Origin of the sequence: Alysiella filiformis (assembly GCF_014054525.1) — a bacterium.
In the GTDB taxonomy this organism is placed as follows: domain Bacteria; phylum Pseudomonadota; class Gammaproteobacteria; order Burkholderiales; family Neisseriaceae; genus Simonsiella; species Simonsiella filiformis.
This window is the reverse complement of the sequence record NZ_CP059564.1, coordinates 461,374-692,059: the sequence shown is the minus strand read 5'-3', so window position 1 is coordinate 692,059 and position 230,686 is coordinate 461,374. Positions and strand designations below refer to the sequence as shown.

The 230,686-nt window shown below is 46.3% G+C and carries 190 protein-coding genes, 7 tRNA genes, 2 pseudogenes, 2 CRISPR repeat arrays and 1 riboswitch (2 of these 202 running past the window's edge); of the genes and pseudogenes, 78 read left to right on the top strand and 121 right to left on the bottom strand.

The features are described from left to right. The 3 genes from H3L97_RS03315 to rlmD form a co-directional block, all read left to right on the top strand. A protein-coding gene (locus H3L97_RS03315; protein WP_097114427.1) for an MATE family efflux transporter crosses the window boundary here: on the top strand, positions 1 to 737 show its 3' portion. 640 nt of this gene lie to the left of the window's left edge; only the last 737 of its 1,377 coding nucleotides appear in the window; its start codon lies off the left edge, out of view; the stop codon is at positions 735 to 737. Between the two features lie 343 nt (positions 738 to 1,080). Continuing rightward, the gene (gene murB / locus H3L97_RS03310) at positions 1,081 to 2,112 is read left to right on the top strand and encodes a UDP-N-acetylmuramate dehydrogenase (RefSeq protein ID WP_097114426.1); all 1,032 of its coding nucleotides are present in this window, start codon (positions 1,081 to 1,083) and stop codon (positions 2,110 to 2,112) included. Positions 2,113 to 2,158: 46 nt separating this feature from the next. Next, positions 2,159 to 3,466 carry a 23S rRNA (uracil(1939)-C(5))-methyltransferase RlmD gene (gene rlmD / locus H3L97_RS03305; protein WP_097114425.1) on the top strand — a complete coding sequence of 436 codons (1,308 nt, stop codon included), beginning with the start codon at positions 2,159 to 2,161 and terminating at the stop codon, positions 3,464 to 3,466. Positions 3,467 to 3,645: 179 nt separating this feature from the next. Here rlmD and H3L97_RS03300 read toward each other — a convergent pair whose 3' ends face one another. Genes H3L97_RS03300 through H3L97_RS03290 form a run of 3 tightly spaced genes read right to left on the bottom strand, consistent with a single transcriptional unit; the run spans position 3,646 to position 5,127 of the window. Then, positions 3,646 to 4,206 (bottom strand): NAD(P)H-dependent oxidoreductase, encoded by a 561-nt coding sequence (locus H3L97_RS03300; protein WP_097114424.1) that lies wholly within the window; start codon positions 4,204 to 4,206, stop codon positions 3,646 to 3,648. A gap of 24 nt (positions 4,207 to 4,230) precedes the next feature. After that, positions 4,231 to 4,623, bottom strand: coding sequence for a DoxX family protein (locus H3L97_RS03295; protein WP_371271266.1), 393 nt, complete (start codon positions 4,621 to 4,623; stop codon positions 4,231 to 4,233). 21 nt (positions 4,624 to 4,644) lie between these two features. Continuing rightward, complete coding sequence (locus H3L97_RS03290; RefSeq protein ID WP_097114422.1) at positions 4,645 to 5,127, bottom strand: nuclear transport factor 2 family protein; 483 nt, start codon at positions 5,125 to 5,127, stop codon at positions 4,645 to 4,647. Positions 5,128 to 5,259: 132 nt separating this feature from the next. Between H3L97_RS03290 and H3L97_RS03285 the strand changes: the two genes are divergently transcribed. From H3L97_RS03285 to H3L97_RS03265, 5 genes are all read left to right on the top strand, one after another. Beyond that, positions 5,260 to 5,625 (top strand): winged helix-turn-helix transcriptional regulator, encoded by a 366-nt coding sequence (locus tag H3L97_RS03285; protein ID WP_097114421.1) that lies wholly within the window; start codon positions 5,260 to 5,262, stop codon positions 5,623 to 5,625. Between the two features lie 241 nt (positions 5,626 to 5,866). Continuing rightward, positions 5,867 to 6,772, top strand: a complete 906-nt coding sequence (locus H3L97_RS03280) for a LysR family transcriptional regulator (RefSeq protein ID WP_179655840.1) — start codon at positions 5,867 to 5,869, stop codon at positions 6,770 to 6,772. A gap of 268 nt (positions 6,773 to 7,040) precedes the next feature. Beyond that, positions 7,041 to 7,508 (top strand): hypothetical protein, encoded by a 468-nt coding sequence (locus H3L97_RS03275; protein WP_097114419.1) that lies wholly within the window; start codon positions 7,041 to 7,043, stop codon positions 7,506 to 7,508. 207 nt (positions 7,509 to 7,715) lie between these two features. Continuing rightward, a complete protein-coding gene (locus H3L97_RS03270; protein WP_097114418.1) occupies positions 7,716 to 8,027 on the top strand; it encodes a hypothetical protein in 312 nt (103 codons plus the stop codon). A gap of 199 nt (positions 8,028 to 8,226) precedes the next feature. After that, complete coding sequence (locus H3L97_RS03265) at positions 8,227 to 8,634, top strand: hypothetical protein (RefSeq protein ID WP_097114417.1); 408 nt, start codon at positions 8,227 to 8,229, stop codon at positions 8,632 to 8,634. A 194-nt stretch (positions 8,635 to 8,828) separates the two neighbouring features. On the opposite strand, the gene H3L97_RS03260 is transcribed toward H3L97_RS03265, so the two are convergent. Beyond that, positions 8,829 to 11,204, bottom strand: a complete 2,376-nt coding sequence (locus H3L97_RS03260; RefSeq protein WP_179655839.1) for a TonB-dependent receptor — start codon at positions 11,202 to 11,204, stop codon at positions 8,829 to 8,831. Between the two features lie 361 nt (positions 11,205 to 11,565). Between H3L97_RS03260 and H3L97_RS11915 the strand changes: the two genes are divergently transcribed. The 3 genes from H3L97_RS11915 (at position 11,566) to H3L97_RS03245 (ending at position 19,119) form a co-directional block, all read left to right on the top strand. Further along, a complete protein-coding gene (locus H3L97_RS11915; protein ID WP_224446398.1) occupies positions 11,566 to 12,534 on the top strand; it encodes a hypothetical protein in 969 nt (322 codons plus the stop codon). Beyond that, positions 12,518 to 18,199 (top strand): putative Ig domain-containing protein, encoded by a 5,682-nt coding sequence (locus H3L97_RS03250; RefSeq protein ID WP_097114415.1) that lies wholly within the window; start codon positions 12,518 to 12,520, stop codon positions 18,197 to 18,199. The genes H3L97_RS11915 and H3L97_RS03250 overlap by 17 nt, the downstream gene beginning before the upstream one ends. Positions 18,200 to 18,495: 296 nt before the next feature. Next, the gene (locus H3L97_RS03245; protein WP_097114413.1) at positions 18,496 to 19,119 is read left to right on the top strand and encodes a bifunctional 4-hydroxy-2-oxoglutarate aldolase/2-dehydro-3-deoxy-phosphogluconate aldolase; all 624 of its coding nucleotides are present in this window, start codon (positions 18,496 to 18,498) and stop codon (positions 19,117 to 19,119) included. 60 nt (positions 19,120 to 19,179) lie between these two features. On the opposite strand, the gene H3L97_RS03240 is transcribed toward H3L97_RS03245, so the two are convergent. Then, on the bottom strand, positions 19,180 to 19,812 hold the full coding sequence (locus H3L97_RS03240) for an RDD family protein (protein WP_097114412.1): 633 nt from the start codon (positions 19,810 to 19,812) through the stop codon (positions 19,180 to 19,182). Between the two features lie 203 nt (positions 19,813 to 20,015). Here H3L97_RS03240 and asd point away from each other — a divergent pair, with 203 nt between their 5' ends. Continuing rightward, entirely contained in the window at positions 20,016 to 21,134 is a 1,119-nt protein-coding gene (asd, locus tag H3L97_RS03235) for an aspartate-semialdehyde dehydrogenase (protein ID WP_097114411.1), read from the top strand. Between the two features lie 204 nt (positions 21,135 to 21,338). Then, positions 21,339 to 24,911: a CRISPR direct-repeat array (repeat unit 28 nt; unit sequence GTTCCCGACCGCATAGGTCGCTTAGAAA). 84 nt (positions 24,912 to 24,995) lie between these two features. Here asd and H3L97_RS03230 read toward each other — a convergent pair. The 4 genes from H3L97_RS03230 to H3L97_RS03215 form a co-directional block, all read right to left on the bottom strand. Further along, the gene (locus tag H3L97_RS03230) at positions 24,996 to 25,541 is read right to left on the bottom strand and encodes a gamma carbonic anhydrase family protein (RefSeq protein ID WP_097114409.1); all 546 of its coding nucleotides are present in this window, start codon (positions 25,539 to 25,541) and stop codon (positions 24,996 to 24,998) included. Between the two features lie 232 nt (positions 25,542 to 25,773). Beyond that, on the bottom strand, positions 25,774 to 26,607 hold the full coding sequence (gene prmC, locus H3L97_RS03225) for a peptide chain release factor N(5)-glutamine methyltransferase (RefSeq protein ID WP_097114408.1): 834 nt from the start codon (positions 26,605 to 26,607) through the stop codon (positions 25,774 to 25,776). A 3-nt stretch (positions 26,608 to 26,610) separates the two neighbouring features. Beyond that, a complete protein-coding gene (gene bioH, locus H3L97_RS03220; protein ID WP_097114442.1) occupies positions 26,611 to 27,339 on the bottom strand; it encodes a pimeloyl-ACP methyl ester esterase BioH in 729 nt (242 codons plus the stop codon). 232 nt (positions 27,340 to 27,571) lie between these two features. Continuing rightward, positions 27,572 to 27,730, bottom strand: a complete 159-nt coding sequence (locus H3L97_RS03215; protein ID WP_179655832.1) for a hypothetical protein — start codon at positions 27,728 to 27,730, stop codon at positions 27,572 to 27,574. Between H3L97_RS03215 and murJ the strand changes: the two genes are divergently transcribed. Next, positions 27,687 to 29,228, top strand: coding sequence for a murein biosynthesis integral membrane protein MurJ (gene murJ / locus H3L97_RS03210; RefSeq protein ID WP_097114406.1), 1,542 nt, complete (start codon positions 27,687 to 27,689; stop codon positions 29,226 to 29,228). The two genes, H3L97_RS03215 and murJ, sit on opposite strands and share 44 nt — an antisense overlap. 10 nt (positions 29,229 to 29,238) lie before the next feature. Here the strand turns inward: murJ and H3L97_RS03205 are convergent, their stop codons facing one another. Continuing rightward, a complete protein-coding gene (locus H3L97_RS03205; RefSeq protein WP_097114405.1) occupies positions 29,239 to 29,874 on the bottom strand; it encodes an isochorismatase family protein in 636 nt (211 codons plus the stop codon). A gap of 182 nt (positions 29,875 to 30,056) precedes the next feature. Between H3L97_RS03205 and H3L97_RS03200 the strand changes: the two genes are divergently transcribed. Both H3L97_RS03200 and H3L97_RS03195 read left to right on the top strand, forming a co-directional pair. Then, complete coding sequence (locus H3L97_RS03200) at positions 30,057 to 31,157, top strand: Stealth CR1 domain-containing protein (RefSeq protein WP_097114404.1); 1,101 nt, start codon at positions 30,057 to 30,059, stop codon at positions 31,155 to 31,157. Between the two features lie 23 nt (positions 31,158 to 31,180). Next, on the top strand, positions 31,181 to 34,831 hold the full coding sequence (locus H3L97_RS03195) for a CDP-glycerol glycerophosphotransferase family protein (protein ID WP_097114403.1): 3,651 nt from the start codon (positions 31,181 to 31,183) through the stop codon (positions 34,829 to 34,831). Positions 34,832 to 34,892: 61 nt separating this feature from the next. On the opposite strand, the gene H3L97_RS03190 is transcribed toward H3L97_RS03195, so the two are convergent. From H3L97_RS03190 to H3L97_RS03165, 6 genes are all read right to left on the bottom strand, one after another. Next, a complete protein-coding gene (locus H3L97_RS03190; RefSeq protein WP_097114402.1) occupies positions 34,893 to 36,260 on the bottom strand; it encodes an XcbB/CpsF family capsular polysaccharide biosynthesis protein in 1,368 nt (455 codons plus the stop codon). Between the two features lie 2 nt (positions 36,261 to 36,262). Further along, complete coding sequence (locus tag H3L97_RS03185) at positions 36,263 to 37,702, bottom strand: AMP-binding protein (protein WP_097114401.1); 1,440 nt, start codon at positions 37,700 to 37,702, stop codon at positions 36,263 to 36,265. Between the two features lie 7 nt (positions 37,703 to 37,709). Next, positions 37,710 to 37,940, bottom strand: a complete 231-nt coding sequence (locus H3L97_RS03180) for an acyl carrier protein (RefSeq protein WP_097114400.1) — start codon at positions 37,938 to 37,940, stop codon at positions 37,710 to 37,712. Positions 37,941 to 38,120: 180 nt separating this feature from the next. Next, positions 38,121 to 38,912, bottom strand: coding sequence for a septal ring lytic transglycosylase RlpA family protein (locus H3L97_RS12135; RefSeq protein WP_179655837.1), 792 nt, complete (start codon positions 38,910 to 38,912; stop codon positions 38,121 to 38,123). Positions 38,913 to 38,976: 64 nt separating this feature from the next. After that, on the bottom strand, positions 38,977 to 39,441 hold the full coding sequence (trmL, locus tag H3L97_RS03170) for a tRNA (uridine(34)/cytosine(34)/5-carboxymethylaminomethyluridine(34)-2'-O)-methyltransferase TrmL (protein WP_097114399.1): 465 nt from the start codon (positions 39,439 to 39,441) through the stop codon (positions 38,977 to 38,979). Between the two features lie 140 nt (positions 39,442 to 39,581). Then, positions 39,582 to 40,289: a ComF family protein gene (locus H3L97_RS03165; protein WP_097114398.1), complete on the bottom strand. Its 708-nt coding sequence runs from the start codon at positions 40,287 to 40,289 to the stop codon at positions 39,582 to 39,584. An 89-nt stretch (positions 40,290 to 40,378) separates the two neighbouring features. Between H3L97_RS03165 and H3L97_RS03160 the strand changes: the two genes are divergently transcribed. From H3L97_RS03160 to H3L97_RS03150, 3 genes are all read left to right on the top strand, one after another. Next, positions 40,379 to 41,899, top strand: a complete 1,521-nt coding sequence (locus H3L97_RS03160) for an ABC transporter permease (protein ID WP_179655836.1) — start codon at positions 40,379 to 40,381, stop codon at positions 41,897 to 41,899. 95 nt (positions 41,900 to 41,994) lie between these two features. Next, entirely contained in the window at positions 41,995 to 42,672 is a 678-nt protein-coding gene (gene tsaA / locus H3L97_RS03155; RefSeq protein WP_097114397.1) for a tRNA (N6-threonylcarbamoyladenosine(37)-N6)-methyltransferase TrmO, read from the top strand. Between the two features lie 124 nt (positions 42,673 to 42,796). Beyond that, a complete protein-coding gene (locus H3L97_RS03150; RefSeq protein WP_224446399.1) occupies positions 42,797 to 43,936 on the top strand; it encodes a L,D-transpeptidase in 1,140 nt (379 codons plus the stop codon). A gap of 124 nt (positions 43,937 to 44,060) precedes the next feature. Here the strand turns inward: H3L97_RS03150 and H3L97_RS03145 are convergent, their stop codons facing one another. From H3L97_RS03145 to H3L97_RS03130, 4 genes are all read right to left on the bottom strand, one after another. Continuing rightward, entirely contained in the window at positions 44,061 to 44,921 is an 861-nt protein-coding gene (locus tag H3L97_RS03145) for an SIS domain-containing protein (RefSeq protein WP_097114396.1), read from the bottom strand. A gap of 38 nt (positions 44,922 to 44,959) precedes the next feature. Continuing rightward, the gene (nudE, locus tag H3L97_RS03140; RefSeq protein WP_097114439.1) at positions 44,960 to 45,514 is read right to left on the bottom strand and encodes an ADP compounds hydrolase NudE; all 555 of its coding nucleotides are present in this window, start codon (positions 45,512 to 45,514) and stop codon (positions 44,960 to 44,962) included. A 149-nt stretch (positions 45,515 to 45,663) separates the two neighbouring features. Then, positions 45,664 to 45,996, bottom strand: coding sequence for a thioredoxin (gene trxA, locus H3L97_RS03135; protein WP_097114395.1), 333 nt, complete (start codon positions 45,994 to 45,996; stop codon positions 45,664 to 45,666). A gap of 174 nt (positions 45,997 to 46,170) precedes the next feature. After that, a complete protein-coding gene (locus tag H3L97_RS03130) occupies positions 46,171 to 57,837 on the bottom strand; it encodes an Ig-like domain-containing protein (RefSeq protein WP_182073090.1) in 11,667 nt (3,888 codons plus the stop codon). Positions 57,838 to 58,831: 994 nt separating this feature from the next. Here H3L97_RS03130 and H3L97_RS03125 point away from each other — a divergent pair. From H3L97_RS03125 to tsaC, 3 genes are all read left to right on the top strand, one after another. Then, the gene (locus tag H3L97_RS03125) at positions 58,832 to 61,678 is read left to right on the top strand and encodes a valine--tRNA ligase (RefSeq protein WP_097114394.1); all 2,847 of its coding nucleotides are present in this window, start codon (positions 58,832 to 58,834) and stop codon (positions 61,676 to 61,678) included. 79 nt (positions 61,679 to 61,757) lie between these two features. Continuing rightward, entirely contained in the window at positions 61,758 to 62,675 is a 918-nt protein-coding gene (locus tag H3L97_RS03120; RefSeq protein ID WP_097114393.1) for a tetratricopeptide repeat protein, read from the top strand. Between the two features lie 33 nt (positions 62,676 to 62,708). After that, a complete protein-coding gene (gene tsaC / locus H3L97_RS03115; protein WP_097114392.1) occupies positions 62,709 to 63,269 on the top strand; it encodes an L-threonylcarbamoyladenylate synthase type 1 TsaC in 561 nt (186 codons plus the stop codon). Between the two features lie 84 nt (positions 63,270 to 63,353). Here the strand turns inward: tsaC and recC are convergent, their stop codons facing one another. The 3 genes from recC to H3L97_RS03100 all read right to left on the bottom strand — a co-directional run bounded on the left by recC (position 63,354) and on the right by H3L97_RS03100 (position 83,930). Next, positions 63,354 to 66,785, bottom strand: a complete 3,432-nt coding sequence (recC, locus tag H3L97_RS03110) for an exodeoxyribonuclease V subunit gamma (RefSeq protein WP_097114391.1) — start codon at positions 66,783 to 66,785, stop codon at positions 63,354 to 63,356. 189 nt (positions 66,786 to 66,974) lie between these two features. Then, a complete protein-coding gene (locus tag H3L97_RS03105) occupies positions 66,975 to 67,874 on the bottom strand; it encodes an OmpA family protein (RefSeq protein ID WP_097114390.1) in 900 nt (299 codons plus the stop codon). 69 nt (positions 67,875 to 67,943) lie between these two features. Beyond that, positions 67,944 to 83,930, bottom strand: coding sequence for a YadA-like family protein (locus H3L97_RS03100; protein WP_182073089.1), 15,987 nt, complete (start codon positions 83,928 to 83,930; stop codon positions 67,944 to 67,946). Between the two features lie 560 nt (positions 83,931 to 84,490). Here H3L97_RS03100 and argF point away from each other — a divergent pair. The 3 genes from argF to ftsY all read left to right on the top strand — a co-directional run bounded on the left by argF (position 84,491) and on the right by ftsY (position 89,005). Next, the gene (gene argF / locus H3L97_RS03095; protein WP_097114650.1) at positions 84,491 to 85,501 is read left to right on the top strand and encodes an ornithine carbamoyltransferase; all 1,011 of its coding nucleotides are present in this window, start codon (positions 84,491 to 84,493) and stop codon (positions 85,499 to 85,501) included. A gap of 281 nt (positions 85,502 to 85,782) precedes the next feature. Next, a complete protein-coding gene (gene pdxA / locus H3L97_RS03090) occupies positions 85,783 to 86,781 on the top strand; it encodes a 4-hydroxythreonine-4-phosphate dehydrogenase PdxA (RefSeq protein WP_097114651.1) in 999 nt (332 codons plus the stop codon). A 232-nt stretch (positions 86,782 to 87,013) separates the two neighbouring features. Then, positions 87,014 to 89,005 (top strand): signal recognition particle-docking protein FtsY, encoded by a 1,992-nt coding sequence (ftsY, locus tag H3L97_RS03085; RefSeq protein WP_371271272.1) that lies wholly within the window; start codon positions 87,014 to 87,016, stop codon positions 89,003 to 89,005. Positions 89,006 to 89,067: 62 nt separating this feature from the next. Here the strand turns inward: ftsY and H3L97_RS03080 are convergent, their stop codons facing one another. Beyond that, positions 89,068 to 89,751 (bottom strand): energy-coupling factor ABC transporter permease, encoded by a 684-nt coding sequence (locus tag H3L97_RS03080; protein WP_097114652.1) that lies wholly within the window; start codon positions 89,749 to 89,751, stop codon positions 89,068 to 89,070. A gap of 124 nt (positions 89,752 to 89,875) precedes the next feature. Here H3L97_RS03080 and H3L97_RS03075 point away from each other — a divergent pair, with 124 nt between their 5' ends. After that, positions 89,876 to 90,874 (top strand): ABC transporter ATP-binding protein, encoded by a 999-nt coding sequence (locus tag H3L97_RS03075; RefSeq protein ID WP_224446400.1) that lies wholly within the window; start codon positions 89,876 to 89,878, stop codon positions 90,872 to 90,874. 47 nt (positions 90,875 to 90,921) lie between these two features. Here the strand turns inward: H3L97_RS03075 and H3L97_RS03070 are convergent. Continuing rightward, positions 90,922 to 91,012: transfer RNA gene (locus H3L97_RS03070), tRNA-Ser, on the bottom strand. A 321-nt stretch (positions 91,013 to 91,333) separates the two neighbouring features. Between H3L97_RS03070 and H3L97_RS03065 the strand changes: the two genes are divergently transcribed. Together H3L97_RS03065 and uvrC are read left to right on the top strand one after the other, a co-directional pair. Continuing rightward, positions 91,334 to 95,665, top strand: coding sequence for a pilus assembly protein (locus H3L97_RS03065; RefSeq protein ID WP_097114653.1), 4,332 nt, complete (start codon positions 91,334 to 91,336; stop codon positions 95,663 to 95,665). A gap of 134 nt (positions 95,666 to 95,799) precedes the next feature. After that, entirely contained in the window at positions 95,800 to 97,758 is a 1,959-nt protein-coding gene (gene uvrC, locus H3L97_RS03060; protein ID WP_097114654.1) for an excinuclease ABC subunit UvrC, read from the top strand. A 255-nt stretch (positions 97,759 to 98,013) separates the two neighbouring features. Here the strand turns inward: uvrC and dnaJ are convergent, their stop codons facing one another. From dnaJ to guaB, 7 genes are all read right to left on the bottom strand, one after another. Beyond that, the gene (dnaJ, locus tag H3L97_RS03055) at positions 98,014 to 99,165 is read right to left on the bottom strand and encodes a molecular chaperone DnaJ (protein WP_097114655.1); all 1,152 of its coding nucleotides are present in this window, start codon (positions 99,163 to 99,165) and stop codon (positions 98,014 to 98,016) included. A 357-nt stretch (positions 99,166 to 99,522) separates the two neighbouring features. Continuing rightward, positions 99,523 to 100,458, bottom strand: coding sequence for a 4-hydroxy-3-methylbut-2-enyl diphosphate reductase (ispH, locus tag H3L97_RS03050; RefSeq protein ID WP_097114656.1), 936 nt, complete (start codon positions 100,456 to 100,458; stop codon positions 99,523 to 99,525). Between the two features lie 52 nt (positions 100,459 to 100,510). After that, positions 100,511 to 101,269: a J domain-containing protein gene (locus tag H3L97_RS03045; RefSeq protein WP_097114657.1), complete on the bottom strand. Its 759-nt coding sequence runs from the start codon at positions 101,267 to 101,269 to the stop codon at positions 100,511 to 100,513. 116 nt (positions 101,270 to 101,385) lie between these two features. Then, positions 101,386 to 101,871 (bottom strand): signal peptidase II, encoded by a 486-nt coding sequence (gene lspA / locus H3L97_RS03040; protein ID WP_097114658.1) that lies wholly within the window; start codon positions 101,869 to 101,871, stop codon positions 101,386 to 101,388. A gap of 55 nt (positions 101,872 to 101,926) precedes the next feature. Further along, complete coding sequence (locus H3L97_RS03035; protein ID WP_097114689.1) at positions 101,927 to 102,511, bottom strand: methylated-DNA--[protein]-cysteine S-methyltransferase; 585 nt, start codon at positions 102,509 to 102,511, stop codon at positions 101,927 to 101,929. A 280-nt stretch (positions 102,512 to 102,791) separates the two neighbouring features. Then, positions 102,792 to 103,124, bottom strand: coding sequence for a hypothetical protein (locus H3L97_RS03030; RefSeq protein WP_097114659.1), 333 nt, complete (start codon positions 103,122 to 103,124; stop codon positions 102,792 to 102,794). A 238-nt stretch (positions 103,125 to 103,362) separates the two neighbouring features. Then, positions 103,363 to 104,829: an IMP dehydrogenase gene (gene guaB, locus H3L97_RS03025; protein ID WP_097114690.1), complete on the bottom strand. Its 1,467-nt coding sequence runs from the start codon at positions 104,827 to 104,829 to the stop codon at positions 103,363 to 103,365. 163 nt (positions 104,830 to 104,992) lie between these two features. Between guaB and H3L97_RS03020 the strand changes: the two genes are divergently transcribed. From H3L97_RS03020 to H3L97_RS03005, 4 genes are all read left to right on the top strand, one after another. After that, the gene (locus H3L97_RS03020; RefSeq protein WP_097114660.1) at positions 104,993 to 105,433 is read left to right on the top strand and encodes a DUF4124 domain-containing protein; all 441 of its coding nucleotides are present in this window, start codon (positions 104,993 to 104,995) and stop codon (positions 105,431 to 105,433) included. Between the two features lie 131 nt (positions 105,434 to 105,564). Further along, positions 105,565 to 105,786: a 50S ribosomal protein L31 gene (gene rpmE, locus H3L97_RS03015; RefSeq protein ID WP_034293294.1), complete on the top strand. Its 222-nt coding sequence runs from the start codon at positions 105,565 to 105,567 to the stop codon at positions 105,784 to 105,786. A 434-nt stretch (positions 105,787 to 106,220) separates the two neighbouring features. Beyond that, positions 106,221 to 107,009, top strand: coding sequence for an RNA ligase family protein (locus H3L97_RS03010; protein WP_224446401.1), 789 nt, complete (start codon positions 106,221 to 106,223; stop codon positions 107,007 to 107,009). A gap of 54 nt (positions 107,010 to 107,063) precedes the next feature. Next, positions 107,064 to 108,191 (top strand): AAA family ATPase, encoded by a 1,128-nt coding sequence (locus H3L97_RS03005; RefSeq protein ID WP_097114661.1) that lies wholly within the window; start codon positions 107,064 to 107,066, stop codon positions 108,189 to 108,191. 93 nt (positions 108,192 to 108,284) lie between these two features. Here H3L97_RS03005 and rplQ read toward each other — a convergent pair whose 3' ends face one another. The 21 genes from rplQ to H3L97_RS02900 all read right to left on the bottom strand — a co-directional run bounded on the left by rplQ (position 108,285) and on the right by H3L97_RS02900 (position 119,726). Further along, positions 108,285 to 108,653: a 50S ribosomal protein L17 gene (gene rplQ, locus H3L97_RS03000; protein WP_034293286.1), complete on the bottom strand. Its 369-nt coding sequence runs from the start codon at positions 108,651 to 108,653 to the stop codon at positions 108,285 to 108,287. Between the two features lie 25 nt (positions 108,654 to 108,678). Then, positions 108,679 to 109,662: a DNA-directed RNA polymerase subunit alpha gene (locus H3L97_RS02995; protein WP_034293283.1), complete on the bottom strand. Its 984-nt coding sequence runs from the start codon at positions 109,660 to 109,662 to the stop codon at positions 108,679 to 108,681. Positions 109,663 to 109,688: 26 nt separating this feature from the next. Continuing rightward, the gene (gene rpsD, locus H3L97_RS02990; protein WP_097114662.1) at positions 109,689 to 110,309 is read right to left on the bottom strand and encodes a 30S ribosomal protein S4; all 621 of its coding nucleotides are present in this window, start codon (positions 110,307 to 110,309) and stop codon (positions 109,689 to 109,691) included. A 12-nt stretch (positions 110,310 to 110,321) separates the two neighbouring features. Continuing rightward, entirely contained in the window at positions 110,322 to 110,717 is a 396-nt protein-coding gene (gene rpsK, locus H3L97_RS02985; protein ID WP_002216249.1) for a 30S ribosomal protein S11, read from the bottom strand. Between the two features lie 16 nt (positions 110,718 to 110,733). Then, positions 110,734 to 111,096 (bottom strand): 30S ribosomal protein S13, encoded by a 363-nt coding sequence (gene rpsM / locus H3L97_RS02980; RefSeq protein WP_097114663.1) that lies wholly within the window; start codon positions 111,094 to 111,096, stop codon positions 110,734 to 110,736. A gap of 153 nt (positions 111,097 to 111,249) precedes the next feature. Then, positions 111,250 to 111,363 (bottom strand): 50S ribosomal protein L36, encoded by a 114-nt coding sequence (rpmJ, locus tag H3L97_RS02975; RefSeq protein ID WP_002642304.1) that lies wholly within the window; start codon positions 111,361 to 111,363, stop codon positions 111,250 to 111,252. 25 nt (positions 111,364 to 111,388) lie between these two features. After that, a complete protein-coding gene (gene infA / locus H3L97_RS02970) occupies positions 111,389 to 111,607 on the bottom strand; it encodes a translation initiation factor IF-1 (RefSeq protein WP_003788578.1) in 219 nt (72 codons plus the stop codon). 2 nt (positions 111,608 to 111,609) lie between these two features. Then, positions 111,610 to 112,917, bottom strand: coding sequence for a preprotein translocase subunit SecY (gene secY / locus H3L97_RS02965; protein ID WP_097114664.1), 1,308 nt, complete (start codon positions 112,915 to 112,917; stop codon positions 111,610 to 111,612). A 10-nt stretch (positions 112,918 to 112,927) separates the two neighbouring features. Continuing rightward, positions 112,928 to 113,362, bottom strand: a complete 435-nt coding sequence (gene rplO / locus H3L97_RS02960) for a 50S ribosomal protein L15 (protein ID WP_097114665.1) — start codon at positions 113,360 to 113,362, stop codon at positions 112,928 to 112,930. Between the two features lie 4 nt (positions 113,363 to 113,366). Continuing rightward, entirely contained in the window at positions 113,367 to 113,552 is a 186-nt protein-coding gene (gene rpmD, locus H3L97_RS02955) for a 50S ribosomal protein L30 (RefSeq protein ID WP_097114666.1), read from the bottom strand. Further along, entirely contained in the window at positions 113,545 to 114,063 is a 519-nt protein-coding gene (rpsE, locus tag H3L97_RS02950; RefSeq protein ID WP_097114667.1) for a 30S ribosomal protein S5, read from the bottom strand. Before rpsE ends, rpmD begins: the two co-directional genes overlap by 8 nt. A gap of 20 nt (positions 114,064 to 114,083) precedes the next feature. Beyond that, positions 114,084 to 114,437, bottom strand: coding sequence for a 50S ribosomal protein L18 (rplR, locus tag H3L97_RS02945; protein ID WP_097114668.1), 354 nt, complete (start codon positions 114,435 to 114,437; stop codon positions 114,084 to 114,086). Positions 114,438 to 114,451: 14 nt separating this feature from the next. Beyond that, positions 114,452 to 114,985: a 50S ribosomal protein L6 gene (rplF, locus tag H3L97_RS02940; protein WP_097114669.1), complete on the bottom strand. Its 534-nt coding sequence runs from the start codon at positions 114,983 to 114,985 to the stop codon at positions 114,452 to 114,454. Positions 114,986 to 115,000: 15 nt separating this feature from the next. Continuing rightward, on the bottom strand, positions 115,001 to 115,393 hold the full coding sequence (gene rpsH, locus H3L97_RS02935; RefSeq protein ID WP_097114670.1) for a 30S ribosomal protein S8: 393 nt from the start codon (positions 115,391 to 115,393) through the stop codon (positions 115,001 to 115,003). A gap of 14 nt (positions 115,394 to 115,407) precedes the next feature. Further along, a complete protein-coding gene (rpsN, locus tag H3L97_RS02930) occupies positions 115,408 to 115,713 on the bottom strand; it encodes a 30S ribosomal protein S14 (protein ID WP_097114671.1) in 306 nt (101 codons plus the stop codon). Between the two features lie 2 nt (positions 115,714 to 115,715). After that, entirely contained in the window at positions 115,716 to 116,255 is a 540-nt protein-coding gene (rplE, locus tag H3L97_RS02925; protein WP_097114672.1) for a 50S ribosomal protein L5, read from the bottom strand. Between the two features lie 2 nt (positions 116,256 to 116,257). Then, entirely contained in the window at positions 116,258 to 116,596 is a 339-nt protein-coding gene (gene rplX / locus H3L97_RS02920) for a 50S ribosomal protein L24 (protein ID WP_097114673.1), read from the bottom strand. An 18-nt stretch (positions 116,597 to 116,614) separates the two neighbouring features. Then, the gene (rplN, locus tag H3L97_RS02915) at positions 116,615 to 116,983 is read right to left on the bottom strand and encodes a 50S ribosomal protein L14 (RefSeq protein ID WP_003783296.1); all 369 of its coding nucleotides are present in this window, start codon (positions 116,981 to 116,983) and stop codon (positions 116,615 to 116,617) included. Positions 116,984 to 117,298: 315 nt separating this feature from the next. Continuing rightward, positions 117,299 to 118,051 carry an esterase family protein gene (locus tag H3L97_RS02910; protein ID WP_097114674.1) on the bottom strand — a complete coding sequence of 251 codons (753 nt, stop codon included), beginning with the start codon at positions 118,049 to 118,051 and terminating at the stop codon, positions 117,299 to 117,301. Between the two features lie 176 nt (positions 118,052 to 118,227). Next, positions 118,228 to 118,488, bottom strand: coding sequence for a hypothetical protein (locus H3L97_RS02905; RefSeq protein ID WP_143269161.1), 261 nt, complete (start codon positions 118,486 to 118,488; stop codon positions 118,228 to 118,230). A 59-nt stretch (positions 118,489 to 118,547) separates the two neighbouring features. Beyond that, positions 118,548 to 119,726 carry an ATP-grasp domain-containing protein gene (locus tag H3L97_RS02900; RefSeq protein WP_097114692.1) on the bottom strand — a complete coding sequence of 393 codons (1,179 nt, stop codon included), beginning with the start codon at positions 119,724 to 119,726 and terminating at the stop codon, positions 118,548 to 118,550. A gap of 236 nt (positions 119,727 to 119,962) precedes the next feature. Between H3L97_RS02900 and H3L97_RS02895 the strand changes: the two genes are divergently transcribed. After that, positions 119,963 to 120,805 (top strand): alpha/beta hydrolase, encoded by an 843-nt coding sequence (locus tag H3L97_RS02895; protein ID WP_097114676.1) that lies wholly within the window; start codon positions 119,963 to 119,965, stop codon positions 120,803 to 120,805. Positions 120,806 to 120,969: 164 nt separating this feature from the next. On the opposite strand, the gene rpsQ is transcribed toward H3L97_RS02895, so the two are convergent. From rpsQ to rplC, 10 genes are read right to left on the bottom strand one after another with little or no spacing between them, the layout of a single operon-like run. Beyond that, complete coding sequence (rpsQ, locus tag H3L97_RS02890; protein ID WP_034295176.1) at positions 120,970 to 121,233, bottom strand: 30S ribosomal protein S17; 264 nt, start codon at positions 121,231 to 121,233, stop codon at positions 120,970 to 120,972. Beyond that, positions 121,233 to 121,424, bottom strand: a complete 192-nt coding sequence (gene rpmC, locus H3L97_RS02885; RefSeq protein WP_034295178.1) for a 50S ribosomal protein L29 — start codon at positions 121,422 to 121,424, stop codon at positions 121,233 to 121,235. The genes rpsQ and rpmC overlap by 1 nt, the downstream gene beginning before the upstream one ends. Further along, complete coding sequence (gene rplP / locus H3L97_RS02880) at positions 121,424 to 121,840, bottom strand: 50S ribosomal protein L16 (protein ID WP_034295180.1); 417 nt, start codon at positions 121,838 to 121,840, stop codon at positions 121,424 to 121,426. Before rplP ends, rpmC begins: the two co-directional genes overlap by 1 nt. Further along, entirely contained in the window at positions 121,824 to 122,525 is a 702-nt protein-coding gene (rpsC, locus tag H3L97_RS02875) for a 30S ribosomal protein S3 (protein ID WP_034295182.1), read from the bottom strand. Before rpsC ends, rplP begins: the two co-directional genes overlap by 17 nt. Before the next feature lie 9 nt (positions 122,526 to 122,534). Then, entirely contained in the window at positions 122,535 to 122,864 is a 330-nt protein-coding gene (rplV, locus tag H3L97_RS02870) for a 50S ribosomal protein L22 (protein WP_034295184.1), read from the bottom strand. A gap of 8 nt (positions 122,865 to 122,872) precedes the next feature. Continuing rightward, the gene (rpsS, locus tag H3L97_RS02865) at positions 122,873 to 123,151 is read right to left on the bottom strand and encodes a 30S ribosomal protein S19 (protein ID WP_009119027.1); all 279 of its coding nucleotides are present in this window, start codon (positions 123,149 to 123,151) and stop codon (positions 122,873 to 122,875) included. Positions 123,152 to 123,156: 5 nt separating this feature from the next. Continuing rightward, complete coding sequence (gene rplB, locus H3L97_RS02860) at positions 123,157 to 123,990, bottom strand: 50S ribosomal protein L2 (RefSeq protein ID WP_034295189.1); 834 nt, start codon at positions 123,988 to 123,990, stop codon at positions 123,157 to 123,159. A gap of 2 nt (positions 123,991 to 123,992) precedes the next feature. Beyond that, complete coding sequence (gene rplW, locus H3L97_RS02855; RefSeq protein WP_179655859.1) at positions 123,993 to 124,307, bottom strand: 50S ribosomal protein L23; 315 nt, start codon at positions 124,305 to 124,307, stop codon at positions 123,993 to 123,995. Beyond that, positions 124,304 to 124,924, bottom strand: a complete 621-nt coding sequence (rplD, locus tag H3L97_RS02850; protein WP_034295194.1) for a 50S ribosomal protein L4 — start codon at positions 124,922 to 124,924, stop codon at positions 124,304 to 124,306. The genes rplW and rplD overlap by 4 nt, the downstream gene beginning before the upstream one ends. Next, the gene (rplC, locus tag H3L97_RS02845; RefSeq protein ID WP_097114678.1) at positions 124,924 to 125,571 is read right to left on the bottom strand and encodes a 50S ribosomal protein L3; all 648 of its coding nucleotides are present in this window, start codon (positions 125,569 to 125,571) and stop codon (positions 124,924 to 124,926) included. The genes rplD and rplC overlap by 1 nt, the downstream gene beginning before the upstream one ends. 228 nt (positions 125,572 to 125,799) lie before the next feature. Between rplC and H3L97_RS02840 the strand changes: the two genes are divergently transcribed. Continuing rightward, positions 125,800 to 125,876, top strand: a tRNA-Met gene (locus H3L97_RS02840). Positions 125,877 to 125,967: 91 nt separating this feature from the next. Here the strand turns inward: H3L97_RS02840 and H3L97_RS02835 are convergent. Beyond that, positions 125,968 to 126,153: a hypothetical protein gene (locus H3L97_RS02835; RefSeq protein ID WP_097114679.1), complete on the bottom strand. Its 186-nt coding sequence runs from the start codon at positions 126,151 to 126,153 to the stop codon at positions 125,968 to 125,970. 104 nt (positions 126,154 to 126,257) lie between these two features. On the opposite strand from H3L97_RS02835, the gene H3L97_RS02830 reads away from it, so the two are divergent. Further along, positions 126,258 to 126,482 (top strand): helix-turn-helix domain-containing protein, encoded by a 225-nt coding sequence (locus H3L97_RS02830; RefSeq protein WP_097114680.1) that lies wholly within the window; start codon positions 126,258 to 126,260, stop codon positions 126,480 to 126,482. 377 nt (positions 126,483 to 126,859) lie between these two features. On the opposite strand, the gene H3L97_RS02825 is transcribed toward H3L97_RS02830, so the two are convergent. Then, positions 126,860 to 127,156, bottom strand: a complete 297-nt coding sequence (locus tag H3L97_RS02825) for an AzlD family protein (RefSeq protein WP_034295979.1) — start codon at positions 127,154 to 127,156, stop codon at positions 126,860 to 126,862. An 11-nt stretch (positions 127,157 to 127,167) separates the two neighbouring features. Next, entirely contained in the window at positions 127,168 to 127,926 is a 759-nt protein-coding gene (locus H3L97_RS02820) for an AzlC family ABC transporter permease (protein ID WP_097114681.1), read from the bottom strand. Positions 127,927 to 128,067: 141 nt separating this feature from the next. Between H3L97_RS02820 and H3L97_RS02815 the strand changes: the two genes are divergently transcribed. The 5 genes from H3L97_RS02815 (at position 128,068) to H3L97_RS02795 (ending at position 133,055) form a co-directional block, all read left to right on the top strand. Continuing rightward, on the top strand, positions 128,068 to 128,535 hold the full coding sequence (locus tag H3L97_RS02815; RefSeq protein WP_034295981.1) for an Lrp/AsnC family transcriptional regulator: 468 nt from the start codon (positions 128,068 to 128,070) through the stop codon (positions 128,533 to 128,535). Positions 128,536 to 128,761: 226 nt separating this feature from the next. After that, on the top strand, positions 128,762 to 130,567 hold the full coding sequence (locus H3L97_RS02810; protein WP_097114682.1) for a putative nucleotidyltransferase substrate binding domain-containing protein: 1,806 nt from the start codon (positions 128,762 to 128,764) through the stop codon (positions 130,565 to 130,567). A gap of 365 nt (positions 130,568 to 130,932) precedes the next feature. Further along, entirely contained in the window at positions 130,933 to 131,559 is a 627-nt protein-coding gene (locus H3L97_RS02805) for a 3'-5' exonuclease (RefSeq protein WP_097114683.1), read from the top strand. 114 nt (positions 131,560 to 131,673) lie between these two features. Further along, positions 131,674 to 132,510, top strand: coding sequence for an ABC transporter substrate-binding protein (locus tag H3L97_RS02800; protein ID WP_179655860.1), 837 nt, complete (start codon positions 131,674 to 131,676; stop codon positions 132,508 to 132,510). 80 nt (positions 132,511 to 132,590) lie between these two features. Next, positions 132,591 to 133,055, top strand: coding sequence for a YchJ family protein (locus H3L97_RS02795; protein WP_097114685.1), 465 nt, complete (start codon positions 132,591 to 132,593; stop codon positions 133,053 to 133,055). A gap of 382 nt (positions 133,056 to 133,437) precedes the next feature. Here the strand turns inward: H3L97_RS02795 and rpsJ are convergent, their stop codons facing one another. Then, entirely contained in the window at positions 133,438 to 133,749 is a 312-nt protein-coding gene (rpsJ, locus tag H3L97_RS02790; protein WP_027022381.1) for a 30S ribosomal protein S10, read from the bottom strand. A gap of 19 nt (positions 133,750 to 133,768) precedes the next feature. Next, a complete protein-coding gene (gene tuf / locus H3L97_RS02785) occupies positions 133,769 to 134,953 on the bottom strand; it encodes an elongation factor Tu (protein ID WP_115723606.1) in 1,185 nt (394 codons plus the stop codon). A gap of 413 nt (positions 134,954 to 135,366) precedes the next feature. On the opposite strand from tuf (H3L97_RS02785), the gene H3L97_RS02780 reads away from it, so the two are divergent. Continuing rightward, positions 135,367 to 136,191, top strand: a complete 825-nt coding sequence (locus H3L97_RS02780; RefSeq protein WP_097115303.1) for a hypothetical protein — start codon at positions 135,367 to 135,369, stop codon at positions 136,189 to 136,191. Between the two features lie 233 nt (positions 136,192 to 136,424). On the opposite strand, the gene H3L97_RS02775 is transcribed toward H3L97_RS02780, so the two are convergent. Further along, positions 136,425 to 137,272, bottom strand: a protein-coding gene (locus tag H3L97_RS02775) for an IS630 family transposase (protein ID WP_182073065.1) whose coding sequence is annotated in 2 segments (ribosomal slippage) — positions 136,425 to 136,957 and positions 136,957 to 137,272 — 849 coding nt in all. Because the reading frame shifts where the segments join, the coding sequence is not laid out codon by codon here. Between the two features lie 345 nt (positions 137,273 to 137,617). Between H3L97_RS02775 and H3L97_RS02770 the strand changes: the two genes are divergently transcribed. Further along, a protein-coding gene (locus H3L97_RS02770; RefSeq protein WP_182073065.1) for an IS630 family transposase occupies positions 137,618 to 138,465 on the top strand; the annotation gives its coding sequence in 2 pieces (ribosomal slippage) (positions 137,618 to 137,933 and positions 137,933 to 138,465; 849 coding nt in all). On the opposite strand, the gene fusA is transcribed toward H3L97_RS02770, so the two are convergent. The 22 genes from fusA to H3L97_RS02660 all read right to left on the bottom strand — a co-directional run bounded on the left by fusA (position 138,453) and on the right by H3L97_RS02660 (position 163,488). Then, on the bottom strand, positions 138,453 to 140,573 hold the full coding sequence (fusA, locus tag H3L97_RS02765) for an elongation factor G (RefSeq protein ID WP_097115190.1): 2,121 nt from the start codon (positions 140,571 to 140,573) through the stop codon (positions 138,453 to 138,455). The genes H3L97_RS02770 and fusA overlap by 13 nt on opposite strands. 18 nt (positions 140,574 to 140,591) lie before the next feature. Further along, on the bottom strand, positions 140,592 to 141,065 hold the full coding sequence (gene rpsG, locus H3L97_RS02760; RefSeq protein WP_097115191.1) for a 30S ribosomal protein S7: 474 nt from the start codon (positions 141,063 to 141,065) through the stop codon (positions 140,592 to 140,594). A 146-nt stretch (positions 141,066 to 141,211) separates the two neighbouring features. Then, the gene (gene rpsL, locus H3L97_RS02755) at positions 141,212 to 141,586 is read right to left on the bottom strand and encodes a 30S ribosomal protein S12 (protein ID WP_003792002.1); all 375 of its coding nucleotides are present in this window, start codon (positions 141,584 to 141,586) and stop codon (positions 141,212 to 141,214) included. A gap of 241 nt (positions 141,587 to 141,827) precedes the next feature. Then, complete coding sequence (gene rpoC, locus H3L97_RS02750) at positions 141,828 to 146,036, bottom strand: DNA-directed RNA polymerase subunit beta' (protein WP_097115192.1); 4,209 nt, start codon at positions 146,034 to 146,036, stop codon at positions 141,828 to 141,830. 266 nt (positions 146,037 to 146,302) lie between these two features. Then, a complete protein-coding gene (gene rpoB / locus H3L97_RS02745) occupies positions 146,303 to 150,496 on the bottom strand; it encodes a DNA-directed RNA polymerase subunit beta (protein ID WP_097115193.1) in 4,194 nt (1,397 codons plus the stop codon). A gap of 295 nt (positions 150,497 to 150,791) precedes the next feature. After that, on the bottom strand, positions 150,792 to 151,163 hold the full coding sequence (gene rplL, locus H3L97_RS02740) for a 50S ribosomal protein L7/L12 (protein WP_097115194.1): 372 nt from the start codon (positions 151,161 to 151,163) through the stop codon (positions 150,792 to 150,794). Between the two features lie 75 nt (positions 151,164 to 151,238). Next, positions 151,239 to 151,736: a 50S ribosomal protein L10 gene (gene rplJ, locus H3L97_RS02735; protein WP_034294586.1), complete on the bottom strand. Its 498-nt coding sequence runs from the start codon at positions 151,734 to 151,736 to the stop codon at positions 151,239 to 151,241. 271 nt (positions 151,737 to 152,007) lie between these two features. Then, positions 152,008 to 152,706 (bottom strand): 50S ribosomal protein L1, encoded by a 699-nt coding sequence (rplA, locus tag H3L97_RS02730; protein WP_034294583.1) that lies wholly within the window; start codon positions 152,704 to 152,706, stop codon positions 152,008 to 152,010. Position 152,707: 1 nt separating this feature from the next. After that, positions 152,708 to 153,139, bottom strand: coding sequence for a 50S ribosomal protein L11 (gene rplK / locus H3L97_RS02725; RefSeq protein ID WP_097115195.1), 432 nt, complete (start codon positions 153,137 to 153,139; stop codon positions 152,708 to 152,710). 125 nt (positions 153,140 to 153,264) lie between these two features. Continuing rightward, positions 153,265 to 153,753 (bottom strand): hypothetical protein, encoded by a 489-nt coding sequence (locus H3L97_RS02720; protein ID WP_179655908.1) that lies wholly within the window; start codon positions 153,751 to 153,753, stop codon positions 153,265 to 153,267. A gap of 39 nt (positions 153,754 to 153,792) precedes the next feature. Beyond that, complete coding sequence (gene nusG, locus H3L97_RS02715; RefSeq protein ID WP_097115197.1) at positions 153,793 to 154,344, bottom strand: transcription termination/antitermination protein NusG; 552 nt, start codon at positions 154,342 to 154,344, stop codon at positions 153,793 to 153,795. Positions 154,345 to 154,356: 12 nt separating this feature from the next. Further along, a complete protein-coding gene (gene secE / locus H3L97_RS02710; protein WP_097115198.1) occupies positions 154,357 to 154,575 on the bottom strand; it encodes a preprotein translocase subunit SecE in 219 nt (72 codons plus the stop codon). Positions 154,576 to 154,661: 86 nt separating this feature from the next. Further along, positions 154,662 to 154,737: transfer RNA gene (locus H3L97_RS02705), tRNA-Trp, on the bottom strand. A 12-nt stretch (positions 154,738 to 154,749) separates the two neighbouring features. Further along, entirely contained in the window at positions 154,750 to 155,934 is a 1,185-nt protein-coding gene (gene tuf, locus H3L97_RS02700; RefSeq protein WP_115723606.1) for an elongation factor Tu, read from the bottom strand. A gap of 47 nt (positions 155,935 to 155,981) precedes the next feature. Further along, positions 155,982 to 156,056 (bottom strand) — tRNA-Thr (locus H3L97_RS02695). A gap of 55 nt (positions 156,057 to 156,111) precedes the next feature. Beyond that, positions 156,112 to 156,185 (bottom strand) — tRNA-Gly (locus H3L97_RS02690). A gap of 25 nt (positions 156,186 to 156,210) precedes the next feature. Then, positions 156,211 to 156,294: transfer RNA gene (locus H3L97_RS02685), tRNA-Tyr, on the bottom strand. A gap of 93 nt (positions 156,295 to 156,387) precedes the next feature. Beyond that, positions 156,388 to 156,639, bottom strand: coding sequence for a YfhL family 4Fe-4S dicluster ferredoxin (locus tag H3L97_RS02680; protein ID WP_097114927.1), 252 nt, complete (start codon positions 156,637 to 156,639; stop codon positions 156,388 to 156,390). Positions 156,640 to 156,739: 100 nt separating this feature from the next. Then, complete coding sequence (gene rsmD, locus H3L97_RS02675; protein WP_097114926.1) at positions 156,740 to 157,324, bottom strand: 16S rRNA (guanine(966)-N(2))-methyltransferase RsmD; 585 nt, start codon at positions 157,322 to 157,324, stop codon at positions 156,740 to 156,742. 92 nt (positions 157,325 to 157,416) lie between these two features. Then, positions 157,417 to 159,378: a bifunctional 2',3'-cyclic-nucleotide 2'-phosphodiesterase/3'-nucleotidase gene (locus H3L97_RS02670; RefSeq protein ID WP_097114925.1), complete on the bottom strand. Its 1,962-nt coding sequence runs from the start codon at positions 159,376 to 159,378 to the stop codon at positions 157,417 to 157,419. A gap of 961 nt (positions 159,379 to 160,339) precedes the next feature. Continuing rightward, entirely contained in the window at positions 160,340 to 163,108 is a 2,769-nt protein-coding gene (gene polA, locus H3L97_RS02665) for a DNA polymerase I (RefSeq protein WP_097114924.1), read from the bottom strand. 152 nt (positions 163,109 to 163,260) lie between these two features. After that, positions 163,261 to 163,488: a hypothetical protein gene (locus H3L97_RS02660; protein WP_097114923.1), complete on the bottom strand. Its 228-nt coding sequence runs from the start codon at positions 163,486 to 163,488 to the stop codon at positions 163,261 to 163,263. A 130-nt stretch (positions 163,489 to 163,618) separates the two neighbouring features. Here H3L97_RS02660 and H3L97_RS02655 point away from each other — a divergent pair, with 130 nt between their 5' ends. From H3L97_RS02655 to gap, 3 genes are all read left to right on the top strand, one after another. Beyond that, positions 163,619 to 165,646 (top strand): site-specific recombinase, encoded by a 2,028-nt coding sequence (locus tag H3L97_RS02655; protein WP_097114922.1) that lies wholly within the window; start codon positions 163,619 to 163,621, stop codon positions 165,644 to 165,646. Between the two features lie 156 nt (positions 165,647 to 165,802). After that, positions 165,803 to 166,006 (top strand): hypothetical protein, encoded by a 204-nt coding sequence (locus tag H3L97_RS02650; protein ID WP_097114921.1) that lies wholly within the window; start codon positions 165,803 to 165,805, stop codon positions 166,004 to 166,006. An 89-nt stretch (positions 166,007 to 166,095) separates the two neighbouring features. Beyond that, positions 166,096 to 167,100, top strand: coding sequence for a type I glyceraldehyde-3-phosphate dehydrogenase (gap, locus tag H3L97_RS02645; RefSeq protein ID WP_097114920.1), 1,005 nt, complete (start codon positions 166,096 to 166,098; stop codon positions 167,098 to 167,100). 185 nt (positions 167,101 to 167,285) lie between these two features. Here the strand turns inward: gap and H3L97_RS02640 are convergent, their stop codons facing one another. After that, on the bottom strand, positions 167,286 to 168,284 hold the full coding sequence (locus tag H3L97_RS02640; protein WP_097114919.1) for a thiamine ABC transporter substrate-binding protein: 999 nt from the start codon (positions 168,282 to 168,284) through the stop codon (positions 167,286 to 167,288). Between the two features lie 216 nt (positions 168,285 to 168,500). Next, positions 168,501 to 168,600, bottom strand: a riboswitch (TPP riboswitch). 228 nt (positions 168,601 to 168,828) lie between these two features. Between H3L97_RS02640 and H3L97_RS02635 the strand changes: the two genes are divergently transcribed. The 3 genes from H3L97_RS02635 to yacG are packed head-to-tail and all read left to right on the top strand — an operon-like array spanning position 168,829 to position 170,716. Beyond that, positions 168,829 to 169,119: a hypothetical protein gene (locus H3L97_RS02635; protein WP_224446323.1), complete on the top strand. Its 291-nt coding sequence runs from the start codon at positions 168,829 to 168,831 to the stop codon at positions 169,117 to 169,119. Between the two features lie 47 nt (positions 169,120 to 169,166). Continuing rightward, positions 169,167 to 170,543 carry a bifunctional UDP-N-acetylglucosamine diphosphorylase/glucosamine-1-phosphate N-acetyltransferase GlmU gene (glmU, locus tag H3L97_RS02630; protein ID WP_097114918.1) on the top strand — a complete coding sequence of 459 codons (1,377 nt, stop codon included), beginning with the start codon at positions 169,167 to 169,169 and terminating at the stop codon, positions 170,541 to 170,543. Beyond that, the gene (gene yacG / locus H3L97_RS02625) at positions 170,540 to 170,716 is read left to right on the top strand and encodes a DNA gyrase inhibitor YacG (RefSeq protein WP_097114917.1); all 177 of its coding nucleotides are present in this window, start codon (positions 170,540 to 170,542) and stop codon (positions 170,714 to 170,716) included. Before glmU ends, yacG begins: the two co-directional genes overlap by 4 nt. Positions 170,717 to 170,805: 89 nt before the next feature. Here the strand turns inward: yacG and H3L97_RS02620 are convergent, their stop codons facing one another. The 3 genes and pseudogenes from H3L97_RS02620 to dprA all read right to left on the bottom strand — a co-directional run. After that, positions 170,806 to 170,949 (bottom strand): hypothetical protein, encoded by a 144-nt coding sequence (locus tag H3L97_RS02620; protein ID WP_179655882.1) that lies wholly within the window; start codon positions 170,947 to 170,949, stop codon positions 170,806 to 170,808. A gap of 66 nt (positions 170,950 to 171,015) precedes the next feature. Continuing rightward, positions 171,016 to 171,162, bottom strand: a pseudogene (locus tag H3L97_RS12170) (DprA-like winged helix domain-containing protein); the annotation flags it as partial. 189 nt (positions 171,163 to 171,351) lie between these two features. Then, positions 171,352 to 172,236: pseudogene (gene dprA / locus H3L97_RS02615) on the bottom strand (DNA-processing protein DprA); the annotation flags it as partial. Between the two features lie 290 nt (positions 172,237 to 172,526). On the opposite strand from dprA, the gene H3L97_RS02610 reads away from it, so the two are divergent. Beyond that, positions 172,527 to 173,243, top strand: a complete 717-nt coding sequence (locus tag H3L97_RS02610) for an imm11 family protein (protein ID WP_097114915.1) — start codon at positions 172,527 to 172,529, stop codon at positions 173,241 to 173,243. A gap of 379 nt (positions 173,244 to 173,622) precedes the next feature. On the opposite strand, the gene ftsX is transcribed toward H3L97_RS02610, so the two are convergent. Both ftsX and H3L97_RS02600 read right to left on the bottom strand, forming a co-directional pair. Further along, the gene (gene ftsX / locus H3L97_RS02605) at positions 173,623 to 174,537 is read right to left on the bottom strand and encodes a permease-like cell division protein FtsX (protein WP_097114914.1); all 915 of its coding nucleotides are present in this window, start codon (positions 174,535 to 174,537) and stop codon (positions 173,623 to 173,625) included. Beyond that, a complete protein-coding gene (locus H3L97_RS02600) occupies positions 174,534 to 175,187 on the bottom strand; it encodes a cell division ATP-binding protein FtsE (RefSeq protein WP_097114929.1) in 654 nt (217 codons plus the stop codon). Before H3L97_RS02600 ends, ftsX begins: the two co-directional genes overlap by 4 nt. Positions 175,188 to 175,512: 325 nt before the next feature. Here H3L97_RS02600 and H3L97_RS02595 point away from each other — a divergent pair, with 325 nt between their 5' ends. The 3 genes from H3L97_RS02595 to H3L97_RS02585 all read left to right on the top strand — a co-directional run bounded on the left by H3L97_RS02595 (position 175,513) and on the right by H3L97_RS02585 (position 177,017). Then, the gene (locus tag H3L97_RS02595; RefSeq protein ID WP_097114913.1) at positions 175,513 to 176,487 is read left to right on the top strand and encodes a polyprenyl synthetase family protein; all 975 of its coding nucleotides are present in this window, start codon (positions 175,513 to 175,515) and stop codon (positions 176,485 to 176,487) included. Beyond that, positions 176,487 to 176,939: a DUF441 domain-containing protein gene (locus H3L97_RS02590; RefSeq protein ID WP_218839696.1), complete on the top strand. Its 453-nt coding sequence runs from the start codon at positions 176,487 to 176,489 to the stop codon at positions 176,937 to 176,939. The genes H3L97_RS02595 and H3L97_RS02590 overlap by 1 nt, the downstream gene beginning before the upstream one ends. Positions 176,940 to 176,944: 5 nt before the next feature. Then, a tRNA-Arg gene (locus tag H3L97_RS02585) sits at positions 176,945 to 177,017 on the top strand. A 167-nt stretch (positions 177,018 to 177,184) separates the two neighbouring features. Here H3L97_RS02585 and H3L97_RS02580 read toward each other — a convergent pair. Beyond that, positions 177,185 to 177,958: a methyltransferase domain-containing protein gene (locus tag H3L97_RS02580; protein ID WP_097114911.1), complete on the bottom strand. Its 774-nt coding sequence runs from the start codon at positions 177,956 to 177,958 to the stop codon at positions 177,185 to 177,187. Positions 177,959 to 178,010: 52 nt separating this feature from the next. Between H3L97_RS02580 and H3L97_RS02575 the strand changes: the two genes are divergently transcribed. Continuing rightward, the gene (locus tag H3L97_RS02575; RefSeq protein ID WP_097114910.1) at positions 178,011 to 178,676 is read left to right on the top strand and encodes a hypothetical protein; all 666 of its coding nucleotides are present in this window, start codon (positions 178,011 to 178,013) and stop codon (positions 178,674 to 178,676) included. A gap of 4 nt (positions 178,677 to 178,680) precedes the next feature. On the opposite strand, the gene lpxC is transcribed toward H3L97_RS02575, so the two are convergent. Then, entirely contained in the window at positions 178,681 to 179,604 is a 924-nt protein-coding gene (lpxC, locus tag H3L97_RS02570; protein ID WP_097114909.1) for a UDP-3-O-acyl-N-acetylglucosamine deacetylase, read from the bottom strand. A gap of 276 nt (positions 179,605 to 179,880) precedes the next feature. Here lpxC and H3L97_RS02565 point away from each other — a divergent pair, with 276 nt between their 5' ends. After that, positions 179,881 to 180,609 (top strand): hypothetical protein, encoded by a 729-nt coding sequence (locus H3L97_RS02565; RefSeq protein ID WP_097114908.1) that lies wholly within the window; start codon positions 179,881 to 179,883, stop codon positions 180,607 to 180,609. 122 nt (positions 180,610 to 180,731) lie between these two features. Here H3L97_RS02565 and H3L97_RS02560 read toward each other — a convergent pair whose 3' ends face one another. From H3L97_RS02560 to H3L97_RS02540, 5 genes are all read right to left on the bottom strand, one after another. Then, entirely contained in the window at positions 180,732 to 182,795 is a 2,064-nt protein-coding gene (locus H3L97_RS02560) for an AAA family ATPase (protein ID WP_097114928.1), read from the bottom strand. Between the two features lie 349 nt (positions 182,796 to 183,144). Further along, positions 183,145 to 183,753: a peptide chain release factor H gene (gene prfH, locus H3L97_RS02555; protein ID WP_097114906.1), complete on the bottom strand. Its 609-nt coding sequence runs from the start codon at positions 183,751 to 183,753 to the stop codon at positions 183,145 to 183,147. Positions 183,754 to 183,983: 230 nt separating this feature from the next. After that, positions 183,984 to 184,760 carry a hypothetical protein gene (locus H3L97_RS02550; RefSeq protein ID WP_143269189.1) on the bottom strand — a complete coding sequence of 259 codons (777 nt, stop codon included), beginning with the start codon at positions 184,758 to 184,760 and terminating at the stop codon, positions 183,984 to 183,986. After that, on the bottom strand, positions 184,751 to 185,866 hold the full coding sequence (locus H3L97_RS02545; RefSeq protein ID WP_097114904.1) for an RNA ligase RtcB family protein: 1,116 nt from the start codon (positions 185,864 to 185,866) through the stop codon (positions 184,751 to 184,753). The genes H3L97_RS02550 and H3L97_RS02545 overlap by 10 nt, the downstream gene beginning before the upstream one ends. A gap of 356 nt (positions 185,867 to 186,222) precedes the next feature. After that, positions 186,223 to 186,645 carry a hypothetical protein gene (locus tag H3L97_RS02540; RefSeq protein ID WP_097114903.1) on the bottom strand — a complete coding sequence of 141 codons (423 nt, stop codon included), beginning with the start codon at positions 186,643 to 186,645 and terminating at the stop codon, positions 186,223 to 186,225. 542 nt (positions 186,646 to 187,187) lie between these two features. Between H3L97_RS02540 and glmS the strand changes: the two genes are divergently transcribed. Continuing rightward, positions 187,188 to 189,029 carry a glutamine--fructose-6-phosphate transaminase (isomerizing) gene (gene glmS / locus H3L97_RS02535; RefSeq protein ID WP_097114902.1) on the top strand — a complete coding sequence of 614 codons (1,842 nt, stop codon included), beginning with the start codon at positions 187,188 to 187,190 and terminating at the stop codon, positions 189,027 to 189,029. Here the strand turns inward: glmS and H3L97_RS02530 are convergent. Continuing rightward, on the bottom strand, positions 188,957 to 189,124 hold the full coding sequence (locus H3L97_RS02530; RefSeq protein ID WP_179655881.1) for a hypothetical protein: 168 nt from the start codon (positions 189,122 to 189,124) through the stop codon (positions 188,957 to 188,959). The genes glmS and H3L97_RS02530 overlap by 73 nt on opposite strands. 69 nt (positions 189,125 to 189,193) lie before the next feature. Here H3L97_RS02530 and rplU point away from each other — a divergent pair, with 69 nt between their 5' ends. The 5 genes from rplU to H3L97_RS02505 all read left to right on the top strand — a co-directional run bounded on the left by rplU (position 189,194) and on the right by H3L97_RS02505 (position 193,680). Further along, on the top strand, positions 189,194 to 189,502 hold the full coding sequence (gene rplU, locus H3L97_RS02525; protein ID WP_097114901.1) for a 50S ribosomal protein L21: 309 nt from the start codon (positions 189,194 to 189,196) through the stop codon (positions 189,500 to 189,502). 26 nt (positions 189,503 to 189,528) lie between these two features. Further along, entirely contained in the window at positions 189,529 to 189,801 is a 273-nt protein-coding gene (gene rpmA / locus H3L97_RS02520; RefSeq protein WP_094576637.1) for a 50S ribosomal protein L27, read from the top strand. A gap of 70 nt (positions 189,802 to 189,871) precedes the next feature. Continuing rightward, positions 189,872 to 191,431, top strand: a complete 1,560-nt coding sequence (locus tag H3L97_RS02515; protein ID WP_097114900.1) for a glycosyltransferase family protein — start codon at positions 189,872 to 189,874, stop codon at positions 191,429 to 191,431. Positions 191,432 to 191,632: 201 nt separating this feature from the next. Further along, positions 191,633 to 193,081, top strand: coding sequence for a decarboxylating NADP(+)-dependent phosphogluconate dehydrogenase (gnd, locus tag H3L97_RS02510; RefSeq protein ID WP_097114899.1), 1,449 nt, complete (start codon positions 191,633 to 191,635; stop codon positions 193,079 to 193,081). Between the two features lie 248 nt (positions 193,082 to 193,329). Further along, positions 193,330 to 193,680, top strand: a complete 351-nt coding sequence (locus H3L97_RS02505) for a YbjQ family protein (protein WP_097114898.1) — start codon at positions 193,330 to 193,332, stop codon at positions 193,678 to 193,680. A gap of 398 nt (positions 193,681 to 194,078) precedes the next feature. On the opposite strand, the gene H3L97_RS02500 is transcribed toward H3L97_RS02505, so the two are convergent. The 5 genes from H3L97_RS02500 to H3L97_RS02480 all read right to left on the bottom strand — a co-directional run bounded on the left by H3L97_RS02500 (position 194,079) and on the right by H3L97_RS02480 (position 199,083). Then, on the bottom strand, positions 194,079 to 194,270 hold the full coding sequence (locus H3L97_RS02500) for a phosphoribosyl-ATP pyrophosphatase (RefSeq protein WP_097114738.1): 192 nt from the start codon (positions 194,268 to 194,270) through the stop codon (positions 194,079 to 194,081). A gap of 86 nt (positions 194,271 to 194,356) precedes the next feature. After that, the gene (ruvA, locus tag H3L97_RS02495) at positions 194,357 to 194,944 is read right to left on the bottom strand and encodes a Holliday junction branch migration protein RuvA (RefSeq protein WP_097114737.1); all 588 of its coding nucleotides are present in this window, start codon (positions 194,942 to 194,944) and stop codon (positions 194,357 to 194,359) included. Positions 194,945 to 195,151: 207 nt separating this feature from the next. Then, positions 195,152 to 196,063 (bottom strand): hypothetical protein, encoded by a 912-nt coding sequence (locus tag H3L97_RS02490; RefSeq protein ID WP_097114736.1) that lies wholly within the window; start codon positions 196,061 to 196,063, stop codon positions 195,152 to 195,154. A gap of 147 nt (positions 196,064 to 196,210) precedes the next feature. After that, positions 196,211 to 198,067, bottom strand: coding sequence for an ABC transporter ATP-binding protein (locus tag H3L97_RS02485; protein WP_097114735.1), 1,857 nt, complete (start codon positions 198,065 to 198,067; stop codon positions 196,211 to 196,213). Positions 198,068 to 198,420: 353 nt separating this feature from the next. After that, entirely contained in the window at positions 198,421 to 199,083 is a 663-nt protein-coding gene (locus tag H3L97_RS02480) for a bacteriohemerythrin (protein ID WP_097114734.1), read from the bottom strand. A 465-nt stretch (positions 199,084 to 199,548) separates the two neighbouring features. On the opposite strand from H3L97_RS02480, the gene H3L97_RS02475 reads away from it, so the two are divergent. The 12 genes from H3L97_RS02475 (at position 199,549) to H3L97_RS02420 (ending at position 209,825) form a co-directional block, all read left to right on the top strand. After that, positions 199,549 to 199,953, top strand: coding sequence for a hypothetical protein (locus H3L97_RS02475; RefSeq protein ID WP_097114733.1), 405 nt, complete (start codon positions 199,549 to 199,551; stop codon positions 199,951 to 199,953). 105 nt (positions 199,954 to 200,058) lie between these two features. Next, positions 200,059 to 201,021, top strand: a complete 963-nt coding sequence (gene waaC, locus H3L97_RS02470) for a lipopolysaccharide heptosyltransferase I (RefSeq protein ID WP_097114732.1) — start codon at positions 200,059 to 200,061, stop codon at positions 201,019 to 201,021. 341 nt (positions 201,022 to 201,362) lie between these two features. Further along, entirely contained in the window at positions 201,363 to 202,109 is a 747-nt protein-coding gene (locus H3L97_RS02465) for an electron transfer flavoprotein subunit beta/FixA family protein (RefSeq protein ID WP_097114730.1), read from the top strand. 215 nt (positions 202,110 to 202,324) lie between these two features. Beyond that, positions 202,325 to 203,263 carry an electron transfer flavoprotein subunit alpha/FixB family protein gene (locus H3L97_RS02460; RefSeq protein ID WP_097114729.1) on the top strand — a complete coding sequence of 313 codons (939 nt, stop codon included), beginning with the start codon at positions 202,325 to 202,327 and terminating at the stop codon, positions 203,261 to 203,263. Between the two features lie 118 nt (positions 203,264 to 203,381). Next, positions 203,382 to 203,726 carry a hypothetical protein gene (locus tag H3L97_RS02455; RefSeq protein WP_097114728.1) on the top strand — a complete coding sequence of 115 codons (345 nt, stop codon included), beginning with the start codon at positions 203,382 to 203,384 and terminating at the stop codon, positions 203,724 to 203,726. Positions 203,727 to 203,975: 249 nt separating this feature from the next. Then, positions 203,976 to 205,034, top strand: a complete 1,059-nt coding sequence (locus H3L97_RS02450) for a threonine aldolase family protein (protein WP_097114727.1) — start codon at positions 203,976 to 203,978, stop codon at positions 205,032 to 205,034. Between the two features lie 118 nt (positions 205,035 to 205,152). Further along, positions 205,153 to 205,974 carry a hypothetical protein gene (locus H3L97_RS11900; RefSeq protein WP_224446324.1) on the top strand — a complete coding sequence of 274 codons (822 nt, stop codon included), beginning with the start codon at positions 205,153 to 205,155 and terminating at the stop codon, positions 205,972 to 205,974. A 141-nt stretch (positions 205,975 to 206,115) separates the two neighbouring features. Next, positions 206,116 to 206,673, top strand: a complete 558-nt coding sequence (locus H3L97_RS02440) for a hypothetical protein (protein ID WP_097114726.1) — start codon at positions 206,116 to 206,118, stop codon at positions 206,671 to 206,673. 341 nt (positions 206,674 to 207,014) lie between these two features. Then, positions 207,015 to 207,479: a DUF3592 domain-containing protein gene (locus H3L97_RS02435; RefSeq protein WP_097114725.1), complete on the top strand. Its 465-nt coding sequence runs from the start codon at positions 207,015 to 207,017 to the stop codon at positions 207,477 to 207,479. 269 nt (positions 207,480 to 207,748) lie between these two features. Continuing rightward, positions 207,749 to 208,423, top strand: coding sequence for a hypothetical protein (locus tag H3L97_RS02430; protein WP_097114724.1), 675 nt, complete (start codon positions 207,749 to 207,751; stop codon positions 208,421 to 208,423). Positions 208,424 to 208,507: 84 nt separating this feature from the next. After that, entirely contained in the window at positions 208,508 to 209,191 is a 684-nt protein-coding gene (locus tag H3L97_RS02425; RefSeq protein ID WP_224446325.1) for a DUF1287 domain-containing protein, read from the top strand. Between the two features lie 31 nt (positions 209,192 to 209,222). Then, positions 209,223 to 209,825 (top strand): IMPACT family protein, encoded by a 603-nt coding sequence (locus H3L97_RS02420; RefSeq protein WP_097114723.1) that lies wholly within the window; start codon positions 209,223 to 209,225, stop codon positions 209,823 to 209,825. Between the two features lie 378 nt (positions 209,826 to 210,203). Here the strand turns inward: H3L97_RS02420 and H3L97_RS02415 are convergent, their stop codons facing one another. Both H3L97_RS02415 and H3L97_RS02410 read right to left on the bottom strand, forming a co-directional pair. Beyond that, positions 210,204 to 210,701 carry a YbhB/YbcL family Raf kinase inhibitor-like protein gene (locus H3L97_RS02415; protein ID WP_097114721.1) on the bottom strand — a complete coding sequence of 166 codons (498 nt, stop codon included), beginning with the start codon at positions 210,699 to 210,701 and terminating at the stop codon, positions 210,204 to 210,206. Between the two features lie 70 nt (positions 210,702 to 210,771). Then, positions 210,772 to 211,149 (bottom strand): helix-turn-helix domain-containing protein, encoded by a 378-nt coding sequence (locus tag H3L97_RS02410; protein ID WP_097114720.1) that lies wholly within the window; start codon positions 211,147 to 211,149, stop codon positions 210,772 to 210,774. A 136-nt stretch (positions 211,150 to 211,285) separates the two neighbouring features. On the opposite strand from H3L97_RS02410, the gene H3L97_RS02405 reads away from it, so the two are divergent. The 6 genes from H3L97_RS02405 to H3L97_RS02380 all read left to right on the top strand — a co-directional run bounded on the left by H3L97_RS02405 (position 211,286) and on the right by H3L97_RS02380 (position 216,015). Next, positions 211,286 to 211,837, top strand: a complete 552-nt coding sequence (locus H3L97_RS02405) for a hypothetical protein (protein WP_097114719.1) — start codon at positions 211,286 to 211,288, stop codon at positions 211,835 to 211,837. Positions 211,838 to 211,983: 146 nt separating this feature from the next. Then, positions 211,984 to 213,255 (top strand): phosphoribosylamine--glycine ligase, encoded by a 1,272-nt coding sequence (purD, locus tag H3L97_RS02400; protein ID WP_097114718.1) that lies wholly within the window; start codon positions 211,984 to 211,986, stop codon positions 213,253 to 213,255. Between the two features lie 160 nt (positions 213,256 to 213,415). Beyond that, positions 213,416 to 214,369 (top strand): L-lactate dehydrogenase, encoded by a 954-nt coding sequence (locus H3L97_RS02395; RefSeq protein WP_097114717.1) that lies wholly within the window; start codon positions 213,416 to 213,418, stop codon positions 214,367 to 214,369. Positions 214,370 to 214,751: 382 nt separating this feature from the next. After that, complete coding sequence (locus tag H3L97_RS02390; protein ID WP_097114716.1) at positions 214,752 to 215,147, top strand: helix-turn-helix domain-containing protein; 396 nt, start codon at positions 214,752 to 214,754, stop codon at positions 215,145 to 215,147. 60 nt (positions 215,148 to 215,207) lie between these two features. Then, positions 215,208 to 215,714: a ribonuclease E activity regulator RraA gene (gene rraA / locus H3L97_RS02385; protein ID WP_097114715.1), complete on the top strand. Its 507-nt coding sequence runs from the start codon at positions 215,208 to 215,210 to the stop codon at positions 215,712 to 215,714. A 37-nt stretch (positions 215,715 to 215,751) separates the two neighbouring features. Then, positions 215,752 to 216,015: a hypothetical protein gene (locus H3L97_RS02380; protein ID WP_182073088.1), complete on the top strand. Its 264-nt coding sequence runs from the start codon at positions 215,752 to 215,754 to the stop codon at positions 216,013 to 216,015. Here the strand turns inward: H3L97_RS02380 and H3L97_RS02375 are convergent. The 3 genes from H3L97_RS02375 to H3L97_RS02365 all read right to left on the bottom strand — a co-directional run bounded on the left by H3L97_RS02375 (position 215,982) and on the right by H3L97_RS02365 (position 217,451). After that, positions 215,982 to 216,542 carry a hypothetical protein gene (locus H3L97_RS02375; protein WP_143269168.1) on the bottom strand — a complete coding sequence of 187 codons (561 nt, stop codon included), beginning with the start codon at positions 216,540 to 216,542 and terminating at the stop codon, positions 215,982 to 215,984. The genes H3L97_RS02380 and H3L97_RS02375 overlap by 34 nt on opposite strands. Positions 216,543 to 216,639: 97 nt before the next feature. After that, entirely contained in the window at positions 216,640 to 216,972 is a 333-nt protein-coding gene (locus H3L97_RS02370; RefSeq protein WP_179655865.1) for an MliC family protein, read from the bottom strand. A gap of 53 nt (positions 216,973 to 217,025) precedes the next feature. Then, positions 217,026 to 217,451 carry an MliC family protein gene (locus H3L97_RS02365; protein WP_179655864.1) on the bottom strand — a complete coding sequence of 142 codons (426 nt, stop codon included), beginning with the start codon at positions 217,449 to 217,451 and terminating at the stop codon, positions 217,026 to 217,028. 282 nt (positions 217,452 to 217,733) lie between these two features. Between H3L97_RS02365 and ileS the strand changes: the two genes are divergently transcribed. Further along, positions 217,734 to 220,517, top strand: coding sequence for an isoleucine--tRNA ligase (gene ileS / locus H3L97_RS02360; RefSeq protein ID WP_097114711.1), 2,784 nt, complete (start codon positions 217,734 to 217,736; stop codon positions 220,515 to 220,517). A 78-nt stretch (positions 220,518 to 220,595) separates the two neighbouring features. Here the strand turns inward: ileS and cas6f are convergent, their stop codons facing one another. From cas6f to cas1f, 6 genes are read right to left on the bottom strand one after another with little or no spacing between them, the layout of a single operon-like run. Continuing rightward, the gene (cas6f, locus tag H3L97_RS02355) at positions 220,596 to 221,177 is read right to left on the bottom strand and encodes a type I-F CRISPR-associated endoribonuclease Cas6/Csy4 (RefSeq protein ID WP_097114710.1); all 582 of its coding nucleotides are present in this window, start codon (positions 221,175 to 221,177) and stop codon (positions 220,596 to 220,598) included. Further along, positions 221,174 to 222,226, bottom strand: a complete 1,053-nt coding sequence (csy3, locus tag H3L97_RS02350; RefSeq protein WP_097114709.1) for a type I-F CRISPR-associated protein Csy3 — start codon at positions 222,224 to 222,226, stop codon at positions 221,174 to 221,176. The genes cas6f and csy3 overlap by 4 nt, the downstream gene beginning before the upstream one ends. Before the next feature lie 49 nt (positions 222,227 to 222,275). Continuing rightward, positions 222,276 to 223,256, bottom strand: a complete 981-nt coding sequence (csy2, locus tag H3L97_RS02345) for a type I-F CRISPR-associated protein Csy2 (RefSeq protein ID WP_097114708.1) — start codon at positions 223,254 to 223,256, stop codon at positions 222,276 to 222,278. Between the two features lie 3 nt (positions 223,257 to 223,259). Then, positions 223,260 to 224,552 carry a type I-F CRISPR-associated protein Csy1 gene (locus H3L97_RS02340; protein ID WP_097114707.1) on the bottom strand — a complete coding sequence of 431 codons (1,293 nt, stop codon included), beginning with the start codon at positions 224,550 to 224,552 and terminating at the stop codon, positions 223,260 to 223,262. Positions 224,553 to 224,561: 9 nt separating this feature from the next. After that, positions 224,562 to 227,882, bottom strand: coding sequence for a type I-F CRISPR-associated helicase Cas3f (cas3f, locus tag H3L97_RS02335; RefSeq protein ID WP_097114706.1), 3,321 nt, complete (start codon positions 227,880 to 227,882; stop codon positions 224,562 to 224,564). A gap of 13 nt (positions 227,883 to 227,895) precedes the next feature. Then, on the bottom strand, positions 227,896 to 228,846 hold the full coding sequence (gene cas1f, locus H3L97_RS02330) for a type I-F CRISPR-associated endonuclease Cas1f (RefSeq protein ID WP_097114705.1): 951 nt from the start codon (positions 228,844 to 228,846) through the stop codon (positions 227,896 to 227,898). Positions 228,847 to 229,070: 224 nt separating this feature from the next. Further along, a CRISPR array of direct repeats spans positions 229,071 to 230,686; the repeat unit is 28 nt; unit sequence GTTCCCGACCGCATAGGTCGCTTAGAAA (it continues 1,724 nt past the right edge of the window).

Below are 230,686 nucleotides of genomic sequence, written 5' to 3'. Positions count from 1 at the left end.
CGCTGGTGCTGGGGGTTTATGTTGCCCGCGACAGGTATTTTCAAATATTTGGTTTAACGCGCCAATTCAGCCAACCCAACTGGCGTGAACTGAAAAACATTTGGCATTTGGGTTGGGCGATTGGTTTATCGTATTTTTTGGAAGCGAGTTTGTTCACATTTATTGTGTGGTTGATTGCCGATTTGGGCGAAGATGTGGTGGCGGCACAGCAGGTGGTGTTGAGTTTAAGCAGCATGGTTTACATGATTCCGCAAGCGGTGGGTTCTGCGGCAACGGTGTGTGTGGGTTTTGCTTTGGGGCGGCGACAATTTGTGCGTGCGCGTTATGTTTCGGGGGTGTCGGTGGCTTTGGGTTTGATGTTGGCGTTGGCGGCCATGCTGGTGTTGCTGTTGGCGCGTTACCCTTTGGTGGGCGTGTACAGCAACGATGGCGATGTGATTGCTTTGGCGGCACAAATTGTGGTGTTTGCGGCAATTTTTCAACTGTTTGATTTTACGCAATGTATTGCGTCTTATGCTTTGCGTGGTTACAAAATCACGCGCATTCCCATGCTGATTCATGCGGTGGCGTTTTGGTGTTTGGGTTTGTTGCCCGGGTATGCTTTGGCGTATGGGGTAAGCATGGGCGTGTTTGGTTTTTGGACGGCATTGGTGTTGTCGCTGTGCGCGGCGGCAATGGCTTTGGTGTATTATTTGGAAAAATGCAGCGCGTGGGCGGTCAAACACCGCGCGATTTAGCTTTTTACATTGCCTTTCACGACCCTACAAAAAATGGATTTTGCCTTCGGCGACTTACTTTTTAAAAAAGTAAGCCAAATAAATGAATGCTCAACGATTTGTGAATAAACCATATTTTCAGGCAGCCAAAAGTAGTTAAATACTGTTTTGAATAAATAAAATGGATTTGTTGTCAGGTGTTTGGTTTGCTTTTTCAAAAAGTACCCCTAGCGGTGGGCAACAGTTGCCCGTGCAGCGACAGAGCACAAATCACAACATACCCTAATTTTATTTTTTGTAGGGCAGTGAAACACTGCTGAAAACCCATCAATTCACACATTTAAATTAGGAAAATTCAACAATCATGTTCACATTGATTCATCAACACAATCTGTTGCCACACAACACGTTTGGCTTAAACGCCACCGCCGCTCATTACATTGAATTGCACGATGTGCAAGATTTGCCCCAAATTTGCAGGCTGCCTGAATTTCATCGCCACACCGTTTTGTGGTTGGGCGGTGGCAGTAATGTGTTGTTTCGTCAAGATTATTCGGGTTTGGTGGTGCGCATGGCAAATCGCGGCATACGCTGTCTCAAACGCGCCAAGGGCAAAGTGCATATTGAAGCGCAGGCAGGCGAAGTGTGGCACGATTTTGTGCAACATTGCATTCAGGCAGGTTGGTTTGGCTTGGAAAATTTGAGCCTGATTCCTGGTACGGTGGGCGCATCGCCCGTCCAAAACATTGGCGCATACGGTGTGGAAGTGAAAGACCGAATCCACAGCGTACAATGTTTTGATTTGGAAAAACAAGAATTTACCGAATTAAGCAATGCCGATTGCCAATTCGCCTACCGCGAAAGCCTGTTCAAACAAAGCGGCAAAGGACGCTATGTCATCGTTGCGGTGGTGTTTGAATTGGACGAAACCTTTGCGCCACACATTCAATATGGCGATTTGGCAGCCGTGTTGCAAGCACATTGTGGCGAACGCGTGCCCACCGCCACCGATGTGGCACAAGCCGTTTGCCAAATCCGCCAAAGCAAATTGCCCGACCCCAAACAAGTCGGCAATGTGGGCAGCTTTTTCAAAAATCCGATTGTTTCTGCCGAACAATTCGCCCAAATTCAGGCAGCCTACCCCAACGCACCGCATTATCCGCAAGCCGATGGCATGGTCAAACTTGCCGCAGGCTGGCTGATTGAGCAATGCGGCTTAAAAGGCAAACACATCGGCAACGCTGCCGTTCACGACAAACAAGCCTTGGTTTTGGTCAATCGCGGTGCGTGCAGCGCGGTGGATTTGGAAAAATTGTCCGATTATGTGTGTGATTGTGTTGCCCAAAAATTTGGCGTGGCATTGCATGCCGAACCAAATTGGCTGCCTGAACGATAATTCATAATCTGCATCAATATCCAAAAATAAATGAATCAAAATCATCATGACACACACCATTCACGCTCTGGACTACGAGGCACGCGGCGTAACGCGCATTAACGGCAAAACCGTGTTTGTGCAAAACGCCCTGCCATTGGAAACCGTTTGCATTCAAATGGATAAAGACAAAGGCAGCTATGCCGAAGCCCACGCCACCCACATCGTGCAAGCCTCGCCCCATCGCATTGCGCCACCATGTGCATATTTTGGCGAATGTGGCGGTTGCGCCCTACAACACGCCGATTTTGGCGCACAAGTTGCCATGAAACAACGCATTTTTGAAGAACAATTACAGCGCATTGGCAAAGTTTTCCCCAAAACCCTGTTGCCGCCCATTTACGGTACGCCATGGCACTATCGCAGCCGCACGCGCCTGTCTGTGTTTGTGGACAAAAATGGGCAAGTGCAAATCGGCTACCAAGCCAAAAAAAGCCGAAAAATCATCGCCATCAACCATTGTGCCGTCTTGCCCCAACACGTTTCAGGCAGCCTGAAAACCCTACGCGACCATTTGCAAGATTGCCACCGTGCCGCCCCCAAAGCGCGTTTACAAAGCGTGGAAATTTCGGTGGGCGAACACATCAGCGTTGTGAACATCATTGCCAATCAAGCTCTTCCGCACAAATTGCTGACACAACTTTCAGGCAGCCTGAACGCTTTGGGCGCAGAAAAATGGCAAGTTTGGCAGCAAATTCCGCCCAAAAACGCCCAAGCCATCGCGCCCCAAAATGTCCCCGAATTGTCGTACAGCCTGCCTGAATTTGGTTTGACCATGCCGTTTCGCGTGGGCGATTTCACGCAAATCAATTTGCCCATGAATGAGATGATGGTGGCACGCGCCATGCGCCTGTTGCAGCCACAAGCCCATGAAAAAATTGCCGATTTATTTTGTGGGCTGGGCAATTTTACCCTGCCTATCGCACGAAGTGGCGCACAAGTCATCGGCATAGAAGGCGCAGATTTTTTGACCCAACGCGCCATTGCCAACGCCCACGCCAACGGCTTGCCCCATGTGCAATTTGCCACAGCCGACCTGTTTGAAACCACCCATCAAGACATTGAAAAATTAGGCTATTTTGACAAAATGCTGCTTGACCCACCCCGCGCAGGCGCATATGCGGTGGTGCAGGCTTTGCACGCGCCATTTTTGCCCAAGCGGATTGTGTATGTGTCGTGCAATCCCGCTACTTTTGCGCGAGATGCGGCGGTGTTGGTGGAAAAAGGCTATGTTTTTCAATCGGCTGGAATCATGAATTTGTTTCCACACACCGCGCATGTGGAAGCCATTGCCTTGTTTGATTTGGAAAAATGAGTTTTCAGGCAGCCTGAAACCTTTGCAAAACTCGATTCGCAGTGGCAGCCATGTAAGGTGCAACTTGTCGCACCCTACATTGCTTATTTTTCAATGAATTAACCCTAAATTGAAAAAGGGGCGGATACGAAATCCACCCCCTACATCAGTTTAAAAGTCGGTTTTGCAAAAATTGCAGATTATGCCAAACTTGCCAATTTTTCAATCAAACGCTGGGCATGGGCTTGGGCATGGTTTTGCACCGCCAACAAATGCGCCTCATCATGCACACCTTGAATGTACAAAGCCCCATAAAGCGGATACACGCCCTGCCAATCCAAACCCGCATACAGCGCAGAATGTTGCACAGGCTTAATCAAATCATCAATGGTTGCCACAATCTGCCCATTGTAGTTTGCCTCAACCGAACCTGTGGTGGTGGAAACCAGCAATTTTTTGCCATGCAATTTGTTGCCACCCTCGCCATAGGCAAAGCCATACAACCACACATCGTCCAGCCATTTTTTCAAAATCGCAGGGGTGTTGAACCAAAACGTGGGGTATTGCAGCAACACAATGTCTGCCGCCACCAAAGCAGCTTGTTCGGCTGGCACATCAATTTGATAATCGGGATACAAATCCGACAAACGGCGCACGCTGATTTGATTGCCAAAATGCTGCTCCAATTCTTTTAAAATCAACTGGTTGCTAACCGATTGCTGTAAATCCTGATGAGCAGAAATAACCAAAATTTGAGACATGAAATCACTCCTTAACAAAAATTCTTATTTTTTAAACAAAGCATTATCCAAAGACCATGCACCGCCACCCGCGCTTGCCAAATACAAAAACACAAAGCTGAACAACATTGCCGCATCGCCACCCTTTGCCAATGGAAAGGGCGATAAGTGCATCATAAAATACGCAGCCGCCATCAAACCCGACAGCACAAAAGCAGTTGGGCGGGTAAATAAACCCAAAATAATCAATACACCGCCCACCAATTCCAGCACGGCAGCCACACCCACCAACGATAACCAATTACCACCAATGTATTCGGTTTGGTCTATGGGAAAGCCAAAGGCTTTGGCTGTGCCATGTAAGAAAAAAGCATAACCCGTAACAATGCGTAAAATGGCTAAAATTTGGGTTTGAAATCCTTGCAGAAAATTCATCATACTTCCTTAAAAATCAAAAAATTAAAATAAAGAACGACCACTCACGGTCTTGTCTGGAACTGCCTGAATGGTATCCCAATGCTCCACAATTTTGCCATTTTCATCAAAACGGAAAATATCCACCACCGCCTCGCCACGGTCTTTTTCATCAAGCTGGCTGTGAACGTGCAATACCACCAAATCGCCTTCGGCAATCACACGTTTAACCGTGGCGCGTGATTGGGGGTGTTGCCGCAAAAAAGGTTCAAATGCGTCAATGAATGCCTGACTGCCATCTGCCACAGTGGGGTTGTGTTGCAAATAGTGTTTGCCGATGTATTGTGCGCTGGCTTCTTTCACTTTGTGTTGGTTGAATGCCAAATCATAAAACGCCAAAGCATTGGCTTTATTGCGTTCGGTTGTGTTTGTGGCGGCTGCCTGAATGCTTGGTGTGGTTTGCGGTAAATGTTGGCAAGCGGTTAATGTTGCGCTTGCCAATGCCAACGATAAAATCAGTTTTTTCATCAATTTGCCTTTTGTGATTGTCAAAAATTGCGTTTGTTTGTGATGTGCGGTATTGTATGCAGTTTAATTATTTTTTGGAAGTACTTACAAATTTGTAAGCATAAGAAAATTTTTTAAAGGATTGAATGAAAAATGGATTCTGATAAAGGATGTGTTTTGAGCAAAGATTGTCCCAGCCGCTTGATTTTGAATCATTTAACCAGCCGTTGGGGGGTATTGGTGATGATTGTGCTGCGAAATGGCACCAAACGTTTTTCCGAAATTCGCCGTGAAATTGAAGGCATCAGCGAACGCATGCTTGCCGAAACGCTCAAACAATTACAACAAGACGGTATGTTGCAACGCCAATCTTTTGATACCGTGCCGCCACACGTTGAATACACGCTCACGGCGTATGGCGTTCAGGCAGCCGAGCAAATTCACGGCTTGGTGGATTGGCTGGAAAACAATTTGAACGGAATTTTGGCAACACAAAACCCCACGCATACCGAAAATTGAACAAAATTCATCATTGCACCTTTTTGGTTGAAAGCATAACATGGACAGGAGTAGAATAAACATCGGATTGTTTTTCAGAACCCGTGTTCGTAAGATTGATGGCTTGATTTTAAAGCATATTTTCACGCCCATATTGCACCTATTGGCATGGAAAGCCAACACAGTAGGCACATAAAGTGGCGATAAAAACAAGCGATGAAGACGATGAACACAGGTTGTCAATAATGCAAAGGAGATGATTTTGAAAGCCAATTTAAATGATTTACGCGCTTTTATCATGATTGTGCGTACCCAAAGTTTTACCAAAGCTGCCGCGCAAATGGGTTTAACCCAATCGGCTTTAAGCCACAGCATGCGCAATATGGAAATGCGCTTGGGGGTCAAATTGCTGGAACGCACCACGCGCAATTTGTCGCTTACCGAGGCGGGCGAACGCCTGTTTCAGCGATTGTCGCCACTTATGGACGACATTGACCAAGAAATCGCCAATTTGGACAAAATGAGCGACAACAACAATGGCGTTTTGCGATTGAGCGGTTCAGAACACGCTTTTAATTATGTGTTGTGGCAAGGTTTGAGCCAATTTATGCACCAACACCCCCACATTCAGTTGCACCTGATTGCCGATACGCGCCCCGTGGATTTGACCACCGAACGCTTTGACGCAGGCATACGCATGGGCGTGGCAGAGATGAACACGCAACTGTATCATCACGTTCGGGTGTCGGACGATGTACGCATGTGCATTGTGGGCAGCCCCAAATATTTGGCGCAACACGGCACACCACAAAATGCTTATGATTTACAACAACATGATTGTATTGCATTGCACGTTTTGGCTTCGGGCAAATTGCTGAATTGGGAATTGATAGACCCCACATCGCCCAAAACCATCGTGCAAATTCAACCGCAAGGACAATTCATCGCCAGTCAAACGCCCTTGTTGCGCCGTGCGGCTTTGAATGATATGGGCTTGGCGTGGTTGCCACGCGATACGGTGGAAGAAGATTTGCGTTCAGGCAGCCTGAAAACGGTTTTGGACGATTGGGCGATTCATTATTCGGCATATTATTTGTATTTTCCACATCATCGCGCCCAATCGCCTTTGCTGGCTTTGTTGGTGGACGCGCTGCAAAAATCCGATTAACGGGGAACGTTTGCCAAACCTTATCATTTCATGTGATTTTCTCTGAAAAAAAGATGAAAGATGCCAGCTCGGAGAGCCGACCTACGCTTGCTTAATTGATAGAACAAGTGTAGGGTACAACTTGTTGCACCCTATCGTATCCCATTTTGTATTTGATTTACCAATCGTGGAAAGGACAGGCATAAAAATGAATGGCAATGTGGAAAGGTTTGATTTCACAAGATGAATTTTTAAATTTGATTTAAAAAGGTAAAATGGCTAATTAAGTATGAAAACACAAGACACAACTAAAATCATTCCACTGCAAAACGGTGAAATTAAAATAGTAAATGAACACTCAAATAACCAAATTATTTCTTTTTTAAATTACCTATTATTCATACCTATTTTATTATCACTTGTAATAATTATTTATATATTTTTAGATATTGGTATTCCAAAATACATTGCAATTTATAAAAGCCGTAACCAGCAAGATATTGAACTTGGTTGCCTATCTAGTAGTAATGAATATGATTTGAAGGGCAGAAGAATGTATTACATATCATCAAAAGAAAATGGTAAAATTTTAAAAAAACAAATACTTGATAATGTAATAATTAGGCAAACACCTGCTTATGATAAATACTACTTTGGAAACTTAAATATTAATAATCAATATGGGTTCTGTAATAAAGTTCAATTTATTCAAATAAAAATGGGAAATATTTTTCCAACCCAAGTTTTTTTTACATGACTTTATAACCAAGCCAAATAAGGATTGATATTATGATTAATGCAAAACAATCATCTAGCAAGCGTAGGTCGGCTCTCCGAGCCGACATCTTTTTATAAAAAACCAAAAAATGAATGGCAAGGTGGAAAGCAGGTTAGATTTCACAAGATGAATTTTTAAATTTAATTTCAAAAAGTTAAATTAAACAATAGGAAGATTCAATTAATCATGGAAAAAGATAATTCAAAATCAGATAGGATATATACACTATTATCAATCATGGTTACATTCTTTACATTATTTTTAATTATATTAGATGATTATATTTTTCCTAAAATAGCCATTTATAAGGTATCAAGGTCAAATCCTACCTTAAAAGTAGCTTGTGTACAGGATTATAAAAAGCCTAATTCAAGACATTTTCAAAACTATTGGATTATTGATAACAAATCATATTATGATAGAGAAGTTAGAATATATACAGCAACTACTTTGACAATAAAACATCAATTCCCTATTGATATCAATGGAAAAAATTAATTCAAGACATAAAAGAAAATAAAAAAGATTGTTATTTGGTTTCCTATATTGAAGTGGTCAATCTTGGCTTTTACAGAAGATTTTATTTATATCAATACATTGAGGATTAAATTCGTGAATAAAAATGGCAATGTGGAAAGCGGGTTTGATTTCACAAGATGAATTTTTAAATTTAATTTCCAAAAATTAAGATTAAATTATGATACTTATAAAAAAACTAACAGATAACCTGTTTATTTTTGGTGTTTTGTGTATATTTTTATCATTTTTATGTACAAACACAATTTTTCCTTACATTGCAATAACAAAAGCAGAAAAAGGTCAATTTAAAACCGCTTGTGCTTATATAGTTGAGACAAAAAAAGGGAAAAATATTGATGAAACAATTATTGAAATTGAAGGTAAATACTATTCAGATTTAGATATTTTACCTTCACAACATAGAGCTTTTCTGATTAAAAGAAAAGAATGGCTTAAGTTTCCATTAGGAACAGGATATAAAGATTTTCTTACTGTAGAACCAAACAAATGCAAAACTGTTAGATATATCGAAGTATACAACATATTTGGTTTTAGAAAAATATTTTTATATGATTATATCCAATAACTTTAAATTCTTTAAGCAAGCGTAGGGCTGCTGCTTGCACCCAAACAATTTCAATATGCCCAATCATTAAGCCATCATTTTCAGGCTGCCTGAAATGCGATTCAGCCCCCAACAATTTAAATGGGGCGGTTTGCGTGGTGCGCCACCGCCCCAAAGCGTGGGTGTGGCGGCGCAACGCCACATTTCCCTTTCAATCAAAACTTCACATTTGCACCCACACTCACGCTGCGTCCCATTTGCGGTAAATACGATAAATGCGAAGCATGATTATAGGCTTTGGCGTTCAACAAATTGCTGGCGCGAACAAAGGTGCTGTAATCTCTGTCGCCCCATTTGCCTGTGTATTCTAAACCTGCGTTGAGCATATTGTGTCCTGCGGTGGCTTGTTCCAATTTGCTGATGTGATTTTGTTTGAATACGCGATACAGCGTCAAATCGCCTTTCAAATTGGCTGTGAAATCGGCATTCACGCGCACACCCAAACGTGCTGCTGGCACACGCGGTGCGTCAATATTGGCTTGTTCTACCCAGCCTGTGGGTTGTCCGCGTTGTGGTCCCCAAAAATAAAAGCCTTTGGGCAATGATGGGCGATTTTTCAACTTGCCGCGTACCATGTCGCCAAACACGCCCACGCGGTAATCGGGCGTGATTTGGTAATTCAATTCGGCTTCTGCACCGTAAAAATGCGCTTTGGCTTGATTGTAGCGATTGACGTGCAAGGGGTATTTGCTGTTTAAGGAGCGGGGCCCGCGACCGTTATTGAGCGTTTCGGCATAAATGTGGTTTTTGAAATGGTTGGTGTAGGTGCTGATTTTCCAATCCCATTTGTCGCCTGTAAATGCCCATGCCAATTCGGCATTATTGGCTTGTTCTTTTTTCAGGGTTTTGTTGCCTGAATCAAAGGAGTTGGTTGCCAAATGTTTGCCGTGGGCGTAAAGCTCTTGATTGTTGGGCATTCTTTCTTGGTGCGACACAATCAGGCTGAATTTGTGCTTGGGGTGCGGCAAATAATTGAATGCGCTCACATACGAACGTGCGGTGCCTTTGTGTGGCTGTTTTAAATGTGCGTCTTTGGGTTGAATGTCTTCGTCTTTCCATTTGATGTGGTTGTTGAATTTCATGGCAATTTTTTGGTGTTCTATGCGTGTGCCGAGTTGCCATTGCCATTTTTTGCCCGACAGTTGTTCTATGGCAAAAAAGCTGTTTTGGGTAACGAAATTGTCTTGCAATAAATGTTGTTTTTTGAAATCCAAGGCGTGTTTGTTGCTGGCGCGGTTGTCTTGGTGCAGGTGCTGAAAGCCGATTGCGCCTTGCAATCGTCCATTTAATAAGGGGCTGTGTGTCAATTCTAGGCGGATATTGTGTCCTTTGTTGCGAAATTCGCTGTCCACATTGCTGCCTGTTTGTTCATCGTGGCGATATTTGACGTGGGTGGCGTGTAGGCGGATTTTGTCTATGCCGTTTACAGGCTGCCGCCATTCGCCACGCAAATCCCAACGGTGGTTTTTCATGGCAATCATGGGGTGGTCGGAATCGCGGTGGTCTTCTTCGCGTGCGGTGTGAATGTGTCCATTGCCTTTGGGATTGTGGCGGAATGTGATACCTGGGTTGTCGTAATCCACGTCCAGATTTTCATGCAAAAAGGGATAATGGCGCAAATAAGGTTTTTGGAAGTTAATCACGCTCAAACGAATGATGTCGATGTAGGCATTGTCGTACAAATGGCTGTGTGCAGGCAGCCCGTAGCGGTCTTTGCGCTGGCTGTATGCCAATCCCAAATAGCCTTTGTCGCCCACCCAAGATGCGCCCACGCTGCCACTGTGCGAATTGGCAAAGCTGTTGTCCAATTTGCGATGTGATTTTTGCTGTAAGGTGTAGCTGGGTGTGCGGTAATCGTCCGATTTGCGATACAAACCTTCGGCGTGAACGGCAAAATTGCGCCCCACCCCTTGTGTGATGGAACCTGTGAACAGGCGTTCCTTGTCTGCCAAATTGAAACGTGAGCCAAGTTCCACTTCGCGTTTGGTTTCATTTTCAGGCTGCTGTGTGGGGATTTTGTTGTCCACCACATTGACCACCCCAGCCGAATTGCCCGAGCTGTACAACAAGGTGTTTGCGCCACGCAACACTTCTACTTGCTTAGCCAACACGCTGTCTACCGTAACCGCGTGGTCGGGCGACATGGCAGACATATCCAGCGTTTCGCCATTATTGTGCAAAATTTTGATGCGTTTGCCTTCCTGACCGCGAATAATCGGCGCACTCGCCCCACCGCCAAATTGACTGGCATGAATGCCCAATTCGTGCGACAAGGCATCGCCAATGTTTGCGCCACGCTGTTTTAATGTTTTACCGTCAATGATTTTATCGCTGACATGGCGGCTTTTGCGCGAATCCAACAGGCTGCCTTCGGCGCGAATGCGTTTGCCTTTCACAAACACGGGCGCGAGTTCTTGTGCGGTGGTTTCGTGGGATTCGGGGTGGTCGGCATCGGTAAAGGGTTCTGCCCAAACATGGGGCGCAGCAAATGCCAAACAAACAGCCAATGCTGTGGTTTTGTGTTGAAACATGGTTTGCTCCATTTTTGACTTGAAATGTTACATTATAACATATCTTACAAAATCGTGAACGGTGGCGGTTTCAGCAAACGTAGGTCAGCTCTCCGAGCCGACATCTTTTTTCAAAGAAAAACTCATGAATGATAATGGCGTGTTTCATATTTTTAATCAATCTTGAATTTTGTGAAAAAACGCACCCAAATTCACAAATCAATGACCAACCACAAAATTGATTTGACAACACAGAATGATTCAAATAGAGTAGCTAACCCATCGCTAACCGAAAAATGAATGGCAATGTGGAAAGCAGGTTTAATTTCACAAGATGAGTTTTTAAATTTAATTTCAAAAAGTTAAATAAGCGATTACCACAATGTTTACCACATACGATTTACAACAATTTTTAGAAGGCGTTTTTACCCTATTCACATGGGTCTATTGGGGAACCATGTTGCTGATGTTGGCAATATTGGTGCCGATGGTATTTAAAAAAGGCAAAAGCCAAAGTCGCAAAATATTGAATGCGATTGGCACAAGCGCAGGGATTATTGTGCTGTTTGTGCGAATTATCCCCATGCTGCTGATGATGGCATTGGGTCCAAGCAAAGCAGAGCGTCAAGCAGCCGAAGAATGGCAACGCAAATACCAAACAGCCGAAGCGGTATTCAAACAGCAATGCGAAAAAGCAGGCGAAAAGATTTATCGCACGGTGGAGAATGTGGAAGGCATCTTACTCTTAAACATCGTTCCTGAAAGCACTCATTCCGATTGGTCAAATCCAAATTGGGAATATGCCGCCTTAATGAAAGAGTTCCCAAAAGAAGGATACATACACGATTTTTTAAGAAAAAAAAGGATTAAAATCAGCCAACCCACAGAACAAGACTTAACAGTGCATATTCCCTTTAACGCCAATCCAGCAGATTATGTTTTTCAAAATGGCTATCAGTTTATAGATGTATTACAAGATAATAAATATTACCGATATACAGTCAAACAAATGCCATCTCGTGTTGATTTCAATATTGAAGAAATCAAAAAACCAGTCAGATATGCGGTTAAATTTGAAACACATAATCATCCAGAATACAGGAAACATTGGGTTGCAGGTGTGCATTTTTCTATTATTGATACATGGGATAACACCATTTTGGCTGAAAAAACCATTTATTCATTTGACCCCAAACAAGGAGGACCCAATTATGGTCGAAAGCCTTGGGAGAATGCAGTCTATTGTCCGTATGAAGATTACCAAAATAGTTTAATTCAAGCCCGTTTTTTTGTAGATAAAGTGTTAAAACCACGTCAAATTCAGGAGCGTAAAAATGACAACGTCAACTAATCAACCAAATGCAGCTACTTTATTGGAATTTGCAAATGTTCAAATTGCTGCGGAAGCATTGTATGGTTTGGGAAAACCAAGCGAATTTTTTTCATCAGAAGGACTTTCTGATGAGACATATAAAAAGTTCTTAACTCAAGGCAACAACCACTCTAGCAGATTCACAGATACTCAAGCCAAAGAATTTGCTGGTAAATGGGAAATTGTCTCCCATATTGCCAATACGGGAACGGGCTTTTCAGGTACTTTATTCCGCGCCACAAAAGCCAATGCCGATGCTGGTATCAATGTTGGCGATTTGGTTATTTCCTTCCGCAGCACCGAATTTATTGATGATGCTGTGCGTGATAATCGCGCTACCAATACTTTTGAAATCAAGGAAAAAGGTTGGGCTTTTGGGCAGATTGCCGATATGGAAAAATGGGTTCAATCTGAAGTTGTTCAAAAAGCAATTAAAGAGGCTGGTGGTCAGCTGAATGTAACAGGTTACAGTTTGGGTGGTCATTTGGCTACTGCATTCAATATTTTGCATCGTAACGAAAACTTAATTAAAAGCACCTACACCTTTAATGGTGCAGGTGTTGGTTTTGCCAAAGACAATGTTGAGATGACTCAAGATAAGCTCCGTGAAACCATGACTTATTTCAATAATATTAAAAACAATGAATCCCATAGTAGAGAGCATTTATTGAATCATAGTGTATTGATTTCTGATGATGTTGGAAATCGCAAAGAGTATTCTTTGAAATCCATCTATGAAAATGCACAAAATCTATTATCTCAATCACTCATCTCTTCTAATGATGAAAAAGGAATTGCACTTTATCATCAAAATGCAAAATTACTCAAAGAAAGCTTATTTGAAATATTACTTGATTTTACTAGTTCAAAAAATATCCATATGTCTGACGCTGAAAATGTTGGATTTTACAATGGTTTGAAATATTTACATTCAGCGGTAAATAGAATTAGTGAATTATTAAATGAATACAATAGATTATCTAATTTATCAAGTGGCAATGGTAGCAATCCCAACAAAGTTCAGGCATCTGATATTGATGCATTACAATTAAGTTATCAAATTGCTGTGTCTGCGACAGCAGATAAATATACAAGTGCATTATCTTTTGGTGGCGGTGTTGTCAATGTTATTGATGATGCAGCGATTTTAGATAAAAGAGAGATTAGAAAAGCCCAAGAGCAAAGTCAGATTGATAATTTCTATAATGTTTGGGCAGAAACCAAGCCCAGCATGGTGGCTGTGTCGCAAGTACACTATGGTAAAAATGATGTGTTAGTTAGTATTGAAGACCAACCATTGGTTCGTGGAGATTATCTTTCATTAGTGGCAAGAGAAACGGGTAAGCAGGCGGAAAATTTGAAAGATTTGGCTGATTTGCAACTTCTAACACCAAATTATTCAAATAATGATTTTGGCGATACCCATAGCCTTGTTTTAATTGTGGATTCATTATCTGTTCAGCACGCCATGTCAATTTTAGACAAAAATTTTAAAACGGAACAGTTTGATGAAATTATGGCTGCTATTACCAATAAAACAGGTACAAGCGATGGTGGACAAGGTAAAGCAGATGGTTTGGCATTGGAAACCATTACCCAAGCATTGTCTAAAATTGTGCTTAATAAAGAACAAGATGGTTTACTAGATGAAAAACTGTTATCAGGAAATACTTGGCATGAAATAGGTGGGCGAGAAAAATTACATCAAACGCTGTTTGAAATAGTGGGCGGTGAAAAGAAAACCAATACAGATAAATATCGGATTACATCATTAGCAACCATGAAAGCCGATGATGTTATTCAAGCAGCAAAGCAAGACAGCCATGAAGGATTGGCTTACCGCTATGCTTTAAAAGAATTAAACCCTTTTATCGTTACTCATGCCGAAATACCCAATGCGATTACTGCTTACGATAATGAAACCTTAAAGCTCTATAACTCTGAAAATAACCACAATGGAATGACTGAAACCTATATTCAGCAACGTGCTCATATGCTTGCTTGGAAAAATGCTTTTGGTCATGCTAATGTTAGTTATGATGACCTATTTAATTCAGTTCATCTAACAACTAATGTAGAAGAGCATTTGTCCGCTATTTTGGGTATGCTCCCACCTAAAAATATTAATGGTAGTTGGAATTACAATGATAAGGCTACTGACGTAGAATTTCTCATTACTGGTGAAAATAGCAATTTATTTACAAAACATTATGTTCGTTTTGGAACAAGCAATGCAGATAAGCTGGAAGGTGGCGATTTACAAGACTATTTATTTGGTGGAGATGGACATGACACCTTTGCCAGCAGCAAAGGTGATGACTACATGGAAGGTGGTAAAGACCATGACGTTTACCACATCAAAGGCAATGACACCGTTTTTGACAGCGACATGAACGGTCAAATTATCTTTGATGGTGGCGACAACCCACGCCTGTTCATTAAAACCCCAACAGGCAAATGGGCAGCCCTAGGTAAAGATGGTAAGCCCAGTAAAACCATTATCGCCACACAGCAAGACAATGATTTATTGATTCAAAACAAAGATGATTCCGTTTTGATTAAAGATTTCTTTGTCTTGGCAAAACACATTGACGGTGCGTTGTGGAGTGGTTTGGGATTCAATTTAATTGAAAAAGACATTCCTAACACCTACGCTTCGGAAGAGAACACCATTAACAGCTTCCAAATTCGCGCCGATAGCCATGTCAATGTTGCCATTATGGGTAATGAACGCAGCGATACGGTTATGCCATTTACAGGTAATTCCGTAGTGGTTGATGCAGGGGAAGGGAAAGACATCCTTTACGGAAACGGAAAAGGCAACAATATTCTCTTGGGTGGCAAAGACAATGACCTTTTACACGGTGCAAACTACGGTATCAGAAACAAGGAAAAAGATGTTTTGGCTGATGTCATTGTGGGCGGAGAAGGTCATGATTTGATTGATGGTATGGGTGGAAAAGACATCATTCACACAGGAGAAATTGATGAATACCTTGATAAAACAAGCAGTAATCAAAAAGGTGACTGGGCAGTAGGTCATTTGGGTAACGATGATATTTATGGCAGTCGTGGTCATGACTTTTTGCAAGGTGGTTCAGGCATCGACACCATTTACGGTGGAGCAGGAAACGATGTCATTCTTGGCGATGGCGATGTGTTGTTTGAAACCAAATGGGATTACCAAGGTGCAATTTCATCTTCATCGGTTGTTACTCTTATGCCAAATACTGTACCCGTGGTTTCGCCAACCTTAACAGGGCTTGTGCCGCCAATAGGGACAGGGGTAACACCAACAATAACCGAAATTGCAGGCTCAAAAAGGGGGGTGTTGCATGAAATTTCAGGGAGTGGCGTAGACTCAACCAGTAATATGGAAAGAATACGCTTGCCCAATGATGAAATGTACCAATGGGAAATCAAAATCAACAAAGATGTGGGAGATTATGAACTGGTTCACAAACTGGTTCGTAGCAACACCCATCTAGTCGCAGAAAATGGGCAAAAAGATTATTTACACGGTGGTTCAGGAGACGATTTGATTATTGGTCAAACAGGAGACGATGAACTGTTTGGCGATGATGGCGATGATATTTTATGGGGCGATGATAACCGTGATAAATCCATAACAGGAAACGATATTTTGAATGGTGGAAACGGTAACGATACCTTATATGGTGGTAAAGGTAATGACACATTAGCAGGTGGAACGGGTAAAAATCACTTATATGGTGGCGAAGGCTTTGATGTTTATCGCATTGTCTCACATGAAACCCAACAAAACATCATCAACGACTCCGATAATACAGGGGCAATTCAAGTTGATGGCATTATTTTGGGCAATTTGTCGTGGAAATTGGATACCAAAACACAAATGTGGTCGGCAAATGGAACAGATATCAAATTGAAACAAAACGGCGATAGCCCTTTACAGATTTTCAATCAAAAAGGTCAAGAAATTGCCATTGTTGAACATTTTGAAAATGGTGCGCTCGGTATTGAGTTAGCCAATTCAACAAACAACCCACCAGCAGACAAACCATCGGATAATCCAGCAAACAACACACCAACCAATAACCCAATAGACAATACCCCAACGCCACCTGTTGTTAATCAAGCCCCCAATATTGCTGAGCCAATCCATGCTCAAAATGCGATTGCAAATCAAGCATTTGAGCAAAATTTGGGAAGCGATTTGTTTAACGATGAAGAGCAGGGCAATTTGAGTTATGCCGTTACCCTAGCCGATGGTTCGCCCTTGCCAACTTGGTTGCGTTTTGATGCCCAAACCATGCAATTAAGTGGCAAACCCACCCAAGATGATGTCGGTACGCTGAACCTTAAAATCACGGCAACCGACAACGAAGGTTTGAGCAATCATCAAATTTGGTCTTTCCAAGTAGAGCCGCAACCAAATGAAGCACCCACGCTTAAAACCAGCCCATTGACCACATCAACGGTTGAAGAGAACAGCCAAATGCAGTTCTCGTATGCCGATTGGTTTGAAGATGATAAGGCATTCAGTAAATTGAATTTCAATTTGGCAATGGCAGATGGTTCGGCATTGCCCACTTGGTTGAAAGAACAAAATGGCGGTGTGGTTGTGAATCCTGATTTTGAATCGGCTGGCACATATCGCTTGAATTTGACTGCAACAGATGAAGAAGGACTTTCGGCAACCTTGAATTGGCAACTTGATGTGAATGATGTCAATCGCGCTCCGACCGTTTCAGGCAGCCTGAAACCCTTCATTTTGAATCAAGGGCAAATTTGGCAAGCCAAATTACCCACTTCACATTTATTCAAAGATGAAGACAAAGACGACACATTGAGCTACCGCGTGGAAATGGCAAATGGTGCGGCTCTGCCGAACTGGATTACTTTTGATGCCAACACACAAACATTGAGTGTCAAACCGACTGAATCAGGCAACATCGGTCTGAAATTGATTGCAAGCGATTCACACAATGAATCCGCATTCACATCATTCAATTTGCAGATAAACCCCAATTCAAGTCAAACGACACCCACACCAACCAAACCTACTCCACAAGTCGGCATCAACAAAGCAGGTGGTTGGGGCGATGATACATTGACAGGAACCGCTCTGAATGACGTACTTGATGGTGGTTCAGGCAACGATACCCTATATGGTGGCAATGGTAATGACACCCTGAAAGGTGGCTTTGGTCATGATACTTTGTCAGGCGGCAACGGGAATGATGTGTTAGATGGTGGTTTTGGCGATGATGTCTTGATTGGCGGCAAAGGCAACGACAAATTGAATGGCGGAATGGGCAACGATACCTACATTTTCAATTTGGGCGATGGTCAAGATACCATTCAAGACTCATTGGGACATGATACGCTTAAAATCAATGGATTGCGTTTGAGTGATGTGCTGTTCATGCAAGACGGTCGCAACCTGATTATGGATTCCAAAATCAGCGATGACCGCGTTACGATTGAAGATTATTTCTTCTATCCGAAACACATCGCCAACTTCATGAAACCCACCATACTGCCTGAACCGAGCAGCAACAAAATTGATGTGTTCCAATTTGAAGGCGGTGAAAGTTTGAGCTACGAGCAAGTCAATAGACTTGTGCAACAATTTGACCAGCTCAATTACAACCCATATTAAGCAGTAAAAACAAGCGTAGGTTAGCTCAGAAAGCCAACCTACGCTTGTTACATCCACTAATAAATGGGTTTTGCAAAGGTTTCAGGCTTCCTGAAATGCGATTCAGCATGCCCAACAATTTAAATGGGGCGGTCTGCGTGGTGCGCCACTCCCCAAAGCGTGGGTGTGGCGGCGCAACGCCACGTTCCCCTTTGTAAAAAGTAACAAAATTACAAAAAATACCCATTTTTGGCTTTTCAGGCAGGCGGGTTTCAGGCTAATATTGATATTTTATTACTTCAACGAAAGAAATCATCATGAATGCACGCGACATTTTATCGGCTGGTGCGGTGGTGCCTGTTATTGCCATTGACGACATTCACACAGCGGTGGATTTGGCTCATGCTTTGGTGGCGGGGGGCATTCCCACGCTGGAAATCACTTTGCGTACGGAACATGGCTTAAAAGCCATTGAATTGATTGCCAAAGAAGTGAAAGGGGCGATTGTGGGCGCGGGTACGGTCATCAATGCCGAACAGTTGAAAGCGGTGGAAGATGCGGGCGCGGTGTTTGCCATTAGCCCTGGTTTGAATTTGCCTTTTGCCAAGGCTGCGGAAAAAAGTGCCATTGCGGTAATCCCCGGTATTGCCACGGCTGGGGAATTGATGTTGGCTTTGGAGCATGGCATTGACACTTGCAAATTATTCCCTGCGGAAGTGGTGGGTGGACGTGCGATGTTGTCGGCTTTGTATGGCCCTTTTCCGCAAGTGAAATTTTGCCCAACGGGGGGCATCAATTTGGTTTCTGCGCCTGAATATTTGAAATTGCCCAATGTGTTGTGTGTGGGCGGTTCGTGGCTCACGCCAAAAGACGCGGTTGCCAAACAGGATTGGGGCACGATTACGCGTTTGGCAAAAGAGGCGGCGGCTTTACGCGCTTAATTGGGCATGATTTGAAAACCTGTATTCATGTGGTATGGTGAATACGGGTTTTTTTAGGAACTAATGTGGGCGAACAATGGGCTTGGCTTTGACCACCACGGTGCCTGCCAGTTTGTCTTGCAAGGTGCGGCAATTGTCTTCTTCGTTGCCCAGCATGGTCAAACACGCCAAGTAAGGCAGCCAAATCAAATGCCACGATGTGAAATTGTCGCGCAAATGCAGTAAATTCAAAATTAAGCCGATTAGGGTAATCCAAATCAGGTTGTACACCACTTTACGCAACAAAATGGCGTGAAAAAAGCCTGTATCTTCGCCTTTGGCGGTCATCACTTTAATGCCCACGATTTTTTTGCCTATGGATTGCCCGCCTTGGGTCATCATCAGCATTTGAATCAGCAGGTAAATTGCCACCACCGCCACGCCCACTTTGCCCTTGTTGGACGTTTCTATGATTTGCAAGGTGTCTTCGCGCAAATGTTTCAACAATACGGTGGGGGTGATTTTGATGTTTTTGAAGATGTGTTCGTACATCACCCAGCCCAAGGGTGCCAATGCCAACACGCTGCACACGCCATTGATGCACGCCGCCACAATGCGCTCAACAGGACTGGCGAGCAGCCACATCAGCCGTCCGCGTCCATCGCCAAAACTGAATGGCGAACCTTGTTCTCTTTGTGTGGCTTGTTTGGTCATGGTGGTCTCCGTTGGGTGTTTTCAGGCTGCCTGAAAATGGATTTTACAATATTTTGTAAAATTGTACCCAAAAACCTTTACAATTTACAAACAAAGGTTTAAAACCTCACCCTTACTTTTTCAGGCGGCTTGTCAAAATGGCGCAGCACAATGGCAGGCAGCCTGAAAAAGCCTTTTCCCCTTAAATCTTGGAGATTCAATAAATGAAAAAAGTTGGTTTTATTGGTTGGCGCGGCATGGTTGGTTCGGTGCTGATGCAGCGTATGCGTGAAGAAAACGACTTCGCCCACATTCCCGAAGCGCATTTTTTTACCACGTCTAACGCAGGCGGTGCGGCACCCGATTTCGGTCAGGCAGCCAAAACCTTGCTGGACGCGAACAACATTAACGAACTGGCACAAATGGACATCATCGTCAGCTGTCAAGGCGGCGACTACACCAAACAGGTTTACCAACCCTTGCGCGATGGCGGCTGGAACGGCTATTGGATTGATGCCGCCTCCACACTCCGCATGAAAGAAGACGCGATTATCGTGCTTGACCCCGTAAACCGCAATGTGATTGACGCAGGCTTGGCAAATGGCGTGAAAAACTACATTGGTGGCAACTGCACTGTATCGTTGATGTTGATGGCGTTGGGCGGTTTGTTCCAAAATGGTTTGGTGGAATGGGCAAGCAGCATGACTTACCAAGCCGCATCAGGCGCAGGCGCGAAAAACATGCGCGAATTGATTGGCGGCATGGGCGCAATCCACAGCCAAGTTGCCAGCGAATTGTCCGACCCCGCCAGCGCGATTTTGGACATTGACCGCAAAGTGGCGGATTTCTTGCGTTCTGACAATTATCCGAAAGAAAACTTTGGCGTACCGCTTGCAGGCAGCCTGATTCCATGGATTGATGTGGATTTGGGCAACGGACAATCCAAAGAAGAATGGAAAGGCGGCGTGGAAACCAACAAAATTTTGAACAGCCAACAGCCCGTGATTGTGGAAGGTTTGTGCGTGCGTGTGGGCGCAATGCGTTGCCACAGCCAAGCGATTACCTTGAAATTGAAACAAAATTTGCCCATTAGCGAGATTGAGCAAATCATCGCCAGCGCCAATGCGTGGACAAAAGTCGTGCCGAACACCAAAGAAGCCAGCATTCACGAATTGACCCCTGCTGCGGTTACGGGCACTTTGACCACACCAGTGGGTCGCATTCGCAAATTGGCGATGGGCGATGAGTTCATCAGCGCGTTTACGGTGGGCGACCAGTTGCTGTGGGGCGCGGCAGAGCCGTTGCGCCGTGTGTTGCGGATTATTTTGGGCAATTTGGATTGATTTTATTGATTTGAAATTGAGCCAAAAATGGGTTCAGGCAGCCTGAAACGTGATTTTGGGATATGGCGAGACCCAATGTTTGAGTGCAATTTTAAAAATCCAATAAAATCAAAATATTAAAAACAATGGCAAAAACATGGGTTTTGCCAGCCCAAAGTAAAGCCAAGGCTTGATAACTGGGGCATTGCTGCTTATAATGCCCTAGTTCCCGACCGCATAGGTCGCTTAGAAACTCGCCCCACCCAAACGCAAAGACTGAATGAGTTCCCGACCGCATAGGTCGCTTAGAAATGCGTTGTATGCGCCTGCAACCCAATCAAAATGTTCCCGACCGCATAGGTCGCTTAGAAATTAGCATAGCGATGCTCACCAAAACCATCAAAGTTCCCGACCGCATAGGTCGCTTAGAAAGTCGCCTGACAATAATTTACCATTACCGAAAGGTTCCCGACCGCATAGGTCGCTTAGAAATCTTGTTTTTCAAAGGCACTTGCCCAAATTCGGTTCCCGACCGCATAGGTCGCTTAGAAATGATGATTTGACTTTCTCATTCAATTCATTTGTTCCCGACCGCATAGGTCGCTTAGAAAGATTGAAGAAGGCAGTTACATCGTTATTGACAGTTCCCGACCGCATAGGTCGCTTAGAAAAAACCGTCCAAATACGTTGCGCCCAAACGGGTGTTCCCGACCGCATAGGTCGCTTAGAAATTTTTGGTCAAAACGTGGGGCTTGGGGGGTATGTTCCCGACCGCATAGGTCGCTTAGAAATGCTTGCATGATTTTTTTCCTTTCAGGCAGCCTGTTCCCGACCGCATAGGTCGCTTAGAAATCCGCCAGCGCATATTTGTCCAATTCAGGATAGTTCCCGACCGCATAGGTCGCTTAGAAAAATTTTTGTGTTTGGGCGATAAGGCGTGCACGGTTCCCGACCGCATAGGTCGCTTAGAAAAAGCCCCGAAGTTCAGGGATTTCTGCGATTACGTTCCCGACCGCATAGGTCGCTTAGAAAGTGCCGTCCTGTTCGGTAACTGTGTCGGCTATGTTCCCGACCGCATAGGTCGCTTAGAAATTTGGCGCAATGCAAAAAGAAGCAGGCGCAGCGTTCCCGACCGCATAGGTCGCTTAGAAAACCAAATGCGCCAGCCACTTCCAGCAAAGACGGTTCCCGACCGCATAGGTCGCTTAGAAATGTGGACAAATCCGCAAATTTAACGCGATGATGTTCCCGACCGCATAGGTCGCTTAGAAATTTGATTACGGCATCAATGCTCACATCCAGTAGTTCCCGACCGCATAGGTCGCTTAGAAAAGTAACTCATCTGGAATATTTGGCTTAACATAGTTCCCGACCGCATAGGTCGCTTAGAAATTGAACCAGTTTACGGTTTTCGTAACCATGCTGTTCCCGACCGCATAGGTCGCTTAGAAAACAGGGAAACACAGTAAATGCCACAAGGCAATGTTCCCGACCGCATAGGTCGCTTAGAAAACAGGGAAACACAGTAAATGCCACAAGGCAATGTTCCCGACCGCATAGGTCGCTTAGAAAAGCTCTCTAAAACTTACTTTCTCATACTCAATGTTCCCGACCGCATAGGTCGCTTAGAAATATAAAAATTGAAATAGCAAAATTCAACAATGGTTCCCGACCGCATAGGTCGCTTAGAAAAACGCCTGTTTTTTGATGCTTTCGTGAACTGCGTTCCCGACCGCATAGGTCGCTTAGAAATGAACGCGAATTATTGGCGCAAGTCCAAGCTGGTTCCCGACCGCATAGGTCGCTTAGAAAGCAGTCTGTGCTGTTGCTTGCACCCATGCTGAGTTCCCGACCGCATAGGTCGCTTAGAAACATAGTGGTCGGCTGGCACGATTAAAATGGAGGTTCCCGACCGCATAGGTCGCTTAGAAAGTACCACTTGGCATAATGAAACCGCAGTACATGTTCCCGACCGCATAGGTCGCTTAGAAAGTTTATGTTTTTCAGCAGTACACGCTCGGAACGTTCCCGACCGCATAGGTCGCTTAGAAAATTTCATCATAGCGAATGGCATAGTTGTTTGCGCTCCCGACCGCATAGGTCGCTTAGAAAAAAGCTATCACGCATTTGACCGCCCTGCTGGATGTTCCCGACCGCATAGGTCGCTTAGAAAATAACATCACACCATTTTCTTCTGTTAGAACAGTTCCCGACCGCATAGGTCGCTTAGAAATTGTACAGGTAAGTCATCTCTTCATATTTGATGTTCCCGACCGCATAGGTCGCTTAGAAACGATAGCCATGCTTTGCGTGATGATTTGTTGTTGTTCCCGACCGCATAGGTCGCTTAGAAAATGGTTTCATAATCTGTATTGCTACTAATCAGGTTCCCGACCGCATAGGTCGCTTAGAAAACAAATGTTACAAGCTGTGCGTGATGAAATCAGTTCCCGACCGCATAGGTCGCTTAGAAAAAAAATGTCATAATAAACAAGCCAACTACCCAGTTCCCGACCGCATAGGTCGCTTAGAAATTACCACTCAATCCGCCCAGTTGCCCATTATCGTTCCCGACCGCATAGGTCGCTTAGAAAAACTTGGGTCTTGTGATGTTCAGGACGCAATCGTTCCCGACCGCATAGGTCGCTTAGAAACTATATCGCCATTTTAAACTTACTTTTAAGGCGTTCCCGACCGCATAGGTCGCTTAGAAAAATTAAAGCAACAGAGCGAGCCAATTCGGTTTGTTCCCGACCGCATAGGTCGCTTAGAAATTACCAAGTTGGGGATTGCGAGCCAACCATACGTTCCCGACCGCATAGGTCGCTTAGAAAGCCCGACCACCATTGTTAATGATGGGGATATAATGTTCCCGACCGCATAGGTCGCTTAGAAAAATCCTGTTTTTTTAAGGCGTTGTGCATGGTCGTTCCCGACCGCATAGGTCGCTTAGAAATTCCGATTGGTGCTTTTTCGTGAAAGCAATCAGTTCCCGACCGCATAGGTCGCTTAGAAAACCATGATGTTGATTAACGTGCCGTGATTGATGTTCCCGACCGCATAGGTCGCTTAGAAAAATTTGACCGAATCGGGCGAATGCGCTGCACCGTTCCCGACCGCATAGGTCGCTTAGAAAGTCTGGATTATAATCCAACAAACGACCGCTAAGTTCCCGACCGCATAGGTCGCTTAGAAAGATGTAATCGTGTAGCGCGGCTCCCATTTTGCGTTCCCGACCGCATAGGTCGCTTAGAAATATTCAGCCCAATATGTTACAATCTTTGCAACGTTCCCGACCGCATAGGTCGCTTAGAAAGTATTGGATTCACGATAAAGCTGAACTGTTGCGTTCCCGACCGCATAGGTCGCTTAGAAATATTTCATTTTCATGTTTCCGTTGCATTTGTTGTTCCCGACCGCATAGGTCGCTTAGAAATATGCGATTGCAAATGAGTTGCTTATCCTATCCGTTCCCGACCGCATAGGTCGCTTAGAAAAATACTGGCTCAGTCTGGATAGGGATGCTTGCAGTTCCCGACCGCATAGGTCGCTTAGAAAAGTTCATCTTTGAAAAATGCCTGAAATTGCACGTTCCCGACCGCATAGGTCGCTTAGAATTCAAATTTGTGTTTCAGGTAGCCTTGCAATTTGTTCCCGACCGCATAGGTCGCTTAGAAATTCGGTTGGTTGCTTTGCTTGATAGCCCACCCGTTCCCGACCGCATAGGTCGCTTAGAAATCACAATCATCAAATGTAATGTTTTCTGCTGGGTTCCCGACCGCATAGGTCGCTTAAACAAATGAAAAAGGGGCGGATGGGAAATCCGCCGCCTCTACATCGGTTTATCAAGTGGGTTTTACAAAGGTTTCAGGCTGCCTGAAATCATTTCTCTTCTTGCTGTTGCGCCAAATATTCGCCGCCCCAACGCACATAATTGGACGATGAATACAGCAAATGTTCACGTTCCGCATCGGTTAAGGGGCGCACTTTTTGCACAGGCGCACCCATATACATGTAGCCGCTTTCCAAACGTTTGCGTGGCGGCACAAGGCTGCCTGCACCAATAATCACATCGTCTTCCACCACCACATCGTCCAAAATGGTCGCGCCCATGCCCACCAACACGCGATTGCCAATCGTGCAACCGTGCAACATCACATGATGCCCCACCGTAACGTCATCGCCAATGATGGTGGGCGAACCTTCTGGCTTTTTCGCACTTTTGTGGGTAACGTGAATCATGCTCATGTCTTGAATGCTGGTGCGTTTGCCAATTTGAATGCGATTCACATCGCCACGCAGCACCGCATACACCCAAATGGACGATTGCTCGCCAATTTCCACATCGCCAATAATCACGGCGGTTTCATCTACAAAAGCATTGTCGGCAATGCGTGGAAAACTGTCTTTGTAAGGACGCAAAGGCATGGTTCTTTCCTTTCATTTTTGCATAAATAAAAAATTTTTAGAACCTGTATTCATAAGATTGATGGTTTGATTTTATTGTCAATTCTTGCGAATACAAGGCGGATTTTCATGCCAATATTGCACATATTGGCGTGAAAAGCCAACGTAGTAGGCGCATGAAGTGGCAATAAAAGCAAGCTATTAAGATTGTGAATACAGGTTCTTAATGAATAAAATAAATCAAAAATCGGTTTCAGGCAGCCTGAAATTGCCCCACACTCACGCGGTCTAATCCAGCCAAATCGGGCAACGTTGCCACATTGCGAAAACCATTTTGTTGCAAAATTTCGCGTACCGCCTGCCCTTGATTGTAGCCGTGTTCCAACATCAACCAAGCATTTTCTTTTAAATAATCAGGTGCTTGTGCCGCAATTTCACGAATATGCGCCAAACCATCTGCAAAATCCGTGAGCGCGTGTGGCGGCTCAAAACGCAAATCGCCTTGTGCCAAATGCCCATCGTGCTGCTCAATATAGGGCGGATTGGACACAATCACATCGCAACCGCATTCAGGCAGCCTGAAATGCCCCGCCGCTTGAAACCACCAACCTTGCCCAAATGCAACGTCCGCCCCCAAATTGTGCGCGTTGCTTTGGGCAATTTGTAGCGCATCATCTGAAACATCACTTGCAAAAACAAGCACATCAGGTCGTTCCAATTTGGCGGAAATGGCGATGATGCCGCTCCCTGTTCCCAAATCCCACAACGTGCCATTTTCAGGCAGCCTGCACAAAGCCGCTTCAAGCAAATGCTCCGTTTCAGGGCGCGGAATCAACACGGCAGGCGACACGCGAAAATTGCGCCCATAAAATTCACGTTCGCCCAAAATATAGGCAATCGGTTCGCCACATTTGCGCCGTTCAATTAAATTGTGCAATTCAATGGCTTGATTTTCAGGCAGCTTTTCCGTATCGCGCGTGAGTAATTGAGCGCGAGTGTAGCCCGTAATGTGTTGCAACAGCAAGCGCGTTTCCAATTTGGGCAAAGGCGATTGCTGAATCCATTGCAATAATGTCTGATTTATCATGAATTATTCTATCCAATTTTGCACAATGGCAACCACTTCATCGGCATGACTCAAAAATGGCGCGTGTGCCGCTTTGTCAATTTTGTGGATTTGCGCGTGGGGCAAATGCTGCTGCAAATAATCGCCCATGCACGGTGGCGTAATGGCATCTTTTCCACCATAAATCAACAAACTGGGCTGCCGAATTTGCCCCAGTTGAGCGCGAAAATCCGCCTGCTCCACCGCCGCCAATGCGCCACGCAAGGCTTGCGGCGCGCCCCATTTTGCCACATCAGGCAACACATTGTGCAAAATTTCATCACGATAAGGGCTGTGCAACAACTGCAATTCCAAAAATTGCCGCATAAATTTGCGGTAATCCTGCTCAAACAACGGTATCATTTTGTGCAAAGCAGATTGTGTCAAACCTGCTGGATAATCAGGTTCAGCCAAAAGTTTGGCAAAGCTGCTGCACAAAATCAAACCGCGCACCTTATCCGCATAATGCGCCGCCAAATGCAACGCCACCAAGCCACCCAACGACCACCCCAACACCACACTCTGCGGTGCAATTTGGCTGGCAATGCGCTCGGCAGCGCGCGCCACGGTAAAATCGCCCACGCAAGGCTCATCGCCATGCCCCAACAAATTGGGGGCAAACGAGTGCCAATGTTCAGGCAGCCTGCGGCGAAAATCATCAAAAATATGCCGATTCACACCCCAACCGTGAATCAAAACAAGATGTTGCTTCATCATCAAAAAAATCCTTCAACAAATGCCGCATTGTGCCACAAAACGCCACCTACAACGCAAAAACGTGGCGTTGCGCCGCCACACCCACGCTTTGGGGCGGTGGCGCACCACCCAAATCCGCCCCTACATCAGTTTAAAAGTAGATTTTGCAAAGGTTTCAGTTTACAAGATAAAATTTTTTGTGATAAATAATGATGAACGATAAATATTTTTCTATTTTGACATTTTTTGCCTATGCCGATTTGCCGCGTCCAATTTGATTTTTCAGGCAGCTTGAACACAAAAAAGCTGCCTGAAAATCCATTTGCGTGTACACTTTGCGGCTTTCTTTTTTAGTTGATTGTGAAATGAATTTATTGGGTGTTTTGGCGCGAATCAGCAGCATGACCATGATTTCGCGCGTATTGGGATTTGTGCGCGATGCGATTGTGGCGCGCATTTTTGGCGCAGGCATGGCAATGGACGCTTTTGTGGTGGCATTTCGGCTGCCCAACTTGTTGCGGCGCATTTTTGCCGAAGGCGCGTTTTCCCAAGCCTTTGTGCCGATGTTGGCGGATTTTAAACGCAACCAATCGCCCGATGAAACGCGCCATTTTGTGCAAAATGTGGCAGGGGTGCTGTCGCTGGCTTTGCTGGCGGTAACGATTGTGGGCGTGATTGCCGCACCGATTGTGATTTGGCTCACCGCAAGCGGCTTTGCCCAACAAGGTGGCGAACGCTTTGATTTGGCTGTGGATTTATTGCGCGTGGTGTTTCCATATATTTTATTGATTTCGCTGTCTTCATTTGTGGGCAGCATTTTGAACACTTACGGTCAATTTTCCATTCCAGCTTTCACGCCCGTGTTGTTGAATGTGTCGTTTATCGTGTTTGCCGTGTGGTTTGTGCCGTATTTCAATCCACCGATTATGGCTTTGGGTTGGGCGGTGCTGATAGGCGGGGTGCTGCAACTGGCATTTCAACTGCCATGGTTGTACAAACTGGGGTTTTTGCGTTTGCCCAAATTGAATTGGCGCGATTCGGCGGTGCAACGTGTGATGAAACAGATGGTACCGTCCATTATCGGTTCATCGGTGGCGCAAATTTCTTTGGTGATTAACACGATTTTTGCCTCATTTTTGGTTTCAGGCAGCGTGTCGTGGATGTATTATGCCGACCGCTTGATGGAATTGCCATCGGGCGTGATTGGTGCGGCTTTGGGTACGATTTTGTTGCCCAGTTTGTCCAAACACGCGGCTGGCGAAGATGTGGCAGAATTTTCCGCATTGCTGGATTGGGGTTTGCGTTTGTGTATGCTGTTGATTTTGCCTGCGGCGGTGGGATTGGCGGTGTTGGGTTTTCCATTGGTGGCGACATTGTTTATGTATCAACAATTTGGCTTGCACGATGCCCAAATGACCCAATACGCGCTGATGGCATATTCAGTGGGTTTGCCCGCCATGATTTTGGTTAAAATTCTTGCGCCCGCATTTTACGCGCAAAAAAACGTGAAAACGCCCATGAAAGTGGCAATGATTTCGCTGGCAAGCACACAAATTTTCAATTTATTGCTGGTATGGCATTTGAAACATGTGGGTTTGGCATTGGCGATTGGCTTGGGCGCGTGTGTGAACGCGGCATTGCTGTTTGTGATTTTGCGTACGCGAAAAATGTATGTGCCACAAACGGGTTGGCGCACCTTTATGCTGAAAATCGGCACGGCATTGCTTGCCATGACCCTGATTTTGTGGGCGGTGCAAACCTTTGTGCCATTGCAATGGGACAATGTGGGTGGCGGACACCGTGTCTTGCAGTTGGGTTTGTTGATTGTGTTGGCGATGGTGGTGTATTTTTGTTTGTTGGGGGCGATGGGCATGCGTCCGCGTGATTTTAAACGCGCTGAAAAATGAGTTTCAATTTTCAGGCAGCCTGAATCGCATCGGCAATGCTGGCGGCATGGGGGAACAATTTGGCACCGTGTTGCGTCATTTCGTGCAAAGCCGCTTGGGTGGATTCGGGCGCAATGCCACGACAGGCAGCCAAATTCACCCACACCTGCCAATCGCCACCGCGCAATAATTGCAATACCGTGGTTTTGACGCAAAAATCCGTTGCCAAACCGCCCACAATCACAATTTGGGTTTGACGCTGCCGCAACCATTCCAGCAAACCCGTGCTGAGTTTCTCCTGAAAATCGTGAAAACACGCACCATAGGGGTGCAATTCTGGCGATGTGCCTTTCCACACACAAAAATCGTATGCCGTTTCATCGGGCAAACCATCGAGCAATTCATAGCCTTTGCTGCCCACAATGGCGTGTGCCACCCATTTCACATCGGCATTGATGAGACCTGTGGGTTTGCCCATATCGGCACGATTTTGGCAGAGCCATTTGGCGGCAAGCGTGTGTGCATCTTTGGTCATCACGCGCCAATCGGCAAGCGCGGCTTGGGCATTGAGTTCGCCCACAATTTCATCGCCACCCACAATGGGCAGTTCGTTGGGGCAAAGTGGGGTAAAGGTTTTTTGCGCATCAATATCAATAGAAACAATCATTTGATGTTATTTTCTTTGTTTCAAAACACCTTATTGTACCTGTACCGCAGCACAATGTGCGAAAAAGGCTGCCTGAAACACCGTAGCCATGATAAGTTGTGGTATATTTGTGGCTTGGCTCATTACCCTATTTTGATAAAACATAAGCCAAATCTTTGAATTTTTAAAAATTTAATACCAAAATGAAAAAAATCAAGAAATTCATCAGGCAGCCTGAAATTTTCTTCCGCGATTATTTGAACAAAAAACACCCCATACGCAACATAGAGCAAGCCATTGATGAATCAGAAGAACACATTATCCTGCAAAACAGCCAACACCTCGAATCGCAGGAAAGCCGCCTGAAACTTGCCCCATTTGCCGTTGATGTGGTGTTCACATGGGTCAATAATCACGACATGGCGTGGCAGCAACGCCGCCAACAACGCAGCCAACAGGCAACGCACAGCGCACTTTACAGCAACGATGAAGCCCGTTTTGCCAATCACAATGAGCTTTATTATTCGCTGCACAGTGTGCAAACGTTTTTGCCGTGGGTCAATCACATTTATATTGTTACCGACCAGCAAACACCCGATTGGTTTCAGGCAGCCCAATACCCCAAAGTCAGCATCATAGACCACCGCCAAATCATAGACGAACAATATTTGCCCACCTTCAATTCACACGTTATTGAAGCCCATTTGCACAACATACCCAATTTGAGTGAACATTTCATTTATTTCAATGACGATGTGTTTGTGGCGCGTCCCCTATTAAAAGAACACTTTTTTCGCGCCAACGGCATAGCCTCACTGTTTGTCGCCAACAAAAGCCTGAAACACATGCAAAGCAAAGGGGTGCAAACCCCCACCTTATCCGCATCGCAAAACAGCATGGCATTGTTGCAGCATCATCACGGTTGCCAAATTGACAATCCCTTGGTGCACACCTATGTCCCATTACGCAAAAGCCTTTTTCAGGCAGCGTGGAAACTGTATGCAGATGAAATCAAAGCATTTTTACCCAATGCCTTTCGCAGCAATCACGATTTGAATTTGGCAACCTTTCTGGTGCCATGGTTGATGTATTTAAACGGTGTTGCCACGTTCAGCAACGATGTATGTTACTATTTCAACATACGTTCAAACAAAGCACCCGCTCAATATCGCAAACTGTTACACCAAAACGCCCATCACCAACAACCCCATTCATTTTGTGCCAACGATTTTCACAGCCAGCAACAAATTGACAATTACCACAGCAAATTGATAGAAATGTTGCGAGCCTATTTCCAAATTTAAATTAAAAACAGAGTGTTAAAAAGATGAATCACAAAAAATTCAAAAAACTTTTAAGCAATCCCAAATTGTTTTTGAAAGACATGTACATCAAACGCAGCATGCAGCTTAAAAAACATTTGCCCATGAAATACAATGGCACACATCACTACACCATTGTATCAGCCGTCTACAATGTAGAAAAATACCTAGACGACTATTTCAACAGCATAGTCAAACAAAGTTTGGATTTCAAAAAACACATACAAATCATTTTGGTAGATGACGGTTCCACCGACCATTCTGCCCAAATCATCAAAAAATGGCAAAGCAAATTCCCCAATAACATTCATTATTTTTATAAAGAGAATGGCGGGCAAGCCTCGGCACGCAATTTGGGTTTAGAACATGTGCAAACAGAGTGGGTCACTTTTATTGACCCCGATGATTTTATTTCACCAGATTATTTTTATAAAATAGACCAATTTATTGGACAAAATACCCATTTCAGTATCATTTGTTGCCCATTAAAATTTTATTTTGAAGACCAACAAATCATCAAAGATACCCACCCTTTAAAATACCGTTTTGCCAATGGTAATAGCCAATGCACACTTACCAACCTGAAAAATCATTTACAACTATCAGCCAGCACCGCATTCTTTAAAATTGAAAACATTAAAAATCATCATGTTTTATTTGATAAAGACATGAAACCCAGCTTTGAAGATGCCAAATTTGTCACAGATTACATTTTGTCTTGTCAGCAGAGTAGCCATGCGGGTTTTATTGCCGATGTCAGCTATTTTTATCGAAAACGCTCCGATGGTTCTTCAACCTTGGATTCAGCGTGGCAGAATCCATTGTTGTTTTCACGGGTTATTGAAAAGGGCTGTATTGAAATTTTAAAAACAGCCCAACAAAAATTCGGTGCCATACCCGAACACATTCAAAGAATCGCACTGTACCACATCATTTGGTATTTTGGTCGCATTGTGAACAATCCTGCCGCCTTGTCTCATTTAACCACTGAGCAACAAGATGAATTTGTTTCATTACTTCATCAAATGTTTGAATATATTGATGATAATACCATTTTGCGTTTCAATCTGGCTGGTGTTTGGTGGTTTCAAAAAGTGGCATTATTGGGGTTATTTAAACACAAACGCCCCGCTTCACAAATTGCCTATGTTGAAGATTATGATTTAAAGAAACAACAAATTTTGATTAAATATTTCTCTTATTTTCCAGAATTGGAATACTGGGAAATGGACGGGCAAGAAATTTTTCCCGTATATCATAAACAACGCCGCCATGATTTTGTAGGGCAAACATACGTCAATGAATATAAAATTTGGCTTCAATGTTGTCCTGATGCACATTTAAAATTAAGCTTAAATGACACAAAAGTGCCACTTACGTTTTTGGGTCAGCAATTTGATGCTTTACCTATATCACAAGTGCAACAGCATTTTATGCAAAATTCTACCATACAAAATCAGGCATGGATTTTTATGGATAGAGAAGACCAAGCCGATGATAATGCAGAACATTTGTATGAATACATACAAAAAAACCATGCACATCATGAGTTGTATTTTGCCTTAAAACAATCATCACCTGATTGGGAAAGATTAAGCCAAAAAGGGTTCAATCTGCTGGATTTTGGCTCAGCCGATTTTGAAAATAAATTAAAAACATGTGCCAAAATCATCAGTAGCCATATTGATGGTTATATTACACATTATTTTCAAGATGATTCTTTATTGGATAAAGATTATGTATTCTTGCAACATGGCATTACCAAAGATAATTTATCCAATTGGCTCAATGGTAAAAAAATTGCCCTATTTATCACAGCAAGCCACGATGAGTACCATTCTATTGTTGATAATGGAACTTCATATAAATTTAGCAGTAAAGAAGTGAAACTAACAGGTTTTCCCCGTTATGATAAATTGATTACACAGAATCAGCCAAATAGTAAGCAAATTTTAATTATGCCAACATGGCGCAGTGGTATTTCTGGTCCCACCATTAAAGGGACAGAAAGGGAGAAAAATCCTGATTTTATGCAAACAAATTATGCCAAACATTGGCATGGTTTACTGAATCATCACACTTTGTATGAGTTACATCAAAAAGGATATAAAATCATTTTTGCACCACACCCCAATATCAAACAATATATGGATGAATTTACCGTACCTGGTTTTATCCAAATTTATAATTATTCAGATTATGGTATTCAGCAGTTGTTTCACGCAGCCTCCATGCTTATTACTGATTATTCTTCGGTAGCATTTGATATTGCTTATTTAAATAAACCCATTCTTTATTATCAATTTGACCATGAGGACGTTTTTTCAGGAGCACATACCTATCAAAAAGGCTATTTTGATTATGAACGAGATGGTTTTGGTGACATTGCCCATACAGAATCAGCATTATTAATTAAATTAAATCAATTGATTCATGGTAATGATGATAATTTAAAAATCTATCAGGAAAGGGGCAATAAAACTTTTGCATTTAGGGATAACTTGAATTGCGAACGCGTTTACCAAGCCATTATGAATTTGGATAAACCCGATACGGTAAACCCTTTGCCCATTATTGAACGCATGATTGAGCAGGCTGAAACACACAAGGCTTGGCATTTGGCGGCTTCACGGATTCATCATTTGCTGTCGGAACATCAACTTGATGACGCGACCAAATCCACTTATCAACAACGTTATTGTCATGCTTTATTCCAAGACAAGCAGTTGAATGGCTTGCAAAATTATCTGAATGAATGCCCCATCAACCGCGATTATTGGCAAGCCAAAATCCATTTGGAAATTGGCGATGCGGTATCGGGTGCTGCATTTTTCGCGCAAAATTCAGCCATGGGTACACCACACGACCATTGTCGCGCACTTTTGGCTGCGGCATATCATCAAGACGAAAAATCGTTTGCTGCCTTATTTGCACGTTTGGAGCAGAAATTGGCAGAGGAACATCAAATGATTTTGATGATTGCCCAGAAATTACATCAACAGCTTTATTTTGAAACACTTGATTTGATTGATGTGGCTTTGAATAAATTGAGCCAAGATGATAAAGGCAGCCTGAAACTGGAATTGCTCGCCGCATACATTTGCATGAATTTGGTTAAATTGCCCGATGCCCATCAATATTTGGTACGCTTTGAAACACACTCGCGCAATGACCCCAGTTGCCGCGTTGCCATTGCCCGTTTGGCAAAATTAAAAGGCGATGGCGAGAAATTGTTTAATCAATTAAATCGTGCTTTTGAAGAAAATTTATTGATGATACCCGAAGATTTGCTCGCCGATTATTTGAATGAATTGAGTAAAAGCGGCAATACACAAGCCGAAGCGTATTGGCGGGCACAATTTCGCCAAAAATACCCCAAAAATGCGGCACTCATTTTGCATGAAGCCAAAAAATGGTATGTGGCACGGGATTGGAAAAAAGTGCTAGAATATTTATCCCATATTGAACATTCGCCACAAGCCGAATATTTATATGCGTTAGCGGCTTTGCGCTCAGGCAAAAACAAGCAAGCCCATCATCAATTTGAGCAAGATTCATTTCAATATTGGAAATTGGCAGCAGAATTGGCAGAACTCAACGATGACAAAGCATTGTTAAAAGAATGTTTAAGGCAGCAATTGAATATGCTGGAATGATGATTGATTTTGGCGTACGATGTTTCAATCGTACGCCAAATTGGGTCTATTCATGCTTGATTTATAAAGAAATATCTACATCATTGACATTCAAACCCATCAACAGGCTGTTGATGATGGTATTGGACATAAATACCGTATTATTTGAAAAATCAATGTGTTTACCGATTTTTTCACAATCAAATTGACATAAAATCAATTCAGGTATGGCTGCTTTCAACTTGTGAATATCCTGATAAAATTCGGAGACTTTTGCCGTAGAAATCACAACCTGATTTGCGAGCTTTTGATTGATTTGATGAGGTAAAGTTCGGAATGTTTCTGCAATCGGCTGACGAATAGAATGCAAATACAAAGGGTCTTTACCGCCATAATAATCATGATTGCCCAAAAATGGGTCTATGGCAAAAGTTTTGTATCCACCTATTAAACCATGATATACCGCGCCTGTACCGCCCGAAGAAGCACCGCAAATAACCACATTTTCTTTATCAATATCATAAATATTCATCATTCTTTTAATGAATTTTTGGATATTATCTTCAATGTTTTCATCAAATTGTGTATTCAGACCATGGCTACCAAAAGCATCTGCCACATCTGCCATACGAATAATATAAGTATTGGGCATAATGCTGTTGGCAATAAATGGAAATGGGTGGCTATAATATCGGTCTATCATATTTTCATTGCTCTTATTGGTATAAGAGAAAAGAATCAGCAGATTTTTTTGCTTGGCATTCTGTAATTTGGGTGCTTCAATCGTGTAAATGACATTTTCCAATTCATGAAATGAATCAGAAAAGTAAGGCAATAAATCTTGATAACTGTTTTTGTTGATTCTGCGAAATACGCTTACGCCCATTTTATGTTCAACTGCCAAAAAACCTTTTTGGTTCAGCAGGTAAACATAATCACTTAAATTGTGATTACGCGCATAGCTAAGAAAAAAGTCATTGCTGTTGCCTTTAATACCAATATATTCGATTTGTGGATTATCTAAATATTCGCTTAAATGAATCTCTTGATTTTTTTCAACATTAAAAATATGACATAATTTATTGCCCATATAGGCAAAGATATTGGTCAGAATTTCACAAAATTTTTCTTCAATTTTTGCCCAATCGTCTTCAATCAATTTAAATGACCACAGGGTTTTTTCTTGATTTTGGGATTGAGGATAAGTGCGGTATTTTTCTGTAAGATGCTCAACCAATTTAGAAAAATGTGAAGGTGTACCAATGCGGCTTTTATTGCGTTCAATTAAGTTAAAGCTCTGACCTTGTGTGGCATAGCTGATACTGATGAAATAATCATTCACTAAAAAATCAAATACAATGCTTTGATTATTATAAATCCAAGCATGAATTTTACTGGTATCAATTTGAACTGTATTGAGAATGCGGTTTTGTATTTGATGTAAATCCATTTTTATATGCCTTGCTGGTATTGGTTGAGTAATGCTTTTTTGTCTACTTTGTGGTTGGTGCTAACGGGAATGGCATCAATATGAATGAATTCTGATGGCATCATGTATGCTGGCAAAGTTTCAGACAGCATGGTTTTGATATTTTGTGTATCGGCACTTTGTTTTGCGGTATAGAAACACACCAAGCGCAATACGGCTCCTGTATTGCGTGTTAAGGCAATGACTGCCACATTGTCAAAATGGAATGCTTTTAAATTGATGATTTTTTCTTCAATTTCAGATAATTCAATGCGATAGCCATTCAGCTTGATTTGCTCGTCTTTGCGTCCTTGTACATAAAACATGCCATTTTTTTCAAAACCGTAATCGCCTGTTTTGTAGGTTCGTTCGTGCTCGTTGTGTATGATTAAACTTTTTTCATTGGCTGTGGGATTATTCAGGTAGCCTCGCATGACGTGCTGCCCACTTATCCAAATTTCGTCATCTACGATTTCCAATTTGGCATTTAAGACGGCTTGACCAACGGGCAATTCTTCTTCTGCGTCCAACATGGCTTGGGTAATATCCACATAGGTGGTTGCGACTGTGGCTTCTGTTGGCCCATAAGTGTTTATCACGCGAACATTGGGGAATTTTTGAAAAATCAGATTGACAACGGGTTTACTGAGTTTCTCTCCACAAAATAAAAATTCTTTTAAATGGGGCAAGGTGCTTTGATTTAATTTGGGATTTAAAATTTGCTGCATGGCAAAAGATGGCGTAGAAACCCAAGTGCTGATTGCTTGTTTTGCCAAGAAATCCAACCATTCGCCTGTATTTTGAATGGCTTCTCGGCTGTTCATCACAATGCTGCCACCGTAAGCCAAATTGCCAAAAATTTCATACATGGACAAATCAAACGCAAAGGGGGCTTGGTTCATAAAGATGTTGGGTTGGGCAAGATTCAGTTGTGTTTTCATCCATTTCATTAAATTAAACACGGCTTCACGCCCAATTTGTACGCCTTTGGGCGCACCTGTTGTGCCAGATGTGAACATGATGTATGCCAAATCTTTTTCAGCCAGCTCAATTTCTTCATCGGTTTGTTTTTCAAATGTTTGGTTGGCTGCACGATACACATAGCGTGCATGAGAAAGCTGACAAATGTGCTGTAAACGACTTTCAGGATAAATGTTGTCCACGGGAATAAAGGGGATGTGATTTTGTAGGCAAGCATAAATTGCCACCACAAAATCAATTTCTTTATGACCATACAATACCAAAGGTATATTTTTTGAAAAATCGCTTATTTGACGATATTTTTCAATAAATTGTGCCATTTTGGTTTGTAAATCTTCCCAAGAGCAGGTGTCATGGGCATTGCTCAATGCTTTGCCTGTGCTTGCTTGGAAACGGTAGGTCAAAAATGCATCTAAATCCTGAAAATCGTTTATGTGTGGCATGATGAATTTAGCCTTTATAATGTTGTTCAATATATTGAATTAAATTGCTTGAATTGGCTAAAATATCGACCAATTTTTCAAATGGCAAATCCACATTAAATTTCTCTTTTACCGCCATCACCAAATCCATGGCACTGATGGAGTCAATCAATCCTGTTGTTAAAAGTTCTTCATTGGCGGAAATTTGTTTTTGTGCAATTTGGGAGACAATCGCTAAAACGTCTTGGGATACGGACATGATGTAAAAATCCTTATAATGATGTAAATGTTGAATAAAAATGTGAAAAAATGTCAATTTATGCAATTATGCCATATTTTGCACCCTTTGCAAAACTGGACTCATGGTGTGATTTAGGTTTTGATTCCAAATGATAAAGGCTGCCTGAAATGCTTTTCAGACAGCCTTCAATTTATTTTATTATAAATGATGCAAAGCCAAATTCGGCAATTTGCTTTTCACATCATCAATGTGCTGCTGTGTGGCAAAGGGCCCTACTCGCACCACATAGCCTGTTTCTTGTTTGACCATATCAACAGGATAGTGCGATTGAGCTGCCTGTAATTGTTGGCTGGTTTGCAACATAAACGCACGCGCATCGTGTTCATTGTTGAAATTTTGCACATGCCAATACATTGTGGGCAAAACATTCGGTGCAAACGCTATGGTTGGCGTTTTGGGCGATGTTGCCACTGCCACCGCTTGTGCTGGGGCGGTTAAAACGGGTTTGCCGTGCAGCGTTTCAATTTTCACGCTTGCCATGCCATTGTTCACAAAACCCTGTTGTGCCGCCGCGCCTTTGGACAAATCAATCACGCGATTGCCGTGAAAAGGTCCTCGGTCATTGACACGCACCACCACGCTTTTGCCGTTGGTGGTGTTGGTTACGCGCACTTGCGTTCCCAAAGGCAAGGTTCGGTGGGCGGCACTCAAACCGTTCATATTGAAAATTTCACCATTGCTGGTTTTTTTGCCATGAAAACCCGGTCCATACCACGATGCTTGCCCCGTTTGCGTGAAATAAGCCACGCTTTTCATGGGTTGGTAGGTTTTGCCGCGCACTTGGTAGGCTTTTGCCATAATGGCTTGATGTGCTTGGGTTTTCACTTCTGTGTTGTTGATGTTGGCGGCTTGGGCTTTGTTGATTGCCACGGTGCCAACAATCATGAGGGTAATCACGCCAATAAAAAAAGCGTCTTGAATTTTAGACAAAATCAGTCCAATCTTTGAGTTGATAAAAATTTTTGTGCTGCCCATTTTCAGGCAGCCTGAACCATCACACACCGCCCGCATAAGCATTTTGTCGCCACGCTTCAAACACGGTAATCGCCACCGTGTTAGACAAATTCATGCTGCGATTATCGGGCATCATGGGAAAGCGGATTTTTTGGTTTTCAGGCAGCGTTGCCAAAATATCGGCAGGCAAACCGCGCGTTTCAGGGCCAAATAAAAACACATCGCCAGCTTGAAATGCCACTTGGTCGGGGCGCGTGCTGCCTTTGGTGGTGAGCGCGAAAATGCGTTTGCCCTGCAAAGCGTTCAAACAATCGGTAAGATTTTCATGCACTTGCACATGGGCAAATTCGTGGTAATCCAGCCCTGCACGTTTCATTTTGGCATCGTCCAAGGGAAAACCAAGCGGCTTGACCAAGTGTAATTGGCAGCCCGTGTTGGCGCACAAGCGAATGATGTTGCCCGTATTGGGCGGAATTTCGGGTTGATACAACACAACGGTAAACATTTTGATAATCAAATGGCGTTAATCAAGGGCGGCAAATATAGCTGGATTATGGCGATGATGTGGTGGGTTTTTCAAAAAATTACGCAATTTTAACGTTTGCATTCACAATTATTTTTCATGATTTTTTCAATGATGTTGCTTTATTTTAATAAAACGCGACTGGCTGTCCACGCATACACCGCCATTGCCCCTGATTCATGCAAGGCGCGTGCCAACTCGTGTAAAGTTGCCCCTGTGGTGTAAACATCGTCAATCAAAAGAATGTGTTGGTCGCGCACATCGGCAGCAATTTCAAACACATCACGAATGTTACGCCGCCGTGCCGCATAGCCCAATTGACTTTGCGCTTGCCGATGTTGGCGCAAAATGAGTTGGCTGGACAAAAGTGGCAAATGGTAATGTTGTGCCAATTTTTGCGCCAGCTCTTCGGTTTGATGAAAGCCGCGTTGCCACAAGCGTTTTTTGCTGATGGGCATGGGCAAAATGGCGTTGATGGGCTTTTCAGGCAGCCACGCGGGGGGATTTTGCCGCATGATTTCACATAAAACGTGAATTAAGGCATTCTTTTTATTGTGTTTCCATTCGTGAATCAACGCAGGCATGGGCGGCACATAATGCGTACTTGCCCACATTGCTGCCAAAGGCGGTGGGTGGCGTTGGCAACGGTCGCACATTTTGCCCGTTTCGCTGGGGCTGGCGCAGCGTGGGCAGCTTTGCGCGGCTTGGGTAAAACAGCCACGCAAATCGTTCAGGCAGCCTGAACAGCATTTTTCGTGGCTGTCGGCATGGCACAATAAGCAATTTTTTTGATAGAAATGCGAAAATAAATTGATTTTATTCATAATCATTGGGCTTTCATTTCGGTTTGAAACCCCACCGTGGATTTCGGTAGAATGCGGCTATTTTACCGCACGCTTGCCAACGAAAAGGAATCTTGATGAAACCACAAACCATGTTCCGCCATGTGATTTTGGCGATGTTGCCTTTGGGCTTTTTGGGCGTGATGGTGTTTGCGCCATTGTGGGCGATGTTGATGTACGATGATTCGGCATGGTTGTGGCGCGAAGTGTTGTCCGACCCCTATTATCGGTGGCGCATTGAGTGGACGGCATTTCAGGCAGCCTGCACCGTGGTTTTGACCACCCTGTTGGGCGTACCCACCGCGTGGGCATTGGCGCGATTGGATTTCACAGGCAGAACAAGCATTTTACGCGCCCTGATGTTGCCTTTTGTCATGCCCACTTTGGTGGCGGGCATGGGGGTGCTGGCATTATTTGGCGACCAAGGCATACTGTGGCGCGGTTGGGCAGACACGCCTTATTTGTTGTTTTATGGCAATGTGTTTTTCAATTTGCCCGTGATGATACGCGCGGCGCACCACGGATTGTTGGCGGTGCCTGCCAATCGCTTGGCGGCGGCACAGGTTTTGGGTGCAAACGAATGGCAACGCTTTTGGCAAGTGGAATTTTGGGTCATGAAAAACCATTTGGCTGGGGGGGCGTGTTTGGTTTTTTTGTATTGTTTTTCGGGATTTGGTTTGGCGTTGTTGCTTGGGGGGCAGCGTCATGCCACGGTGGAAGTGGAAATTTATCAACTGATTGCCTACGAATTGGATATGCCACGCGCGGCGGTGTTGGTGTGGTGCGTGTTGGCAATTACCGCTTTGGTGGGGGCGATGTATGCGTGGTTGAGCCAACGCCACCACAGCGCAGCCATTCAAATCAAGCAGCCTGAACCGCCCCAAGGCGCACAATATTTCATTTTGTGGACAAGTTGGGCAATTTTAGCCTTATTTTGTGCTTTGCCCTTGCTGGCGGTGGCGTTTCAGGCAGCCCAGTCGTGGCAAGCGTGGTCGGTGTGGTTGGAACAAGAAACATGGCAAGCCCTGTTCAACACCTTAAAATTCACCGCTTTATCGCTGATTTTGGCAATGATTTTGGGGCTTAACCACGCCGCTTTGGCAAAACAGGTGGCGTGGATACGCGGTTTCACATTTTTACCGTTTATGGTGTCGCCTGTGTGTTTGGCGTTTGGGGTGCTGCTGTTGTATCCGCAATGGTCGTCATCGTTGATGCTGCTGATTGCGCTGTATGCCTTGCTTGCCTATCCATTTGTTACCAAAGACATTTTGGCAACTTGGGACAATTTGCCCACCAATTATTTGAATGCAGCACGGGTGTTGGGGGCGAGCCGTTTTCAGGCAGCCTGTTTTGTGATTTTGCCCTTGCTGAAAAGCGCATTGCGGCGCGGTTTGACTTTGGCGGCGGCAACGGGCATAGGCGAATTTGCCGCCACCCTGTTTTTATCGCGCCCCGAATGGACAACACTCACCACACTCATCTACCAAAAGCTCGGTCGCGTGGGCATGGAAAATCATCAACAAGCCATGGTTTTGTCGTTTGGCTTAATGCTGTTGGCAAGTGGCATTTTTCTCTTGTTGGACAGCAAAGATTCATAAATCATTTCATTACCCTGCAAAAATTTTCATTTTGTCGTGTAACATCATCAATCATCAGAATATCATGTATTTATTTCAATAAAAGGCAAAAAATCATGAATTTTAATATAGAATCCATAGGCACAATCCACTCGCCCTTTACCCAAAAATTTGGCATACCGCGCCAACCCGACCTTGTGCCAGCCGCCCAAATCCGCATAGACCTCCACCCCCAATTCAACAGCGACAGCGTACGCGGCTTGGCAGAATTTGAATACATTTGGGTGCATTTCATTTTTCACGATGCCATAGGTGAAGGCTGGGCGCAAATGGTTCGTCCACCACGTTTGGGCGGCAAAAAGAAAGTGGGCGTGTTTGCCACGCGCAGCCCACATCGCCCCAATCACATCGGCTTGTCGCTGCTCAAATTGCACCAAATCAGCGTGGTAAACCAAATCGTGCAACTGCATTGTGGCGGCGGCGATTTGCTCAATGGCACGCCTGTGATAGACATCAAACCCTACATTCCATTTGTGGAAGCCAAACCCGATGCCGCGTCAGGTTTTGTGCAAGGTGCACCGCCGCAATTACCCGTGCATTGGCAGCCTGAAAGCGGCAAACACCACCTGCCAGCGCAACTCATCGCCCTGATAGAACAAAGTTTGGCGCAAGACCCACGCCCCGCATACCAAGACCAGCACGAACGCATTTACGGCATGGCAATGGCAGGGGTGGAAGTCAAATTTCGCATTCACAGTCAGGCGGTGTGGGTGGTGTCGGTTCAGGCAGCCTGAAATGTTGTTAAAACGATACACAATCGCCCAACAAACGGCAAAATCAGGTTTTTTCATCAAGTTTACGGCTTGATTCAGGTATGATTGTTGCCATTTTTTTCATTTTTAAAGGATTATCCTGAATATGATGCCAAAATTGACTTGGGTTACATTGTCCTTGGCTTTAACAGCCCACACCTTGGCGGCACCCATGCCAGCCAAAAAGTCCAATCCCACCACCGCCAGCAAACCCGTGTTGCTGTCCAAAACCCTACAACCCGATGGCGCAACGCCCGTTGCCAACGTGAAACGCACCCCCATTCCCGATGTTGCGCCTGTGAAAAACGGCTTTCACGTCATCATCAACATTCCCCAACAACGCCTGTTTTTGTATCAAGATGGCGTGTTGGAAAAAGTTTACCCCGTGGCGGTGGGCAAAGCCATGACCCAAACCAATTTGGGCGAACACACCATTGGCGGCAAAGCCTTTGACCCCACTTGGCACATTCCCAAATCCATTCAAGCCGAATTGAAAAACGGCAAAACCACCGTTCCCCCCGGCCCTGAAAATCCATTAGGGCCTGTGTTTGTGCGTTTGGGCAACCCCAAATTGGGCTTGGGCATTCACGGCACCAATGCCCCCAGCAGCGTGCCAGGGGTACGCAGCCACGGTTGCGTGCGCATGAAATCAGAACAAGCCCTTGATTTTGCTCACACCATTACCACAGGTTCGCCTGCCACCGTGAGCTACGAAATGGCAGCCTTAAACGTTGATGAAGACAACCAATTATGGTTGGCAGTATTTGGCGACCCCTACAACAAGAAAAATCTGAACACGGCAGCCTTAAAGAAAACCGTGCAAGCATGGGCAAAAGCCAATGGCGCAACCATCAGCGCAGCCAGCATTGAGCAAATCATCAAAGGCAAAGCAGGCAAACCGATTTGTTTGAGCTGCAAAGGTAAAGGCAAATTTGCGGTAAAAGGGCAGTTGCAATCATTGGCTTGGAACAAAGTGACCGCGCCCAAATCAGGCAGCTCACGCGCACCAAGCGATGACATTAAGCCAGAAAGCAACGAAATTGAAATTGACGCAGGCGATGATGCACCCAGCAAACCCGTTGCCAGCAAAGCCAAAGCCGCCAGCAAGCCCAACAGCGCAGCCGCCAAAAAAGCCAGCGCAGTTCAGCCCAACGCCGCTTCGGAAGTGGAACGTCCTTTGAAACCGATTAACGACACATCGGCTTTTGAAGAAAAACCCTTAACGCCCATCAATAAAGGCAAATAAGGTTAAATTGAATTGGGTTAAACAGGGCAGATTTCATATCTGCCCTTTGGTTTTCAGGCTGCTTTTTATGCCAATATTGAACATATTTGGCACAAAAAGCCATTCAGATGATGAACTCGGATTCTTAATCGTTCAACAAATCCTGCTCTTCGTTCAAACGGTGGCGATGAATGCTCTGTTTGCCCTTTTCCAGCTTAAAGCTGACCGTTTCGCCCAAACGCAATGCCAAGCCAATCGCCAAAATGTCCACCACCGCCAGTTGCAGCAAACGCGACACCATGGGCGTGTAGCGGCTGCTGTCTTCTTGCACGGCAACGGTCAAAACGCAATCGCCCATTTGTGCCAAAGGGCTGTCGTGGCGTGTAATCACAATGACTTGTGCGCCATTTTCTTTGGCAATGCTCACCGCGTCCAAAATTTCAATTGATGAACCCGAATTGGAAATCACCACCAACACATCTTGCGGACTCAACACCGCCGCCGCCATAAGCTGAATGTGCGTGTCGGCATACGCCACCGTGGAAATGCCAAATCGGAAAAATTTGTGCTGTGCATCTTGCGCCACAATGCCCGAATTGCCCACGCCATAAAATTCAATGCGCCGCGCGTGGGTAAGCAATGAAATGGCGCGTTCCAATTCGGTTTGGTCTAGGCTGCGGCGCGCGCCCAACAAAGCGGCGGCGGTGTTGCCCAACACTTTTTCCATCACATCGCCCATGCTGTCGTCAATATTCAGCTCGGCATGAACATAGGGCAAACCCGATTGGCTGATGCTCACCGAAAGTGCCAATTTAAATTCGGGCAGCCCGCTAAAATCCATGCTGCGACAAAAACGAATCACGGTGGGTTGCGACACACCAGCACGTTCGGCAATTTCCGCCACGGCAGCATGAACAAACCATTTGGGTTCGGCAAGTGCCACTTCGGCAACTTTGCGTTCGGCGGCAGAGAGTTTATCTAATTGTTCACTGATTTTGCTTAACATTGTTCAATCTCACTGGTTTCTATTTTAAAAATGGCTTTTCAGGCTGCCTGAAAACGCTGCAACAACATCAATGCGCTCAAAACACGCGCATCGCCAAATTGGGGATTATCAATCAAATCATCAATTTGGCTGATTGGCACACGCACAATTTCAAGCGGTTCAGGCTCATCGCCTTCCAATTTGGCGGGATACAAATCTTGTGCCACAAAAACGTCCATCACACCATACATGTGGCTGGGATTGGCATAAATTTGGCGCAAAAACCGAATCTGCTTGGCACCCAAGCCGATTTCTTCTTGCAATTCGCGGTTGGCGGCTTGTGCTGGGGTTTCGCCAGCGTCAATCAAGCCTTTCACAAAGCCCAATTCGTAGCGTTGTGCGCCAACGGCATATTCGCGCACCATCAGCAAATCATCGCCATCAATCGGCAACACCATGACCGAAGGTTTGCGATTGGGTGTGAGCCGTTCATAGGTTCGCAATGCGCCGTTGTCAAAACGCAAATCCACCGCTTGTACTTGAAAAATGCGGGTTTCTGCCACCACGCGCACGCCCAAAATTTCGGGCAGGGGTTTATTGTTATTCAGAATCATCGCCAATGTTGTACCATGTAATTGATTAGAAGAATTGTACGCTCTTTTATCCCCAATTTGGGCAAACGCAATGAAATTTTCTTTCGGAAACACGCAACAAAAAGCTGCCTGAATCGGTTTTCAGGCAGCTTTTTTCGCAAAAACTGCAATTACGCTTGAATCGATGCTTTGATAAACGCTTCCAATTGGGGTTTGGGCAAAGCACCTGGGCGTTCTGCCACTTTGTTGCCATTTTGGAAAACCATCATCGTGGGAATGCTGCGAATGCCAAATTGAACAGGAATGACTTGATTTTCATCAACATTCATTTTGGCGATTTTCACTTTGCCGTCCAATTCATCAGCCAACTGCTCCAAAATGGGCAGTACCATGCGGCAAGGCGCACACCATGGCGCCCAAAAATCCAGCAACACAGGCAAAGATGAATTTAAAATTTCTTCTTGGAAATTGGCATCGGTAATTTGAACAATTTTGTCGCTCATTGTTGTTCCTTTCAAAAAATCAGGGTAAGGGTTAATTGGGTGTTTAAGATAAGGCTTTCTGGACAATAATTCAAGGGGCGAAATGAGATTATCGCTTTTGCCTATTTGGTACATAGCATTCAGGCAGCCTGAAACTTTTGTCCAACCTTTTCAGGCTGCCTGAAACGCCCAATCCTACACAATTTGGAAGCTGCTGCTCAACAACTCATCAATTTTGCCCTCCAAAGTGGCAACGTGAACCGCCGCGCCACCTCCCGTGCCATCGGCATCGTAGAACAATTTGCCAGAGGCTTTATCAAATTTCATGTAGTCGTTGAAATCACTCATGCCATTACGCAATGAGCCAAACACAGAGGCACGAAGTTCAATGATGTCTTCGCCCACCACAAAATCTTTGATGGTGTCCACATCAACTTCCAGCAGGCTGCTCAACACAAAAGTGTCTGCGCCCTTGCCGCCATACAAGGTATCGTTGCCCTCGCCGCCGTCCAAGCGGTCATTGCCAGCCTCGCCATAAAGAATATCGTTGCCACCGCGTCCTTCCAAAATATTGTCTTGTGCATTGCCCTGAATGATGTTGTCCAAATCATTGCCAAAACCTTTTTTCGCCTCGCCCAACAAACGCAGATTTTCCACATTGACATTCAAGCCCGTGTTGCTCAACCCCACATAATCCACATAGCTGTAAACCGTGTCGTTGCCTTCATTTTCGCGTTCAACAACGGTAAATTCCCCTGGTTCATTGACCACATAAATGTCATCGCCCTTGCCACCATATAAACCGTCATAGCCTTCGCCCCCATCAAGGAAATCATTGCCATCGCCACCTTCTAGGCGGTCGTTGCCCTTACCGCCATAAATCATGTTATCAGCCGCATTGCCACGCAACACATCGGCATAATCCGAGCCAATCAGGTTTTCAATTTGCGTGCCATAGCCAATAAACGATTGTTTGGTGTCAGGATAAGTAATGTGCGTCAATGATTGCTCTTTTGGACGTATCACGTCCCAATTCGTCAGCGTAGCGTCATAGGGGACATCAAAAAACTGACTGGTGGTGGTGCTGCCTTCCAAACCCAAATTATAGCCATAACGCGTACCCGCATACGCAAAACGCATTCCATAATTGGGCGAAGCCGCACTGCCCCTAACCCCCACATGATTCCACGAACCAGGGGTCAAATCCACATACACTTTGTCTGTTTCTTTGGACGCATCAAAAGTATCAATGCCACCGCCGTCCCAAATGTACACATCATTGCCAAAGCTCACAGGGTTAAAGTCTTTAAATGTATAAACATCATTGCCTGCACGCTGATTGGGATTGACCCCATAGCGATAATGCAAATAAGCCAAATCAAACAAACGCAAAGACTCTTTACCGCGCAAAGTATCGTGCTGCATATACGACATGACCGTTAAACCTTGCACATCTTCGTCTTTATTCAAGATGTCTACGCCTGTTTTATCGGGGTATTCGTAATCGCGTGGGTGTTTCAAGCCCAAGGAATGCAAGGTTTCATGCAATGCGGTAAGGAAACCCTCGTTGTTTGCCAAGGTTTTATCGTCTTTTTGATACAGATTTTGATTCAAATGCACCGAACCGCCAGAATGGGCATAGCCCCCCTCAAACAAATCGTCATCGGGGTTGTCATCAACAATGGCTTCCATGTAAAAATCAATTTTGCCCATGCGTTTGCTGCTGTCGGCCGTTTCTTTAAACGTGATGTTGGTGTAGGTGCTGATGTGTTGCAACATCTCGCGAATGGTTTGTTTGTTCGCATCAATGTAATCAAAAAATTCAGGTGTTTGTGTGGCATCGGCTTTACCATCGGGGCGTGCTTGGGCTTCAGCTTTGCTCATAAAGTGGTATTCAATGGTTGCACCTTTGCCAACACGATTGACGTAATTGTCGCCATCATGTCCACCTGTTTGCCATTCCAAAGCGCGAATGAAGTAAGGCAAACGTTCCAATTCCACATGGCTGTGTTCGCTCACAAATTTATCTGTGATGTATGAACCTGCCACCACATAATTCTGCGAATCTGCCACGGTAATGCTTGAACCGTCCAAACCTTTGGTGTTTAAGGTTGCCAACACCATTTTGCTGGCATTGTCTGCCAATTCTTGGGCATTCACGCTGAGGGTAAAGGCTTTGTTGCTGTCTAATGCAACACGGTGGATTTGGCTGCCAATTTGGATTTCTACGGGGTCGTTGGCTTGGGCTGTGCCTGTTGCCACGCCTTTTATTTCCACCATTTTATTAGCCAATTCAATGGGTTTGACGGTATATTGACCGACATCGCCATCCACAACATCGCCTTTTAAAGTAACCCAGCTTGAATCAAATTTGGGCACATCAACCTTTTTGACCAAATAATCGGTACCTACTGGCACACCATCTAAAAAGTAAGTATCGGGTTCGTTGCGAATATCAATCAACTCGCTCGCCAATTGATGTACCCGTTCGTCCAACACCAAATCGTAGTTGATGGCTTTGCCTGCCAAGGCATTCCATTCGTGTGCTTTTAACTTCAATGAGAAGGTGTAATTCAAAATATTCACTTTGGCGGCATAGCTTTGTTCGCCAATGTTGATTTGGAGATAGTCCACCGCATTGATGTTTTTGAATTTGGCAAACAGGGTGTCTTCCAATGCCAATTTGCCTTGTAACACGTATTCATCATTTTGATTGAGCTTGAATTCGTTGGCGGACAACAAATTATCGGTATCAATTGATGTGATGCGAATATCGGCTTGGGCATTGTCCAGCACTTTGTAGCTTTGGCTGGCTGATGCTTTCAGTTCTTTACCGTCTCGGCTGATGGTATCTATGCTGGCGTTGATGTTGCGCTCGGTCAGTGCCAGCAGGTCTTTGGCGGGTACATTGTGTTTGAATATTACGCCCACACGCAAATCGCGATAGGTTTCTACGGTGTAGGTTTGATTGCCCACGCTGATTTTAACGGGTATGGCAGGCAGCGCGTCTTCGCCTGTTATCATGCCGAACAATTCCACTTCGCCCCCTGCTTCGGCGGCACTCAACACATTGTCGCCTGCAATGCTTATCCATTGTAGGGCTAGGTCGGCATCCAGTTTGGCGGTGTAGGTTTGGCTGGCTTGGGCGATGGCGGTGTTGCCTGCGGCATCTTGGGCTTGCAAGGCGGCGGTGATGGTTTTGTTGTTGCTGCTTACCAACTGGCTGCCTGCAATGCTGTGGCTGAATCTGCCTTCTGTGTCCAAATCAACGGTGATGTTTTCCCCTGCCACATTCAGCACCACTTTGCCTGATTGAATGGCTTCGTTGCTGGTGGCTTGTCCGCGTATGATGATGTTTTCTTTGGCTTCATTGGCGTTGATTTGGTTGTCGCCTGTGATTTCTTCCAATGAAACGCTGGCGGTAAATTGGGTATCTACGGTGTAGTTTTTGCTGGCGGTTTGTTCGCCTGTGTTGCCTGCGGTGTCGGTAACGCTGATTTGGGCGGCTAGGGTGTTGGCACTGCCTTCTTTGGCGGCAAGTTGGCTGCCTGAAACGTTTGCCGTCCACGTTTTGCCTGTTACTTGTACATCGTTGATGGTTTGTCCGTTGAGGGTCAGAACGACTTTCACGTCTTTTGCCAACACGTTGGCGGGATAATCCAAGGTGCCTTTCAGTTGGACGCTGCTTTGTTGTTTCAGGCTGGCATTGACGATTTGCTGTGTGCCAATTTCGCCAATTTCAATGCGGGGCGTGGGTGCATTCACATTGTAAATGTAGCTGCCTGATGTGTTGGCGCTGCCCACATTGCCTGCTGCATCGCGTACGTTCACTTCGGCGCGAATGGTGTCGCCCAATGCAAATTCGGTTTTGGCGATGTTTGCGCTGAATGTGTTGCCTGTAACGGTGGCATTGTGCGTTTTGCCGTTGAGCGTCAATTTGACCACATTATCCACCACGATTTCGCCTGCGCCCATGCCCCCAATGCTGCCTGAAACGGCAATTTGGCTGGGGCTTTTGGCGTTGATGGTGTCCACTTTGTTGAGGGTTAAAGTGATTTGTGGGGCTTGCGTGTCCACGGTGTAGGTTTTGTTTGCGCTGGCATTTTTGCTGTTGCCTGCGGTGTCGGTCGCGGTTACGGTTGCTGTGATGTCGCGGTTTTCAGACAATTTTTGTGCGTTCACGCCAATGTTGAATTTGCCGTTTTGCACGCTGCCTGTGAAATCTTGTCCGCCCACGCTCAACACCACTTTATCGTTATCACGCGCATTTTGAACGCTGCCTGAAACGGTAATCGTGCCAGACTGCGCCTCTTGTGCGTTGATGATGTTGTCGTTGGTGATGTTGTCCACTTGAATCACGGGTGCGGCAAGGTCTTTGATGACGCTGTAACTGTGTTTCAGGCTGCCCACACGACTGTTGCCTGCGGTGTCGGTCGCGGTTACGGTCGCTGTGATGTCGCGGTTTTCTGACAATTTTTGTGCGTTCACGCCAATGTTGAATTTGCCATTTTGCACGCTGCCTGTGAAATCTTGTCCGCCCACGCTCAACACCACTTTATCGTTATTGCGCGCATTCTGAACGCTGCCTGAAACGGTAATCGTGCCAGACTGCGCCTCTTGTGCGTTGATGATGTTGTCGTTGGTGATGTTGTCCACTTGAATCACGGGCGCGGCAAGGTCTTTGATGACGCTGTAACTGTGTTTCAGGCTGCCCACACGACTGTTGCCTGCGGTGTCGGTCGCGGTTACGGTCGCTGTGATGTCGCGGTTTTCAGACAGCTTCTGTGCGTCCACACCAATGTTGAATTTGCCATTTTGCACGCTGCCTGTGAAATCTTGTCCGCCCACACTCAACACCACTTTATCGTTATCACGCGCGTTTTGAACGCTGCCTGAAACGGTAATCGTGCCAGACTGCGCCTCTTGTGCGTTGATGATGTTGTCGTTGGTGATGTTGTCCACTTGAATCACGGGCGCGGCAAGGTCTTTGATGACGCTGTAACTGTGTTTCAGGCTGCCCACACGACTGTTGCCTGCGGTATCGGTCGCGGTTACGGTCGCTGTGATGTCGCGGTTTTCAGACAGCTTTTGTGCGTCCACACCAATGTTGAATTTGCCGTTTTGCACGCTGCCTGTGAAATCTTGTCCGCCCACACTCAACACCACTTTATCGTTATTACGCGCATTTTGAACGCTGCCTGAAACGGTAATCGTGCCAGACTGCGCCTCTTGGGCGTTGATGATGTTGTCGTTGGTGATGTTGTCCACTTGAATCACGGGCGCGGCAATTTGCGTGATGACGCGGAAATGCGCCACATTGTTGCCCTCGCCTGTGTTGCCCGCTTGGTCGGTAACGCGAACTTGGGCGGTCAGCGTGTTTGCGCCTTCTTGGGCGGCAAGTTGGCTGCCTGCCACGTTTGCCGTCCACGTTTTGCCTGCTACGGTGGCGTTGATGGTTTGTCCGTTCAAAGTCAAAACCACTTTCACGGCTTGTTCAAGCACATCGCTGGGGTAATCCACCGTGCCGTGTAGGGCAACGCTGGCTTGCTGTTTCAGGCTGGCATTGACGGTGTATTGTGTGCCAATTTCGCCTATGCTGACCGTGGGCGTGGGCGCGCTGACATCGTAAACATAGCTGCCCGATGTGTTGGCGGTGCTTTCATTTTCTGCGCCATTGCGAACGCTGGCTTCGGCGCGTATCGTGTCGCCCAATGCAAATTCGGTTTTGGCGATGTTTGCGCTGAATGTGTTGCCTGTAACGGTGGCATTGTGTGTTTTGCCGTTGAGCGTCAATTTGACCACATTGCCCACAATGGTTTCGCCCGAATCCAAACCTGCAATGCTGCCTGAAACGGCAATTTGATTGGGGCTTTGTTGGTTGATAATGGCAATGTCGTTTAATTTCAATGTGATATTGGGTTCTTGCACATTCACTTGATAAACGTGTTTCAGGCTGCCCTCGCGGCTGTTGTCGGCATCATCGGTGGCGGTTACGCTCACGGTGATGTCGCTGCGTTCTGCCAGCATTTTGGCATTGACAGCCAAGCTGAATTTGCCATTTTGCACGGTTGTTTCAAAGTCTTGCTCGCCAACGCGCACCACCACCTTGTCGCCATGACGCGCATTTTGCACGCTGCCTGAAACGGTAATGGCACTGTTGGCGGCTTCTTTGATGTTGATGATGTTGTCGTGGGTGATGTTGTCCACTTTGATGATGGGCTCGGCAATTTCGGTGTCCACCAAATAGGTTTTGTGAACAGGTGTGGCGGTTTGCACATTGCCCGCTTCATCGCGCGATGTGGCAGTAAGGCTAATGCGATTTTCGCCCTGATTGCCCACCAAATCGCGTCCTGTTAAGCCAGCCAAAGTCCACACATTGCCATTCACTTGGGCAGGACGCGCCGCACCGCCATTGATGCTGACCCACACCTCATGGTTGGCATCGGCATCGGCGATGATTTTGCCAGACAAGATTTGCGGCTTGTCCAAAGCGGCTTGGTTAATGCGGGCGATGTCGCTGATTTCCAACACAGGCACGGCAAGTTGCGTGTCCACCAAATAGGTTTTGCTGGTGCTGTTGTGGGCGGTAACGTCATTTTTGCTCAAATGAATGTCCACTTGAATGCTGTTGTTGCCTTGCACTTTTGCCAATTCGCGGTTGGGCAATTCGTATGACCACGATGTTGCGCCCTCTTCCACCGTCAATTTGTGCGTGGTTTCGCCCACTTTGATGATGATTTCGCGTTTGTTCAAATGGCTGTTGTTCAAATTCAGGCTGCCTGAAAGCAGGGTTTTGCCCGATAAATTGTTGGCATTGATGGTGGCAATGTCGTTTAAACCAATGCTGGGTTGATTCAATGGCGAGTTGTAGCCATCGTTTATCACATTGATGACGTGCGCGACCGTCCCCCCTGATTCGTTGCCCGCCTCATCGCGCGTATGCACCGATAAGGTGATTTCATTGGGCATGGTGGCGGTGTGTTCATCGGGCACGAACAGGCTGGTGGTGGGAATGTTGCTGGCAGTCCAAGTGTTGCCTTGCACTTTCACATTTTGGCTTTCCACGATGTAGCCATTCACGACCACAGCCAAACTGCTGACCGTGTCGCCCTCGTCCATGCCCACAATGCTGCCTGAAATCGTGTAGCTTTCGCCCAATGCCGATTTTTTGAAATCGGCGGTTTGCACTTGAACTTGGGGTATGCCAATGCGTGTGTCCACCGTGTAGGTGGCGGTGTCGTTCATGGTTAAGCGGTTGCCAGCGTTGTCGCTCACTTGGGTTTGGATATTCAGGGTGTTTTGACCTTGCTGGCTTGCCAGTTCGCTGCCTGAAAGTTTGATTTCCCAAGTGTTGCGGTCTTTCCAAGTGGCGATTTTGGGCGTACCTGTGTCGTTGATTGCCACGCTGATTTCGGCGCGCGCGTCTTCTTGCAAACCGTTAATGCTGCCTGAAATGGTTTGCATTTGTTCTGCTTTGCTTTGGTTTATCACGGTAATGGGTTTGATTTGTACCGTGGGTTTTGCCAAATCGGTGTCCACCTGATAGGTGTGTTCAAACACTTTTGATGTGGCACGGTTGCCCGCGTCATCGGTAACGGTGGCTTTCACCGCAAGCGTGTTGCTGCCCTGCTGCGCGGTCAGTTGTCTGCCAGACAAATCCACATGCCACTTGTTGCCATTGATGGCAATGGGCGCGTCAATCGCTTGACCATTGAGCGTGAGTTCCACCGTTTTGTTTTGCAAATCATCGTCCAAATCATACAGGCTGCCTGAAAGCGTGTGCGCTTTTGCCACATCGTCTTGATTCAAATTGTGCAAAGGTGGCGCAAGGTCCACCGCAGGGGTGCGGATTTCCGTGTCCACATGGTATTTCGCATGGGCGGTTGTGCGTTCAATCAAACCATTGTTGCCCACAATGCTCACACGCACACGGGCTGTGATGTCGCCTTGTTGTTGTGCCAACTCGCTGTTGTCAATCAGCAAATGCCACGATTTTTGGTCGGGGGCGATATTGGCTTTGTGTCCTTTGCCCACCAAAACCTCAATTTCCACATTGCTCAAATCGGTGTTGTTCAAATTCAGGCTGCCTGAAAGCAAGGTTTTGCCCGCCAACGCCTCTTTATTGATGAGATTGATGGGGTTGAAACCAATTTCAGGCTTATTCAAAGGCTGCACAGGCACAACAGGGGTAGCAGGCGGTGCGGTGTCGGCAATCACATTGTATTCAGCATTGTAGGTCAAAGCCGAACCATTTGCCGAATTGCCTGCTGCATCGTGATATTGTTCCAGCCACGCCAAAACGGTGTTTTTGCCCACTTTGCTCGCCAAATCGCTGCCTGAAACCTGCACGCTCCAACGTTCGCCCACCAAATCCGCCGTGTACGTTTTATCGTTGATGCGCACTTGAATGATTTTGCCAAATGTTTCCTCGCCACGTTCAGTTACCTTGCCTTGAATCACATAAGTTTGATTCACTTGCGATTGATTGATGTCTGGCACAGGGTCTATGGTAATGAGCGGGGTGTGCAAAATCGTGTCCACATGGAAAGTGCCTGTGGCGGTGGCACTGGTGGCGGTATTGCCTGCCGCATCGCTGGCGGTGGCATACACTTGCACTTGGTGTGTGCCTTGTTGGGCATTGTCGCCCAGAGCAGGCAGGTTGTATGTCCAAGTGTTGCCGTCTAATTGCGCTTTTTGGGCGGTGCCGTCATTGTGTTTGACCCACACTTCCACTTTTTGCGATTCGGTGTCCACATGATTCAGGCTGCCTGAAAGCACCACAGGGTATCTTGCCTTGTTGGTGTTTACCACAATCGGCTCCGACCACAACAACACATCAGGTGCCGTGATTTTCGTGTCCACCACATAAGTGCGCGACAACCATTCGCTCGCCTTGCTGTTGCCCATCATATCGGTGGCAATGGCTTTGACGCTGATTTGGTTTTCGCCTTGTTGTTTTGCCAAATCCTGAGTTCCCACGGTCAAATGCCATTGATTGCCTTCAACCTGTGCAAGGCGTTTCACACCAGCAATGTCCACTTCAACTTGATGTGATTGAATGTCATTATCGGGGTTGCTTACCGTGCCACGCAGGGTAATATCTTGGTTTTCCAATGATTTTTGATTGATGATTTGGGGTACTTCGTCCAAAGTAACCGTGGGTGCGCTGATGTGCGTGTCCACCTTAAACGCCACCGTGCTGTCTGCCTCCTTATTGGCAGGCGCAGACAAGCGCATGATGGCTTTCATGCTGTTGTCGCCCTGTTTTTGTGTGATAACCGCTTCGGGAATCGCCACTTCCCAAGTCCCAAACAAATCGCTTTTGGCGGTGGCAGCAAAAGTTTGGTCGTTCACTTGCACTTCCACCGCAATCATGTCTTGATGAAGTGCGCTGTCGGCATTGTGTACCACGCTTTTGCCCGCTATGCGAATCACGCCATCTTTGATGTTTTCCTGATTGACCACTTCAACATGGGTAATTTGGATTTCGGGTTCGTAGGCTTCGGCAGTGGGCTTGGCGGCGGCAACGGTGTAATGTTCGGTAAACACTTTACCATCGCGCACATTGCCCGCCTTGTCTTGCACTTGAACGTGCAAATTCAGGCTGCCCTCGCCCACATTGGTGTTCAATTCGCTGCTGGGCAGGGTTAAAGTCCAAGTATTGCCCGTTACCTTGGCATGGTGGGGTTTGCCGTTGATTTGCGCCCACACATCGGTGCGTACCACATCGGTATCCACACCGTTCAGGCTGCCTGAAAGCGTGTATTCATCGGCAATCAAGCCTTGCGTCATATCGGGCAAACCTTGCACCACCACAATTTCAGGTTCCGACAATTTGGTGTCCACCTGATAATGGCGGCTTGTTGATGAGGTTTCAGCCGTTGCACCATCGCGGCTCACGCTGGCAAACACGCTGACTTTCGGATTGCCTTGCGCGTATGCCAAATCTTCATTTTGAACCACCAAAGACCACGTTTTTTTATCTTGTGCCACATTCGCGACCAATTTTTGTTCGCCAAATTGCACCGTAACCGCCACCGCAATGTCATCGCCCTCGTTTTGCACGTTCAGGCTGCCTGAAAGTTTGGTAGAGCCAGATTGATTGCGCGAATGAATGGGCTGAATTTCATGGATGGACACCTCGGGCGCAAGCAAAGGTTTGGCTGGCGGCGCAGGTGGCGTGGGGGTTGGCGCAGTCGGCAAAGTGGGCGTGGTTGGATTCGTTGGCGCGGTTGGATTCGTTGGCGCAGTTGGATTCGTTGGCGCAGTTGGATTCACTGGCGTGGTCGGATTCACTGGCGTGGTCGGATTCACTGGCGTGGTCGGATTCACTGGCGTGGTCGGATTCACTGGCGTGGTCGGATTCACTGGCGTGGTCGGATTCACTGGCGTGGTCGGATTCACTGGCGTAGCTGGATTGCTAGGCGTTACTGGATTGCTGGGCGTTACTGGATTGCTGGGCGTAGCTGGATTGCTAGGCGTAGCTGGATTGCTGGGCGTAGCTGGATTGCTGGGCGCAGTTGGGTTGCTAGGCGTAACAGGGTTGTTAGGCACAGCTGGGTTGCTAGGTGTAACTGGATTGCTGGGCGTTACTGGATTGCTGGGCGTTACTGGATTGCTGGGCGTTACTGGATTGCTAGGCGTAGCTGGATTGCTAGGCGTAGCTGGATTGCTGGGCGTAGCTGGATTGCTAGGCGTAGCTGGATTGCTAGGCACAGTTGGATTACTGGGCGTTACTGGATTGCTAGGCGTTACTGGATTGCTGGGCGTTACTGGATTGCTGGGCGTTACTGGATTGCTAGGCGTAGCTGGATTGCTGGGCGTAGCAGGGTTGCTGGGCACAGTTGGATTGCTAGGCGTAACAGGGTTGCTAGGCACAGTTGGGTTGCTAGGCGTTACTGGATTGCTAGGCGTTACTGGATTGCTGGGCGTTACTGGATTGCTGGGCGTTACTGGATTGCTGGGCGTTACTGGATTGCTGGGCGTTACTGGATTGCTGGGCGTTACTGGATTGCTGGGCGTTACTGGATTACTGGGCGTAACAGGGTTGCTAGGCGTTACTGGATTGCTAGGCGTAACTGGGTTGTTAGGCACAGTTGGATTGCTGGGCGTAACTGGATTGCTAGGCGTAACAGGGTTGCTAGGCGTAACAGGGTTGCTAGGCGTAACAGGGTTGCTAGGCGTAACAGGGTTGCTAGGCGTTACTGGATTGCTAGGCGTTACTGGATTGCTAGGCGTTACTGGATTGCTGGGCGTTACTGGATTGCTGGGCGTAACTTGGGTGTTAGGCGTAACTTGGGTGTTAGGCGTAGCTGGATTGCTAGGCGCAGTTGGGTTGCTAGGCGTAGCTGGATTGCTAGGCGCAGTTGGTGTATTGGACGCATTCGTCTCATTGGCTTTATCCGAACCACCGCCACCACCAGCCACCGCCGCGCCCACACCCAAAGCCGCCAAGCCTGCCAAAGCCGCCACTTGACCGCCCGACAAACCAGCAGCCGAAGTGCTTGCCACTTGACTGGCTTTAACCGCCGCCACCGTTTCAGGCAGCGTAGCGGCAGCCACATCGCCACCGCCCGTCATCAAAGAATTGCCGCTTTGCACCACCTGTTGCCAATCCCAAATGGGCGATTGGTTCACAAAGTCTTGCAACACCAGCTCGGGCATGCCATCGCTTTCTTTTGCATACACCCACAAATCATTGCCGATTTGCTCCACAAGTGGCTGCTCAATCAAACGACCATTTTCATCAAACAGTTGATATTGTGTGTTTTTTTCAGCACGCACACGCGCACCATGGTTGTTTGCCAACAACATTTGTTCGGTTTGACCATTGTGAATCACTTTAAGGGTGTAGCTCGCCATAATGCCTAACTCCAAGTTAATATTTTAAAATCAATCAGTTAAATTGCACCCAATTTTTTAGTGCGTTTTACTCAATAATGCGTAAAGATACCACATTCAGCCCACATTCGCCACCCATCGGCTCGGCAAAACACGTTTAAATAACAAGTATTTTTGTGGAGAAATGGATTGCGTAGTTTCAGGCAGCCTGAAACCTTTGCAAAACTCGGTTTGTAGGGGCAGATTTCATATCTGCCCCGTTTAGGGTCACAGAAATTTTCATTCTTATCAATAAATTGAAAGAAGGGCGGATATGAAATCCGCCCCTACGTCAGTTTAAAAGTAGGTTTTGCAAAGGTTTCAGCCTGACAATGCACGACAAAATAAAAGTTTTGCCTTCGGCAACTTACTTTTTAAAAAAGTAAGCCAAATAAATGAATGCTCAACGATTTGTGCATAAATAATATTTTCAGGCAGCCATAGGGGCTAATGACAATTTGGGCGCGAAGTTGGTTTTTCAGGCAAACACCGCTTCGCTGTCAAATTCAAGGAAAAAATGCGCGTCAATGCCACCCATTGGCGCGTATTTTTGACGCAGAAGTTGGCAATTTTGATGAAAAAACAATCGCGAAACGAATTGTCATTAGCCCCTACAGTACACGACAAAAATCTTTCAGGCTGCCTGCAACCTGTCCCCTCCCCTGCTGGCGGGGGAGGGTTAGGGTGGGGGTGGCTCGTTGCGTTTCTAACCCCCACCCCAGCCCTCCCCCTTGCATAGGGGGAGGGGGTAGGTTTGTGGCAATATCAAAAAATGTCGTGTACTGAAAGGCAGCCAGAAAGCAACAAAATATTGCTTTTAATAAATAAAATGGATTTATTGTAAGGTATTTGGCTTACTTTTTTAAAAAGTAAGTTGCCGAAGGCAAAATCCATTTTTTGCAGGGTAGTGAAAGGCAGCCTGAAACCGCATTTCTCCGCTATAATTCATCATTTTAATCATCAGGACACACGCAAAATGCTCCCCAAATACAACCCATCAGAAATTGAACAAAAACATTACCAAAATTGGGAACAAAACGGCTATTTTCAGCCCAATTTCGCGCAAAAAGACGCGTTTTCCATTCAACTGCCGCCTCCCAATGTTACAGGCACGCTGCACATGGGACACGCCTTCAACCAAACCATTATGGACGGCTTGACGCGCTATTACCGCATGAAAGGCTGCAACACCGCTTGGATTCCCGGCACCGACCACGCAGGCATTGCCACACAAATCGTGGTGGAACGCCAACTTGCCGCGCAAAACATTTCGCGTCATGATTTGGGGCGCGAGGCGTTTTTGGCAAAAGTGTGGCAATGGAAAGAACAATCTGGCGGCACCATCACCCAACAAATGCGCCGCGTGGGTTGCTCTGCCGACTGGTCGCGCGAATATTTCACCATGGACGAAACCCGCGCCAACATCGTTACCAAAGTGTTTGTGAAATTGCATCAACAAGGCTTGATTTATCGCGGTAAACGCTTGGTAAACTGGGACCCTGTTCTCGGCACAGCCGTTTCCGATTTGGAAGTGGAAAACGTGGAAACCGATGGCTTTATGTGGCACATTCGCTATCCGTTTGCCGACAATCCGTCCGAAGGCTTAACCGTTGCCACCACGCGCCCTGAAACGCTGTTGGGCGATGTGGCGGTTGCCGTTCACCCCGAAGACGCGCGTTACGCGCATTGGATTGGCAAAAAAGTGATTTTGCCGCTCACGGGGCGTGAAATTCCTGTGATTGCCGATGAATATGTGGAAAAAGATTTCGGTTCAGGCTGCGTGAAAATCACGCCTGCACACGATTTCAACGATTACCAAGTCGGCAAACGCCACGACACGCTTTTAATCAATATTTTTGATTTAGAGGCGAAAGTTTTATCAGAAACGCAAGTTTTTGATTATCGCAACGAGGCGCAACAGGGTTTCAGGCTGCCTGAACAATACGCTGGGCTTGACCGCTTTGAAGCGCGTAAAAAAATCGTTGCCGATTTGCAAGCACAAGGCTATCTCATTGAAACCAAACCACATAAACTCATGACCCCCAAAGGCGACCGCACAGGCAGCGTGATTGAACCGCTTTTGACCGACCAATGGTTTGTGGACATGCACGCCACGCCCAACGGCGGCGAACCCGATTCCGAGTTCAAAGGCATGAGTTTGGCACAAAAAGCGCAACACGCCTTTGCAAGCGGACAAATCCACTTTATCCCTGAAAATTGGATTAACACCTACAACGAATGGATGCGGAAATTGGACGATTGGTGCATTTCGCGTCAATTGTGGTGGGGACACCAAATTCCTGCGTGGTACGATGAACAGGGCAACATTTACGTTGCCGAAACCGAAGAAGAAGCACAAAAACTTTCAGGCAGCCTGAATTTGAAACGCGATGCAGACGTGTTGGACACATGGTTTTCATCAGCCCTTGTGCCATTTTCCACATTGGGCTGGACAGACAACGGCATAGACACCGATGATTTAAAAGCCTTTTTGCCGTCCAGCGTGTTGGTAACGGGCTATGAGATTATTTTCTTCTGGGTGGCGCGTATGGTGTTCATGACCATGCACTTCACAGGCAAAGTGCCGTTCAAAGCCGTGTACATTCACGGCATGGTGCGCGACCACGAAGGCAAAAAAATGTCCAAATCCGAAGGCAATGTGATAGACCCTGTGGATTTGATTGATGGCATTGATTTACCACAACTTTTGGAAAAACGCACCACAGGCTTACGCAAACCCGAAACCGCGCCACAGGTTCGCGCCGCCACCGAAAAATTGTTCCCCGAAGGCATTCCAGCCATGGGCGCGGACGCTTTGCGTTTCACCATGGCAAGCTACGCAAGTTTGGGTCGCAACATCAATTTTGATTTCAAACGTGCCGAAGGTTATCGCAATTTCTGCAACAAAATTTGGAACGCCACCAACTTCGTCTTAATGAATACGGAAGACAAAGACTGCGGCTATGGCGAATTTGCCACCGAGCCACGCGCCTATTCCTTCCCCGACCAATGGATTATTGGGCGATTGAACGAAGTGGAACGCGATGTAACCCAAGCCTATAAAACTTATCGTTTTGATTTGGCAGCAGAATTGTTATACAGCTTCATTTGGAACGATTATTGCGACTGGTATTTGGAATTGGCAAAAGTGCAATTACAAAACGGTTGCGCCAGCCGCCAACGCGCCACACGCCACACTTTACTGCGCGTATTGGAAGTGAGCTTGCGCCTGTTGCACCCAATTATGCCGTTTATCACCGAAGAATTGTGGCAAACCATCGCGCCCATGTGCGAGCGCAAAGTTTCAGACAGCATTGTGCTTGCGCCCTTCCCCATTTTTGACGAAAACGCGATTACCGAAACCCAAGCCGCTTTTGGCAAAATGTCTGCTTTGCAAGATTTGGCAGGCGCGGTACGCAATCTGCGTGGCGAAATGGGCATCGCGCCCAACATCAAAGCCCCCTTGTTTGTGGAAACGGCAGACGATTTGGGCGAACTGTTGGCGTATTTGCCCGCCTTGGCAAAATTGACCGAAGTGCAAGCGGTCGCCACGCTGCCTGAACACGAAGATGCGCCTGTTGCCATTTGCAACGGTGCGCGTTTGATGCTGAAAGTGGAAGTGGACAAAGCCGCCGAAACCGCGCGTCTGAACAAGGAAGCCGAAAAGCTGAACAAGGCTTTGGAAAAACTGAACGCGAAATTGTCCAAAGCAGGCTATGTGGACAAAGCCCCCGCGCATTTGGTGGAAAAAGATAAAGCGGAATTGGCTGATTTGCAAGAGAAATTGGCGAAAATTCAGGTGGCATTGGATAAATTGAAGTAAGTTGAAAATCGGTATTCAGGCAGCCTGAAAGTGGGATTTTGGCTTTCAGGCTGCCTGAAAACACAAAACAAGGAAAAATATGTCCACCACCTTCCGACAACTCAAAAAAATCCACCAAAAAGCCTACGCCACTTTTGACGCTGGACAGTTGGCAACCGCAACCGTTTACTTCCAAAAATTGTGCCGACACCGACCTGATGTGGCGAATTTTCATTATATGCGCGGCTTGGTTGCGAAAAATCGCATGGATTGGCAAACGTCTTTGTCCGCCAATTTACGCGCGATTGAATTAGCCGATGAATTTGACGAAGCCCACCATTGGAATGCTGCCATTGCCGCGACCGCCTTGCACGATTGGGCAAGCGCACGGCAAATGTGGGCAGCTTGCAAATTGCCTATTCCAGACGGAACGGGCGAAATTATGGCAAATTTTGGTATCACAATTATCCGCTTGAATGCGTGGGATTGGGGCGAAACGGTGTACGCACAGCGAATTGACCCTGTTCGTGCCGTGATTTTGAATGTGCCGTTTCCTGAAAGCGGTTGGCGTTGTGGCGACATTGTCTTGCACGATGGCGCACCGACTGGCTCGCGTACCGATGAAAACAGCAATGAAATCAGCGTATTCAATGCCTTGGAACGTTGGCAAACATCGCCCAAACAAACGTTTACCGTTTTTACGCAATGCGAAAGTACAGATGATGTTGGTGCTTTGCTGGATTTGTGTCATCAACACAATCTGGACGCGGAAGATTGGACGGAAAACACACGCATGATTTGTTTGCAATGCAGTTATGGGCGTGTCCACGAACATCATCACAATCACAAATCGGCAAATTGGCAGAGCGAGCGCAGTATTGGCATTGCTGCTAATTCGTTGGCTGAAATAGAAAAAACATTAAACGAATGGCAAGGAAAAAACAGACAAGTTTTGGAAATTTGCCAACAAGATTATCCCATTCCCGAACGTAAAGATGGTTGGGTGTGGTGGATTTGATGTTCAGGCAGCCTGAAAAAAGGAAAACCAATTATGCGAATCATCAGTTGCCACAATCTGCAACGTTTGCGCCAACATTTGCGTTTGGGTGGGGCAATCGCCTACCCCACCGAATCGTGTTATGGCTTGGGCTGTTTGCCCACCGACTATCGTGCGGTACGCCGCATCATCAACATCAAAAAACGCCCTCAACACAAAGGCTTAATTGTGATTGGGCAAAATTTGGCACAACTGCAACCCCTGTTGCAAACGCTGCCCCAGTCCACCCAAAATCATTTGAACAGCGTGTGGGCTGCACCAAAAACCTTTGTTTTGCCAGCACAAAATCATCTGCCCCATTTGCTGCGCGGCAAAGGGCGCAATAAATTGGCAGTGCGCGTGCCAGACCATGCTTTGGCGCGGCATTTGTGTGCGGTGTTGAACACGCCTTTGGTGTCCACATCGTGCAATCGTGCCAAACAGCGTCCGTGCAAAACGGCGCGTGAGGTGCAACGCCAGTTTGGTCGCCAAGTGCTGATTGTGCGCGGTCGCATTGGCAATCGCAAAAAACCCAGCGACATCATTGATTGGCAAACGGAAACGCAATTACGATAAAATTTGATGTTATTGCGTTATTTTCATCAAAAAAATAAATCATCATCACAAAAAAGGCGGATTGTGTATCCGCCTTTTGCTTTTCTATGCCCCATCTTGCCCCGATAGGGCTTTCAGGCAGCCTGACAATGGCGCAAACAGATTTTCGGTTAAAGCGCGAAACGCGGGCAACAAATACGGCAATTCATCTTCATCGTTGCGCCCATAAATCAATTTGACTTCGGGATAATTGTCCTGCCCATTCACATTAAAACCTGTGTGGTACACGCTGGCGGCGGCTTCAATGGCTTTTTGCCATGTGGCGTTTTCGGGTTTGCTGGCGGTGTAGAGCGCGTTGGCGGCTGCCAAATTCACGCGCGGAAAAAACGGCTGTGGCGCAAGCTGCCCTGCCTGATACGCGGCAAGCCAAAGTGCCAAATTGTCCTTTGCCACATAGCGGTCAATGGGGGGCAGCGATGTGGTTTCTGTTAATTGAATCAAGTGTGTGGCTTGTGGCGTGTCGTCTGTGGTGGCGCAATAAATCAGGTGCAAAAGCAGCAATTCAATTTTGTCACTGGCAAACAAACGCCCGTGTTCATTGCCTTGATGCAAAAACTGCGTGGCATAAATGATTTGCCCCATTTCGTGATTGTGGTTCAGGCGAAAATTCAGGCTGCCTGAATCGGTGTGCAAAGTGCCTTTGCGTTCAGGGCGACGTGGGCTGTGAATCAAATCGCTGCGAATCAATGCCGCTTTGCTGGCGTATTCATGGCGCACCAATTCGCCCAATTTGCCTGTGGGCAACAGGCTTTTTGCCGCCAATTCGTTTGCCAACTGTTCAAAATCTTGCCCTTTTTGACGCGCTTGCACATAGGCATCGGCAAGCTGGCGTGGCGTGTCGGGGATAAACGGTTCTTCACTTTGCCATGGATTTTGATGATATGGGGCTTGCCAATCCAACTGTTGCCGCAAATAATGCCGAACGGGGTTGCGCCAAAATTGAATCAATGATTTTTGTTCTATGATTAAATGATTTGATGATATGGGGTTTTCAGGCAGCCTGTTGATAAAAGGCAGCAACTTTTGAGCAGGCACATTCAAAGCCGCCGCATAATCTTGGCGACTGCTGAACAGCGCGTGGCTGCCTGAAAAATACTGCCGCGAAAACGCCTGCAAAGGGTGCTGAATCACCCAATTTTGCATCAAATCGCTGGTGGGAATGTTGCCCAAATGCGCGATGGTGTCGCCCAATTCATTCAACAATGCCGATGGCGCACGCATTTCATCGGTGCGTATGTCTTTGCCCACAAACGACAAATACAAAACTTCACGCGCCGACAAAATCGCTTCCAAAAACAAATAGCGGTCGTCATCGCGGCGAGCGCGGTCGCCTTTTTGCGTGTGTTTGGCAATCAAATCAAAGCTCGATGCCTTGGTGGTGCGTGGAAAATCGCCATCGTTCAAACCGATTAAACACAAAACCTTAAATGGCAGCGAACGCATTGGCACCATGCTGCAAAATGTGATGCCACCGCGCAAAAATCCCGCCTCACTTTGCGTGGACAAAAAGCGATTAATGTGCTGAATGGCGGTGTCGGCACCGATGGCTGCCTGAAAATCCGCCAATGCGCTTTCAGCCAGCCAATCGGCAAGGGCTTGTTCCAACTGTTGCACGGCATGTTGTTCTTGGGTGGGAATGTGCAACAATTCGCTTTGCAAATGGCGAATGCGCTCGCACCACCCGCCAATATGACAAGGCGATTGCCATTGTTGGCGAATTTCATTCAATTTTCTGATGAAAATGGCAAAATTACTCAAAGCATTTAAATCATCTGGGCGACTGGCGTGTGCCATGGTGCCTTGCCACAAGGGGGCATTTTCAGGCAGCACGAAACCCAAAATCAGCCGCTCCAAACCTTGTTGCCATGTAAACAGGGCATGTGAATCACCATATTGGGCGCGTTGCTGCTGGTCTGCACCCCAACGGATATTGAGTTGCGCCACGGTGTCGTGCAACAGGGGCAAATCTTCGCGGTTCAGATTGAATTTTTGCAAAATCAAATCGCTGTCCAAAAGTGGGAGCAATTTGTCGGTTTCAAAGCGGCTGCCGAGCAAGCCCAAAATTTGTTCCAAAGCATACAAAAACGGCTGGCGGCGCGACAATTTCACATCGGAAAGGCAAAATGGCAAAGGCGTGCCGCCACCGTGTTCGCCAAACACTGCTTCAATAAAAGGGGCGTAGGGTTCAATGTGGGGGGTCAGCACGGCGATGTCGTGTGGTTGCCAATCGCGGTTTTGGTGGAGCAACTGCAAAAGTTGGTCTTTCAAAATTTGCAATTCGCGCAATGGGCTGTGTGCGCTGTGAATTTGTATGCTGTTGTCGGCGCGAAATTGGGCGATGTTGCGCTGTATGCGTTTGTCTTCTGAATTTAAATCGGCATTTTCATCAATTTTTTTGATGTTATTGTGGTAAATTTGGGCGATTTCGGGCTGTTTGGGCAACACGTTTTCTTGCAAATGGGCTTGGTGTTGTGCCATAAAATCGTGTTCTTGATGGGCAATTTCAGGCAGCGTTTGGGTTTGTATGTGGTATTGCAAGCTGTGCAACAGGCTGCCTGAAACGGCATTTTCGTCAAAAACGGGAATATCCAGTTGAATATCGGCTTCGGTTAAATCATTGAAAAAATCGCGCCCTTGTTTGCCCAACGAGGCGAGCAAGGGGTGTCCCTGTTGGCTCAAATCAAAATCATGTTGGTGCTGCAAAATTTGGGCGGGTTCAATCACATTGCCCCAATATTCCGCGCTGGGGTTCAACGCCAAAATATGCACTTCGCTGTGCAACGCCAGTTGTTTGAGCAAAGCCAAATACATCGGCGCAAGCGTGGCTATGCCAAACACGAAAAAGCGTTCAGGCAGCCGCACTTTGGGTTGCGCCAATTCTTGCATCAAATCGTGCCAAAGTTGGGCGCGGTGGGCGGTTTGTTGCTTGCCATCGTCCAAATATTGCCACAACGCCATTTGCCAATCTTGTTCGGCGGCGGATTTTGCGTCCAACTGGGCAATGCGTTTGCCTGTTGCCCACGCTTCAATCCAATTTGGGCGGTAAACCAAATATTGGTCAAACACGTCTGCCAGTTGCGCGGCAAGCTGATAGGCGGCATATTCGCCATTTTGCAAATAGCTGTGTAGCGCGTTGTGGGCTGCCTGAAACTGGGGCGCACTGGCAAATTCGGGCGATTGAAACAGCGTCAGCAATCGCCATTGCAACACGGGCGTGGAAAAAGGGTTGAGCGCAGGGGTGTTGGGCAACATTTCGCGCGTGAGTCGCCAGCTCAAACCCGCAGGCAGGCTGAATCGCAAATTGGCGGCAATGCCTTGTTTTTCTGCCAAATATTGACTGATAAAACGGCGCATACCTTGGCTTTGTACCACAATTTCTTCGGCAGCCATGGGGTGTTGCAAGGGCGTCAGGCTTTGCAAACGCACCATTAAATCGGCAAGGTATTCCAATTTATTGGATTGATACAAGTGGAGCATAAAAAATCCCTGTTCACAAAGGGTTTTCAGGTAGCCTAAAACCTTTGCAAAACGCCTAAAATTTGATTTTTCAAAATTTTCATATATTGAATTTTAAGAAATTTTTTTCAAAAAGCAAACTGAAAGCAACAAAAGCAGCCCGTTCCCACCAATTTTGGGAACAGGCTGCTTGTTTTTCAGGATAAGCGATTAGCGTTGTTGCATGGTGCCATCAGAGTTGAACTGCAAACCCGTATGACCGTTTGCGCTGCCAGCGTGAATGCCGTTTACTTCAATTTCAACGCGGCGGTTCGGTTGCAAGCATGCGATGTATTCGGTGCGGTTGCCATGGTTCACACACTGTTTCACAGGTTGGCTTTCGCCAGCACCATAAGCATACATAATCGCGCGTGGCAAGCCGCGTTCAGCCAAGTAGCGGCGAACGGTTTCAGCACGTTGTTGCGACAACAGCATATTGTAGTGGTCGCTGCCCATCAAGTCAGTATGACCTGTAATGCGAATGTGGTCAAGACGTGGGAAGGCGCGCAATTGTGCTGCCAAAGCGTCCAATTCTGCTTTACCACGGTCGTTCATGTTTGCCTCATCGCCCTTGTCAAACGCAAACAATGCGTCAGCCGACAGGGTAAAGCGTTGTGGTGCAGGTGGAATTTCAGGTGTGGGTTTGGCAATTTCAGGTGGGCAAGCCGCATTCACAGGGTCCACCGCTTTCCAATGAAAGGTACGCGCAAACTTTTGGTTGTCAAACAAAATCTTGTATTGACAAGTGGTTACGCCTTCGGTGCCTTGACCAGGGGTGTTGAAATGGAACAGATAATCCCACTCACGCACACGGAAACCTTCGCTAAATTGTGGGCGACCAATCAGGTTATACAACATGTCTTTGGACATACCACTGCGAATGTTTTTCAGGTTTTCCATATTGGGGAAAGTGCCACGGTCTTTGTTGAAAGACGTGCTGCGTGGATTGGGCCACACCAATTCATCGGCGGTGCCATCGCTATTGACTTTGGTGCCTGCCACTCCATAACTGCTGACCAAGGCGGCTGCCAATGCCATCAGTGTCCATTGTTTCAATTTGGTTTTAATCATTGATTTGATTCCTTAAATTTGCTTTCAGGCAGCCTGCCTGAATGGTTCAGGCTGCCTGAAAGGTTGATGTTACCACTGATAGCCAGCGCCTACGGTTGCACCGAATTTGCCTTTGCTGTGTCCGCTCACAGAGCCTTTCACAATCCAGTTACCGCCATCGGTAATGGCAGAGAAGCCCACGGCATAACCTTGTTTACCGCGATAGGTGCTGCCTGCAACGGCTACCATGCTCTTACCTGGCAAGTAAACTTGTGGTAAGCCTGCGGTTGCCATGGCGGCTGCCACACCTGCCGAAGCCAAATTATCTACATCATTGATTTGTTGGGTCAAAGTACTACCAACTGCGTGCAAATCGCCAGCATTAACCACATTATTGCGTACACCATCTTGGTTACCATGTTTCATAATCAAGCCATGACGCTGACTTGGTGTCAGTTTATTAACATCAAGACCAGCCTCAGCAGCCACATCACGTACAGCACTGTCTACATTGCTAATGCTTACAGGTGCTTCAACATATTGACCTGCTACTTGCGTACTTGCACCTACCATACGAACAGTATTACTTGGTGCTGAAACATTGCCATCATACGTACCTGTGGTTACATTAAAGTTATTTTTATTACCTTCCATGTAAGCCATTGGTGTATTGACTTTAACAACAACAGTACCATTAGCCGAACCTTTGACTACGCTTGAACCAGTACCATCACTAAACAAAATGGTATTGCCTGTAATTGGTCCTGTAACATTTTCATCAACCTTCATATTTGGAGCAACTTTATCTACGGTTACAGTACGCGCTGCATTGTAGTCAATCTTGTTGTTCAGATTGCCTGCAACTGCATACAACTGGCTACCGTTAATCGCGTCCGTGCTTTGCTCACTCAACAAGCCTGGGGCAACGTTTTGGATACGGCGTGTTTCGGTATCGCTACCTACGCTTACCACACCCTTAACTTGGTCGCCACCTGCAAACTTGTTGGCTTCGGTCAAACCAACCACGTTTTGCGATGTCAGGTTAGCAGAAATGCCTGCTGTGCGACCTGTGCTGGTGTTAATGCTGTTTTGAGCAGCAATCGCTTCATTGGCTTTCAACGCTTCCAATGCGGTAGTGGCATTGGTTTGTGCGTCTCCCAAGGCTTTTTGTGCCTTTTCCCAATCTGCTTTCAGCGCGTCAGCTTTGGCTTGGGCTTCAGCTTTTTTCTCTGCTGTGGCATTGTTCAAATCGGTTACCGCTTTGGCAGCCAACTCATAGGTATTCTTCAATGTGCTTTCGGTATCAGCAGCTTTTGCCAGAGCATAAACTTGCTCATCAGCCGCTTTCACCAAATTCTCATCGGTACCTGTTGCATAAGAGTAGCCCGTTGCATTACCCAAGAAGATGGAGTTGGCTTGGGTTTGCTTGATGTTGTTACCAATTGCAAAGGTGTCATCAAATGCCAAGGTGTTGTTGTTACCGAATGAGTACGAAGCATCACCTGTTACCAATGATGGGTCGCCAATTGCACCCGAGCCTTTGCCCGTTACCACGTTGCCAGTACCAATTGCAATGCTGTCTTGACCCAAGGCTTTGGCTTCACGTCCCATTGCAATGGCTTGTGCGCCTGCGGCTTCTGAACGAGAGCCGATTGCGGTCGCCCATTTGCCTGATGCGCTGGAATCCGTGTCATTTTCGCCTTGAATCGCACGCAATTTACCCGTACCGTCATTGGTGTGGAAGAACTGAATACCTTGTTCATTCATGCGACCAATTGCTTCAAGCACGTTATTGGTAATGTAGTTTTTCTGACCTTCAACGTTATACGTTGTCATCGTATAGTTGTTGGAAACAGGGGTATTGGATACGTTACCGTTAATGACCGTGATGTTGCTATTTGGGCTAGCAGGTATCACAAGCGCGGTGTTAATGGTGCTTGTACCATTTGGAACAGTCGCATTATTTGTGCCATTTGGCGTAGTGCCATTCTGTACAGGAACAAGTGTACCATTTGTTGTGGTTACATTTTGGTTGTTACCACCTACCACTTGGTAGATTTGATACAACTGGCTGCCATTTACCGCATCGGTGCTATTCGCACTCAAATTGCCATTGGCAACATTCAGGATTTTGTTACCACCCACATCAACAGTAGCGTTACCACCCACAGTCAAATTACCTTGTGGTGCAACATTCACGTTGGTCGCATTCATGGTGTTGAACGTTACATTGTCTTTGGTGGCAATGGTCAAGTTCTTACCGTCTTGCGTCAAGTTCATGTTGTTGCCTGCGGTAAAGGTCATGGTGTCGCCTGCCTTAACAGAAGTGTCGCCTGTTGTGTTGGCTACGCCTGTGCTGTTTGGTGCAACCGCAGTTGTGGAGTTCCAGCTTACGTTGTTGATGGTGTTCACCACATCTTGGGCTGTTGCCAAGGTTGTGCCTGCATTGCTTGGGGCGGTGCTTGGCGCAGTCGTGTTACCTGCTGGGCTGCCTGAAACATTGGCACCCGTTACGTTACCCAATTGTGCTTGACCTGTGGTGTTCACAGACATCGCTTGGGTTACACCTTGAATGGTAATGATGCGTTTACCGTCTTTGGTCATACCCGTTACGCTCACACCATTTTCGCCCACAAATTCCACTTCGTTAGACGATTTCACAGCGTCAGAGTAGTTATTGCCTTTGGCAGATACCACCCAACCCAAGTTGCGCAAATCGCCCACAGTTGCCACGGTATTATCCGCTACTGGTGTTGGCAAGTTGTTGAAGTTAATCAGGCTGTTATTCACTGGCGCACCTGTATTGCCCAATGGCATAGTGGTAACAGGTGTTGGGGTCAAGCCACTTGTTGCACCAATAATGGTTACAGGTGCAGAAGTGTTACCGCCTACCAAACTTACTGTGTTGGTTGGTGCATTGGGTTTGCCATCGGCTGTGGTCGTGTTGCCATTGCCATCAACGTATGCCAACGCGCTGTTGAAGGTTACGCTGGTCGCTTTGCCTTCTTCATCGGTGGTCACAACCGCAGTTGTGCCTGTGCCGTTTACAAAGTTCACGGTGTCGTATGGTTTCACGAAGTCTTTGGCTTCACCATTGCCTTGAATGTTCCAGCCTGCATTCAACACGTCGCCTACTGTGGCGGCGTTGTTGTACATCGCTTTCACATCTTTCGGTGCTGGTGCCTCGGCAGACTTGCTCACATTGGCAGGAACTGCTGCGGTGTCAGTTGGCTTGCCATCTGTACCGATGATGTTGTCGCCTGCATTGTAAGTGGGTGCCAAGTTACCGTTCACGTTTGCCAAAACGGTTGGTGCGGTGGTGTTGTTGCCCGCGCTGTTCATGGACGCGATGATTTTCGGTGCATCGGTTGCGCGTGGGTCAATCACATCGCCTTCGCCATTAGGCTCTTTGGTAAATGTGCCATCGCCTTTTGGACTTGGGTAAACGCGTGTGCCGTCTTGCAAGGTGTACACAACAGGTTGTTGGCTGTTGTTGTTCAACGCTTGTGAATTCACGTTGAAGGTAACATTGGTTACTTTGCCGTCTTTGTCGGTTTCAACCACTGCGGTCGTGCCTGTGCCGTTCACGAAGTTCACGGTGTCGTAGGCTTTCACAAAGTCTTTGGCTGCACCATTACCTTGTACGTTCCAGCCTGAATTCAAGATGTCGCCTACGGTAGCGGCATTCTTCACATTCAAGTTATCTGGCAAGCTGGCGTTGGTTGTTACAGGGGCTTTCGCTGTGTTGTACACATCGTTGTTGAAGGTATCAGGCAGGTTGCCTACCAAACCGTCAATCTTACCTGTTGTGCTGTTGATGGTAATTGGGTTGCTTGCATTGCTGTTACCACCAATCTTCACAGTGTCTGCCAAGTTGAAGCTCACGTTGTTGTTGTCTGACGCTTTGCTGATGACAATGTTGCCATCGGTGTTGTTCAAATCAACCACTTCGCCTGCGTTCACCACGCTGCCGTTTGCACCATTGGCACTTACGGTAAAGCCTGCGTTGTTAATCGCGTCTGCCAAGTCTTTGGCGTTCACGAATTTGTTCTCATCGCCTGCTTTGGGTGCTTCCACTTTGCCTGCTGGGGTGCTGCCTGTACCGTTGGATACGGTCAAGGTGGTGTTCGCCACTTCCACGTTGTAAATGGTTTGACCATTTGCACCTGTGCTGTTGCTTACCGCAATCGTGCCATTGGCTGATGTTACTTCTGTCTTCGCGGCTGCTGCGGCTGCCTGAACATCGCCAATATTGGCTACGTTGGTCAAGGTCGCACCTGTGACGTTGCCAATCGCATTGGCAATGGCTTTCTTATCGCCTGCGGTTGGGTTGCTTACATTGGCAGCAGGAACTTTGCTTTCTGCGCGTACGCCACTTGCCACATTTTGAACTTGTACAGGTTCTGCGCCCACAAACGTTGAAGTGTTGCTTGGCGTAGAAGTGTCGTCCTTATTGGCATTCACATACGCAATCGGGCTGTCCACTTTAATGGTGCTTGTGCCATTGGCATCGGTGCTCAAGCTCACGCTTGTGCCGTTACCGTTCACAAAGTTCACGGTTTCGCCTGGGTTCACCAAAGTGCTGTTGGCATTGTTGGCACTCATGTTAAAGCCTGTTTTGTTGATGGTTTCAACAATGTCGCCCACATTGGCAACGCGTGGTGCATCGCTCTTATTGGTTGTGGTTACATTGGCAGCGTCCACTACGGTGCCGTCCACTTTCACAAACGTGCCATCTGGACGTTTGGTCAAAATGTCGCCTTTTTCATCGGTGTATTCAGGCGAAGTACCCACTGTGGCTTTGCCGTTTTCTGCATCGGTGTTGCCCATTATAGGTGCTGCGCTGATGGCTTGCAATTTGCCATCTTTGTTCACAATCACGGTTGTGCCATCTACATCAGCGTTGTAGCTCACGTTGGCAATGGTACCATTTGCATTAACCGATACATTCGCGATGGTGCCTGAGCCGTTCACAAAGTTCACGGTGTCGTAGGCTTTCACGAAGTCTCTGGCTGCACCATTTTCTTGTACGTTCCAGCCTGAATTCAAGATGTCGCCTACGGTAGCGGCATTCTTCACATTCAAGTTGTCTGGCAAGCTGGCGTTGGTCGTTACAGGGGCTTTCGCTGTGTTGTACACATCGTTGTTGAAGGTATCAGGCAGGTTGCCTACCAAACCGTCAATCTTACCTGTTGTGCTGTTGATGGTAATTGGGTTGCTTGCATTGCTGTTACCACCAATCTTCACAGTGTCTGCCAAGTTGAAGCTCACGTTGTTGTTGTCTGACGCTTTGCTGATGACAATGTTGCCATCGGTGTTGTTCAAATCAACCACTTCGCCTGCGTTCACCACGCTGCCGTTTGCACCATTGGCACTTACAGTAAAGCCTGCGTTGTTAATCGCGTCTGCCAAGTCTTTGGCGTTCACGAATTTGTTCTCATCGCCTGCTTTGGGTGCTTCCACTTTGCCTGCTGGGGTGCTGCCTGTACCGTTGGATACGGTCAAGGTGGTGTTCGCCACTTCCACGTTGTAAATGGTTTGACCATTGTCGCCTGTGGTCGATTTCACATCAATGGTTTCATTTGGCGATTTCACTTCCGTCTTCGCGGCTGCTGCGGCTGCCTGAACGTCACCAATATTGGCTGCATTGCTCAATGTGCTGCCATTGGCATTGCCAATCGCATCGGCAATCGCTTTTTTGTTTTCTGCTGTTAAGGTTGCTTTATCGCCAACTGGGGTATCCAAATTGGTTACGCTGCCCACACCGCTGTTCACGTTTTGTACAGACACAGGTTTAGCCTCATCTGCACCCACAAACTTCACGACATTGGTCGGTGTATTGGGTTTACCCTCTGTGGTCGTGTTGCCATTGCCATCAACGTATGCCAACGCGCTGTTGAAGGTTACGCTGGTCACGTTACCCTCATCGTTGGTGGTCACAACCGCAGTTGTGCCTGTGCCGTTCACAAAGTTCACGGTATCGTATGGTTTCACGAAGTCTTTGGCTTCACCATTACCTTGAATGTTCCAGCCTGCATTCAACACATCGCCTACTGTGGCGGCATTGTTGTACATCGCTTTCACATCTGCTGGGGCTGGTGCTTCGGCAGACTTGCTCACATTGGCAGGAACTGCTGCTGTGTCAGTGGGTTTGCCACCTTCAATGATGTTGTCGCCTGAATTGTAAGTCGGTGCCAAATTGCCTTTGACATTGCTCAAATTCATCGGTTTGGTGCTGCTGTTGTCTGCCGTGTTCATGGACGCAATCACATCAGATGCGGGTACTTCTTTCGCACCATCATTGGGTTTGCCATCGGTCAAATCTGCTGCTTTGTAGAACTTACCGTCATCGCCTTTGGCAACTTTATCGCCTGCTGCATTGGTGTACACCACGGGCAATTGTGCTGCTTCGGGTGCTTGGACATCAATTGTGATTTCACGAACACCTTCTGCATTTGTTTTGCCTGTTACGGTTGCGCCACCTGTGCCGATGAATTTCACTTCATTGGCGTTTTTCACCACATCTTTGTATTCGCCCGTAGTGGTGCTCACCACCCAGCCCATATTTTGCAAATCGCCTACTGTGGCTACTGCATTGCTGTTTACAGGCGCGTCTTCGCTGCCAACCAAATCAACCAAGTTCGCAGGTACTTTGCCTGTGGTCGTGGTTGTCAATGGGTTGGTTTCTACTGGCGTTACATTCAGGCTGGAACCTACACCTGTGATTTGCGTGGGTTTGCCATCGGCTGATGTGATGTTCAAAGCCGTTGAGGGTACGCTGTCTTTGGCATTATTGGTTGCAGGTTTCGCATCTTCTGCTTTGAACGTTACAGATGGTGCGGCTTTGTCTGCTGCTGGCGTTATAGGCGTTGCACCTGTTTTGGGTACACCGTTCTCAACATCGCTTGGGTTGTAGTAGTTGTCGCCTACTTTCACCAAAGGATTGCCTTTTTCATCTACTTTGCCACCACCAATCGTTACATTGTTTTCAAATGTTGGATTATGGCTGGTTGCAAAGGTAAATTCAGAACCTTTTTGGGCAATGTTGATGTTGTCGCCTGCGATGAATTTCACCAAATCGCCTGCGTTCACCAACTCGGTTGCGTTACCTGTATTGATGCCGCTGCCTACTTTGCCTGAATCCACGTTAAAGCCAGCTTCATTAATCACTTTTGCCAAATCGCCAGCATTCACAAATTTATTTGCATTGTCTTTGCTGGGTTCTTCAACTTTGCCTGCTGGCGTAGCTGAAGGCGCACCTGTGCTGCTTGTACCGTTGGATACGGTCAAGGTCGTGTTCGCCACTTTTACGTCATAAGTGGTCGCACCTGTGGTTTCGTTCACATCTGGTGTTACAACAATGCTCTTGTCGCTTGAATCCACTACGGTTTTGGACGCATTCAATACTGCCTGCAAATCGCCCACATTAACCGCATTGGTCAAGTTTGGTGCGCTCGCGTTTTCAATTGCTTTGGCGATTTCTGCACCTGTGGGTTGTGCTGGGTCTTTGGCATTCACGGTATCGCGTACACCACTTGCCACATTCTGAACTTGTACAGGTTCTGCACCCACAAATTTAGATGTATTGCTTGGTGTGGATACGTCTTCTGGCTTGTCCTTATTCACATAAGCGATTGGACTGTCCACTTTAATGCTGCTGTTGCCTTCGTCATCCGTAGTCAAGGTTACAGTTGTGCCGTTACCATTGACGAAATCCACTTTCTCACCTGGATTCACCAAGGTTTCGTTGGCATTGTTGGCACTCAAGTTGAAACCTGTTTTGTTGATGGTTTCAACGATGTCGCCCACATTGGCTGCCTTACCTTCATCACTTACTTTTTCAGTCACTACGTTATCCGCCAACACTTCTGTGCCGTCCACTTTGGTGAACTTGCCATCAGGCTGCTTGGTCAAGCGTTCGTTGGTACCTTGTTCTGTGTAAATCTCAGATTCACCAACGACTGCCTTACCTTTTTCTGCATCGGTGCTGCCCATTTCTGGCGCAGAGCTAACGGCTTGCAACTTACCATCTTTGTTCACAATAACGGTAGAACCATCAACGTTCACACTGTATGTCACATTGGCAATTGTACCTTCTGTATTGACATCAACTTTGGCAGTTGTGCCTGTGCCGTTCACAAAGTTCACGGTGTCGTATGGTTTCACGAAGTCTTTGGCTTCACCATTGCCTTGAATGTTCCAGCCTGCATTCAACACATCGCCTACTGTGGCAGCGTTGTTGTACATCGCTTTCACATCTGCTGGGGCTGGTGCTTTGGCAGACTTGCTCACATTGGCAGGAACTGCTGCTGTGTCAGTGGGTTTGCCATCTGTACCGATGATGTTGTCGCCTGAATTGTAAGTCGGTGCCAAATTGCCTTTGACATTGCTCAAATTCATCGGTCTGGTGCTGCTGTTGTCAGCCGTGTTCATGGACGCAATCACATCGCCTGCTGCCACCTCTTCTGCATCTTTATTAGGCACATTTTTACCTGTCGCTGCATCTTTGGTCACATCTGTAGCTTTGTAGAATTTGCCATCTGCTTTGACAATCTTCTCACCCTCAACATTGGTGTACACCACTGGCAATTGCGCTTCTTCTGCAGTCTTCACATCAATCTTGATTTTGCGAATATTGCCTTCAGTTACACCTGTTACCGTTGCCAATCCATCACCAATAAATTGAACTTCATTGGCGTTTTTCACCACATCTTTGTATTCGCCCGTAGCGGTGCTTACCACCCAGCCCATATTTTGCAAATCGCCTACTGTGGCTACTGCATTGGGGTTCAATGTACTGCTTGTCAAATCAACCAAAGACTGATTCACAGGCGTAACAGGGCTTGTGCCAACAGGATTCGTTGGTACAGTAGTGGTATTCAGGCTGGAACCTACGCCTGTGATTTGCGTGGGTTTGCCATCGGCTGATGTGATGTTCAAAGCCGTTGAGGGTTCGCTGTCTTTGGCATTATTGGTTGCAGGTTTCGCATCTTCTGCTTTGAACGTTACAGATGGTGCGGCTTTGTCTGCTGCTGGCGTTACAGGCGTTGCACCTGTTTTGGGTACACCGTTCTCAACATCGCTTGGGTTGTAGTAGTTGTCGCCTACTTTCACCAAAGGATTGCCTTTTTCATCTACTTTGCCACCGCCAATCGTTACATTGTTTTCAAATGTTGGATTATGGCTGGTTGCAAAGGTAAATTCAGAACCTTTTTGGGCAATGTTGATGTTGTCGCCTGCGATGAATTTCACCAAATCGCCTGCGTTCACCAACTCGGTTGCGTTACCTGTGTTGATGCCGCTGCCTACTTTGCCTGAATCCACGTTAAAGCCAGCTTTGTTAATCACGTCTGCCAAATCATTGGCGTTCACGAATTTGTTCTCATCGCCTGCTTTGGGTGCTTCAACTTTGCCTGCTGGCGTAGCTGAAGGCGCACCTGTGCTGCTTGTACCGTTGGATACGGTCAAGGTGGTGTTCGCCACTTCCACGTTGTAAATGGTTTGACCGTTGTCGCCTGTGGTCGGTTTCACATCAATGGTTTCATTTGGCGATTTCACTTCAGTCTTCGCTGCTGCTGCGGCTGCCTGTAAATCGCCCACGTTCACTGCGTTGGTTAAAGTATTGCCAGCAGCGTTGTCAATCGCTTCTGCAATCTTTTTCTTGTCAGCAGGTTCTAATTTTGCTGCATCACCAACTGGGGTATCCAAATTAGTTACGCTGCCCACACCACTGTTCACGTTTTGTACAGACACAGGTTTAGCCGCATCTGAACCCACAAACTTCACGGTATTGGTTGGGTTAGATGTGTCTGTTGGTGCTGTGCTGTTCACATACGCCAATGGCGAATCAATGCGTACAGTTGTAGTATTGCCATCTACCGTTACATTGGCTTTGGTGCCTTGTCCATTGGCAAAGTTCAACACATCGCCTGCATTGACAATATTGTCTTTGCTTGGTTCTTTGGGGTCTTTGCTGGTGGTGCCGTTGGCTGCTACTTTAAAGCCACTTTCATTAACGGCTTTAACCACATCATCTACAGACGCAGCTTTACCATTGGTGGTATCGCCACTTACGGTACCTGCAGGTTGGGCTGGGTTGGTACCATCATTAACGGTAATGTTACCTGTGGTTAAGCCTGCTTTGGCTTCGGCAACATCAATTGTGATGACATTGGTACCATCTGCCGTTGTATTTGCGCTTACAGTAGCTGCACCTGTACCAACGAATTTCACAACATCAGCATTCTTAACTTGATTGCTGAATTCTTTGCTTGTGTCGCCTGTGGTTTTGTCTGACTGAACCACCCAACCCATTTTTTGCAAATCGCCTACGGTTGCAACATTGTTTGGTGTTGCATTGGTCAAATTAACCAAACCAGTACGCGGTGCATCTGTGTACGTTGGCAATGAGCTGCTTACATTGGTAATGGGCTTGTCGCCTGCACTGATACCATTTTTGGTAATGGTAATCGGGCTGTCTGCTGTATCAGTGGGTACATTGATGTTGTTGCTGGTTACGTTGTTGAACGTTACATCATTGGCTGTGGCAAAGGTAATTTCTTTACCATTTTGTTTCACAATCAGGTTTTTACCTGCGTTGAACTGCAAGGTCTCGCCTGCTTTAACCGCAAAGTCTGCTTTACCTGCTTGATTGTTAAAGTCAGTCTCATCCTTACCAATGGTTACATTGTGCGAAATGTTGTTCATCACATTTGCCAATGTGCTGGCGTTCACAAATTGTTTGCCTGCCTCGCCTTCTGGTGTTTTAACGGTGCCATTTGGATTGTTTTCCAAATTGGTGGTGGCAACTTTAACGTCATAAACGGGCGCACCTGTGGTTGCATTTGTTGATGGGGTTACAGTAATGCTGCCATCATCTGATTTCACTTCGGTTTTGGCTGCACTTACGGCTGCCTGTAAATCGCCCACGTTCACTGCGTTGGTTAAAGTATTGCCAGTGGCTTTGTCAATCGCTTCTGCAATCTTTTTCTTGTCAGCAGGTTCTAATTTTGCTGCATCACCAACTGGGGTATCCAAATTGGTTACGCTGCCCACACCACTGTTCACGTTTTGTACAGACACAGGTTTTGCCGCATCTGAACCCACAAACTTCACGGTATTGGTTGGGTTAGATGTGTCGGTTGGTGCTGTGCTGTTCACATACGCCAATGGCGAATCAATTCGTACAGTTGTTGTGCTGCCATCTACCGTTACATTGGCTTTGGTGCCTTGTCCATCGGCAAAGTTCAACACATCGCCTGCATTGACAATATTGTCTTTTGTTTTGTCAGCACTGTCTTTGCTGGTGGTGCCGTTGGCTGCTACTTTAAAGCCTGTGTTGTTGATGGCATCGCCTACGGTGCTGGCATTAACCAGTTTATCACCTTCACCAGTAGGTTCTGTACCTGTTACTTTACCGTCAGCTACATTCAAAGTGGTATTTTGAGGTGGTGCGGCATCTACGGTTGCCGAAATGGTAAAGTTTTGACCATCTTGTTTAATGGCAATGTTTTTACCTGCTTTAAAGGTTACGGTATCGCCTGTTTTAACGGCTGTTTTCGCTGCACCTGTAACATCACTGGCTTTACCGCCATCACCCACGGCAGCCTGAACATTAAAGCCCAAGTTGTTCAAGGTATTCGCCAAATCGCCAGCATTTACGAATTTGCTGCCGTTGGTTGTATCAGGGGTTTCAACTGGACTACCTGCATTTACCTTCAGGGTAGTATTGGCAACATTGATTGCACCTGTGCTGTCATCAATATTTAAAGTATTGCCTGTATTGACTTTCAAATTACCCTGCTCATCAACTTTAACGGTTTTATCATCGTATAAAGTATTGATGGTAATATTGTTTTCAGCCTGTGATACAGAAATTGCTTTGCCACCTGAAATGGTTACGGTTTCGCCCGCGCTCACATTTGAAGTAACGGTCGTGGTGGTATTGCCGCCAGTGGTCAAGTTAAAGGCAGCCGAATTGATGGCATTTGCCAAAGTCGTGCCATTAACCAAGTTGTCGCCACCTGTGGTAACGCTTACTGCACCTGTTGGTGCTGCGGTTGTGGTTACGGTGGTGTTGGCAGACACGTTGTAATTGGTTGTGCCATTTTCATTGCGTGAATCGGTTACCACAATACCATTACCAGCACTCACGCTGGCTTGCGTATCGCTGTCAGTTGGTGCCTGAGTTGTACCTGTTGCAACCAATTTACCGTCTTTAATTTGAATGGTTTTGTTATCCACCACCACGTCATATTTGATGCTGGAAACCTTACCCTCTGCATCAGTGGTAACATTTACGGCAGCTCCATTGCCATCAATGAAATTAACGGTATCGTATGGACGCACGAAGTCCTTAGCTTGACCTTTTTCTTGCAAATTCCAACCTGCATTCAACACATCGCTCATGCTGGCTGCCTGATTTTGAACAATATTGGCAGGCGCAGTACCGCTTGTTGTTGGGTTGATTGGCAATACGGGAGCCAAACCTGTGATGGTACCTGTCGTACCATTGATGGTAATGGGTTTGTTGGTGGAGACACTGCTGTCTCCCACTTTAATTGTGTTGTTTAAACCAAAGGTAACATTGTTGTTGTCTGCACCTTTACTGATGACAATATTGCCATCGGTGTTTTTCAAATCAACGGTTTCACCAGGGTTTACCAAAGAATCACCGCTACCATTGGCACTCAAAGTAAAGCCAGATTGATTGATGGCATTGGCAACAGTTGTACCATTCACCAAACGGTTGCCTGCATCAGCAGGGGTTTCGGGTACAGCAATGCTACCATTGGTGTTGTTGTTCAAAGTGGTGGTGGCAACGCTCAAATTGCCATCGGCATTTTTCACAATGCTGGTGCCGTCCACATTCACTGCCAAATCGTAGTTGGTCGTACCATTTTCATTGGCAGTTGGACTGATTTTCACGGTTTTGTCGGTAGAATTAACGCTAACTTGGGTATTGGTATCTGTTGCCGCTTCACCTGTTTTTTTACCTGAGACTTTGTATTCCACTTGACCTGTGGTGGCATTGGTGCCTTTAACAACAGTAATGTTGTCGCCAGCCACAACAGCAGGCATTTCCTTCATCACAGCGTAAAGCTGCGAACCGTTAATCGCGTCAGTTGAAGTTTCGGAAATTTCGCCTGCTGCCACGTTTTGCAAGCGGCGTTCGCTGCCTGAAGCACCGATTGTTACCACACCATTGGCGGTTGCACCCGCAAAGCCGCCATAAGTAATGCCTTTCACGGTTGCACTGCTTACCGTACCTTTATCGCCTGCTGTTGTGGTGGTACCTGCGGTTTGGTCGGATTTCAAGGCTTTTGTACCAACAACATTACCTGCTGTGGCTTCGCTGTCTTTACCCAAATAAACGGAATTGCCAACCGTGCCGTTCAAAGATTTGGACACATTGCCCACATCGGTTTGACCACGGTTTACGCCACTACCCAACACAAAAGTATCGTTGGTGGTAATGGTGTTGTTGTTACCAATAGAGTAAGAGCCTTCGCCTGTTACCAAACTTGGGTCGCCGAATGCACCAGAGTTATTGCCTGTAACATTGTTGCCCAAGCCGATAGAAATTGAATTTTCACCACTCGCCAAAGCGTCATGACCGATTGCCACAGCATTTTTGCCAGAGGCATTCGTATCAGTACCCATTGCAACAGAAGATGAACCCCATGCGCGTGCTTTTGTACCAATGGCGGTTGAAGACAAGCCTTTTGCCAAAGCATTGGCACCGATGGCATTAGAAGCCACGCCCAATGTTTGTGAACCAGTACCGATTGCCAACGAAGCATCGCCAATGGCAGCCGTGTTGGGATAAACCTTTGCATTGGCACCAACAGCAGGCAAATAAGCCGTTAAATTGGCATTAACATCATTTCTGAATGTGCTGTAGTTTTTACTCACATCATCAGCAGCCACGCCCAACAAATCAGCCAAAGCAGCTGATGCTTTTTCCAAATCATCACCACCAATGGCAACCGATGAATTACCCAAAGCACGGGTATCGGCACCCAAAGCCACACCTTGGTCGCCATATACCACAGCACGATTACCCACTACCGTGGCTTGGTTGATGGAAAAATTGGCATTTTCAGATTTTGCCCACGAACCCACAACCACATCGCCAAAGCGCGATTGGGTAGAGGCATTGTAACCCACTACCGTTAAAGGCATATTTTCAGCAGAACCTGTACCAACAGCTACAACACCGCCTGTTGGTTTCTTAAATTGAGTATTAGCACCAATTGCAATGGAACCCAAAGCACTTGAATTTGCACTGCTACCAATAGCAATCGCATCAATACCCTTAGCACGAGCACCTGCACCAATCGCGGTATCACGCGTATTTTCTGCACGAGCTACCGAACCCATGGCAATAGAATCGGTACCATTGGCAAACACATTGGTGGTGTTGGTGTAGAGTTCAGGTGATTCAGACATACCAATGGCAATGGAACGTCTACCCAAAGACGTTGCCGATTGACCCATAGCCAAAGAGCCTTCACCAATGGCAGACGCTACCACGCCATAGGCTTGAGAGGCATTGCCCAATGCCACTGCTTGGCGACCTACTGCCACGGCATTGATGTTGGCGGTTTGGGCTGATGAACCAACTACCACACCACCACCAATAGACTGGGCATTGGCACCAATTGCCACACCCAAGCTGCGTGCCACACCTTGCCCCCCACCTTGAGAACTCACATAAGCATCATCACCAATGGCAACGCCCCCCCCCTCGGCTTGTGCATCACTGCCAATGGCTACCACAGATGAAAAAATGGTTTGGCTGCTGTTTGCGCGCTCCGCAGCCACCAAAAAACCACTATCAGTACGGGTTTTAACGGTTGAATAAGGATTGCGATACCAAATATGCCCTGCACCAATCTCACCGCTACCTGAGTTACCTTGGGCACCCTCACCAATTATTACTTCACGTTCTGAAACGGAAGAGGCATCTTTACCAATCAAAATGGACTGAAAACCCAAATTACCAATACTGGCACCCGTACCGATAGCCACTGAATCCGCAGCTTGGGCACGTGTACCACGACCAATGGCTGTGGTATTGGCTTGATTTGAAATTACGCTGGTACCCACACCAATGGCATGATTACCTGAAACTGTAATGTTGGAACCCATACCAATGGCTTGCGCACCACTTGATTTGGTACCCGCACCAATGGCAACGGAACCTGCACCAGACGCATTGGAAGCCACACCAAAAGCACTGCTTGCCAAACCAATAGCTGCACCGCGCATACCTACTACTGTACTTAAATCACCACGCGAAACAGCTCCCACACCAATTGCCATAGAAGCCTGACCAGAAGCATTGGTTCGGGTGTAATCCGCAGGTACCAAAGCCTCACCTGCAATCTTTGCAAATTCACCATTAACGGTACCATTACGCGCAACAATATCCAAATCATCGCCACCAATGGCAACAGATGAATTACCGAATGCGTCTACATTGGCACCCAAAGCAATACTTTGCGCACCCACAACCTTGGCATCTGCACCAATGGCAATACCTTGTGAAGAATTTGAATAGGCTTTACCACCTAATGCGATAGCCCCTAAATTAACCGCAGAAGCATTAGAACCAATTGCAATAGAAACATGGTCTACATTGCTACCGCCACCTGTTGAATCGGCATTTCTACCAATGGCAATATTGGCGATACCTCCATGGTCTCTATTACCAGAGTAAAAGGCTTTTGAACCTGCGCCAATGGCAATATTATCGCCTGCATTGCCTACATCAACAGCAGAAGTATTTACAACACCCGCATTTGTAGTGGTACAAGCCATTGTTACCCCCGTAACCCAAGTTCTATCCTTGGTTGTGGAAATGGAGGCACTTGTTAACAAAGTTTGTGCGTTTGTTCCCCCAATGGCAACCTGTGCGGCTTCTGCGGTGCCACCCACACCCAATGCGGCAATGGCTGCCGCAATTACGGTTTTGGTGGATTGTGATTTTTTGCCTTTGGCGGGCATGATTTCCGCCACTGCAACATAAGTTCCTGTGCTTTCGTTGAATACAACGCGATAGGTATGATTCATTTTTTTATTTCCTATAAAAATTCAAATTATTATCTTAATGACTGGGCTTTCAGGCTGCCTGAAAGCGGCACAAATTCATTCTCTCAAAGCAATTTCTGCGCCAACTGGGGCTTTTTGCTGTGCTGTGTATGATTTTTTACATTTCGCCATTTCAGGCAAGACAAATCTTTACACTTCCAAAAGTAAAAATGTTGTTCATTTTATCACAAAAAATTGTTTTTTTCACGCAAGTTTCTGGGTTTTAATTGCTTTAATTTCATGTGCTTAATGCTATTCAATCAAGCAAATAGTTTGCGCTCATGGCTTGTGCATGACTTTGTGGAAAAGCTGAATATGGTTGATGTATAAGCTGTGTATGGTTTTGTGAAATTTTGTGGAAATTGTGGCACAATCTTGTCCAATATGACTTTTTCAGACTGCCCTGCGGCACACGACATTTTTTGACGCTGCCGCTCGTTTATCTCTTACCATTCAAGGGAGGGAATAAGTATGGGTAGCCCAAAAATTTCTGCCTCACACCAAAAGGCTGCCTGAAAACCCATTGAGCAAAGGAAATGACCATGAACTTCAAAAATCGTTCTTTTTTAAAATTATTGGATTTTTCGCCTGCTGAAATTGTGGCGTTGTTGGATTTATCGGCACAACTGAAAGCCGACCAAAAGGCAGGCGTGGAAACGCAATATTTGCACGGCAAAAACATTGCTTTGATTTTTGAGAAAACGTCCACGCGCACCCGTTGTGCTTTTGAGGTGGCAGCACGACAACAGGGCGCAGGCATCACTTATCTGGAACCGAGCGGCAGCCAAATCGGACACAAGGAAAGCACCAAAGACACGGCGCGTGTGTTGGGCAGAATGTTTGATGCGATTGAATATCGCGGTTTCAGCCAGCGCGTGGTGGAGGAATTGGCGCAATTTTCGGGTGTGCCTGTTTACAATGGTTTGACCGATGAATTTCACCCCACGCAAATGTTGGCGGATTTGCTGACCATGCGCGAACACGCGCCCAACGGCAAGCCTTTGAATGAATGCAGTTTTGTGTATTTGGGCGATGCGCGGTTTAATATGGGCAATTCGCTGTTGATTGCGGGGGCGATGATGGGCATGGATACGCGCATTTGTGCGCCACAAAGTTTGCTGCCTGAAAGCCATTTGATTGAAAAAGCCAAAGCCATCGCCCAAGAAACGGGCGCGAAAATCTTGATTACCAATGAGATTGACCAAGCGGTGCGCGGTGTGGATTTTGTTCACACCGACATTTGGGTGAGCATGGGCGAACCCGAAAATGCGTGGCGCGAACGCATTGATTTGCTGAAACCTTATCAGGTCAACGCGGATTTGATGGCGAAAACGGGCAATGCGAATGCGAAATTCATGCACTGTTTGCCGTCTTTCCACAACCGCGATACGAAGGTGGGCGAGTGGATTTTCCAAACCTTTGGCATGGACGGCGTGGAAGTTACCGAAGAGGTGTTTGAAAGCGCACAATCCATTGTGTTTGACCAAGCGGAAAACCGCATGCACACGATTAAGGCGGTGATGGTGGCAACTTTGGGGGACATTGAGATTTGAGTTTTCAGGCTGCCACAATTTTGGACGTTGCCACTCTCCCCCTATGCAAGGGGGAGGGCTGGGGTGGGGGTTAGAAACGCAACGTGCCACCCCCACCCTAACCCTCCCCCGCCAGCAGGGGAGGGAACAGATTTCAGGCAAACCAAAAGTTTTTGTCGTGTACCGAAAGGCTGCCTGAAAACACCATTTTAATTTGAAAGGAAATGAAAAATGCCCATGACAATTTTGGAACAACACTACCAAATGGTTCAACATTTGGTCAAATTAGAATGGAGAAATTGATGAAAAACAAAATCCTAGCCATTACATCAGGCGAACCAGCAGGCATAGGCGCAGACATTTGCCTTGATTTACCCCAACACAATTTGCCCTGCCGCGTGGTGGTGTTGGGCGACATTGAATTGTTGCGAAATCGCGCCCAAATGTTGCAAAAAAACGTGAAAATCCGCGAATTTGACCGTTTCAGCCAGCCTGAACACAACACGCTGGACGTGTTGCACATTCCCTTGCGCGATGTGTGTGAAATCGGCAAACTCAATCCGAATAATTCGCCCTATGTGCTTGAATTGCTGGATAAAGCCTTTGATGGCGTGCAAGCTGGCGAATTTGCGGCTATGGTTACTGCGCCTGTGCATAAGGGCGTGATTAACGATTATTTTTCAGGCAGCCTGAAACGCGAATTTTTTAGCGGACACACCGAATATTTAGCCGAAAAATCAAACACCAAACAAGTTGTGATGATGTTGGCAGGTGGCGGTATGCGCGTGGCTTTGCTGACCACCCATTTGCCCCTGCGCGATGTGGCAGACGCGATTACCCCACAACTGATTGAAGACGTTGCCCAAATCTTACATCATGATTTACAAACGAAATTTGGCATTCGTTCGCCCAAAATTTTGCTGGCGGGTTTGAACCCCCACGCTGGCGAGGGCGGTCATTTGGGGCGCGAAGAATTGACCATCATGCAACCCACCGCCGCCAAATTGCGCGAACAAGGCATGGACATTTCCGACCCCCTGCCTGCCGACACGCTGTTTCAGCCATTTTTGCTGAACGATGCGGACGCGGTGCTGGCGGCGTACCACGACCAAGGTTTGCCTGTGTTGAAATACGCCAGCTTTGGTGGGGGCGTGAACATCACGTTGGGTTTGCCGTTTATCCGCACTTCGGTGGACCACGGCACGGCTTTGACTTTGGCGGGTTCGGGCAAGGCGGATTCAGGCAGCCTGAAAACGGCGGTGGAAGTGGCGTGGCAAATGGTGTTGGCGCAGCAATCTTGAAAATTTGAAAACAAGCCTTTTTCCCATTTCAGAACCTGTGTTCGCAAGATTGATGGCTTGATTTGATTGACAATTCTTGCAAATACAATGCGGATTTTTACGCCAATATTGAACATACAGGCAGCCCAATTTTGCTGGGGCTGCCTGAAACACAATTTTTCTTTCAAATACAGTCATGTTTACGCTAAAATAAGCCGACTTTATTTTGACCACCCACTTTAAACACATAACCATGTTTCGCTCATTACTGAAAATTTTTCAACCCAAATCGCAAGCTGCACCCGAATCACAGCAGCCAAATCAAAACGAAAACAACCCCTTATCCAATGAAACCGTGTCTTTGGACGTGTCCGATTTGCAAGATTTGCGTACCGAATCTGCCCAAGACGCACCCCAGCAGGTAAACGAAAACGAAATTGCCGCCGATGATGTGGTGGCGGTGTCTGCCGAAAATGAAACCGCAGAAGTCGCCCAATCCACATCTGATGACGCGGTGGCAGTCGCTGAACATACCACGGCAGAAGTCCCCCAACCCACATCTGATGACGCGGTGGCAGTCGCTGAAAATGCCACGGCAGAAGTCCCCCAACCCACATCGGATGACGCGGTCGCAGTCGCTGAAAATGCCACGGCAGAAGTCGCACAACCCACATCTGATGACGCGGTGGCAGTCGCTGAAAATACCACGGCAGAAGTCGCCCAAACGCCTCCTGCTGAACTGGAAGTGGTGGAAGAAATCATTCACATTCAAACCAAATCCGACATTGAAACCAGTTGGACTTTTGGCGGCAAAAAACCCGAAACGCCCAACGAAAACGAATCCCAAACGCCTGAATCGGCTACCGAACCCGTGAGCCATTGGACGTTTGGCGGCGCAGATGTGAACACCCACACCGATGATGTGATTCACATTGACCCCAAAAAATTGTCGCCCACCACCAAGGCTTTGATTGATGAAGCCTTGGGCAGGCTGCCTGAAAACCGTGCCGCATTGGTGGGCAAATTGGACGAAGACGACCTCGCCCCACCCCCAGCAGCCGAAGCCGCCACCGATGTGGACGCAAGCGAATCCCACACCAGCGTTGAGGCTAGCCCTGAAACGCCCACCGTTGCCAACGCAACACCCAATCCACCCGCACACGAACCCCTCGCTGCCGAAGCCGCCACCGATGTGGACGAAACCAACCCCAGCCTGCCTGAACAAGCCATTCAGCCAGCCGATGACATTGCCCAACGCGATGTGGGCGATGTGCCGATTGTTGCCGCCGCAGCCGCCACCGTGTTGGCAAGCGACAACGATGACGCGGCACCGCAAGACAGTTGGGCAAGCCGCTTGGCGCGTGGATTGAGCAAATCGCGCGACAAAATGGCAAAATCGCTGGCAGGCGTGTTTGGTGGTGGTCAAATTGACGAAGATTTGTATGAAGAATTGGAAACCGTGCTGATTACCAGCGACATGGGCATTGAAGCCACCGAAATGCTGATGAAAGAAGTCCGCAATCGCGTTTCGCTCAAAGGCTTGAAAGACGGCAACGAATTGCGTCAAGCCCTCAAAGACGCGGTGTACGATTTGCTTAAACCTTTGGAACAGCCGCTCACGCTGCCTGAAAATGGTCAGCCCTTTGTGATTATGATGGCGGGCATTAACGGTGCGGGCAAAACCACGTCCATTGGCAAATTGGCAAAATATTTCCAATCGCAAGGCAAAAGCGTGATTTTGGCGGCTGGCGACACCTTCCGTGCTGCCGCGCGTGAGCAGTTGCAAGAATGGGGCGAACGCAATGGCGTTACCGTCATTTCCCAAGTCAAAGGCGACAGCGCGGCGGTGTGCTTTGACGCAGTAGAAGCCGCCAAAGCGCGAAAAATTGACGTGGTTTTGGCAGACACGGCAGGGCGTTTGCCCACCCAGTTGCATTTGATGGAGGAGATTGCCAAAGTCAAACGTGTTTTGCAAAAAGCCATGCCCGATGCGCCACACGAAATTTTGCTGGTGTTGGACGCCAACATCGGTCAAAACGCTTTGAATCAAGTGGGGGCGTTTCACAAGGCATTGGGGATAACGGGCTTAATCGTAACCAAGCTGGACGGCACCGCCAAAGGTGGGGTGTTGGCGGCATTGGCAAGTCAATATCCCATACCCGTGCGCTATGTGGGCGTGGGCGAGGGCATAGACGATTTGCGCCCCTTTAAAGCGCGTGATTTTGTGGACGCGCTGTTGGATTGATGGTGCGGTAAAATTCAGGCTGCCTGAAAATGTGGGAAAACACGTTTCAGGCAGCCTGAATTTCATCGCCAAATTTGATTGGCTTTTTTTGCCAAATAAATTTTGTCGTCAAAAGTCCCCAACAATTCGGGCTTGAAAGCCACGCACACCGCCGCCGCAATCCCACTCAAAAACGCTTCACCCCAAGTCAGCAGAAAAAACACGGGAAATGCCGAACCCCACGCCACGCTGCCTGAAAACACCCCCGCACCATGCAATAAACTTGCCACAATCACGCCCGTTGCCATCATGCTCAATGCGCCCGACAAAAAGCCGTTGATGAAAATGTACACAAACACCTGTTTGGGCAATTTTGCCAATGCCCAGCGTCTGCCCAAGGCGTTGATGAGGCACGATGGCAATGCCACCGCCCACGCATTGAGCGCAAACACCGCCACAAAATCGCCACCGTGTCGCGCCCAACCCCATGCCAGCACCCACGCGCTGCCCAATAAAAACGCATGGGGCGCACCCAACATCAAAGTTGCCAAATTCAAACCGAGCAAATGGTAAACCATGCCCGATAGTTGCCCTGCCTCCACCTGCACATTGAGCAACCACAAAAACGCGCTCAATGTGCCAGCCACCGCCAGTTGTTGTGCGGTGGGGGTGGGGCTGCGCGTGGCACACCACATCGCCACAGGCACATACAGCACCCACGCCAACATCATGGCGTATTGATGAAACCAATCCGATGAAAAAATCACGATTTGCCCCTTTCAGGCAGCATTGTTGTGTAAAAAATGTTTTTCAGGCAGCCATTTTTGATGTTGCCACAAACTTCCCCCTATGCAAGGGGGAGGGAACAGATTTCAGGCAGCCATACAATTTTTGTCGCGCATTGTAAGGCAGCCTGAAAATCGTTTAACATCATGGCAACATTTCAATCGTGCCACAAAAATCATGTTGCAACTCCACCATATCCACAAAACCTACCGCCAACACACCGTGTGCCACAACATCAATTTGACCGTACAACAAGGCGAATTATTGGCGATTTTGGGCAAAAGCGGTAGCGGCAAATCCACTTTATTGAATGTAATCGCAGGTTTGGTGTCAGCCGATTCGGGCGATGTGTTCATCAACCAAATCCGCCACACCCACACCCCCCCCGAACGCCGCGAAATCGCCATGATGTTTCAAGATTTTGCCCTGTTGCCGCATTTGAATGTGTGGCAAAACGTGGCGTTTGGCTTAAAAATGCGCGGTGTGCCAGCCCAACAAGCCCGCACGCTGGCTGAAAACAGACTTGCCGAAGTCGGCTTGCACAACCACGCCGAACGCACCATCAACCAACTGTCGGGTGGCGAACAGCAGCGCGTTGCCCTTGCCCGCGCTTTGGTGGTTGAACCCAAAGTGCTGTTGCTGGACGAACCCTTTTCCAGCCTAGACACCCACTTGCGCCAACAGTTGCAACAGCAAATCCGCCAGTTGGTCAAACAACGCCACATTCCCGCCGTGCTGGTCAGCCACGACCCTGCCGAAGCCTGCTTGATGGCAGACCAAATCGCCCTGCTGCATTCAGGCAGCCTGATTCAACACGGCACACCCCAAGCCCTGTGCGCCCAACCCATCAATGCGGCAGCAGCACGTTTGCTCGGCTGCCTGAACGTGCGCGACACCCATTATGTGCCGCCCACCGCCATACATTTGGGTCAAGGCGAACCCTGCACCCTGATTCAAAGCGCACGTCAGCCCCACGGCTGGCTGCTGGTGTTGCAACACCCCATTTGGGGCGAAATCAGCACATTGAGCGACCAAGCCCCCCCAAATCAGCACATTGCCGTGCAAATAGACGAAACACAAATCGTGCATTTTCAGGCAGCCTGAAACACAAAACGCGCCTTGCTCAACCGAACAAAGCGCGTCATCAAAACTGGCAGAGAGGAAGGGATTCGAACCCTCGATACGCTATTCACGTATACACGCTTTCCAGGCGTGCGACTTAAACCACTCATCCACCTCTCTGTGGAAAAAGCGCATTGTAAACACATTTGTGGCGCAAAGCAAGTTTCAGGCAGCATTTTTATGCCATGCTGCGCTGCCCAATCTGCCCATTTGTGGCACAAAAATTGCTTGTCAAACAACACCAAAATCGCGCAAAATCAAAAACATTTGCTAATTTGCGTAAAAACACGAAAGCATAAGTAAAAAAAGCCCCACAAAGCACCCCATTGTTTGCAAAAATCAAACAAAACCCCCAAGCACATTTTCAGGCAGCCTGCAAAATGGATTATAATTTGCACAAGTTGTGCCATTTCAAGAATAAGCCACGAAAAGGATAGACTCATGTCAAAAATCAAGAAAAAAACCACCAAGCAGCCCATGCGTTTACACGCATTGGCGGCATCGCTCATGCTCATCATGCCGCTCACACAGGCAGCCAACAACACCGAATTCAGCTCCATTCCCTTGGTGGGTGTGGCAGCCAAATTTGCGCCCCACATTGCCTTGGCATTGTCGGTGGAATACCCCACCGCAGGTGCAGCCTATTCCGACACCAACCTGCTTTCCGCCTCCAATGCAGCCAACAGCTCGCCACTCACCCAACAATATTTAGGCTATTTTGACAACACAAAATGCTATAAATACAACCACGTTTCCGTAGGCGACAATTATCAAGAAGGTCATGATAATGGGTATTTTTATCCCAACAGCGTAGCCCAAAACGAAAATGGCTTATATGGCTTGTGTAACACGGGTGGCGATAAAGAAGAATTCAGTGGCAACATGCTCAACTACATGACCATGACAGCAATTGACATCTTCCGCAGCACCATGACAGGGGGCAACCGCGCAAAAGGCGTGCAACGTGGTGATGCCAACAATGTGTCTGGCTATGAAAACGGTGACACCGCCACCGACACATTCTTGCGCCGTGCCAACATTCAATATGGTCAAAACTCACAAGGCGGTTTTAGGATTAGTGATCGTTTACTCGATACTTTCAAAGCAAAAGAACTCAAAACCGATGCGACCCTACGCCGCTTACTGCCCCACTATTTTATTGATGTAATGGGTGCAGATGCCATTGAAGGTAAAGACTTTTCATACTACGAAACAAGTGATAAAAATCAAATACTTGCCACTAATGACGCAAATACAAATTCCCAAAGTTTTGGTGAACCGCGCCGCAGAGGGTTTTATCGTACAGGATATGGTCGCGATCCCATACTACATGTCGGACGTCTGCAATTTTATGATTATGAGCGAGACGCACAGGGAAATTTAATTACGGATAGCAATAATGTTGTCAAATTCCAAAAAGACCCAGTTGTTATCCCCCAACAAACATTAAAACAAGCACAATGGAGCTTGGCAGGTGAGTACGACCGATTTGCCGATGGCAGCCTGCATTTTTTTAATGACGGTTTTTATTTGCACATTGTCCGCAAAATCACAATGGGTGCCAAATACAACAATCTTCCCGACCATATCAGAAAAAATATAAAAGAATACCATTCTACAAATTTTAATAACCCATATGCTGTGGGAACATCCCAATATTATGCAGTATTGGATCCCAAATCGGTTGACGCTAAACACAAAGCAGCAGCACAAAAATGGGAAAAACGCCTAAATGTGGTCATTAAAGTGTGCGATCCAACAGGTGGCTTACCATTAGAAGCGAATTGCAAAAAATACGGCAATAATTACAAACCTGAAGGGCTGTTACAAGAATATACCGTTAAAAACAAAATGCGCTTTGCCACCTTTGGCTACCTGAATATTGCAAACAATAATGTTAATGGTGGTGTATTGCGCAGTCGCATGAAATGGTTGCTCAACGATGAACAAGAATCGGCAAATGGCGACACTTTTGAAGGTGCCACATACGGTAGCGAATGGCGAACCGATACAGGACAATTAAACATCAACCCCGATAAAACCGATGCAGACCAAAGTGACGTAAAACGCAGTGGTACCATCAACTATTTGAACCAATTTGGTGATGCCTCTGGCTATAAAGAATACGACCCTGCTGGTGAATTGTACAACACCGCTTTGGCTTATTTGCGCGGTACCACCAATGTGGCGTCTTCTGGTGTTTACAAGTTGCCCAGTGACCAAGTTACCGCCGAAGCAAAAGACGGTTTCCCCGTGATTTACAATTGGGACGACCCCTATAAACGCGGTATCCCCAAAGTACAACAACACTGCCATGCCAACAGCATTATTCTGATTGGCGATACCAATACCCACCATGATAAAGACATGGAAGGTAATGATTTAAGCACCGTACAAAACTACACTTCACGCATATATCAAAATGAAGAAGATTTGAATGGAGTGGGTGTTAATGCCAATATTGGTTCGTCTGAATCACCTGGATACATGGCAGGCTTGGCATATTGGGCACGCACCAACAACATTCGCCCCGATTTGCCCTACACTGATAAACGCCCCATCAATGGCAACAATTTCATCATTGATGTTGTAGAAGGGGGGGACTATAAAGCCAGCCCCATGAGAAACGCCTACTACTTGGCAGCCAAATACGGTGGCTTTGAAATTAATAAAGATGATAAAGTGGCAGAGTTGGTTACCAAAACCGATGTGAACGACAAAATCCTGCCAACCGCACGCAACTCGTGGACAGACGACAAACCAGGCCGCACCAGTATTGATGCCTTTAAAGGCGTACCACGCAACTTTGCGATTGCAAACAAACCTGCTGCCATGGTTGAAGCCTTGAACAAAGCCATGGAAGCAGGCGACAAATCGAACAACCCATCACAGGCAGCCACAGGTTTATCTATTGGTGCTGGTGAAATTTTGGACTTGCGTGCCGAAGGCGTAAACTACCTGTTGCAATCCACTTATGACTTTGCGAAATTGGCAGGCGACGTAGTGATGTATCGCCCATCTTGGGACGCCACACAGCACAACTTTAAATTGGCTGAATTTAAACGCACTGGCACCGAACTGACCACCCAATACCATGGGGAAAGCAATTTTGCCGCACGCAAAATGTTCACATTTAAAGGCAATACGGCTTATGACTTTAACACAAGCAATGCCAATAACATTTTCAATGGCATTACCATGCCCAAAGGTGTTTCCAACACGCAATTAGTGGAATACATTTTGGGTAGCAGCCGTTTGGAAGAGAGTTTATTGCGCAAACGCGAAAGTCTGCAAGGTACGGTAATTAACTCCACTGCCAGCCCCATTTTGCCTGCCAAAGCGGTTGCAGGCTGTAATTTGGACACCACTGCCAAATCACGCCCAACCTATTATGCGGCGGCGGCCAACGATGGTTTGTTGCACATTTTTGACACCTCAGGCAGCGAAGTGATGGCATACATGGCAGGTACTGCTTTGGAAAAACAACCTGCATTTGCCTCAAATGGTTTCCAACACCAATACCTGAATGATGGCTCGCCCGTGATTCAAGATGTGTGTTTGAGCAACCACACTGATGTACAAACCATTTTGATTGGCACAACAGGTCGTGGCGGTAAAGCGGTTTATGCTTTAAATGTGAGCAACATCAGCAACCCCAGCACACAAAATCTGATGTGGGAGTTTTCGGATAAAGATGACGCTGCATTGGGCTTGACCACTGCCAAACCTGTGATTACCAAAGGCAAAAATGGCAAGTTGTATGCGGTTGTGAGCAGTGGCTACAACAATCCTAAAGATGAAGGTCATATGTTCATTTTGGACATCAACAAACCTGCTAATGTGGCTTGGAGCGAAAACACCAACTACTGGAAAATCCGCTTGGGTAAAGCAGGTGTGGGTGCGCCCTTTGTTTACGATGGCGACAAAGACGGCATTGGCGACAAAATCTTTGTGGGCGACTTGGAAGGCAAAGTGTGGCAAATGGACAGCACCACCAGTGGCAATGCGCCATTTGCATTGAAACGCTACACAGGTGGCGACAACGATGGTGCTTTGTTCAAACCCACGCGTGATGTCAAACCGATTACAGGTGCGCCTTATGCGGAAATGGTCAACAGCAAGTTGATGGTGATTGTGGGTACAGGTCGTTATTTCTCTGAAAAAGACTTGAATTCCAAACAACAAAACTATGCTTATGGTTTGATTGCCGATGGCAAAACAGAGGCGATTCCTGATGATGAAAACACGCTGTTGCACCAAGAAATCACAACCAATGTGACTTCTGAAACCAGTTTGAATCCTGCTGAAATGGCGGTTTATTCGGTAACGGAAAACCCAATCAATGAAACACACCGTGGTTGGCGTTTGAAATTGCTGGAAGGCACCAATATTTCAGCAGACAGCCTGATTCGCCAACGCCAAGTGGCGCAATTCATGTTCTCACGCGCAACCACTGAAATTGGTGCGTTGTGTGTGCGTGCTGCCAACTCGGGTCTGGTTCAGGTTGATGTACGCAATGGCGGTCGTTTCCCCAAACCTTTGGTGGACACCAATGCCGATGGTAAAGTGGACAAAAACGATGCCAACAATGTGGGCATGGTTGAAGCCTTGGGCGTAAACACTTCTTTGGGTACATCTTTGACCTTTAATGCGGGTAATGGCAACACACCTGCCGTTTATTTGAATGACGGCGACAGATCTCGTTTGATTATTTTGGCAATGTTGGACGTGGACGCGGGTGTTCGCCGCATTAGCTGGCGCGAAATCTTCTAATCGCTTGATGTGAAACAGGCAGCCTGAAAAACGGATTTTTCGGTTTTTCAGGCTGCTTTTTTGTGTTCTGGCTGCCTGAAAAGCGCAAAAATGCGATAATTCGCCCCTTTGTTCAACCATTCAGGCTGCCTGAAATGTCTGCATTTAATCTTGATGTTTTTCTGAAAACCTTGCCCACATCGGCTGGTGTGTACCGCATGATGTCGGCTGACGATACCGTGCTTTACGTTGGCAAGGCGGTGAATTTGAAACGCCGCGTGTCCAGCTATTTCCAAAAAAACGACCATTCGCCACGCATTCAGTTGATGTTGAAACAGGTTGCCAAAGTGGAAATCACGCTGACCAACAGCGAGGCAGAAGCCTTGATTTTGGAAAACAATCTGATTAAGTCTTTGAATCCAAAATACAATATTTTGTTTCGGGACGATAAATCTTACCCCTATTTGATGTTGAGCGGACACGATTTTCCGCGTTTGGCGTATTTTCGCGGCACGCCGAAAAAGCCACATCGTTTTTTTGGTCCTTATCCCAACGGCTACGCGGTGCGCGACAGCATGGAAATTTTGCAAAAAGTTTTCCAATTAAGGACTTGTGAAGACAGCGTGTTTGCCCACCGCGACCGTGCGTGCTTGCTCCACCAAATCAAGCGTTGTTCTGCGCCTTGCGTGGGGGCGATTGATGGGGCGGATTACGCGCAAAGCGTTCAGGCTGCCACCGACTTTCTAAATGGCAAAACGGCTGATTTATTAAAGACTTGGGAACAGAATATGTTACAAGCCGCCGAAAACTTGGATTTTGAGCAGGCGGCAAAATGGCGCGACCAAATTCAGGCTTTGAGCGTGGTGCAAGCCAAGCAATTTATTGACAGCCACACGTCCAATAATCAACAAGATATTGATATTATTGTGATTTGTGTAGAACAAGGGCGGGTGTGTGTGCATTGGGCGAGCGTGCGCGGTGGGCGACATGTTGGCGACAAAAATTTCTTTCCCGATACGCGCCACGACCCGAATCCGCAAATTGATGATTATGCCCAAGCCTTTGTTGCACAACATTATTTGGGCAAAAACAAGCCCGATGTGTTGATTGTGAATTTCAGGCTGCCTGAAAGCCTACACACCGCGTTGAATGCGGAACATGGCAAGAAAATCGCCATCGTCCAACCCGAACGCGGCGAACGCAAAGTGTGGCTGGACAATGCCACACGCAACGCGCAACTGGCTTTGTCGCAACACCAGCTCCAAAATGGCAATCAAAAACAGCGTGTTGCGGATTTGGCACACATTTTGGGGCTGCCTGAAAACGAGTTGCACCGTTTGGAATGCTTTGACATCAGCCACACGCAGGGCGAGGCTACCATGGCAAGTTGCGTGGTGTACGATGATTTTGCCATGCAGCCCAAACAATATCGCCGCTACAACATCGCCACCGCCAAAGCAGGAGACGATTACGCCGCCATGCGCGAAGTGCTGACGCGGCGTTATGGCAAAATGGTTCAGGCAGCCGCGCAGGGCGAAACGGTGCGTTTTCCCGATGTGGTGCTGATAGACGGCGGCAAAGGGCAAGTGAACATGGCTTTGCAAGTGTGGGCAGAATTGGGTTTGCAAATGCCGATTGTGGGCATAGCCAAAGGCGTGGAACGCAAAGCGGGATTGGAAGAATTGATTTTGCCGTTTGGTTTACCCTCTCCCCAACCCTCTCCCACGGGGAGAGGGAGCGAAGTGTTTGGCGCATTTGATGAATTTGCCAACGACCCCATTCCCTCTCCCTGTGGGAGAGGGCTAGGGAGAGGGCAAGATTGGGCGATGTTCAGGTTGCCTGAAAACAGCCCTGCCCTGCATTTATTGCAAACCATACGCGATGAAAGCCACCGTTTCGCCATCACAGGCATGAGAGCCAAGCGCGACAAAACGCGCATCACCTCATCATTGCAAGACATTGCAGGGGTGGGCGCGAAACGCAAAGCGGCATTGTTGTTGAAATTTGGGGGATTGCGTGGCGTTCAGGCAGCCAGCGTGGACGATTTGGCGCAAACCGATGGCATCAGCATGGATTTGGCACGGAAAATTTACGACCATTTTCATGGCGAATGACGGCTCACACAAAAATAAAATGGGGCAGATGTATCATCCGCCCCATTGCGTTTTAAGGTTTCAGGCTGCCTGAATTGAATCAAACATGAGTTCAGAATAAAAATCATTGATAAATTTAAGTAACTTTACGCCCTCTCCCTATGGGAGAGGGCTGGGGAGAGGGCATGCTGCTCAACAAACCCTCTCTCCAACTCTCTCCCATGGGGAGAGAGCTGGTTTCTTGGCACATTGACAGTTATTTACCCCAAATTCACGTTAATCAAACATCTCTTTCAATTTATCAAAAAAGCCCTTTTGACGTGGCGTTTGGCTGCGGTCTAGCCCTGTGGCAATTTTCTCAAATTCCGCCAACAATTCTTTTTGGCGGTCGGTCAAATTGATGGGCGTTTCCACAATCACATGGCAATACAAATCGCCAATGGCACGATTATCGCGTACCGATGGCACGCCTTTGCCTTTAATCCGCAATTTTTTGCCGTTTTGTGTGCCAGCAGGCACGTTCATTTTCACTTTGCCGTTGAGCGTAGGCACTTCCACTTCGCCCCCCAATGCGGCAGTGGTGAAACTGATGGGCAACTCACAATGCAAATCCATGGGATTGTGTGGGTCGCGCTGGAAAATTTTGTGTTCGCGCACGGAAACGTGAATGTACAAATCGCCAGCAGGTGCGCCATTTGTCCCCAATTCGCCCTCGCCTGTTAAGCGAATGCGTTGTCCATCATCAATGCCTGCTGGAATATTGACTTCCACAGTTTTGGTGGTTTTCACGCGCCCTTCGCCATGGCATTTGTTGCAAGGGTCTTTGATTTCCTTGCCCGAACCATGACAAGTGGGGCAAGTTTGTTGAATTTGGAAAATGGCTTGGCGAACGTGTACCGTACCCGTACCGCCACAGGTGCGGCAGGTGGTGGCTTGTGTGCCTGCTTTTGCGCCCGAGCCGTGGCAAGCATCGCATTCGGCATGGGTGGGAATGGTGATTTGCTTTTTCAAACCCACGGCGGCTTCTTCTAATGAAATTTCCACACCATATTGCAAATCGGCACCTTGGTAATTGGGTTGGCGTTGTCCGCCGCCGCCAAACATTTGGCTGAAAATGTCGCCAAAATCGCCACCAAAGCTGCCTGAAAAGCCGCCACCGAATCCGCCAAATCCACCTGCACCGCCACCAAATCCACCTGCTTGTTCAAAAGCGGCATGTCCGTATTGGTCGTAGGCGGCTTTTTTCTGTGGGTCGGATAGGGTCTCGTAAGCCTTTTGAATTTCTTTGAATTTTTCTTCGGCTTCTTTGTTGTCGGGGTTGCGGTCGGGGTGGTATTTCATTGCCAATTTGCGATAGGCTTTTTTGATTTCATCATCGCTGGACGAGCGGCTGACCCCAAGTGTTTCGTAAAAATCTTTGCTCATGATTTGTGTCTTTTCAATATGGAAAATGCAATATTCGGAAAATATAGGCGGCAGCCTGAAAAATCAAGTTTCAGGCTGCCTGAAAAGTACACGACAATTTTATGGTGTTGCCACCCATTTACCCCCACCCTAACCCCAGACTTGCCAAGTTCTGTACTTCGTAGGGGCAGATTTCATATCTGCCCTTTCTACGATATTTGAATTGTGGTACTTCCCACAGGGCGGATATAAAATCCGCCCCTACGACACGATGAGAACTTGGCAGGTCTGCACCCTAACCCTCCCCCGCCAGCGTGGGAGGGAACAGGTTACAAGCAGCCTAAAAGTTTTTGTCGTGTACCATTCAAGCAGCCTGAACGCTTATTTTCGCAATTCTTTGGGCAACACAAACACGATGGTTTCAGGTTCGCCATCGCCTTGTTGCACATCGTCAATGCCCCACGCGCGGATTTGCTCAATCACACCTTGCACCAACACTTCGGGGGCTGACGCGCCTGCGGTAACGCCGACTTTTGTTTTGCCGTCAAACCATTGTTTTTCCAGATAAGATGCGTTGTCCACCATGTAAGCGTCCACGCCCAAGCCTGCTGCCACTTCGCGCAAACGGTTGCTGTTGGACGAGGCTGGCGAGCCAACCACAATCACAATATCGCATTCATTTGCCAAATCTTTCACGGCTTTTTGGCGATTGGTGGTGGCGTAGCAAATGTCTTCTTTGTGCGGATTTTTGATGTTGGGGAAACGCGCATTCAGGGCGGTGATGATGTCTTTGGTTTCATCAACCGAAAGCGTGGTTTGGCTGACATACGCCAATTTATCGGGATTTTGCACCACCAAATCCGCCACATCGTCCACCACTTCCACCAATTTCATTTTGCCAGACGGCAGTTGCCCCATGGTGCCTTCCACTTCAACGTGTCCTGCGTGTCCAATCATGATGATTTCGTAGCCTTGTTCGTCCAAACGCGCCACTTCTTTATGCACTTTGGTTACGAGCGGACAGGTCGCGTCAAACACGCGGAAACCGCGTTCGGCAGCTTCGGCTTGCACGGCTTTGCTCACGCCATGCGCGGAATAAATCAGGGTTGCGCCTTGTGGCACGTCTGCCAAATTTTCAATGAAAATCGCGCCTTTGTCGCGCAAATTGTCCACCACAAATTTGTTGTGCACGACTTCGTGGCGAACGTAAATCGGTGCACCGTATTCTTCCAAGGCGCGTTCTACAATGCTGATGGCTCTGTCTACGCCCGCGCAAAAGCCGCGTGGGTTGGCTAGGGTAATGGTTTTTTGGGTCATGTTTTTGTTCTCTTTTAATAATGTGTGGGTTGGGGTTTCAGGCTGCCTGAAATTAAAATGAAGACTGATTTATCGGTTCGCCAGCCATATCATACACAAAACCATAATCCCACCATAAAAAATCAACGTGAATGTAGCGCACAGGCATACATTGGCTGGGGCGCAACTGTTTGATTTGCCTAAACCAATTTGCTTGGTGTTGCCAAGTATATTGCCCAAAAGGAAATTCCCGAATGTCCCACATATATTCGTCAGATTGCCGATAGGTTTTGCCTTTATGGTAAACACGATAGATGTCTTCCGATGCACCTTTTTGCATAGCCAAAGGTTGGGTTTTCACAAATTGCAAACACGCGGTGTGAATATTGTTCGGATTGCGTGCCTGTTCTTTGGCTAAATGTTCCATATGACGAGAAAATAATCCATGCACACCCCCCAGCACATGCCCCAACAAAAAAGTGATTGCCAACATACACAAGAAAGAAGGCATTCTGTCAAAACGAAAATAAGGATTAGTGCTTTCCCTGATTTCCAGTTCGCCACGTTTCACGGCAGCCTGAAACGCTTGTTTTTGGCGGTATTCGGCTTGTTTTTGTTGGGCAATTTTGGCTTCTTGCAGCAATTCGGGAAACTGCGCCAGCAGTTGTTGGTCGTAAACCTGCTTGCGTTCGGGGTCCAACAAAATGGCTTGTATGGTTTGCAATTCTGCCAATGGCAAACTTTGTTGCTGGGCGCAATGCCTGATGGCGCGTTGCAAGGTTTTTTGGTCAGCCAAAACATGAACTTGCAATAGGGCGTAATAATTTTTCATGGTGCAAACTTTCAGGCTTTCGCTATTCTACACAATCAAATATCAAACCCAATCAATTTGATTTCTGGCAAACAAGGGGTTTTCGCCTGTGTTGGCATAATGGGACTTTGACTGTTTCAGGCTGCCTGTTTCGCTTTTTTTGCTTGCTTGATGCCGTCAATGATGAGCAAAGCCGCGCCCACGCAAATAAAGCTGTCGGCAACATTAAACGCAGGATAGTACCAATCTTGATAATAAACCAAAATAAAATCAACCACTTTTCCGTGAATAAAACGGTCTATCACATTGCCAAACGCGCCGCCAATAATCATCGCCGCCGCAAAATTGCCCAGCTTGCCCATGCTGCCTTTGCGGATTTCGTTTACCAGCCAGCCGCTAATCACAAACGCCAGCACAATGAAAAAATATTTCTGCCAACCATTGTGGTTCGCCAAAAAGCTGAATGCCGCACCGTAGTTGTAAACCAGCGTTAAATCAAAGAATTGGGGAATGATGTTGAGCCGTTCAAAATCGTGAAAGCGGGCTAAAATCGCCCATTTGGAGATTTGGTCTAAAACAATCGCCGCCAAAGCGGTCAAAAAATAGGGGAAATGGCGTTTCATAATCAATCGGGATTTTCACAAACAAACATCGCACGATTGTACTACAAAAAGCGTTTCAGGCTGCCTGAAAAGCGTGGTCGCGTTCCCAATCCAACAAAAATTGTTTGCGCGACAAGCCGCCTGCATAGCCTGTAAGCGTGCCGTTGCTGCCAATCACGCGGTGGCATGGCACGATAATGGAAATTTTGTTGCGCCCATTTGCCGCTGCCACCGCACGAACGGCTTTGGGATTGCCCAATTTGGCGGCTTGTTCCGCGTAAGAGATTGTTTCGCCATAGGGAATGGTTTGCAGAATGCGCCACACGCGCTGTTGAAAATCCGTGCCAACACAATCCAATGGCACGGAAAAATTTTTCAGGCTGCCTGAAAAATAAGATTGCACCTGCTCGGCAACTTCTTTTAATAAATCATGGGGTTGAAAAACGATTGCCGCACGTTTGGCTTGGGCGATTTGGCGGATTTCGCTGTCCAAACGCGCTTGCCCAACAAATTCCAGCAAACACAAGCCTGTGGCAGAGCAAATTGCCAGCATATCGCCCAAAGGCGTGGGGAGAATTTGGGCGTGGAGTGGGGGTGTGGTTTCAGGCTGCCTGAAATTGAGTTTGTTGAAATATTGGGCGATTTGGGTTTGGGTATTCATCATTTTTGAGGTGGGGTGCGTATTACGCACCAAATAATTGAAAAATTGGGGAAAATGGTGCGTGGTACGCACCCTACATGGCTGAATTCTATCAATTTGATTAAAATCAGTAGGTACCTTCCATTGATAGAGCGGTTAAGGTAAAAATTGTAATAAAAACCACCCCAATCATATACATTATTTTATATTGTATTTTGTAAAAATAAACCGTATCACTGGCAATGCTTTTTGGAATGAAAGTCATATATTTGTAACCTTAATTTTCCATAATTTAAAACTGTCATAAAAAACCATCAAATTCTCGATAATGATTGATTTCATCAATGGTTTTGTCAATATTCTTATCATTTTTATCATAAATATAAGCAATCTCGCCAATGATTAAAAAACTTCCTAAATTTAAGGATTGGACAGCGATTGGCATTTCAAGTCCTTCATCGTCCAAATAAACTTCATCATCGTTTAAATTATTGATATAATCATCGGTAATATAATAAAAAATACAATCGTTTGGATTTTGATGCCATAAATCAAGATTGGTATAAATCCATTCATTATGATTTAAATAATGACTGTTATTTAATAACTCAGATAAGGAATTAAATTGTTTCATAGAATTAACCTTTTAATTGCAATCGTAAGGTGCGTAACACGCACCATTTACGCACCTTTATTTTTTTCTCTATTTTTACTTCAAAATGTGTCAGTTGCGTAGGGTGCGCCGTGCGCACCAATTTCATCACAATTATTTGATTTTGTGGATAAATAGGTGCGCACGGCGCACCCTACAAAAGTTCAGGCAGCCTGAAAAGTATTTTTTATTTTTCAGGCAGCCTGAATTTTATTTCACATCACCCACGCTGATAATTCGGAGCCTCTTTCGTAATCTGCACATCGTGAACATGCGATTCGCTCATGCCTGCCGATGTGATTTCCACAAATTCCGCTTTTTCGTGCATTTCCGCAATATTCGCGCAACCCAAATAGCCCATGCTGGAACGCAAACCGCCCACCAACTGATGAATGATGTTCACAATCGGACCCTTGTGCGGCACGCGCCCTTCAATGCCTTCGGGGACGTATTTGTCGGTGCTTTCCTGTTTGTCTTGGAAATAGCGGTCGTTGGAACCTTGACTCATCGCGCCCAATGAACCCATGCCGCGATACGATTTATACGCACGTCCTTGATACAATTCAATTTCCCCTGGTGCTTCGTCTGTGCCAGCAAACATGCCGCCCAACATCACACAATGCGCCCCAGCCGCCAACGCCTTGGCAATGTCGCCTGAAAAACGAATGCCACCGTCTGCAATCACCGAAACGCCTGTGCCTTTTACCGCTTCGGCAACATTGGAAACGGCAGTTAATTGCGGTACGCCCACACCCGCCACAATGCGCGTGGTGCAAATGGAACCCGGTCCAATGCCCACTTTTACCGCGTCTGCGCCAGCCGCCACCAAATCACGCGCAGCGGCGGCGGTGGCAATGTTGCCACCTATCACTTGCACATCAGGAAAGTTTTGTTTAACCCATTTCACGCGGTCAATCACGCCTTGGCTGTGTCCGTGTGCCGTGTCCACCACAATCACGTCCACGCCAGCCGCAACAAGGGCGCGAACACGCTCTTCGGTATCCGCGCCCGTGCCGACTGCCGCGCCCACGCGCAAACGTCCTTCGTGGTCTTTATTGGCATTGGGAAATTCGGTGGTTTTGATGATGTCTTTTACCGTAATCAATCCGCGCAATTCGTCTTGCTCGTTCAACACCAAAACGCGCTCAATTTTGTGTTGGTGCATCACTTCACGCGCTTCTTCAATGGACGTGCCAACGGGTACGGAAACCAATTTGTCGCGCGGTGTCATAATTGCCGACACGGGCAAATCCAAGCGCGTTTCAAAACGCAAATCGCGTGTGGTAACAATGCCCACCACTTTGCCGTTTTCCACCACGGGCAAACCCGACATTTTGCGTTTGCGTTGGGCGCGTTCAGCCAGCAAATCGCCAATCAAAATATGGGGGGATACGGTAACGGGGTCTTTCACAATGCCGCTTTCGTGGCGTTTGACTTTACGCACGGTTTCGGCTTGCTGTTCGGGGGTCATGTTTTTGTGAATGATGCCGATGCCGCCTTCTTGAGCCATGGAAATCGCCAAACGCGCTTCGGTAACGGTGTCCATTGCGGCAGAGAGCAGGGGCAAATTTAAAGTGATTTTTCGGGTAAGATGGGTTTTGAGCGAGACATCGCGGGGGAGAATGGTAGAATGTGCTGGAACCAGCAAAACATCGTCAAAAGTGTAGGCTTTTTCTACGATACGCATTTTATCAGACCTTTGGGTTTTGTTTAAAATGCAACGCATTGTAGCATATTTGCCCCTTTTCAGGCAGCCTGAAAAGCGTTTTTCCATGACATTTCAAACATAAAACAGTAAAATGAACCATTCTGCATTTATCGCTTTTGAATTTTACACAAGGAAATCAATCATGAAAAAAATCCTAACCGCATTCACCGCAATCGCATTGTGTACCTCGGCAGGCGCATGGGCAGCCGAAAAAGACGTGTACACATGGAAAAATGGCGCAACCAACGTCTATTCCGATACCCCCTACGGCTTGAAATTGGACAAACACAACAGCCGCATGAACATTCGCAGCCAAAGCGTGATTCGCTTGGAACAAAAACCGATTACGCCCCCTTCTTTGGCAGAACAACAAGCTGAATTGAATAAACAAATTGCCGCCCAAAACAAAAACGTTGAAGAGCAAAACGCCAAAATTCAAGCCGAAAACCTGAAAAAAGAACAAGAAACCAAATCCGCCAACTGTGAAGCATCAAAACGCAATCGCCAATTTGCCGAAAACGCCCGCAATAAAGATGAGCTGATTCCACGCTACGATGCGGACATTGCCAAATATTGCAACTAATCGCCTTGTTCAGGCAGCCTGAAAATGCTTGCCAAGCTGCCTGAAAAGCTGCATAATCCGCAGCTTAACTTTTTTTTTCAACAAGAGGTGTGGGTACAACCCCCATACCCGCTTTTTAAGGACATTTCCAAATGAAACAAGACGTTCATCCAGAATACCATGACGTAAACGTAACCTGCTCTTGCGGCAACAAATTCGTTACCAAATCTGCCATGAGCAAAACCGACTTCAACATTGAAGTTTGCTCCGACTGCCACCCATTTTACACAGGCAAACAAAAAATCGTGGACACCGCAGGTCGCGTAGATAAATTCAACCAAAAATACGGCAATATGTTCAAACGCAACGTATAATCTTGAATTTGATGAAAATCACGTCAAAATATTTGTTTTGACGTGATTTTTTTCGTTTCAAGCAGCTTTTCGCTACCCTACAAAAAATGAAATACTGCCCGAAATCGTTGAGATACAGCAATCTAACCCCCTCTCCTTTGGGAGAGGGCTGGGGAGAGGGAAAAATCGTGGTACATTGAAAGTTTTACCCTCTCCCTAACCCTCTCCCACAGGAGCAGACTTGCCAAGTTCTGTACTTCGTAGGGGCAGATTTCATATCTGCCCTTTCTACGATATTTGAATTGTGGTACTTCCCACAGGGCGGATATAAAATCCGCCCCTACGACACGATGAGAACTTGGCAGGTCTGTCCCACAGGAGAGGGAACAGATGAGCGGTAGACAAAAATTTGTAGGGTAATGAAAGGCAGCCTGAAAAATATGGGAAACAAAATCATGCAAAAATACCCGCGCAGTCTCCACGCCCACATCAGTCTTGGCACAACATCAGACGACCGCTTTATGCCACGCGATTACGTCCGCCACTTTGCCGCCCTGCCCGATTTGGTGCTGACCGAAAAATTGGACGGACAAAACAACTGTTTTTGTGCCGCAGGGCTGTTTGCGCGCTCCCACGCCGCGCCCACGCAACACGCTTGGGACAAACCCCTGCTGGAACGCTGGCGGCTGATTAAAGACGATTTGGGCGATTTGGAACTGTTTGGCGAAAATCTGTATGGCATTCATTCTATTGCCTATTCTCAACTGGAAAGTTATTTTTACCTGTTTGCCGTGCGCCAAAATGGGCGATGGTTGAGTTGGGACGAAATGCAATTTTACGCAGCGATGTTTGATTTTCCGACCGTGCCAGAAATCCCCATCACACAAGCACTCGCCACATTCACGCAAAACAATTTAAATGAAAACAAGCAACTGGAAAACTGGCTGACCGCCAACTTGGGCATGGCGTGGACGGACTATGTGCAAACAGGCGGACAACTGGGCGGCTACGACCCAAAAACAGGCGAACCATGCAGCGAAGGTTTTGTGATACGCAACCGTGCCGATTTTGCTGTGAACAATGGCGATTTACCCGTACAAACCAATGAATTTAATCAATTATTTAAATTGGTACGCGCCAAGCACGTCCAAACCGATGTGCATTGGACAAAAACATGGCAACCCGCCCAACTGATTGATTACGCAAAATACCATTGGGAAAGTTGGCAATTTGTGCAGGGTTAGATTTTTCAGGCAGCCTGAAACCCCATTTCTAAAATAAAAACAAAAGGATAAACCATGTGGACATTCCCCCACTACACCCCACACCGCCCGATTGATTGGGCGCAACTGACCCAACATTATGCGTGGCTGGACGAAATGCGCCATGTCCCCCAAGACCCCGAGTGGCATGGCGAAGGCGATGTTTTGACCCACACGCAAATGGTGGTGGAAGCATTGTTCAGGCTGCCTGAATTTGCCGAATTATCGCCACAAAATCAACATATTCTGTTTACAGCCGCCCTGTTTCACGATGTGGAAAAACGCAGCACCACCCACGAAGAAATCGTGGACGGCAAAACGCGCATCGTCTCGCCACGCCACGCGCAAAAAGGCGAATACACCGCACGACAAATTCTCTACCGCGACATCGCCACCCCCTTTGCCGTGCGCGAGCAAATTTGCAAACTGGTGCGCCTGCACGGTCTGCCACTTTGGGCAATCAGCAAACCCGACCCCGAACGCGCCGTGATTGCCGCCAGCTTGGTTGTGGACACGCGCTTGTTGGCGATGTTGGCGCGCGCAGACGTGTTGGGGCGCATTTGTGCCGACCAAGCCGATTTATTGTTGCGAATTGATTTATTTGAAGAAATGTGCAAAGACTTGAATTGCTGGGGACAAGCAAGACCATTCGCCACGCCCCAAGCACGTTATCACTATTTAAATCAAGGCGGTAGCGCAGATTATGTGCCGTATGACGATTTCACTTGCGAAGTCGTGATGATGTGTGCTTTGGCAGGTTCAGGAAAAGATACCTTTATTCACAAGCACTTATCCCATTTACCCACCCTTTCGCTGGACGACATACGCCGCGCCCACAAACTCAATCCCGCCAACAGCCACGATACCGCCCAAGCCGTGCGAATCGGCAAAGAATTGGCAAAACAATATTTGCGCGAAAAACGCGATTTTGTCTTCAACGCCACCAATTTAAACCGCGATTTACGCAGCAAATGGACGGATATTTTTGCCGCATATGGCGCAAAAATCAAAATCGTGTATTTGGAAGTGCCATATGCCAAGCTCTTGAAACAAAACAAACAACGCGAACACGCCGTACCCGAACACGTTTTAATGCAAATGTTGGGCAAATTGGAAATACCCAGTTTTGATGAAGCCCATGAAATTGCGTTTCAGGCAGCCTGAACACCGAGCGGCGAGGCAATATGGATGACCCAAATCCACATAAAAATAACCCAAACAAGCCGAAACCTGTTTGGGTTATTTTGTTTCGCTGAATTACTCAGCGTCTTTTTTCTCAACCAACTCAACCAATGCCAAAGGAGCATTGTCGCCTTTGCGGAAACCATATTTCAGGATACGCACATAGCCACCATTGCGGTTGGCGAAGCGTACGCCCAAATCGTCAAACAATTTCACCACCACATCGCGATCGCGAGTGCGGTCAAATGCCAAACGGCGGTTTGCCAAAGAAGGTTTTTTACCCAAAGTAATCAAGGGTTCAACCACACGGCGCAACTCTTTTGCTTTGGGCAAAGTGGTTACGATGGTTTCATGGCTCAACAAAGAGTTAGCCATATTGCGCAACATGGCAGCACGGTGGCTGCTGGTGCGGTTTAATTTACGGTTACCATTACGATGACGCATGTCATTATCCTTTAATCTTCAAAGCTTACGGCTTTTCCAAACCAGCAGGTGGCCATGCTTCCAATTTAGAACCCAATGTCAGTCCTTTGGAAGCCAACACTTCTTTGATTTCGTTCAAAGATTTGCGACCCAGATTTGGCGTTTTTAACAACTCGGTTTCAGTACGCTGAATCAAATCGCCGATGTAGTAGATGTCTTCGGCTTTCAGGCAGTTCGCAGAACGAACCGTCAATTCCAAATCATCTACGGGGCGCAGCAGTACAGGGTCAATCGGCGGTGCTTTTTCTTCTTCCACTTCCACAGGCGTGCCTTGCAAATCGGCAAAGATGGACATTTGGTCAATCAAAATACGCGCTGCGGTACGCACCGCTTCTTCGGGGTCAATCGCACCATTGGTTTCAATATCCAAAATCAGGCTGTCCAAGTCGGTGCGTTGTTCCACGCGAGCTGCTTCAACATCAAAACTAACACGGCTGATGGGCGAAAAGCTCGCATCCAGTTGAATGGCACCAATCTTGTTTTGTTCCTTGCCATGACGGCGACCCGAAACCGATTGATAGCCACGACCTTGTTCTACTTTGATTTCCATCTCAATGCTGCCATTTTCAGCCAAGTGGCACAAAACATGGTCAGGATTGATGATTTCCACATCGTGAGGCAATTCAATATCGCTGGCGCGCACAGCACCCGCACCCGATTTTTTCAGTGTTACCAATACATCGGTGCGACCATGCAGCTTGAACACAATGCCTTTGATGTTCAACAAAATGTCCACGACATCTTCCTGAACACCGTCCAAGGTGGAGTATTCATGCAACACGCCAGCAATGCTGACCTCAGTAGGTGCAAAGCCATTCATGGACGACAGTAAGATACGACGCAAAGCATTACCCAATGTATGACCAAAACCACGCTCAAAAGGCTGCATTGACACTTTTGCGCGAGTTGCGGACAGCGTATCCACATCAATTTGGCGGGGTTTCAAAAATTCGGTTGTGCTGTTTTGCATTTAACTGTCCCTCACTGTGCTAGGCATTATTTAGAGTAGAACTCTACCACCAGCTGTTCATTAATATCGCTGTACAATTCAGCGCGGTCAGGTACGTTTTTGAACGTGCCTTCCATTTTGTTGGCATCAACTGAAACCCAGCTTGGCATACCGATTTGTGCAGCCAAACCCAAGGCTTCTTGAATGCGAACTTGTTTTTTTGCTTTTTCGCGTACTGCCACCACATCGCCTGCTTTCACTTGGAAAGAAGGAATGTTTACCACTTGACCGTTTACAGTCAGGGCTTTGTGGGAAACCAGTTGGCGGGCTTCTGCGCGGGTAGAAGCGAAACCCATGCGGTAAACCACGTTGTCCAAACGCGATTCCAATAATTGCAGCAACAATTCGCCAGTTGAACCTTTGCGGCGGTCTGCTTCGGCAAAGTAGCGGCGGAATTGACGCTCTAATACACCGTAGATGCGGCGAATTTTTTGTTTTTCACGCAATTGCAAACCGTAGTCTGACAAGCGTGGTTTTTTCGCACCGTGTTGTCCAGGTGCGGATTCCATTTTGCATTTTGAATCCAAAGAGCGGCGTGCGCTTTTCAGATACAAATCCGTGCCTTCACGGCGAGCCAATTTACATTTTGGACCAAGATAACGTGCCATGCTTTGCTCCTATTAGATACGACGCTTTTTAGGCGGACGGCAACCGTTGTGTGGCAACGGAGTAACATCGGTAATGCTGGTGATTTTGAAACCCAGAGCATTGAGCGCACGCACAGAAGATTCGCGACCCGGTCCTGGGCCTTTAATGCGAACTTCCAAATTTTTTACGCCATACTCTTGGGCAACTTTACCAGCGGCTTCTGCTGCAACTTGGGCAGCAAAGGGTGTACTTTTACGAGAACCTTTAAATCCCGCGCCGCCAGAGGTAGCCCAAGACAATGCATTGCCTTGACGGTCGGTGATGGTAATGATGGTATTGTTGAAAGATGCATGAACATGCACAATACCTTCACTCACGGTTTTGCGTACTTTTTTGCGTACACGAGAGGCTGTGTTTGCTTTAGCCATTCTATTTCCTTAAAAATTATTTTTTACCAGCAATCGCTTTGCGTGGACCTTTACGGGTACGCGCATTCGTGCGAGTGCGCTGACCACGGCAAGGCAAACCACGACGATGGCGCATGCCACGATAGCAGCCCATGTCAATCAAGCGTTTGATGTTCATGGTTACTTCACGGCGCAAATCACCTTCTACTTCGTATTTGGCAACTTGTTCACGCAAAGCATCTAATTGAGACTCGTCCAAATCTTTGACTTTGGTGCTGGGCACAATGCCAGCCGCTTCGCAAATGTTTTTAGCACGAGTCGCACCGATACCGTAAATGGCTTGCAAGCCAATCACGATATGGGCATTATTGGGGATATTTACCCCTGCAATACGAGCCATATTTTTTCCTTAAAGGGCAAAAGTTTGTATCATAACACAAAAATCACAGCCAAGTGATTGTGTACAAACGCCAAATGCTTTCAGGCAGCCTGAAAGCTTGAATTTAAAAGAAATTTTCTTTATCACCCAATTTGGCGTTGAAACACAACAACATTAACCTTGACGTTGTTTATGACGGGGGTCAGTACAGATGACGCGAACCACGCGATTGCGGCGAATCACTTTGCAGTTGCGGCAAATGGGTTTTACTGAAGGTTGTACACGCATGATGAGTTCCTTGTAACAACGGGGTTTATCGGGCTCGGAAAACAATACGAGCGCGGGTCAAATCATAGGGTGTCATCTCCACGGTAACTTTATCACCGGGGGAAATGCGAATGTAGTGCATGCGCATTTTACCTGAAATGTGTCCCAACACTTCGTGTCCATTTTCGAGTTTTACTTTAAAAGTTGCATTGGGCAAGGTTTCCAAAATCTCGCCTTGCATTTGTATGGTATCTTCTTTTGCCATAATCATTCACGGGTTAAGGGTTTGGTTGGACGTTTAATCAAATGCTCATATTGTTGCGTCATTTGATAAGAGGCGATTTGCGTATTGAAATCCATGGTAATGACCACCAAAATCAACAACGAGGTGCCGCCCAAATAAAACGGTATGCCCACTGTGGAAGTCAAAATTTCGGGAATCAAACAAACGGTTGTGATGTACAACGCGCCAAAAAACGTTAAACGCAAAACCACTTTTTCCAAATAACGGGCTGTTTGCTCACCAGGGCGAATGCTGGGAATGAATGCACCGCTTTTTTTCAAGTTTTCCGCCATTTCTTTGGGACTGAACGCCAGTGCCGTGTAAAAATAACAGAAAAACACTATGGTGGCAGCAAACAACATCATATAGACAGGCTGCCCATGCTGCAAATAGGTGGCGATTTTATTGAGCCAATTCGTTGGGTCAGCACCACCAAACCAGCCTGCAAACATGCTTGGAAACATGATGATACTGGACGCAAAAATAGGGGGAATCACACCTGCCATATTCAATTTAAATGGCAAATGCGTATTTTGTGATGACATGATTTGGCGTTTGGCATATTGCACAGGCACTTTACGCAAAGCACTTTCAAAATACACCACACCATAAGTCAGCAACAAAGTGCCCAACACAATACCAATGGCGGTTAGGGGATTGATGGCGTTTTGGCTGGTTAAAGTCCACAACTGAATGATACCCGATGGGATACCTGCCACAATGCCTGCGGCAATCAACAGGGAAATGCCATTGCCAATACCGCGTTCGGTAATCTGTTCACCCAACCACATCAAAAACATCGTTCCGCCAACCAAGCACGACACGGTGGAAACGAAAAATTCAAATTGACTGACCACCACAATGTTTTGCTGATACACAAAAGTGGCAACACCAAAACTTTGTGCCGCAGCCAGCAATACCGTTCCCACGCGGGTGTATTTGGTTACGACTTTGCGACCTGCATCGCCTTCTTTCTTCAACGCCTTTAAGGAAGGCACGATTTCCGAAGCCAACTGCATGATGATTGATGCGGAAATATAAGGCATGATGCCGATAGCAAAAATACTAAAGCGCTCAAGGGAGCCACCCGAAAACATGTTTAACATGCCCAGAATGCCACCCTCCGCGCTTTTGTATAATTCAGCCAAAGCAGCAGCATCAACACCGGGAACAGGAACGTGTGCGCCAATACGAAACACAATCAGCGCACCCAATAAAAACATGAAACGTTTCCGCAATTCGGGATTGTTCCAAAATTTTGTTTTTCCTGACGAAGAGAGTTGAGTAGCCACTACTGCCGCCTTATTCTTCTACTTTGCCACCAGCCGCTTCAATCGCAGCTTTTGCACCCTTGGTGGCTTTAATGCCTTTCAGGGTAACGGCTTTGTTCAGGCTGCCTGAAGCGATGATTTTCACCACTTGGGCATTTGCCGCAACCAAACCAGCTTGTTTCAAAGTCAATACATCAATTTCATCAACCGCAATCGCATTCAATTCGCTCAAACGAACTTCGGCGTTGAATGCAGCAGTCATGGAATTGAAACCGCGTTTGGGCAAACGGCGTTGCAAAGGCATTTGACCGCCTTCAAAGCCTACTTTGTGGTAGCCACCTGCACGGCTTTTTTGACCTTTATGACCGCGACCGCCTGTTTTACCGATACCGCTACCGATACCGCGACCTACGCGGCGAGCCGCATGAGTTGCACCTTCGGCAGGTTGAATTGTATTCAAAAACATTATCTTAACCCTCCACTTTCAACAAGTAGCGAATTTTGTTAATCATGCCACGGTTTGCAGGGGTATCCAGCACTTCAACAGTGTGTTCGCGGCGACGCAAACCCAAGCCACGCGCACAAGCGCGGTGAGATTCAATCGTGCCAATCAAACTTTTTGCCAAAGTTACTTTAATCTTTTTTTGCTCACTCATGGTTTGCTCCCAAAATTTCTTCTACGGTCAAACCACGTTTCGCTGCGATTTCAGCAGGCGTGTACAATTTAGACAAAGCGTCCAAAGTTGCACGAACGATGTTGTAAGGATTGGTTGAACCGTGTACTTTTGCAGAAATATTGTGTACGCCCAAAGCATCAAATACCAAACGCATTGGACCACCCGCTTTCACACCGCTACCTTCTTTGGCAGGCTGCATGAAGACGCGCGTTGCACCATGTTTACCCATTACTTCGTGATGAATGGTACCGTTTTTCAAAGGTACGCGAATCATATTGCGGCGTGCTTGGTCCATGGCTTTTTGTACGGCAACAGGCACTTCACGAGATTTGCCTTTACCCATACCAATGCGACCATCGCCATCACCCACTACGGTTAAGGCGGAGAACGCCATAATGCGACCACCTTTAACCACTTTGGTTACGCGGTTTACGGCAACCATTTTTTCAATTAAGCCGTCGCCGCGTTCTTCTGTTTCATGTTTTGCCATTTTGGTCTCCAAAATCTTTCTTAGAAGCTCAAACCGTTTTCACGGGCAGCCTCAGCCAAAGCTTTCACGCGACCGTGATATTGAAAACCTGAACGGTCAAAAGCCACTTTTTCAATGCCAGCCGCTTTGGCTTTTTCGGCGATGCGTTTGCCCACTACGGCAGCCGCTTCGGTGTTGCCGCCATTTTTCAGGCTGCCACGCACTTCGGCTTCAACGGTAGAAGCAGAAGCCAAAACTTTGTCGCCTTCGGCACTGATGATTTGAGCATAAATATGGCTGTTGGTGCGGAATACGCACAAACGCACCATTTTCAAATCTGCGATACGCGCACGGGTTTTGCGGGCGCGGCGCAATCTTGCGATTTTTTTATTCATGGTTACAGCCTCAATTATTTCTTCTTAGCTTCTTTCATGACAACCACTTCGCCAGCATAGCGAATACCTTTGCCTTTGTAAGGCTCGGGTGCGCGGTAAGCACGAATTTCAGCAGCCACTTGACCCACAGCTTGTTTGTCTGCACCAGTCAAAACGATTTCGGTTTGAGAAGGGGTGGCAACACTCACGCCAGCAGGCATGGTGTGGTTGACAGGGTGAGAGAAACCCAAAGACAGGTTCAACACATTACCCTGAGCCTGTGCGCGGTAACCCACGCCAACCAATTGCAATTTTTTCTCAAAGCCTTCGGAAACGCCTTTAACCATATTGGCAACCAAAGCGCGTACTGTGCCAGACATGGCAGCAGCGTGTTTGCTTTCGTTGGCAGCCTGAAAGGTCAAAGCGCCATCGTTCAACTCAATTTTCACATCGCCTTTCAAAGGCAAGGTCAAAGTACCGTTTTTACCTTTTACGGTAAACACATCTGTTCCAATGTTTACTTCTACGCCAGCAGGAACAGTTACTGGATTTTTCGCTACGCGAGACATCGTTCAACTCTCCTATTAGGCAACAATGCACAGCAATTCACCGCCGATACCAGCAGCGCGCGCTTTACGGTCGGTCATCACACCTTTTGATGTGCTGACAATGGCAACGCCCAAGCCGTTCATCACAGCAGGGATTTCGTCAGAGCCTTTGTAAACACGCAAACCAGGGCGTGAAACGCGTTTAATTTGTTCAATTACGGGGCGACCTGCATAGTATTTCAAAGTGATGTTCAATACAGGTTTTGCATCAGCAGATACAGCAAAATCTTCGATATAACCCTCTTCTTTCAAAACTTTGGCAATTGCGCATTTTAATTTTGAAGAAGGCATCGCCACAGCCACTTTATTAGAGCGTTGGGCATTACGGATACGGGTCAACATATCGGAAATAGGATCATGCATACTCATTTTTTCTACTCCTATTACCAAGAGGCTTTAATCACACCCGGAATGGCGCCACGCATGGCGATTTCACGGATTTTAATACGACCCAAACCGAATTTGCGGAACACACCGCGTGGGCGACCTGTGATGGCGCAACGGCGACGTTGGCGCACAGGAGCAGCATTGCGAGGAATGGATTGCAGTTTCAAACGCGCTTCGAAACGCGCTTCATCGGTTGCGTTTGCATCATTGATGATGGCAAAAATGGCAGCGCGTTTTGCTGCGTATTTTTTCGCCAAAGCAACACGCTTTGCATCACGATTAATAAGTGCTTTCTTAGCCATGATTAACCTTTAAATGGGAATTTAAACAATGACAACAAAGCTTTCGCTTCTTCGTCCGTTTTAGCCGTGGTGGTGATGGTGATGTTCAAACCGCGCAACGCATCAATTTTATCGTACTCAATTTCGGGGAAAATGATTTGTTCGCGCACACCCATGTTGTAGTTACCGCGACCGTCAAATGATTTGCCGCTCACGCCACGGAAGTCGCGCACACGGGGCAATGCGATGGTTACCAAGCGGTCTAAAAATTCAAACATGCGTTCACGGCGCAAGGTTACTTTGCAACCTACGGGGTAGTTGTCACGGATTTTAAAGCCTGCAATGGATTTGCGTGCTACGGTAACAACGGGTTTTTGACCTGCGATTTTTTGCAAATCGTTTACGGCGTGTTCCATCACTTTTTTGTCGGCAACTGCTTCGCCCACACCCATATTCAAAGTGATTTTTTCAATACGGGGTACTTCCATGATGGATTTGTAACCGAATTGTTTCATCAATTCTGGTACAACGGTGTTTTTGTAGTATTCTTGTAAACGTGCCATGTTTATTCACCTTTGCTCGGAGCAGGCACTTCTGCACCATTTGATTTAAATACGCGAACGCGTTTTACTTTGCCTTCGCCTTCAATCAATTTAATGCCAACGCGGTCTGCTTTTTGGGTTTGGGGATTGAAAATGGCAACGTTTGAAATTGCCAATGGCATTTCTTTGGTAATGATGCCGCCTTCAATGCCACGCATGGGATTGGGTTTTTGGTGGCGTTTTACGATGTTTACGCCTTCAACAATCACTTTGTCGCCCAATACGCGCACCACTTGACCTTGTTTGCCTTTGTCTTTGCCAGTAATGACGATGACTTTGTCGCCTTTAATGATTTTGTTCATTGTGTAACCCTTTCTTAATTAAAGCACTTCGGGTGCCAATGAAACAATTTTCATAAAACGCTCAGTACGCAATTCGCGCGTTACTGGTCCGAAAATACGGGTACCCATGGGCTCTAATTTGTTGTTCAACAACACGGCTGCGTTGTTGTCAAATTTAATCAGTGCGCCATCAGGGCGGCGAATGCCTTTTGCGGTGCGAACCACTACGGCATTGTAAACATCACCCTTTTTCACGCGTCCACGAGGGGCAGCGTCTTTTACTGCCACTTTAATGATGTCGCCCACATTCGCGTAGCGACGCTTGGAGCCGCCCAATACTTTGATGCACATCACGCGGCGCGCACCAGAGTTATCAGCCACATCCAAGATGGTCTGCATTTGAATCATGTTAAATAACCTTGTTTATTTAAATCCAACTTAATTTACCACTTTCAGGCTGCCTGAAATCCGCTTTTGCGTTTCGTTCAACCCGAAACCGCAATGGGTTCCAGTAAACCAGTCTTGGCCCCGAAGGGAAGATGCCCAGATTTGGGCTGAAAGAGTGGCGCATTATACGCCTTTACTTAAAAGATGACAAGGGTTTATTCTGGTCTTTTTTTGCTGCCTGAAATGAACGTGTGCCACCACCCCAAGCGTGGGTGTGGCGGCGCAACGCCACGTTCACACCCACTGTGCGCCACGCGCTTTCAGGCTGCCTGAAACTTAAATGATGCCTTGCTCTGCGAGTTTTTCTAAAAAATAGGGCATTTGCTTGCGCCATGTTGTCCAGTCGTGGGGCATGTCGTGTCCCCAGTAGTCAAACCATGCGTCTATATTTTTGGCGGCAAAGGCGGCTTGTAAACGGCGGGTGTCTTCTATGTGGCGTTCTTCCCACGCGCCTTGGGCTACGGCAATGATGTGGTGGTTTTGGCGGTAGCGTGATAAAAACCAGTCATCGTGTTGATGCCACAAATAATCTAGGGGGGAATTGTGGTACACGATGGGGTCGCCATGATAGTTGCCTGTGAAACCTTGAATGTCGTACACGCCGCTCAATGCGATGGTGGTGTCAAACACATCGGGGTGGCGCAGGGCAAAATTGACGGCGTGGTATGCGCCCATGCTGCAACCTGTGGCGATGATGGCTTTGTCCCATTGTGATTGGTGGCGTATGTGGGGAACGAATTCGTGCATCATGTAGCGGTCGTAGGCTTCGTGGGCTTGTGCCATGTGGTGTGGGGATTTGTTTTCTGCCAACCATGATTCTTTGTCTATGGAATCGGGGGTGTAGACGGTGATTTTGCCGCTTTCTATAAAGGGGCTTATGGCGTTTATCATGCCAAAATTGGCGTATTCTTGGTGGCTGCCACCTGACGATGGAAACACGAGCATGGGTTTGCCTGCGTGTCCGTACACGTTGAAGGGCATTTCACGTCCGAGTTGGCTGCTCCAATGGGTTCGGCTTTCAAATTTCATGGTTTGCTTTCTTTGGAAATGGGGTTTCAGGCTGCCTGAAAATGTTTTTTGTGTGCCGCAATCTTACTCCCTCTCCCTTTGGGAGAGGGCTGGGGAGAGGGTTGTACGTTGCGATTTGCCCTCTCCCTAACCCTCTCCCACAGGAGAGGGAACAAATTGTTGGCACGTTTCCGTTTTCAGGCTGCCTGAAAATAGTGATTAAATTGATTTTGTTGAACTTCTGTCCAAAATATTTCGTTGGTATCTGCCTGACGTTTTAATGCGGCAATGATGGTGCGGATTTCGTATTCAAAATCGCCATAATCATGTTGCAAAAGATAGGAGACAAATTGCACCAAAATATCAAAGGCTTGATGCGATTGCAACACATCAACATTTTGCTCAATAAAGTCTGCCAAATACCATTCGTCTAATTCAACAGATGGGTGGTTTAACATTTCAAAAAAATCGTTTAAATGCGTAAAAAACATTTTCAGGCTGCCTGAAACCATCTTAATCAATATTTTGCTTGGGTAAATGCTGCCAATTCGTGTAATTGTGCCAGCGTTTCGGTGCGCGCCAACACGCCGTGTGCGCCCATGATTTTGGCAAACACTTCTGGCACTTGTTCTATGCCAATCAGGCTGCCTGCACAATGCTGGCGTACCTCGTCTAGGCTGTGAACGTAGTGGCGGTCGGCTTTGCGTGCCATGTACACCACATTCCATGGGCGCGTGATTTGGCTGGCAAAGGGTTTGCCTTGCACCATATTGGCGTATTCGGCAAACACGTCAAAATCGTTGGCATAATTCCACATATCAATGGTCAAACCCCCAGGTGGGCGGCAGTTGATTTCCAAAGGCATAAATTCATCTCTGCCATTGACGCGGAAAAATTCAAAATGGAAAAAGCGTTCTTTAATGCCAAATGCGTCCACGCATTTCTTGCCCAGTTCCACCAATTTGGGCGACAATTCGCGCGGCACCCAATAGTACATATCGCGGTCGGCGGCGACTGTGTCCAAAATGGATTCGGAATATTGCATGCCTGCATAAAAGACGATGTTGCCATCGCAGTCGGTCAAGCCGTCAAAGGTAACGATGTCGCCCACGATACACTCTTCCATGATGTATTCAACGTGCGGATTGCGCTGGCTGAAAAAGGCGTTTAAATCGCTTTCGGTGTGGATTTTGTAGGTATCGCTCGCGCCCACGCCCGAATTGGGTTTGATGACAACGGGCAATTTCAATTCTTTAACCAATTTACGCGCATCGGCTTCATCGCCAAACACGCGCCCGTTTGCCACTTTCAAGCCTGCCTGACGGAACACTTCTTTCATTTTCGCTTTGGTTTTGATGACAAGCATGTCCTTGTTTTTGTAGCCAAACACGTTAAAATCGGTACGCAACTGCGCGTCCAATTCCAACCAGTATTCATTGTGCGATTCAATGCGGTCAATGCGACCGTATTTGTGGGCAAAATAGCCCACCGCGCGGTAAACTTGCTCATAATCGTGCATATTGTCCACGCGATAATATTCGGTCAAATGGGCGCGCAAATTGTCGCTCAAACTTTCATACGGCACATCGGCAATGCCCAAAGTGTTGATGCCCTGCTCGCGCAAACGCACGGCAAAAGTCTCAAAATTGGTGGGAAAATGCGGTGAAATCATCACAAAATTGATGGGTCGGGACATGATGTTTTCTTTCTGTGAAATGAGGTTTTTGGGATATTTTTTCAGGCTGCCTGAAAAATAAAATGCTTGCTTGCCGCAATCTGCCCCTTTCCAAGGCGGAGGGAACAAATTGCTGGCACATTCACTTTTTCAGGCAGCCTGAAAACGCATTCTAGGCAAATTAACCTAATTTCACAATCCCATTTTTAAAATACGTTAAAATAAAGCATTTTTCCGACCCCCACCAACCCACTCTCATGAAAAAAGACATTGAATTTTATCAAGAATTGCCTTTAATGGAGCACGAATTTCACGTTCCCCATTTCAATCATCAACGCAAAGTGCGCGTGTTGCTGCCCAAAAACTACGCCCAAGAAAACCAACGCTACCCCGTGATTTACATGCACGATGGGCAAAACGTGTTTTACAGCAAACAATCCTACACGCGCCATTCGTGGAAAGTCATTCCCACCATTAAAGCCAATCCGCATTTCCCCAAAGTGATGATAGTCGGCATCGACAACCCCGCCGACCACATCATGCGCCTAACCGAATATGCCCCATGGCAAACCACGTCCGCCCACCCCAACACGATAGAATACGGCTCGGGCGGCTTGGGCGCAGCATACGGCAAATGGCTGGTTGAAACGGTCAAACCCTTTGTGGACGCGACCTACCGCACCCTGCCCGACCGCGAAAACACCTTTGTCGCAGGCAGCTCCATGGGCGGTTTGATTACCGCGTATTTGGGCGCGGCTTATCCGCAAGTATTTGGCGGATTGGGCGTATTTTCACTGGCATCGTGGTTCAGCGAACAGCCATTTTTGGATTTTTTGGCGCAACACCCCAACAATCCACACAGCAAAGTGTACATACAAGTTGGCACCAACGAAGGCGATGATGTGGACAAACACTTCACAGGTTCCACCTCCATGAGCCAAGAATACATCGATTGCAGTTTGCGCTATTACCAGTTGCTGCTGCGTTCGGGCGTGCCGTTGGACAAGATTTCCTTGCGGATTATGGCGGGCAAAAAACACCACGAAAGCGCGTGGGCAGCCCATTTTGTTGAATTTTTGGAAATGATGTTGCGGAAGTGATTTTCAGGCAGCCTGAAAAACATTTGCCAAAATCATTTTGAAAACAAACGCAGGGGCAGATTTCACATCTGTCCCCTATTCTTTTCAGGCAGCCTGAAAACAAAAAAAGCGAAGTTCACAGGAACAAATCCTGCCAACTTCGCTTTTGATTAGGGTGCTGTCAATTAAACAGTACGCGCTTTTTCAACCAACTCTTTTACCACCCAAGCTTTGGTTTTAGACAAAGGGCGAGATTCTTCAATCACCACAATGTCGCCAATGCCATATTGGTTTTGCTCATCATGAGCGTGGATTTTGGTAGAGCGGCGAACAATTTTACCGTACAAAGGGTGTTTTACTTTACGTTCAACCAATACAGTAACGGTTTTGTCCATTTTGTCGCTGACCACTTTGCCTTGCAAAGTACGAACAATTTTTTCAGTACTCATTATTTGGCACCTTTCTCGGCAATAATGGTTTTCACACGAGCAATATCGCGGCGCACTTGCTTAATCGCGCTGGTTTGACCCAACTGACCCGTAGCATGTTGCATACGCAGACCGAATTGTTGTTTCAGCAAATCAACCAAAACTTCGTTCAGTTGCTCAACTGATTTTTCTTTCAATTCATTGGCTTTCATTATTTACCCACCTGTCTTGTTACAAAGGTTGTTGGGATAGGCAATTTAGCCGCAGCCAAAGCAAACGCTTCACGCGCCAAAGACTCAGCCACGCCGTCCATTTCATACAACACTTTACCGGGTTGGATTTCGGCAACATAGTATTCAACCGAACCTTTACCGCCACCCATACGCACTTGAATGGGTTTAGCCGTAATCGGTTTATCGGGGAATACACGAATCCAAATGCGACCACCACGTTTAATGTGGCGCGTCATCGCACGGCGAGCCGCCTCAATTTGACGAGCAGTCAAACGACCACGACCCACAGCTTTCAAACCAAAATCGCCAAAGCTAACGGTGTTACCGCGTGTTGCCACGCCCGTGTTGCGACCTTTGTGCTGTTTGCGGTATTTCAGTCTAGTTGGTTGCAGCATTGCGACCTCCTTTACGGTTGTTGCGGCGGTTTTCGCGTTGTTCAGGCTGCGCTTGAACTTGACCTACTTCGCCTTTGTACACCCATACTTTCAAGCCCAAGATACCATAAGTGGTCAAGGCTTCGCTGGTAGCATAATCCACATCAGCGCGTAAAGTATGCAAAGGCACACGACCTTCACGATACCATTCGCTACGCGCAATGTCCGCACCGTTCAAACGACCAGACACCATAATTTTGATGCCTTTTGCGCCAGCGCGCATGGCGTTTTGCATAGAACGTTTCATTGCACGGCGGAATTGAACACGTTTTTCCAATTGTTGCGCGATACCGTCAGCAATCAATTGAGCGTCCAATTCAGGTTTGCGGATTTCTTCAATGTTCACATGAACCGCCACGCCCAGCAATTTTTCCAAATCGCGTTTCAATACTTCAATGTCTGCGCCTTTTTGACCGATTACCACACCAGGGCGAGCCGTGTGAATGGTAATGCGTGCAGATTTAGCAGGACGCTCAATCACGACACGGCTAACAGAAGCATTGGCTAAGCGTTTACGCAAATATTCGCGTACATCAATATCTTGTTTCAAAACGGCGGCAAAGTCGGTGCTTTTGGCAAACCATTTTGAAGACCAGTCTTTATTGACTGCCAGTCGGAAACCAACTGGATGAATTTTTTGTCCCATGGTTATTCCTTAGTTGCCTACCACCACGTTGATGTGGCAAGTTTGTTTTTCAATGCGGTTACCGCGACCTTTGGCACGCGCTTGGAAGCGTTTCAGGCTGGGTCCTTTGTCCACGAAAATCGTTACGACTTTCAATTCATCAATGTCGGCACCGTTGTTGTGTTCGGCATTGGCGATGGCGGATTCCAACACTTTTTTAATCAATTCAGCACCTTTTTTGGGGCTGAATGCCAAAATGTTCAGGGCTTGGGCAACGTCTTTACCACGAATCATGTCTGCCACCAAACGGGCTTTTTGAGCAGAAATGCGGGCGTTGTTATGTTGTGCAGTTACTCTCATGTTTCACCTTATTTTTTCTTGGCTTTTTTATCAGCCAAATGACCTTTAAAGGTACGGGTCAATGAGAACTCACCCAATTTATGACCGACCATGTTGTCGCTGATGAACACAGGCACATGTGTGCGACCGTTGTGTACAGCAATGGTTAAGCCGATGAAATCAGGCAAAATGGTAGAACGGCGCGACCAAGTTTTGATTGGACGCTTGTCGTTGTTCGCACGAGCCGCATCTACTTTTTTCAATAAGTGCAGGTCAACGTATGGACCTTTTTTCAATGAACGAGCCATGTTAATTAACCTTTGTTAGAGTAGCGGCGGCGAACAATCATATTGTCCGTGCGTTTGTTGTTACGAGTGCGATAGCCTTTGGCAGGAGTACCCCATGGGCTAACGGGTTCGCGTGCTTCGCCTGTGCGACCTTCACCACCACCATGTGGGTGGTCTACTGGGTTCATCACCACACCGCGTACGGTTGGGCGAATACCACGCCAACGGTTGGCACCTGCTTTACCGATTTTTTTCAGGCTTTGCTCTTCGTTGCCCACTTCACCGATGGTGGCGCGGCAATCAACGTGAATGCGGCGAACTTCACCAGAACGCAAACGCACTTGGGCGTAAATGCCTTCTTTTGCCAACAACACTGCAGAAGCACCAGCAGAACGCGCGATTTGTGCGCCTTTACCAGGTTTCATTTCAATGCAGTGAATGGTGGTACCAACAGGAATGTTGCGGATTGGCAAAGTGTTGCCCACTTTGATGGCGGCTTCTGCACCGCTTACCAATACTGCGCCTGCCTGAATACCGCGTGGGGCGATGATGTAACGGCGTTCACCGTCTGCATAGCACAACAATGCGATGTGTGCGGTGCGGTTGGGGTCGTATTCAATGCGCTCTACTTTGGCAGGAATGCCGTCTTTATTGCGTTTGAAGTCCACAACGCGGTAATGGTGTTTATGACCACCACCTTTGTGGCGTGTGGTAATGTGACCGTTGTTGTTGCGACCTGCGGTGGTTTTTTGTTTTTCCAACAAAGGTGCGTAAGCTGCGCCTTTGTACAAACCTTCAGTTACCACACGCACCATGCCGCGACGACCTGCAGAGGTCGGTTTCATTTTTACGATAGCCATGCTTATTCCTTATCTGCAGCGGCTGCGGCTGCTTCCAAATCCAGCTCTTGACCTGCAACCAAGCTAACATAGGCTTTTTTCACATCGCTGCGGCGACCCAATGTGCGACCAAAGCGTTTGGTTTTGCCTTTGGTGGTGGTGGTCGTTACAGAGGCAACCTGAACATTAAACAACAATTCTACTGCTGCTTTGATTTCGGTTTTGGTTGCGTCTTTCAATACTTTGAAAACCATTTGGTTGCGTTTTTCAGCCAGCATATTGCTTTTTTCTGAAACAATAGGAGCCAAAATCACTTTCATTAAACGTTCTTGGTTCATACCCATTGCTCCTCTAATTGTGCAACAGCGTCCTTAGTCAGCACCACTTTTTTGTAGCGCAACAAGCTGTAAGGGTCGGTTTGCGTGGCTTCCAGCACCAATACATTAGGCAAATTGCGTGAAGACAAGTACACGTTTTCGTCCAGTTGTTTGGTGATGAACAAAACTTGTTCCATGCCCAAATTTTTCACTTGTTCAGCAAATTCTTTGGTTTTGGGTGTCGCGGCAGACAAAGTGTCAATCACAAACAAACGCTCATCGCGTACCAATTGAGACAAAATGGTTGCCATGCCTGCACGGTACATTTTGCGGTTCACTTTTTGTGTGAAGTTTTCATCGGGTTTGTTTGGGAATGCGCGACCACCTTTACGCCACAATGGTGATGAGGTCATACCAGAACGGGCGCGACCTGTACCTTTTTGACGCCAAGGTTTTTTGGTAGAGTGTTTCACTTCGGCACGGGTTTTTTGGGCGCGGTTGCCTGAACGGGCATTTGCCAAATAAGCCGTAACCAGTTGGTGAACCAATGCTTCGTTGTATTCACGGGCAAACAAGGCATCAGAAGCGGCAACGCTGCCTGAAACTTGACCTTGTGCATTAATCAGTTTCAATTCCATTACGCACCTGCTTTCTTCACGCTGTGGCGAACGACCACGTTGCTGTTTGCTGCACCAGGAACGGCACCTTTAACCAACAACAGGTTGCGCTCCACATCAACACGAATGATTTCCAAGTGTTGCACGGTAGATTGGGTGTTGCCGTATTGACCTGCCATGCGTTTGCCAGGGAATACGCGACCAGGGTCTTGCGCCATACCAATGGAACCAGGCACACGGTGCGAACGGGAGTTACCGTGAGACGTGCGTTGTGCGCCGAAGTTGTGGCGTTTGATGGTACCAGAGAAACCTTTACCTTTGCTGGTGCCAGTTACATCAACCAACTGACCTGCTTGGAACAATTCTACGGTAACAACATCGCCTGCTTTCAATTCGGCGGCTTTTTCTTCAGAAACGCGGAATTCGTGCAAGCCACGACCTGCTTCTACACCTGCTTTGGCAAAGTGTCCAGCTTCGGGTTTGTTCACACGATTGGCTTTTTTCTGACCAAAGGTAACTTGTACGGCGGTGTAGCCGTCTGTTTCTTTGGTTTTTACTTGGGTAACGCGATTGGCAGTCATTTCCAACACGGTTACAGGGATAGATGCACCCTGTTCGGTAAACACGCGGGTCATGCCTACTTTGCGTCCAACCAGACCTAAAGTCATGATTTTTTCCTTGTTAGATTAAGGGATTGCCTGCGATTGGGCAATCTTTAATGGACATAAAAAATTCTTGGCATTTCTGCCAAGACTGCTACTATAACACACTTTTTCATCAGAACGCAAGAAAAACTTTTTTATTTCAAATGGAAATGGGGATTTTTCGGCTTTCAGGCTGCCTGAAACGCGGTATTTGACAAACCACGCCATCATCATTATAATGCGCGTTTCTTTGGCAATGTAGCTCAGCTGGTTAGAGCGCACGACTCATAATCGTGAGGTCGGGAGTTCAAGTCTCCCCATCGCCACCAAACACAAAAAAACCAAGTCTGCACGACTTGGTTTTTCGTTTTTCAGGCAGCCTGAAAATCACAACCCCAAAATCTAGTAAATTTACAATATTCAACGATTTTGTACTGTTTGATTTTCCGATAATCGCACAACAGCATACACAAGCCCACCCACACAAAGAAATGCAACCCCTCCCAATATAGCAAGTTCAGGTTTTGTTTTTGCTACCTCTACTAAAACATCAGCAATAGTACTCGCCGCTTTTTTTGAAGCACCAACAATGATTTCATCAGACATAGTTTACTCCTCTTGACAAAAAAAGTTTCTAATCAATACGGATTATAATCCGTGTACTTTTGCTTGTCAAAAACAGATATTTTGGCATTTGGATTTTCCGTGCCATGAATACACTTCGCCAAATAATCGGCAACAACATTCGCAATAAACGCAAAAGTTTGAATATTAAGCAAGATGAGCTGGCTTTGCTGGCTGAAATTGACCGCAGTTATATGGGCAGAATTGAACGCGGCGAAGTCAATTTAACCGTAGATAAACTGTTTCAAATTTCACTGATTTTGCAATGTGAAGCTGCCGAATTATTGCCCCATCATGAGCAATTAACGTAATTGCTTTTTCAGACTGAGACCTTTGCAAAACTCGGTTTGTAGGGGCGAATTGCATATCTGCCCTGTTTAGAAATTGCAGAAATTGTTATTTTTATCAAAAATGTGAACTTGGGATAAGTAACTGTCAATTTGCCAACAAACCCACCCTTTCTCCCTGTGGGAAAGCGTTGGAGAGAGCTTGTTGAGCAGCATACCCTCTCCCCAGCCCTCTCCCACAGGGAGAGGGAGTAAAGTTACTTAAATTTATCAATCACTTTTATCCTGAACTCGCGTTACCAATAAATTGAAAAGGGGCGGATATCAAATCCGCCCCTACGTCAGTTTAAAAGTGGGTGTTGCAAAAGTTTCAGGCTGCCTGAAAACGCATTCTGCGCCACTCAAAACCCCATTTGCCGCAAAATGCCTGTGGTAACAATCGCAATCAACACGGTTGGCAACAGCGACAGGCGCAACATCGCCACACACGTTACCGCCACCGCCACCATATTCGCCACATTGCCCGATACAATCACGGGCGCAATCACGGCAATCAGCACACACCCTGGTACGGCTTGCATCACGCGCAAGGCTTTGGGCGAAAGCTGGCGGTTGGCAAACGCCAAATAACCCACAATCCGCGTCAAATAAGTGCAAATCGCCAATGTGATGATGGTCAGCAAAACTTGAAATTCCATGATTTTTTCCTTTAATTTTTTTCTGTACGGTCATCGCCCATGAAAAATGCCGTTGCCACGCCAGCCAATGCACCCACCGCCACATACCACGCACCATCAAATAAATGATGGCAAAGCCCCGCCCCCAACAAACTCGCCAACCACGGTAAGGCTGCCTGAAAACCGCGCCACATGCCTTTGAGCAACACCAAAAACACCGCCGTAAACGCCATGTCCATGCCATATTGTTTCAAATCGCCAATCAAAGGCGCGAAATACGCCCCTGCGGTGGTAAACACAATCCAAGTCAAACACAATAAAATCGCCACACCCAAATAATACGGCACATTCAAGGCTTTGCGACCGTGTTTTTGCGCGTCTGCAATCGCCATTGCCCAGCTTTCGTCTATCATCACAAACAGCAGGGGCAAGGCTTTTTTCTTGGGCATACCTTTGAGTAATAAGGAAAAAGTTGCGCCCATGATGATGTGGCGGCTGTTTACCAAAGTTGCCATTGCCACAATCAGGGGAATATTGAGCGGATTTTGCCACAAGCTAACCACGGTAAATTCCGAGCCGCCCGCCAAATTGGTGGTGGTTAAAAGCGACAATTCGTACCATTTGAAACCCGCACCCACCGCCGACGCCCCCAGCACCAAAGCAAAAGGGATAAAGCCGAGCATAATGGGCAGCGCGTCTTTCACACCGCGCCAAAATTCGTGTTTTTGGTATGCTTTTTCTTGAATGGGGCAAGTGATTGCCGTGTGGTCGTAAGTGGAAATGGTGTCCATTTGGGTTATTTTTTATCAATGAAAGAAAGCGCGTATTCTAGGGCAAAATTCGCGCTATTTTTTTGTGATGTTGTGTTAAAATGAAATCATTTTGGCAAAATGCGCCATTTTTTTGATTTTTATTGGCAGATATTTTCAATCATGATTTTTGACGATTTGGATAAAATAGACAAACGCATTTTAAATGCTTTGCAAAAAGACAGCAGTTTGAGCAACAATCAGTTGGCGGATTTGGTGGGTTTGTCGCCATCACCGTGTTTGCGCCGCGTGCGGATTTTGGAAGACCAAGGCTTTATTAAAGGCTATTCGGCGCGTTTGAACGCGGAAAAATTGGGCTTACATTTGACGCTGTTTGTGCGCGTGTGGCTCAAATCGCAAACGGAAGATGTGGTCAATCACTTTTCCAACAGCATCAAGGATTTGGACGAGGTGCAAGAATGTTATTTGATGGTGGGCGATTGCGATTTTGTGCTGAAAGTGGTGGTAAAGGATTTGGCGGATTATCGCCGTTTTCAGGTGCAGCATTTGACCCATATTGAGGGCGTGAGCAACATCAAAACCGAAGTGCCTGTGCAAACGATTAAGGCAACGGGGAAATTGCCTGTTTAGTTTTTTCAGGCTGCCTGAAAGTACACGAAAAAAACTTTCAGGCTGCTTGCAACCTATCCCCTCCCACGCTGGCGGGGGAGGGTTAGGGTGGGGGTGGCACGTTGGCTTTCTAACCCCCACCCCAGCCCTCCCCCTTTCATAGGGGGAGGGGGTAAATGGGTGGCACAACACAAATTTCATGCGCCGCCAAGCAGCCTGAAACCCCATTCACACAAAGGAAAACACCATGGAACGATTTGATTTTGGTTTTGCGCCCTACACTTTGCTCAACCCCGAGCAAAGGCAAATTTTGCAACAATCGGTGGACATTGCCTTTTTCAACGATGACGCCATCATCATTCAAGCCCAGCAAAACATTGAACATTTGTATGTGATGATAAAAGGTGTGGTCAAAGAACTCAATGCCGAGGGCGAGGTTTTGGCGGTGTACCGCGAACACGATACTTTTGACGCGCGCGCTTTGATTGAAGGCAGCAGCCAAAATCAATTTATCGTAGCAGAACAATCGCTTGTGTACAGCATTCCCAAAGAAACCGTGCAAAAAATCATTGCCGCCAATGCCCAATTTGGCGCGTATTTTTATGCTTCGGTTGCCGACAAATTCGCCAATTTCATCGGCAACCACAATGAAAATGAATTAACAGGCTTGTTCAGCGCAAACGTGCGCGATGCCTATCGCAAAAACGCGGTTTGGTTAGACGGCAACGACAGCCTGTTTACCGTTGCCGAAAGCATGAAAAAACACAAAAACAAATCGGTGTTAATCCGCCATGAAAACCGCGTGGGTTTGCTCACCGAATCGGTGTTTCGTGAATTGCTTTTGAAACAGGGTTCGCCGCAAGACCCTGCTCATCAATGGGCGACTTTTGATTTAATCAGCATTGATATGAATGATTTTGTTTTCAATGCCTTATTGAAAATGATGCAATATCATGTGCAGCGCGTGGCGGTGTTGAATCAGGGCGAAATTGTGGGCGTATTGGAGCAGGTGGACGTGTTGGCGTATTTGTCCAACCACAGCCAGCTTGTTGCCCAACGCCTTGAAAGTGCAACCACGCTGGACGATTTGAATGGCATTGCGTGGCAAATGACACAATCCATTTTGGTTTTGAAAAATAATGGCTTACGCGCACCGCAGTTGGCGCAACTGATGCAGGTACTCAACAGCAGCCTGTTTGAAAAGGCGTGGCGCATGATTGCTTCGCCCCAACTTTATGAGCAATCGTGTTTAATCGTGATGGGTTCGGAGGGACGCGGCGAGCAGGTTCTGAAAACCGACCAAGATAATGCCTTGATTTTAAGCGAACAAGCGGATTTGGCAGAGGCAGAACAGGCTGCCTTAAAATTCTCTGAATTGCTGGAAAAGCTGGGTTATCCGCCATGCAAGGGCAATGTGATGGTCAGCAACGCCATGTGGCGCAAAACGCTGCCTGAATTTAAGCAAATGGTGGGCGGTTGGGCGCGTAAAGCCACGGGCGATAACATGATGAATTTAGCCATTTTTTTGGACGCGAAAGCGGTGGCGGGCAACACGGCTTTGTTGGACGAGGTCAATCGTCATGTGCGTCAGTTTTTGAACAATGATGTGGGCATGTTGATGACGTTTGCGCGGGCGGTGGAGCAATTTGATGGCGATGGGCAGGGCTTTTTTTCGCGCCTGTTGCACCGCCAAGCGAAGGAAAAAATGGACGTGAAAAAAATGGGCTTGTTTCCTGTGGTGCATGGGGTACGCGCTTTGAGTTTGGAAAATAAAGTGAATGAAACCAATACGTTTGAGCGCATTCAAAAATTGGCGCAACTGGGGGTGCTGGACGCGCAATTTGCCCAAGATTTGTCGGAGGCGCAACGTTATTTGATGGACATGCGTTTGAAAGCGGGTTTGGCGTGTTTGCACGATGGCAAGGTGGTCGCGCCCAATCAGTTGGACATTGACAGCTTGTCCACCATGGAACGCGATTTGTTGAAAGACGCGCTGCAAGTGGTTAAGCGATTTAAAAACATCATCAGAATGCACTTTCGTTTGAATACTTGATTTTCAGGCTGCCTGAAAGTGCGCGACCAAAATCTTTGGGTTGCCTGAAATCTGTCCCCTCCCCTGCTGGCGGGGGAGGGTTAGGGTGGGGGTGGCACGTTGCGTTTCTAACCCCCACCCTTGCCCCAGACTTGCCAAGTTCTGTACTTCGTAGGGGCAGATTTCATATCTGCCCTTTCTACGATATTTGAATTGTGGTACTTCCCACAGGGCGGATATAAAATCCGCCCCTACGACACGATGAGAACTTGGCAAAGTCTGTTACATAGGGGGAGGAAAGTGTGTGCTTTCAGGCTGCCTGAAACCCAAAAGAGTGGGTGTGGCGGCGATACGCCACGTCCCCACCTCAATTACAGGAGTACATCATGGGCATTTTCGCCAAAATCCAACGCCATTTTGCACAAAAACATTTAACCGACCCGCATTATCAATTTTTGTTTGATGAACACGCTTATCCCAATGAATATGTGAGCTTTGACTGCGAAACCACCAGTTTGGACGTGAAAGAGGCGGAAATCATCTCCATCGGCGCGGTAAAAATTCGCGGCAATCAGATTATGACCAGCGAATCGTTTTATGTGCTGGTCAAGCCCGAGGGCATGATGGAAGCGCGTAACGTTACCATACACGGTTTGCGCCCCAAGGATTTGTCGCATGGTTTGCCGATTGAGCAGGCTTTGCAGCAATTTTTGGCTTTTGTGGGCGGCAGACCTGTGGTGGGCTATTTTTTGGAATACGATGTGGCGATGGTCAATAAATTCATGAAACCGATGTTGGGGATTCATTTGCCCAATCGCCAAATTGAGGTGTCTGCACTGTATTATCAGCAGGAAATGCGCCAAAAATATTACGATATGGTGGTGGATTTGCGTATGGCGAGCATGATAAATAAACTGAAAATCCCCGACCTGCCACGCCATGACGCGCTCAATGATGCCATTAATGTAGCGATGATGTTTTTGGCGTTGCAGGGTCAATCACAACACAAATAGCCATCTTCAATTATCTGTATTAAAAAATAATTCTTTTGATTGATGCTCCAAATAGGGTAAAATAAAGAGTCAATATTCGTTTTTTTATTTATGATTTTTGGAGTCATGCACACCATGCGCAAATACCTTTTGCCCTTAATTGGTAGTTTACTTTTACTTAATGCGTGCAGCGAAGAACCTGCTGCTCCTGCCGCCACAAACAATCAGGCAGCCTCAAACACCCAATCGGTTTCCAGTTCAGCCGCCCCCGCCAACCCCACTACCCGAGTGAAAGTAGTGGCTGCGGTATATCCTCCATTTGTGATTCGCAACAAACAGGGCAGTGCAGAAGGTTTTGACATTGATATTTTAAATGAAATCGCCAAACTGGAAGGTTTTGAAATGGACATTTTCCCACAATCGAGTTGGGAAGGTGCTTTGGAATCATTGGATAATGCCTCCAAAGACTTGGTTGTGGCAGCCGTAACCCTCACGCCCGAACGTGCTGAAAAATATTTGCCCACCAAATCTTATGTAAGCAGCCCAAACAGTATTGTGGTACCCAAAAATTCCAGCATTACCCAAGAAGCGGACTTAAAAGGCAAAGTTGTGGGAGTGGGTCAGCGCGCCGCCTTTTTAAAAGAGAAAGAAAAAGACCCCAATTATGCCAATGTGAAATTTCAAACGTTTGAAACACCTTATTTGGCATTAAGAGCTGCCCTATCCAAGGAAGTAGATGCGGTAGTTGGGCAAAAATTGTATTTACAACATGTTTTACAAAATACACCTGATGCAGAACAAAATGTGCGTTTCATTGATTTGAATACCAATAATCCCAATAAAGTCATGATGTCGCGCAAAGGCAATGAAGAATTGGTCAATCAAATCAATTCAGGTTTGGATAAAATCAAACAGAATGGCACTTACAACCGCATTTACATCAAATGGTTTGGTAATGCACCTGAAAAATAATTGAAATAGACTTGAATCAACACACCGTCATTGTTCACACAATGGCGGTGTTTTCTGATTTTAGAAAGGGATTGAACATCATGCTACCTTGTCCGTGCCAATCACACCTTGTTTATGCAGCATGTTGTGAACCTTTGCATCGCGGTTTCAGGCTGCCTGAAAATGCGGAACAGCTTATGCGTTCACGTTATGCGGCTTACGTTTTGCAACACATTGATTATATTGTGGATACCACCGTACCCAGCCAACAAATTTTGCTGGACAAAGCCGCGATTGCCGCATGGTCGCGCGATACCGAATGGCTGGGGCTGACCGTTCACACCCACACGCCACACATCAAACCCCATCACGCGCAAGTGGCATTTACCGCCCATTTTGCCGAAAAGGGCGTGGCGCAACAGCACCATGAATTGTCGGCATTTGTGAAACGGGGCGAACGTTGGTATTTCATAGACCCCACCGTACCATTACCGAGCATGAAATCGCCGTGCATTTGTGGCGCAACACGAAAATTTAAGGCGTGTTGTGGGCAATTTTTGAAATGAAAAATGACGTTTCGGGCAGCCTGAAACCTGTGCAAAACCTACTTTTAAACTGACATAGGGGTGGATTTCATATCCGCCCCTTTTTTCAATTTAGGGTTAATTCATTTAAAAATAACGCGAGTTTGGGATAAAAGTAATTGATAAATTTAAATAATTTCTCTCCCTCTCCTTGTGGGAGAGGGCTGGGGAGAGGGTATGCCTCAACAAACCCTCTCTCCAACTCTCTCCCACAGGGAGAGAGTGCTGGTTTATTGGCACATTCACAGTTACTTATCCCAAGTTCACGTTTTTGTAGGGTGATGAAAAAGCCACAAAAAAGTTGCCTGAAAACCAAAATCCCCCAAACCGTTACCAGTTTAGGGGATTTTGTCATCTTTGCAGATTATTGTACTTTGATTTCAACGTCCACGCCAGCAGGCAAGTCCAATTTCATCAAAGCGTCTGTGGTTTTATCTGTCCAGTCCACGATGTCCATCAAACGCAAGTGGGTGCGGATTTCCAATTGCTCGCGCGAAGTTTTGTTCACGTGAGGCGAACGCAAAATGTTGAAGCGTTCAATTTTGGTTGGCAAAGGAATCGGACCTTTTACCACCGCGCCAGTGCGTTTGGCGGTTTCAACGATTTCTTGGGCAGATTTGTCAATCAAGCTGTAATCGTAGGCTTTCAAGCGGATACGGATTTTTTGGTTAGCCATTTATCTTTATCCTTTGAAATTAAGCAATTACATTAGCCACAACGCCTGCACCAACGGTACGACCACCTTCACGAATCGCAAAACGCAAACCGTTTTCCATCGCGATTGGGGCAATCAATTCAACGGTGATTTTCACGTTTTCGCCAGGCATAACCATTTCCACGCCTTCTGCCAAAGTTACTGCACCAGTAACATCAGTGGTACGGAAGTAGAATTGTGGGCGGTAGTTTGCGAAGAATGGAGTATGACGACCACCTTCTTCTTTGCTCAAAACGTACACTTCTGCTTCAAATTTGGTGTGTGGGGTAATGGTACCGGGTTTAGCCAATACTTGACCGCGTTCCACTTCTTCGCGTTTGGTGCCGCGCAACAATACACCTACGTTGTCGCCTGCTTGACCTTCGTCCAACAATTTGCGGAACATTTCCACGCCAGTACAAGTGGTTTTTTGGGTGTCTTTCAAGCCCACGATTTCAATTTCTTCGCCCACTTTGATGATACCGCGCTCTACGCGACCTGTTACTACGGTACCGCGACCAGAGATGGAGAACACGTCTTCAATAGGCAACAAGAATGGTTTGTCAATCGCACGTTCTGGGGTAGGAATGTAGCTGTCCAAAGCGGCAGCCAATTCAAAGATTTTTTCTTTGTAAGCGGCATCGCCTTCCAAAGCGCGCAAAGCAGAGCCTTGAACGATGGGGCAGTCATCACCAGGGAAATCGTAGCTAGACAACAAGTCGCGGATTTCCATTTCCACCAATTCCAACAATTCTGCGTCATCAACCATGTCGCATTTGTTCATGAACACGATGATGTAAGGAACGCCCACTTGGCGAGCCAACAAGATGTGTTCGCGGGTTTGTGGCATAGGACCGTCAGCAGCAGAGCATACCAAGATTGCGCCGTCCATTTGTGCCGCGCCAGTAATCATGTTTTTCACATAGTCGGCGTGTCCGGGGCAGTCTACGTGTGCGTAGTGGCGGTCTGCGGTTTCGTATTCAACGTGAGCGGTGTTAATGGTAATGCCGCGTGCTTTTTCTTCGGGAGCGGCGTCAATTTGGTCGTAAGCTTTTGCTGTGCCGCCGAATTTTTCAGCCAAAATGGTGGTCAATGCAGCAGTCAAAGTGGTTTTACCATGGTCAACGTGACCAATGGTGCCAACGTTTACGTGCGGTTTGCTACGTTCAAATTTTTCCTTAGCCATGAGCTAAATTCCTTATAAAGAACAAGTTAAAAGAACAGTATTCAGGCAGGCTGCCTGTACACAAAAAAGCAGAACGATAAATCCATCGCTCCGCAAAATTTGAAAAATGAAATTATCGTCTGTTTTAATAAAAAAATCAAGTGGTTTATTTTTCAGGCTGCCTGAAAATATGATTGGGTAAAAAATATCAAAACGAGTGGGGGTAAACACCCGCCTTACAAAATAATCATATTTAATAAATCAATAAAAAAATCGGTACAAAGACCGATTTTCTCAACCCGAATCAAGGCATTGGACTAAAAATTTAGCCCAATGCCTTTTAGCACTAGCACCCCCATATATTTTGGTGGAGGCATCGGGAATCGCAATTTGCATGTTACAATAATTTTTACGTTTTGACAAGGAATCAAGTGATGACAACTTTTGTATTATGGACAGGTGTAGATAATAGAGGGATTACTTCCTTAAATTTTGCGTCAGATAGTAGAATTTCATGGGCTAATGTGAATGATAAAATTGAATATGGTCAAAAATTATTTTATTCTCAAAAATACCCAGAAATTTTCGGTTTTACAGGCGATGTGACACTATGTAAATCCATTTTACCTCATATACTGACCTATATTGATGAACTTGACGGCATATCTCATTGTTCTTCTATAATGGAGAAACAAGAACTGATTTACCAAAAATTTGAGAAATTCATTAATAACTATCCCGCAACACAAAAAAATAATTTTTCTATTTTTTATGGGACAAAGTACAATACTAATTTACATGCTGAATTTGGGGTACTTGAAATTGTGTATAATAAAAAACTCAATAAATTAGATAAGAAAAATCATATTTTAGAAAACAAAAATAAAATTTTCAAAATTTATGATGGTAGCGGAAAAGAAATCGCTCAAAAATTTGATTATTTATGGGAAAAATCTGATGTGGGTGGTTATAGTCGGGCTGTGTTTGGTGCATTTTGTGATGCAATTAACTCAAACGAAGACAGGCAAACTAATAATATTGCTCAAATCGTTTCTTTGTGGAGAGGACGGGAAAACCCGATTGTGACTGCCTATGCACATCACAAAAAAATTTTCTTAAATGGACAAGAAATAACCGATACTTCATTGTTAATAGAAAAAAATATTTCTATTAGAAATCATTTGTTTGAAATATGCGACCATCAAGGCAATCGTCTTGTTGATGCACAAAAACAACCTCGTCCATTTAAATCACAATAGCCAGCATAAGCAAATGTAGGCAGCCTGAAAAGAAATTTGAATAAACAATCATTGAATAAATAACAAAAAAGGCAGCCTGAAAATTTATATTCCCAAGAAACCGCATAATTGCGACTGGGCGCGGTAAAGCGTTCCAAGCCCTGATTGTGGTTGCCCCTGTCGCTGGCGCGGGCAACGCGGTCAGACGTACCCGTTAAATTCAAACCGCGCAAGGTGTCCCAACTGTGGTATAGTCAGTTAAAATAAGAATAGGACACTAACGTATCAGTAAAATGCCTTCCACTAGGTAAAATGGCTCGCATATATCTCTTGATGTTTGCCCATGTCCGTTCTATGGGATTAAGCTCTGGTGAATAAGGTGCAAGCGGCAAGATTTTATGCCCCCATTTGTGCGCCATTTCACGCAAAATACCCATACGATGAAATCGTGCATTATCCAAAATAATGACAGATTTTTTATTTAAAATAGGCAATAAACATTGCTCAAACCATGTTTCAAAAAAAGCACTGGTCATTGTGTTTTGATAAATCATAGGGGCAATCAGTTTGTTGCCGACTTGTGCGGCAACAAGCGATAAGCGTTGGTACTTTTTACCACTGATTTGGGCTTTGATGACCTGCCCCTTTGGGCTACGCGCATAAGGACGAAATAAGTAAGTATCAAATCCCGTTTCATCCAAATAAACACGCTGATAGTCAAAAAATTCAGCCAGTTGATTTAAATAATCTTTTACTTTATTTGGGTCTTGTTCTTTGTATGTGGTGGTCTTTTTTTACGCGTGATACCCATTCTTTTGAGTGCATAAAAAATGGCTGATTTTGAACAATTAAAATGTTCAGCTATTTCATGCAAATAAGCATCAGGGTGTTGTTGTATATGTTCAGCCAATTTTTGGCTGTTCAATTTATTGGCATTTTGCCCCTTTACTTGATGATTTAAGCTGCCTGTTTGCGCTTTCAAGCGTATCCATAGGTAAAGCGTATTTCTGGATATTTGGTAAGCTTGGGCGACTTTACTGATATTTTTGCATTGTTCATAATAGCTTAATGCTTTATTTCGCAGTTCTGTTGAATGTGCCATTTTTTAATCCTAAAAATTAGGGTATTGTACTATTTTATTTTGAATTGACTATATTTGCGATTGGTTAGATTGTACACACCAGCGCGTAAAGTCAAATTTTTCACAGGACGATAATAGCAAACGTAGGTCGGCTCTCCGAGCCGACATCTCCATCTATCTCTTAAATTTTGTGAATGTCAACTTGGAAAGCCGACCTACTCATTTTTGCCATCGTGTCAAATATTTTCAGGCTGCCTGAAACGCTTTCACAAACATTTCAGGCAGCCTGAATTTTTATTTCACGACAAGGAATTATAGTCAATTCAAAATAAAATAGTACAATACCCTAATTTTTAGGATTAAAAAATGGCACATTCAACAGAACTGCGAAATAAAGCATTAAGCTATTATGAACAATGCAAAAATATCAGTAAAGTCGCCCAAGCTTACCAAATATCCAGAAATACGCTTTACCTATGGATACGCTTGAAAGCGCAAACAGGCAGCTTAAATCATCAAGTAAAGGGGCAAAATGCCAATAAATTGAACAGCCAAAAATTGGCTGAACATATACAACAACACCCTGATGCTTATTTGCATGAAATAGCTGAACATTTTAATTGTTCAAAATCAGCCATTTTTTATGCACTCAAAAGAATGGGTATCACGCGTAAAAAAAGACCACCACATACAAAGAACAAGACCCAAATAAAGTAAAAGATTATTTAAATCAACTGGCTGAATTTTTTGACTATCAGCGTGTTTATTTGGATGAAACGGGATTTGATACTTACTTATTTCGTCCTTATGCGCGTAGCCCAAAGGGGCAGGTCATCAAAGCCCAAATCAGTGGTAAAAAGTACCAACGCTTATCGCTTGTTGCCGCACAAGTCGGCAACAAACTGATTGCCCCTATGATTTATCAAAACACAATGACCAGTGCTTTTTTTGAAACATGGTTTGAGCAATGTTTATTGCCTATTTTAAATAAAAAATCTGTCATTATTTTGGATAATGCACGATTTCATCGTATGGGTATTTTGCGTGAAATGGCGCACAAATGGGGGCATAAAATCTTGCCGCTTGCACCTTATTCACCAGAGCTTAATCCCATAGAACGGACATGGGCAAACATCAAGAGATATATGCGAGCCATTTTACCTAGTGGAAGGCATTTTACTGATACGTTAGTGTCCTATTCTTATTTTAACTGACTATAACCTTTACGCTCTTTGGTAACCGCTTCGGCGATATGTGGTGGCGCTTCCGCATATTTGTGGAATTCCATAGAGTAAGTCGCACGACCTTGTGTGGCAGAGCGCAAGTCGGTTGAGTAACCGAACATTTCTGCCAAAGGCACTTCTGCGCGAACTTTCTTACCACCAATGCCGTCATCGTCCATACCCAACACGATACCACGGCGGCGGTTCAGGTCGCCCATCACATCGCCCATGTAGTCTTCGGGGGTTTCCACTTCAACAGCCATAATGGGTTCCAACAACACAGGAGATGCTTTACGCATACCCTCTTTGAACGCCATAGATGCCGCCAACTCAAACGCCAACTGCGAAGAGTCCACATCGTGATACGAACCGAAAATCAAACGAACACGCACGTCCACCACAGGGTAGCCCGCCACGATACCGTTGCTCAAAGTGTCTTGAATGCCTTTGTCGCAAGAAGGAATGAATTCGCGTGGAATCACACCACCTTTGATTTCGTCAATAAATTCATAACCTTTGCCACCGGGTTCCATGGGTTCCATTTTGATGACAACGTGTCCGTATTGACCTTTACCACCTGATTGTTTAACGTGTTTGGCTTCGGATTCCACTTCTTTGCGAATGGTTTCGCGGTATGCCACTTGTGGCGCACCCACGTTGGCTTCTACGCCAAATTCGCGTTTCATGCGATCCACGATGATTTCCAAGTGCAACTCGCCCATACCCGAAATAATGGTTTGACCCGATTCTTCATCGGTACGCACGCGGAAAGAGGGGTCTTCTTTTGCCAAACGGTTCAAAGCGATACCCATTTTTTCTTGGTCGGCTTTGGTTTTTGGCTCAACGGCAACGTGAATCACAGGCTCTGGGAATTCCATGCGTTCCAAGATGATGGGTGCTTTGTCATCACACAAGGTTTCGCCTGTGGTAACGTCTTTCAAACCGATTGCGGCTGCGATGTCGCCTGCGCGTACTTCTTCAATTTCAGTGCGATCTGCGGCTGTCATTTGTACCAAGCGACCAATGCGTTCGCGTGTGCCTTTTACGGAGTTCACAACGGTGTCGCCTGATTTCAACACGCCAGAGTAAACGCGGATAAAGGTCAAGTTACCCACATATTTGTCGTTCAACATTTTGAATGCCAAAGCGGAGAAAGGTGCTTCATCGCTGGCTTCACGGCTGTCGGCTGCATCGGTTTCAGGGTTCACGCCTTGTACAGGTGGAATGTCGGTAGGTGCGGGCAAGAATTGCACCACACCGTCCAACATGCGTTGTACACCTTTGTTTTTGAAAGCTGAACCACAGAACATGGGTTGAATTTCGCCAGCCAAAGTGCGTTGGCGCAAAGCCGCGATGATTTCGTCTTCGCTCAACTCTTCGCCGCCCAAGTATTTGTCCATCAACTCTTCGTTGGCTTCGGCTGCGGCTTCAATCATGTTTTGACGCCATTCTTCGGCAGTTGCCACCAAATCGGCTGGAATGTCGCCATATTCAAAGGTTACGCCTTTGTCTTCTTCATTCCAAATGATGGATTTCATGTTCAACAAATCAATCACGCCTTCAAAGCCGTCTTCTGCGCCCACAGGAATCACAACAGGCACAGGGTTGGCACGCAAGCGCGTACGCATTTGTTCTACCACGCGGAAGAAGTTGGCACCTTGACGGTCCATTTTGTTCACAAATGCCAAACGTGGCACTTTGTATTTGTTGGCTTGACGCCATACGGTTTCAGACTGGGGTTGTACACCACCTACCGCGCAATAAACCATTACTGCACCGTCCAAAACGCGCATAGAACGTTCTACCTCTACGGTAAAGTCCACGTGTCCGGGGGTGTCAATGATGTTGAAACGGTGTTCTTTAAACTGTTTTGCCATACCAGACCAGTAGGAGGTAACAGCAGCAGAGGTAATGGTGATACCGCGCTCTTGTTCTTGTTCCATGTAGTCGGTGGTGGCTGCGCCATCATGCACTTCGCCCAATTTGTGGGTCAAACCGGTGTAGAACAAAATGCGTTCTGTGGTGGTGGTTTTACCCGCGTCAATGTGGGCAGAAATACCGATATTGCGGTACAAGCTAATAGGGGTTTTGCGAGCCATTTTAATGTCCTCTCAAAATTAGAAACGGAAATGAGAGAAGGCTTTGTTGGCTTCTGCCATGCGATGCACTTCTTCGCGTTTTTTCATTGCGCCGCCACGACCTTCGGCAGCGTCAATCAATTCGCCAGCCAAACGCAAATCCATGGATTTTTCGCCACGTTTGCGAGCGGCATCACGCACCCAGCGCATTGCCAACGCCAAACGGCGAGAAGGACGAACTTCAACAGGAACTTGGTAGTTGGCACCACCTACACGGCGGCTTTTCACTTCCACGATGGGTTTGGCGTTGGCGATGGCTTCGTTAAATACTTCAATGGCTTCTTTGCCTTGCACTTTTTTGGCAATGTGTTCCAACGCGCCGTATACGATGCGTTCTGCAACGGCTTTTTTGCCGTCAATCATCAATACGTTCATGAATTTGGTCAATTCAACGCTGCCGAATTTTGGGTCAGGCAACACGTCGCGTTTGGGGACTTCTCTGCGTCTTGGCATTTTAAATTCCTAATCTATTCAGTTGGGGCATTCCCATGATGATTTATGTTTGAAATAAGGGAAATCATCACTTACTCGGCTGTTTCAGGCAGCCGACGTGCCAGTTTTATTTAAAAAATCAGTTTAATAAACTTACAATCAGTTTATTATTTTTTAGGACGTTTCGCGCCGTATTTAGAACGCGCTTGTTTACGGTCTTTCACGCCTGCGGTATCCAAAGAACCGCGTACGGTGTGGTAACGTACACCTGGCAAGTCTTTTACACGACCACCGCGAATCAATACCACGCTGTGTTCTTGCAAGTTATGACCTTCACCGCCGATGTATGAAATCACTTCAAAACCGTTGGTCAAACGCACTTTACATACTTTACGCAAAGCGGAGTTTGGTTTTTTAGGGGTTGTGGTGTACACGCGGGTGCAAACGCCACGTTTTTGTGGGCAGGCTTCCAGCGCAGGTACTTTGTTCACATAAACGGGTTTTTGACGACCCTTGCGAACCAATTGGTTAATAGTAGGCATATTTCATTCCTGTTGAAAATGTTTAAGTCAAACAAACTTGCCAGCAATTTGCCAGCAATTTGCCAGCAAGCCTTTCATTATCGCTTGTTAAACATGGATTTGTCAATAAGTTTGTGATATTGGTGGATTTTTGTGGGTTTCAGGCTGCCTGAAAAATCAAGCTGCCTGAAAACCCCAAATTTTGGTTTTCAGGCAGCTTGGCTTGTTGAGGCATAACCTTTTTCAGGCTGCCTGAACGTTTTTACACTTCATCGCTGCTGACAACATCATCGCCCAAATCGGTGTTGATGCGCTGTGCGGCAGCCCAGCTTGCGCGGCGTGAACGGTGGTAGCTCAAACCCGTACCTGCTGGAATCAAGCGACCCACAATCACGTTTTCTTTCAAACCGCGCAAATCGTCTTTTTTGCCCATAATCGCTGCTTCGGTCAAAACGCGCGTGGTTTCTTGGAACGATGCGGCTGAAATGAAGCTGTCTGTGCTCAAAGACGCTTTGGTAATGCCCAACAACACGTTTTCAAAACGCGCAGGCTCTTTGCCTTCGGCAAGGGCTTGTTCGTTGGCAATCATCACATCGGCGCGTTCCACCTGTTCGCCTGTGATGAAATGGGTGTCGCCAGCGTCAATGATGTTCACACGGCGCAACATTTGGCGAATAATCACTTCAATGTGTTTATCGGAAATTTTCACGCCTTGCAAACGGTACACTTCTTGTACTTCTTGCACAATGTAGCGCGTCAATTCTTCAATGCCTTTCAAACGCAAAATGTCGTGTGGGTCCACCGAGCCATCTACAATGGTTTCGCCGCGATTGACGATTTGACCATCGTGAGCCAAAACCTGTTTTTCTTTGGAAATCAAGGTTTCATAAGCCACACCGTCCAAATCGGTAATCACAAGACGTTGTTTGCCTTTGGTTTCTTTACCAAACGATACCGTACCTGTGATTTCAGCCAGCATACCTGCGTCTTTTGGCACACGCGCCTCAAACAATTCAGCTACGCGCGGCAAACCACCCGTAATGTCGCGGGTTTTGGAAGATGCCTGTGGCACACGCGCCAACACTTCGCCTTTGCCCACTTCTTGACCATCGCGCACTTGGATAATCGCACCCACTTGGAACGCAATGGACACATCGGTTTCCGTACCAGGGATTTTGACGGTTTCGCCATTTTCGTCCAACAATTTCACGGTGGGGCGCAACAATTTGCTGGTGCTGCTGCGGCGTTTGCCGTCAATCACAACCATGGTGCTCAAACCCGTGTTTTCATCGGTTTGGCGCGTTACGGTAACACCGTCTTCCACGTTTTCCAACTGTACGCGACCTGCGTATTCGGTAATCACAGGGCTGGTATGTGGGTCCCAAGTTGCCAAAGCCGTGCCTGCTTTCAACTCTTCGCCGTCTTTCACCGCCAAGGTTGAGCCGTAGGGGATTTTGTGCAATTCGCGCTCACGACCTGCGCTGTCCAAAATCATGATTTCAGACGAGCGACCAATCACAATCAATTCGCCTTTATTATTGGCGATGTAACGCATTTGTCCGCCAAAACGCACCGTACCGTTGGATTTGGCTTCCACTTGGCTGGCTGCTGCCGCACGCGATGCCGCACCACCGATGTGGAACGTACGCATCGTCAACTGTGTACCAGGTTCGCCGATGGATTGGGCGGCAATCACGCCCACGGCTTCGCCCGCATTGACCAATTTACCGCGTGCCAAGTCGCGACCATAACATTTGGCACACAAACCGTAGCGGGTTTCACAAGTAATGGGGGTACGGACTTTCACTTCGTCCACACCTGAATTGTCAATCAAATCAACCAGTTTTTCATCAAGCAAAGTGCCTGCTTCAATCAAAGTGCTGCCTGAACTGGGGTCAATCACATCGGCGGCGGTTACACGACCCAAAATGCGGTCGCGCAATGGTTCAATGATGTCGCCACCCTGCACCACGGCTTTCATGGAGAAACCTTCGCTGGTACCGCAATCGTCTTCCACCACCACCAAGTCTTGGGTAACGTCCACCAAACGGCGGGTTAAGTAACCCGAGTTGGCGGTTTTCAATGCCGTATCTGCCAAGCCTTTACGCGCACCGTGGGTCGCAATAAAGTATTGCAATACGGTCAAACCTTCGCGGAAGTTGGCGGTAATGGGCGTTTCAATGATGGAGCCGTCTGGTTTTGCCATCAAACCGCGCATACCCGACAACTGCTTGATTTGCGTTGCCGAACCACGCGCACCCGAATCCGCCATCATGTAAATGGAGTTGAACGATTCCTCCATCAAAGGTTTACCATTTTCGTCCAAATAGGGCTGATTGTTTTCGTCCAGCACCTCATCTTTGGACAAATTGTCCATCATGGCTTTGGCGATTTTATCGCCTGCTGAACCCCAAATGTCCACCACTTTGTTGTAGCGTTCGCCATTGGTTACCAAACCTTGGTGGTATTGGTCTTCAATTTCTTTCACTTCGGCTTGGGCTTCAGCCAGCAATGCGGGTTTTTCTTTGGGGATTTCCATGTCGTCCACGCAAATGGAAATGCCGCCTTTTGCCGCCAATGCAAAGCCCGTGTACATCAGGTGGTCGGCAAAAATCACGGTGTCGCGCAAACCGCACAAGCGGAACGATGCGTTAATCAGCTTGGAAATTTCTTTCTTTTTCAAAGCCTTGTTCACATATTCAAATGGCAAGCCTTTGGGCAAAATTTCAGACAGCAACGCGCGACCCACCGTGGTTTCGTAGCGATTCAACACGGGTTCAAATTCGCCTGCATCGTTTTTAATCCATTCGCGCAAACGCACGGTGATTTTCGTACCCAATTTCACTTGTTTGGTGTGATAGGCGCGATGCACTTCTTTCACATCGGCAAACAACATGCCTTCGCCTTGGGCTTTTTCTTTGGCGCGGGTCATGTAATACAAGCCCAACACGATGTCTTGCGATGGCACGATAATCGGTTCGCCATTGGCTGGTGCCAACACGTTGTTGGAAGCCAACATCAAAGTACGCGCTTCCATTTGCGCTTCCAAGCTCAATGGAACGTGTACCGCCATTTGGTCGCCGTCAAAGTCCGCGTTGAATGCGGCACACACCAATGGGTGCAACTGAATGGCTTTGCCTTCAATCAAAATTGGCTCAAACGCTTGAATGCCCAAACGGTGCAAGGTTGGCGCACGGTTCAACAGAATTGGGTGTTCGCGAATCACTTCTTCCAAAATGTCCCAAACTTCTGGCACTTCTTGTTCTACCAATTTTTTGGCTGCCTTAACGGTGGTGGCGAGCTCGCGTTTTTCCAATTTGTGGAAAATAAAGGGTTTGAACAATTCCAACGCCATTTTTTTCGGCAAACCGCATTGGTGCAAACGCAAGTATGGTCCCACCGTAATCACGGAACGACCTGAATAGTCCACACGTTTACCCAACAGGTTTTGGCGGAAACGACCGCTCTTACCTTTAATCATGTCTGACAAGGATTTGAGTGGGCGTTTGTTTGCGCCTGTCATGGCTTTGCCACGGCGACCGTTGTCCAGCAAGCTGTCTACGGCTTCTTGCAACATGCGTTTTTCGTTGCGAACGATGATGTCGGGCGCGCGCAATTCCAACAGGCGTTTCAAACGGTTGTTGCGGTTAATCACGCGGCGATACAAATCGTTCAAATCGGAAGTGGCAAAGCGTCCGCCGTCCAATGGCACGAGTGGGCGCAAATCGGGCGGCAATACAGGCAGCACGTCCATAATCATCCATTCCAATTTCATGCCTGAACGTTGGAAGGCTTCCAAAATTTTCAGGCGTTTGGCGATTTTTTTGATTTTGGTGTCGGAGCTGGTGGATTGCAATTCTTCGCGCAGCATTTCAATTTCGCGCTCAATGTCCAGAGTGCGGAGCAATTCGCGTATGCCTTCGGCACCCATGTGCGCGTCAAATTCTTCGCCAAATTCTTCCAATTTGGTGTAGTAATCTTCTTCGCTCAACAGTTGGCGGCGTTGCAGGCTGGTCAAACCAGGGTCGGTTACGACAAAGGCTTCAAAATACAACACGCGCTCAATGTCGCGCAAAGTCATGTCCAGCACCATGCCCAAGCGTGATGGCAGCGATTTCAAAAACCAAATGTGGGCAACGGGCGCAGCCAATTCAATATGACCCATGCGTTCGCGGCGCACTTTGGTCAGGGTTACTTCCACGCCGCATTTTTCGCAGGTTACACCTTTGAATTTCAAGCGTTTGTATTTGCCACACAAGCACTCGTAGTCTTTAACGGGTCCGAAGATTTTGGCGCAAAACAAGCCATCGCGTTCGGGCTTGAAGGTGCGGTAGTTAATCGTTTCGGGTTTTTTCACTTCGCCATACGACCACGAGCGAATCGTGTCGGGCGATGCGATGCCGATTTTAATGGCATCAAATTCTTCTGAACCTGCTTGTTGCAGGGGGGCGAATAAATCGGTTAAGTTCATTATTTACTGCTCCTGTTTTTAAGGGCGATTTTTTTGAATTTTTTGGTGGATATTGTTTTCAGGCTGCCTGAAAACTTTGGATTTGCCTGCCATCTGCCCCCTCCCCTGCTTGCGGGGGAGGGTTGGGGTGGGGGTGGTGCGTTGGGGCAAAGTCAATTTACTTCACTTCCACCGTTTTGCCCCCACCCTAACCCTCCCCCGCAAGCAGGGGAGGGAACAGGTTTCTGGCACATTTTATGTTTTCAGGCTGCCTGAAAGCAGATTGCTTAATTCTGCTCCAAATCAATATCCAAGCCCAGCGAACGGATTTCTTTCACAATCACATTAAACGACTCGGGCATGCCCGCATCAATTTTGTGTTCGCCTTTGACGATGTTTTCGTACATTTTGGTGCGACCTGTTACGTCATCGGATTTCACCGTCAGCATTTCTTGCAAGGTGTATGCCGCGCCATAAGCCTCCAACGCCCACACCTCCATCTCACCGAAACGCTGACCACCAAATTGCGCTTTACCGCCCAATGGCTGTTGCGTTACCAAGCTGTATGGACCTGTTGAACGTGCGTGCATTTTCTCATCAACCAAGTGGTGCAGTTTCAGATAGTGCATCACACCCACCGTTACAGGGCGGTCAAACGCTTCGCCCGAACGTCCATCGTACAAAGTAATTTGGGTTTTGGTTTTATTAAAGCCCAATTTTTGTACTTCGGGGTCTTCGCTTGGGTATGCCAAATCCAGCATGTCGTAAATTTCTTGCTCTTTCGCACCGTCAAACACAGGGGAGGCAAAAGTCGCACCGCGTTTCAGGTTTTCAGCCAGCGTGATGATTTCATCGTCATTCAGGCTGTCCAAATCTTCTTGTTTGCCGCTACCGTTGTAGAGTTTTTCCAAGAATGCGCGGATTTCGCCCACTTTGCGCTGTTCAGCCAGCATTTTGTCAATGCGCTGACCAATGCCTTTTGCCGCCCAACCCAAATGCACTTCCAAAATCTGACCGATGTTCATGCGCGAGGGTACGCCCAAGGGGTTCAACACGATGTCCACCGTGCGACCGTCTGCCATATAGGGCATGTCTTCCACTGGCAAAATGCGCGACACCACGCCTTTGTTACCGTGGCGACCCGCCATTTTGTCGCCTGCCTGCAAGCGGCGTTTGATGGCGATGAACACTTTCACCATTTTTTGCACACCTGGGGGCAACTCATCGCCTTGGGTCATTTTTTTCTTTTTGACTTCGTAGAGTGCTTCGGCTTCTTCGCGTTTTTGTTGCAAAGACAATTTAATCAATTCAAGCTGTTTGGCAATGTCTTCGTCTGCCATGCGAATGTCAAACCAATCATGACGAGACGGCAAACCGCGCAAATATTCGGTGCTGATGGCGGTGCCTTTTGCCAATTTCATTGGGCCACCGTTTGCAGGCTGCCCCACAATCATGCGTTCAATGCGGTCAAATGCGTCATTGTCAAAAATGCGGATTTGGTCGTTCAAATCTTGGCGATAGCGTTTCAATTCCGCGTCAATAATGGACTGGGCACGTTTGTCGCGGGTAATGCCTTCGCGTGTGAATACTTGCACGTCAATCACCGTGCCGCTCATGCCTGTGGGCATACGCAAAGACGTGTCTTTCACATCAGACGCTTTTTCGCCAAAAATCGCGCGGAGCAGTTTTTCTTCTGGGGTCAGTTGCGTTTCGCCTTTGGGGGTAACTTTGCCGACCAACACATCGCCTGCTTCCACTTCTGCACCGATGTACACAATGCCCGACTCGTCCAAGCGGTTTTGCATTTTTTCAGACAGGTTGGGAATGTCGCGTGTGATGTCTTCCGCGCCCAATTTGGTATCACGCGCCACCACGTTCAATTCTTCAATGTGAATGGAGGTGTAGCGGTCGTCCGCAGCCACTTTTTCGCTAATCAAAATGGAGTCTTCGTAGTTGTAGCCGTTCCAAGGCATGAAGGCGATGGTCATGTTTTGACCCAAAGCCAATTCGCCCAAATCGGTGGACGCGCCATCGGCAATCAAATCGCCTTTTTGCAACACATCGCCAGCCTTAACCGCAGGGCGTTGGTTGATGTTGGTGGACTGGTTGGAGCGCGTGAATTTCACCAAATTGTAAATGTCCACACCGCCTTGTTCGGCTGTGGCTTCTTCATCGTGTACGCGCACCACAATGCGGTTTGCGTCCACATATTCCACCACGCCGCCGCGTCTTGCTACGATGGCGGTTGCGCTGTCCACGGCTACGGCGCGTTCAATGCCTGTGCCGACCATCGGTTTTTCGGCGCGCAAACATGGCACGGCTTGACGTTGCATGTTGGCACCCATCAAAGCGCGGTTCGCGTCATCGTGTTCCAAGAAGGGAATCAGCGATGCGGCTACCGATACCACTTGACCTGTTGCCACGTCCATGTATTGAACGCGGTCGGGGGTTGCCAAGATGGTTTCGCCTTTTTCGCGGCAAACCACCAATTCATCTTTCAGGCAGCCTGAATCGTCCAATTCCGAGTTGGCTTGGGCAATCACATAGCGACCTTCTTCAATGGCAGACAAATAATCAATTTCATCGGTAACTTTGCCGTCCACCACGCGGCGGTAGGGCGTTTCCAAGAAACCGTAATCGTTGGTACGCGCATACACCGACAATGAGTTAATCAAGCCGATGTTGGGGCCTTCGGGCGTTTCAATCGGACAAACGCGACCGTAGTGGGTGGGGTGTACGTCTCGCACCTCAAAGCCAGCGCGTTCGCGGGTCAAACCACCTGGGCCCAAAGCCGAAACGCGGCGTTTGTGCGTGATTTCAGACAAGGGATTGGTTTGGTCCATAAATTGCGACAATTGGCTTGAACCAAAAAATTCCTTAATCGCGGCAGATACGGGTTTCGCGTTAATCAAATCGGTGGGCATCAAGCCTTCGCTTTCCGCTTGGTTCAAACGCTCTTTCACGGCACGTTCTACACGCGCCAAACCGCTACGGAATTGATTTTCCACCAATTCGCCCACAGAACGCACGCGGCGATTGCCCAAGTGGTCAATGTCGTCCACTTCGCCATGACCGTTACGCAGTTCCACCAAAGTGGCAATCGTAACCACAATATCGGGAATGCTCAAAACGTGCAATTTCGCTTCCGCCTCACCCACGCCTTCAAAAGTTTGGTTCAGCAAACGACCGTACCAGTTGTTTTCTTGTGCAGGCAGCAATTTTTGTTGATAAGTGCGCGTGTTGAATTTCATGCGACCCACACGCGACAAATCGTAGCTTTCCTCTTGGAAGAACAAACGGTTGAACAAGGCTTCCACCGCCTCATCGGTTGGCGGTTCACCAGGGCGCATCATGCGGTAAATCGCAATGCGGGCAGCCTGTTGGTCGCGCGTGTCATCGGTACGCAAAGTGGCAGAAATGTAGTTGCCCGAATCCGTGTCATTGGTAAACAAAGTTTGGATTTCTTGCACGCCATTGATGTCCAGTTGCGCCAACAATTCTTCTGTGATTTCGCTGTTTGCCGCCGCAATCACTTCGCCCGTGTCAGGCACAATGATGTCGCTTGCCACCGTTTTGCCAATCAAATGTTCCACATCAATGGTCAAACGTTTTAAGCCAGCCTTTTGGATTTCGCGCACCACTTTACCGTTGATTTGTTTGCCAGTCGCCACCAACACATTGCCCTGCTCGTCCACAATGTCAAATTTGGCGGTTTCGCCACGCAAACGTTCAATTACCAAATCGGTTTGTACGCCATTTTTGCCCAAATAATAGGTTTCGCGGTCGTAAAACATGTCCAACATTTGCGCGTCGCTGTAACCCAAAGCACGGAGCAAAATGGTAATCGGCATTTTGCGGCGGCGGTCAATGCGGAAATAGAGCAAATCTTTCGGGTCAAACTCAAAATCCAACCACGAGCCACGATAAGGAATAATTCGCGCCGAAAACAACAATTTACCCGAAGCATGGGTTTTGCCACGGTCGTGTTCAAAAAACACACCTGGTGAGCGATGTAATTGCGACACAATCACACGTTCCGTACCGTTAATCACAAACGAACCGCTTGGTGTCATGAGCGGAATTTCGCCCATATACACTTCATTTTCGCGGATTTCCTTAATCGTTTTGCTTTCTGCCGAAGCCTCTTTATCGTAAATTTTCAAGCGGATACGCGCACGCAAAGGCGCAGCATAAGTGATGCCGCGCAGTTGGCATTCAGGAATATCAAACAAAGGTTCGCCCAAAACATAATGCACAAAATCCAATTCCGCGTAGCCATTGTTGCTCAAAATCGGGAAAATGGACGTGAAGGCAGCCTGCAAACCCTCATCAGGCAAACGTTGGTCAAAAGAACGACCGCGTTGCAAAAATTTCTCATAAGAGTCAAGCTGGGTGGTCAAAAGATAAGGCACATCTAAAATCGTTTCGCGTTTGGCAAAACTTTTGCGAATACGCTTTTTCTCGGTAAAGGTGTAACTCATTGCAGATACTCCAAAAATGGGCGACTGTTTTTAAAAATGGAAAAGTGCCAAAATCCGTTTCAGGCAGCCTGAAAACAGAAAGCAATCACTTTGATTCAAAATAGAAATAGAGATTTCAGGCAGCCTGAATCACATCAAGCCGTCAAATTTAATGCAAATTAACAAAAATTTTCTCAAATTTAACAATCAAATGGTAAATTCTTGTAAATTTACACTTTTTTCAAAACGTAAAGCGCAAACAAGGCTGGTGGTTATAACACCACCAGCCCCATTTGTCAAATTGTTTGGAAAGCGATTATTTAACTTCCACTTTCGCGCCAGCTTCTTCCAATTGTTTTTTAATGTCGTCAGCTTCAGCTTGAGATACTGCTTCTTTCAAAGTTTTGGGTGCGCCATCAACCAAGTCTTTGGCTTCTTTCAAGCCCAAGCCAGTGATGGTACGAACCACTTTAATCACGCCAACTTTGTTGTCGCCAGCAGAAGCCAAAATCACGTCAAATTCGGTTTTTTCTTCAGCAGCAGCACCGCCAGCAGCAGGACCAGCAGCCACAGCAACCGCAGCAGCAGAAACGCCAAATTTTTCTTCAAACGCTTTAACCAACTCGTTCAATTCCATAACGGTCAAGTTGCTTACCGCTTCCAAAATGTCTTCTTTAGTAATAGCCATGCTATTGAACTCCTAAAAATATTGAATAATAAAAAAATTTAATGAATTAAAACAAAATCACAGAAAGGGCGTAAATTAAGCCGCTTCGCTTTCTTTTTTCTCTGCCAAAGCCGCCAAGCCACGTGCAAAGCCAGAAACAGGCGCTTGCATAACGAACAGCAATTTGGACAGCAATTCTTCGCGGCTTGGAATAGAAGCCAACTCAGTTACCTGAGCCACATTCAACACTTCGCCGTTGTAAGAACCAGCTTTTAAAACGATTTTGTCATCTTTTTTCGCGAATTGGTGCAGCACTTTTGCGGCGGCTACGGCATCTTCTGATGCAGCGTAAACCAATGGACCAACCATTTGGTCAGCCAAACCAGCAAAAGAAGTTCCTTCAACCGCACGGCGCGCCAATGTGTTTTTCAGAACGCGCAAGTAAACGCCTTCTTTACGCGCATTGGCACGGAGTTCAGTCATGCTGGCAACACTGATACCGCGATATTCAGCAATCACCATAGTTTGCGCATTGGCAATGCCTGCGCTGATTTCTTCTACGGTTGCTTTCTTGGTTTCAATATTGAGACTCAAGGTCTACCTCCCACTGTTTAAATTCAGGCTAACCAACATGATTAGCCCACCAGCGCGGCAACCTGATTTTAAAGACACTTTGCAAGCGATATTCAAAACATCAACCCGCAAAAACTTTTTTCAGGACTACCGTCTGCGTAGGGTTTGAATGATTAAAACTTGCGTTCCCTACGGTCTTGGACATCTACTTAATATTTTAAGTAGCCCCATTTTCAGGCTGCCTGAAAACACATTTTGCCATTTTCAGGCTGCCTGAAAGATTTTTTAAAGATTATTTAGCAGAAACGCTAGATACATCTACGCGCACACCCAAGCCCATGGTGCTGGATACGGCGATTTTTTTCAAGTATTGACCTTTGGCAGCAGCAGGTTTGGCTTTTACCAAAGCGTCCAACAAAGCGTCAAAGTTTTCTTTCAAATCGGCTTCGGCAAAAGATGCGCGACCGATGGTGGCGTGAATGATACCTGCTTTGTCGGTGCGGTATTGCACTTGACCTGCTTTCGCGTTTTTCACTGCTTCGGCAACATTAGGCGTTACGGTACCCACTTTTGGGTTTGGCATCAAGCCACGAGGACCCAAAATCGTACCCAACTGACCCACGATGCGCATCGCGTCAGGAGACGCAATCACCACATCAAAGTCCATATTGCCTTTTTTGATTTCTTCTGCCAAATCTTCAAAGCCCACGATGTCTGCGCCTGCTGCTTTTGCGGCTTCGGCGTTGGCACCTTGTGTGAACACGGCTACGCGCGTGGTTTTACCTGTGCCTTTTGGCAACACAACGGAACCGCGAATCACTTGGTCAGATTTACGAGGGTCAACGCCTAAGTTGAAAGACACATCTACTGATTCGTCAAATTTGGCGGTTGCGGCTTTTTTCACCAAAGCAATGGCTTCATCAATTGCATACAATTTGTTGGCTTCAACAGAAGCGCGCAATGCTTTCAAACGTTTAGAAATTTTTGCCATGTTACACACCCTCCGTATTCAAGCCCATAGAACGCGCTGAACCAGCAATGGTGCGTACCGCAGCGTCCAAATCAGCAGCCGTCAAATCAGGGTTTTTGGTTTTGGCAATTTCTTCCAACTGGGCGCGTGTTACCGTGCCAACTTTGTTGGTCAAAGAATTGGAACTGCCTTTTTGAATGCCTGCTGCTTTTTTCAACAACACAGATGCAGGTGGCGTTTTCAATACAAAAGTGAAAGACTTATCTGCATAAGCGGTAATCACAACGGGCGTTGGCAAACCAGGTTCCAAACCTTGTGTTGCCGCGTTGAACGCTTTACAAAATTCCATGATGTTCAAACCACGCTGACCCAAAGCAGGACCAACAGGTGGCGAAGGATTGGCTTTACCTGCAGGAATTTGCAGTTTGATGTAGCCGATGACTTTTTTTGCCATGTGTATAAACTCCAAAAAACGGGTATGACGCAGAAAATCTGCTCCCCAAAAATTAAGCTAATCATTTTAGCTTGTTTTTTTAATTTTGACAAGGGCTTTGCTTGTTCAGGCTGCCTGAAAAACGTTTAGGGCAATTTTTGAATATCGGGATAAGCGATTTTGACCCATTTTTTATAGCGGTCTTGCCATGTGATATAAGACCATTTGCCATTGTCTTTCACACCAAACATTTTGCCTTCAACCGCTACGCCGTCCATTGTGGTGGTCGTGGGAATGAAAACGTAATCGCGTTTTGTTTTGGATTGGTACACTTTGATTTTTGCCAAATTCGCACGAAACTGAACATCCGTTCCCGACATGCCACTTGCCATGCCCGCCAACAATGCTTTGGTGTCCGCCAAATTCATGCCCAATGATTTTGCCATTTGTTTCAAAATCGGCTCGGGCATCATGTCCACAAAAACCTGACCATTTTGTTTTTTCATGGCATCGTGCATTTTGGCGATGTCTTGTTGAATGACTTGTTCATCATTTTTATCATACGCCAACACGGGCGCAGACAACAGCAAAGTCATCATACCAAGCAATAAGGCATTTTGATGCAACACTTTCATTTTCATTACCCTTTCCAAATATTTCAGGCAGCCTGAACATTAAATCACTTTTTCTACTTGATTAAATTCAAGCTCAACAGGCGTTTCACGTCCGAAAATTTGTACGGTAACACGCAATTTATTGCGTTCATAATCAACGTGTTCAACAACCCCATCAAAGCCTTCAAATGGACCTTCATTCACACGAACTTGCTGACCCACATCAAATTCCACACGCGGTTTGGGTTTTTTGGTGCTGCCTGTATCGCTGCTGTTGCCCACTTGCGCCATCATCGCTTCCACTTCGCGCTGGGTAATCGGCAAAGGACGGTGCAAAGTACCACCCACAAAACCATTTACACGCGGCGTACTTTTTACCAAATGCCACGAGCTGTCGGTCATTTCCATTTCCACCAACACATAACCAGGGAAAAATTTGCGTTCAGACAGGGTTTTGCGACCATTTTTGATGTCCACCACTTCTTCAACAGGCACCAAAATTTGACCGAAATAATCTTCCATTTCTTCACGCGCAATGCGTTCTTTCAATGTTTTTTGAACATTTTTTTCAAAGCCCGAATAGGCTTGCACCACATACCAACGTTTGGCCATATTCTATCCCCTTTATTTCACTAAAATAAAATTAAACAGCAAAGAAATCACACTATCCACGCCATAAATGAAAAACGCAAATACCGCAACAAACACCATAACAAAACCCGTAATGCGAATGGCATCGGGACGTTTGGGCCAAACCACTTTTTTAAATTCGGCGGTGGATTCCTTAATATAACGGAACAATTTGAAACCGCCCTGTTTTTCCTGTTCTGCTTCTTGGCTCATTTTTTTTCCTATTCTGCCGCATTTCAGGCAGCCTGAATATACAAGAAAAAACTAACCAAGCTTTGTCACTTGGTTAGTTTTTAATGTGGCGGGCCAAGTAGGTCTCGAACCTACAACCCTCGGTTTTGGAGACCGATACTCTACCAATTGAGCTATTGACCCTTAATTTTTCAATTAAGCAATGACGTTAGCCACAACGCCTGCACCAACGGTACGACCACCTTCACGAATCGCGAAACGCAAACCGTTTTCCATCGCGATTGGGGCAATCAATTCAACGGTGATTTTCACGTTTTCGCCAGGCATAACCATTTCCACGCCTTCTGCCAAAGTTACTGCACCAGTAACATCAGTGGTACGGAAGTAGAATTGTGGGCGGTAGTTTGCGAAGAATGGGGTATGACGACCACCTTCTTCTTTGCTCAAAACGTACACTTCTGCTTCAAATTTGGTGTGTGGGGTAATGGTACCGGGTTTAGCCAATACTTGACCGCGTTCCACTTCTTCGCGTTTGGTGCCGCGCAACAATACACCTACGTTGTCGCCTGCTTGACCTTCGTCCAACAATTTGCGGAACATTTCCACGCCAGTACAAGTGGTTTTTTGGGTGTCTTTCAAGCCCACGATTTCAATTTCTTCGCCCACTTTGATGATACCGCGCTCTACGCGACCTGTTACCACGGTACCGCGACCAGAGATGGAGAACACGTCTTCAATAGGCAACAAGAAGGGTTTGTCAATCGCACGTTCTGGGGTAGGAATGTAGCTGTCCAAAGCGGCAGCCAATTCAAAGATTTTTTCTTTGTAAGCGGCATCGCCTTCCAAAGCGCGCAAAGCAGAACCTTGAACGATGGGGCAGTCATCACCAGGGAAATCGTAGCTGGACAACAAGTCGCGGATTTCCATTTCAACCAATTCCAACAACTCAGCGTCATCAACCATGTCGCATTTGTTCATGAACACGATGATGTAAGGAACGCCCACTTGGCGAGCCAACAAGATGTGTTCGCGGGTTTGTGGCATAGGACCGTCAGCAGCAGAGCATACCAAGATTGCGCCGTCCATTTGTGCCGCGCCAGTAATCATGTTTTTCACATAGTCGGCGTGTCCGGGGCAGTCTACGTGTGCGTAGTGGCGGTCTGCGGTTTCGTATTCAACGTGAGCGGTGTTAATGGTAATGCCGCGTGCTTTTTCTTCGGGAGCGGCGTCAATTTGGTCGTAAGCTTTTGCTGTGCCGCCGAATTTTTCAGCCAAAATGGTGGTCAATGCAGCAGTCAAAGTGGTTTTACCATGGTCAACGTGACCGATGGTGCCAACGTTTACGTGCGGTTTGCTACGTTCAAATTTTTCCTTTGCCATGGCAAAATTCCTATCAAAATATAAATGCTGGGATAATTTAAGAAGAGTGGTGCCCATGGGCGGAATTGAACCGCCGACCTCTCCCTTACCAAGGGAGTGCTCTACCCCTGAGCTACATGGGCTTATTCAGTTTTAGAGCTACTTACTGGACTACCAGTGAAGTAGCTACGGGTTATTTGGAGCGGGTGAAGGGAATCGAACCCTCACCGTAAGCTTGGAAGGCTTCTGCTCTACCATTGAGCTACACCCGCTTGTCTTGCTCCAAATTGGAATTTGTGGTGGTGGGAGAAGGATTCGAACCTTCGAAGCTCACGCAACAGATTTACAGTCTGCCCCCTTTGGCCGCTCGGGAATCCCACCACAAGAGAAACTGAACTATACGGCTATTTGACTTGTGGGTCAAGTGTATTTTGTGTACTTTTTGTTAGTGGCTTGTTTTGTTTTGATTCTTTCTTATTTGGCTGCGATGATTTTGTGGTACTTCGCCATCAATTCATCTTGGCTTTCGGGGTTTTCTTCGTCTATCAATATGCAATCTACGGGGCAAACTTGCTGACATTGGGGTTCGTCATAATGCCCTACGCATTGGGTGCATAAATTGGGATTGATTTCGTAAATTTCTTCGCCTTGGGATATGGCATCGTTGGGGCATTCGGGTTCGCATACATCGCAGTTGATGCATTCGTCTGTAATCAATAGGGACATGGTGTGTTCTCGTTTCAAATTTGCAAAGCGGTAAATTATAGCATAATTTGCTTTTCAGGCTGCCTGAAAACACAATTTAACGCTTTGAGAATATTTATTATTATTCATTGGCATATTGCAATAAAAGTTGTTGGCTTTGTCCTGCTTTGCCTTGCTTGATGATGGTGAGCCAATGGGGTAATTCGGGCAGGCTGCCTGCTTCTAAATAAATGTGGGCTTGGGGATTGAGTTTGCTTTGTAAATGCTGAAACAGCATTGCCCAATTTTGCCATGCAAATGGGGGGTCAAGCAGCACCAAATCAAAGGTTTGGGTGGTGTTTTGTAGGAAAAGCAGGCTGTCTTGTTGGGCAATGTGGCTGCGTGATTGTAGGGCGAATTGTTGGGCGTGTTGGCGCAAACTTTGGGCGGCTAGGCGATTGTTTTCGCAAAAATAAACGTGTTTGGCGTGGCGCGATAGGGCTTCAAAACCCAATGCGCCACTGCCTGCAAACAAATCCAATGCGATTTGCCCTGTGAGGTCTTGCCCGAGCCAATTAAATAGGCGTTCGCGGACGCTGTCGGGCGTGGGGCGCAAGCCTTCGGTGGTGGGAAAGTGGATTTTTCTGCCGCGCAATTCGCCACCAATAATGCGGATTTGGTTGCGGTGTTGGGCGTTGATTTTGTTTTTTTGGGGATTGGGTTTCATGTTTTCAGGCTGCCTGAATGGAGGTAAATGGGGCTTTATTATACAAAATAGGCTGCCTGAAATGTTTTTTCAGGCAGCCTGAACTGCATGATTTATGGTGCTTTGCGTCCCGACAAATCAATGCGGTACACCGCAAAGCCTGTTTCATCTACTTTTTCAAATGTGTAGGGGCGAACGGCTTTTTCTTTGATGAATTGTCGTGCCAAATCGCTGTTGGCGGTTTCAAAATAAATGTGCAAATTGGGCTGCGGCAGGTTTTTGAACGTCCAGTTTTGGTCGGCATTGGGGCGGATTTCGCCGTGTTGCTGGCTTTGCTGGCTGATGTATTGTGCCAAAACTTGACGGTTTTCATCGGGGGCAGCATAGATGATGTTTTTGTCGCCTGTGCCTGCAAAGCTGCCGCCTGTGGCGCGGTAATTGTTGGTGGCAACAATAAATTCATCGCTGTCTTGAACGGGTTTGCCTTGGTGGGTCAATTTGTGAATGCGTTGGCTGCCTGAATTGACCAATTTGCACGAACCGTCATAACGAGCAGGCTGGCTCACATCAATTTCGTATGCCACGCCGTCAATCACATCAAAATTGTAGGTGCGAAAACCGTCCCAATTCAACAGGGCTTGTGGTTGACTGCTGTTCACATCAATGTGTTTGAACATGCCTGCGGAACATTCCAACCATTCGCGCAATTCCTTACCCGACACCTTCACGGCATACAAGGTATTGGGATACAAATACAAATCGGCAGCATTGCGGAAAGTCAATTCGCCTTTGTGGACTTCGGTGTAGCTATTGGGGGCATTTTTGCGACCGCCAGCCTTGAAAGGGGCAACGGCACTCAATACAGGCAGCTTGCCATATTGAGGGTGGTCTTTAAAGACTTTTTGCACATAATCGGTTTGGGCTTGGCTGACAATTTGCATGGTAGGGTCATCTTGCACCAAAGCCAAAAAGCTGAACATATTATCGGACGATTTGCCTATGGGTTTACCGACAAATTGGCGTGTGGCTTCGTGATAAGGCTGCATCAATTTGACCATTTGTTCATCGTTTTCCACCAAAGGTTTTTTCTCTTTGCTGTCGTAAATGGGGCGCAAATGGGCTTGGCTGTTGAGCACGCGCCATTTGCCCGAGCTGTTGTCCAAAGTCAAATCCATAATACCGATGTGGCTGCCAAATTGCCCTGGCATGGTGGCGGCTTTGCCGTGAATGGTGCCTTTTTGAATGTCAATTTCAGGCAGCTTGGCAAATTCTTCGCTGGGAAACTGCCCATGTGCATGACCAAACGCCACCGCGTCCACGCCCTGAATTTGGCTCAATGCGTAGGTGGTGTTTTCTTGTCCTTGTTGATAGGCTTTGTTGGTGTCGCCCAAGCCACTGTGGTTCAGCACCACAATCAGGTCTGCGCCTTGCTTTTTCATGCGTGGCACCCATTTTTTTGCGCTGGCAACAATATCATGCACCTGCACTTTGCCGTCCAAATGTTTTTTATCCCATTGCAAAATTTGTGGCGTAACCAAACCCAACACGCCCACTTTCAGGCGGTGGGATTTGCCATTTTGGTCTTGCACTTTCATGGGCAAAATCACATAGGGCTGGTATTTGTTTGCACCTGTTTTGGCGTCCACCACATTGGCATTGACCACAGGCAAGCGGGTGGATTTGAGCGATTGCGCCAAAAAATCCAAGCCAAAATTGAATTCGTGATTGCCCAAAGTACTCACATGAAAACCCAACGTTTCCAAAGCCAAATAAGCGGGGTGTTTTTCTTTGCGATTCAATCCTTTGTCTGCCACATAATCGCCAATGGGTGCGCCTTGAATCAAATCGCCATTGTCCACCAAAAGATGGTTGGGGTTTTCTTTTTTGGCTTGGCGAATCAGCGTGGCGGTGCGGGTTAAGCCATATTGTGGATTGGCTTGGTCTTTATAATAATCAAAGTCGGTTAAGTTGGTGTGAATGTCGCTGGTTTCAATAATGCGAAATTGCACTTGGGCGGCAAGGGCATTGTGTGCCAACAGTGCGCTCAAAGCCAAAGTTAAGGCGGTTTTTTTCATGTGAAGACCTTTTTGGTTGGAAAAAAAGGCATTATAGTGTAAAGATACAATATTTGCAGATAAAACCTTTACAAAACGCGGTTTGTAGGGGCAGATTTCATATCTGCCCTGTTTGGATTTGCAGCAATTTTTATTTTTATCAATAAATTAAAAAAGAGGCGGATATGAAATCCGCCCCTACGTCAATTTAAAAGAAAGTCGGTTTTGCAAAGGTTTCAGATGGCAATTCAGGCTGCCCCAAAACTTGGCAACGCTGTCTGAAAACCCATTTTCATCAATTAAAGATTGATGATTTATGGCAATTTGGTGCGTGGTACGCACCCTACAAAACTATGACCCTCAATCACTAGGAAAGCATTAAGAAAAAAATGAACACAGAATACTTTAGATTACTTTGTTATTTTATTTTATATTTTTTATTTTATATTCTGAGTGCTTATTTAGGAGTATTAAATTTGTATTCATTAAATACAAATCATAGCGCTTTTTATGTTTTATACAACATCCATGCTATTTCATTCTTAATTTTAGGCTTTATTTTTAGAAGAAATATTATTAAAAATAAATTTTTTTATATTTTTATATTTCCAATTGTATTATATTTATTTATTCATATAATGGTCTATTTGTATTGTTTAGATTATGGTTTTCTAACTATCATGCCAGTTGTTATAATGAATTATGTTTTACTGGGTTTTTGGATATTACCTGTATTTTTATGGATATCATTTTTAATAAGCGGTTATTTAATAAAGGAAAAATAATTTAAATTATAGCTAACTAAAACTAAAACTAAAACCACTACAATATTAAATTTATCATGGCTTACTCCCAAGACTTGGCAACGCTGCCTGAAAACCCATTTTCATCAATTAAAGATTGATGATTTATGGCAATTTGGTGCGTGGTATGCACCCTACAAAGCTGGGGCGGCTCTCGCCTTACCGCCAGCCTACGTCAATCAATGCGCCGCGTCCCAATTTTCCCCCACGCCCACTTCTGCCAAAAGCGGCACGTTCAACACGCCCTCGCCCACGCTCGCCATGATTTCAGGCAGCCGCGTTTGGATTAAATCCACTTCATCAACAGGCACTTGCAACACCAATTCATCGTGTACCTGCATGATTAAACGCGATTTCAGGCTGCCTGAAACCAAAAAATCCTGCACCGCAATCATCGCCCGTTTAATCAAATCGCTGGCGGTGCCTTGCATGGGCGCGTTGATGGCGGCACGCTCTGCACCTGCGCGTGCCACCGCATTTTTCGCGTGGATATTGGGCAAATACAAACGTCTGCCCAACACCGTTTCCACAAAACCTTGCTGTTGCGCTTGTTCTTTGGTGCGCTGCATGTATTCTGCCACGCCCGTGTATCGCGCAAAATAGCGTTGAATGAACATTTTTGCCGACACATTGTCAATGCCCAAGGCTTTTGCCAAACCAAATTCGCCCATGCCGTAAATCAAACCAAAGTTAATCGTTTTCGCATAACGGCGTTGTTCGGGCGTGATGTGTTCGGGGGCAACGCCAAACACTTCCGCCGCCGTGCGCCTGTGCACGTCTTCGCCCAACTGAAAGGCAGCCTGCAAAGTCGCATCGCCCGACAAATGCGCCATAATCCGCAATTCAATTTGCGAATAGTCTGCCGAAACAATTACATAACCCTGTGGCGCATCAAAAGCGCGGCGCACCAAACGCCCTTGCGCGGTACGAATGGGGATATTCTGCAAATTCGGATTGCTGCTCGCCAAACGCCCCGTAACCGCCACCGCTTGCGCGTAATGCGTGTGTACGCGCCCCGTTTGCGGATTGAGCATTTCAGGCAGCTTGTCGGTGTAGGTGGATTTGAGTTTTGCCAAACTGCGGTTTTGCAACAAAATTTTGGGCAAAGGATAATCATCAGCCAATTTTTCCAACACACTTTCATCGGTGGAATAGCCGCCTGTTGCCGTTTTTTTCACGCCTTTGGTGGGAATGCCCATTTTGTCAAACAAAATTTCTTGCAACTGTTTGGGCGAATTGAGGTTAAACGGTTGTCCAGCCAAATCATAGGCTTGCTGTTCCAGTTGCAACAATTCCGCGCCCAAATCCGCGCTTTGTTTTGCCAATTCATCGCGGTTGATGTGCACGCCCACACGTTCCATTTCAAACAAAACTCGGGCAACAGGCAATTCCATTTTTTCATAAATTTCAATTTGTTGTGCGTCCATTTGTTGGCGCAAATGCCGCTCCAAACGCAAGGCGAAATCCGCGTCTTGGCAAGCGTATTCGGTGGCTTGTGCCACGCCCACATCGGCAAAGGCGATTTGCTTTTTGCCTGTGCCACACAAATCCTCGTATTTGATGGTTGTCAAGCCCAACCAGCGTTCTGCCAATTCGTCCAAGCCATGCCCCAAATGGCTTTCCACAATATAGGACGCGAGCATGGCATCGCCCACAATTCCTTTTAAATCAATGCCATGATTTTTGAAAACGTGTTGGTCGTATTTGAGATGTTGTCCGATTTTGCCCAGCGTTTCGCTTTCCAAAAAAGGTTTCAGGCTGGCTAAAACCTGTTGTTCATCAAGCTGTTGCTCGGTAAAGCTGTGATTGAGCGGAATGTACACCGCCTCGCCTGCCGCAAACGCCATGCTGATGCCCACCAATTTCGCCAACATGGGGTCTAGCGATGTGGTTTCGGTGTCCAAGCCTATGGTGGGGGTTTGGCGCAATTTTTCAATTAAATCATTCAGTTGCTCTGTTGTGGTAATGGCTTGATAATGCAGATTTTCGGGTTTGGCGGCAAGGGGCGTGGCGTTTTCAGGCTGCCTGAAAACGGGCGTTTCGCTTTGGGCAAACAAATCACCCGATATGGGATTTTGCACTTGGCTTTCCGCTTCTTTGAGCCACGTTTTGAAACCCAGTTCGCGGAAACGGGGCGCGAGTGCCGCCCAATCGGGATTTTGTCGTGCCAAATCTGGCAAACCGTGTGGCAATTCCGCGCTCAAATCCACATCGGTTTTAATCGTAACCAATTCATAAGAAAGAGGAAGTTGGGTTAAGGCTGCGCGAAGGTTTTCGCCAATTTTGCCTTTAAATTCATCGGCACGGCGCATGATTTCGTCCAGCGAACCAAATTCGGCTAACCATTTGGCGGCGGTTTTTTCGCCACATTTTTCCACCCCCGGTACGTTGTCCACTTTATCGCCCATCAGCGCGAGAAAATCTTTGATTTGATTGGGTTTCACGCCAAATTTTTCAAACACGCCCTGTTCGTCCAGCGTTTCGTTTTTCATGGTATTGACCAGCGTGATTTGCGGATTGACGAGCTGCGCCATGTCTTTGTCGCCTGTGGAAATGACCACATTCATGCCCTGCTCTGCTGCCTGAACCGCAAGTGTGCCTATCACATCGTCTGCCTCCACATTGCTGATTTTTAAGACTTTCCAACCCATAAGTTGCACCAATTCAGGCAGCATATCGGCTTGTGGGCGCAAATCATCGGGCATGGGTGGGCGCGTGGCTTTATAGTCGGGGAAAAGCGTGTGGCGGAAATTGTTGCCTTTGGCGTCAAACACGCAGGCGCAGTAATCGTGCGGCTGTTCGGCACGGAGTCGGCGCAACATATTCAGTACGCCATACACGGCATTGGTGGGCGTGCCATCTGGCGCGGAAAGGTGGGTCATGGCGTAAAACGCGCGGTAAAGGTAGGACGAACCGTCCACCAAAAGGAGGGTTTGTGGGGTAGTCATGTTCAGGCTGCCTGAAAAGTTAAACACCGCATAATGATACGCAAAAAAACACGTTCAGGCAGCCTGAAATTTGCCTATTTTTTAAGCAGATGTATTTTTATCTTAAAAAGACAATCCCTTATCCCCCTTATCCACAAATCATGCACACAGATTTACCCAAAAATCAGGGAAAACCCCATTTCAGCCAGCCCAACCATTCCCATATCAAGCAAAAATTTTAAAAATAAAAAGATGATGTTTGATGATTTTGCCCATTTGATGTGGATAAATGCTCGGCTGCCTGAATCAATCGGCTTTTGCGTTGAAGCATAAATCTGTGGATAAACCGCCCTGCTCACCACAATAAAAGGGGACACATGACAAGCACCGCCCCCAATCATGTGGATAAAACAGCCCTATGCACAAAGACTTTGTCTTATTATCCCCATTTTCAGGCAGCCTGAAACACGAAAATACAGCACAACAAAAATAAATTGCTATAATCCGCAAACCATTTTTGGGAGAGATTTTATGTTGCTGCAAACTTCAAGCATTACCAACAATAACTTACACACATTCATCGCCCAACAAGCCGAAGCGCAAGATGCCTTTACCCTGCTCAAAGAGCTGGCAGCGTGGTTGCGACAAGGAGGTGCAAAGCTCGCCCCACAACGGGTGCAAACCATCATCAGCATATTGCAAAACGATGCCGACTTGTGCAGCAAAATGGCGCATTTGCTGTGTGACTGGTTGTGTACCGTGCGTTTGTATCCCCTGTTTATCAGCGCAGGCATTTTTTCGCGCGAAGGTTTTATGAAAGAATTGGCGGCGCGTGGCTATGAGCGTTTCAATCCCGCCTACAAAGACATGGGCGATTTGCGCGATGCCTTTGCCCAAATTTTTGCCGATGAAAACGATGGGCAATGGCTCAATGCCGTGGCAGAACGCAAATGGCTCAAACTGTTTAGCCTAATCCGCCGCCACACCCCCCAAAACGACCGCGACACCGCCCAACGCTATATGCGAAGCGAAGGGTTTTACGCCATTGAAATGCTGTCCATTTGGGTGGCAGCCGAAGAGCTGGAACCCGACCTGATTCGCCTAGACAAAAAACTGCTGGATAGGGATTCGCCCTTTGTTGCGCTCAAACGCGAAGTGATGTTGTGGGTGGCAGCGCGCAATGAAAACCGCGATTTTGACAGCAGCCATTTGGAAGTGATGTTGAACCAAAGTCGGCAACAAGTGGAAACCTTACGCAAAAAAGGCACAGCAGAAGGCGCAGGTTCATCGTTGAGCGTGGCGCATTTGCTGGAAAGGCTAGACCAAACGCTCAATCGCATGACTTTGTTGATGCGCGTGTTTCACCCCGATGTGGTTGCGCCGCGTCAGGTGTTGTTTTTGGCGAGCCATTTGGCGCAAGCCACCGCCAATCAGCACAGCCTGTCGTGGTTGTGGAAACGCAGCGTGAAAATGCTGTCGCGCAGCATCACGCAAAACACCAGCAGCCACGGCGAACACTACATCACGCGCAACAAAAAAGAATATGTGCAAATGTTGCGCTCGGCGGCAGGTGGTGGGGTGTTGATTGCCCTCATGTCGCTGTTCAAAATCCATTTGGGCAAAAACATCGACAACCATTTTTGGCTGGGCATTGCCGAAGGTTTGAATTATGGCATTGGTTTTGCGATTATTTTTATGCTGGGCTTGACCGTTGCCACCAAACAGCCTGCCATGACCGCTTCACGTTTTGCGGCGGCGGTAGAGCGCAATGAAAAAGGGCATGTGGTCAATATGAAGCTGGCGCAACTGTTGGTTGATGTAATGCGTTCGCAGGCAGCCGCCGTGTTTGGCAATGTGTTTGTGGCATTCAGTTTGGCGAGCATCATTGCGTTGATTTATGGTTGGAGCCACGATTTTCCTTTGCTCAACAAAGCGCAGGTCATGTATCAGGTGCAATCGGTCAATTTGTGGGGCGCAACGTTGTGGTATGCCGCAATTGCGGGGGTGTGGTTGTTTTGTTCGGGGATTATTTCGGGCTTTTTTGACAACCGTTGTGATTATTTGAATTTGCGTATGCGTTTGCGCCACCACCCCGTGTTGAAATGGCTGCTGCCTGAAAACATACGCAGCCAATTTGCCGATTATGTGCACAATAATTACGGTTCCATTATGGGTAATTTGTGTTTTGGCATGCTGCTGGGCATGACGGGCTTTGTGGGACACATCACAGGTTTGCCTTTTGACATTCGCCATGTGGCGTTTTCGTCTGCCAATGTGGGCTATGCTGGCGTGAGTGGTGCTTTGGGCTGGGGCATGATGATTCAACTGGTGTGCTGTGTGTTGGCTATTGGTGCGGTGAATTTGGCGGTCAGCTTTTCCATTACCATGTGGGTGGCATTGCGTTCGCGCGAAAGCCAAGTGGACAGTTGGTGGGAAATCATCAAATGCGTGTGCCGCATTGCCAAAGAACGCCCTTTGAGCTTGCTTTTGCCGCTGCAATTACCGCCTGAACCCGTATCCCCATCACACAAAAACGACAAAACCGAAACGGCACAATAAGGGCGCGTGGGCATTTCAGGCAGCCTTTCAGACAATTTTTGATGTTGCCACAACCTCCCCTCCCCCTATGCAAGGGGGAGGGCTGGGGTGGGGGTTAGAAAGCCAATGTGCCACCCCCACCCTAACCCTCCCCCGCCAGACGGGGGAGGGAACAGATTGTGGGCAACCAAACAATTTTTGTCGTGTACCGTCAGGCAGCCTGAAACCTTTGCCAAACCCACTTTCAAACTGACACAGGGGCGGATTTCATATCCGCCCCTTTCTCAATTTATTGATAAAAATAAAAATTGCGGCAAATCGCAACAGGGCAGATATGAAATCAGCCCCTACAAACCGAGTTTTGCAAAAATTTCAGCCTGAAAATAAAATCCAAGCAAACGTTTGAGTAAAGCCCCCCATTATGGGAAAATAGGGCTTTCCTAACCCAATCTTTTATGATGGAGAACACGATGAGCGTTAAAGTTGCAATTAACGGTTTTGGTCGCATTGGTCGCTTGGCGTTGCGCCGCATTATTCAAACCGAAGGCATTGAAGTGGTTGCCGTAAACGATTTGACCCCAGCCGATATGTTGGTGCATTTGTTTAAATACGACACCACACAAGGTCGCTTTCAAGGCACGGCTGAATTGAAAGACGACAAAATGGTCGTGAATGGCAAAGAAATCTTGGTGTTTGCCAAACCCAATCCCGAAGAATTGCCTTGGGGCGATTTGGGCATTGATGTGGTGTTGGAATGCACAGGCTTTTTTGCTTCCAAAGACAAAGCCGAAGCCCACGTTCGCGCAGGCGCACGCAAAGTGGTGATTTCCGCCCCAGGTGGCGATGATGTGAAAACCGTGGTGTTCAACGTCAATCACGACATTTTGGACGGCAGCGAAACCGTGATTTCTGCCGCATCTTGCACCACCAACTGCCTTGCTCCTATGGCAAAAGTGTTGCAAGACCAATTTGGCGTGGTGCAAGGTTTGATGACCACCGTTCACGCCTACACAGGCGACCAAAACACTTTGGACGCACCACACCGCAAAGGCGATTTCCGCCGTGCGCGCGCTGCCGCCGCCAACATTGTGCCAAACAGCACAGGCGCAGCCAAAGCCATTGGCTTGGTGATTCCCGAATTGAAAGGCAAATTGGACGGTGCGGCACAGCGCGTTCCCGTTGCCACAGGTTCTTTAACCGAATTGGTGTGCGTGTTGAACAAAAAAGTGTCCAAAGAAGAAGTGAACGCCGCCATGCAGGCAGCCGCCAATGAATCTTTTGGCTACACCGAAGAAGAATTGGTGTCATCTGATATTGTGGGCATGAGCTTTGGTTCTTTGTTTGACGCAACCCAAACGCGCGTACAAACCGTAGGCGACAACCAATTGGTGAAAACCGTGGCGTGGTACGACAATGAAATGTCTTACGCTTCACAATTGGTGCGTGTGTTGAAGTATTTTGCCGAAAAAATCTGATTTTATTGATTTAAATTGAAAAACAGGCTGCCTGAAATGCGATTTTGGCGTTTCAGACAGCCTTTTTGCATCACGAAACATGAATTTGCCTAAAATTTAAGCAAACTCATTTTTCAAAATAAAATGAAATATTTAAATGGCTTATCCACACGTCATGCACAAGATTATGCGCCCAAACAGGGGGATTATTTCAACACCACCTTTGTCCAACGTGCCGCCCATGCTTTTTGTTGGCGATGAACGCGCTCATCTTGGGGCGAAAAATGCGTGGGCGGCACATTGGCGTGCAACATGGCAGGCGGCAACATCACACCCTTTACCGCAGGATACACCCACATGCTGGTGGGTATGTCTTTTTGCACCGATGGGTTTTGCAAATATTGCACCAATTTGGCTGCCAATTCAGGCTGCTTTGCGCCTTGCAACACGGCTGCCCCTTCAATTTGGCGATAATTGCCGCCTTGCAAAAACAAATTGCCCATATTGGGTGTGGATAATTTGCCTTCGCTGTAAAACACTTCTGCCGCAGGGCTGCTGGCGTAGCCAACCATAATGGGGCGCGAACCGCCATTGAGCGTAAATTCGGTGTAATAGGCTTCCGACCAGCCTTTGGTGATTTTAATGCCGTTTTGACGCATGTCTGCCCACCATTTGAAGGCGTTTTCTTCGCCCAAGCCGCCAATGTTTGCCAGCAAAAACGCCATGGCTGGGGTGGACGTGTTGGGATTGGGCGACACAACCAAGTTTTTGTATTCGGGTTTGGTCAAATCTGCCAGCGATTTGGGCAGGGGGATTTTTTTGTCGGCAAACCATTTTTTGTCGTAATTCAGGTTCACAAAGGCGTAATTGACGGCAAGGGCGTGCGGCAATTTGACCACGGTGGCGGCAGATTCAGGCTGCTTGGCAGCGAGCAGATTTTCTTGGTGGGCGCGAGACACATTGGCGTTGTCCAAGCCATACACGGCATCGGCGATGGGGCTTTTTTTGCTGATGATGAGTTTGTTGAGCAGCTCATTGCCATCGCCCGATTTCAAAATGACGATTTTGGCATCGTGTTGTTTTTCAAAGGCGGCGATGTGTTCTTTGGGCAAATCAAAGCTGCTGTGGGTGGCAAGGCGCACTTCGGTGGCGGCGTATGCCGACACGTTCCAAATGGCAAAAAGCAGGACGAAGGTTTTTTTCATGGTCTTTTTTTCCTTTGTGGATAAGATTTTTTGAGGGAAATGGGGTTTTCAGGCAGCCTGAAATGAGCTGAAATCTGTTCCCTCCCCTGCTGGCGGGGGAGGGGGTAGGTTTGTGGTAACCCAAAAGTTTTTGTCGTGTACCGTCAGGCTGCCTGAAACGCAAAAAACCGATTGCACACACGAACTGGCAATCGGTTTTTTGTTTGCATCAACAAAAATTTCAACGATTTAGTTTCCTACGCCAGCATTAACTGTACAGGTACAACGGGTAAGTCTCAGCCGCAAAACGTGGTTTGCAGCACCCCGACTAAAACAGGGTCTATTGTGGCAATTTTTGTGGTGGCTGTAAATGGTTTTAATCCAAAATCTTATTTTTAAATTTAAAATGATGATTTTGAGTATGAGTCCAGACTTTTGCTGTGGATAATGGTTTTTTAATTGTTTTTTCAATTTGTTGTGTGAAAATGAGCTTGTGGATAATTCATATTTGATGACGATGATGGCTTGTGGATAATTGTGGGCAGTTTGTTCAGGCTGCCTGAAAATGGGGGATAAATTGCCACTTATCCCCCAAATGTGGCAAAAAGACTTACAATTTGACTTTTTGGAAAACGAAATGGCTATGAAACTTTTGTGTTGCACCTTGTTGGCAGGCGCGGCTTTGTCGGCTTGCACTTGGGAAACTTATCAAAAAGACAATGGGGCTACGGCTTTGCGCCAAAAATACCCTGCTGGCACTGGGGTGTATTACACCAATGGCGCGGCTTCGCAAAACACGCATTATCACGGTAATCGCCCACAACAGCACGCGATTGTGCCACAAAAGTCGGAATAATTCGGTTTCAGGCTGCCTGAAAACCCATTTTTTAAGGAAAATACATCATGTCTGATTTACACATCATCATTTTGGCGGCGGGCAAAGGCACGCGCATGTATTCCAAAATGCCCAAAGTTTTGCACCAAATTGGCGGCAAACCCATGCTCGCCCACGTTATGGACACGGCTTTGCAACTCAATCCCCAATCGCTGCATGTGGTGATTGGGCATGGCAAAGAGCAGGTGTTGGCGCAGTTGGCGCAAACTTATCCACAAGCAAATTGGGTGGAACAAACCGAACAACTCGGTACAGGACACGCGGTCAAATCCGCCCTGCCCCACATGCCCAACACGGGCAAAACGCTGGTGTTGTATGGCGATGTGCCTTTGATTGACGCACCCACTTTACAACAATTACTCAACGCGGCTGGCGATGAAGTCGGCTTGCTGACCGATGTGCTGCCTGAACCCACAGGTTACGGTCGCATTATCCGCAACGCGCAAAATCAGGTCATCGCCATTGTGGAAGAAAAAGATGCCAACGCCGAACAAAAAGCCATTGCCGAAATCAACACAGGCATTTTTGTTTTGCCCAACGCGCAACTTTCAGGCTGGCTCAACGCGCTCAACGCCAACAACGCGCAAGGCGAATATTATTTGACCGATGTGATTGCCCTTGCCAATGCCGACCACATTGCCGTACACCCCGTGCAAGTGGCACATCATTACTTGGCAATGGGCGTGAACAACAAATTGCAACTTTCCGAATTGAACCAAATTCATCGCCAACATCAAGCGGCAAATTTAATGGCGGCAGGCGTAACGCTGATTCAAGCGTCCACATTTGAAATGCGCGGCAGCCTGAAACACGGACAAGATGTCATCATTGACGCCAACTGCGTGTTGGTGGGCGAAAACGCGTTTGGCGATGACGTGCAAATTGGCGCACATTGTTTCATCAAAAACGCCAAAATTGGCGCAGGCACGGTGGTTGAACCATTCAGCCATTTGGAAGATTGCGTGATTGGCGAAAACGCAAAAATCGGTCCTTACGCCCGTTTGCGCCCCAAAGCCGTGTTGGCAGACGAAGTGCATATTGGCAATTTTGTGGAAATCAAAAACAGCACCATCGGACACGGCAGCAAAGCCAACCATTTGAGCTACATTGGCGATGCAACCGTGGGCAAAAAAACCAATATCGGCGCAGGCACAATCACTTGCAACTATGATGGCGTAAACAAATACCGCACCGAAATTGGCGATGAAGTACGCATTGGTTCAGACACCATGTTGGTCGCCCCCGTGAAAATTGGCGACAAAGCCACCACAGGCGCAGGCAGCGTGATTACCAAAGATTGCGAATCAGGCAAATTGGTGGTGGCGCGCGCCAAACAAGTGGTGGTGGACAACTGGGTTCGCCCCGAAAAGCCCAGCAAATCATGAGCGAAATTGTGTATGTGAAATGCCCCACTTGCCAAACCCAAGTGGCGTGGCTGCCTGAAAACGCCCATCGTCCCTTTTGCAGCGAAAAATGCCAGTTGATTGATTTGGGCGAATGGGCAAGCGAAAACCGCACCATCGTTGCCCAAGCAAATTGGCACGATTTAGATGATTGAGCATCATGCCAAAAAGCAGCCTGAAAAGTTTTTGTGCTTTTCAGGCTGCTTTTTTTAACGCGAGTTTGGGATAAAAGTGATTGATAAATTTAAGTAACTTTGCTCCCTCTCCCTTTGGGAGAGGGCTGGGGAGAGGGTTTGTTGGCAAATTGACAGTTACTTATTCCGAGTTCACGTTTTTCATGAATAAAAATGGGGATAAGCTGTGCATAAAAATCATCAAAAATTGCCATTTGGGAGCCAATTTACTTTCAGCCAGCCGAATAATCTTGTGGATAAACTTGTGTACATTCGGTGGATTATTTGATGCGCTGATAACGCCCGCCTGACATCGGCGCAATTTCCCCCAACATTTCCAATTCCAACAAAGCCGCATACACATCGGCAGTGGGCAAATTCAGCTCATTGGCGATGAAATCAGGGTGTGTGGGGGTATGGGCAATTTTTTCCAACACGGGCAAAAGGCGTTTATCCACCAAATTGTCCCCAAAATTATCCACAGTTTTGTCCACAAAGTTATTCAATGGGGGTGTGATTAAAGGTTTTTCAGGCAGCATTTTGGGCGATTTTTCGGGCGATGTAATTTTCTGACACCTTGTGGATAATGCTGTGGATAAAGCTGTTGATGATTTTGCCAACAAACTGGGGCATTCTTGCAAAATGTCTTCCAAACTTTCCACCAATTTAGCCCCTTCTTTAATCAATTTGTGGCAACCTTTGGCGTGTGGATTGTCTATGCTGCTGGGAATTGCCATCACTTCGCGCCCCATTTCACTGGCTTGCCGCGCGGTAATCAGCGAGCCGCTTTCCAATGCCGCCTCCACCACCAATGTCGCGCGTCCCAAAGCGGCAATCAAGCGGTTGCGGCGCGGAAAATTGCCTGCCACAGGGCGCGTTCCCAAAGGAAATTCGGACACGATTGCGCCTTGTTCGGCAATTTGTCGTGCCAAATATTCGTTTTGTGGTGGATAAATGCGGTCTATGCCCGTTCCCCACACGGCAATGGTGCTGCCTGAATGTTGTAATGCCCCCTCGTGGGCGGCGGTGTCTATGCCGCTTGCCATGCCCGAAATAATGGGAATGCCCCGTTCGCTCAACGACAAAGCAAAATCCCGCGCAATCCGCAAAGCCTGCGGTGTGGCGTGGCGGCTGCCCACTATGCTCACCGAAGGTTTGTGCAACAAAGCCACATTGCCACGCACAAACAAAATGGGGGGCGCGGTTAAGCCTTCGGTGAGCATCATTGGGTAATCGTCATCGCACAACAGCAACAGGCGACAATCGGCATGTTGCTCCCACAACAAAGCCGCTTCGGTAGCGGCTTGTGCTTTGTGGGTATCATGCCAATGGGCGGCGGCTTTTTTGCCATTGTGGGCAAGTTGGGCGATTTCGCTGCTGCTGGCGCGCAGGGCTTGGCTGGCTGAACCATAATGTTGAATCAAATTGAGGAAACTTTCCGCGCCAATATGGGGGGTAAGCGCGAGTTGTATCCATGCGTGGCGTTCGGAATCGTGCTGCATAATCCAATGATTTCATGTGGTTTGTGAATATTTGAGCATAGCAAAAAGGCGAAAACGGTGCAATAAGTGGCATTGTGAAAATCGCCCCATTGTTTCAGGCAGCCTGAAAGCAGCCAATTGAAATATTGAGATATTTTTTAGCAAACATGAATGCGAGAATAATTGACAAAAATGAACAGTATCACAACAATAGGCATAAAATTTCAGGCAGCCTGAAAAGTTGAAACAAGGCTTTTTCAGGCTGTTTGAATTAAGATGAGTCAATTTTTAATTTTAGAAGAGAGGCAGTTATGTCAAACTATGCGTGGTTGTGTGATTATACAAATTATTCTGTTGCCAATACTTACGGAATGGCTATGCAGACTGAAGAATTTGATGGTGTAGAGCGGTTTTGGTTATATGAAAAAGAAAAAATAGGTCAAATTAGCAATGAAGAACAGCAAATTTTAGATAATATTCGTATTCCTTATCTCAAATTTTTTGATGCTTGGCAAAATAGGGAGTTGATTAAGCATTTACCTATTAAATTGTTTAAAGAGCCAGATATTAATTATAGTAATTTACCACAAAAAGAAGAAATATTTTTTAGAATAACAGGTGGTTATTTGGTAATGAATGAAAAATTATACAATATTATTTCCCAATTTAATTTAGGTAAAACGCATTTTAGCCAAGTGTATATTTATGATATTCAAAATAAAGAACAACTTTCTGATGTCCCTTATTATTTTATTAATATCGCAGAGACTTTTGAATTTTTAAATTCAAATCATAGTAAAGGCATCAAAGCAAGTCGTTATACCCCTGAAGAGTCATTAAGATATATATGGGGTGTTGAAGATGATAATATTGTTTTATTAGAACAAGTTAAAAATATCAAGATTGATTTATGGCATGATAAAAATTTACATGATTCTTTATTCTTTTCTGATAGACTGGTTCAAGCTTTATTTGATGCAGGGTTTAATCAAAAGCAATTAGGTTTGACTCGTTGTGTTATTAAGTAATTTTTAGCAAGCATAGGGTGGGGGTTCCTATTTGATGAACCAACGCTTGGCAACAAAAGCTGTTTACCGTGAAAAATTACAACGCATGACACCATAGATAAAGTGATTCAATGGCGTAAAACAGGCAAAGTCGGTCAAGACATAACACACATCAATGCCATTACTTTTTTTAATCATTTTATTTTTTAAACATTAAATTAGGTTTATGACGATTACCACAAGAATTGACCCCAAAACAAACGAAGGGGCGGATTTCATATCCGCCCTTTTTTCAATTTATGGTAAACCCAATTTTGCAACGGTTTCAGGCTGCCCACAAAAAATCCCCCAAATGCACACAAACCGCGCGATTTAGGGGATGGGGTTCATTCATCAATTTTTAATGGCGTTTGGCATTGAAACTCAACAAATGCTGTGTGCTTGCCAGCCATGCGCCGCTAATGCCCAAGGCACACACCAACACCAACACCGCGCCAATTTCCCATGGCGTAAACGTGCGCCACGCCAAATTGATGCCATAAGGTTTGAAAATCTGATTGACCAAAGGCTGCGAAACCTGCATCACCCAAGTTGCCAACGCCAAACTGATTGCTGCCGACAGCACACTCTGCCACGCTGCCTGATACAGAAAAGGTCGGCGCACAAAAGACGATGGCGCACCCAATAATTTGGTAATTTCAATTTCTTCTTTGTGGCTCAAAATTTGCAAACGAATGGTGTTGTGCGCCACCAGCACAAATGCCAAACCCAAAGTCGCTGCCAAAAAATAAAACACTTGGTGCAACAAATGGTTGAGTTGATACAAGGTGTGCATCCATTCTCTGTCCATTTGGGTGCTTTCTACCATGGGGTATTTGTCCAAATCGGCTTGCAAAGCGGTAATGGCTTCGGGCGTGTTGTCGGCGGGCATGACCACAAACACATCGGGCAAAGGGTTTTCGTCCAACATGGAAACCACATCTTGACCGTTCATGGCTGCCTGCATTTCTGCCAAGCCCTCTTCTTTGCCCACAAATTTGTTGGATTTGATGCGTTTGTCTTCGGTCAGCAGCTTGCGAATCACATCGGCATCTTGTTCATTGGCATTGGTTTCCAAATAAAGGGTAATTTGTGGCGTTTCATTCAATTTGCTCAACACCGTTTGGCTGCTTTGCACGCCCAAATAAAGCGTAAGTGGCAAAGTCATGGCAATGGCAAGCATTGCCAAAATCAACAATGCGCCAATCGGTTGCTTGAAAAAATAACCTGCGGCGCGTTTGGCACTTTCAATGTGCAAGGAAATGTAGTGCATCATGCGGCGAACCTGCCTTCCTGTAAACGCAAAATACGGTGTCCATAATCCTGCATCAGGGTTTCATCGTGGGCGGAAACGATAACGGTGGTACCCACTTCGTGAAAGGTGCGGAACAATTCCATAATGTCCAAAGCATAGGCTCTGTCCAAATTGGCAGAGGGTTCGTCTGCAATCAACAGGCTGGGCTGGTGTACCACCGCACGGGCTATGCACAAACGCTGTTGTTCGCCACCCGATAGGGTAATGGGGTCTGCCAGTTCACGTCCTGCCAAGCCGACTTTTTCAATGGCAACGCGGGCGCGTTTTTCGGCGGTTTTGCTGTCATAACCAATAATGCGCAGGGGCAACAACACATTTTGCAGCACATTGCGGTCAAACAAGATTTTGTGGTCTTGAAACACAATGCCAATGTGTTGGCGCAAATAGCCCAATTCATTGTCGGAAAGTTTACCCAAATTGTTGTTGTTAATCATTACTTTGCCTGATGATGGCTTGGTAATGCCCGCAATCAATTTTAATATGGTGGATTTGCCTGCGCCCGAATGCCCAGCCACAAAAATCATTTCGCCTTTGTGTATGGTAAAGCTGACGTTTTTGAGGGCTTCAAATCCCCCTGGATAAACTTTGGATACGGATTCAAAGCTAATCATGGGTGTGTGTCCATAAACAATCATTTGGGCGCGATTATACGCGATTGCTTGTTTTCAGGCAGCCTTTTTGCGCGACACAAGAAAGGTGCCACAATTTGTTTGACAACCCATTTGCACAATAATCTGTTTTTTGATTGTGCGATTCTGTATAAAAATGTGGATAAATTCATCAATCAAATGATTTTTATCATCAAAATAAAGTTGATAACCATGTGGATAAGACGGGGATAAAACGTGGATAAACGGTGCATGAATTTTTCAGGCTGCCTGAAAAAGCGAATTTTGCTATAATTTTGCCCTTTAATTTTCCGCCCCGAGATGGATTATGTTGAGCAAAATTCCCTATTTTCAGCAGCATTTGGCACACGATTTAAACCGCGTTAATGCGGTGGTCAATCGCGCCGTACAATCTGATGTCGCCCTGATTTCGCAAATTGGCACCTACATTATTGGCGCAGGCGGCAAGCGTTTGCGTCCCATTTTGACCATCTTGTCGGGCAAATGCTTGGGTTACGATGACGACAAACTCTATTCACTGGCGGCAATGGTGGAATTTATCCACACCTCAACCCTGTTGCACGATGATGTGGTGGACGAAAGCGAATTGCGGCGCGGCAGAAAAACCGCCAACAATCTGTTTGGCAACGCGGCGGCGGTGTTGGTGGGCGACTTTTTGTACACACGCGCATTTCAACTGATGGTGGGTTCAGGCAGCCTGAAAATTCTGGAAGTGATGGCAGATGCCACCAACATCATCGCCGAAGGCGAAGTCATGCAACTGATGAACATTGGCAATGTGGACATTACCGAAGCCCAATACCTGCAAGTGATTCAATACAAAACCGCCAAACTGTTTGAAGCCGCCGCACAAGTGGGCGCGATTTTGGCAGGCGCAACGCCCCAACAAGAACAAGCCCTCAAAGATTTCGGCATGTATATGGGAACGGCATTTCAGATTATTGACGATGTGTTGGATTATTCAGGCAGCGTAGAACAAATCGGCAAAAACGTGGGCGATGATTTGGCAGAAGGCAAACCCACCCTACCGCTCATTTATTTGATGCAACAAGGTTCGCCACAAGCCGCCCAAGACGTTCGCACCGCCTTGCAAAATGCCGACCGTGAATATTTCAGCAAAATTCATCAACACGTTACCGAGTCGGACGCGCTGGCATATTGCACCGCCCAAGCACAACATGCCGTAAACCAAGCCATAGATTGCCTCAAATGGCTGCCTGAAAACGAAGTCCGCACCGCCATGCACCAAATGGCAGAACTGTCGGTGGCACGCGCATCATGATGGGGCAACTCAACCCGATTGCCGTGTTTTTGGTGGCGTTAATCGCCTTGGGCGTATTGGGCAACAACCCGACCATCACCATTTCGGCGGCGGTGCTGTTGCTCATACAGCAAACTTGGTTGGCAAAATATTTACCGCTTGTGGATAAATATGCCTTACAATGGGGGATTATTTTGCTGACCATAGGCGTATTAAGCCCATTGGTGTCGGGCAAAACCAAGCTACCCAACCAGTTTGCCGATTTTGTGAATGTGAAAATGCTGGTGTCCATTACCGTGGGCGTGTTTGTTGCGTGGATAGCAGGACGCGGCATACCCCTAATGGGCGAACAGCCCGTATTGGTAACGGGTTTGCTCATCGGCACGATTTTGGGTGTGGCATTTTTGGGTGGTGTGCCAGTAGGACCTTTAATTGCGGCTGGCATATTGTCGCTGTTTATCGGTAAAATTTGATTTCTCCCGCCATAGTTCAAATGGATAGAACACGCGCCTCCTAAGCGTGAAATACAGGTTCAATTCCTGTTGGTGGGGCAAAATACAGTCAATCCAATATTCAACATCATCATGTGGTGGGCAACTTGTTGCACCCCAATCCATGTTTTATCAGATTTCTACACGAATTAAGCCTAAATTGAAAAAGAGACGGATATGAAATCCGCCCCTACGCCAGCTTAAAAGTGGGTTTTGCAAAGGTTGCTTTATGGCATTTTGCGTGGATAAAATTGCAATACATGTTCATTTTCAGGCAGCACGGTTTTTTTGATGGCGTGTCCGTGCAAAATTTCCACGCTGATTTGCCGCAACGCGCCTTTATCCCACGCATGACGCAATGTTTGCCACGCTTGGTCGGCATTTGCCACGTTTAAGCTGCGCCATAAACCTGTAAATTGCAAATCGTGTTGCAACGTGGCAAAGTTTTCGTAATCCAAATGCAATTGCGCGGTGTCCATAATCGGGTCGTAAAAGCCGTGATGAAACAGCATGTCGCCCACATCGTGCATATCGCGCAATAAAAAATGGGGCGCATCGATGATTTGCCTGATTTCAGGCAGGCTGTCTGCGCCAAAATGGGTGAAAAACAGCAAACCGTCTTTTTGCAAGGCTTGCGACCAATTAGACAAGGTGGCAGGCAAATCATCTGCCCAAACCAAATTCAAATTGCTCCACAACATATCGGCGTGGTGTTCAGGCAGCCTGTCTTGGGGAGATTGGGCGTGTTGGGCGATGTGTTTGCCTGTGATTTTGTGCAACAATCCGTGTTGGCGTTGCGCGGCGGCGTGTTGTAGGCGTTCGGGGTGGGGGTCGTATTCGCTGAATTTGGCTTGTGGATAACGCGCCGCCAGCTTTTGGCGACTGAAATCGCCATCTGCGCCCACCAAAATGATGTGCTTGGGCGTGTGGCGCACAATCGCCAAGCGGCTATCGGCTTGTTCTGCCAAATGATGATGCAGAAAATAAGGCTGGTTGCTCATGATTTGTTTGTTAAAATAATGGATTGAATTGAATTGTAGCAAGGATTAAACCATGAAACACTTTTTGAGTGTATCGGGATTGATGTTGATGATGTTGTCGGCTTGCGCCACGCTGCCTGAAAATGCGGTGCAAGATGATGTTCAGGCAGCCAGCCAAGTCAATCATGATGTGGCAAGCCAAGCCGCCAGCGAAGTATCGCCACCCAGCGTTCAGGCAGCCTCTGATGTGCCAACGGTGGCAGAAAATGGGGAAAATGATGATGTGAAAGTGTTGCCCATCGCCCCGTCCACACCAGCCCCAAATGTCGCCAACGACAAAATCCCCACCCACAACAAAAATCCCAACGAAAAAACCCCCAATGACAAAAACACCAGTCCCACCAAAGTAAACATCACATTACGCAATCAACCCAAAACAGGCGACAACAAAGACAAACCCACCGCCAAATTGCCCAACAAAAACCCCAAAGGCAAAACCCCCAAAATGCCCGCCGTGGTGGTGCAACTGCCACCGCCCAAACCCGCCAAACCCGTTTTAACGCGCCGACAGGTGTTGGAACAGGAAATTGCGCGTGAACGTGCCGCGCTCAAATCGGCACAAAGCCAGCTTGCCGCCGCGCAAAAATCGGGCAACGCCAAGCAAATCGCCAAGCTCAACGCCGCCGTACGCGACCGTGAATTGAACATTCGCGCCATTGAAACGGAAATGAAACGGTAATGTTTCAGGCTGCCTGAACCGTTTCTATGCCCCAAAATGCCTCTGGCACATCGTCATTTTCGTCAAATGCCACCCATTCGTGGCTGCTGGCATCTGCCAAAATGGCGCGAAGCAGCGCGTTGTTGATGGCGTGTCCCGATTTGTGTCCTTCAAACGCGCCAATAATGGGGTAGCCGACAATGTACAAATCGCCAATCGCGTCCAAAATTTTGTGGCGCACAAATTCATCGGGGTAGCGCAAACCGTCTGGGTTCAGCACATCGGTTTCGTCTATCACAATGGCGTTGGTCAAATTGCCACCCAAGCCCAAGCCGTGTTTGCGCATCAATTCCACTTCTTGCATGAAACCAAATGTGCGCGCGCGGGCGATTTCTTCAATATAGCTTTGTTTGGCAAAATCAATTTCAAAACGCGGATTGCTGCGGTTGAACACGGGGTGGTCAAATTCTATGGTTAAGGCTGCCTTAAAACCATTGTGTGGGCTGAATTTGACCCATTTTCCCGTATCATGCACTTCAATTTCTTTGAGTATGCGAATGAATTTTTTGGGGGCGTTTTGTTCCACCACACCTGCCTCTTGCAACAGAAAAATAAAGGGCAGGCTGCTGCCGTCCATAATGGGGATTTCGGGTGCGTCCAATTCTATCAACACATTGTCTATGCCATAGGCTGCCAGCGCGGACATGATGTGTTCTATCGTGCCAACGCGCGTGCCGTTTTCGGTAACCACGGTGGACGATAAGCGCGTGTCGTTGATTAAATGGGGGTGCAATTTCACGATTTCGCCCTGTTCGCCTGTTAAATCGGTGCGGCGAAAGGCAATGCCATAATGCACAGGAGCAGGGTGCAAGGTCAGCGAAACGCGCTCGCCCGAATGCAAACCCACGCCTGTGGCGGTTACGGTTTGTGCCAAAGTGCGTTGTTTCATTTTGGTTTTCCTTTTGAATTGGGTCAATTTGGGGATATGATACCGCATTCAGGCAGCCTGAATGGGGTTTTCCCAAAGATTTGGGTAAATCCTTGTACATGAATTGTGGATAAATGGCTTAATTATTTGTCTTTAAAATGAAAATTGAATTTGCATAAAATTGAGGCAATGTGGGATTTTTCAGGCAGCCTGAAAATGGGAAAATGCGCGTAGGTCGGATACCCGTATCCAACCTACACTTGCTTGAAATATTCATTTATTGACTAGGAGACAGTTATGTCAAATTATGCGTGGTTGTGTGATTATGGTAGTCATGCGGTAGCAAATACTTATGGTATTGTTGTGCAAACACCTGAATTTGATGGTGTTGAGCTTTTCTTTATTAAACAGAAAAAAGAGTGCCATACCATAACAGATGATGAAATGAAAATTTTAGAAACCATTGAGGAAACAGATACCAAATTTTGGCGCGCTTGGAAAAATTATGAATTGATTCCACAACCAGAAATGCCAATTAAGTTATTTAAAAAACCAGATATTAATTACAGTAATTTACCGCAAAAAGACGAAATATTTTTTAGCATAACAGGCGGTTATTTGGTAATGAATGAAAAACCATACAATATTATTTCTCAATTTAATTTAGGTAAAACCCATTTTAGTCAAGTTTTTATTTATGATATAGAAACCAAAAAACAACTTTCTGACGTACCTTATTATTTTATTAATATTGCAGAGACTTTTGAATTTTTAAATTCAAATCATAGTAAAGGCATCAAAGCAAGTCGTTATACCCCTGAAGAGCCATTAAGATATATATGGGGTGTTGAAGATGATAATATTGTTTTATTAGAACAAGTTAAAAATATCAAGATTGATTTATGGCATGATAAAAATTTACATGATTCTTTATTCTTTTCTGATAGACTGGTGCAAGCCTTATTTGATGCAGGCTTTAATCAAAAGCAATTGGGTTTGTCTCGTTGTGTTATCCAACAAGCGTAGTTGCGTAGGGTGTGTCGTGCGCACCCAAATTCCCACAATATTTTCATTTTTCGTGAAAATTGGGTGCGCACGGCGCACCCTACATTTTGCCGTCCGCTAGGACTTTCAGGCAGCCTGAAACATCACACAAACCCCACCGCGCCTTTGGTGCCTTCTTTCATGGCGCATTCGGCTTGCAGGGCTTTGAGCAGGTCTTGGGCGTTGGCAAAGGGCTTGATACGCGCTTGTTTTGCCAACACGGCAAAATCGCCTGCCGCCACGTTTTTCAAACGCACCAATTCCGCTTGCAAATGATGAATGCCGCCCGACAAATCCAACCCCATTTTCTCGGCATGGGCGCGAAACAATGCCCATGCCTGTTCGCTGCGTAAATAACCAAATTCAATTTTGAAATCAAAACGGCGCAAAGCGGCTTGGTCTAGGTTGTGCATCAAGTTGGTGCTGGCAACAAAAATACCGTTGTAGCTTTCCATTTGCGTGAGCATTTCATTGACATGGCTCACTTCCCAACTTTGGCGCGCGCCGCGTCTGTCTTGCAAAAAGCTGTCCACTTCGTCAAACACCAATACGGCATTTTCGGCTTGGGCTTCCTCAAAGGCGGCGGCAATGCGCTGTTCGGTTTCGCCCACATATTTATCGAGCAAATCGGAGGCGCGTTTGTAGATGATGCGTTTGTCGGCTTGTTGCGCCAACCATGCGGCATAGGCGGATTTGCCCGTGCCTGCCGCACCATACAAACACAGGCTGCCGCGCCCTGCTTTTGCCATGCCTTGTGCAATGGCGTTGAGGTCTTGTTTGCTGTTTACCCATTCTATGTTGTAAATTTCAGGCAGCTTGCTTTGGCTTTGCAGGGGCTGGAAATTGCCTTGTGCATACAGGGTGTTTTTGAGCAGGGTGCGGAACAGTTCGCCTTGTTGTTCAGGCTGCCAATCGTGCATGTTTTGGGTAACTTTGTGGGCTTGTTTCAAAATGGCTGGCACAAGCGCATCATGTTCTGCCAAACCTTGAATTTGCGATTCGCTGTAAAAATCTTGGGTAAAGCCGCGTATCATTTCGGCACGAATGCGTGCAGGTGGGGCTTTCATCTCAATCACCATGTCAAAACGGCGAATCACAGACGGGTCTATCAAATGCACTTGATTGCAAATCCACACGGTTGGCACGGGGTTGTTTTCCAAATGGCGGTTGAGCCACGCTTTGTTGAGCGAAAAGCTGCGTTGTGAGCGGTCAAACACGTCTTCCACTTCATCAAACATGAGCATCACGTTTTGCCCCGATAAAATGCTTTGTGCCATGCGTAAAGCGTTCAGTCGGTCATCGCGGTCGGCTGGGTCGCCGTCTTCGTCTTCCCATGAAATTTCAAACAATTCTACGCCAACTGCTTGGCTCAATACGCGGGTAAATTCGGTTTTGCCCACGCCTGCCGCACCGTGCAGCAGAATGTTGCAGCCAGCTTGTTGGGTGGCAAAAGCGTGTTTGGTGTGTTGCAAGGCGGCTTCGCCCAACACGCCCAAATGGGCAAAATCGTTCATGCTCAATTCGGTGGTGGGGGCTGCCTGAATGTGGGCTTTGAGCATATCCACAGGCGAAAGCCGCTCTTTCATCATCAATTCGGCAAATTTGTTGGAGAGCATGTCAATTTTGCCGCGCAGATAATATTCGTTGTTGCTGTCCAAGCTCAACAAGCCCACTGTTTTGAGTGTGGCTCGGTGATGAAATGCCGCCACAATCTCATTTTCAGGCAGCCTTAACAACACCGACAACGCATGACACGCCCCCGAATCGTCCAATTCGCCCAAATTGGCGGCAAAGCGCGTGAGCAAATTTTGGCTGTGCAACAACACGCAAAACGTGAGCAAACGCATTTCCACCTGATTCAAATGAAACAAATTTGCCCATTGTGCCACATTGTCGCGCAAGATTTTGGGAATGCAGTTTGCCCACACGATTTCAAAATCATTTTGGGCAAACCAATCTTCGGCATACCATTTAATGTGTTCACGCGCCTCGGTGGGGGAATAGGGGTTTTCGGCATCAAACCACAAATCGGCACCCAAATATTTGGCGATGAGTGTGCTGTCAAAGCCTTCGCTGCCCACAAAATGCTTTTGTCCGTCCAAAGTGTAGAGAATGTCCCACAAAAAAGTGGTAAACAGGGGTTTTAATTGTTCGTTTAAGTTTGGCATTTGTTTTTCTTTCTTTTTGATTTTCAATGTATTATTGGCAACACAAGCATTATAACGCAAATTGTACTGGTTTTTTTGTGAACTTGCGTTTCAGGCTGCCTGAAACGGTGCAAAATCGCGTATTTATCCACAGTTGCATTTTGTTTGGCAGATTTTATCCACAATCATGCACAAGCTATTGTTCAGGCAGCCTGAATCTTATCCACAGATTCAATCCGCAAATAAAATTTTGTTTTTGCAAATGAAATCAACTTACCCACAGCCACATTACCCAATCATAAAACATCATAATCTTTTTATATTTTAAAAATAAGATTCTTTTATTTTTGGACAAATTAAATGGCACAAATCATTCCACAAAATTTTTACCCCGAAACACACGCACCGCATTACCGCGTTCCAGTTGATAAAGCTGACTGTGCTGGTGTTGGGCATAATCTTGATTTTGCAGCGATAAATGTTCTGCTAATTTGAATGCCAACAATTCACGCGCCCGTTTTTTATTGGCGTGTTGGCTGCGTTCACTTTCCACGCGCACCGACAAACCTGTGGATAAATGCACCGCGCGTACCGCACTTTCCGTTTTATTGACGTGCTGACCACCCTTGCCACCCGCTCGGCACGTTTCAAAGCGGATTTCATCGTTTTCAGGCAGCGTGGGCATTTCAGGCAGCCGCGACACCGCCACGAACCAATTTTTACGCAAATGCTGTGGACGAAACGGACTGGGGCAAATCCATTGCAGCGTGCCAAGCCAACGCGCCGCAAATTCATCGGCACGGCTGCCTGAAACCGCCAACACCGCCGACAACAAACCATATTTGCTGGGCGTTTCGCTGATGATTTCGGTGGATAAGTCGTGTTGTGCGGCTTCGCGGCAAATTTTGTGGAAAACGTGTTTGGCGAAAAATTGGCATTCGGCTGGCGATTGCCCTGTGGATAATTGTAAATAAATCATAATATTCCTGTGTTTAAAAATTTTTCAGGCTGCCTTTCAAAATATGGACAGAAACCGTTATTGTGCCAGTATTTCACGCCCTCTCCCTGAGGGAGAGGGCTGGGGAGAGGGAAAAAGTGCCACAAACTCAACGGTTTTACCCTCTCCCTAACCCTCTCCCACAAGGAGAGGGGACGAGATTTGTGGCACATTGAAAATTTTTGTCGTGTATTGAAAGGCTGCCTGAAACATCATTTGCGTTTCATTTTTGGGCGAAACGAGTGTTTCACATCAAAACCTTTGTTTTCAATTTTGTTTTTGTCGGGAACAGGCGGACTGGTTTCCTGCTCGCTGCGAAGTTGTCCCAAATAGGCGGAAATTTCCTGCCAAACCACATTCTCGTCCACATAAATACCCAATGAAACCAGTTGCGGATTGACATAGTAGCTATCCACTTCATTCCAATGCCAATGATGTTTTTCTAGAATAAGCATGAGCGGTACATGATGATATGTCGCCATGCCATAACGCAAGCGCGTAATCGTTGTAAGAAAATAATCATGTGTTGTGTGCCATTGATTTTTTGTTGGCATGGCATATTCTTTGCCATTATTGAAACGCACAATCGGCACGATTTTTTTATTATGGCGAACACGGCTGTGGACAGTTTCTATATCCGATGTTGTGTAAACTTCCTGCCCTGTATAAAAAAGCCAAGTATGCCAATTTCCGACAAATAAATGTGCCAGACCCACGCAATCGCCATATTCAGCCTGCCATTCATCAGGTAAAGCAGGGAATTTGTGGATAATTGTGCCATTTTGATTACGGCGGTCAAAAACCAACAAAGGGTCTTCGCCATAAATCCCGACCAAATAATCGTAATAATCTTTGAATTTACTGATGATTTTCATATTTTTTCTTTCAGGCTGCCTGAAACGTAGGGTGCAACTTGTTGCACCAAATTCAACATCATTCGGAAAATGGTGCAACAAGTTGCACCCTACAATGTGGATAACTAACAGCATTCCCCAGCCGTTTTGTAGGTCAAAACAGGCTTAAACCGCGCCACCAATTCAATCAAACCAAAATCCAACATCGCCGCAATCACATCGTCAATGTTTTTGTAGGCTTGTGGGGCTTCTTCGTAAATCAATGATTTGTCTTCGCAAACCACCACGCTGCCAAAATGCGTTTGGCGCAAATTATCCACAGAATATTTGTGCGACAAACGCCCTTTGCATTCGCTGCGTTGCCATTTTCGCCCTGCGCCATGTGCCAATGAAAACAAAGATTTGGCGCAATTATCCACAATCGGTTTCACCCAATAGCTGTAATCGCCACGCGACCCTGGAATGACCACCAAGCCACAATCCGAAGGTGTTGCGCCTTTGCGGTGTAGCCAGCCTGTTTGATTATCCAATTGGATTTGTTGCAAAAAATTGTGATGAACGTCCAGCAAACGCACACCGTCTGTGCCCCAACGCGCCAACATGCGTTCAGCAACCAACTGGCGATTGGTGTGGGCAAATTGCAACGCAAAATCGTGTTGTGCCAAATAATCAAGGGCTTGTGGCGTGTTTTCGGCTAAACCAGCGTGGCTGAATTTTTCCACATGGTCGCGCAAAATCGCTTGCCCCAAACCGCGTGAACCGCTATGCACCAGCAGTTGCAGGCATTTGGGATTGAAATTTTCTGGCAATAAATCAGGCAGATAAATTTTGTCCACAGCTTGCAATTCGGCAAAATGGTTGCCGCCGCCAATAGTCCCCAATGCTTGTGGATAAGTGCAGTTGGGGATAAGTTCGGCAATGCGTTCTGCCCAAGTGTCGTTTAAAGGCGCGTCAATATTGCCCAACTGTTTGACTAATTTGGGTAATTTGATTTTGTGCACAGGCAAATCGGTTTGCCAAAATGCCATGCCGCAACCGATGTCGTTGCCAATCAGGGCGGGATAAAAATGCCCCACGCTGAAAAATGCTGCACCAATCGGATAACCGCGCCCTGCGTGCAAATCGGGCATGGCTGCCACGCGCTGAATGTGTGGCATTTGGGCGGTGCGTTCTAATTGTTGAATGGCGTTGCCTTCAATCCAAGTGTTTGAATTTTGAATGATTGTAATGGAATTGCCCATTGTGAATGACTTTCTGTTTTTTTCCACAAGACGTGTTTCAGGCTGCCTGAAAAATAACGGCATCGCAAAGAAAAATGAATTGTGGATAATTTTAAAAAGAAAGCAGTCCCAAAACGGACAATCAGAAAGATTTAAACGGCATTGTCCGCTTTTGAGCTGCGTGTTTGAATTTGGATAGATTGTTGATTTTGCATGATGTTATCCTTTCGTAAACGCAATGTGTTGAAAAATGAAACCGCATTGTGCCAAAAAATCGCTTTTGCCAGCAAGCAAAATCGTTTTCAGGCAGCCTGAAAACGCAAAAATGGCGCATTTTGTGATTTTTATGCCACAAAATGCGCTGTGTTTTGTTCCATTTAGCGTGAAATGTGCATGTTGTAGCTTGCGCCAGCCGATGTGGTGCAAGTACCAGTGCCAACGGTTTCGCTGTTCATGGTGTAATTGCAGTTGATGTAGCGACCCATAGAGCCTGTGCCATTGGCTTTGCCCGAGCGTGAGTTGAGTGTGCGCGTGGCATCGCCTGTGAAACTTTCTGCGCCAATTTGGGCGCGGAATGTGCCGTGTCCTGTGTGGGTAATGGATACGGTTGCGCTGCCTGCACCTGCGTTTTGGGCGGCGGTGTTATTGGGATACAAACGCGCGTTTAACACGGTTTCTTGTGGAGAGGCTGGGCTTTGGGCAACTGGCGTTTGTACCACTTGTGAGCCGCTGCTCATGGGCACAACATAACACGCGCTCAATGCGATGGCGGTTGCGCTGGCTAAAATCAGGTTTTTCATGGTGTTTCCTTTAACGTTGTGGGTTTTGAATCACGATTTGACTATTGGGGGCGGGTTGAACAACATAGCATGCGTTCAAGCCCACCACACATGCCAATAATGTGGCATAGCGAATGGTTTTGTTCATGTGGATAAGTCCTGTGGTTGAAAAGAGTGATTATCCTAGCACAAAAAAATCACATCAACACCACGGCAAACGTTTTTTAACCTAATTGTGCGTATAATTTTGTGTGGATTTTGGGGTGGCAAAAAGCCCCATCTATTCGCGTTTTGGCTGCCTGAAAAATGTTTTTTGGGTATTCGCTGGACGCGCAGTCCTTTCAGGCAGCCTGAAAGTCAGTTTGCCTGATTTTTTTAACTGGGGGTGAGTCATCGTTCGTGGCGCGTATTGATTTTGTTGCAAAAACGACAAATTCAAGGCAAAAATGCAAGTCAGGTTACACACCTGACGCGCATTTTTAACGCAGAAGTTGGCGATTTTTGCGACAAAAGCAAACGTGAAACGGATGATGATTCACCCCTTTGATACTAAGGAACAGATTATGTGCGGTATCGTAGGCGCAATCCGCGCCAATCAAAATGTGGTTGAATTTCTCACAGACGGCTTGAAACGTCTGGAATATCGCGGCTATGACTCATCGGGCATTGCCGTGCTTGCCGAAGACAAAATCAAACGCGTGCGCCGTGTCGGTCGCGTGGCAAACATGGAAGCCGCCGCGCAAGAAAAAGGCGTGGTCGGCAAAATCGGCATTGGGCACACTCGCTGGGCAACCCACGGCGGCGTTACCGAACCCAACGCCCACCCCCATATTTCAGGCGGCAAAATTGCGGTGGTGCACAACGGCATCATTGAAAATTTTGAAGCCGAACGCGCCCGTTTAAGCGCATTGGGCTACGAATTTGAATCGCAAACCGACACCGAAGTCATTTCCCACAGCGTGCGCCATGAATACGACCAAAATGGTGGCGATTTGTTTGCGGCGGTTCAGGCAGCCTGCAAACGTTTTCACGGCGCATACGCCATTGCCGTGATTGCCCAAGACAATTCTGAAAACATGGTGGTGGCACGCATGGGTTGCCCGCTTTTGGTGGCTTTGGGCGAAGACGAAACCTTTATCGCCTCCGATGTGTCAGCCGTGATTGCGTTTACGCGCCAAATCACCTATTTGGAAGATGGCGACATTGCCCTGTTACAGGCAGGCGGCTTTGTGCAATGTGTGGATAAATCGGGCGCAGCCGTGCAACGCGAAATCAAAACATCGGGTTTGTCGCTCGCGTCTTTGGAATTGGGCGGCTACAACCATTTCATGCAAAAAGAAATCCACGAACAGCCCCGCGCCGTAGCCGATACCGCCGAAGTGTTTTTGGACGGTGGTTTTATCCCCGAAAATTTTGGCAAAAATGCCGCCCAAGTGTTTCAAGACATTGACAGCATCAAAATTTTGGCTTGCGGCACATCGTATTACGCTGCCTTAACGGGCAAATATTGGTTGGAATCCATCGCCAAAATCCCCACCGATGTGGAAATCGCCAGCGAATACCGCTACCGCGATGTCATCGCCAACCCCAAACAGTTGATTATCACCATTTCCCAATCAGGCGAAACTTTGGATACGATGGAGGCGTTGAAATTTGCCCAAGCGCAAGGTCATCAACACAGCTTATCCATTTGCAATGTGATGGAATCAGCCCTGCCACGCAACAGCGAATTGGTGTTGTACACCCGTGCTGGGGCAGAAATTGGCGTGGCTTCCACCAAAGCATTTACCACGCAACTGGTTGTTTTGTTTGGGTTGTCTGTAACTTTGGGCAGAATGCGCGGCACCATTTCCGATGAAAAACTGGCAAGCTACACCCAAGAGTTGCGCGAACTTTCAGGCAGCATTCAGCACGTTTTGAACCTTGAACCGCAAATCGCAGCGTGGGCGCAAAAATTCGCCAAAAAATCCAGCGCATTGTTTTTGGGTCGCGGCATTCACTACCCCATTGCTTTGGAAGGCGCATTGAAATTGAAAGAAATCACCTACATTCATGCCGAAGCCTATCCTGCTGGTGAATTGAAGCACGGCCCCCTCGCTTTGGTTGATGAAAATATGCCGATTGTGGTGATTGCACCGCACGATGGTTTGTTGGACAAAGTGAAAGCGAACATGCAGGAAGTGTCGGCACGCGGTGGCGAATTGTTTGTGTTCACCGATTTGGACAGCGATTACACCAGCAACAGCGACACCATTCATGTGATTCGCACGCCACGTCATGTTGGCACTTTGTCGCCGATTGTGCATACGATTCCCGTGCAGTTGTTGTCGTATCACGCGGCTTTGGCGCGTGGCACCGATGTGGACAAACCGCGCAATTTGGCAAAATCGGTTACGGTGGAATAAGGTTTCAGGCAGCCTGAAAATGGGGCGGGGGTTTTCAGGCTGCCTGAAAAAACATTTTCACAAAAAAAATTGACAAAACAAACCAATATCATCATAATGCCAACCTTTAAGCGTTCCGCAAAGTGTGCGGAACATTTTTTAATCCCATTCTCATGGAGTTGAGTATGTACGCGGTCGTAAAAACTGGCGGTAAACAATACAAAGTTACCGTTGGCGAGAAATTAAAAGTAGAACAGATACCTGCCGAACTCGACAGCCAAATCGAACTGACCGAAGTTTTGATGATTGCTGACGGCGAAAACGTAAAAGTAGGTGCGCCTACTGTTGCAGGTGCAAAAGTGGTAGCCAAAGTTGTGGCTCATGGTCGTGGCGAGAAAGTACGCATTTTCAAAATGCGCCGCCGCAAACACTACCAAAAACGTCAAGGTCATCGCCAAAATTTCACGCAAATTGAAATCGTGTCTATTGGCTAATTAAACTAAATTCAGGAGTATAAACAATGGCAAGTAAAAAAGCTGGCGGTAGCACCCGCAATGGTCGCGATTCAGAAGCCAAACGCTTGGGCGTGAAAGCCTACGGCAACGAATTGATTCCCGCAGGTTCCATTATTGTTCGCCAACGCGGCACCAAATTCCACGCAGGCAACAATGTGGGCATGGGTAAAGACCACACTTTGTTCGCCAAAGTTGATGGCTATGTGGAATTTGCCACCAAAGGCGCTTTGAACCGCAAAACCGTGAGCATTCGCCCCTACGAAGGCGCAGAAAACTAATCTGCTCTGTTGATTCAAAACCTGTTGATGATTTCATTGGCAGGTTTTTTGCTGCCTGAAAGAAAATCCCATGAAAGCCCTTTATATTCATTTGCATGATGAGACTGATGAATTGCCCAGCACGTTTCAAGCGGCTTGGCTGAACAATTTGCAACTGGCACAATTATCTATTACGGAAAAAATCAATGCCACTTATTTGTACACCGTTGAATCGGGCAGCTACGACATTGTTTTTGTGAGCCAAAATATTGTGCGTTTGGCTTCGCGCCCTGCTTTACGCAATTGGTTGCGTGTGTTGCGCCCCAAAGGTCGCTTGTTTTTATTGGGCAAAATGGACGATTTTCTGGAAAGTTGCCTTGTTTACATTGCGCCTTTGAGTGAAGATGTGGATTTTGCTTCGCCCAATTTTGTGTGTGTGCGGAAAAAGGCATTTGTGCCGCCTTTGCTTACGTTGATGAAACAGGCTGCCATTGCACAATCGCAAAACAGCCATGCGGAGGCTTTGTTGCTGTTGCAGTTGGTTTTGTTGGCGTATCCTGATGAAATAGTGGGGCATCAGTTTTTGGCTTTGTATTATGAGCGCATGAATTGGTTGCCACAAGCCATTGAAATACAAAATATTTCCGCCCAGCAATTCCCCAATAATTTGATGGCACAATTGGGTCGTTTGCTGACTTATTTGGCGCATGGCGATTATGCTCGGGGCTTTCAGTTGCGCGATGAGTATTGTCGCCGATATTTGCCCAAAATGCGCCGTTGTCATGCTTATCCTGCTCCGCCTGATGCGTTTGACGCGCTGTATTGGTGTGGCGAAAATCTGGCTGGGAAAACCTTTGTGGTGTGGAGCGAATTTGGTTTGGGCGATGAAATCATGTTTACCCAGTTGGCGCATTATCTGAAACACGTTGCCAAAGTGGGCAAATTGATTTGGGTGGTGCAACCGCCCATTGTGTCGCTGGTGCAAACCCATGCCGATATTGATGAGGTGGTGAGCGCGAAAGTGGCTGCCGATGTGGTGGCGCATTTGGATTATTGGGCGTTTCCGCATGATTTGTTGGTGCATTTCAGGCAGCCTTTTGAGACGATTCCGAAAACCATGCCGTATTTGTCGGCAAATGTGGATAAGGTGCGGCATTTTGCGGCTTTAACGCGCTCGGAGAAAAAGTGCAAAGTGGGCTTGGCATGGCGTGGCGACCCCAATCATGAAAACGATGCTTATCGTTCGGTTCATCAGGTGGCTATGCTCAATGTGTTGGTGGACGGCATGGACGATGTTCAATTTTATTGCGTGCAAAAGGAATTGAATGAGCGCGAACGTGCGTGGCTGGCAGAAAAGGGCATTCCGCATTTGGGCGATGAATTGGGCGATTTTGCCGATACGGCTGCTTTGTTGGCAAACATGGATAAGGTGATTTCGGTGGATACGTCTATTGTGCATGTGGCGGGGGCGTTGAATTTGCCCACTTTTGTGTTGTTGCCTTATGTTTACGATTGGCGTTGGGGTGTGCCTTTGAGCCGCAATTTGTGGTATCCCAACACGCGCAAATTTCAGTTGTCGTATCCCAGTGCGCCGTGGTATGAGGCTTTGGTGGCGGTGCGCCAAGCCTTGCGCGATGAGCTGGATTCGTGATTTCAGGCTGCCTGAATGGTTTTTCAGGCGGCTTTTTTAATTGTTTTATCAAACAAAAATCCATAAAAAAAATTTTTGGCAGAAACATTGTGCAAATGGGGTGGAATCGGTTAAAGTCTCGCGTTTTCTTTTTTCAGGCAGCCTGAAAACCTGCAAAAAGAAGTTTGACATTCCCATTAAATTGACGAAAGGACATTCCTGATGAATGGCGACATTGGCGTAATTGGCTTGGCGGTTATGGGTCAAAACCTGATTTTGAACATGAACGACAAAGGCTTTAAAGTGGTGGCGTACAACCGCACCGTGGAAAAAGTGGACGAATTTTTAAATGGCGCAGCCAAAGGCACCAACATCGTGGGCGCATACAGTTTGCAAGATTTTGTGGATAAATTGGCAAAACCCCGCAAAATCATGCTGATGGTACGCGCAGGCAGCGCGGTAGATGAATTCATCGCCCAGTTGCTGCCCCATTTGGAGCAAGGCGACATCATCATTGATGGCGGCAATGCCAATTATCCCGACACCAATCGCCGTTGCGCGTGGCTGGCTGAAAAAGGCTTGCTGTTTGTGGGTGCAGGCGTATCGGGTGGCGAAGAAGGGGCGCGTCATGGACCTTCCATCATGCCAGGGGGGCATTTTGCGGCTTGGGCGCACATTAAGCCGATTTTTCAAGCCATTGCCGCCAAAACGCCACAAGGCGAACCCTGTTGCGATTGGGTGGGCGACAACGGCGCAGGTCATTTTGTGAAAATGGTACACAATGGCATTGAATATGGCGACATGCAGTTGATTTGTGAAGCCTATCAATTCATGAAAGAAGGCTTGCAAATGAACCACGATGAAATGCACGCGGCGTTCAAATCGTGGCAAAAAACCGAATTGGATTCCTATCTGATTGACATTACTACTGAAATTTTGGCATACAAAGACACAGACGGCACACCTTTGGTTGAAAAAATTTTGGACACCGCAGGTCAAAAAGGCACAGGCAAATGGACAGGCATCAACGCTTTGGACATGGGCATTCCACTTACCCTGATTAGCGAATCGGTGTTTGCCCGTTGCGTATCGGCTTTGAAAGAGCAGCGCGTTGCCGCCGCCAAATTGTTCCCACACACGCCCATTGCCATTTCAGGCAGCCGCGAAGAATGGCTGGAAGCCTTGCGTCAATCTTTGCTTGCCAGCAAAATCATTTCCTACGCCCAAGGCTTTATGCTCATGCACGAAGCCAGCGAAACCTACAACTGGCATTTGAATTATGGCAACACCGCCCTGTTGTGGCGCGAAGGTTGCATCATTCGCAGCGTGTTTTTGGGCAACATTCGCGATGCCTACACCCAAAACCCCGATTTGGTTTGGTTGGGACAAGACGCGTATTTCCAAAACATTTTAAACAACGCCTTGCCACAATGGCGCAAAGTGGTGGCAAAATCCATTGAATGCGCCATTCCCATGCCCTGCATGGCATCGGCAATCACGTTCTTGGACAGCTACACATCGGCACGTTTGCCCGCCAATTTGCTGCAAGCGCAACGCGATTACTTCGGCGCACACACTTACGAGCGCACCGACAAACCACGCGGCGAATTTTTCCACACCAACTGGACAGGCAAAGGTGGCGACACCGCGTCAAGCACCTATCACGTTTGATGGGCGCGTGGGCAGCTTGTTCGCATTTCAGGCTGCCTTTCACGGCACCACAAAAAATAAAATGGGGTGTGTTGGAATTGCGCTCTGTCGCCGTGCGGGCGACTTACTTTTTAAAAAAGTAAGCCAAATACATTAAAGCTGAACGGTTTCTTTTCAAAAAAACATTTCAGGCAGCCTGAAAAGATTAAATTGTTGAATAAAAAACAGAAATAACCTTTTTCATTGATGATTTTTAAGGAGCAAAACAAATGGGCTGGTTTTCATCTCGCAAAGACGATTTTTTCGTTGCCACCATTGAACCGAAAAACCTGAATGTGAACGAATATTTGGGCGTGGTCAATGGCGAAGCCGTGATTGGGGCAAACATTTTTCGTGATATGTTTGCGTCCATTCGCGATGTGGTGGGCGGACGTGCCAGTGGCTACGAAAGCGCATTATCAGGCGCGCGCCAAGCCGCTTTGGACGACATGATTGACGCTGCCAAAAAAGCAGGTGCCAATGGCGTGATTGGCGTGGATTTTGATTACGAAGTGCTGGGCGAAACCAACGGCATGATGATGGTCAGCGTGAGCGGCACGGCGGTTAAAATCCAAAAATAAAGCGCAAATTCAAGCCAAAAGGCTGAAACTTTTGCAAAACTCGGTTTGTAGGGGCAGATTTCATATCTGCCCTGTTTAGAATTGCAGAAATTTTTATTTTTATCAATAACGTGAACTCGGGATAAGTAACTGTCAATTTGCCAACAAACCTGCTCTCTCTCCCTATGGGAGAGAGTTGGAGAGAGGGCTTGTTGAGCAGCATACCCTCTCCCCAGCCCTCTCCCACAGGGAGAGGGAGCAAAGTGACTTAAATTTATCAATCACTTTTATCCCGAAATCGTGTTATCAATAAATTGAAAAAAGGGCAGATATGAAATCTGCCCCTACGAATTGAGTTTTGCAAAAGTTTCAGGCTGCCTGAATCGGTTTTCAGGCAGCCTTTTGGCTTGTGGTGTCAATCAGAACAAATGGGCAAATGCCGCTTTCAAATCATCGTTGCTGCGCGGCAAATGCGAGCGAATTTCGGTAAAATCCAATGGTTCCAACGCCGCTTCCACCGCCGCCGCCGATGCACCCAATTCGCACAAACGCGATGCCAAACTTTGCTGCACCATGATTTCAAATTCGTTTTGAGATTCTTTGGTATTCATGTGTTCACCTTTAATTTTTACAATACAATTGTTTGAAATAACGCTAAAAATCAGTTTTTGGTATCAAAAAATCGCGCAATTTTAATCTAGCGCATTAAATTTTTCAACGCCAATTTCACACCATCGCTCACGTCCACATGGGCAGGCAGGCTTTTCACGGCGGTGCGCGATTCCTTTTCGTTGTAGCCCAAAGCCAGCAGCGTGCTGACAATGTCTTCCAAATGACCATCAGACGCATTTGGGGCAAACAAACCCTCGTTCAGGCTGCCCGCAAGCGACAATTTGCCACGCAATTCCAAAATCATGCGTTCGGCGGTTTTTTTGCCCACGCTGGGGGCAGACGACAATTTTTTCACATCTTCGCTGGCGATGGCTTGCGCCAGTTCATCGGGCGAGAGTGCCGACAAAATGCCCAAAGCCGTTTTCGCGCCAATGCCGCTCACTTTAAGCAACTGGCGAAAGGTGGCGCGTTCATCAGCCGACACAAAACCAAACAGCAAATGCGCGTCTTCACGCACAATCATTTGGGTGTAAAGCTGCACCGATTCGCCCAAAGCGGGCAGGGCATAAAAGGTGTGCATGGAAACGTCCACTTCATAGCCCACGCCATTGATGTCCAAAACAATTTGAGGCGGCGATTTTTCAATGATGTTGCCGCGTAATCTGCCAATCATAATTCAGGCTGCCTGAAAAAACAAAACGCCCATTGTAAATGAGCGCGGCATTTTTTGCATGATGGCGTGAAAATAAGGGGGACGTGGCGTATCGCCGCTACACCCACTCTGCGCCCGGAAAATGGCGAAATGTGTAGGTTGGCTTTTTGAATTGACATTCACAAAATTTCAGAAGAGGTGTCGGCTCTCCGAGCCGACCTACGCTTGCTATGGTTGCACTTGGTGGGTCTTAAGATATTCTGCATTAATACTTTCCATAATATCAATGGCAATATCCCTAAAAATCAATGTTTCTAAATCGTTTAATAAATATAATTTATTTATATGAAAATTTTCTTTTTGAAAAACATTATTCATAATATCTATGTTGTTGGGTGCAAAACGGAATTCATAATTTAGACGTTCAATAAAATTATTATATATATGCCTATTTTTTTTCTTGTCATAGTGAAATAATTTTTTGATATGTTTATTTGTTATAAACCCATATTGATGAGCATACAAATTTCTAATTTGAATATAGAATTCCCATGCTGATTTTGTATATTCATCTAATTTTACTAAGCCAAGTATTTCTGCTTTAAATAAAAAATTTTCATATTGATTTTTTTCATGAAATTCATTTTTATCCAAGTGTTTATTTTTATTAAAATACTCATTAATCAAGTCATTAGTTGCACTTTCAATAAAGCCATATAACATTTGAAATTCTCTAGTATTGAGAAAGTTTTTAATAATATCAAAATAATTATGAGCATTACCTACTTGAGAAAAAGATTCTTGAATGACATTATTAATATCGGGTAAATTTGATTTAATATCTCTATCTTTAGAAGGTGCTAAACCCATACAACATAATAATTCTTCATTTCTATGATAACTAGTATAAATATCTTGAGCTATTTCTTTAAGAAATTCATGAATATCATCAGCCTCTGTCAAATTGTAATTATGAGTTATACGTCTTATATATTCCGTGCCAGTTGTAATATATGAAGTAAATAATTTATCCGTCAGAGTAGTTAAATAAAATAAATGATAAAAATTTTTATAACATAATGGGGAATTATTTGTTGGTTTAATTAAATCAAATCTATTCATGAGTATACGGATATCCATTGTTAAATTCCTATTTAAAATAAAAAATTAAAAGAGTTACAGAAGTTTGTACTAAATTTTCAAAAAAATCAAAATGATGGCAAATTCGGTGCAACAAGTTGCACCCTACATTTTGCCGTCCGCTAGGACTTTCAGGCAGCCTGAAACTCAACTCTCCACATGTTCAGGCAAAAATCCGCCCGATTGGTGCGCCCACAATTTCGCGTACAAACCGCCTTTTGCCAACAATTCCGCGTGGCTGCCTTCTTCCACGATTTTGCCTTTGTCCAGCACAATCAATCTGTCCATCGCCGCGATGGTGGACAATCGGTGGGCAATCGCAATCACCGTTTTGCCGTCCATCATCTTGTCCAAACTTTGCTGAATGGCGGCTTCCACTTCGCTGTCCAATGCGCTGGTGGCTTCGTCCAACAGCAAAATGGGCGCGTCTTTCAACATCACACGCGCAATGGCAATGCGTTGGCGTTGTCCGCCCGACAATTTTACGCCGCGTTCGCCAACGTGTGCGTCATAGCCTGTTCTGCCTTTTGCGTCCGACAGTTGCGGAATGAAATCTGCCGCTTCCGCTTTTTGGGCTGCCTGAAACATTTCTTCGTCCGTTGCATTGGGGCGACCGTAAACAATATTGTCGCGCACCGAACGGTGCAACAAACTCGTGTCTTGCGTAACCAAACCAATTTGAGCGCGTAAACTTTCCTGCGTGATGTCGTTGATGTTTTGACCGTCAATGTGGATTGCGCCACTTTGCGGCTCGTAAAAACGCAACAGCAAATTCACAATCGTGGATTTGCCCGCGCCACTTCGCCCAATCAAGCCGACTTTTTCGCCCGCCTTAATGTTTAAATTGAAACCATTGAGCAAAGGCTTGCCGCTTTCGTATGAAAAATCAACGTGTTCAAAACGGATTTCGCCATGTTCCACTTTCAAAGGCAGGGCGGCAGGTTTGTCCAAAATGGTGTGCGGTTTGGACAATGTGGTCATGCCGTCTGTTACCGTGCCGATGTTTTCAAACAAAGCCGCGCTTTCCCACATGATGTATTGCGATAAACCGTTGATGCGGAAAGTCATCGTAATTGCCACCGCCACCGCGCCAGCCGAAACGCTGCCTGAATGCCACAACCACACACCAATCACGGCGGTGGATAAAGTCAAAAACGCATTCACAGCAAAAGTGCAAGTGTCCAACAAAGTTGCCAAACGCATTTGCGCGTGAACGGTTACCATAAATTCTTCCATGCTTTCTTTGGCATAACGCGCTTCGCGTGCGCCGTGCGAGAAGAGTTTAACCGTGGCAATATTGGAATACGCATCGGTAATGCGACCCGTCATCAGGCTGCGTGCGTCTGCTTGGCGTTGGGCGGTTTTGGCGAGTTTGGGAATGAGTAATCTCATCGTCAAAGCAAACAACACCATCCACAAAATAAACGGTACGAGCAACCAGCCGTCCAGCGCAACCAAAATCACGCCCGTACTCAAAAAATACACGCCCACATACACCACCATGCCCACAATGGTCATGACCACTTCGCGCACCGCCAACGCGGTTTGCATGACTTTGGCAGACACGCGCCCCGCAAATTCATCTTGATAAAAACCCAGCGATTGTGCCAACATCAAACGGTGGAAATTCCAACGCAAACGCATGGGAAACACGCCTTGCAAAGTTTGCAAACGCACCACCGAATTGAAAAATCGCCACACCACCGACAAAATCAGCACCAAAGCCATGCCAAACAACGCCCAACCGTGTTCGCCAAAAAAGGTTTGGGGGGAAGACGCGCCCAGCCAGTCCACAATTTTGCCCATAAATTGAAACAGCAGGGCTTCCAAAATGCCCATGCCTGCGGAAAACACCGCCAGCACCAAAATCCAGCCACGCAAACCGTCTATGCACGACCAAATAAAGGGAAACAGCCCTTTGTTGGGGGTAACGGGTTGGGTGTCGGGATAGGGTTCAATGCGGCTTTCAAAATGATTAAAGATTTGATTGAGTTTGTGTTTCATAATAAAAAAAGGGTTTTCAGGCAGCCTGAAAATACATAACAAAAATCTTTGGGCTGCCTGAAACCTGTTCCCTCCCCTGCTGGCGGGGGAGGGGTAGGGTGGGGGTGGCTCGTTGAGTTCTAACCCCCACCCCAGCCCTCCCCCTTGCATAGGGGGAGGGGGTAGATTGTGGGCAACATCAAAGATTGTCGTGTACCGAAAGGCAGCCTGAAAATCACAAAAGGGCAGATGTGAAATCTGCCCCTAGTGTTTGCAAAATCGGCTTTCAGGCTGCCTGAAAACAAATAAGGTTGATTAAAAACAGTGGAATTTTAATGCAATCGGCTTGCGGCGCAAACCGCGTTTACACAAAATTAAAACGTTGCCGCCCAACCGCGTGGTTTGTCGTCATCATCGTCATCATCTTGGTTTTGATTTTGTTCTTGGGCGAGTTTTTGTTCGTGCTGTGCGACCAAGCGTTCCCATGCGGTGGGTTGTGGCGATGTGGGTGGTGGGGTTTCTACTGTGGTTGGTTCAGGGTTAAGCGATTGCGTTTCCCAGCCGTCAAATGCCACATTGCTAAACAGCGCGGCATCTGCGCCCGAAGTGCGTACCAAATTGCCGTTTGCGTCTTTTTGGTAGGTGCCAGCCTGCGTAACCATATTGATGTAGCCGTGGTCGTTGATGCGAATGTGGCGAAACAGCCAGCCATCAAGAATATTGAGCAATTCTTCTGCCACATTGGGGTTTTCCATCATTTTCATTTGGTATTCAACCAGTTTGTCCACAAAATTTTGATGAACCCGTTTGTGTGCTTCCAGCAAGTGATAGCCCGATTCAGCCAGCATTTCTTCTTCATAAGCAAAGTGGTTCATGGTACAACTGATTAAATCAAATAAGCTGATGTTCATTTGTTCGGCATTTTGCGCTTCGTGCGCGGCGTGCAATTCATTGATATGGTGAACCAATTGTTTGTGTTGTTCGTCAATGTCGTGGAAACCCGTGTCCAAATCTGCTGTCCAAAAAATGTGCGCCATGGTGTTGTCTTATCAAGATGAAAATGGAAAACTGTGAAAGCGAATCATATAGCAAAACAAACAAATCGTGAAGTTGCCGACTGCCTGAAAAAGCAAGATAAAAAAAACGCGCTGGTACATACCTAATTGGTGTCTACCAAGCGCGTTAAAGGAATAGGACTTGTCAAATGTTGCAGTGATGAGCCGTAAGCTCAATCGGAAAACTATGCTGCGCATTGTACAAACATTAACAATGTAGCGCAAATTGTTTTTTCATGACAATTTTCATCACATTGATTATAAAAGAAATTTAGTTTTGAGTAACTGACAAAAAGTGGCACTTTTTGCTTAAAATTCGCTGGTGTGCGGTTTCAGGCTGCCTGAAAATGCCTTTTTTGGGCTGGGCGCAAATGGGTTTTGTGCGGTAGCAAGGTTCATTTTGTGTTAAGATTTTGTCAATTTAGTGAGAAAATAGGGAGAAAAATCATGTTTCAGTTGGATTTGGACTGCACCTATCATTGCCATTTTCGCACCAACACGCGCGGCATCACTTATGAGCAAATGCGTTTAACGCTCAAATATGGCAAATTGATTCAAGACCGCTACATTTTAAACCCACGCGATGTGTATGATTTGCTTGAAAAAATGAAAAAATGCGCCATGAAAGAAACCCGACAACGCGCCCAACAACAAGGCAAAAAAGCCAAAGTGCCTGCCTATTCGCCACAAATGCAATCGGAAATGCGTGTGCTGAAACAAATCGCCGACAAAGGCGGCTTGGTGGTGGTGGAAACGGGCAATTTGTGCATCACCGCCTATCATTTTACCAGCAAGCATTGGGCGAGTTTCAGTCGCCAATATCATGTGAACCCAAAACGTTGCTATTTATAATATGATGGGGAACGCTGCCTGAACACGCATTTTCAGGCAGCGTTTTTGATTTTGGGGCGACAATGCGATAATGCCGCCATTCTCATTTTCACATTGGCTTAAAACATGAAAACTTTACTTGTGCGCCTGTCCAGCATGGGCGATTTGATACACACCCTGCCCGCCATTACCGATTTGTCGCGCCATTGCCCCGATGTGCAACTGGACTGGTTGTGCGAACGCGCCTTTGCCGACATTGCGCGACTGCACCCCTTTGTGCAAAACGTGCATGAAATGGCGTGGCGAAATTGGCGCAAAAAACTGTTTCAGGCAGCCACTTGGCGCGAAATGGGCAGCCTGAAAACCACTTTACATAATCAACAATACGATAATGCGTTGGACAGCCAAAGTCTGCTCAAATCAGCCCTGTTTGCGCGTTGGGCAAACGCCCCGATTATGGGTTTGGACAAACATTCCGCGCGTGAGCCGCTTGCCGCCCATTTTTACGCGCAAACTTTTGCCGTGCCAAAAGGAGAAGATGCCGTGTGGCGCAATCGCCAACTTTTCGCGCAAGCCTTTGGCTATGCCGTGGACGGTGCGCCCGATTTTGGTTTGGCTCTGCCGCCAGCCATTTCAGGCAGCCTGAATTTGCCCGCGCAGTATCATATTGCCCTGCACGCCACCAGCCGCGACAGCAAATTGTGGGCAAACGAAAATTGGCTTGCCCTGCTCGCCCAAATCCACGCCCACGACCGCCTGCCCGTGCTGCTCACTTGGGGCAACGACAGCGAAAAACAACGCGCCCAATACCTTGCCGACCGCCTGCCCTTTGCCCACGTTTGCCCCAAACTCAATTTGGCGCAAGCCGCCAGCCTGTTGGCGCACGCCCAAAGCGTGATTGGGGTGGATACAGGATTGCTGCATTTGGCAAACGCCTTCAATCGCCCCCTAATCGGCATCTACACCGACAGCGACCCCATCAAAACAGGCGTACAAATTTCCGAACGCGCCATCAATTTGGGCGGCGTGGGGCAAAGTCCCAGCGTGCAAAACGTGTTTGATACATGGCTGCAAATTCAAAATCATTGAATAAATCAATCTTAAATTGAATATTTAATCACTTATTTTGATTTAAATTGAAAACACACTTTCAGGCAGCATACCGCAAGACCCAATCCAATCAAAGCCGCCTGAAAGTACATCATCATTATTTTAAATTTTATTTTTAAATTAAAATCAAAATAATTGATGATTATTGGCGATGAAAGTCCATGAATGGTGCGATGATGATGATTTTTATTGATTAAACCAATGATGGGGAAACACAAACGCAACTACCCAAATCCCCATTATTCCTTTAAAATAATCAACACGTTTTCAGCCAGCCTGAAAACACATCTTTTTGATTAAACAACAAAATTGGAGTAAATATGAAAGCCCTTGTTGCCGTAAAGCGCGTGGTGGACTTCAACGTCAAAGTGCGCGTGAAAGCCGATGGTTCCGATGTGGACATTGGCAATGTGAAAATGTCCATGAATCCCTTTGACGAAATCGCGGTAGAAGAAGCCGTGCGCCTGAAAGAGGCGGGTAAAATCAGCGAAATCGTTGCCGTGTCGCTGGGCGAAAAAAAATGCGAAGACGTGTTGCGTACCGCCTTGGCAATGGGTGCAGACCGCGCCATTCATGTGGAAACCGAAACCGCGCTTGAACCGCTTGCCGTTGCCAAATTGTTGAAAAAAATCAATGAACAAGAGCAAGCACAAATCATTTTATTGGGCAAACAAGCCATTGACGATGATGCCAACCAAACCGCGCAAATGCTTGCCGCTTTGTTGAATGCGCCCCAAGCCACATTTGCCAGCAAAGTGGATTTGCAGGAAAACGAAGTGCAGGTAACACGCGAAATTGATGGTGGTTTGGAAACCGTGGCGTTGAAATTGCCTGCCGTGATTAGCACCGATTTGCGTTTGAATGAACCGCGTTTTGTGAAATTGCCCAATTTGATGGCAGCAAAGAAAAAGCCTTTGGAAAAACAAACGCCTGCTGATTTGGGCGTGAACATTGAGCCGCGTTTGATTGTGCAAAAAGTTGCCGAACCCAAAGCGCGTCAGGCTGGCGTGAAAGTGTCCAGCGTGGCGGAATTGGTGGAAAAATTGACCGCTTTAAAAGCAATTTAATTGATATTTTGAAATGATTTTGCATATTTTTATCAATATTTTTGATAAAAAAGGGTTTTTAGGCAGCCTGAAAAGTTTTTTGGTTGATTGAAACCCCATTGTTTATGTGCAAAAAAACGCAATCATATTATTTGGCTTACTTTTTTAAAAAGTAAGTCGCTGCGCGGCGACAGAGCGCACGCCGTAGGCAAATCAAAAATGAAGGAAAAGACATCATGACCGTTTTAATTCTTGCCGAACACGATGGCAAACAAATCAGCCCAGCCACTTTGCACGCGGTGGGAGCGGCGCAAAAATTGGGCGAAATTCACTTGTTGGTGGCAGGTTCAGGCTGCCTGAACGTGGCGGAACAAGCCAGCAAAATTCAAGGCATCGCCAAAGTGTTGCACGCAGACGCAGCGCATTTTGCCGAATGCTTGGCGGAAGAAATCGCGCCATTGGTGGTGTCGTTGGCGCAACCTTACACGCACATTGTGGCGGCAGCGAGCGCGTTTGGCAAAAACATCATGCCGCGCGTGGCGGCTTTGTTGGATTGCTTACAAGTATCTGATTTAACAGAAATTGTTGATGAAAAAACCTTTGTGCGCCCCATTTATGCAGGCAATGTGTTTACCACCGTGCAAAGCCATGAAAGCAAATTGGTTTTGACCATTCGCGCCAGCGCGTTTCAGGCAGCCGAATTGGGCGATAATACCGCGTCAATTCAAAGTGTTACCGCAACGCCAGCGCAAAACATCAGCCGTTTTGTGTCGCGTGAATTGACCCAATCCGACCGCCCCGAACTCACACAGGCGCGTGTGATTGTGTCGGGCGGACGCGCATTGGGCAGCGCTGAACAATTCAATGCGGTTTTGACCCCATTGGCAGACGCTTTGGGCGCAGCCATTGGCGCAAGCCGTGCGGCTGTGGACGCGGATTACGCGCCCAACGACAGTCAAGTCGGTCAAACAGGCAAAATTGTTGCGCCTGAATTGTATGTTGCGGTGGGCATTTCGGGCGCGATTCAGCACATTGCGGGCATGCAAGACAGCAAAACCATTGTGGCGATTAACAAAGACCCAGACGCGCCCATCTTTAATGTGGCGGATTTGGGCATGGTGGGCGATTTGTTTGAGATTGTGCCTGAATTGACAAAAGCACTGAATGCGCGTTGATTTGTGAAATAAAATTGATGAAACGGCAATAATGTTTCACGTGAAACATGATTTTCAATCAAAGTTTGAATGATGTTTCACGTGAAACGTTTTATTTTGTGAAACAAGTGGTGGGATAATGAAAAAATATTTGGCTTATGGCGTGGTGCTGTTGGGCTTATGTTGCGTGGTGGCATGGGCAAGTGTGCGTGTTTCAGAACGTGGTTTTGTGATAATTGAAAATCACAGCAATCAAACGGTAAAAAATGTGTATGTGATTTATGACCATTTGGCTCAACCCAAAAAAGTTTGGATTGGTTCTTTGTTGCCCAATCAACGTTATCAACACCAAATCAATTTTGCGGATATGAATGAATTTCGTTTGGGCATTGAATACGATTTGGCAGGGAAAACACAATCCGATACGGTAGCGGGTTATGTGGCTGATTATGATAAACAGTGTTATGTTTTTGAGATGAAATAGTGGTGTGTTTGATAAATGGCTTTTCAGGCTGCCTGAAAATGTTGTTGATACACCAATCGTTGTGCATTCGTTTATTTGGCTTACTTTTTTAAAAAGTAAGTCGCCGAAGGCAAAAATCATTTTTCGTAGGACAGTAAAAGGCAGCCTGAAACCCCATTCAATGCTAAAATCATGTTTCACATGAAACATCACATCAAGCTGCTTGACCGCGTTTCAGGCAGCTTTTTTTGATTTTTAGGAAAACCCAAAATGAATATTTTACACAACCCACAATCCCACTCTTTCGCCTCCGACAATTATTCGGGCGTGCTGCCTGAAATCATGGCGGCAATCGCCCAAGCCAATGGCGGACACCTTGGCGCATATGGCAACGACCCCTACATCGCTCATCTGCAAAATCTCATCAAACAGCATTTTGGCGAATCCGCCCTAGCCTACCCCGTGTTCAATGGCACAGGCGCAAATGTGTTGGCATTGCAAGCCTGCCTGCCGCGTTGGGGCGCGGTAATTTGCGCGGAATCGGCACACATCAATGTGGACGAAAGCACAGCCCCACAAGCCGTTGGCGGATTCAAATTGTGGACGATTCCCACATCAGACGGCAAATTAAACCCCGAACTCATCGCCCAACACGCGCATGGTTTTGGCGTGGAACACCGCGCCCAGCCGCTTGCCGTCAGCATCACGCAAAGCACCGAATGCGGTACGGTTTACACGCCTGATGAAATCCGCGCCATTGCCGATTTTTGCCACGAAAAAGGCATCGCTTTGCACATGGACGGCGCACGTTTGGCGAATGCGGCGGCGGCTTTGGGCGTGAATTTGCGCGACATCACGGCAGATGTGGGCGTGGACATTTTGTCGTTTGGCGGCACCAAAAACGGTTTATTGTTGGGCGAATGCGTGATTGTGTTGAATGAAAAAAATGTTTTAAACGCAAACGGCATGAAATTTTTACGCAAAATGAATGTGCAACTTGCGTCCAAAATGCGTTTTATTTCCGCGCAATTCATTGCTTTGCTGGAAAACGATTTGTGGCTTAATGCCGCGCAAAACGCCAACGCCATGGCGCAAAAACTTTCAGGCAGCCTGAAAAACATTCAGGGCGTGGAACTGGTTTACCCCACGCAAGCCAATGCCGTGTTTGTGAAATTGCCCAATGGCGTGGCGGACAAAGTGCGCCAACACACTTATTTTTACGATTGGGACGAGCAAGGCACGGTGCGTTTGGTGTGCAGTTTTGACACGACCGCGCAGCATATTGATGATTTGTTGAATGCGATTGGAGTGGCAATTCAGGCTGCCTGAATAAAAATGTAGGGCGCGTACCTCGCATCAAAATCACGCTATTTTGGGTAAATCGGTGTGCGTATGTCCCTGCAAAACTGAATGGCATTTCAAGATTTTCATTTAAAGAAAGCAAACCATGTTTACCACCTACGATTTATACGCTTTTGTCAATACTGTTTATTGGGGCAGTATGCTTGTGCTGATTTTAATTGGCTGGGGGATTTTAAAAGCCAACAAAGCCCGAATGCGATTTTATGTGGCATGGCTGCTGATTGTGCCAGCAGGATTTATCGCCATGATTTTACCCAGTCCAAAGAAATACCAAGCAGCCAAAGAACAACAAGAACGTTACGAACAAGCCGCAGCCGTATTTAAAAAGCAATGCGAACAAGCAGGCGAAAAGATTTATCGCACGGTGGATAATGTGGAAGGGATTATGTTGTTGAAAATCGTATCTGAAGAAGATTCATTTAAAGATTCTGATGCTCATAACCCTATGTGGAGGGATGCTGCTTTTCAATCATATGCAGGGGACGGGTTTATACGAACATTTTTAGGACATCATACTAATGGAGTTGGATATTTATATATTGATGTTTTACAAAAAAATCAAACAGATATTATTCGTTATACTGGTAGACGACCATTGCTTCAAGAAAAAAATCCTAAAAATCCAGCACGTTATGCAGTAACTTTTGAGCAAAATATTGACCCTGAATTACGCAAACATTGGGTGGCAGGTGGAAGTATTCAAATTATTGACCAAAAAACCAATGAAATTATTGCTGAAAAAACAAGTTATGTATTTGAAAAAGGGTTGGGTGGGAGAGGTGGTGCTAGAATGCCATGGATGTTTGCTGAAGATTGTCCAAATCAACCTTTTGTTCGTCCATATCCAATCTTTAAATTTTTAATTAGTGTTGTTAAACCCAAACAGGAGACTAAAAATGTCCAATAATATTCCTAACGCAGTTGAGTGCTTCATGCGTACCAAATTGATTGAAATAATCAAAATTTTGTGAAAATTCGGTGCGTGGTACGCACCCTACTGATTGCCGTCCGCTCGCATTTTCAGGCAGCCTGAAAGGAAAAAATCAAAATGAATGATTGGAAAATACTTTATTTTCTACCCTTTATTTTTATTGCTTGTGTCAATTTGTGGATTTTACTTGCCCAATTACGCGAAAACAAACATTCGTCTTTTGCGCCTGTGATTGGACTGATGTGCTTTTTTCTGGGAACGCAGGGCTTGGACAAAGATTACAATCGTTGGATTTGGCTCTTGATTTTGTTGGACATTGGCACGCTTGTTTTGATTGGGTCTTTGCCATTTTTATTGCGAGAATGGTTGATTAATAGCCGATTTTGCCGTTATCGCGTTTACCAAAATGACACGCAGATTTTGACTTTGTATCAATTCAAACAACATCGTACTTTTAATTGGCAATACATAGTCAAAATCAAGCCAGAAAATGTGCCTGCGTTGGCTGGATTTGGGGGTGAGTGGACAATCATTGATGACAAATTGTATTTAAATGTGGTGGCTGGCGATAATATTGCCGTTGCCAATCTGGAAGATGATGAGCTTGTTTTCGCGGAAATGGACAATGAATATGACGCTAAATTGAGCAATCAACGATTGAAACGCAGAAAATAAAGTTGTGTAGAAAATTGGATATGCACGGTATACGTTACAAAACCTTCGTCATTTTCATCATTCAAATTTTTTTGTAAATAAATGTTAAATTGTTTTTTTGCAAAAAAATGTAATATGATGAATTTCTGTTTCAGGTAGTCTGAAACCTTTGCAAAACTCGGTTCGTAGGGGCAGATTTCATATCTGCCCAGTTTGGGCTTGTAGAAATTTTCATTTTTATCAATAAATTGAAAAAGGGGCGAATATGAAATTCGCCCCTACGTCAGTTTTAAAGTGGATTTTGCAAAGGTTTCAGTCTGAAATCATTTTTTAATCCGTATTGATGAAAGTATCCAAAAAATATGAATAAAATCTTAAAAATCAAATTATTGCTGATTGTGTGTTGTGCATTTTTAGGTTGGCAATCTGTTTCTCGCGCCTATGCTTTATCGCAAGATAATCAATTGTTTCGTCAAGGTAAGCATACGGTAGAAGTTTATTTGGCAGATAATGTATTAAATGAACGACAAAGTGGTAAACGCAATAAAACATCTGAATATTCCGCTAATTTGAAGTTTCAAACCAAGGAAGGTCAATGGGTTATTGTCAATAACGGTTTTATTTTACCCAGTGAAAAAAACAGCTTAATGCGTGGTGAGAGCATTAAGCGAGAATATGCTGCCAAAAATCCGCAGAAATTGCGTGTTGCAAATCGCCCAGAAGTGTCGCCAACAGGTGAGTTTGCATTTGGATTGGTTGTGATTTTGTTGGGATTGTATTTGATTTGGAATGTGTATCAAACTTATCAAAAACAAGATGAGGAATGATGCATTTCGTTTTTGTAGGTAGGTTCGGCGTACTTTGTAATTATCTATTTTTATAACCATTTCAGGCAGCCTTACAGTACACGATAAAAATCTTTGGGCTGCCTGAAATCTGTTCCCTCCCCCGTCTGGCGGGGGAGGGTTAGGGTGGGGGTGGCTCGTTGAGTTTCTAACCCTCACCCCAGCCCTCCCCCTTACATAGGGGGAGGGGCAAGTTTGTGGCAACATCAAAAATTGTCGTGTACTTTAAGGCAGCCTGAAAGGAAAAAATCATGTGTGAAACCCCATTTTCATGGTTTAATTTCATTTTCAAACTGTTGGCGGGCATTGTGCTGACGATTTGGTTTTGGGCGATTTTTGGCATGATTGTCAGTTGGATTATGCGCTGGTTTGATGCCACTTTTCGCCCACCCAAACCGCCCACCGCCGAAGAATTGGCACTTTGGCAACAGCGCGAAACGGCATTTGCCGAATGGTTAGCGGTGCTGTATCGCGACAATCCGTCCGCCATGCAAACCGTGTTGGCAAATATCCCCAATGAATTGCAAGATGACGAACATTTGGGTTTGGAGCCTGATTATCTTTTGGCGGTATCCAATCGGGCGTTGGATACGGCATATTTTGCGGTGGTGGAAGATTACAGCAACAATTGGAAAAATCCCGATTATGCCGATTTATTCGCAGAAATGTCGCCGATGTGGCAACGCTTTGGTTTTACGCCCAACTGGTCGGCTTACCGCGAAGAAGATTTTTGGCGTGAGCTTGATGATTATCCGATAGAGCCATGTTTTCGTTGGTTGCAAACGCAATTTTTGGCGCACGGTGCGGCGTTGTTTTTGTGGTATTTGCAGGACGAATGTTGGGGCGTGGCGGTGGTGCCTGTGCAAGATAAAGCGGATTTTCAGGCTGCCTGCGAAAAGTGGGGTTGGGTGGATTTTTTTGAATAAAGTGTTGCTATGTTTAACCCAATAAGGCAAATCATGTTACGATTTGCCTTATTTTTTCATGCAAATAAACAGGGGAATTGCCTGATGTTGTCCATTTTTATGAAAAATCCATTCAGGCTGCCTGAAACCATTTTGCTGATGATTTTGCTTGCCGCGTGTGGCGAACAGCAAACCACACCCACGCCACCACAACCCCATGTTTCACATGAAACATCATCAGCCGTTTCGCCGCCCATTTCATCAAACAAGCAGCCTGAAAAATCATCGCCACCGCTCGTTCAATCGGCACGAAACCAAATCGGCAAAACCGTGCGCTACGACCCAGCCTATTCCACGCTGAAATATCCGATGGGCGATGTGCCGTTGGAAAAAGGCGTGTGTACCGATGTCGTGATTCGTGCCTTGCGTGAGCAGAACATGGATTTGCAGCAACTGGTTCATCAGGACATGAAGAAAAACTTTTCTGTCTATCCCAAACGCTGGGGCTTGAAACGCCCCGACCCCAATATTGACCACAGGCGTGTGCCGAATCTCATCACGTTTTTCACGCGACAAGGTTGGGCGGTGCCGCAAAAGGGCGATTTTCAGGCAGGCGACATTGTAACGTGGGAATTGAACGGCAACCGTTTGCCCCATATCGGCATTGTTTCCGATAGAACAAATGGCGATACGCCTTTGATTATCCACAACATCGGCGCAGGCACGCAGGAAGAAGACATTTTGCACCAACACACGATAACGGGGCATTTCAGGCTGCCTGAAAAATAAGCCCATTTTGGACAAAAAGAAAAATCAAATCATGATTGAAATCAACACCTACAAAACCCTATCCGCCCCCTGCCAAGCCGAATTTAAAGACAAAGGCAGCCGTTTCATCGCCTATGCCTACCCCGTTTTGACGGCAGATGAAGTCAAAACCATCGTGGATAATTTGCGCCAAGAACACCACAAAGCCCGCCATTGGTGCTACGCCTACCGTTTGGGGGTGGACGGCAACCAATTCCGCGCCAACGATGATGGCGAACCTTCGGGCAGCGCGGGTCGCCCCATTTTGGGGCAGATTGATTCGTTTGAATTGACCGATTCTTTGGTGGTGGTGGTGCGTTATTTTGGTGGGACTTTGCTGGGCGTGTCGGGGCTGATTCATGCCTACAAAACCAGCACGCAAATGGCGTTGCAGGCTGCCCAAATTGTGGAAAAAAACATTGAAAAAACGGTATTTTTGCGTTGCGATTATCCGCATTTGAACGAGGCTTTACGCATTGCGAAAAACCACAACGCGCAAATCATCGCGCAAGATTTGCAACTGGATTGCCGTTTGACCGTGCGTGTGCCTTTGGCGGATTTTGCGGCGGCAATGGCGGCGTGGCAGCACACACGTTGCATAGAAATTGTTGCATAATCATCAAAAAACCGTGTGAAAACAAACGATTTTCACACGGTTTGCTGTTTTCAGGCAGCCTGAAACCTTTGCAAAACTCAGTTCATAGGGGCAAATTTCACATCTGCCACGTTTAGATTTGCAGAAATTTTTATTTTTATCAATAACGTGAACTCGGGATAAGTCACTGTCAATTTGCCAACAAACCTGCCCTCTCTCCCTATGGGAGAGAGTTGGAGAGAGGGCTTGTTGAGCAGCATACCCTCTCCCCAGCCCTCTCCCACAGGGAGAGGGAGCAAAGTGACTTAAATTTATCAATCACTTTTATCCCGAAATCGCGTTATCAATAAATTGAAAAAAGGGCAGATATGAAATCTGCCCCTACGTTCAGCCTGAACCTTACACGTCATACGTTCCCGTTACGCTTGCCGTTGCCAAAATATGCCCTTGCATGGCGTAGTGCAAATCGTTGAAACGAAAGCCTTTTGGCAGATTCAGTTTCGTATCCAAAGCATAAACGGTTAAATCGTAGCGGTGCAAACAGTTGGGCGGTGCCATGCCGCCGTATGCTGCTGCTTCATCAATGCTGAAATTGCCCAACACGCTTGCCCAAGAATTGGCACCTTGAATGTAATCTTGGGCGGTTTGGCTGTCGTTTTCAGGCAGCGAAGTGCGCGTTAAATCGGCAATCAGCCAATGAATCCACACAAAACCGCTTGCGGTAATCGCGTCTTTGTCGTCCAAAACCACCGCAAAGGACACCGTGTTTTCGGGCGCGTCCACAATCTCAAACGGAATGGAACGGCTGGGCATGCCGCTTGGCGTGAAATCGCTGCCGCGTTTGCCAAAACGGTCGTGGAAAACGCCATTTTCAATGGCGGAAGTTTGCACTTTCATGGTGTAAGCTCCTACAAATTGAGTGAAGGTGGGGGCGATTGTACTGGATTTTCAGACCGCCTGAAACGTTTTAATTTACACCAAGTTGTTTTTCCAATAATTCAATAATGCGCTTTAATGCTAAGATTTCATTGTCTTTTTGTTTGATGAGTTCGTCTTTGGCATCTAATAATAATTGATGATATTCATAGTTTAAACCCATATTATGACTATTCGTATTATTATCGCCAATGGAAAAGAAGAACGTTTTATCTTGATTAGCAATTAAATCCACGACATTGATGTGAAAAATTTCAGCGATTTTATGCAATTTATCCAAATTTGGGCTACTTTGACCGCGTTCAATTTTGGCATAACCCGTTGGCGACATATCCAATTTTTCCGCCATTTCTTCTTGCGACCATTGTTTGATTTCGCGCATGACGCGGATTTTGTCGTGGGTTTCCATAATCTTTCCTTAAAGTGCGGTTTTCAGAACTAAAAGAGTGGATTGAGTATGTTTCAGTTACTGGTTTGGAATGTGATTTCAGTATATCATAATTTCATCAATTTTTTTAACCCAATTTTGTGCAAAGGATTACAAAATGCTGCCAATTAGAAAAGTTACTTTCCTTCAAAAGGTGTATTTAGGTGATAATCCAAATCTTAAAAAATATTTTTCTGAATTAATGAAGAAACAACTACAACATCTACCGCATATACAATCAGGTAAAGAGATTAAGGATATACTTTTGAATATTAATAGAGATTCAAGTAGTATTGAAGGTGGTAAATGTGGTGAGAAATATATTAATATTAATTTAGTTAGTGAAATTACATCTATTGATTTTGATGAAGGTATTGAAATTTATGAGAACTTTGATGCTGAGAAGTATCAAAAATTTCTTTCTGAGGAATTTAATGCATATAAAAATATGCATAATGGAACAGTAGTAAATACAGAAGAGAATAATGAAAAAATTGCATGGGAGTGGGCAAAGACAAGTCAGGGTGATGCTTTTAAGGAAAAAAATTTTAAAAAAGCTGAATATAGACCTAAATTTTTTAAAGTTAAATTTGCAACAAATTATTCACAAAATTCATCTGATTTAGAATTAGTCATTGATGAACCCAGCTTAAATGAAATTTTAAAATAATTTCATCATCGCAAAACGCCATTTCAAATCAAATTGAAATGGCGTTTTTTATTGATTTTGGTGTGTGGTACTGATTTTCAGGCAGCCTGAAACCCATTTTTCCATTAAAATATCATCATTTTAACCCACCAACGAAAGTCCAAACCATGAAATTACTCGTTATCGGCAACGGCGGACGCGAACACGCCCTTGCATGGAAACTCGCGCAATCGCCCAAAGTGTCCACCGTTTTTGTGGCAACGGGCAACGCTGGCACGGCGCGTGAACCCAAGTTACACAATATCGCCCTAACCCAACACGATGATTTGATTCAATTTTGCCGCGATGAGCAAATCGCGTTCACACTCGTAGGTCCCGAAGCACTGCTCGCGGCTGGTATTGTGGACGATTTCCGTGCCGCAGGTTTGCCGATTTTCGGTTGCACCCAAGCCGCTGCCCAGTTGGAAAGCTCCAAAGATTTCGCCAAAGCGTTTATGGCGCGACACGGCATTCCCACCGCGCAGTATCAAACCTTTGAAAATGCGGAACAAGCCCACGATTATGTGAACCAAAAAGGCGCACCCATCGTCATCAAAGCAGACGGCTTGGCGGCAGGCAAGGGCGTGATTGTCGCCATGACTTTGGACGAAGCCCACGCCGCGATTGATGATATGTTGCTCGGCAACAAAATGGGCAACGCAGGCAGCCGCGTGGTGATTGAAGATTATTTGTCGGGCGAAGAAGCCAGCTTTATCGTGATGGTGGACGGTGAAAACGTCTTGCCGATGGCAACCAGCCAAGACCACAAACGTTTATTGGACAATGACTTGGGTTTGAACACGGGCGGCATGGGCGCGTACAGCCCCGCACCAGTGGTTACGCCACAAGTGCATGAGCGCGTGATGAACGAAATCATCTTGCCCACTGTGCACGGCATGAAAGCAGAAGGCAATGAATTTACAGGATTTTTGTACGCAGGTTTGATGATAGACGCAACTGGCGCACCGCGCACCATTGAGTTTAACTGTCGTTTTGGCGACCCTGAAACGCAGCCGATTATGAGCCGTTTGCAAACGGATTTGGTGGATTTGATTCAGGCAGCCTTAAACCGCGAATTGGACAAAACCACTGCACAATGGAAAGATGAAGTCGCTGTGGGTGTGGTATTGGCAGCGCAAAATTATCCCGACACACCGAAAAAAGGCGATGTGATTTCAGGCATAGACGCGGCAAATGAAATGGGCAAAGTGTTCCACGCAGGCACGGCTTTGAATGAGCAGGGCGAAATCATCACCAATGGCGGTCGCGTGTTGTGCGTGGTGGGTTTGGGCGATGGCGTGGTGCAAGCCAAAGCGCAAGCCTATGCCGCTTTGAGCCACATTCATTTTGACGGCATGCAGTTCCGCAAAGACATTGCGGATAAGGCAATTAAACGCTGATTTGGGCGGTTTCAGGCTGCCTGAAAAGGTGTTTTAGGCTCAAATCATTCATTGATTTGTCTTGTTTTTTGAAAAATATGTTGTGTGCTTTAAAGCAGCCTGAATGCCCATTTTCCCTTAAAATGCACTTTTACACCCACTCAACAGGAGAAACCCCATTATGAACAAAACATCAGGCAGAAAAGTGGTCGTTATCGGCACAGGCGCGGTGGGCATCAGCTATGCCTTTGCGGTGTTGAACCAAGCGGTTTGTGATGAATTGGTGCTGATTGATTTAAACGAAAAGCGCGTTCATGCCGAAGCGCGTGATTTGCGACACGGCGTGTTGTATGCCCCATCGCCCACCAAAGTGAAAGAAGGCGATTATGCCGATTGTGCCGATGCCGACATCGTGTGCATTTGTGCAGGCGTGGCACAAAAAGAAGGCGAAACACGCTTGGATTTGATTGACCGCAATTTAGCCGTGTTCAAAAACGTGGTTGCACAAGTCATGCAACACGGCTTTGACGGCATTTTTCTGATTGCCACCAATCCTGTGGACGTGTTGAGCTATGCCACTTGGCGTTTTTCAGGTTTGCCCAAAGAACGTGTGATTGGCTCTGGCACGATTTTGGACACGGCGCGTTTGTGTAATTGCTTGGGCAAAGCCTTCAACGTTTCGCCATGCAGCGTGGACGCGCACATGATAGGCGAACACGGCGACAGCGTGATTGCCGCATGGAGCACCGCCAGCATTGCAGGTATGCCATTGAAAGACGCTTTGGAAAAATCGGGCAATGGCGCAGAACGCATGGCAGAAATCCACGAAAACGTTCGCAGCGCAGCCTATTCCATTATTGAAGGCAAGGGCGCGACCTATTACGGCATTGCCATGGGATTGGCGCGGATTACCCAAGCCATTTTGCGCAATCAAGATGTGGTTTTGACCGTATCCACCTTGTTGTCGGGCGAATATGGGCAAGATGATGTGTACATTGGCGTGCCAGCCGTGCTGAACGGCAATGGCGTGGCGCGGATTATTGAAAAACCGCTTAACGATGAAGAAATGGCAAAATTTGCCCATTCTGCCCATATTTTGCGCGAACATCAGGAAAAAGTGGCGGATTATTTATAATTGGCAAATGGGTTTTCAGGCAGCCTGAATATGAAAGGCTGCCTGAAAATTATTGTAGGGTGCATATCACACACCGCTTTTGCCCAATTTGAGATTAAAGTTTATCTCATGTTATCTACTTCGGCAGGTTCTGTACGTTTATTTTGTACTGCTCCACATTTTGAGCATTCCTGCCATCTGGTTACAGTCCAATCACCATTAGATTGTTCTTTTTGTACCCATTCATGTTCACACTTTTTAAAAAAGGACATTTTATATCTCCAAAATAGATGAGTTGAAAAACTTATTTTAGGAAAACAATTTATTTTACTCAACCCAGCAAACTGGGTTTTCTCAACCCATTTTTATGGTTACAATTTGAATTTTATTTTGGAGCAAAATCATGGCTGTACACGATAAAATTCGCGCATTGCGTTTGCAAAATAATTGGACACAAGAACAGGCAGCCGAAAAAATGGATATGTCTAAAAATGGCTATGCGAATATGGAACGAGGTCAGGCATCTATCAATATCAATCGTTTGGAAAAAGCAGCAGAGGTGTTTCAAGTGGATATTTTGGAATTGCTGAACAGTTCAAAAGATGTGGTTTTGTTTGTAAATGAAAATTTTGAAAATACGGAGCAATGTGGCAATTATTATCGTCAATCCGATAATGCAGAAAAATTGGCATTACAGCTTGCACATCAACAAACTTTGTTGGAACAAAAAGACCAAGAAATTGCAGCCTTGAAAGAAATCATTGTATTATTAAAGCAACAATTAGAAAAATCACAATAATCGTGGTTTGCCCCTACATTTTTCAGGCAGCCTGAACCCCCATTTTCACAAGGAAAAAACATGAAAAACAACTTCATCTGCGCCGATTTAATGGACATCTCCCCCCACACCCAATCTTGCGAAACCGACTTCAAATCATACGGCAAACGCCAACGTTTTTGCGGGCGCATACGCACCGTCAAAGTGTTTCAAGACAACGGCTTGGTGCGCCGCCTGTCTGAAACCCCATCAGATGGCGAAGTCATGGTGGTAGACGGTGGCGGTTCACATTACAGCGCACTCATGGGCGACCGCCTTGCCACCAAAGCCATGAACAACGGTTGGGCAGGCGTGGTCATTTATGGCGTGATTCGCGACAGTGCCGCCATCAACGAATTGGATTTTGGCGTAAAAGCACTCGGCACCAACCCACGCAAAAGTCCCACCGAATACCAAGGCGAATTGGACGTAACCATTGGTTTTGGGGGCATCAGTTTCGCCACAGGGCAATATTTGTACAGCGATGAAGACGGCGTGCTGGTGTGCGATAATCCCATAGAAGGCGAATTGCCCCCCATTGATTACTGATGTTTCACATGAAACCTTTTAAATAAAGGTGCAAAACGTGGCGTTGCGCCGCCACACCCACGCTTGGGGGCGTGGCACACCAGCAGGGCATTTTGTCGCCACAAAAAAAGCGAATGTTTCACATGAAACATTCGCTTTACCGTTTCAGGTCATTACACAACAAAAATTGGTTGCCTGCAATCTGTTCCCTCCCCTGTCTGGCGGGGGAGGGTTGGGGTGGGGGTGGCAAATCAAAAATTGTCGTGTACTGTACGATAGTCCGAAACCTTATTTCAACTTACACGCCACCGACACCACCTGATTGTTGGCATTGGTAAAACGCAAATTTGCATTGGCATTTTGTTGTTGCCACTCCGTAGCTTTGCCAAACAAAGCCGCTTTGCTGCGGAATACATCGCCACCAGCCGATTTCAAAATGCTGTTGCCGCCCACGCCTTCCAAAGCAATGGTGATGGTGTCTGCTTCCAAATGTTTAATCGTGATGTTTGCGCCATTGCTGCACACAAAGTTTTCGGTGGACGCGCGAACATAATCATCGCTCACAGCCGTGGTGCCAGCTTGGGCAACCGAAGCGTGATTGTATTGGCTTGGGTTGTAGGCAGGCTCAACAGGTGGTGCAACATATTGTGCTTGTTGAATGGGAGCGGCTTGTTGCACCACGCGCGGTTGTGCCAACACAGGAATGCTTTGCGTACCCGTTGCCGTGGGGTTGCGAACATCATAAGTATTGGGCGTTTGTACGGTAGGCGGTGTGCGTGTTGTGCCGCCACCACCGCAGGCAGCCAAAGTTGCCACCAACACACCGCTCATCAATAAATTCAGTTTCATGGTCTTTTCCTTCAAAAAATCATTGTCATTAAAAAAGCTTTTCAGGCAGCCTTCAATCGAAAAGCTGCCTGAAAAGCCATTGTACGCAAAATTCAGATTAACGGCTACGGCAAGACGTTTCCACATCATTGCCATGAGGGTCTTCAAAGCTGAAAAATGCCTGTTTGCCCTTGATGTGCAATTCGGTTTCATTGCCATAAAAACCCTTGTCGGCTTCATACAAATTGCCCGAGCCAGACGGAGCCTGTTTCAAAACCACACGTTTGCCAATGGTGTTGGCATACACGCTGATTTTATCGGTGCCAGCTTTTTTAACCGTCAAAGTGATGCCATTTTGGCATTGGAATTTTTGTGTGGCAGGTGCGGCTTGTGCGGCGGTTGCACCCAAAGCCAAAGCGATTGCGGTTGCGGTTAATGCGATTTTTTTCATGATGAATTTTCCTTTGTGAAGGGGAGAAAACACGGTTTCAGGCTGCCTGAAACTCATTTGCTGCGGCAAGTGGTGTTCACTTTATTGCCATAAGGGTCTTGGAAGCTGAAATTGCCTTCCTTGCCTTTAAAATGAAATTCGGTGGGGCGGTTGTAAAAACCATTGTCGTTGGTGTAGCGCACGCCCGAACCTGCTGGTGCGGCACTCAAAATGGTGCTGCTTTCAATGGTGTTCACAAACAAGCGGATTTTGTCCGTGCCAACATTGTGGCGTACGGTTAAGGTTGCACCATTGCGGCAACTGAATACTTGGTCGGGTGCTTGCGTGGCGGCATTGGGTGCGCCAATGGGGCGATTGTCGGGAGCTGCCACAGTTGGTGTGGGGGTGGCTGATGTTGATGTGGAGACGGGGGCTTGTGGGTGGGTACAAGCTGCCAATGCCAATGCGCTGGCGATGAGACACAAAACACGTTTTTGCATGATGATTTTCCTTTTGTGTGAATGTGTTGTTGAAGTGCAAACAGTATAGTCCAAGCGTTTGGGAAAATGTAGTCCCATGTTATTCGTTTAACTGAACTTTACTTCGCGCTTTACACGATAACGCGCTTTTCAGGCAGGCTAAATCCTTATAAAATGAACGACTTTATTCAGGCAGCCTGAATGCGCGTTTTTTAACAAAATATGCGATTTTTAACGCATATCTGCCGATTTTTCAGGCTGCCTTTTGGATTTTCCCCACATTTCACAACATGAGCCAAAACCATGACCGACTATTCCCAAACCGTAAACCTATTTGAATCGCCCTTTCCCATGCGCGGCAATTTAGCCAAGCGCGAACCCGCTTGGGTCAAACAATGGCAAGACGAAAAACGCTACCAAAAATTGCGCCAAATTGCCCAAGGTCGCCCCAAATTCATTTTGCACGATGGCCCCCCCTATGCCAATGGCGACATTCACATCGGACACGCCGTAAACAAAATTTTGAAAGACGTGATTGTGCGCAGCAAAACGCTGGCTGGCTTTGACGCGCCCTACGTCCCTGGTTGGGATTGCCACGGTTTGCCCATTGAAGTGATGGTGGAAAAATTGCACGGCAAAGACATGCCGCCATCGCGTTTTCGCGAATTGTGCCGCGAATACGCCAGCGAACAAATCGCACGTCAGAAAAAAGACTTTATCCGCTTGGGCGTGATGGGCGATTGGGACAACCCCTATCGCACCATGGATTACCAAACCGAAGCCGATACCGTCCGCACTTTGGGCGAAATTTACAAAGCAGGTTATTTGTATCGCGGCGCAAAACCCGTGCAATTTTGCTTGGATTGCGGCTCATCTTTGGCAGAAGCCGAAGTGGAATACAAAGACAAAGTTTCCCACGCCATTGATGTGGCATACCCATTTCAAAACACCAGCGCGTTGGCAAAAGCTTTTGGGCTGCCTGAAAGCGATTTGGGCAAATGCTTTGCCGTGATTTGGACGACCACCCCTTGGACTTTACCTGCCAGCCAAGCCGTTTCCGCAGGCACAGAAATCGTGTATCAACTGCACGATTTGGGCGACAAACACATCGTTTTGGCAAAAGATTTGGCAGAGCAGGCTTTGGCGCGATATGGCGTTTCAGGCAGCCTGAAAGCCGAAACCACAGGCGCGAAATTGGAAAACCTGTTGCTCCAACACCCATTTTGGGAACGCGACATTCCCATTTTGCTGGGCGACCACGTTACCACCGAAGCAGGTACAGGCTTGGTACACACCGCGCCAGCACACGGTTTGGAAGACTACCACGTTTGCAAACTTTACGGCATAGAGCTGTACAACCCCGTTAATGGCGAAGGACGCTACATCTCCGAAGTGCCGCGCGTGGCAGGCAAAACCGTGTGGGAAGCCAATGCCATCATCATTGATTGGCTGGCTGAAAACCAAGTTTTACTGGCAAACAAAAAAATAGAACACAGCTACGCCCACTGCTGGCGACACAAAACCCCCCTGATTTACCGTGCCACCGCTCAATGGTTCATCGGCATGGACAAAGCAGGCACATCAGGCAACACATTGCGCAATCACGCGCTCAAAGCCGTAGATGACACCGAATTTTTCCCCGCGTGGGGACGCGCCCGCCTGCAAGCCATGATTGAAGGTCGCCCCGACTGGGTGGTATCGCGCCAACGTTTTTGGGGTACGCCCATGACCTTCTTTGTGCACAAAGAAACAGGCGAATTGCACCCCAATTCAGCCGAATATTTGGAAACCATCGCCCAAAAAATAGAAAAAGGCGGCATCAACGCATGGTTTGAATTAGACAAAGCCGAAATCTTGTCGCCCGAAGATTGCGAAAACTACGACAAATTGAACGACACCATGGACGTGTGGTTTGATTCAGGCAGCACCCACTATTCCGTTGTCAAACAACGCCCCGAACTCGCCTATCCAGCCGATTTGTATTTAGAAGGCAGCGACCAACATCGCGGCTGGTTTCAATCGTCCATGCTCACAGGCTGCGCGACAGTGGGACGTGCGCCCTACAAACAACTGCTCACACACGGCTTTGTGGTGGACGAAAAAGGCTACAAAATGTCCAAATCCATGGGCAATGTGGTTGCGCCACAAGAAGTGTTGAACGAATTTGGCGCAGACATTTTGCGTTTGTGGACGGCAGGCACCGATTATTCAGGCGAATTGTCCATTTCCAAAGAAATTTTGAAACGCGTTGCCGAACGCTACCGCCGCATTCGCAACACATTGAGTTTCCTGTTTGCCAATTTGAAAGATTTCAGCCCCATAGAACACGCCGTGCCGTTTGCCGACATGGTGGAAATTGACCGCTATGCCGTGTTGCTGGCGCGACAACTGCAAGAGCGCGTGGCTGGCGATTACTATCCACGCTATGCCTTCCACTTTGCCGTGCAAGATTTGGTGCAATTTTGTTCCGAAGATTTGGGCGCGTTCTATTTGGACATTTTGAAAGACCGCCTCTACACCACCAAAACAGACGGACACGCCCGCCGTTCAGCCCAAACCGCGCTGTATCACATCACACGCAGTTTTGTGTTGTTGATGTCGCCCGTGCTGTGTTTCACGGCAGAAGAGGCTTGGGACATCATCGGTGGCGGCGAAGAAGACAGCGTGTTGTACCACACCCTGCACGACTTCCCCACCATGCCAGCCGCCAGCGAAACGGCTTTGCTGCAAAAATGGACGGCAATCCGCGAAGCGCGTACGGTGGTCAATGCCGCCATTGAGCCATTGCGCGTGGACAAATCGGTGGGTTCATCGTTGCAAGCCGAAGTGGTCTTGACCGCACCCGAAAACGTGCATTCGGTGCTGGCAACTTTGGGCGATGAGCTGAAATTTGTGATGCTGGTGTCGCAAATTGAATTGCGTTTGGGCGATGAATTGTCTGCCCAAGTGAAAGCGACCGAATCGCCCAAATGCGAACGCTGCTGGCACTACACCGACAGCGTAGGCACGGTGGCAGGACACGAAACCGTTTGCGCCCGTTGCGTGGACAACATTGAAGGACAGGGCGAACAACGCGATTATGCGTGATTGATTTGTTGTTGAAATGAAATTCAGGCTGCCTGAAACGTGTTTGATGCGTTTTCAGGCAGCCTGAATTTTTGTGTTTTAAAAATCGGGTACGCTCGCATTGAGGCTTAAACCATAGCTGTTGAATGTGCCTATTTGCGGTTCTGAAACTGGGTGTTTGCCAATATTCAATGTGAATTTGGTCTGATTACTTTGGCTAAATAGCTCAATAAAAGGGTAATGGGGCAATTGGATTTTGTGTGTTTGGCAGTGAATTAAGGCTGTCTGAAAATCAATGCCTTTAAAATCCGCAAAACGCTGTGCCACTTTTTGCAATTCTTTGGGGCGATGGCGTTTAAAAATGGCGTGGCGATGATGTTGCGGTACGGCTTGCACCGATTTTAAATGTACATAATCGCCTAATCTGCCCAGCCATTGTGCCAGATTGAGCTGATTTAACTCATCTTCACTTGGGGCAAACACACGCAGTTTTGCCCCAAGTGTGCCAAAATCTTTACCGCAGCGATATTGGGGAAAAGATACCCCAATCGTTTGATTGCCGTACTTATTTTGTCTATCCGCCAAAGCAATGTGGATTTGGGTGTAAATCTTGCTCCACAAAAAGTACAAATCATTTTCTTCATCAGGCAAGAGCGTGAGTTCTTGATAAAATTTCATCATTCTTTGCCACCAAATACGCCACCACGAATCAGATTTGCCACCACAAAATGCTTCTGTTCGGTGCTAATATTATCATCATCACTTAACCAATTTGCCATCAAACTGTACAAATCAGTTTTGCTGGTGCGATAAGCTTGACCTTGTGTTGGCACAGAACCATAAGGCTCAATGGCAATCGCCTGCACAACAGATTTGTCCAATAAATCATCTTTAGGTAATTCATACCAAGTATCAATAGTGCGAATGGCATTGCCAATTTTTTCAGAATGTAAGCCTGCACACAAACCATTTTGGGTTTTGATTTGATATAAGAATTTGGATTTATTGTCTTTATCTTTTTCACGCATTTGTTGTGATGGAAATACCCGTTGCCCCAAACCTACTTTGACAAAGGCTTCTACGCCCAATAATAAATACTGCCCTGTTTTAAAACTTTCGGCAATACAATTTGCCAATTCATCAAGTTTTGTGTTTTCTACCTCAAAATCATTTAATGGCATTGTGCGTGCATTATCAAAAATCCATTCTTGCTTTGGATTTTCGGTATTATAAATACGCACAATGATACTTTCCGCTCCAACACGATTTCGCCACAAAAACCGACCATTTACCAAATTATAGGCATAACGGCGAGCCAATGGTAAAAATCCAATTTCATCTTGATAGACTTTGAATTTTTCAGTCAGCTTAATACCAAAGTTAGGCTCATTATTGGTTGTGGCGGTGGCAATATCGCCCAAAAATTTTACCGTAAAAGACACTTTTAAAGTATCTAAATGCGGTGGCAAGCTGGCATCATCGCCACGCACCAAATTGGGTTGGGACTTTTCTTCATCTGCCACACCGTATTGGCTTTTAACACCACGGTTGCTCTTATCGTGCAATTCAATATTTTGCCAAGTTTGCTTGGAAAATTGTGCCACATCAGCATTCCAAAGACCTGCTTGCATTAAGCCATCGGAGGGTTCAATTTTGCGACTAAATGCCAATACACTTGGTACAGGGGCATTATTTTCGCCATTGGTTTTCTTTTTGCTTACTTTTGCCATAATACTTACTCCAATTCAATGAAAATTAAAAGATTAAATGCAAAATGGGTTAAAATTGAAGGTCTTCTTCGTCATCATTAAATATCTGATTGACATCAAAAAGCGGTTGCTGGATTTGCGGTTTTTGGCGACATAAATACCATTCATCACGGCAATCATATCGCCAAATCAAACTTTGGATATCATCAATACGATGACTGCTTTTCCATTCACCCAAACCGTGAATGGCTTCCACAAAACGAAATGGATAACGGTGGTCTCGCAAATTTTCTACTTGCTCTGGTGGATATAATGGGCTAATGCCTTTAAATCCAAGCATTAACGGTACAATCCAACCTTTTTTATTAGGTGGAATAATGCGTTGCCAGAGGACTTCATTGTGTTCATCGCTGTCATCATTATGATTTTGAATGGCTTGATATTTAAATGCAAAAAAGTCTGTCCATCTGTCAAAGGTATTTTTATCAATATGATGATTTAGATAATATTGTTCGTGTTCTTGTAAATAATGGCTGGCATCTAATAATACAAAACTGGGCAAGATATATTTTTTTAATTTTTTAATATCATCGCCCAATAGTTTAATGTCATTGATATGATGGATAGAACCCCCTGCCAAACGAGAAGAATAAATCCATTGTTTAAGGCGAAGAATATAATTTTTTATATTATCAAGATTGGTAGATAGGGACTTATCACATTGCAATAATACAGATATCGTCATATCCATTTTGGCTTCTTCAATAATGGGTGCGGGGCTTTTGGCATCAGCACTTTTGCCTTTTAAAGTAGAAGGCGGACAACGATTTTGAATGAACTTAATATAATAATCTTGATAAGCATTTAATTCATAATCGTGGCAAAAAATAGCACAGCCTGTAAAAGCATTCCCAAATTCTGCGCTAAATTTTCGTGATAAAGCGTGGGTAAAACCCAAAAAAGAAGTGAGTGCAGGAAAGCCATAAGTCATACCCGCCAGTGCATTGGCATTTTCTACTTTAAGCCTTTCTAACAAAATGTATGATGCCATTTTTTACTCCGCTTGTAATACCCAATAATGCGATTGCAATACCACATTGATGATTTTCATATAAACTTTTTCTAATGCCAAAATGCGATTTTGATGGGTTTTTTCACTTATCCACTTAGCAATTGGGGTGGATAATTGTGTGATTTGTTTCATCAATTCAGGCTGGGAAAAAGAAAATTGCCGATTTGCTTCTTTATCCAAAAAGAGCTTTAATGCGATTGGCATATCAATATCTTTTGTCCAACCGCTTGGCTGACTGTAATAAATCACAGACATTTGATTTAAAATATGTTCGCCAATGGTTTGAATATGTTCAATTAAAGCATTTTTTCTATCATCATTCAAAAAAAGCGCTTTTTTATCCACCACAGATAATAAATTTCTGATTTCTTTTAATTCGTCTTGGCAGTCAAAATAACACAAACTTAATAAACGCTCTATAGTGCTTGGTGGATTGGGATTGTGTTTGATTTTTGGTGCTTGTGCTGAAAATAGATATAATTGCCCACTTCTTTGATTGTTTAAAAATGACACATTTTGATGATTGCTTTTGGTGGTGGCAAGTGTGGCAATATTGGGAAAATAAATGCTTTCATTTTGATGATATTCGCCTTTTTGTTTGGCAAGTTTGGCAGGATTATCTTTATCGTGGGCATTTTTAATGCTTTCAAAAATATGCTGTGCCAATGAGCTAGAATACATTGGCGATAATAAATGATATTCACAATCATCAGATACAGGCACATAAATTTGTTTTGCTAAAGTGTGGGAACTTAATTTTTGGGCAATATATGCACCTTTAATGGTATCTCGCCATATTATTCTTTGTGTTTCGTCATCACAAATTTTGGCAAAACATTGCTCATTTTCACATAAAATCTCGCCCAGTTGTTTGTCTGTATTTTCAACAGGGTAAGTCAAAAATTCGGCAATCGGTGCAAATTTGGCATCGGCATAACCTCTATCCAACATAGTTGCATTAGCGGTTTGTGTGCTGATTAAATGGCAATATTTATCCTGTTTAATGGCATCTTTAATGTTAATCGCTTGACTGCTAGAATGAGTTAATTTAGCAATATGGCTAACATTCAAAAACACCTTATCAATATTTTGTACAACATAATTCAGCCAATAACTGGCTTCATATTTTTCACGAATTTCTTGTTCATTTTCTGCGGTAAATTTCTCTTTTTCTTTCTTTTGTTTTTGCTCAATGGTTTTGGCAATTTTATCAGATAAAAATGCCGATATTGCCTCTTGTGTCAATTGAATCATTTTTGTTTCATCTATCATCATTTAAGCCCTTTATTCTGTTTTTGCAAAAACACCCAATATAGGTTGATAATACAATTGTTTATCATTGTTTGCAACTTGAATTTGCCCATATACTTTTTGTATATAAGCCATTGGTTTATTAAGCAGTTGTACCAATTCATCATAAATTTGCCCATCATCGTATTCAAACCAACTGTGGCTATTTTTACCAAAATTTAAATCACCAATATCAATAATCTTGCTACTTTCTATTAACTGGTTGTTATCAGTATATTTGTATTCGAACCACGATAAAAAACCACGAGAATTATCTTGATAGACCATTGAAATTTCAGGAGAGGATTGACGAAAAGGCTGTTGTCTTTGTATTTCGCCAAGCCAATTGACAGGCTGTTTAAACCAAATATTGGCACAATTATTCTCGCCATTTTCGCCTGCCAAATACGCCCATTGTACGCTGTGTTCCAATTGAATCAAGTTTTGATAGGGACTTGGACTAGGATTCACTCGTGCAATAGAAACAATGGCATTGATGTTTTGATAGTGTTCTGGTTTTAATAATTGGTCTAATTGATGATGAACCAATGAATATTTTTTAGTTTCAAAACCAGGACGATGATAAGCAATGCTTTTGCCTTTTAATGCCTTAATGTTTTCATTTAAAATAAAAATGTTTTCACAATTAACAGCTTGTTTTCTGTGTCGTTGCACTCGCCCTGATAATTGAATTAAAGAACGCATAGAGCTGGGTTCGGCAATCGCCCAATCATAATCGTGGTCTCGTCCCACTTCACACACCGAAGTCGCCAACACTACAAAAATATGGTGTTTGGCGTTGGGATTTTGATTGATGGCGTTGTTGATTTCAGGCTGCTCAAAAATAGCATTGGTATCTTTGCGGTTTAATAGTCTATCTAGTTTATTTTCAATCAAAGAACGCTTTGCCAAAGTAAATTGACTGTGATAGATGCAATAATGAACACAATAATCTTGGGGCAAATCTTTACTTATTAATAATTGAGCAACTGCTACCAAAGGATTGATATTGGCAAATCGCACCACACCAAAAGAAATATAAATGTCATTATTTGATTGATGGTGTGATTGATGGGCGGTTAATATGGTTTTAAAAATGGTGTCTGCCATTGCTTTAAAAACGGTATCATTTGGGTTTTCCTTAATGATAGGCACAATTTTAGCACGCTGGCTGATATTTTGATTTTGTTGTAACTTACCAATGCGTTTTTTAATAAATTGACCGTGTTGTTTTTTGTATTCTTCATTATTACCAATTTCATTGCTTTGCACACCAAATTCATCAAACCAAGCACATACAATCGGTTTATGCTGATGGTGTCCCGACATATTTTTTTGATAAATTTGACGACCATTTTGATAGGTTTCAAATAAAGTTTGTGCCATAGCAGGAGCAATGGTGGCACTGGATAACAATACTTTTGAACCCAGCATTCCTGCCCAATGCACCAAACGAGTTAAAGCAAACCAATCATCAATGCCAAATTCATCAGGTTCATCAAGCACCAAATCACTGCTTAGTAAACGAAGCATTGGTACAATATGCTTGCCACCACGCAAACTTTCAGTAGCAGGCATTAAATAATCAATGGTGCTGACCACAATGGGAGCGTGCAATAGCTTTTGGTATTTTGGTTTATTTTTAAACAGTTGATAAAGTGGGTCTTTTTCATCTAATGCAACATCATCGTAATCAATGTCAAATGATTCCAATTCATTATCGTCATCTAAACTTTCACTGCCACGATAAGCTAATGTGGTGCGTTCTAAATCCTCCAATAATTGCTGTTGTTGTTTTAATAACTTTGTATTGTGTGTTTCATTATTTTTATTAAATAATTGCAAAACCGCATTTGAACCAATTAAAGTGGCGATTTCATCATCAATGTTTAATAAAGATTTTAAGGCACTGCCTGTTTGCAGACTTAAAGTGCGAAGTCCCAACGCAATACTTAATCGCAATCCTGTTTGCTTATCTGCCAAAGCATACATAATCCGAGCATTGGCAAGGGTTTTACCTTTACCTGTGGAAGCCATATTGATACCAAAAAAACCGCATTCATTGGCACGAATGCTTAAAGTTTTGGCAAGATGATAAGATTGATTTTGCCATTCATAATTTTGTGTTTCATTTGGATTGGTTGGTAAGCCATTTTCTAATGTTTTATTGGAATGAAGATAGGGCAAATTGGATATCAATAAGGGTAATTTTTGGCTAAATTGATGGGCGTGATGAGCCACCATAATATTATGTTCATCAAGAGTTTGTTTATATTGATGATTTTTATCAGTATTGGCATAGACGCAATAATTGAGGTCTTGAAAATAAGTGTTGGCATTTTGTGATGAATAATGATGGTCAGCATACATCAATGCCAAACGAGCCAAATGAGTCGTCAAATGGTCATTTTCCCAATGAAAATCATTGAGCTGACTTAAATGATTTAAGGCATTTTTGGCAATTTCTTGGGCTTTGGTTTGCCATTTTGTACTATTAAAAGGTAAGCCATTATTAAATTGCCAATTTAATTGTTTGGTATTGTTATCAAATTTATCATAATTTGATGAATTCCAATTCATATCTAGCAAGTTATAAATATCATTATATTTATTAAGTAAATCAAATGAAGGATTATTGTCTTGATGAGATGGATAATGCAATAAGCGATGATGAGAAACAATCAACCAAGCAACCAATTTAGCAAAATCGCTTAATTGAGCAAATGCCTTAAAATTATTTTTGTCATCAATGTTTTTGATGATGGCGGTTTCATCAATATTTTTGGGATTGGCTAATAAATCAAGCCATTGTTCATTGCTTTTATTTTTAGCAAAGCTGATAAATAATTGAAAAGAGACCCACTCGTGGCGATAGGGTTCATAATTTTTGGTTTTAATCTTTGGATTTAATTTTTGTTGAAATAAATCATTGGCCTTTCCAAAATCGTGAAATAGCCCTGCTATTGCCGAAGCCAACGCAATAACAGGCAAGTTTTGCCATAAATGATTGTCTTGATAGATAGAAAAGTCTTTTTGGGTACGATTTACAGGCACAAAACCATTTTCATTAAATTGTGATTTACTGCCAACTATCCAAACCAATTGTGTGCGATTTCTGGTAACAATACGATGGCAACTCACGGCGGTATTTTTACTCACTGTTTGGCGTAATAATTTTTTGACCATCATTAAGCCCTCTTCGGTGATTGCCGTTTGCCAAGTGTTATCGCCTATACGATTGGCATAAGCGTCCAGTATTTTACGAGTGCGAGAAAGCGCTTTTTTCTGGCATTGGGAAATAAAGATGACATTCATTGATTTTCCTTTTTCAGGCAGCCTGAAAATCTTTTTTCAGGGATAATTCTTTGACCGTTTCAAACATAAAATCAAGCACCTGATAATCGGTAAAATAATTTAACACTTCCTGACGAAATTCTTGTTCTGTCGCATTGTCTTTGGCACAAATAAAGGCAAGCGGCAGGACAATCGCATCTTTGACCAAATCGGCAATATCAAACACCAAAGCCCCACGCCGTGTTTTACCGTGCATTAGGGCAAAGCCGTGTGGAATGCCAAGCACCCAAGCGGTCGTTGCCCCAAGCCCATAGGCTAAATAATTGCCGTGATTTAAAAAGGCATTGGCTTTATCACTGCTGTCAAAATCACGATGAAATCCAGCATTATTGGTATTTTTAGCGGCGATTTTATAAAACTCTTTGGTCATTCGCCCCTCTAAGGTTAATAATTGGGTATTGTTATTTTGTTTGAGAATTGCTTTTTGATAATGGGATAATAATTCATCAATCTGTTGATGAAATTCATAAGATTTAAATTCTTTGTCTTTATGCCAAATTTTATGGATAAATTCTATGCGTTTAAATTGCAATGTTTTGGCTTGAATAAGGCGTTTTTCATCATCAAACCACCAAGATAACCAGCCCTGCACATATTCGGTTGGGCGATATTCAGATTGGGGCGACAGCCATTCAATTTCACAGGCACTAAAAAGGGGCGTGCCACCGCCCCCACAAAATCCCACCATCACGCCTGCACTTGCCAGAAGTCGCATTGCCGCTTGGGTAATGGAAGTACCTGTACCAAGCAAAATACAAGTGGTATTGGCAATGGGAATATTGTAATAAAGATTTTCGTTTTTGCCTTCGGTTAAATACAAAACCCGACCGTCTTTTTGCATCACTCGGCAATGCTCCAAATAAAACAGATTGGCTCGTTTGGAATGCAAAATGGCTTTGAGTTCGGTGGGTTTGAGGGTATTCATCGTGAAAACCAAAAAATGTTAAAGATTGTTAAATTTAATCATGGGTAATGATGGCTGTCAAGGCAGTAAATGGAAAAATGAGTGATGTTGAACCCTTTATTTTGAGATAAAATTAAATTTATTTAAAATCAATTAGTTAAGAATAGGCGGAAAAACATTGGTTCACAACACCAAAATGCCGTGAAACACTTGATATGGCTGTATTGAGCCATTATAATTGCCTAGTTCCCGACCGCATAGGTCGCTTAGAAAGCCATTGCTGAAAAAGATGGCAAAGTATTAACGTTCCCGACCGCATAGGTCGCTTAGAAATATTTTGTGGATTATGAAACCGCCATTGCTGAGTTCCCGACCGCATAGGTCGCTTAGAAAGACAAGAAGCCATTGCTTTACACATCAAACAAGTTCCCGACCGCATAGGTCGCTTAGAAAAAAAGACGCGAATATTCAAAGGTTTAACCAATGTTCCCGACCGCATAGGTCGCTTAGAAAACATCAAGAAAATCAAAACCAACAAAGCCACTGTTCCCGACCGCATAGGTCGCTTAGAAAAACTCCCCCAAAGAATTTGGCGTAGGCACGATGTTCCCGACCGCATAGGTCGCTTAGAAAGTTGCAAAAATTTGAACCAATTTCAGGCTGCCGTTCCCGACCGCATAGGTCGCTTAGAAAGCATCAAAGTCACTTGCGGCTTTTGCGTTGCCGTTCCCGACCGCATAGGTCGCTTAGAAATGAAACCATTGCGCCTGAAAATGTTAAAGGGCGTTCCCGACCGCATAGGTCGCTTAGAAAATATTGAAAAACCTTTTAAATGTATTGTTTAGGTTCCCGACCGCATAGGTCGCTTAGAAATTTCTTTATCATATTCGGAACAAATAAAGCCAGTTCCCGACCGCATAGGTCGCTTAGAAACACAGGCGGACGGCTATTTAGACGGTTTGGAAGTTCCCGACCGCATAGGTCGCTTAGAAATAATTCGCCAAGTTCACAACTCGTTGCATATCGTTCCCGACCGCATAGGTCGCTTAGAAATTGAAACGCTGCCTGAAGGCATCACAGATAAAGTTCCCGACCGCATAGGTCGCTTAGAAATGAATTGTAAATTCGCCATAAAACATTGAGATGTTCCCGACCGCATAGGTCGCTTAGAAAATTTAATCGCACCAAAAACGTGCCAGCGCGGACGTTCCCGACCGCATAGGTCGCTTAGAAATAAATCAACAACAGGAGACCAAATGGAAACTGGTTCCCGACCGCATAGGTCGCTTAGAAAGTCTGTAAACAAGTAGCTTGGGACGTGTGCCAGTTCCCGACCGCATAGGTCGCTTAGAAAGTATGGGATTAACTCTTCGGGTGTCGGGAATAGTTCCCGACCGCATAGGTCGCTTAGAAATAATTCACAAGCTCGCCAAATGGTTTTTTTGTCGTTCCCGACCGCATAGGTCGCTTAGAAAATCTTGTTGCTCCGCCTTAATGCTGATGCGGAGTTCCCGACCGCATAGGTCGCTTAGAAACCTTGTTCAGATGACACCGCCAACTCAAAATCGTTCCCGACCGCATAGGTCGCTTAGAAAATTGCCGATAATGATTATGCGGGGGCGCAAATGTTCCCGACCGCATAGGTCGCTTAGAAATAATCTGCACTTCGCCAAATCCCAACCGCCGTGTTCCCGACCGCATAGGTCGCTTAGAAAGTCAATCAGCATTCCGCCATACGACATAAACGGTTCCCGACCGCATAGGTCGCTTAGAAAGAATTGAGCCGTCCGCGCGTGGCGTATGACAAGTTCCCGACCGCATAGGTCGCTTAGAAATGAAAAACTGGGAGAACGGCACGACT

Bases quoted from the DNA above. Each gene is read 5' to 3' on its own strand.
- murB (WP_097114426.1), top strand. From the start codon at position 1,081: ATGTTCACATTGATTCATCAACACAATCTGTTGCCACACAACACGTTT.
- rlmD (WP_097114425.1), top strand. From the start codon at position 2,159: ATGACACACACCATTCACGCTCTGGACTACGAGGCACGCGGCGTAACG.
- H3L97_RS03300 (WP_097114424.1), bottom strand. From the start codon at position 4,206: ATGTCTCAAATTTTGGTTATTTCTGCTCATCAGGATTTACAGCAATCG.
- H3L97_RS03295 (WP_371271266.1), bottom strand. From the start codon at position 4,623: ATGATGAATTTTCTGCAAGGATTTCAAACCCAAATTTTAGCCATTTTA.
- H3L97_RS03290 (WP_097114422.1), bottom strand. From the start codon at position 5,127: ATGAAAAAACTGATTTTATCGTTGGCATTGGCAAGCGCAACATTAACC.
- H3L97_RS03285 (WP_097114421.1), top strand. From the start codon at position 5,260: ATGGATTCTGATAAAGGATGTGTTTTGAGCAAAGATTGTCCCAGCCGC.
- H3L97_RS03275 (WP_097114419.1), top strand. From the start codon at position 7,041: ATGAAAACACAAGACACAACTAAAATCATTCCACTGCAAAACGGTGAA.
- H3L97_RS03270 (WP_097114418.1), top strand. From the start codon at position 7,716: ATGGAAAAAGATAATTCAAAATCAGATAGGATATATACACTATTATCA.
- H3L97_RS03265 (WP_097114417.1), top strand. From the start codon at position 8,227: ATGATACTTATAAAAAAACTAACAGATAACCTGTTTATTTTTGGTGTT.
- H3L97_RS03260 (WP_179655839.1), bottom strand. From the start codon at position 11,204: ATGTTTCAACACAAAACCACAGCATTGGCTGTTTGTTTGGCATTTGCT.
- H3L97_RS11915 (WP_224446398.1), top strand. From the start codon at position 11,566: ATGTTTACCACATACGATTTACAACAATTTTTAGAAGGCGTTTTTACC.
- H3L97_RS03250 (WP_097114415.1), top strand. From the start codon at position 12,518: ATGACAACGTCAACTAATCAACCAAATGCAGCTACTTTATTGGAATTT.
- H3L97_RS03245 (WP_097114413.1), top strand. From the start codon at position 18,496: ATGAATGCACGCGACATTTTATCGGCTGGTGCGGTGGTGCCTGTTATT.
- H3L97_RS03240 (WP_097114412.1), bottom strand. From the start codon at position 19,812: ATGACCAAACAAGCCACACAAAGAGAACAAGGTTCGCCATTCAGTTTT.
- asd (WP_097114411.1), top strand. From the start codon at position 20,016: ATGAAAAAAGTTGGTTTTATTGGTTGGCGCGGCATGGTTGGTTCGGTG.
- H3L97_RS03230 (WP_097114409.1), bottom strand. From the start codon at position 25,541: ATGCCTTTGCGTCCTTACAAAGACAGTTTTCCACGCATTGCCGACAAT.
- prmC (WP_097114408.1), bottom strand. From the start codon at position 26,607: ATGATAAATCAGACATTATTGCAATGGATTCAGCAATCGCCTTTGCCC.
- bioH (WP_097114442.1), bottom strand. From the start codon at position 27,339: ATGAAGCAACATCTTGTTTTGATTCACGGTTGGGGTGTGAATCGGCAT.
- murJ (WP_097114406.1), top strand. From the start codon at position 27,687: ATGAATTTATTGGGTGTTTTGGCGCGAATCAGCAGCATGACCATGATT.
- H3L97_RS03215 (WP_179655832.1), bottom strand. From the start codon at position 27,730: ATGGTCATGCTGCTGATTCGCGCCAAAACACCCAATAAATTCATTTCA.
- H3L97_RS03205 (WP_097114405.1), bottom strand. From the start codon at position 29,874: ATGATTGTTTCTATTGATATTGATGCGCAAAAAACCTTTACCCCACTT.
- H3L97_RS03200 (WP_097114404.1), top strand. From the start codon at position 30,057: ATGAAAAAAATCAAGAAATTCATCAGGCAGCCTGAAATTTTCTTCCGC.
- H3L97_RS03195 (WP_097114403.1), top strand. From the start codon at position 31,181: ATGAATCACAAAAAATTCAAAAAACTTTTAAGCAATCCCAAATTGTTT.
- H3L97_RS03190 (WP_097114402.1), bottom strand. From the start codon at position 36,260: ATGGATTTACATCAAATACAAAACCGCATTCTCAATACAGTTCAAATT.
- H3L97_RS03185 (WP_097114401.1), bottom strand. From the start codon at position 37,702: ATGCCACACATAAACGATTTTCAGGATTTAGATGCATTTTTGACCTAC.
- H3L97_RS03180 (WP_097114400.1), bottom strand. From the start codon at position 37,940: ATGTCCGTATCCCAAGACGTTTTAGCGATTGTCTCCCAAATTGCACAA.
- trmL (WP_097114399.1), bottom strand. From the start codon at position 39,441: ATGTTTACCGTTGTGTTGTATCAACCCGAAATTCCGCCCAATACGGGC.
- H3L97_RS03165 (WP_097114398.1), bottom strand. From the start codon at position 40,289: ATGATTATGAATAAAATCAATTTATTTTCGCATTTCTATCAAAAAAAT.
- H3L97_RS03160 (WP_179655836.1), top strand. From the start codon at position 40,379: ATGAAACCACAAACCATGTTCCGCCATGTGATTTTGGCGATGTTGCCT.
- tsaA (WP_097114397.1), top strand. From the start codon at position 41,995: ATGAATTTTAATATAGAATCCATAGGCACAATCCACTCGCCCTTTACC.
- H3L97_RS03150 (WP_224446399.1), top strand. From the start codon at position 42,797: ATGATGCCAAAATTGACTTGGGTTACATTGTCCTTGGCTTTAACAGCC.
- H3L97_RS03145 (WP_097114396.1), bottom strand. From the start codon at position 44,921: ATGTTAAGCAAAATCAGTGAACAATTAGATAAACTCTCTGCCGCCGAA.
- nudE (WP_097114439.1), bottom strand. From the start codon at position 45,514: ATGATTCTGAATAACAATAAACCCCTGCCCGAAATTTTGGGCGTGCGC.
- trxA (WP_097114395.1), bottom strand. From the start codon at position 45,996: ATGAGCGACAAAATTGTTCAAATTACCGATGCCAATTTCCAAGAAGAA.
- H3L97_RS03130 (WP_182073090.1), bottom strand. From the start codon at position 57,837: ATGGCGAGCTACACCCTTAAAGTGATTCACAATGGTCAAACCGAACAA.
- H3L97_RS03125 (WP_097114394.1), top strand. From the start codon at position 58,832: ATGCTCCCCAAATACAACCCATCAGAAATTGAACAAAAACATTACCAA.
- H3L97_RS03120 (WP_097114393.1), top strand. From the start codon at position 61,758: ATGTCCACCACCTTCCGACAACTCAAAAAAATCCACCAAAAAGCCTAC.
- tsaC (WP_097114392.1), top strand. From the start codon at position 62,709: ATGCGAATCATCAGTTGCCACAATCTGCAACGTTTGCGCCAACATTTG.
- recC (WP_097114391.1), bottom strand. From the start codon at position 66,785: ATGCTCCACTTGTATCAATCCAATAAATTGGAATACCTTGCCGATTTA.
- H3L97_RS03105 (WP_097114390.1), bottom strand. From the start codon at position 67,874: ATGATTAAAACCAAATTGAAACAATGGACACTGATGGCATTGGCAGCC.
- H3L97_RS03100 (WP_182073089.1), bottom strand. From the start codon at position 83,930: ATGAATCATACCTATCGCGTTGTATTCAACGAAAGCACAGGAACTTAT.
- argF (WP_097114650.1), top strand. From the start codon at position 84,491: ATGAACTTCAAAAATCGTTCTTTTTTAAAATTATTGGATTTTTCGCCT.
- pdxA (WP_097114651.1), top strand. From the start codon at position 85,783: ATGAAAAACAAAATCCTAGCCATTACATCAGGCGAACCAGCAGGCATA.
- ftsY (WP_371271272.1), top strand. From the start codon at position 87,014: ATGTTTCGCTCATTACTGAAAATTTTTCAACCCAAATCGCAAGCTGCA.
- H3L97_RS03065 (WP_097114653.1), top strand. From the start codon at position 91,334: ATGTCAAAAATCAAGAAAAAAACCACCAAGCAGCCCATGCGTTTACAC.
- uvrC (WP_097114654.1), top strand. From the start codon at position 95,800: ATGTCTGCATTTAATCTTGATGTTTTTCTGAAAACCTTGCCCACATCG.
- ispH (WP_097114656.1), bottom strand. From the start codon at position 100,458: ATGACCCAAAAAACCATTACCCTAGCCAACCCACGCGGCTTTTGCGCG.
- H3L97_RS03045 (WP_097114657.1), bottom strand. From the start codon at position 101,269: ATGAAAAATTATTACGCCCTATTGCAAGTTCATGTTTTGGCTGACCAA.
- lspA (WP_097114658.1), bottom strand. From the start codon at position 101,871: ATGAAACGCCATTTCCCCTATTTTTTGACCGCTTTGGCGGCGATTGTT.
- H3L97_RS03035 (WP_097114689.1), bottom strand. From the start codon at position 102,511: ATGAATACCCAAACCCAAATCGCCCAATATTTCAACAAACTCAATTTC.
- H3L97_RS03030 (WP_097114659.1), bottom strand. From the start codon at position 103,124: ATGAAACAATTTAATTCCTTATCTGAGTTATTAAATAACAGTCATTAT.
- guaB (WP_097114690.1), bottom strand. From the start codon at position 104,829: ATGCGTATCGTAGAAAAAGCCTACACTTTTGACGATGTTTTGCTGGTT.
- H3L97_RS03020 (WP_097114660.1), top strand. From the start codon at position 104,993: ATGAAAAAAATCCTAACCGCATTCACCGCAATCGCATTGTGTACCTCG.
- rpmE (WP_034293294.1), top strand. From the start codon at position 105,565: ATGAAACAAGACGTTCATCCAGAATACCATGACGTAAACGTAACCTGC.
- H3L97_RS03010 (WP_224446401.1), top strand. From the start codon at position 106,221: ATGCAAAAATACCCGCGCAGTCTCCACGCCCACATCAGTCTTGGCACA.
- H3L97_RS03005 (WP_097114661.1), top strand. From the start codon at position 107,064: ATGTGGACATTCCCCCACTACACCCCACACCGCCCGATTGATTGGGCG.
- rplQ (WP_034293286.1), bottom strand. From the start codon at position 108,653: ATGCGTCATCGTAATGGTAACCGTAAATTAAACCGCACCAGCAGCCAC.
- H3L97_RS02995 (WP_034293283.1), bottom strand. From the start codon at position 109,662: ATGCAAAACAGCACAACCGAATTTTTGAAACCCCGCCAAATTGATGTG.
- rpsD (WP_097114662.1), bottom strand. From the start codon at position 110,309: ATGGCACGTTATCTTGGTCCAAAATGTAAATTGGCTCGCCGTGAAGGC.
- rpsK (WP_002216249.1), bottom strand. From the start codon at position 110,717: ATGGCTAAAGCAAACACAGCCTCTCGTGTACGCAAAAAAGTACGCAAA.
- rpsM (WP_097114663.1), bottom strand. From the start codon at position 111,096: ATGGCTCGTATTGCAGGGGTAAATATCCCCAATAATGCCCATATCGTG.
- rpmJ (WP_002642304.1), bottom strand. From the start codon at position 111,363: ATGCGTGTACAACCTTCAGTAAAACCCATTTGCCGCAACTGCAAAGTG.
- infA (WP_003788578.1), bottom strand. From the start codon at position 111,607: ATGGCAAAAGAAGATACCATACAAATGCAAGGCGAGATTTTGGAAACC.
- rplO (WP_097114665.1), bottom strand. From the start codon at position 113,362: ATGTTTTTGAATACAATTCAACCTGCCGAAGGTGCAACTCATGCGGCT.
- rpmD (WP_097114666.1), bottom strand. From the start codon at position 113,552: ATGAGTGAGCAAAAAAAGATTAAAGTAACTTTGGCAAAAAGTTTGATT.
- rpsE (WP_097114667.1), bottom strand. From the start codon at position 114,063: ATGGCAAAACATGAAACAGAAGAACGCGGCGACGGCTTAATTGAAAAA.
- rplR (WP_097114668.1), bottom strand. From the start codon at position 114,437: ATGAATAAAAAAATCGCAAGATTGCGCCGCGCCCGCAAAACCCGTGCG.
- rplF (WP_097114669.1), bottom strand. From the start codon at position 114,985: ATGTCTCGCGTAGCGAAAAATCCAGTAACTGTTCCTGCTGGCGTAGAA.
- rpsH (WP_097114670.1), bottom strand. From the start codon at position 115,393: ATGAGTATGCATGATCCTATTTCCGATATGTTGACCCGTATCCGTAAT.
- rpsN (WP_097114671.1), bottom strand. From the start codon at position 115,713: ATGGCTAAGAAAGCACTTATTAATCGTGATGCAAAGCGTGTTGCTTTG.
- rplE (WP_097114672.1), bottom strand. From the start codon at position 116,255: ATGGCACGTTTACAAGAATACTACAAAAACACCGTTGTACCAGAATTG.
- rplX (WP_097114673.1), bottom strand. From the start codon at position 116,596: ATGAACAAAATCATTAAAGGCGACAAAGTCATCGTCATTACTGGCAAA.
- rplN (WP_003783296.1), bottom strand. From the start codon at position 116,983: ATGATTCAAATGCAGACCATCTTGGATGTGGCTGATAACTCTGGTGCG.
- H3L97_RS02910 (WP_097114674.1), bottom strand. From the start codon at position 118,051: ATGAAATTTGAAAGCCGAACCCATTGGAGCAGCCAACTCGGACGTGAA.
- H3L97_RS02905 (WP_143269161.1), bottom strand. From the start codon at position 118,488: ATGTTAAACCACCCATCTGTTGAATTAGACGAATGGTATTTGGCAGAC.
- H3L97_RS02900 (WP_097114692.1), bottom strand. From the start codon at position 119,726: ATGTCCCGACCCATCAATTTTGTGATGATTTCACCGCATTTTCCCACC.
- H3L97_RS02895 (WP_097114676.1), top strand. From the start codon at position 119,963: ATGAAAAAAGACATTGAATTTTATCAAGAATTGCCTTTAATGGAGCAC.
- rpsQ (WP_034295176.1), bottom strand. From the start codon at position 121,233: ATGAGTACTGAAAAAATTGTTCGTACTTTGCAAGGCAAAGTGGTCAGC.
- rpmC (WP_034295178.1), bottom strand. From the start codon at position 121,424: ATGAAAGCCAATGAATTGAAAGAAAAATCAGTTGAGCAACTGAACGAA.
- rplP (WP_034295180.1), bottom strand. From the start codon at position 121,840: ATGCTGCAACCAACTAGACTGAAATACCGCAAACAGCACAAAGGTCGC.
- rpsC (WP_034295182.1), bottom strand. From the start codon at position 122,525: ATGGGACAAAAAATTCATCCAGTTGGTTTCCGACTGGCAGTCAATAAA.
- rplV (WP_034295184.1), bottom strand. From the start codon at position 122,864: ATGAGAGTAACTGCACAACATAACAACGCCCGCATTTCTGCTCAAAAA.
- rpsS (WP_009119027.1), bottom strand. From the start codon at position 123,151: ATGGCTCGTTCATTGAAAAAAGGTCCATACGTTGACCTGCACTTATTG.
- rplB (WP_034295189.1), bottom strand. From the start codon at position 123,990: ATGGCTATCGTAAAAATGAAACCGACCTCTGCAGGTCGTCGCGGCATG.
- rplW (WP_179655859.1), bottom strand. From the start codon at position 124,307: ATGAACCAAGAACGTTTAATGAAAGTGATTTTGGCTCCTATTGTTTCA.
- rplD (WP_034295194.1), bottom strand. From the start codon at position 124,924: ATGGAATTGAAACTGATTAATGCACAAGGTCAAGTTTCAGGCAGCGTT.
- rplC (WP_097114678.1), bottom strand. From the start codon at position 125,571: ATGACTTTAGGTCTGGTTGGACGCAAAGTAGGCATGACCCGCGTGTTT.
- H3L97_RS02835 (WP_097114679.1), bottom strand. From the start codon at position 126,153: ATGTCTGATGAAATCATTGTTGGTGCTTCAAAAAAAGCGGCGAGTACT.
- H3L97_RS02830 (WP_097114680.1), top strand. From the start codon at position 126,258: ATGAATACACTTCGCCAAATAATCGGCAACAACATTCGCAATAAACGC.
- H3L97_RS02825 (WP_034295979.1), bottom strand. From the start codon at position 127,156: ATGGAATTTCAAGTTTTGCTGACCATCATCACATTGGCGATTTGCACT.
- H3L97_RS02820 (WP_097114681.1), bottom strand. From the start codon at position 127,926: ATGGACACCATTTCCACTTACGACCACACGGCAATCACTTGCCCCATT.
- H3L97_RS02815 (WP_034295981.1), top strand. From the start codon at position 128,068: ATGATTTTTGACGATTTGGATAAAATAGACAAACGCATTTTAAATGCT.
- H3L97_RS02810 (WP_097114682.1), top strand. From the start codon at position 128,762: ATGGAACGATTTGATTTTGGTTTTGCGCCCTACACTTTGCTCAACCCC.
- H3L97_RS02805 (WP_097114683.1), top strand. From the start codon at position 130,933: ATGGGCATTTTCGCCAAAATCCAACGCCATTTTGCACAAAAACATTTA.
- H3L97_RS02800 (WP_179655860.1), top strand. From the start codon at position 131,674: ATGCGCAAATACCTTTTGCCCTTAATTGGTAGTTTACTTTTACTTAAT.
- H3L97_RS02795 (WP_097114685.1), top strand. From the start codon at position 132,591: ATGCTACCTTGTCCGTGCCAATCACACCTTGTTTATGCAGCATGTTGT.
- rpsJ (WP_027022381.1), bottom strand. From the start codon at position 133,749: ATGGCTAACCAAAAAATCCGTATCCGCTTGAAAGCCTACGATTACAGC.
- tuf (WP_115723606.1), bottom strand. From the start codon at position 134,953: ATGGCTAAGGAAAAATTTGAACGTAGCAAACCGCACGTAAACGTTGGC.
- H3L97_RS02780 (WP_097115303.1), top strand. From the start codon at position 135,367: ATGACAACTTTTGTATTATGGACAGGTGTAGATAATAGAGGGATTACT.
- fusA (WP_097115190.1), bottom strand. From the start codon at position 140,573: ATGGCTCGCAAAACCCCTATTAGCTTGTACCGCAATATCGGTATTTCT.
- rpsG (WP_097115191.1), bottom strand. From the start codon at position 141,065: ATGCCAAGACGCAGAGAAGTCCCCAAACGCGACGTGTTGCCTGACCCA.
- rpsL (WP_003792002.1), bottom strand. From the start codon at position 141,586: ATGCCTACTATTAACCAATTGGTTCGCAAGGGTCGTCAAAAACCCGTT.
- rpoC (WP_097115192.1), bottom strand. From the start codon at position 146,036: ATGAACTTAACCGATTTATTCGCCCCCCTGCAACAAGCAGGTTCAGAA.
- rpoB (WP_097115193.1), bottom strand. From the start codon at position 150,496: ATGAGTTACACCTTTACCGAGAAAAAGCGTATTCGCAAAAGTTTTGCC.
- rplL (WP_097115194.1), bottom strand. From the start codon at position 151,163: ATGGCTATTACTAAAGAAGACATTTTGGAAGCGGTAAGCAACTTGACC.
- rplA (WP_034294583.1), bottom strand. From the start codon at position 152,706: ATGGCAAAAATTTCTAAACGTTTGAAAGCATTGCGCGCTTCTGTTGAA.
- rplK (WP_097115195.1), bottom strand. From the start codon at position 153,139: ATGGCAAAAAAAGTCATCGGCTACATCAAACTGCAAATTCCTGCAGGT.
- H3L97_RS02720 (WP_179655908.1), bottom strand. From the start codon at position 153,753: ATGAAAGTGTTGCATCAAAATGCCTTATTGCTTGGTATGATGACTTTG.
- nusG (WP_097115197.1), bottom strand. From the start codon at position 154,344: ATGGCCAAACGTTGGTATGTGGTGCAAGCCTATTCGGGCTTTGAAAAA.
- secE (WP_097115198.1), bottom strand. From the start codon at position 154,575: ATGAGCCAAGAAGCAGAACAGGAAAAACAGGGCGGTTTCAAATTGTTC.
- tuf (WP_115723606.1), bottom strand. From the start codon at position 155,934: ATGGCAAAGGAAAAATTTGAACGTAGCAAACCGCACGTAAACGTTGGC.
- H3L97_RS02680 (WP_097114927.1), bottom strand. From the start codon at position 156,639: ATGTCCCTATTGATTACAGACGAATGCATCAACTGCGATGTATGCGAA.
- rsmD (WP_097114926.1), bottom strand. From the start codon at position 157,324: ATGAAACCCAATCCCCAAAAAAACAAAATCAACGCCCAACACCGCAAC.
- H3L97_RS02670 (WP_097114925.1), bottom strand. From the start codon at position 159,378: ATGAAAAAAACCGCCTTAACTTTGGCTTTGAGCGCACTGTTGGCACAC.
- polA (WP_097114924.1), bottom strand. From the start codon at position 163,108: ATGACTACCCCACAAACCCTCCTTTTGGTGGACGGTTCGTCCTACCTT.
- H3L97_RS02660 (WP_097114923.1), bottom strand. From the start codon at position 163,488: ATGATTGGGGGCGGTGCTTGTCATGTGTCCCCTTTTATTGTGGTGAGC.
- H3L97_RS02655 (WP_097114922.1), top strand. From the start codon at position 163,619: ATGTTGCTGCAAACTTCAAGCATTACCAACAATAACTTACACACATTC.
- gap (WP_097114920.1), top strand. From the start codon at position 166,096: ATGAGCGTTAAAGTTGCAATTAACGGTTTTGGTCGCATTGGTCGCTTG.
- H3L97_RS02640 (WP_097114919.1), bottom strand. From the start codon at position 168,284: ATGAAAAAAACCTTCGTCCTGCTTTTTGCCATTTGGAACGTGTCGGCA.
- H3L97_RS02635 (WP_224446323.1), top strand. From the start codon at position 168,829: ATGGGGGATAAATTGCCACTTATCCCCCAAATGTGGCAAAAAGACTTA.
- glmU (WP_097114918.1), top strand. From the start codon at position 169,167: ATGTCTGATTTACACATCATCATTTTGGCGGCGGGCAAAGGCACGCGC.
- yacG (WP_097114917.1), top strand. From the start codon at position 170,540: ATGAGCGAAATTGTGTATGTGAAATGCCCCACTTGCCAAACCCAAGTG.
- H3L97_RS02620 (WP_179655882.1), bottom strand. From the start codon at position 170,949: ATGGCAATTTTTGATGATTTTTATGCACAGCTTATCCCCATTTTTATT.
- H3L97_RS02610 (WP_097114915.1), top strand. From the start codon at position 172,527: ATGTCAAACTATGCGTGGTTGTGTGATTATACAAATTATTCTGTTGCC.
- ftsX (WP_097114914.1), bottom strand. From the start codon at position 174,537: ATGATGCACTACATTTCCTTGCACATTGAAAGTGCCAAACGCGCCGCA.
- H3L97_RS02600 (WP_097114929.1), bottom strand. From the start codon at position 175,187: ATGATTAGCTTTGAATCCGTATCCAAAGTTTATCCAGGGGGATTTGAA.
- H3L97_RS02595 (WP_097114913.1), top strand. From the start codon at position 175,513: ATGTTGAGCAAAATTCCCTATTTTCAGCAGCATTTGGCACACGATTTA.
- H3L97_RS02590 (WP_218839696.1), top strand. From the start codon at position 176,487: ATGGGGCAACTCAACCCGATTGCCGTGTTTTTGGTGGCGTTAATCGCC.
- H3L97_RS02580 (WP_097114911.1), bottom strand. From the start codon at position 177,958: ATGAGCAACCAGCCTTATTTTCTGCATCATCATTTGGCAGAACAAGCC.
- H3L97_RS02575 (WP_097114910.1), top strand. From the start codon at position 178,011: ATGAAACACTTTTTGAGTGTATCGGGATTGATGTTGATGATGTTGTCG.
- lpxC (WP_097114909.1), bottom strand. From the start codon at position 179,604: ATGAAACAACGCACTTTGGCACAAACCGTAACCGCCACAGGCGTGGGT.
- H3L97_RS02565 (WP_097114908.1), top strand. From the start codon at position 179,881: ATGTCAAATTATGCGTGGTTGTGTGATTATGGTAGTCATGCGGTAGCA.
- H3L97_RS02560 (WP_097114928.1), bottom strand. From the start codon at position 182,795: ATGCCAAACTTAAACGAACAATTAAAACCCCTGTTTACCACTTTTTTG.
- prfH (WP_097114906.1), bottom strand. From the start codon at position 183,753: ATGATTTATTTACAATTATCCACAGGGCAATCGCCAGCCGAATGCCAA.
- H3L97_RS02550 (WP_143269189.1), bottom strand. From the start codon at position 184,760: ATGCTGTTAGTTATCCACATTGTAGGGTGCAACTTGTTGCACCATTTT.
- H3L97_RS02545 (WP_097114904.1), bottom strand. From the start codon at position 185,866: ATGGGCAATTCCATTACAATCATTCAAAATTCAAACACTTGGATTGAA.
- H3L97_RS02540 (WP_097114903.1), bottom strand. From the start codon at position 186,645: ATGAAAAACCTGATTTTAGCCAGCGCAACCGCCATCGCATTGAGCGCG.
- glmS (WP_097114902.1), top strand. From the start codon at position 187,188: ATGTGCGGTATCGTAGGCGCAATCCGCGCCAATCAAAATGTGGTTGAA.
- H3L97_RS02530 (WP_179655881.1), bottom strand. From the start codon at position 189,124: ATGATGATATTGGTTTGTTTTGTCAATTTTTTTTGTGAAAATGTTTTT.
- rplU (WP_097114901.1), top strand. From the start codon at position 189,194: ATGTACGCGGTCGTAAAAACTGGCGGTAAACAATACAAAGTTACCGTT.
- rpmA (WP_094576637.1), top strand. From the start codon at position 189,529: ATGGCAAGTAAAAAAGCTGGCGGTAGCACCCGCAATGGTCGCGATTCA.
- H3L97_RS02515 (WP_097114900.1), top strand. From the start codon at position 189,872: ATGAAAGCCCTTTATATTCATTTGCATGATGAGACTGATGAATTGCCC.
- gnd (WP_097114899.1), top strand. From the start codon at position 191,633: ATGAATGGCGACATTGGCGTAATTGGCTTGGCGGTTATGGGTCAAAAC.
- H3L97_RS02505 (WP_097114898.1), top strand. From the start codon at position 193,330: ATGGGCTGGTTTTCATCTCGCAAAGACGATTTTTTCGTTGCCACCATT.
- H3L97_RS02500 (WP_097114738.1), bottom strand. From the start codon at position 194,270: ATGAATACCAAAGAATCTCAAAACGAATTTGAAATCATGGTGCAGCAA.
- ruvA (WP_097114737.1), bottom strand. From the start codon at position 194,944: ATGATTGGCAGATTACGCGGCAACATCATTGAAAAATCGCCGCCTCAA.
- H3L97_RS02490 (WP_097114736.1), bottom strand. From the start codon at position 196,063: ATGGATATCCGTATACTCATGAATAGATTTGATTTAATTAAACCAACA.
- H3L97_RS02485 (WP_097114735.1), bottom strand. From the start codon at position 198,067: ATGAAACACAAACTCAATCAAATCTTTAATCATTTTGAAAGCCGCATT.
- H3L97_RS02480 (WP_097114734.1), bottom strand. From the start codon at position 199,083: ATGGCGCACATTTTTTGGACAGCAGATTTGGACACGGGTTTCCACGAC.
- H3L97_RS02475 (WP_097114733.1), top strand. From the start codon at position 199,549: ATGTTTCAGTTGGATTTGGACTGCACCTATCATTGCCATTTTCGCACC.
- waaC (WP_097114732.1), top strand. From the start codon at position 200,059: ATGAAAACTTTACTTGTGCGCCTGTCCAGCATGGGCGATTTGATACAC.
- H3L97_RS02465 (WP_097114730.1), top strand. From the start codon at position 201,363: ATGAAAGCCCTTGTTGCCGTAAAGCGCGTGGTGGACTTCAACGTCAAA.
- H3L97_RS02460 (WP_097114729.1), top strand. From the start codon at position 202,325: ATGACCGTTTTAATTCTTGCCGAACACGATGGCAAACAAATCAGCCCA.
- H3L97_RS02455 (WP_097114728.1), top strand. From the start codon at position 203,382: ATGAAAAAATATTTGGCTTATGGCGTGGTGCTGTTGGGCTTATGTTGC.
- H3L97_RS02450 (WP_097114727.1), top strand. From the start codon at position 203,976: ATGAATATTTTACACAACCCACAATCCCACTCTTTCGCCTCCGACAAT.
- H3L97_RS11900 (WP_224446324.1), top strand. From the start codon at position 205,153: ATGTTTACCACCTACGATTTATACGCTTTTGTCAATACTGTTTATTGG.
- H3L97_RS02440 (WP_097114726.1), top strand. From the start codon at position 206,116: ATGAATGATTGGAAAATACTTTATTTTCTACCCTTTATTTTTATTGCT.
- H3L97_RS02435 (WP_097114725.1), top strand. From the start codon at position 207,015: ATGAATAAAATCTTAAAAATCAAATTATTGCTGATTGTGTGTTGTGCA.
- H3L97_RS02430 (WP_097114724.1), top strand. From the start codon at position 207,749: ATGTGTGAAACCCCATTTTCATGGTTTAATTTCATTTTCAAACTGTTG.
- H3L97_RS02425 (WP_224446325.1), top strand. From the start codon at position 208,508: ATGTTGTCCATTTTTATGAAAAATCCATTCAGGCTGCCTGAAACCATT.
- H3L97_RS02420 (WP_097114723.1), top strand. From the start codon at position 209,223: ATGATTGAAATCAACACCTACAAAACCCTATCCGCCCCCTGCCAAGCC.
- H3L97_RS02415 (WP_097114721.1), bottom strand. From the start codon at position 210,701: ATGAAAGTGCAAACTTCCGCCATTGAAAATGGCGTTTTCCACGACCGT.
- H3L97_RS02410 (WP_097114720.1), bottom strand. From the start codon at position 211,149: ATGGAAACCCACGACAAAATCCGCGTCATGCGCGAAATCAAACAATGG.
- H3L97_RS02405 (WP_097114719.1), top strand. From the start codon at position 211,286: ATGCTGCCAATTAGAAAAGTTACTTTCCTTCAAAAGGTGTATTTAGGT.
- purD (WP_097114718.1), top strand. From the start codon at position 211,984: ATGAAATTACTCGTTATCGGCAACGGCGGACGCGAACACGCCCTTGCA.
- H3L97_RS02395 (WP_097114717.1), top strand. From the start codon at position 213,416: ATGAACAAAACATCAGGCAGAAAAGTGGTCGTTATCGGCACAGGCGCG.
- H3L97_RS02390 (WP_097114716.1), top strand. From the start codon at position 214,752: ATGGCTGTACACGATAAAATTCGCGCATTGCGTTTGCAAAATAATTGG.
- rraA (WP_097114715.1), top strand. From the start codon at position 215,208: ATGAAAAACAACTTCATCTGCGCCGATTTAATGGACATCTCCCCCCAC.
- H3L97_RS02375 (WP_143269168.1), bottom strand. From the start codon at position 216,542: ATGAAACTGAATTTATTGATGAGCGGTGTGTTGGTGGCAACTTTGGCT.
- H3L97_RS02370 (WP_179655865.1), bottom strand. From the start codon at position 216,972: ATGAAAAAAATCGCATTAACCGCAACCGCAATCGCTTTGGCTTTGGGT.
- H3L97_RS02365 (WP_179655864.1), bottom strand. From the start codon at position 217,451: ATGCAAAAACGTGTTTTGTGTCTCATCGCCAGCGCATTGGCATTGGCA.
- ileS (WP_097114711.1), top strand. From the start codon at position 217,734: ATGACCGACTATTCCCAAACCGTAAACCTATTTGAATCGCCCTTTCCC.
- cas6f (WP_097114710.1), bottom strand. From the start codon at position 221,177: ATGATGAAATTTTATCAAGAACTCACGCTCTTGCCTGATGAAGAAAAT.
- csy3 (WP_097114709.1), bottom strand. From the start codon at position 222,226: ATGGCAAAAGTAAGCAAAAAGAAAACCAATGGCGAAAATAATGCCCCT.
- csy2 (WP_097114708.1), bottom strand. From the start codon at position 223,256: ATGGCATCATACATTTTGTTAGAAAGGCTTAAAGTAGAAAATGCCAAT.
- H3L97_RS02340 (WP_097114707.1), bottom strand. From the start codon at position 224,552: ATGATGATAGATGAAACAAAAATGATTCAATTGACACAAGAGGCAATA.
- cas3f (WP_097114706.1), bottom strand. From the start codon at position 227,882: ATGAATGTCATCTTTATTTCCCAATGCCAGAAAAAAGCGCTTTCTCGC.
- cas1f (WP_097114705.1), bottom strand. From the start codon at position 228,846: ATGAATACCCTCAAACCCACCGAACTCAAAGCCATTTTGCATTCCAAA.